The organism is Mesorhizobium sp. M0195, assembly GCF_040322115.1.
Classification (GTDB): domain Bacteria; phylum Pseudomonadota; class Alphaproteobacteria; order Rhizobiales; family Rhizobiaceae; genus Mesorhizobium.
Window position 1 is genome coordinate 164,355 of the sequence record NZ_JAMYSV010000005.1, and the last position, 167,390, is coordinate 331,744.

152 protein-coding genes, 1 tRNA gene and 3 pseudogenes (1 of these 156 only partly in view) are annotated in these 167,390 nt (G+C 62.5%); 59 read left to right on the top strand and 97 right to left on the bottom strand.

The genetic code is table 11. The features are described 5' to 3' along the window. Positions 1 to 177: the 5' portion of a Si-specific NAD(P)(+) transhydrogenase gene (gene sthA / locus NKJ12_RS13710; protein WP_352506526.1), read on the bottom strand. It extends 1,212 nt beyond the left edge of the window; only the first 177 of its 1,389 coding nucleotides appear in the window; the start codon lies at positions 175 to 177; its stop codon lies off the left edge, out of view. Between the two features lie 210 nt (positions 178 to 387). Here sthA and NKJ12_RS13715 point away from each other — a divergent pair, with 210 nt between their 5' ends. The 3 genes from NKJ12_RS13715 (at position 388) to NKJ12_RS13725 (ending at position 2,780) form a co-directional block, all read left to right on the top strand. After that, complete coding sequence (locus NKJ12_RS13715; protein ID WP_352506527.1) at positions 388 to 858, top strand: RDD family protein; 471 nt, start codon at positions 388 to 390, stop codon at positions 856 to 858. A 138-nt stretch (positions 859 to 996) separates the two neighbouring features. Then, complete coding sequence (locus NKJ12_RS13720; RefSeq protein WP_023717252.1) at positions 997 to 1,761, top strand: arginyltransferase; 765 nt, start codon at positions 997 to 999, stop codon at positions 1,759 to 1,761. Between the two features lie 122 nt (positions 1,762 to 1,883). Beyond that, the gene (locus NKJ12_RS13725; protein ID WP_352506528.1) at positions 1,884 to 2,780 is read left to right on the top strand and encodes a DMT family transporter; all 897 of its coding nucleotides are present in this window, start codon (positions 1,884 to 1,886) and stop codon (positions 2,778 to 2,780) included. Here NKJ12_RS13725 and NKJ12_RS13730 read toward each other — a convergent pair. Both NKJ12_RS13730 and parC read right to left on the bottom strand, forming a co-directional pair. Then, positions 2,768 to 3,988, bottom strand: a complete 1,221-nt coding sequence (locus tag NKJ12_RS13730) for an AI-2E family transporter (RefSeq protein ID WP_352506529.1) — start codon at positions 3,986 to 3,988, stop codon at positions 2,768 to 2,770. The two genes, NKJ12_RS13725 and NKJ12_RS13730, sit on opposite strands and share 13 nt — an antisense overlap. A 279-nt stretch (positions 3,989 to 4,267) precedes the next feature. Then, positions 4,268 to 6,520, bottom strand: coding sequence for a DNA topoisomerase IV subunit A (parC, locus tag NKJ12_RS13735; protein ID WP_352506530.1), 2,253 nt, complete (start codon positions 6,518 to 6,520; stop codon positions 4,268 to 4,270). A gap of 369 nt (positions 6,521 to 6,889) precedes the next feature. On the opposite strand from parC, the gene NKJ12_RS13740 reads away from it, so the two are divergent. Beyond that, the gene (locus tag NKJ12_RS13740) at positions 6,890 to 8,083 is read left to right on the top strand and encodes an aq_1923 C-terminal domain (RefSeq protein ID WP_352477136.1); all 1,194 of its coding nucleotides are present in this window, start codon (positions 6,890 to 6,892) and stop codon (positions 8,081 to 8,083) included. A gap of 76 nt (positions 8,084 to 8,159) precedes the next feature. Here NKJ12_RS13740 and aspS read toward each other — a convergent pair whose 3' ends face one another. The 4 genes from aspS to NKJ12_RS13760 form a co-directional block, all read right to left on the bottom strand. Continuing rightward, a complete protein-coding gene (gene aspS, locus NKJ12_RS13745) occupies positions 8,160 to 9,950 on the bottom strand; it encodes an aspartate--tRNA ligase (protein WP_352506570.1) in 1,791 nt (596 codons plus the stop codon). A gap of 214 nt (positions 9,951 to 10,164) precedes the next feature. Then, positions 10,165 to 10,989: a carbohydrate ABC transporter permease gene (locus NKJ12_RS13750; protein ID WP_352506531.1), complete on the bottom strand. Its 825-nt coding sequence runs from the start codon at positions 10,987 to 10,989 to the stop codon at positions 10,165 to 10,167. Between the two features lie 19 nt (positions 10,990 to 11,008). After that, positions 11,009 to 11,929: a carbohydrate ABC transporter permease gene (locus NKJ12_RS13755; RefSeq protein WP_352506571.1), complete on the bottom strand. Its 921-nt coding sequence runs from the start codon at positions 11,927 to 11,929 to the stop codon at positions 11,009 to 11,011. A 20-nt stretch (positions 11,930 to 11,949) separates the two neighbouring features. Then, entirely contained in the window at positions 11,950 to 13,218 is a 1,269-nt protein-coding gene (locus NKJ12_RS13760) for an ABC transporter substrate-binding protein (RefSeq protein ID WP_352506532.1), read from the bottom strand. A gap of 257 nt (positions 13,219 to 13,475) precedes the next feature. Here NKJ12_RS13760 and NKJ12_RS13765 point away from each other — a divergent pair, with 257 nt between their 5' ends. Beyond that, positions 13,476 to 14,723: an MFS transporter gene (locus tag NKJ12_RS13765; protein WP_023674455.1), complete on the top strand. Its 1,248-nt coding sequence runs from the start codon at positions 13,476 to 13,478 to the stop codon at positions 14,721 to 14,723. Between the two features lie 72 nt (positions 14,724 to 14,795). Then, on the top strand, positions 14,796 to 15,947 hold the full coding sequence (rnd, locus tag NKJ12_RS13770; RefSeq protein WP_352703169.1) for a ribonuclease D: 1,152 nt from the start codon (positions 14,796 to 14,798) through the stop codon (positions 15,945 to 15,947). A 12-nt stretch (positions 15,948 to 15,959) separates the two neighbouring features. Here the strand turns inward: rnd and NKJ12_RS13775 are convergent, their stop codons facing one another. The 3 genes from NKJ12_RS13775 to guaB are packed head-to-tail and all read right to left on the bottom strand — an operon-like array spanning position 15,960 to position 18,481. After that, the gene (locus NKJ12_RS13775) at positions 15,960 to 16,379 is read right to left on the bottom strand and encodes an MAPEG family protein (protein ID WP_352703171.1); all 420 of its coding nucleotides are present in this window, start codon (positions 16,377 to 16,379) and stop codon (positions 15,960 to 15,962) included. 28 nt (positions 16,380 to 16,407) lie between these two features. Beyond that, the gene (locus NKJ12_RS13780; RefSeq protein WP_352506536.1) at positions 16,408 to 16,947 is read right to left on the bottom strand and encodes a hypothetical protein; all 540 of its coding nucleotides are present in this window, start codon (positions 16,945 to 16,947) and stop codon (positions 16,408 to 16,410) included. Between the two features lie 31 nt (positions 16,948 to 16,978). Beyond that, on the bottom strand, positions 16,979 to 18,481 hold the full coding sequence (gene guaB, locus NKJ12_RS13785) for an IMP dehydrogenase (protein WP_254817518.1): 1,503 nt from the start codon (positions 18,479 to 18,481) through the stop codon (positions 16,979 to 16,981). Positions 18,482 to 18,774: 293 nt separating this feature from the next. Between guaB and NKJ12_RS13790 the strand changes: the two genes are divergently transcribed. Further along, positions 18,775 to 20,196, top strand: a complete 1,422-nt coding sequence (locus NKJ12_RS13790) for an MFS transporter (protein ID WP_352689406.1) — start codon at positions 18,775 to 18,777, stop codon at positions 20,194 to 20,196. A 216-nt stretch (positions 20,197 to 20,412) separates the two neighbouring features. On the opposite strand, the gene NKJ12_RS13795 is transcribed toward NKJ12_RS13790, so the two are convergent. Continuing rightward, positions 20,413 to 21,123, bottom strand: a complete 711-nt coding sequence (locus NKJ12_RS13795; RefSeq protein ID WP_254817516.1) for an RlmE family RNA methyltransferase — start codon at positions 21,121 to 21,123, stop codon at positions 20,413 to 20,415. A 58-nt stretch (positions 21,124 to 21,181) separates the two neighbouring features. Next, positions 21,182 to 22,612 carry a Ppx/GppA phosphatase family protein gene (locus tag NKJ12_RS13800; RefSeq protein WP_352703174.1) on the bottom strand — a complete coding sequence of 477 codons (1,431 nt, stop codon included), beginning with the start codon at positions 22,610 to 22,612 and terminating at the stop codon, positions 21,182 to 21,184. 327 nt (positions 22,613 to 22,939) lie between these two features. On the opposite strand from NKJ12_RS13800, the gene NKJ12_RS13805 reads away from it, so the two are divergent. Both NKJ12_RS13805 and NKJ12_RS13810 read left to right on the top strand, forming a co-directional pair. Further along, positions 22,940 to 23,872 carry a lysylphosphatidylglycerol synthase domain-containing protein gene (locus NKJ12_RS13805; protein WP_352703382.1) on the top strand — a complete coding sequence of 311 codons (933 nt, stop codon included), beginning with the start codon at positions 22,940 to 22,942 and terminating at the stop codon, positions 23,870 to 23,872. A 110-nt stretch (positions 23,873 to 23,982) separates the two neighbouring features. Further along, positions 23,983 to 24,056, top strand: a tRNA-Gln gene (locus NKJ12_RS13810). 464 nt (positions 24,057 to 24,520) lie between these two features. On the opposite strand, the gene NKJ12_RS13815 is transcribed toward NKJ12_RS13810, so the two are convergent. Further along, positions 24,521 to 24,952: a YybH family protein gene (locus NKJ12_RS13815; RefSeq protein ID WP_352703176.1), complete on the bottom strand. Its 432-nt coding sequence runs from the start codon at positions 24,950 to 24,952 to the stop codon at positions 24,521 to 24,523. 572 nt (positions 24,953 to 25,524) lie between these two features. On the opposite strand from NKJ12_RS13815, the gene NKJ12_RS13820 reads away from it, so the two are divergent. Continuing rightward, on the top strand, positions 25,525 to 25,947 hold the full coding sequence (locus NKJ12_RS13820; RefSeq protein WP_352703177.1) for a CBS domain-containing protein: 423 nt from the start codon (positions 25,525 to 25,527) through the stop codon (positions 25,945 to 25,947). Positions 25,948 to 26,207: 260 nt separating this feature from the next. On the opposite strand, the gene NKJ12_RS13825 is transcribed toward NKJ12_RS13820, so the two are convergent. The 4 genes from NKJ12_RS13825 to NKJ12_RS13840 form a co-directional block, all read right to left on the bottom strand. Then, positions 26,208 to 26,633, bottom strand: a complete 426-nt coding sequence (locus NKJ12_RS13825; RefSeq protein WP_352703178.1) for a hypothetical protein — start codon at positions 26,631 to 26,633, stop codon at positions 26,208 to 26,210. 276 nt (positions 26,634 to 26,909) lie between these two features. Next, positions 26,910 to 28,514, bottom strand: a complete 1,605-nt coding sequence (locus NKJ12_RS13830; protein ID WP_352703179.1) for a vanadium-dependent haloperoxidase — start codon at positions 28,512 to 28,514, stop codon at positions 26,910 to 26,912. A 642-nt stretch (positions 28,515 to 29,156) separates the two neighbouring features. Next, on the bottom strand, positions 29,157 to 29,816 hold the full coding sequence (locus tag NKJ12_RS13835) for an acyl-homoserine-lactone synthase (RefSeq protein ID WP_352703182.1): 660 nt from the start codon (positions 29,814 to 29,816) through the stop codon (positions 29,157 to 29,159). A gap of 170 nt (positions 29,817 to 29,986) precedes the next feature. Continuing rightward, the gene (locus tag NKJ12_RS13840; protein WP_352703184.1) at positions 29,987 to 30,709 is read right to left on the bottom strand and encodes a LuxR family transcriptional regulator; all 723 of its coding nucleotides are present in this window, start codon (positions 30,707 to 30,709) and stop codon (positions 29,987 to 29,989) included. 149 nt (positions 30,710 to 30,858) lie between these two features. On the opposite strand from NKJ12_RS13840, the pseudogene NKJ12_RS13845 reads away from it, so the two are divergent. Further along, positions 30,859 to 31,113, top strand: a pseudogene (locus tag NKJ12_RS13845) (isochorismatase family protein); the annotation flags it as partial. 23 nt (positions 31,114 to 31,136) lie between these two features. Further along, positions 31,137 to 31,472, top strand: a pseudogene (locus tag NKJ12_RS13850) (N-formylglutamate amidohydrolase); the annotation flags it as partial. 201 nt (positions 31,473 to 31,673) lie between these two features. Here NKJ12_RS13850 and NKJ12_RS13855 read toward each other — a convergent pair. Continuing rightward, on the bottom strand, positions 31,674 to 32,387 hold the full coding sequence (locus NKJ12_RS13855; protein WP_352703384.1) for a hypothetical protein: 714 nt from the start codon (positions 32,385 to 32,387) through the stop codon (positions 31,674 to 31,676). 219 nt (positions 32,388 to 32,606) lie between these two features. Between NKJ12_RS13855 and NKJ12_RS13860 the strand changes: the two genes are divergently transcribed. The 7 genes from NKJ12_RS13860 to NKJ12_RS13890 all read left to right on the top strand — a co-directional run bounded on the left by NKJ12_RS13860 (position 32,607) and on the right by NKJ12_RS13890 (position 39,031). Next, positions 32,607 to 33,233, top strand: coding sequence for a DUF4129 domain-containing protein (locus NKJ12_RS13860; protein WP_352703186.1), 627 nt, complete (start codon positions 32,607 to 32,609; stop codon positions 33,231 to 33,233). Next, entirely contained in the window at positions 33,230 to 34,429 is a 1,200-nt protein-coding gene (locus tag NKJ12_RS13865) for a DUF4350 domain-containing protein (RefSeq protein ID WP_352703189.1), read from the top strand. The genes NKJ12_RS13860 and NKJ12_RS13865 overlap by 4 nt, the downstream gene beginning before the upstream one ends. Beyond that, complete coding sequence (locus tag NKJ12_RS13870; RefSeq protein ID WP_352703191.1) at positions 34,416 to 35,372, top strand: AAA family ATPase; 957 nt, start codon at positions 34,416 to 34,418, stop codon at positions 35,370 to 35,372. The genes NKJ12_RS13865 and NKJ12_RS13870 overlap by 14 nt, the downstream gene beginning before the upstream one ends. Further along, positions 35,369 to 36,676 (top strand): DUF58 domain-containing protein, encoded by a 1,308-nt coding sequence (locus NKJ12_RS13875; RefSeq protein ID WP_352703193.1) that lies wholly within the window; start codon positions 35,369 to 35,371, stop codon positions 36,674 to 36,676. Before NKJ12_RS13870 ends, NKJ12_RS13875 begins: the two co-directional genes overlap by 4 nt. Then, complete coding sequence (locus NKJ12_RS13880; RefSeq protein WP_352703196.1) at positions 36,673 to 37,704, top strand: stage II sporulation protein M; 1,032 nt, start codon at positions 36,673 to 36,675, stop codon at positions 37,702 to 37,704. Before NKJ12_RS13875 ends, NKJ12_RS13880 begins: the two co-directional genes overlap by 4 nt. Positions 37,705 to 37,768: 64 nt before the next feature. Then, positions 37,769 to 38,557 carry an RDD family protein gene (locus NKJ12_RS13885; protein WP_352457151.1) on the top strand — a complete coding sequence of 263 codons (789 nt, stop codon included), beginning with the start codon at positions 37,769 to 37,771 and terminating at the stop codon, positions 38,555 to 38,557. Between the two features lie 228 nt (positions 38,558 to 38,785). Further along, entirely contained in the window at positions 38,786 to 39,031 is a 246-nt protein-coding gene (locus NKJ12_RS13890; RefSeq protein WP_031193474.1) for a hypothetical protein, read from the top strand. Between the two features lie 277 nt (positions 39,032 to 39,308). Here NKJ12_RS13890 and NKJ12_RS13895 read toward each other — a convergent pair whose 3' ends face one another. Then, positions 39,309 to 39,995, bottom strand: a complete 687-nt coding sequence (locus tag NKJ12_RS13895; RefSeq protein WP_352703198.1) for a D-lyxose/D-mannose family sugar isomerase — start codon at positions 39,993 to 39,995, stop codon at positions 39,309 to 39,311. A gap of 141 nt (positions 39,996 to 40,136) precedes the next feature. Between NKJ12_RS13895 and NKJ12_RS13900 the strand changes: the two genes are divergently transcribed. After that, positions 40,137 to 41,195: a D-TA family PLP-dependent enzyme gene (locus NKJ12_RS13900; RefSeq protein WP_352703200.1), complete on the top strand. Its 1,059-nt coding sequence runs from the start codon at positions 40,137 to 40,139 to the stop codon at positions 41,193 to 41,195. Positions 41,196 to 41,208: 13 nt separating this feature from the next. Here NKJ12_RS13900 and NKJ12_RS13905 read toward each other — a convergent pair whose 3' ends face one another. The 8 genes from NKJ12_RS13905 to hutI form a co-directional block, all read right to left on the bottom strand. Then, the gene (locus NKJ12_RS13905) at positions 41,209 to 41,964 is read right to left on the bottom strand and encodes a heme ABC transporter permease (RefSeq protein ID WP_352703203.1); all 756 of its coding nucleotides are present in this window, start codon (positions 41,962 to 41,964) and stop codon (positions 41,209 to 41,211) included. 260 nt (positions 41,965 to 42,224) lie between these two features. Continuing rightward, positions 42,225 to 43,994 (bottom strand): glucan ABC transporter ATP-binding protein/ permease, encoded by a 1,770-nt coding sequence (locus NKJ12_RS13910; RefSeq protein WP_254817502.1) that lies wholly within the window; start codon positions 43,992 to 43,994, stop codon positions 42,225 to 42,227. A gap of 364 nt (positions 43,995 to 44,358) precedes the next feature. Further along, complete coding sequence (locus tag NKJ12_RS13915; protein WP_352703205.1) at positions 44,359 to 52,929, bottom strand: glycoside hydrolase family 94 protein; 8,571 nt, start codon at positions 52,927 to 52,929, stop codon at positions 44,359 to 44,361. Between the two features lie 267 nt (positions 52,930 to 53,196). Beyond that, on the bottom strand, positions 53,197 to 53,784 hold the full coding sequence (locus NKJ12_RS13920; RefSeq protein WP_352703207.1) for a HutD/Ves family protein: 588 nt from the start codon (positions 53,782 to 53,784) through the stop codon (positions 53,197 to 53,199). An 8-nt stretch (positions 53,785 to 53,792) separates the two neighbouring features. Beyond that, a complete protein-coding gene (hutU, locus tag NKJ12_RS13925) occupies positions 53,793 to 55,463 on the bottom strand; it encodes a urocanate hydratase (protein WP_352703209.1) in 1,671 nt (556 codons plus the stop codon). Positions 55,464 to 55,495: 32 nt separating this feature from the next. Continuing rightward, a complete protein-coding gene (gene hutG, locus NKJ12_RS13930) occupies positions 55,496 to 56,314 on the bottom strand; it encodes an N-formylglutamate deformylase (protein ID WP_352703211.1) in 819 nt (272 codons plus the stop codon). 409 nt (positions 56,315 to 56,723) lie between these two features. After that, entirely contained in the window at positions 56,724 to 58,259 is a 1,536-nt protein-coding gene (gene hutH, locus NKJ12_RS13935) for a histidine ammonia-lyase (protein ID WP_352703213.1), read from the bottom strand. Continuing rightward, the gene (gene hutI, locus NKJ12_RS13940) at positions 58,256 to 59,506 is read right to left on the bottom strand and encodes an imidazolonepropionase (RefSeq protein WP_352703216.1); all 1,251 of its coding nucleotides are present in this window, start codon (positions 59,504 to 59,506) and stop codon (positions 58,256 to 58,258) included. Before hutI ends, hutH begins: the two co-directional genes overlap by 4 nt. A 98-nt stretch (positions 59,507 to 59,604) precedes the next feature. Here hutI and NKJ12_RS13945 point away from each other — a divergent pair, with 98 nt between their 5' ends. Together NKJ12_RS13945 and hutC are read left to right on the top strand one after the other, a co-directional pair. Then, positions 59,605 to 60,957: a formimidoylglutamate deiminase gene (locus NKJ12_RS13945; RefSeq protein ID WP_352703218.1), complete on the top strand. Its 1,353-nt coding sequence runs from the start codon at positions 59,605 to 59,607 to the stop codon at positions 60,955 to 60,957. Continuing rightward, positions 60,954 to 61,715: a histidine utilization transcriptional repressor HutC gene (gene hutC / locus NKJ12_RS13950; protein ID WP_352703221.1), complete on the top strand. Its 762-nt coding sequence runs from the start codon at positions 60,954 to 60,956 to the stop codon at positions 61,713 to 61,715. The genes NKJ12_RS13945 and hutC overlap by 4 nt, the downstream gene beginning before the upstream one ends. Before the next feature lie 176 nt (positions 61,716 to 61,891). Here the strand turns inward: hutC and NKJ12_RS13955 are convergent, their stop codons facing one another. After that, a complete protein-coding gene (locus NKJ12_RS13955; protein WP_352703223.1) occupies positions 61,892 to 62,236 on the bottom strand; it encodes a RidA family protein in 345 nt (114 codons plus the stop codon). 212 nt (positions 62,237 to 62,448) lie between these two features. Between NKJ12_RS13955 and aztA the strand changes: the two genes are divergently transcribed. The 4 genes from aztA (at position 62,449) to NKJ12_RS13975 (ending at position 65,615) form a co-directional block, all read left to right on the top strand. Further along, on the top strand, positions 62,449 to 63,255 hold the full coding sequence (aztA, locus tag NKJ12_RS13960; protein WP_352703225.1) for a zinc ABC transporter ATP-binding protein AztA: 807 nt from the start codon (positions 62,449 to 62,451) through the stop codon (positions 63,253 to 63,255). Beyond that, entirely contained in the window at positions 63,255 to 64,130 is an 876-nt protein-coding gene (gene aztB / locus NKJ12_RS13965; RefSeq protein ID WP_254817491.1) for a zinc ABC transporter permease AztB, read from the top strand. The genes aztA and aztB overlap by 1 nt, the downstream gene beginning before the upstream one ends. A 22-nt stretch (positions 64,131 to 64,152) precedes the next feature. Then, a complete protein-coding gene (gene aztC, locus NKJ12_RS13970) occupies positions 64,153 to 65,094 on the top strand; it encodes a zinc ABC transporter substrate-binding protein AztC (protein WP_352703227.1) in 942 nt (313 codons plus the stop codon). 182 nt (positions 65,095 to 65,276) lie between these two features. Next, positions 65,277 to 65,615, top strand: a complete 339-nt coding sequence (locus NKJ12_RS13975; RefSeq protein WP_352703229.1) for a protein tyrosine phosphatase family protein — start codon at positions 65,277 to 65,279, stop codon at positions 65,613 to 65,615. 9 nt (positions 65,616 to 65,624) lie between these two features. Here NKJ12_RS13975 and NKJ12_RS13980 read toward each other — a convergent pair whose 3' ends face one another. Then, positions 65,625 to 66,092 carry an Lrp/AsnC family transcriptional regulator gene (locus NKJ12_RS13980; protein ID WP_352703232.1) on the bottom strand — a complete coding sequence of 156 codons (468 nt, stop codon included), beginning with the start codon at positions 66,090 to 66,092 and terminating at the stop codon, positions 65,625 to 65,627. A gap of 139 nt (positions 66,093 to 66,231) precedes the next feature. On the opposite strand from NKJ12_RS13980, the gene hppD reads away from it, so the two are divergent. Continuing rightward, on the top strand, positions 66,232 to 67,344 hold the full coding sequence (hppD, locus tag NKJ12_RS13985) for a 4-hydroxyphenylpyruvate dioxygenase (RefSeq protein WP_352703234.1): 1,113 nt from the start codon (positions 66,232 to 66,234) through the stop codon (positions 67,342 to 67,344). Between the two features lie 50 nt (positions 67,345 to 67,394). Further along, entirely contained in the window at positions 67,395 to 67,619 is a 225-nt protein-coding gene (locus tag NKJ12_RS13990) for a type II toxin-antitoxin system Phd/YefM family antitoxin (RefSeq protein ID WP_352636607.1), read from the top strand. Between the two features lie 19 nt (positions 67,620 to 67,638). On the opposite strand, the gene NKJ12_RS13995 is transcribed toward NKJ12_RS13990, so the two are convergent. From NKJ12_RS13995 to hmgA, 7 genes are all read right to left on the bottom strand, one after another. Next, entirely contained in the window at positions 67,639 to 67,950 is a 312-nt protein-coding gene (locus tag NKJ12_RS13995; RefSeq protein WP_352703236.1) for a BrnA antitoxin family protein, read from the bottom strand. Positions 67,951 to 68,073: 123 nt separating this feature from the next. Then, positions 68,074 to 68,622, bottom strand: a complete 549-nt coding sequence (locus NKJ12_RS14000; RefSeq protein WP_352703239.1) for a DinB family protein — start codon at positions 68,620 to 68,622, stop codon at positions 68,074 to 68,076. A gap of 1 nt (position 68,623) precedes the next feature. After that, the gene (locus NKJ12_RS14005) at positions 68,624 to 68,911 is read right to left on the bottom strand and encodes a hypothetical protein (protein ID WP_352703241.1); all 288 of its coding nucleotides are present in this window, start codon (positions 68,909 to 68,911) and stop codon (positions 68,624 to 68,626) included. A gap of 37 nt (positions 68,912 to 68,948) precedes the next feature. Continuing rightward, positions 68,949 to 69,194, bottom strand: a complete 246-nt coding sequence (locus NKJ12_RS14010) for a hypothetical protein (RefSeq protein WP_352703243.1) — start codon at positions 69,192 to 69,194, stop codon at positions 68,949 to 68,951. A gap of 44 nt (positions 69,195 to 69,238) precedes the next feature. Further along, complete coding sequence (locus NKJ12_RS14015) at positions 69,239 to 70,261, bottom strand: fumarylacetoacetate hydrolase family protein (protein WP_352703245.1); 1,023 nt, start codon at positions 70,259 to 70,261, stop codon at positions 69,239 to 69,241. A gap of 47 nt (positions 70,262 to 70,308) precedes the next feature. Beyond that, positions 70,309 to 71,208 carry an MBL fold metallo-hydrolase gene (locus tag NKJ12_RS14020; protein ID WP_352703248.1) on the bottom strand — a complete coding sequence of 300 codons (900 nt, stop codon included), beginning with the start codon at positions 71,206 to 71,208 and terminating at the stop codon, positions 70,309 to 70,311. Between the two features lie 10 nt (positions 71,209 to 71,218). Next, complete coding sequence (hmgA, locus tag NKJ12_RS14025; protein ID WP_352703250.1) at positions 71,219 to 72,532, bottom strand: homogentisate 1,2-dioxygenase; 1,314 nt, start codon at positions 72,530 to 72,532, stop codon at positions 71,219 to 71,221. Between the two features lie 152 nt (positions 72,533 to 72,684). On the opposite strand from hmgA, the gene NKJ12_RS14030 reads away from it, so the two are divergent. Further along, positions 72,685 to 73,128, top strand: coding sequence for a MarR family winged helix-turn-helix transcriptional regulator (locus tag NKJ12_RS14030; protein ID WP_352703252.1), 444 nt, complete (start codon positions 72,685 to 72,687; stop codon positions 73,126 to 73,128). A gap of 218 nt (positions 73,129 to 73,346) precedes the next feature. Here NKJ12_RS14030 and NKJ12_RS14035 read toward each other — a convergent pair whose 3' ends face one another. The 4 genes from NKJ12_RS14035 to NKJ12_RS14050 all read right to left on the bottom strand — a co-directional run bounded on the left by NKJ12_RS14035 (position 73,347) and on the right by NKJ12_RS14050 (position 77,392). Beyond that, the gene (locus NKJ12_RS14035; protein ID WP_352703254.1) at positions 73,347 to 74,402 is read right to left on the bottom strand and encodes an IS4 family transposase; all 1,056 of its coding nucleotides are present in this window, start codon (positions 74,400 to 74,402) and stop codon (positions 73,347 to 73,349) included. Positions 74,403 to 74,527: 125 nt separating this feature from the next. Continuing rightward, on the bottom strand, positions 74,528 to 74,701 hold the full coding sequence (locus tag NKJ12_RS14040) for a hypothetical protein (protein WP_352479059.1): 174 nt from the start codon (positions 74,699 to 74,701) through the stop codon (positions 74,528 to 74,530). A gap of 415 nt (positions 74,702 to 75,116) precedes the next feature. Further along, complete coding sequence (gene tdh, locus NKJ12_RS14045; protein WP_352703258.1) at positions 75,117 to 76,151, bottom strand: L-threonine 3-dehydrogenase; 1,035 nt, start codon at positions 76,149 to 76,151, stop codon at positions 75,117 to 75,119. Positions 76,152 to 76,204: 53 nt separating this feature from the next. Continuing rightward, positions 76,205 to 77,392, bottom strand: coding sequence for a glycine C-acetyltransferase (locus tag NKJ12_RS14050; protein ID WP_352509587.1), 1,188 nt, complete (start codon positions 77,390 to 77,392; stop codon positions 76,205 to 76,207). A 264-nt stretch (positions 77,393 to 77,656) separates the two neighbouring features. On the opposite strand from NKJ12_RS14050, the gene NKJ12_RS14055 reads away from it, so the two are divergent. Further along, complete coding sequence (locus tag NKJ12_RS14055) at positions 77,657 to 79,729, top strand: putative bifunctional diguanylate cyclase/phosphodiesterase (RefSeq protein WP_352509586.1); 2,073 nt, start codon at positions 77,657 to 77,659, stop codon at positions 79,727 to 79,729. 5 nt (positions 79,730 to 79,734) lie between these two features. Here the strand turns inward: NKJ12_RS14055 and NKJ12_RS14060 are convergent, their stop codons facing one another. Further along, the gene (locus NKJ12_RS14060; RefSeq protein WP_352509585.1) at positions 79,735 to 79,977 is read right to left on the bottom strand and encodes a type II toxin-antitoxin system Phd/YefM family antitoxin; all 243 of its coding nucleotides are present in this window, start codon (positions 79,975 to 79,977) and stop codon (positions 79,735 to 79,737) included. A gap of 21 nt (positions 79,978 to 79,998) precedes the next feature. Next, entirely contained in the window at positions 79,999 to 80,427 is a 429-nt protein-coding gene (locus NKJ12_RS14065; protein ID WP_352509583.1) for a MarR family winged helix-turn-helix transcriptional regulator, read from the bottom strand. Between the two features lie 117 nt (positions 80,428 to 80,544). Between NKJ12_RS14065 and NKJ12_RS14070 the strand changes: the two genes are divergently transcribed. After that, a complete protein-coding gene (locus tag NKJ12_RS14070) occupies positions 80,545 to 80,952 on the top strand; it encodes a hypothetical protein (RefSeq protein ID WP_352509581.1) in 408 nt (135 codons plus the stop codon). 140 nt (positions 80,953 to 81,092) lie between these two features. Here NKJ12_RS14070 and NKJ12_RS14075 read toward each other — a convergent pair whose 3' ends face one another. After that, on the bottom strand, positions 81,093 to 83,138 hold the full coding sequence (locus NKJ12_RS14075) for an oxidoreductase (protein ID WP_352703260.1): 2,046 nt from the start codon (positions 83,136 to 83,138) through the stop codon (positions 81,093 to 81,095). Positions 83,139 to 83,252: 114 nt separating this feature from the next. On the opposite strand from NKJ12_RS14075, the gene queF reads away from it, so the two are divergent. Then, the gene (gene queF, locus NKJ12_RS14080) at positions 83,253 to 83,714 is read left to right on the top strand and encodes a preQ(1) synthase (protein WP_023674394.1); all 462 of its coding nucleotides are present in this window, start codon (positions 83,253 to 83,255) and stop codon (positions 83,712 to 83,714) included. A 14-nt stretch (positions 83,715 to 83,728) separates the two neighbouring features. Here the strand turns inward: queF and NKJ12_RS14085 are convergent, their stop codons facing one another. The 6 genes from NKJ12_RS14085 to NKJ12_RS14110 all read right to left on the bottom strand — a co-directional run bounded on the left by NKJ12_RS14085 (position 83,729) and on the right by NKJ12_RS14110 (position 90,203). Continuing rightward, positions 83,729 to 84,514 carry an alpha/beta hydrolase gene (locus NKJ12_RS14085; protein ID WP_352703262.1) on the bottom strand — a complete coding sequence of 262 codons (786 nt, stop codon included), beginning with the start codon at positions 84,512 to 84,514 and terminating at the stop codon, positions 83,729 to 83,731. A gap of 110 nt (positions 84,515 to 84,624) precedes the next feature. Continuing rightward, complete coding sequence (locus tag NKJ12_RS14090; protein ID WP_352703264.1) at positions 84,625 to 85,809, bottom strand: mandelate racemase/muconate lactonizing enzyme family protein; 1,185 nt, start codon at positions 85,807 to 85,809, stop codon at positions 84,625 to 84,627. A gap of 11 nt (positions 85,810 to 85,820) precedes the next feature. Continuing rightward, positions 85,821 to 86,372, bottom strand: a complete 552-nt coding sequence (locus NKJ12_RS14095; protein WP_352703266.1) for a hypothetical protein — start codon at positions 86,370 to 86,372, stop codon at positions 85,821 to 85,823. Between the two features lie 4 nt (positions 86,373 to 86,376). Continuing rightward, the gene (locus tag NKJ12_RS14100; protein WP_352509574.1) at positions 86,377 to 86,856 is read right to left on the bottom strand and encodes a DUF3828 domain-containing protein; all 480 of its coding nucleotides are present in this window, start codon (positions 86,854 to 86,856) and stop codon (positions 86,377 to 86,379) included. A gap of 105 nt (positions 86,857 to 86,961) precedes the next feature. After that, entirely contained in the window at positions 86,962 to 88,611 is a 1,650-nt protein-coding gene (locus NKJ12_RS14105) for an ABC transporter substrate-binding protein (RefSeq protein WP_352703268.1), read from the bottom strand. Positions 88,612 to 88,652: 41 nt separating this feature from the next. Beyond that, on the bottom strand, positions 88,653 to 90,203 hold the full coding sequence (locus tag NKJ12_RS14110; RefSeq protein WP_352703270.1) for a trimethylamine methyltransferase family protein: 1,551 nt from the start codon (positions 90,201 to 90,203) through the stop codon (positions 88,653 to 88,655). A gap of 91 nt (positions 90,204 to 90,294) precedes the next feature. On the opposite strand from NKJ12_RS14110, the gene NKJ12_RS14115 reads away from it, so the two are divergent. Next, positions 90,295 to 91,197 carry a LysR substrate-binding domain-containing protein gene (locus NKJ12_RS14115; RefSeq protein ID WP_352509569.1) on the top strand — a complete coding sequence of 301 codons (903 nt, stop codon included), beginning with the start codon at positions 90,295 to 90,297 and terminating at the stop codon, positions 91,195 to 91,197. Positions 91,198 to 91,214: 17 nt separating this feature from the next. Here NKJ12_RS14115 and NKJ12_RS14120 read toward each other — a convergent pair whose 3' ends face one another. Continuing rightward, positions 91,215 to 92,204 carry a zinc-dependent alcohol dehydrogenase family protein gene (locus tag NKJ12_RS14120; RefSeq protein WP_352703272.1) on the bottom strand — a complete coding sequence of 330 codons (990 nt, stop codon included), beginning with the start codon at positions 92,202 to 92,204 and terminating at the stop codon, positions 91,215 to 91,217. Between the two features lie 103 nt (positions 92,205 to 92,307). On the opposite strand from NKJ12_RS14120, the gene NKJ12_RS14125 reads away from it, so the two are divergent. Next, positions 92,308 to 93,210 (top strand): LysR family transcriptional regulator, encoded by a 903-nt coding sequence (locus NKJ12_RS14125; protein ID WP_352703274.1) that lies wholly within the window; start codon positions 92,308 to 92,310, stop codon positions 93,208 to 93,210. A gap of 601 nt (positions 93,211 to 93,811) precedes the next feature. Then, complete coding sequence (gene mutL / locus NKJ12_RS14130; protein WP_352703386.1) at positions 93,812 to 95,662, top strand: DNA mismatch repair endonuclease MutL; 1,851 nt, start codon at positions 93,812 to 93,814, stop codon at positions 95,660 to 95,662. A gap of 34 nt (positions 95,663 to 95,696) precedes the next feature. Here mutL and NKJ12_RS14135 read toward each other — a convergent pair whose 3' ends face one another. Together NKJ12_RS14135 and NKJ12_RS14140 are read right to left on the bottom strand one after the other, a co-directional pair. Then, a complete protein-coding gene (locus tag NKJ12_RS14135) occupies positions 95,697 to 96,254 on the bottom strand; it encodes a hypothetical protein (protein ID WP_352703276.1) in 558 nt (185 codons plus the stop codon). Positions 96,255 to 96,576: 322 nt separating this feature from the next. Next, a complete protein-coding gene (locus NKJ12_RS14140) occupies positions 96,577 to 97,470 on the bottom strand; it encodes a DMT family transporter (protein ID WP_352703278.1) in 894 nt (297 codons plus the stop codon). Between the two features lie 90 nt (positions 97,471 to 97,560). Between NKJ12_RS14140 and NKJ12_RS14145 the strand changes: the two genes are divergently transcribed. Both NKJ12_RS14145 and NKJ12_RS14150 read left to right on the top strand, forming a co-directional pair. Next, complete coding sequence (locus tag NKJ12_RS14145) at positions 97,561 to 98,487, top strand: LysR family transcriptional regulator (RefSeq protein WP_352703280.1); 927 nt, start codon at positions 97,561 to 97,563, stop codon at positions 98,485 to 98,487. A 230-nt stretch (positions 98,488 to 98,717) separates the two neighbouring features. After that, on the top strand, positions 98,718 to 98,951 hold the full coding sequence (locus tag NKJ12_RS14150; protein ID WP_031211156.1) for a DUF2093 domain-containing protein: 234 nt from the start codon (positions 98,718 to 98,720) through the stop codon (positions 98,949 to 98,951). 241 nt (positions 98,952 to 99,192) lie between these two features. Here the strand turns inward: NKJ12_RS14150 and lpxK are convergent, their stop codons facing one another. The 7 genes from lpxK to NKJ12_RS14185 form a co-directional block, all read right to left on the bottom strand. Next, complete coding sequence (lpxK, locus tag NKJ12_RS14155) at positions 99,193 to 100,233, bottom strand: tetraacyldisaccharide 4'-kinase (protein ID WP_352703282.1); 1,041 nt, start codon at positions 100,231 to 100,233, stop codon at positions 99,193 to 99,195. Between the two features lies 1 nt (position 100,234). Then, positions 100,235 to 101,551 (bottom strand): lipid IV(A) 3-deoxy-D-manno-octulosonic acid transferase, encoded by a 1,317-nt coding sequence (gene waaA / locus NKJ12_RS14160; protein ID WP_352703285.1) that lies wholly within the window; start codon positions 101,549 to 101,551, stop codon positions 100,235 to 100,237. Beyond that, complete coding sequence (locus NKJ12_RS14165) at positions 101,548 to 102,327, bottom strand: lysophospholipid acyltransferase family protein (RefSeq protein ID WP_352509467.1); 780 nt, start codon at positions 102,325 to 102,327, stop codon at positions 101,548 to 101,550. Before NKJ12_RS14165 ends, waaA begins: the two co-directional genes overlap by 4 nt. A 5-nt stretch (positions 102,328 to 102,332) precedes the next feature. After that, on the bottom strand, positions 102,333 to 102,578 hold the full coding sequence (locus NKJ12_RS14170) for a DUF4170 domain-containing protein (protein WP_023674378.1): 246 nt from the start codon (positions 102,576 to 102,578) through the stop codon (positions 102,333 to 102,335). A gap of 74 nt (positions 102,579 to 102,652) precedes the next feature. After that, positions 102,653 to 103,459, bottom strand: coding sequence for a 3'(2'),5'-bisphosphate nucleotidase CysQ (locus tag NKJ12_RS14175; protein ID WP_352703287.1), 807 nt, complete (start codon positions 103,457 to 103,459; stop codon positions 102,653 to 102,655). Then, a complete protein-coding gene (locus NKJ12_RS14180) occupies positions 103,446 to 104,789 on the bottom strand; it encodes a TldD/PmbA family protein (RefSeq protein ID WP_352703289.1) in 1,344 nt (447 codons plus the stop codon). Before NKJ12_RS14180 ends, NKJ12_RS14175 begins: the two co-directional genes overlap by 14 nt. Positions 104,790 to 104,949: 160 nt before the next feature. Beyond that, entirely contained in the window at positions 104,950 to 105,303 is a 354-nt protein-coding gene (locus NKJ12_RS14185) for an FAD-dependent oxidoreductase (protein ID WP_352703388.1), read from the bottom strand. A 151-nt stretch (positions 105,304 to 105,454) separates the two neighbouring features. Between NKJ12_RS14185 and NKJ12_RS14190 the strand changes: the two genes are divergently transcribed. After that, positions 105,455 to 105,592 carry a hypothetical protein gene (locus tag NKJ12_RS14190; protein WP_352703291.1) on the top strand — a complete coding sequence of 46 codons (138 nt, stop codon included), beginning with the start codon at positions 105,455 to 105,457 and terminating at the stop codon, positions 105,590 to 105,592. Further along, positions 105,589 to 105,900 carry an ABC transporter permease gene (locus NKJ12_RS14195; RefSeq protein ID WP_352703293.1) on the top strand — a complete coding sequence of 104 codons (312 nt, stop codon included), beginning with the start codon at positions 105,589 to 105,591 and terminating at the stop codon, positions 105,898 to 105,900. Before NKJ12_RS14190 ends, NKJ12_RS14195 begins: the two co-directional genes overlap by 4 nt. 12 nt (positions 105,901 to 105,912) lie before the next feature. On the opposite strand, the gene NKJ12_RS14200 is transcribed toward NKJ12_RS14195, so the two are convergent. Further along, positions 105,913 to 106,587 carry a DUF8692 domain-containing protein gene (locus NKJ12_RS14200; RefSeq protein WP_352703296.1) on the bottom strand — a complete coding sequence of 225 codons (675 nt, stop codon included), beginning with the start codon at positions 106,585 to 106,587 and terminating at the stop codon, positions 105,913 to 105,915. A gap of 104 nt (positions 106,588 to 106,691) precedes the next feature. Between NKJ12_RS14200 and NKJ12_RS14205 the strand changes: the two genes are divergently transcribed. Continuing rightward, the gene (locus NKJ12_RS14205; protein WP_352703298.1) at positions 106,692 to 106,862 is read left to right on the top strand and encodes a hypothetical protein; all 171 of its coding nucleotides are present in this window, start codon (positions 106,692 to 106,694) and stop codon (positions 106,860 to 106,862) included. A gap of 46 nt (positions 106,863 to 106,908) precedes the next feature. On the opposite strand, the gene epmA is transcribed toward NKJ12_RS14205, so the two are convergent. Beyond that, positions 106,909 to 107,955, bottom strand: coding sequence for an EF-P lysine aminoacylase EpmA (gene epmA, locus NKJ12_RS14210; RefSeq protein WP_352703300.1), 1,047 nt, complete (start codon positions 107,953 to 107,955; stop codon positions 106,909 to 106,911). A 114-nt stretch (positions 107,956 to 108,069) separates the two neighbouring features. Here epmA and efp point away from each other — a divergent pair, with 114 nt between their 5' ends. Further along, positions 108,070 to 108,636 (top strand): elongation factor P, encoded by a 567-nt coding sequence (gene efp / locus NKJ12_RS14215; RefSeq protein ID WP_023674374.1) that lies wholly within the window; start codon positions 108,070 to 108,072, stop codon positions 108,634 to 108,636. Positions 108,637 to 108,758: 122 nt separating this feature from the next. Here the strand turns inward: efp and NKJ12_RS14220 are convergent, their stop codons facing one another. Continuing rightward, positions 108,759 to 109,766 carry an AraC family transcriptional regulator gene (locus NKJ12_RS14220; protein ID WP_352479928.1) on the bottom strand — a complete coding sequence of 336 codons (1,008 nt, stop codon included), beginning with the start codon at positions 109,764 to 109,766 and terminating at the stop codon, positions 108,759 to 108,761. A gap of 226 nt (positions 109,767 to 109,992) precedes the next feature. Here NKJ12_RS14220 and NKJ12_RS14225 point away from each other — a divergent pair, with 226 nt between their 5' ends. The 4 genes from NKJ12_RS14225 (at position 109,993) to NKJ12_RS14240 (ending at position 113,992) form a co-directional block, all read left to right on the top strand. After that, the gene (locus NKJ12_RS14225) at positions 109,993 to 111,375 is read left to right on the top strand and encodes an FAD-binding oxidoreductase (protein WP_352703302.1); all 1,383 of its coding nucleotides are present in this window, start codon (positions 109,993 to 109,995) and stop codon (positions 111,373 to 111,375) included. 476 nt (positions 111,376 to 111,851) lie between these two features. Further along, the gene (locus tag NKJ12_RS14230; RefSeq protein WP_352509473.1) at positions 111,852 to 112,892 is read left to right on the top strand and encodes a glycosyltransferase family 2 protein; all 1,041 of its coding nucleotides are present in this window, start codon (positions 111,852 to 111,854) and stop codon (positions 112,890 to 112,892) included. Next, positions 112,867 to 113,559 carry a class I SAM-dependent methyltransferase gene (locus NKJ12_RS14235; protein WP_352509455.1) on the top strand — a complete coding sequence of 231 codons (693 nt, stop codon included), beginning with the start codon at positions 112,867 to 112,869 and terminating at the stop codon, positions 113,557 to 113,559. The genes NKJ12_RS14230 and NKJ12_RS14235 overlap by 26 nt, the downstream gene beginning before the upstream one ends. After that, positions 113,537 to 113,992, top strand: a complete 456-nt coding sequence (locus NKJ12_RS14240) for a GtrA family protein (RefSeq protein ID WP_352703304.1) — start codon at positions 113,537 to 113,539, stop codon at positions 113,990 to 113,992. The genes NKJ12_RS14235 and NKJ12_RS14240 overlap by 23 nt, the downstream gene beginning before the upstream one ends. On the opposite strand, the gene NKJ12_RS14245 is transcribed toward NKJ12_RS14240, so the two are convergent. Both NKJ12_RS14245 and NKJ12_RS14250 read right to left on the bottom strand, forming a co-directional pair. Next, positions 113,989 to 114,621, bottom strand: a complete 633-nt coding sequence (locus NKJ12_RS14245) for a hypothetical protein (protein ID WP_352509452.1) — start codon at positions 114,619 to 114,621, stop codon at positions 113,989 to 113,991. The genes NKJ12_RS14240 and NKJ12_RS14245 overlap by 4 nt on opposite strands. Next, positions 114,608 to 115,765 carry a putative hexosyltransferase gene (locus NKJ12_RS14250; protein ID WP_352703307.1) on the bottom strand — a complete coding sequence of 386 codons (1,158 nt, stop codon included), beginning with the start codon at positions 115,763 to 115,765 and terminating at the stop codon, positions 114,608 to 114,610. Before NKJ12_RS14250 ends, NKJ12_RS14245 begins: the two co-directional genes overlap by 14 nt. 73 nt (positions 115,766 to 115,838) lie before the next feature. Here NKJ12_RS14250 and NKJ12_RS14255 point away from each other — a divergent pair, with 73 nt between their 5' ends. Both NKJ12_RS14255 and NKJ12_RS14260 read left to right on the top strand, forming a co-directional pair. After that, positions 115,839 to 116,072, top strand: coding sequence for a hypothetical protein (locus NKJ12_RS14255; RefSeq protein WP_352509449.1), 234 nt, complete (start codon positions 115,839 to 115,841; stop codon positions 116,070 to 116,072). A 2-nt stretch (positions 116,073 to 116,074) separates the two neighbouring features. Continuing rightward, positions 116,075 to 116,815 carry a gamma-glutamylcyclotransferase gene (locus NKJ12_RS14260; protein ID WP_352703309.1) on the top strand — a complete coding sequence of 247 codons (741 nt, stop codon included), beginning with the start codon at positions 116,075 to 116,077 and terminating at the stop codon, positions 116,813 to 116,815. Here NKJ12_RS14260 and NKJ12_RS14265 read toward each other — a convergent pair. The 13 genes and pseudogenes from NKJ12_RS14265 to NKJ12_RS14325 all read right to left on the bottom strand — a co-directional run bounded on the left by NKJ12_RS14265 (position 116,802) and on the right by NKJ12_RS14325 (position 131,975). Next, positions 116,802 to 118,784 carry a glycoside hydrolase family 127 protein gene (locus NKJ12_RS14265; RefSeq protein ID WP_352703311.1) on the bottom strand — a complete coding sequence of 661 codons (1,983 nt, stop codon included), beginning with the start codon at positions 118,782 to 118,784 and terminating at the stop codon, positions 116,802 to 116,804. The two genes, NKJ12_RS14260 and NKJ12_RS14265, sit on opposite strands and share 14 nt — an antisense overlap. 27 nt (positions 118,785 to 118,811) lie before the next feature. Then, a complete protein-coding gene (locus NKJ12_RS14270) occupies positions 118,812 to 119,669 on the bottom strand; it encodes a carbohydrate ABC transporter permease (RefSeq protein ID WP_352703313.1) in 858 nt (285 codons plus the stop codon). After that, positions 119,669 to 120,598, bottom strand: a complete 930-nt coding sequence (locus NKJ12_RS14275; RefSeq protein ID WP_352703315.1) for a carbohydrate ABC transporter permease — start codon at positions 120,596 to 120,598, stop codon at positions 119,669 to 119,671. Before NKJ12_RS14275 ends, NKJ12_RS14270 begins: the two co-directional genes overlap by 1 nt. A gap of 294 nt (positions 120,599 to 120,892) precedes the next feature. Continuing rightward, the gene (locus NKJ12_RS14280) at positions 120,893 to 122,146 is read right to left on the bottom strand and encodes an ABC transporter substrate-binding protein (protein WP_352703317.1); all 1,254 of its coding nucleotides are present in this window, start codon (positions 122,144 to 122,146) and stop codon (positions 120,893 to 120,895) included. A 71-nt stretch (positions 122,147 to 122,217) separates the two neighbouring features. Beyond that, a complete protein-coding gene (locus tag NKJ12_RS14285; RefSeq protein WP_352703319.1) occupies positions 122,218 to 123,273 on the bottom strand; it encodes a LacI family DNA-binding transcriptional regulator in 1,056 nt (351 codons plus the stop codon). A 210-nt stretch (positions 123,274 to 123,483) separates the two neighbouring features. Continuing rightward, positions 123,484 to 124,959, bottom strand: a complete 1,476-nt coding sequence (locus tag NKJ12_RS14290; RefSeq protein WP_352703320.1) for a DUF6600 domain-containing protein — start codon at positions 124,957 to 124,959, stop codon at positions 123,484 to 123,486. A gap of 211 nt (positions 124,960 to 125,170) precedes the next feature. Continuing rightward, positions 125,171 to 125,386: pseudogene (locus NKJ12_RS14295) on the bottom strand (LacI family DNA-binding transcriptional regulator); the annotation flags it as partial. Between the two features lie 201 nt (positions 125,387 to 125,587). Next, entirely contained in the window at positions 125,588 to 125,848 is a 261-nt protein-coding gene (locus NKJ12_RS14300; protein ID WP_352703322.1) for a sulfurtransferase TusA family protein, read from the bottom strand. After that, positions 125,845 to 127,368 carry an FtsK/SpoIIIE domain-containing protein gene (locus NKJ12_RS14305; RefSeq protein WP_352703324.1) on the bottom strand — a complete coding sequence of 508 codons (1,524 nt, stop codon included), beginning with the start codon at positions 127,366 to 127,368 and terminating at the stop codon, positions 125,845 to 125,847. Before NKJ12_RS14305 ends, NKJ12_RS14300 begins: the two co-directional genes overlap by 4 nt. Further along, positions 127,365 to 129,434 carry a DNA sulfur modification protein DndD gene (gene dndD / locus NKJ12_RS14310; RefSeq protein WP_352703326.1) on the bottom strand — a complete coding sequence of 690 codons (2,070 nt, stop codon included), beginning with the start codon at positions 129,432 to 129,434 and terminating at the stop codon, positions 127,365 to 127,367. Before dndD ends, NKJ12_RS14305 begins: the two co-directional genes overlap by 4 nt. 22 nt (positions 129,435 to 129,456) lie before the next feature. Continuing rightward, positions 129,457 to 129,675 carry a DNA modification system-associated small protein gene (locus tag NKJ12_RS14315; RefSeq protein WP_352703328.1) on the bottom strand — a complete coding sequence of 73 codons (219 nt, stop codon included), beginning with the start codon at positions 129,673 to 129,675 and terminating at the stop codon, positions 129,457 to 129,459. Next, positions 129,668 to 130,807 (bottom strand): DNA phosphorothioation system sulfurtransferase DndC, encoded by a 1,140-nt coding sequence (dndC, locus tag NKJ12_RS14320; protein WP_352703330.1) that lies wholly within the window; start codon positions 130,805 to 130,807, stop codon positions 129,668 to 129,670. The genes NKJ12_RS14315 and dndC overlap by 8 nt, the downstream gene beginning before the upstream one ends. A 100-nt stretch (positions 130,808 to 130,907) precedes the next feature. Continuing rightward, positions 130,908 to 131,975, bottom strand: a complete 1,068-nt coding sequence (locus NKJ12_RS14325) for a class I SAM-dependent methyltransferase (RefSeq protein WP_352703332.1) — start codon at positions 131,973 to 131,975, stop codon at positions 130,908 to 130,910. Between the two features lie 625 nt (positions 131,976 to 132,600). Here NKJ12_RS14325 and NKJ12_RS14330 point away from each other — a divergent pair. Together NKJ12_RS14330 and NKJ12_RS14340 are read left to right on the top strand one after the other, a co-directional pair. Beyond that, the gene (locus NKJ12_RS14330; RefSeq protein WP_352703390.1) at positions 132,601 to 134,331 is read left to right on the top strand and encodes an adenylate/guanylate cyclase domain-containing protein; all 1,731 of its coding nucleotides are present in this window, start codon (positions 132,601 to 132,603) and stop codon (positions 134,329 to 134,331) included. Between the two features lie 274 nt (positions 134,332 to 134,605). After that, on the top strand, positions 134,606 to 135,142 hold the full coding sequence (locus tag NKJ12_RS14340) for a dihydrofolate reductase family protein (protein ID WP_352703335.1): 537 nt from the start codon (positions 134,606 to 134,608) through the stop codon (positions 135,140 to 135,142). A 244-nt stretch (positions 135,143 to 135,386) separates the two neighbouring features. Here NKJ12_RS14340 and NKJ12_RS14345 read toward each other — a convergent pair whose 3' ends face one another. The 5 genes from NKJ12_RS14345 to NKJ12_RS14365 form a co-directional block, all read right to left on the bottom strand. Next, the gene (locus NKJ12_RS14345) at positions 135,387 to 136,250 is read right to left on the bottom strand and encodes a patatin-like phospholipase family protein (protein WP_352703336.1); all 864 of its coding nucleotides are present in this window, start codon (positions 136,248 to 136,250) and stop codon (positions 135,387 to 135,389) included. Continuing rightward, entirely contained in the window at positions 136,247 to 137,641 is a 1,395-nt protein-coding gene (locus tag NKJ12_RS14350) for a M16 family metallopeptidase (RefSeq protein ID WP_352703338.1), read from the bottom strand. The genes NKJ12_RS14345 and NKJ12_RS14350 overlap by 4 nt, the downstream gene beginning before the upstream one ends. 4 nt (positions 137,642 to 137,645) lie before the next feature. Continuing rightward, positions 137,646 to 139,010 (bottom strand): M16 family metallopeptidase, encoded by a 1,365-nt coding sequence (locus NKJ12_RS14355; protein ID WP_352703339.1) that lies wholly within the window; start codon positions 139,008 to 139,010, stop codon positions 137,646 to 137,648. A 97-nt stretch (positions 139,011 to 139,107) separates the two neighbouring features. Further along, positions 139,108 to 139,662: a 16S rRNA (guanine(966)-N(2))-methyltransferase RsmD gene (gene rsmD / locus NKJ12_RS14360; RefSeq protein ID WP_352479911.1), complete on the bottom strand. Its 555-nt coding sequence runs from the start codon at positions 139,660 to 139,662 to the stop codon at positions 139,108 to 139,110. Continuing rightward, entirely contained in the window at positions 139,643 to 141,568 is a 1,926-nt protein-coding gene (locus tag NKJ12_RS14365; protein ID WP_352703341.1) for a pseudouridine synthase, read from the bottom strand. The genes rsmD and NKJ12_RS14365 overlap by 20 nt, the downstream gene beginning before the upstream one ends. 76 nt (positions 141,569 to 141,644) lie before the next feature. On the opposite strand from NKJ12_RS14365, the gene NKJ12_RS14370 reads away from it, so the two are divergent. Further along, positions 141,645 to 142,097 (top strand): nucleoside deaminase, encoded by a 453-nt coding sequence (locus NKJ12_RS14370; protein WP_352479909.1) that lies wholly within the window; start codon positions 141,645 to 141,647, stop codon positions 142,095 to 142,097. 84 nt (positions 142,098 to 142,181) lie between these two features. Here the strand turns inward: NKJ12_RS14370 and NKJ12_RS14375 are convergent, their stop codons facing one another. Then, positions 142,182 to 142,862 (bottom strand): hypothetical protein, encoded by a 681-nt coding sequence (locus tag NKJ12_RS14375; protein ID WP_352703344.1) that lies wholly within the window; start codon positions 142,860 to 142,862, stop codon positions 142,182 to 142,184. A gap of 195 nt (positions 142,863 to 143,057) precedes the next feature. Beyond that, positions 143,058 to 146,048 (bottom strand): isoleucine--tRNA ligase, encoded by a 2,991-nt coding sequence (ileS, locus tag NKJ12_RS14380; protein ID WP_352703346.1) that lies wholly within the window; start codon positions 146,046 to 146,048, stop codon positions 143,058 to 143,060. A 358-nt stretch (positions 146,049 to 146,406) separates the two neighbouring features. Between ileS and NKJ12_RS14385 the strand changes: the two genes are divergently transcribed. Continuing rightward, positions 146,407 to 146,781, top strand: a complete 375-nt coding sequence (locus NKJ12_RS14385) for an Xre family toxin-antitoxin system antitoxin (protein WP_352479906.1) — start codon at positions 146,407 to 146,409, stop codon at positions 146,779 to 146,781. 2 nt (positions 146,782 to 146,783) lie between these two features. After that, a complete protein-coding gene (locus NKJ12_RS14390) occupies positions 146,784 to 147,218 on the top strand; it encodes an RES family NAD+ phosphorylase (RefSeq protein ID WP_352479905.1) in 435 nt (144 codons plus the stop codon). A gap of 16 nt (positions 147,219 to 147,234) precedes the next feature. On the opposite strand, the gene NKJ12_RS14395 is transcribed toward NKJ12_RS14390, so the two are convergent. Then, a complete protein-coding gene (locus tag NKJ12_RS14395) occupies positions 147,235 to 148,038 on the bottom strand; it encodes a MipA/OmpV family protein (protein WP_352479904.1) in 804 nt (267 codons plus the stop codon). Between the two features lie 202 nt (positions 148,039 to 148,240). Beyond that, a complete protein-coding gene (locus NKJ12_RS14400) occupies positions 148,241 to 149,146 on the bottom strand; it encodes an alpha/beta hydrolase (RefSeq protein WP_352703349.1) in 906 nt (301 codons plus the stop codon). Positions 149,147 to 149,497: 351 nt separating this feature from the next. Between NKJ12_RS14400 and NKJ12_RS14405 the strand changes: the two genes are divergently transcribed. Further along, positions 149,498 to 150,052: an HdeD family acid-resistance protein gene (locus NKJ12_RS14405; protein ID WP_254817426.1), complete on the top strand. Its 555-nt coding sequence runs from the start codon at positions 149,498 to 149,500 to the stop codon at positions 150,050 to 150,052. 141 nt (positions 150,053 to 150,193) lie between these two features. Here NKJ12_RS14405 and NKJ12_RS14410 read toward each other — a convergent pair whose 3' ends face one another. Next, positions 150,194 to 151,177 (bottom strand): bifunctional riboflavin kinase/FAD synthetase, encoded by a 984-nt coding sequence (locus tag NKJ12_RS14410; protein ID WP_254817425.1) that lies wholly within the window; start codon positions 151,175 to 151,177, stop codon positions 150,194 to 150,196. A 9-nt stretch (positions 151,178 to 151,186) separates the two neighbouring features. Further along, complete coding sequence (locus NKJ12_RS14415; RefSeq protein ID WP_254817424.1) at positions 151,187 to 152,047, bottom strand: TIGR01459 family HAD-type hydrolase; 861 nt, start codon at positions 152,045 to 152,047, stop codon at positions 151,187 to 151,189. Between the two features lie 230 nt (positions 152,048 to 152,277). On the opposite strand from NKJ12_RS14415, the gene NKJ12_RS14420 reads away from it, so the two are divergent. Beyond that, a complete protein-coding gene (locus NKJ12_RS14420; protein ID WP_352703351.1) occupies positions 152,278 to 152,910 on the top strand; it encodes a LysE family translocator in 633 nt (210 codons plus the stop codon). Positions 152,911 to 152,916: 6 nt separating this feature from the next. Here the strand turns inward: NKJ12_RS14420 and NKJ12_RS14425 are convergent, their stop codons facing one another. After that, on the bottom strand, positions 152,917 to 153,741 hold the full coding sequence (locus NKJ12_RS14425) for a DUF2189 domain-containing protein (protein ID WP_352703353.1): 825 nt from the start codon (positions 153,739 to 153,741) through the stop codon (positions 152,917 to 152,919). Between the two features lie 141 nt (positions 153,742 to 153,882). Next, entirely contained in the window at positions 153,883 to 154,587 is a 705-nt protein-coding gene (locus NKJ12_RS14430; protein ID WP_352703355.1) for a glutathione S-transferase family protein, read from the bottom strand. A gap of 106 nt (positions 154,588 to 154,693) precedes the next feature. On the opposite strand from NKJ12_RS14430, the gene NKJ12_RS14435 reads away from it, so the two are divergent. Continuing rightward, positions 154,694 to 155,059, top strand: coding sequence for a winged helix-turn-helix transcriptional regulator (locus tag NKJ12_RS14435; protein ID WP_352703357.1), 366 nt, complete (start codon positions 154,694 to 154,696; stop codon positions 155,057 to 155,059). A 278-nt stretch (positions 155,060 to 155,337) separates the two neighbouring features. On the opposite strand, the gene NKJ12_RS14440 is transcribed toward NKJ12_RS14435, so the two are convergent. Next, positions 155,338 to 155,787: an SgcJ/EcaC family oxidoreductase gene (locus tag NKJ12_RS14440; RefSeq protein ID WP_352703359.1), complete on the bottom strand. Its 450-nt coding sequence runs from the start codon at positions 155,785 to 155,787 to the stop codon at positions 155,338 to 155,340. A 62-nt stretch (positions 155,788 to 155,849) separates the two neighbouring features. Here NKJ12_RS14440 and NKJ12_RS14445 point away from each other — a divergent pair, with 62 nt between their 5' ends. Further along, on the top strand, positions 155,850 to 156,305 hold the full coding sequence (locus tag NKJ12_RS14445) for a MarR family winged helix-turn-helix transcriptional regulator (RefSeq protein ID WP_352703362.1): 456 nt from the start codon (positions 155,850 to 155,852) through the stop codon (positions 156,303 to 156,305). Positions 156,306 to 156,435: 130 nt separating this feature from the next. Beyond that, complete coding sequence (locus NKJ12_RS14450; RefSeq protein ID WP_254817418.1) at positions 156,436 to 156,951, top strand: CAP domain-containing protein; 516 nt, start codon at positions 156,436 to 156,438, stop codon at positions 156,949 to 156,951. A 43-nt stretch (positions 156,952 to 156,994) separates the two neighbouring features. On the opposite strand, the gene NKJ12_RS14455 is transcribed toward NKJ12_RS14450, so the two are convergent. The 5 genes from NKJ12_RS14455 to NKJ12_RS14475 all read right to left on the bottom strand — a co-directional run bounded on the left by NKJ12_RS14455 (position 156,995) and on the right by NKJ12_RS14475 (position 164,417). Next, complete coding sequence (locus NKJ12_RS14455) at positions 156,995 to 159,682, bottom strand: EAL domain-containing protein (protein ID WP_352703364.1); 2,688 nt, start codon at positions 159,680 to 159,682, stop codon at positions 156,995 to 156,997. Positions 159,683 to 159,857: 175 nt separating this feature from the next. After that, positions 159,858 to 161,393, bottom strand: coding sequence for a DHA2 family efflux MFS transporter permease subunit (locus NKJ12_RS14460; RefSeq protein WP_352703366.1), 1,536 nt, complete (start codon positions 161,391 to 161,393; stop codon positions 159,858 to 159,860). A gap of 304 nt (positions 161,394 to 161,697) precedes the next feature. Further along, positions 161,698 to 162,876, bottom strand: a complete 1,179-nt coding sequence (locus NKJ12_RS14465) for an HlyD family secretion protein (protein ID WP_352703368.1) — start codon at positions 162,874 to 162,876, stop codon at positions 161,698 to 161,700. Next, positions 162,873 to 163,352 carry a MarR family winged helix-turn-helix transcriptional regulator gene (locus NKJ12_RS14470; RefSeq protein WP_352703393.1) on the bottom strand — a complete coding sequence of 160 codons (480 nt, stop codon included), beginning with the start codon at positions 163,350 to 163,352 and terminating at the stop codon, positions 162,873 to 162,875. Before NKJ12_RS14470 ends, NKJ12_RS14465 begins: the two co-directional genes overlap by 4 nt. 156 nt (positions 163,353 to 163,508) lie before the next feature. Next, positions 163,509 to 164,417 (bottom strand): LysR substrate-binding domain-containing protein, encoded by a 909-nt coding sequence (locus NKJ12_RS14475; RefSeq protein WP_352703370.1) that lies wholly within the window; start codon positions 164,415 to 164,417, stop codon positions 163,509 to 163,511. A 144-nt stretch (positions 164,418 to 164,561) separates the two neighbouring features. On the opposite strand from NKJ12_RS14475, the gene NKJ12_RS14480 reads away from it, so the two are divergent. After that, positions 164,562 to 165,950: an FAD-binding oxidoreductase gene (locus tag NKJ12_RS14480; protein ID WP_352703372.1), complete on the top strand. Its 1,389-nt coding sequence runs from the start codon at positions 164,562 to 164,564 to the stop codon at positions 165,948 to 165,950. A 40-nt stretch (positions 165,951 to 165,990) separates the two neighbouring features. Here the strand turns inward: NKJ12_RS14480 and NKJ12_RS14485 are convergent, their stop codons facing one another. Further along, positions 165,991 to 166,926 carry a bifunctional helix-turn-helix transcriptional regulator/GNAT family N-acetyltransferase gene (locus NKJ12_RS14485; RefSeq protein ID WP_352703374.1) on the bottom strand — a complete coding sequence of 312 codons (936 nt, stop codon included), beginning with the start codon at positions 166,924 to 166,926 and terminating at the stop codon, positions 165,991 to 165,993. A 218-nt stretch (positions 166,927 to 167,144) separates the two neighbouring features. Between NKJ12_RS14485 and NKJ12_RS14490 the strand changes: the two genes are divergently transcribed. Beyond that, positions 167,145 to 167,390, top strand: a 246-nt coding sequence (locus NKJ12_RS14490) for a co-chaperone GroES (RefSeq protein WP_292539378.1), incomplete at its 3' end; no start/stop codon positions are given.

A 167,390-nucleotide genomic window follows, 5' to 3' on the forward strand; every position in this document is an offset into this window, starting at 1 on the left:
GAGGTTGAGCACCGTCTCGCGCAACGTCTTCGACGGGATGGTGCCGGTATGCACCGACACGCCGCCGAGGCGCCGGCCTCTGTCGACCACCAGCACCGACTTGCCGAGCTTGGCCGACTGCACCGCGGCGCGGCGCCCGGATGGGCCGCTGCCGATGACCAGCATGTCGTAGTCCATGTCGCCCCGTCCCCTCGGCTTGGCGCTTTTGTTGCGCCGCAGCAAGCTAACGCTATCCGCGCCACAAATTCAACAAGTCACAGACGGCGCCAAGTGCTCCGTCACCATCTACATGGTGGACGGCTCGATCTTGATTCCGCCGCGAACCTTCACCATTTCATCCACAAGCGGCCCCGTGCATTAACCCGGGTTCGATTACGAGGAAATGACATGAACGCTCGCGTTCTCGACGGCGAAATCATCACCAGCAGGCTCGAAGATATCAGCGCCTATGAGGGCGTACGCACGCGGCGCATTCTCGCCTTCTTCATCGATTATTTCATCGTGGCGCTGCTCACCATTCCATTCGCGATCCTGGTGTTCTTGTTCGGGCTGTTGACGCTCGGCCTCGGCTGGATGCTGTTTTCCATTCTCGTGCCAGCCGTCGCCATCCTCTACATCTGGAACACGCTCGGCAGTAAAGACCAGGCCACCACCGGCATGAAGATAATGGGCATCCGGCTCGACCGACTCGACGGCAGCCCCATCGACGGGCTGACCGCCGTCGTGCATTCGGTGCTGTTTTGGGCCGGCAATGTCATCCTTTCGCCGCTGGTCCTGCTGGTGAGCCTGTTTTCCGATCGCAAGCGCACGCTGCACGACCTGCTGCTCGGCACTGTCGTCAGCCGCAGCGGCCGCTGAGCAGACTTTTGAAGCGCGGCCGCAGCCTTTGCGCACAAATGTGAAGACGTCCAATCAACCAGGCTTTCACAATCCTGTTGAATTTTTCGGCTTCCGCGCCAAAGGTAGAGCGATTCGCAGGAGTGTTTCCAAGGCTCGATGACGCAGCACCCGACCCAGTCGCCGCAGTTCTTTCTGACCGCGCCCTCGCCATGTCCCTATCTCGAGGGCCAGTTCGAGCGCAAGGTGTTCACACACCTGGTCGGCGACAAGGCCCCGGAAATGAACGATCTGTTGACGCAGGGTGGATTCAGGCGGTCGCAGAACATCGCCTACAGGCCGGCTTGCGAGACCTGCCGCGCCTGTGTGTCGGTGCGCATCCTGGCGCAGGAATTCACCGCCAGCCGCAACATGAAACGGGTCATACAGCATAATTCGGATCTGGTCGGCGCCATGCACGACGCCGAGCCCTCCACCGAGCAGTATTCGCTGTTCCGCAGCTATCTCGACGCCCGCCATCGCCGTGGCGGCATGTCCGATATGACCGTGCTCGACTACGCCATGATGGTAGAGGATACCCATGTCGACACCAAGGTCATCGAATACCGTCGCCGCGGACCCGACAGCTTCATCACCGGCAAGGGCCAGGGCGAGCTGATCGCCGTGGCGCTCACCGACAAGATGGCCGATGGCCTGTCGATGGTCTATTCCTACTTCAACCCGGACTTCGAGGACCGCTCGCTCGGCACCTTCATGATCCTCGACCACATCGCCCGCGCCAGGGCGATGGGCCTGCCCCATGTCTACCTGGGTTACTGGGTCAACGGCTCGCGCAAGATGAATTATAAGATGCGCTTCCAGCCGCAGGAGCATCTCGGCCCGAAAGGTTGGGAACGCTACAATCACGAAGCGGTTTCGCGCTGATCTTCGCTTTCGGTATTCAGTCTTAAATTGTTTCGAGGAAGATGCCCGCTGGGCTTCCGGCCGATCGGCTGGAAACCGGGCAGGTCAATTTTGCGCCTCCAAGCCTACGCGAGAATTGCCGCATGTCTTCCCACAACGAGCACCAGAGAGGCCTTCTGATCACCGCCATCGGCGGGCTGACGCTGACGGTCGACATTCCGCTGATCCGGCTCGCCGATGGCGAGGCATGGACGATCCTGCTGTTGCGCACCGGTACGACCTTCGTCGCCACGCTCATCATCTGGGCCGTCTGGCGCTCGCTGAGCGCAAAGGCGCCGCAGCTTATCCCGGGCTGGTCAGGGCTCATCGTTGCCGCCCTCTACGGGCTCGGCTCGATCGCCTTCATCACCGGCGTCTACAGCACCTCGACCGCCAACCTCGTTTTCATCCTGGCGTTCACAACCATGTTCGCGGCCCTTTTGTCATGGCTGTTCCTGAAGGAGAGGCCACGGCCCCTGACGCTTGCAGCGCTGGCACTGATGATCGTCGGCGTGACGATCATTGTCGGCGATTCCGTTGGAACCGGACATCTCTTCGGCGACCTGATGGCGCTATGCTCGGCTTTCATGATCGCAGCGGCCATCACTATCTCGCGCGCAAGCGGCAAGGATATGGGTTTCACGGCGCTGATCGGAGTGGTCCTGCCGCTGGCCGTCGCCGCCCTGATGGTTTCCAAGGTGGGTTTTCACGTCAACGCGCCATGGTGGATCGTCTTCAACGGTGCCGTCATCATGCCGATCTCTTTCTTCTGCCTCGCCAACGGCCCGAAATACATCTCCGGGCCGGAAGTGGCGATGTTCTACCTGTTAGAAACCGTGCTGGCGCCGGTCTGGGTGTGGATGATCTTCGCCGAAGCGCCGTCGCGCTACAGCCTGATCGGCGGCGCAATCCTCATCATGACCTTGATCGGCCATTCGCTCTGGCAGTTGCACGAGGGGCGCAAGCGCCGCGCCACGTTCGCCGTCAGTCACCCGGCCTGATTCTTTTTCGCGGCGGCACGTTCGGCGACAATTTCGATCTGCGGCGGCGCGTCATCGTGCTCCGCCGGTTCGGCGGCAGCGAGTTCATCGGTCAGTTCCACTTCGCGCAGCCATTCGCGCCAGATTGCGACCAGCAGGGCCATCAGCACCGGGCCTATGAACAGGCCGAGAAAACCCATCGTCTTGACGCCGCCGATCAGGCCGAAAAAGGTTGGCAGGAAGGGCAGCTTTATCGGCCCGCCGACCAGCTTTGGGCGCAATGTCTTGTCGACGACGAAGAGTTCGACCGCGCCCCAGACGAACAGTGCCAGCCCAGCCATCGGCGAGCCGCTGGCGGCGAGATAGATCGAGACCAGCGTGAAGGACAGGGGCGCGCCGCCGGGGATCAGCGCCATGATGCCGGTCAGCGCGCCGAGCGTCACCGGCGAAGGCACGCCGGCCAACCAGTAAGCGATGCCCAGCACCAGCCCTTCGCCGATGGCGATAACGGTCATGCCGGTCACCGTCGAGGAGATCGTCGCCGGCACCACGCGTGAGATCCGTTCCCATCTGGCCGGCAGGATGCGTTCGCCGAGGCGATCGACCTGTCCGGCGAAATGCTCGCCGTCACGATAGGCGAAGAACAGCGCGATCATCATGAACAGCAGCGTCAGCAAAAGGCCGAAGGCGCTGCCGCCCGCGGCAAGCACGCCGCGGTAGATGCTGCCGATATTGGCGCCGCTGATCAGCTGGATCAGTTCGCCGATACCGCCAGGGTGGCCAACGTTGACCGTCCATTGTTCATTGAGCCATTCGCCCACCACCGGCATGGTGGCAATCCAGTGCGGCGTCGGCGCACCGTAGCGGTTGGTCTCGATCGACCAGTTGACCCATTCGCGCACCTCATTGATGGCGTAGGTGCCGGCAAGCGCGATCGGCACCACCAGGAAGGTCAGGATGAACAAGATCGCAAGCGTCGCCGCGATGGTGCGGTTGCCGCCGACGCCGGCGAGCAGCCGTCGGTAGAGCGGCCAGCTGGCGAAGGCGATCACCAGGGCGGCAAGGACCGGAAACAGGAAGCCGTGGAAGAAGTAAACGCCAGCGGCAACGATCAGCACCAGGAGCCAGCGCGCCGCCGACAGCGGCGGAATGACAGCGGCCCTGAGCGGCGTCGACAGGCCAAACAGGCGCTGCTGCCGCTCCGGCTTCTGTATCCTGACTTCCTTCAAGCGCCCAATTCTCCCTGGCCCATAGCGTCGCTTATGCACTGATATAGTGCAGCAATCGTGACGACATTCCAAATGTTTGGGTAGAGCTGCTAATCTCCCCGCTTGAGGAGGAGATGGCCGGCAGGCCAGGGGGGTCGCCGAGCGTGAGACGCCAGCCTCCTCTGTCTGCGATACGTGAGGCGCCAGTCCCCTCCGTCTGCGATAAGGGTCGTGTCTGGACGTTCCGACCCCCTCTGTCGCCTTCGGCGACATCTCCCCCTCAAGGGGGGAGATACCGCTTCACCCGAACTTCCCCGTGCGCGGGAACCCCTTCGGCACCATGCGGCCGGCCGAGGCGCGGGCGCCAATCCATTCGGCAAGCTCGTCACGCGATTTGGTAAAGGTGCGGTCTGCCGAATCCTGCCAGGACAGGCCGCTTGCGAGCGTGAAGGTCTTGAGGTCGAGGACGCCGCCGTCCTTGTACTTCTGCAGGCGCACGCCCTTGCCGCGCCCCATCTCCGGGATCTCGGCCAGCGGGAACACCAGCATCTTGCGGTTCTCGCCGACGATGGCGAGATGGTCGCCCGCGACGCTCACGCAGCGCTGGGCTTCGTCTGGCGCCTTGACGTTCATCACCTGCTTGCCCTTGCGGGTGTTGGCGACGACTTCTTCTTCCGGCACGATGAAACCGTTGCCGTCATGCGACACCAGCAGCAGCTTGCGCTTGGGATCATGGACGAAGGCGGTGACGATATCCTGGTCGTTGTCCATGTCGACGATGATGCGGATCGGCTCACCATGGCCACGCCCGCCGGGCAGCCGGTCGGCGCCGATCGTGTAGAACTTGCCGCCGGTGGTGAAGACCAGCACCTTGTCGGTGGTCTGGGCATGGAAGGCGAGCTTGAGGCTGTCGCCTTCCTTGAAGGTCAGGGCCGAATGGTCGGTCAGATGACCTTTCATGGCCCTCAGCCAGCCCTTTTCCGAAACGACCACAGTGACCGGCTCGCGCTCGATCATGGCATGGGCGATATCGGTCAGGTCATGCTCGGGTGCGTCGGCGAACTCGGTGCGGCGTTTGCCGATGTCGGTCTCGGGCCCGTATTTCTGGCGAACATTGGCGACTTCCCACTTGATCGTCGCCCACTGCTTGGCGTCGGACGCAAGCAGTGCCTCGATCTGCTTCTTCTCGCCGGTCAGACCATTGAATTCCTCGCGGATTTCGAATTCCTCGAGCTTGCGCAGCGCCCTCAGACGCATGTTGAGGATGGCTTCAGCCTGGGTGTCGGTGAGTGACCAGCGGGCCATCATCACTTGCTTGGGCTCGTCCTCCTCGCGGATGATCCTGATCACCTCGTCGATGTTGAGGTAGGCAATCAAATAGCCGGCGAGGATCTCCAGCCGCCTCTCGATCTCGCCGAGGCGGTGCTTGGAGCGGCGGATCAAGACGTCGCGGCGGTGCTCCAGCCATTCCTTGAGCACACCTTTCAGCGACAGCACGTTCGGCACCTTGCCGCGCGACAACACGTTCATGTTGAGCGGAAAGCGGCTTTCGAGCTCGGTCAGCTTGAACAGCGATTCCATCATGATGCCGGGATCGACCGAGCGGCTCTTCGGCACCAGCACGACGCGGATGTCCTCGGCGCTCTCGTCGCGGATATCCTCGAGCAGCGGCAGCTTGCGTGCCATCAAGAGCTCGGCGATCTTTTCGATCAGCCTGGCCTTCTGGACGCCATAGGGAATTTCGGTGACGACAATGTTCCAGGTGCCCCTGCCCTGATCCTCCTGGCTCCATTTCGCCCTGACGCGAAAGCCACCGCGACCCGTTTCGTAGGCTTCGAGGATCGAGGCTCGACTGTCGACGATGATGCCGCCGGTCGGGAAATCCGGCCCCTGGACGAAGTCCATCAGCTTGGTGACGGGCGCATCCGGATGATCGATCAGGTGAAGCGCGGCGTCGCAAAGCTCGGCCGCATTGTGCGGCGGAATCGAGGTCGCCATACCGACGGCAATGCCGGACGAGCCGTTGGCAAGCAGATTCGGGAAGGCGCCGGGCAGCACCGCCGGCTCCTCGTCTTCCTCGTTGTAGGTCGGGCGGAAATCGACCGCATCCTCGGTGATGCCTTCCAAAAGCAGCGTCGACACTTCGGTCATGCGCGCTTCGGTGTAGCGCATGGCGGCGGCGTTATCGCCGTCGATATTGCCAAAATTACCCTGCCCGTCGACCAGCGGGTAGCGCATCGAAAAATCCTGCGCCAACCGCACCAACGCGTCGTAGATCGACTGGTCGCCATGCGGATGGAATTTGCCCATCACCTCGCCGACGATGCGGGCGCATTTGGCAAAACCCTGGTCGGGGTTGAGCCGCAACAAGCGCATAGCATGCATGATGCGACGATGCACCGGCTTCAATCCGTCGCGCACGTCCGGCAGCGCCCGATGCATGATGGTCGACAGCGCGTAGGCGAGATAGCGCTCTTCCAGCGCCTTCTTCAGATCGACCGGCTCGATATTGTCGCCGCCGCCACTCTCGGGCGGCAAAAGCCTTTTTCCCATGGGCTGGCACTAGCCGAGCGGGTGATTCGCGGCAAGAGGCACCAGTATGCCTCCTCCTAAAGCGCGTCGCGTTCGACCGGCCTCATGCGACGCTTTAGGTCCTTGTTTTGATGCATGTCGTCATCGCAAAACCGCTGCACACTTTGCGCGACATCCATTATGCAACGGGAATTGGGAGCGTCGCGACGCCGGCCAACATCAACCCGTTACATCCTGCTTCTATCGCAAGCCTGATGGATCGGGTTTGCCTTTAGCCGCGATTTTCGATCATTGTGCCGAGGCCCGCCTTTTTCCGGTCCAGTTCGTCGCCGAATGGTGACGACGCGACGATTTGAAAAGAATTTCAGGACACTCTCAGGGGAGCTCTCGATGACGATCAGGCACTCGACACTTATTAAAAGACTGGCTTTTTCGACCTTTTTGCTGACGCTGCCGCTGAATGCGGCATTCGCGCAGGATACCGCGGTCGCCGACCGGCTGAAGGCTGCCCTCGCCGCCCAGGGTGTCGACCTCTCCTGGACCGGAGTAACCGGCGACACCTCCAGCATGGTTCTGCAAGGCGTGGCGGTCAAACCGGCGGCCGAAAAGGAGGCGCTCAAGATCGGCGACGTCAAGCTCGAAGGGGTGACCGAAGCCAATGGTGGCTATCAAATCGCGACCGTGTCGACGTCGCCGTTCGAACATAGCGAGGATGGCGTCACGCTCAATCTCAGCCCCTTCGTCATCCACGACATGACGGTTCCGGCCGAAGGCGCAAGCGGCCCGCTGGGCTCGCTGATGATTTACAAATCGGCCGAGCTCGACAACATGACCGTCAAGGTGGCCGACAAGACCGCTTTCTCGATGGACGGGCTTGCCATCGCAATCACGCCGCCGGCCGACGGCAAGGCCTTGGCGTTTTCCGGCACCACGGAAAAATTCACTGCCGACCTGACACTGGTCGAAGATCCGAAGTCCAAGGAAGTCATCAACGCGCTCGGCTACCAGAACATATCGGGCAATCTTGAGATGGAAGGCACCTGGCAGCCTACCGACGGCAGGATGGACTTGTCGAAATACGAAATATCGGTCGACAATGCCGGCACGCTCGGCATGACCTTCGATCTCGGCGGCTACACGCTGGACGTCATCAAATCACTGCAGGAGATGCAGAAGAAGATGGCGGCGCAGCCCGAAGGCGCCGACAATTCGGCGCAAGGCATGGCCATGCTCGGGCTGCTGCAGCAGCTTTCGTTCAACAGCGCCTCGATCCGCTTCGATGATGATTCGCTGACCAAAAAGGTGCTCGATTATGCCGGCAAGCAGCAAGGCATGTCCGGCAAGGACATTGCCAACCAGGCCAAGGCGATCGTGCCCTTCGGCATGGCGCAGCTCAACAATCCGGAACTGACGGCGCAGGTTTCGGCCGCGGTCAACAAATTCCTCGACGATCCGCAAAGCATCGAGGTCTCGGCCGAGCCGCCGGCGGCGGTGCCGTTCGCGCTGATCATGGCGGGCGCCATGTCCAACCCGCTCGACCTGCCGAAAACGCTTGGCGTGACGGTTACGGCAAACGAAGACTGACCGAGATCCCAAAGCAAAAGCCCGGCAGCGATGCCGGGCTTTTTTATGAATCAACAGCATCGGTTCGGAGCGTTTCCTAAACCTCTTTCTTCGTCGCCACGACGCGCAGCGACAATTCGCGAAGCTGCTGCGGGCTGGCCTCCGACGGCGCGTTCATCAACAGGTCATAGGCCTGCTGGTTCATCGGGAACATCGTCACTTCGCGCAGGTTCCTCGCGCCGACCAGAAGCATGACGACGCGGTCGATGCCTGCCGCCATGCCGCCATGCGGCGGCGCGCCATACTGGAAGGCGCGGTAGAGGCCACCGAAGCGCTCCTCGACCGTCTCGCGGTCAAGCCCGACCGTCTCGAACGCCTTGACCATGGTTTCGGGCAGATGGTTGCGGATGCCGCCTGAGGCGATCTCGAAACCATTACAGACCATGTCGTACTGGAACGCCTTGATTCCGAGCAGATCCTCGCCGTTCAGCGCATCGATGCCACCTTGCGGCATCGAGAACGGATTGTGCGCGAAGTCGATCTTCTTCTCCTCCTCGTTCCATTCGAAGAACGGGAAGTCGACGATCCAGCACAATTCGAAGCGATCACGGTCGACAAGATTGAGCTCCTCGCCGGCGCGGCTGCGCGCCGCTCCCGCGAAGGAGACGAACTTCTTCGGATCGCCGGCGACGAAGAAGGCGGCATCGCCATCGGCAAGGCCGAGTTGTTGTCGAATCGCCTCGGTGCGCTCCTCGCCGATATTCTTGGCCAGCGGCCCGGCGCCTTCGAGCTTCTCGCCCTCCTTGCGCCAGAAGATGTAGCCGAGGCCGGGCTGGCCCTCGCCTTGCGCCCATGAGTTCATGCGGTCGCAAAAGGCGCGAGACCCGCCGGTCTTGGCCGGAATGGCCCAGACCTCGGCCTTCGGATCGTTGGCAAGGATGTTGGCAAATACCTTGAAGCCGGAATCGCGAAAATGATCCGAGACGGCCTGCATCTCGATCGGGTTGCGCAGGTCCGGCTTGTCGGTGCCGTATTTGCGCATGGCGACATCATAGGCGATGCGCGGAAACTTCTCCGTCACCGGCTTGCCGGCGGCAAAGGTCTCGAACACCCCCCGCATTACCGGCTCCATGGTGGTAAACACATCCTCCTGCTCGACGAAGCTCATCTCCACGTCGAGCTGGTAGAATTCACCCGGCAGACGGTCGGCGCGCGGGTCCTCGTCACGGAAGCACGGCGCAATCTGGAAGTAGCGGTCGAAGCCGGACACCATGATCAGCTGCTTATACTGCTGCGGCGCCTGCGGCAGCGCATAGAAAGTGCCGGGGTGGATGCGCGACGGCACCAGGAAGTCGCGCGCGCCTTCCGGCGATGAGGCGGTCAGGATCGGCGTCGAGAATTCGGTGAAGCCGACCTCGCCCATCAGCTTGCGCATCTCGGCGATGATTTTCGTCCGCGCCACGATGTTCTTGTGCAGCGTGTCGCGGCGCAGGTCGAGGAAGCGGTATTTGAGGCGGATGTCCTCCGGATAGTCCGGCTCGCCGAAGACCGGCAGCGGCAATTCCCTGGCGGCCGACAGCACTTCGATCTCGCGCGCGAAAATCTCGATCTCGCCGGTCGGCAAATTGGGGTTCACGGTGTCGGCGAGGCGCGCCTTGACCTCGCCGTCGACGCGGACGACCCATTCGCCACGCAAGGTCTCCGCGATCTTGAAGGCAGGCGAATCCGGATCGGCGACGATCTGGGTCAGACCGTAATGGTCGCGCAAATCGATGAACAGCAGGCCGCCATGGTCGCGCACGCGATGCACCCAACCCGACAGGCGAACGGTCGAGCCGACGTCGGCCTTCCTCAATTGGGCACAGGTATGGCTGCGGTAACGATGCATTGTCATTCTTAAGGTCCGGATGTTGGGTTGCGGCCAAGGCATGATGGCCCAGCCTGAAAATTTGCGCGAAAAGCACATGAGAGGGTGCATTTGTCAAGGCAAGCGGCGGCTGGGTCGAGTTCGCGTTCTTCCCGCCCCTATCCCACCGGCATCAATTTATGCCAGAGGCGTCAATCTGAGTTCGCTGCTCTGTGCCGGCAGTTCAACTATGCACTCATCCCTTCACCCCGCCCGCCGTGAGGCCGGAGACGATCTTGCGCTGGAAGATGAGAACGAGGACGACAAGCGGCACGGTGACGATCACCGATGCGGCCATGATGTTGCCCCACGGGATCTCGAACTGCGAGCTGCCGGAGAGCAGCGCTATCGCGACCGGCACGGTTCGCTGCTCGTTGCTGGAGGTAAACGTCAGGGCGAACAGGAACTCGTTCCAAGCACCGATGAAGGCGAGAAGCCCGGTGGTCGCCAGCGCCGGCCACATCAGCGGCAGGAAGACGCGGCCGATGATGATCCAGGGCGTGGCGCCATCGAGGATCGCCGCTTCCTCCAGTTCGATCGGCAGGTCGCGAACGAAGGCGGTGAGCACCCAGACGGTGAACGGCAAGGTGAAGATCATGTAGGACAAGATCAGCGCGAACGGCGAATTGTAGAGGCCGAAGATGCGGATTAGCTCGAAAAGCCCGGCAAGCACCGCCAATTGCGGGAACATCGAGACGGACAGGATGATGAGGAGCAGTGCCGAACGGCCTCTGAAGCGGATGCGCGCCAGCGCATAGGCAGCGGTGATGCCGAGGAACAGCGAAATGAAGACGACGGCGCTCGAGATGAACAGCGAGTTCACGAGATTGCGCAAAAAGGTCCCCTCGGTGAACACGGTCCTGTAGTTGCTAAAGGTAATCGCCGTCGGCCAATAGTCGATCTGGAAGAGCGCCGTCCCCGATTTCAGGCTGGTGATGATGGCGTAGTAGAACGGGAACACCGCGACAACAACGATAACGGCGACGAGGAGGTAGAAAGCCGTGCGCTTGACGATCCACATGGTCAGTGCTCCCACATGATCAATAGTCCTTGTCCAGTCTTATCCGGCCGAGCCAAAGAACGAGCATGGTCAGTAGGGCGAGGATAAGGAAGAGCAACGTCGAGGCGGCGGAACCGGAAGCGAATTTGTCGAACTCAAACAGGCTCTCGCGGGCAAACACCGACATCGACTTGGTGTGTATGTTGTTTGGCGTAAGCACGTAGATCAGATCGAAGATGCGCAGGGCATCGAGACCGCGAAAGATCATGGCCACCATCAACGCCGGTCGGACGAGCGGCAAGGTGATCTTCCAGAAAACTCTCCACGCGCCGACGCCGTCGAGCTTGGCGACCTCGTAGATTTCTTGTGGAAGCATCTGCAGGCCGGCGAGAATGAGAAGCGCCATGAACGGGGTCGCTTTCCAGATATCGACAACGAGGACGGCGACCATCGCCGTGTCGGCGCTGGCGGTCCAGGCGATTTTTGTACTGATCAGGCCGAGCTTGAGCAGGACGTCGTTGATGATGCCGAACTGGTCGTTGAGCATCCACTGCCACATTTTCGCCGAGACGATCGTCGGGATGGCCCAAGGGATTAGAATCGCGGCGCGCACGATGCCGCGGCCGCGAAACCTCGTGTTGAGCACCAGCGCGACGATCATGCCGAGCACCGTCTCGCAGGTCACCGAAATCACCGCGAAGCGCACGGTGTTCCAGACGGCGCGCCACCAGACCGGATCGGCGAGCAGCCCGTCGTAGATGACGCGGCCGCTCGGCATTTGCACGACGGAGAAATAGTTGGCGAAACCAACCCAGCGGCGGGCTTCGAGGTCGGCGAGCGAGGCATCGGTGAAGCCGAAATAGATCGTGCGCATCAACGGCCAGCCGGCAACGGCGGCGAGCACGATGAGCGTCGGGGCAAGCAGCAGCCATGCCGAGCGCGCACGCTGACGCGCCAGCATCGAGCCTGAGCGCGGCGAGGTCACCAGGCGGTGCCTTTGAGCCTGGTCAAGGAGAACTCCACATCGGCAAGGTTGTCGGCGGCCGTGCCCTCGCCGGAAATGGTGTTGTGGACGGCGGTCCAGAACTCGCTCGATGCCTCATTGTACCTGCTCTTGGCTTGGGCCGAGGGACGCGGCACCGCGTTGAGGACGACTTCCTTCCAGCGCGGAATCACCGGCTGGGCGCTGGCGATGTCGGCATCGTCATAGAGTGCCTGGATGGTCGGCAGATATGCCCCCTTCAAGGCGCGGTACTTCTGCATCTGCGGCGAGGCGATCCATCTGACCAGATCGATCGCTGCATCCGGGTTCTTCGAATATCTGGAAACCGCGAGATTCCAGCCGCCAAGCGTTGCTGCCGGGCGGGCGCCCTCGCCCGACCCCGGCGGCAGCGTGGTCACCTCGAACTTGCCTTTGATGGGGGAGCTTTCGCTGTTGCCAAGCGCGTAGGCATAGGGCCAGTTGCGCATGAAGACGGCGTTGCCGGTCTGCCAGACTCCGCGCGACTCTTCTTCCTGATAGGCCAGAACGCCGGGCGGCGAGATGGTTCCCACCCAGCTCCTCGCCATTTCCAGCGCCGCAACTGCTTGCGGATTGTTGATGGAGATCGTGCCGTCCGGCTCGATAATCTGGCCGCCGCCGTTCGACTTCACCCATTCGAGTGCATCGCAGGTCAGCCCCTCATAGGCGTTGCCCTGGAAAACGAAACCCCACATGTCCTTGTTGCCGGCCGCGCGCTCCTTGTCCATGACAAGCTTGGCGGTATCGGCAAGTTCAGCCCAGTTGGCCGGGACCCTGGCGCCGTATTTGTCGAGGAGATCCTTGCGGTAGTAGAGCGCCGGAGCGTCGGTGAATATCGGCAAGGCGACCAGCTTGCCGTCCACGGTCTGCGATTTGATGATCGATGGGAAATGGGTGCCAACGACATCCTTGGTCGCTTCGGTCAGGTCGATGAACTGCCTTGCAAGCTGGGGGGCCCAGATGATGTCCGTTTGATAGACGTCGACGTCGCTGCTTCCGGCGGCGAGCCAGAGCCGGTATTGGCCAAACTGGTCCGTCGCCGAGGGAGGCAGCGGAACGACGCTAACCTTATTGCCGGTCTTCTTCTCGTATTGATCGAGGATCTCGCGAAGGATTCTCTGGCCGTTGCCGGTATCGCCGGATACCATGGCGAGGTCGACAGCCCGCGCCGGCCCGGCCGCCAGAACTGCGGCCATGGCAAATGCCGCAAATGCGGGATGAAATTTCATGACGGCGGACCTCCCTTTGGAGCTTCAGGCCGGGCAGCAGAAACCACATCGATGCCCAACACCGTCTCCGCACACCGCCAGCTCACAAGACGCGTATTCGCCCCACCAGCACTGAACTACAAAGATACGCCTTGGTTCCAACACGGAGGGTCCGGCGCCACGCGGCAGCCCCCCGCTGGCCCCAACGCCGCCGGGAATTGCCGCTGGTATTGGCGAAGGCGATGGTTCAAGAAGGGATCAACGACAGGCTTTCCTTCATGTCTTCCATCCGCCCGCTGATCCCCCTCCTGATCGCCGCCGGCATCCTGCTCGGCGGCAACGGCCTGCAGAGCACGTTGATTGCGCTGCGTGGTGCGCAGGAGGGTTTTCCCGCTTCGTCGATCGGCTTGATGGGCACGTTCTATTTCGCCGGCTTTTTGCTCGGCTGCCTTGCCGTGACGCGCATCATGAAGTCCGTCGGCCATGTGCGCGCCTTTTCGGCACTGGCGGCGATCGCCTCGGCGGGGACGCTGCTTCTGGTGCTGGTCATCGATCCGGTGATGTGGTGCGCCGTGCGCTTTGCCGGCGGGTTCTGCTTTGCCGGCTTGTTCACCATCATGGAAGCCTGGCTGAATTCCGGCGTCACCAACACCGACCGGGCGCGGGTGCTTGCCATCTACCGGATGGTCGACATCGGCTCGGTGACGGGCGCCCAGTTCCTGATCCCGATCTTTGGCGCCGGCGGCTTTGCCATCTTCGCCATCATGTCGATGATGATCACCGTTTCGCTGGTGCCGGTTTCGCTCGGCGACCGCTCCAATCCGACGCCGCCGGAAGACGTCAAGCTCGATTTGGCGCGCGTCTGGCGGATCTCGCCGCTCGGCTGCTTCGGCTGTATCGCCGTTGGCGTCACCAACAGCGCCTTCCGCACCCTGTCGCCGGTCTATGCCGAGCAGATCGGCATGTCGGTTGCCGACGTCGTCACCTTCGTCAGCGTCGGCATTTTCGGCGGCGCCATCATCCAGTACCCGCTTGGCTATCTCTCCGACCGCTGGGACCGGCGCTCGGTGCTGCTGATGACGACGTGCTGTGCGATGGTGGCGGCACTGGCGCTGGCGTTCGTGGCTGGCGGCAGTCCGTTCCTCAACTTCCTGCTCGTCTTCATCTTCGGCTGCTTCGCCATGCCGCTCTATTCGCTGTCGGCGGCGCATTCCAACGACCGCGCCGACAAGGGCGAGTTCGTGCTGATCAACGCAGCCTTGATGCTGTTTTACTCGTTCGGCGCCATCGGCGGGCCGTTCGCAGCCTCGACGGTGATGCAATTTTTCGGGCCGAGCGCGCTGTTCGTGTTCAGCGCCACCGTCTATGCGATCTTCGTGGCCGTCATCCTTTACCGGATGCAGGCGCGCTCCGCCGTGCCGGCTACCCATCGCAGCCGTTTTACGGCGCTGTTGCGCACTTCGACGGTTTTTGCCCGGTTGGCGAAACGGAATGCCGATCCCGATGAACCCGCAAAGCCTGGATAGAGGTGTTACGCTTGACGAAAGCGCGCGCGGCTGAAATTGAAAGAGACCCTATCCCTTGCCAAAAGCGATTTGATGCACGTCATCACCACTCAGAAAGAACTCGAGACCGTTATTGCCGCTTTCGAAAAGGCGGAATTCGTCACCGTCGATACCGAATTCATTCGCGAAACGACCTTCTGGCCGATCCTGTGCCTGATCCAGATGGCAGCGCCCGGGGTGACGGCGCTGATTGATCCGCTGTCGCCCGACATCGACCTGAAACCGTTCTTCAGGCTGATGGCCAACGAGGCGATCGTCAAAGTCTTCCATGCGGCGCGGCAGGACATCGAAATCATTGTGCATCTCGGCGATCTTGTGCCGCATCCGGTGTTCGACACCCAGGTCGCGGCAATGGTCTGCGGCTTCGGCGACAGCGTTTCCTACGACCAGCTGGTGCAGCGCATCACCGGCGCGCGGCTCGACAAGTCCTCGCGCTTCACCGACTGGCGCCACCGTCCGCTGTCCGAAAAGCAGCTCGACTACGCGCTCGCCGACGTCACCCACCTGATCGAGGTCTACAAGCATCTCAGCGCCGAGCTGGTGCGGGAAAACCGCGCCCACTGGCTGAACGAGGAGATGGACGTGCTGACCTCGCGCGAGACCTACGATCCGCATCCCGAGGATGCCTGGAAGCGGCTCAAAATGCGGCTGCGCAAACCGCAGGAACTGGCGATCGTGCAGGGGGTGGCCGCCTGGCGCGAACGCGAAGCGCGCGAGCGCGACGTGCCACGCGGCCGGGTGCTCAAGGACGATGCGATCTACGAAGTGGCGCAACAGGCGCCGCGCGACGCTGCGGCGCTGAGCAAGCTGCGTACCACGCCGAAGGGCTGGGAACGCTCGTCGACGGCGACGGCACTGCTTGGCGCGGTAAACGCTGCCCTTGCCCTGCCCAGGGAAGAGATGCCGAAGCTGCCGAAGAGCTTCCAGCCGCCGGAGGGGTCGAGCGCCGCTGCGGAGTTGCTGAAGGTGCTGCTGCGGATCGTCGCCGAAAAGGAGGGCGTCGCATCCAAGGTACTCGCCTCCAGTGACGACATCGACCGCATCGCTGCCGAGGGCGAGGAAGCCGACGTGCCGGCATTGCAAGGCTGGCGGCGTGCCGTTTTCGGCGAGGCCGCGCTCAAGCTGGTGCGCGGCGAACTCGCCATCAGGTTCGACAAGCGCAAGATCGCGGTGTTCGATTTGTAGCCTTGAGCTTGCTCAGACTAAGCCGAGCAGATGCAGCGCCAGCCATATCCAGCCAAGTGCGAGAACGACCGCGCCCAGGTAGAATGCCCTGCTGCGCAGGATTAGCCGATTGCTGGTCAAGTGGACCGATGCGTGAAGATAGCGGGAGACGACAAAGATCCACATCAGTGCCAAAGTCAGATAATTGACGCCATTGGTCACGTGCAGCGTCAAGCATAAGACGTAGAAAAGCACCGGCAGTTCGAACTGGTTGCTCAGATTGTTGGCGACGGTGATACTGGACCCAGGCTCCGTCGAGCGCGTCTTGAACTGGCCGGTCTTGGCTTCGCCCGATCTGACCGCGCCATGGCGGCGCCGGCCCATTACGACATAGACGATATAGACCAGCAGCACCTGCGCCAGCATCGGCCAGAAGATCGCGGTCTGGTTCAAGACGCCCCCTGTCGTTGTCACCCAGCCTTCAAGGCCGTTTCTGAGCCATCAGAATGAAAGCCGCAATGACGGTCACTGGTATCGCCAGCAGGGCGAATTTGGTGACGATCAGCGCCGAGGCGAAGGATAGCGAATCCGGATTGGCCGACAGAAAATCGGACAAAAGACGAGCCACGGCGATGTTCTGGGCATAGTCGGCAAGCGTGTACGGCAGCACCAGCACAGCTGCAAATGCCGCCTGCGTTTGCGCAGGCAGTGCATGGAAATTCTTCAGCCGCCGGCCCGTGGCCAGGATCAGGCTGACCATCGTCAGCGACAGCAGCGCCGGAAACAGCAGGTCGAAGGTCAGGTAATGCCAGACGAGGATAATCTCGCTGCCGCGCCGGCCGAGAGCCGTTAGCCAGGCCATGCCCTCATCCGGGGTGAAACCGGCATAGCGCATGTCGAGCGACGGCAGACCGCCGCTCAATCGGCGAAAATAGAGGAACTCCATCGCCGTCATGATGATGAAAACCGCCACTGTGGCGACACTGAGTGCGGCCGCGTGGCGCGACAGCCGCAGGATCATTGCCGCCAGATTGCGCCAAGACGCATGGCGATCAGGCTCCGCCAGGATAATTCGGGCTTTCGCGGGTAATCGTGACGTCATGGGCGTGGCTTTCACGAAGTCCGGCATTGGATATCCGCACAAAAGTGGCGCGCTCGCGGAAATCGGCAAGGTCGCGGCCACCGACATAACCCATAGCGGCTTTCAGGCCGCCTGCAAGCTGGTGCAGCACGCCAGACACAGGTCCTTTGTACGGCACCTGCCCTTCGATGCCTTCGGGGACCAGTTTCAGCGTGTCGCGCACCTCGGCCTGGAAATACCGATCGGCGGAGCCGCGCGCCATCGCGCCGACCGAACCCATGCCGCGATAGGCTTTGAAGGAGCGGCCCTGATGCAGATAGACCTCGCCGGGGCTCTCGTCGGTGCCGGCCAGCAGCGAGCCAATCATCGCCGCGCTGGCCCCGGCGGCCAGCGCCTTGGCGAGATCGCCCGAATATTTGATGCCGCCATCGGCAATAACCGAAACGCCCGATTTCTGTGCCGTCTCGACTGCCGACATGATTGCCGAGAGCTGCGGCACGCCGACGCCGGCGACGATGCGGGTGGTGCAGATGGAGCCTGGTCCGATGCCGACCTTTACGGCGTCGGCGCCGGCATCGATCAGCGCCAAGGTGCCTTCCGCGGTGGCGACGTTGCCGGCCAGGATGCGAACCGAGTTGGACAGCTTCTTGGCCCGCGTCACGGCATCCAGAACGCGCTGCGAATGACCGTGCGCGGTGTCGATCACCAGAAGGTCGACACCGGCGTCGATGAGGCGCTCGGCCCGCTCGAAACCGTCATCGCCGACACTGGTGGCGGCGGCGGCGCGCAAGCGTCCCTGCGCATCCTTGGTGGCGTGCGGGTTGAGCTGCGACTTCTCGATGTCCTTGACCGTGATCAGCCCGACGCAATTGCCGTCCCGATCGACCACAACCAGCTTCTCGATGCGGTGCTGATGGAGCAGCCGCTTGGCCTCGTCCTGATCGACGTTCTCCTTGACCGTGATCAGGTTCTCGCGGGTCATCAGCTCATAGACCTTTTGCGCCGGATCGGACGCGAAGCGGACGTCGCGGTTGGTCAGGATGCCGACGAGCCGGCCGACCGTGTGGCCGCCGGCGCCGCCGTTCTCGACCACCGGAATGCCCGAGATGCTGTAGGTGCGCATCAGGCCCAGCGCATCGGCAAGCGTTGCCTCAGGACCGATGGTGACCGGGTTGACCACCATGCCGGATTCGAATTTCTTCACCTGCCGCACCTGCTCGGCCTGTTCGGCCGGCGAGAAATTGCGGTGGATGACACCGATGCCGCCGGCCTGGGCCATGGCGATGGCGAGCCGCGCCTCGGTAACGGTGTCCATGGCGGCCGACAGGATCGGCACGTTGAGGTCGATGTCGCCGGCGATGCGGGTGCGGATGTCGGTCTCGCCGGGCATGACCTCGGAATGACCCGGCTGCAGCAGCACGTCGTCAAAGGTCAGCGCCAACGCGCCGGTGGACGTCTCGATGATTTTTGCCATGGCCAGCCCTCGGAATGCAGGAAAGGCGCTCGCCCTGATGGACAGCGCCGACTCGTCTTCTTCCCTTTCAGGATTGGCGCTGGCTCGTAACACGTCCCGTCGCCGTTGAAAAGCCGATGGTTGTGTAGTGGCAAAGCTGCATTTGCCGCAGGTGCTGCACGACTTGCGGTCGCACAAACGTGACGGCAAATTAATGCGACATCCGGGCCAAGCCATGATAACCGCCCTATCTGTCGGTTTGGCCCCCAAGGCCGGCAAGCAATCGCGACGCACATTTCAAGGCCGGATCCATCGTGAACCGCACCATTCCGCTCATCCTGGCGGTCGCTCTCTTCATGGAAAACATGGATTCGACCGTCATTGCGACATCGTTGCCGGCGATCGCCATCGACATCCACAGCAGCCCGATCGCGCTCAAGCTGGCGCTGACCGCCTATCTGGTATCGCTGGCGATCTTCATTCCGATCAGCGGCTGGATGGCCGACCGCTTCGGCGCCAAGAATGTCTTCCGTGCCGCGATCGCCGTGTTCATCGTCGGTTCGGTCGCGTGCGCCATTTCCAATTCGCTGCCGGCTTTCGTGGTCTCACGCTTCCTGCAAGGCATTGGCGGCGCCATGATGACGCCGGTCGGACGCCTGGTGCTGGTACGCGCGACGCCGAAAAGCGAACTCGTTGCCGCCATGTCGTGGCTGACCGTCCCGGCTCTGGTCGGCCCGCTGGTCGGCCCGCCAATAGGCGGCTTCATCACGACCTATTTTTCCTGGCACTGGATTTTTCTGATCAACGTGCCGATCGGGCTGATCGGGATCTGGCTGGCCATGCGTTTCCTGCCAAAGACCGACGCCGCGCAGACGCCGCCGCTCGATTTCACCGGTTTCGTGCTTAGCGGACTGGCGGCATCGGGCATCGTGTTCGGCCTGTCGGTGGTCAGCCTGCCGGCTCTGCCGCCCGTTGCCGGCTTTGTCACCGTAGCCGTCGGTCTGGCGTCGGCGGTACTCTATCTGCTGCACGCGCGGCGCGCCAAGAATCCGCTGCTGGCGCTCGAGCTGTTTCGCAATCGGGTGTTCCGCTCGTCGGTGCTCGGCGGCGGACTGTTCCGCATCGGCATTGGTGCCGTACCGTTTCTTTTGCCGCTGATGTTCCAGATCGGTTTCGGGTTGACGCCGTTCCAGTCCGGCATGATCACCTTCGTCTCGGCAATCGGCGCCATAGGCATGAAATTCGTCACCGCGCTGATCTTCAGGGTCGCCGGCTTCCGCCGTGTGCTGATTTCAGGCTCGCTCATCGCTGCCGCGTCCATCGCCGTCAACGGCCTGTTCACACCCGACACGCCCTATGGGCTGATCCTCGCCATGCTGCTCGCCGGGGGCTTCATCCGCTCGATGTTCTTCACCGGCATCAATGCGCTTGCCTACGCCGAGATTTCGGCCGCCGACACCAGCAAGGCGACGCCGATCACGGCGGTGTTCCAGCAGTTGGCGATCGCGCTCGGTGTGGCGCTGGCCGGCGGCATCCTGGAAGTGTCGACCACGATCCATGGCGGCCCGTTGACGCTGGCCGACTTTCACACCGCCTTCTTCATCGTGGCGGCGGTGTCGGCGGCGGCCTCGCTGTCGTTCATGCGGCTGGCGCCGGACGCCGGCAATGCCGTGTCTGGACATGGCCGACTGACACCGCCGAAGACGCTGGAGCCGGTGAGCCCGCCGGGGAGTTGACCTTTCCTCGTGCTTACGGACGCCGGAGGGACAGCGCCTCCCTCTGGCCTGCCGGCCATCTCCCCCACGAGGGGGGAGATCGGACGTGACGTCGTTTTTCGCCAATCTCCAGTGTTGCAGGATTAGGCGGCGCGCCGAAGCTGCCAATCTCCCCCCTCGTGGGGGAGATGTCCGGCAGCACAGAGGGGGCGCGAAGGACCGCTACAGAGCGATTTTTCACGCCGTGCCGTTTCCGCCTTTAAAATCTTTCGCCAAGAGATAGAGCTCAACCGATTCGTCGCGCGAGGCCGGCGGCTTGACGTGATGGACCGAGCGGAAATTCCGCTTGAGTCTCGCCAGCAATTCGTTCTCGGCGCCGCCCTGAAACGTCTTGGCGAGGAAATGTCCGCCCGGCTTCAATACCGACAGCGCGAAATCGGCCGCCACCTCGCACAGATGCATAGTGCGGATGTGGTCGGTCCGCTTGTGGCCGGTGGTGGGTGCGGCCATGTCGGAGAGCACGATGTCCGGCTGACCGCCCAGCGTCTCGGCCAGCTTCTCAGGTGCCTGCGGATCGAGGAAATCCATCAGCAGCACCGGCGCGCCCGGCACCGCGTCCATCTCCAGGTAATCGATGCCGACGACGTTCGGGTGTTCCGCGGTAGATTTCGTACGTGCGGCGGCGACCTGGCACCAGCCGCCGGGTGCCGCACCAAGGTCGATCACCTTCATGCCGGGCTTGAGCAGATGGTGCTTGTCGTCGATCTCGATCAGCTTGTAGGCGGCGCGCGAACGATAGCCGTCGGCCTTCGAACGCTGGACATAGGGATCGTTGATATGGCGCTGCAGCCAGCGGCGCGACGATTCCTTGAGGCCGCTTTTCTTCTTGATCTTCGTCTTCAGCACGCGAATGCCGGCGGAGCTCGGTCTTTCCGGTTTCTTGGTCATTGCTTGATTACTTGTTTGAGCATGATCTTGTCCGAAAACCGGCAGCCACTTTTCGGGATCATGCTCTGCCTCGCCCGCTGTTGCGCCAGACGCCGTCATCGGCCATCAACTCGCTCAGTATGCCCTCGCGCAGGCCGCGGTCGGCGACGCGCAGCCGTTCGGACGGCCAGACGGCACGGATCGCCTCCAATATGGCGCAGCCGGCCAGAACCAGGTCGGCGCGGTCGGCGCCGATGCAAGGGTTGGCGACGCGCTGCTGGAAATCCCAGCCGACCAGCTTTTCGACCATGCGGTCGACGCTGTCGCGATCCATCCACAACCCGTCGACGCGGCGGCGGTCGTAGCGTTCGAGATCGAGGTGGACGCCGGCAAGCGTCGTCACCGTGCCCGAGGTGCCGAGCAGATGGAATTTCGGGCTGGACAGGAGGTGGCTCAGCCGGTCGCGCCCGTCGAAGGCGCGCAGCCGTATTGCGACATCCTCGACCATGGCGCCAAAGATCTCGCGCGTCACCGTGCGGCCGCCAAAACGCTCGGCCAGCGAGACGACGCCGACCGGCAGCGAGGTCCACGAGACGATGTGGTTGGCGAGCCTTGGCGAGCGTTGGCCGGTGAGGTCGATCAGTGCGATTTCGGACGAGCCGCCGCCGATGTCGAACAGCACGACGCCTTGCGTGTCGCGCTCGACCAGGGAGCCGCAGCCCGACACCGCCAGCCGCGCCTCGGTCTGGCGGTCGATGATCTCGAGCTTCAGGCCGGCCTCGCGCTCGACGCGTTCGAGGAACTCGACGCCGTTGGCGGCGGTGCGGCAGGCCTCGGTGGCGATCAGCCTGGCCTTCCTGACCTTGCGGTTGCGCAATTTGTCGCCGCAGATCTTCAGCGCCTCGACCGCGCGGTCCATTGCAGCCTCGCCGAGCCGGCCATTGGCGGTAAGGCCCTCGCCCAGCCTGACGATGCGCGAGAACGCATCGATGACGCGGAACTGGCCATGGCGCGTCGGCAGCGCGACCAGCAGGCGGCAATTGTTGGTGCCGAGGTCGAGCGCGGCAAACACCGGCAATTCCTGCAGCGGTGGCGGCGTGCGGGCACCTTGCCCCGGCCTTGGCAAGGCTGGAGGCAATTGCGCGATTGAAGCCGATTGCGCGATCGAGGACTGGGGCGCGATCGAAGCCGCTGGCTGGGGCTGGCGAGCGGCCGGGGCCCCGCCGGCGGCGGGCACCGAAGTGCCTGTTATCACCGGACGAGCCTCGTCGCGTGCGAAAACCTTGCGCCCGCGCCGCCGCTTGCGCCGCTTCTTGGGTTTGCCGTTCTGATGCGGGCCGTTCTGACCCTTGTGATCGTGGGACGTGTCGCCAGCCTGTCCATTGCCGGACCGGGGATGCACCTGACGGGCGTAGCGTCCGGCGGCTGGGTTTGCCTGGCTGGATGGCGGCGGCGAACCCCTAGACACGCCCACTTCCGGCGCACCAGCGCCGGCTTCGTGGTCTTCCACTGTCGTTCCTTCCGGCGCCGCGCGAACCGGAGACCGGACGCAGCAGGCGCTTTTACATGTTCAAGTTGCGGCCAGACTATCAGCGCCGGGCCGGATCACCAAGAGTGCAAGGGCCGAATTTTGCCGACGGCATGAAGGCGGCGACGTTGGTGATCCCTTCTCCCCTTCTTGTGGGAGAAGGAAAGACGCCAGCGCCACAGCGCGCCTTCCCGGTTGAATAGCCGGCTTCAATGAGGCATTTCTGAAATGAACCAATCGGGACCGCGGGCGGTTTTCCTGCTGCGAACCGGACAACGGGTACGGGCTGCAACGCATGATCGTCAGGCAATGAACTGGAGCCGCTATTTCTGGCCCGTCATCGGGATCGCCGCGGTGGTGTTCTCGCTGTGGCTGTTGCTGCACGAATTGCGCGGCATCTCGCTCGACGATGTCTGGGACGGCATAGTCGCCATCCCGGCGCGCGGCTGGGTGCTCGCGGCGCTGAGCTCGGTCGTCGCCTATGCCTCGCTCGCCGGCTACGACCACATCGCGCTGCTGCATATCGGCAAGAAAGTGTCGTGGCTGTTCGTCACCTTCTGCTCATTCACCACTTACGCGCTGTCGCACAATATCGGCGGCTCGGTGTTTTCCGGTGCGGTGATCCGCTACCGCGCCTACGGCACCAAGGGCCTGACCGGCCAGGATGTCGGCGTTCTGGTGGCGATCTGCTGGATCACCTTCGTGCTGTCGACGCTGTTCGTCTCAAGCATCGTCCTGCTGCTCGAGCCTGAGGTGATCGACCGGTTTTCCGGCACGCCGCATCACCGGCTGGCGCAGGCGGCCGGCCTTGCCATGCTGCTCGTGGTGGCGGCCTATGTCTTCGGCAGCTGGCTGCATCTGAGGCCGCTGAGGATAGGCAGCTTTCAGCTGCATTATCCGGCGCTGCCGATCGTGGCGCGGCAATTGCTGGTCGGCCCGATCGAACTGCTTGCGGCGGCGGCGGTCATCTTCTTCGCCCTGCCCGCCACAGGCAATCCCGGCTATTTCGTCGTGCTCGGCGTCTTCCTGGTGTCGTTCTCGATCGCGCAGATCTCGCATGCGCCAGGCGGGCTCGGCGTGTTCGAGGTGGTGTTCCTTGCGGGCTTGTCACATATGGACCAGGTCGGCGTACTGGCGGCGCTGCTGGTGTTCCGGCTGTTCTACCTGATCATCCCGCTGCTGATCGCGCTCGGTGTGGTGCTGTTCTTCGAGCACTCGCAATACAGCCGCAGCGAGAATTGAGGCGCTGGAAGACGACGATTGAACCCAGACACAGGGTTGACTATTTTCCGGCGGCGGCTACAAGGGCCGCGCGGCTGCCTGGCGGCCCACCCTGCGCGACAAGCGCCTGCTGGGGAATAGGTTAACGGTAGACCCACGGACTCTGACTCCGTTAGTCCTGGTTCGAATCCAGGTTCCCCAGCCACTTGATTTCACTCACATTCCCGGCTGCTCAGACCCGACCCGCTAGCGTCAGTTGGGCACTTGGTTGGGAATTTTTATTCCCCTCGAGCTTTGCGCTGGCGCTTTTCACCAGCGTCAGATCTCGCACGAGGTAGTGCACACCAAGAGTTGAGCGTACGGAATTACGGTGACAGTGCACTTTTTACCATGTCGCCCCCGCCTCATGATGCACCCTGCCGGCGTTCCCGGTCTGCCGCATCCCCCAGCACCGTACCGGCGAGCCAAAGTGTTTTCACGTCCGAGGTGTTCCACAAGAACTGCTCATCGAGCATTGCCGCGTCGCCGATGTTACGGTTTTTCGATGCACCCGTGGGCCGAGAGCATCGCCGAGGAAATCGGCAAGTGAGAACCCGGAAAACGAGGCACGCGGCGAAAAGAAATTAGAGCACCGTCACCGTAATTCCTAAAACCTCTCCGGCAACCCTTCTACTCCCCGACAACGGACGTCGGCGGGCGTGCCGAGGTTATCGGATCGGCATGACGAAGGACGATCCTCCACGCGCCTTCCTCGCGCCGGAATATGGTGGTGACTCGAAGCGCAATCGGCACCAGTTTGTTGCCACTACCGACCTTGGATTGGAACCGCTCGACCTCGACGATGTATCCCAAATCGGCTGTCGCATACTCCGAGATGCGCTCAAAGCCGATGGCCTTGCCGTGCCGGTAATTGGTGGCGGCCCGTTCCATGGTCTCAGCGGCCTTTCTCCATCCCTTCGCCGGCGGGCCAAAGGGATTGGCAATAATGACGTCGTCCTGTCGCGAGTAGAGGTTTTTCAGGGGCTCAGGATCGCCCTTTACGAAGGCATCCAGAGCCAGATGATCCTGCTCGATGAATTTCGTCAGGTCGGAGGCTAACATCTTAACATCGCCCCATGACTAAAAAGAGAACTCTATCAAGCGCTTCATCCGCCCTTCGCCTAGGCGTTCGCGCTGGTGTCCGGAGTATAGATCAGAATTACGGTGAGTGCACTTTTTACCGTCGCCCCCGGTCGAATGTGCACCTTGCCGGCGTTCCTGGTATGCCGCATCCCCAGCACCGTTCGGGCGAGCCAAAGTGTTTTCACGTCCGACGCGTCCCACAAGAACTGCTCATCGAGTATTGCCGCGTCGCCGATGTCGCGGTTTTCGATGCACCCGTGGGCCGAGAGTATCGCCGAGCAAATCGGCAAAGCCGTGAAACCCGGAAAACGAGGGAGGCGGCAAAAAGAAATTAGTGCATTGTCACCATAATCGCACCGTAATCGCTCGTGGACCGACGCGACCTGCGGCAGGTGATCCTGGCACGAAGAGCCGGGACATGATCGGCTGGAGATGGACGCATGACAACCACCGCAAAATGCGGGTCTGGATGATGGCCTCTGGCAGCCAAACCCCGTCCGCGTTAGAATGGGACAGGGAGACATTCACCAACCCAGCAAGGGAGGTCCGCCATGAAAGTCAAAGACGCAATGCATAAGGGTGTCGACTGGGTCAGCCCCGAAACCGCTGTCACCGAACTGGCGAAAATGATGCGAGCCCAGGATATCGGATCGATTCCCATCGGAGAGAACGACCGACTGATCGGAATGGTGACCGACCGCGATATCGTCTGCAAAGGACTGGCGGAGGATGGTTTCGACGGCCGCACCGCAACGGCGCGCGATGTCATGACGGCCGGCATTCACTGCTGCCGCGAAGACGACGATCTGGCCAAGGCCGTACGGCACATGGAGGAACTGAAAATCCGCAGGTTGCCCGTGATCAACAAGAATATGCGAATGGTCGGCATCCTTAGCGTCGGCGACGTCAGTCAGTCTGCACCGAAGGAAATGGTGTCCGAATACGTCAAGAGCGTTTCCGCCCACCACCACTGAAGGGCGGCTCGCCCGTGCGCTAAGGCCTCAGTCTGCCGCCGCGCTGGCCACAGCGCGCCGGCAGAAATGTCCGGTCATCGAGGCCGACGCCGACACTTCAAGCTACAACTCTAGACAGCACTGCCGAGAAAGAGCGCCGCGACAAAATGGCGGCGTCCATAAAGCAGTCGCCCTGACCTTAATCGCAGCCGTGGCGCACCGGAAAAGCCCGCCGGCCGAAGCCGGCTGGAGCGTCTGCAGTCGCCAGAGTGTGGGTAACTTCATGCAGCCTTCAGGTTAATCACCCGCATCACTGCGACCGCTGTTCCGTTGTTCGTAGCAGCCTCCTTCGTGCTACCCTTGCCGCAACTCCAAACGTCACCCTCTTTGGCCGTGAACTGCATGTCTCCGGCCGTGACCTGCAGCTCGCCTTCAGTGACCGTGCAGACCATATCGTCGGCCATGACATCCCCGAGCGGGCTAGTTGCCTTTGGCTGGTAGACGACGTCTTCCATGGCAATTTTCTTGTACCCCTTGATATGGGAGTCTCGTGTTCCCAGTTCAACGAGCCGAACGCCGGGAAAAATCTCTTTGCCATCAGTCGGACCGTAGGTCTTGGCCGCTACCGGAGTCGGCAATGCAACCAATAGCGGGGTTGACAACGAGGTGGCACCAAGGGCGAGAGCATTACGTCGATTCATCTTCATAACATCCTCCCTGAGTTAGTCCGCCCGACCGGGCGGACCTGATATTTTACGCGCCCGTGCAGGCAAATAGTCAAAACACAATTGGGCAAGCCAACGCCTGGCCTGCGCGCGTTCTGGCGTGCCGCTGTCCTACACCGCCGAAGTGCTTCGCGCGTCTTGGCGGCTCGCTGCGGCTGGCTGCGCATGGCCTGCCTGCCACACCTCTTGACTGTCCGAGCGGGTTAGGCTTCTGCTTGCTTTGTTCGGGCGCGCTGAAGCCGCTCGATGAGACAGAGGCTAGACCTCTGCAAAACCATTCTGGAATGCCCAGTTGCCCACTTTGTTACCAAGCTGGATGCCGTCCTCGCCATCCTGCCGCCAATGAACACCCAACCACACACGGCTGAAGGCATTTTCAAACTCGGCATCCTGCAAAGCCACGAACGAAAGCGGCAAATATCGCCGGGGTTTTGCGTCATTGACCCCTTTGTGCTTGCCGTTGAACTCATCTGACACGAGCACGAAGGGAGTATCGTCGCCGGTGTCCTTGAAAATCATCCGCAAAACCTGGAACAGCGCTCCCCCGAAAGTTGCATGGCCGGACGGGTACGCGGGGAAAGGAGGGGTAAAGTTGGCCTTCTTCGAATCCGTATTGGGCGATCCCAGCGGTTCCCACGTCGGGTCCGGCACATTGGATGCATCCCCCTTTGCATCCCCTTCCACTCCTGGCCAGCGAATGCCAGTTACTGGGCGCCAGTAGCGATGCGTGAATTTGGAATCCCAAGCCGCAATCGCTGCATCGGCCATTGCTGTGTTGCAAAGAGCCAATATCCTAGCCAATTCTGCGGGATCGGATATTTTTTTATCAGTGGTAATAGTCCTCACCAGCTGATTGTATAGACGTGGGGGCGCGCAGAGATTTGGCGTCCCGTCATAGCCCCAGAAGATTGCGCGGAACGTCTCACCCTTCTTTCGCGAGGTGTCCATCGGATAGACGCCCTTCCTTCCGATGTCCTTTACCTCGTCGAACGCCGCAATATACCGCGCATCGTTGAGTTTGGGCGGATCAGGGAGCCGGAACTGATCGCCTTTCATCAGCAAGAACGGTGTCACGTCTTTCCATTTAGCGCCGAGTGCCGTCTCAATCTTGCTGACAGGATCAATCGACCATTTTAGGGGCCCATTGTCTGGTGGCAGATCGGCGAATTTGATCTCTTGGTGGTTTGTCCCGTCATCCTTTCGTTTCTCGATGATGGATTTCGCCGCCGCCTGACCGATCTTGCGTCCAGCCCCAATGTCGATCTTGTCGCCCGTCGGTGATGTACCGGACATGCGGGCAATATCTCTGTCCAGGACACTGCGAACATCAGCTGCCTTGAACGGGTACAGGTGGGCAAGGGCATCATGCATAGCCTGGGCGATCGCACCGTCCAACGATGCGTCCGCAGGCGCTGATGGCGCGCTGCTGAAGCCGGTATAGCTCTGATATTTCTTCGAATTTGCGCTCTTGGGGAACGCATTGATTGCCTCAAAGACGGCTATCTGAGCAACCGCCATTGCGTATGAGGACCGATGCGGACCAAGCTGCTCACCAAACCGGCGCGGGTCCGGTGCGCTCGAGCCGCCGCCGTCCAATTGGTCCGCGGCCGGGGTATGGTCGATCGCGGATATATTGAGCCCTACGTTGTTCCAGTAGTAGACCCGGTCAAGAGGCCCCTCCGGGAGAATCTCGGTATCGGTGATTGCAAAAAGATGGCGTCGCATCTCGTCCTGCGTTGCCAACAGATCTTCGAATTCCCTCCGGCTCGCATCATCAAGGTGTGTTTCCTGTCCATAGGCACTTGCGGCTACGGTAGTAAATCCCGCTGCCGGGAGCACTTTAATAAACGTACGACGGTCCATATTTCCCCTCCCTGGATAGCTAACCTGCGTTCCCGGTCTGCCGCATCCCCCAGCACCGTACGGGCGAGCCAAAGTGTTTTCACGCCCGAAGACCATCCACAAAAACTGCTCATCGAGGATCGACGCCCGCCGATGTCGCGGTTTTCGATGCACCCGTGTGCCGAGAGCATAGCCGGGCAAATCGGCAAGCGGCGAAACCCCGAAAACGAGGCAGGCAAGCGGCGAAAAGATAGTGCACCGTCACCATAATCCGGCCGAGGGTCGGTGCGTCATCGACACAGGCGCCCGGCGTGAGCCTGGCTATTTGCACTCGCTGCATGAACAGCTGCCTCCAGAGGAGCTACAGCTGCAACTCTTTCCAGACTCACAAGCTCTCTCGCAGCCAGTTCCGGACGAACATTGCGGCTGGAAATCGCCACTTTTCCCTCCCGTTCTCAACTTATCCCACTCGACTTCTAACTTTCCCATAAGATCCACCATCTCCTGCGTAGGTTGAGATGTTTGAGCGTGACTGGGACCGGACATTAGGAGCGAGGATATTACAATGAGAAAAATCGATATCAATTTCATCTTGCATTCCTCCCAATGGTAAACGTCGAGATGTATTTTTCTAAGACCCAACCGCGCGACACGGCGACCGCTCTAGGCTGATGCGCGCCACAGGACTTTGTTGCTTTCGACAAACGGCGTCTGCATCCCCCGCCGAACCAGCAACGAATGGTCAATCCCAAGTATCTTGCGGACGCTCGCAAGTGCCGCCTCATTCACCTCGATATACGCGACGATGTACCATTCGCCGTTTTCTTCCCTTGCCATGCCCATAGGCTCAACCCGCCACTTCAGCGCGCCATGGTGCGGCATGAAGTACGTCTCCTGGACGCCGCCGACGGCGCTGAGGCCCTCGTCGAGAGCGTATTCCATTACCGCGCAGCACAGCTGCGTCAGCGTGCCCCTCAGTCCGGCAGTTCGCTTGTCGGGAACGACGAATGTGCGGGTCCATTCGGCCCAATCGGGACGTCTTGGGACGCCCGATTTTTCGCACATGTGAGAAAAAACCTCCGAGACCATGTGCGGCTCGCTCGTTGGGATCAATCGAGCCGAGGTCACCACGCGACCATCTTCAATACCAAGCAGGTAAGTCGCCGCGTCGGTATCGAATTGGTCTAGCTCGCGACCGTCCGGGCTCGGAGGGCGCCAATGTTTCTGGTGCACGAAGAAGTCGTGCCGCCGGCGCAGAAATTCGTCGAATTCGTTTTCGTAGAGATGCTTGTTATGCGCATTGACTACGTGGGCCGTTATCATGGCGCGATCCCCCGATCGTTCTCAAAGGGATACTCGCAGTCGCGCTAATATACGTCACCTGTCCGATGGGACAGTTGACGCGGCTAGTAGCAGGACGGTCGTCCTGCTCTAGCTCTTTGTTTCTTCGCATGATCTTATCCGAAAAGTCTGCAACTTTTCGGGATCATGCTCTAGGGATGGATCAGGCGCCGGCGCACCGCCTCAACGACCGCCTGCGTGGTCGTGGCGACGCCAAACGCTTCCCTGGCTCGTGTGGAGTGCCATTTGACGGTTCGCTCGGTCAGACCAAGGATCTGGGATGTTTCCGACGAGGTCTTGCCGGCCGCGGCCCACAACAGCACCTCTTTTTCGCGGTCGGTCAGCACGCCTTCATCGTCATCATCGTCATTCGACAACGCCTGGATCGACATGCCGGCATAGACCGCCATGGTCACCAGTTGCACTTGATGGCGTGGCGAGAGATTGCAGGACTTCGCGGAAGAGGCGAACGACAGCACGGATTGCCAATGGTGAATACTGAGCATCGGCACGGCGAAGCCGCTCCAGATGCCGAACTCTGTCGCCTCGCCGGCAACGCGTCTTGAACCTTCCGTATCCGACCACTTTGCCGGGACTTCGGACCAAAGGAACGGCTTCAGGGTCTTTGCCGAGTAAATGCAAACACCATCGACGGCGGCGTGCTCGGCCTCGACATAGCGTTCGAACCAGCCGGCCGGCCAGCCATTCAGTTCAACCATCGGCGCAAGTTTCTGACCGCTGAGGGGCACACCGCTCAGGATAAGATGTTCGAAGCCGAGATTCCTCACGGTATCAAGAAGGTCGCTCAGCAGCGGCCCGGTGGCTGTATGGTTCCTGCAGCGTTCGACAAAGTCGAACACGTCTGAATCGATCATGACAGAGACCCCCGTCTCCACGCCCGAAAACAAAGTTTAGCTCAAATTAGCGACTTCGAATACTCCCAATAAGTGTGTCCGCCACGCAGGACGCGCGGACCAAAATCAGCTAAATCAGCCGGATTGTGATAAGAAACACAGGACCAAGCATGACGCCATCACTGCCGAAACGAAACGAGCCGTTCCGGGCCGGCGAAACCGCGCTGCTGCTGGTCGACATGCAACGGGTCTGGCTGGAGCCGGGTGCTGATCCGGCGCATCCGGAGCGCGGTCCCGATCACTATTTCTACCGGCAGACGGCGTCGCAGACGATCCCCAACCAGGAGCGCCTGCTGGCGGCGGCGCGGGCCAATGGCGTCGAGGTGATCCATACCATCATCCAAAGCCTGACCGAGGACGGCCGCTTGGTTCCAGCGGCAGCATTCCGGTGCAATCGGAGGACACGGACATCCCCGGCAATGTCGGCCTCGATCCGGAGGAACGAAGCCGGCGTGCCGAAATCATGTTCGCGCCGTTTCATGACCGCGTGGCCGCTCATCTCGACGACCGGGCGAAGCAGGGCAGAGCGACGCGGATCGCGGCGATCCATTCCTTCACGCCGGTCTTCCTCGGTGTTGGCAGGCCCTGGCACGCCGGCGTGCTTTACGACCAGGCAATCGAGTTCGGCCGGGCAGCCCTTGCCGGCCTGCGCGCCGACATCGCACTCAATGTCGCGGCGGACGAGCCCTACGTGATCAGGCGCGACGGCGACTACGCCATACCGGTCCATAGCGACGATCGTGGCATTCCCGCCGTCCTCATCGAGATCAGGCAGGACCTGCTGGCGAGCCGCACCGGCATTGAGGAATGGGCGAAGCGCCTGGCCGCAGCGTTGCCGGCGCGACAAAGGCTTTGTGAACAAGCTCGGCTGCTCGAGCGCAACGCGAGAGCCGAGCCGTCGGTGAAAAGCCGGAGCGAACGATCGCTACGAGAAGATTTGCGACAGTTCTTCGACGCTGGTGCCTTCCTTGACCTGACGCAGCTCGACATAGCTGACCGCCGTGGCCACCGACAGCACCATCGACAGTACGGTCGACACCAAGGCTGCCGCCACATCGGCCATGATCCCACCCAACATGACGATGACTGCCAGCACCACCCACTGGATGACCATCGCGATGATCATCAGGATAAGGAAGAGGCCAAATAGCGGCCAGCGGTTGCCCTTGGTCAGGACGCGGCTGCGAGACATCGAACCGAACACTCCAAGCCGCTCCTGGATCAGAACCGGCACTGCCACGCACCATCCGAGCCACAAGATGATGCCGGGAACCAGCAAGGCTATCGACGCCAAGCCCGCACCCAGGCCGACGAGCAGGCCAATACCAAGGGTCGGCAGTAAATTGCGGATGGCTATCTGAATGCAGTCGCCAAACGTCGGCCGCTTGCCGTTCAAGTCCTCGATCGTCGCCCGCACCAGCGCCGACTGGAGCAGCAGCGCGAAAACGAACGATAGCAATCCCGTAATAACCGTAATCCATGAATTCTGAAACACCATAGAGGGATCGGCCGCGGCGCCGGGGTCGCCATGCAGAACCGCATCTATTTGCGGTTGGCTCCACAGCCGAAGAATAATCGCCGGCAAGCCTGAAAACAGGAGCGCGAGCCCAACGCACAAGCCGATGTTGCGGCCGATCACGGCGAAGCTGTTGTTGAACACCCTGCCGATCTCGAATTTCTCAGGCCGCTCCAGTGTCGTTGAAGCCATGATTTCCCCCCGTGTTTCGCCGTAACAGTATCACGGCGCCCTAACAGTAATTCTGCCAAGATTGACGGTCGCCGTCCAGCCCACTTGCAATTCTTGTGCTGCATTGTCAGTGTCGGCTGGGAACCACAGGTTGCAGGGGAGCGGGTGGCGGTGGCACAGCCAGGCACAGCGGAAGCCGAACGGCTGACCAATCTGCACAAGCAGCTGATCGCCGATGAGTCGATCCAGTTCGACCTGCCGGCCTATGTGCCGCCAAAGCCGCCCGAGTGGCTGAAGCCGCTGCAGGATTTTTTGTCGTGGCTCGGCCCCTACATGATCTATCTGTTCTGGGGGGCGGTGATATCGGGTGTCGCAATCATCCTGCTTTTGGTCTTCCTCGAGGTGAAAGGCATCGCCTGGCGGCTGCCGTGGCAGCGCGCGCGGCCCGAAGTCGAAGACGAAGAAGCCTGGCGCCCAGACGCCGGCGCCGCGCAGATCCTGTTGTCGCAAGCCGATGCGTTGGCCGCACGCGGCGACTATGACGAGGCGGTTCACCTTTTGCTTCGGCGCAGCGTCGCCGATATTGCCGGCCGGCTGCCGGACTTCCTGCGCCCGTCGCTCACGGCGCGCGACATCGCCAATGCCCCTTCCCTACCGGGAAGGGCACGCCATGCGTTCACCAAGATCGCCCGCATCGTCGAGGCGGCGCTGTTCGCGCGCCGGCCAGTTGGCGCGGAAGGCTGGCGGCAAGCGCGCGGCGCCTATGAACTTTTCGCCTTCCGGGATGCCTGGACGTGAGCGCACCGGCGGTCGAGGCGCAGGAGCCGTTCAATCGAAAGACACTGTTTTGGGGGATTTTCGCCAGCCTGCTTGCGGCCGCCGGTTTCTTCCTGCTGTCCACCTATGCTCCCGATTTCCGGCAACCCGGCAATGGCGGCGCCACGCCGCTGTCGAAAAGCGGCGTCGGCTACGCCGGTCTGGTGGAATGGCTGCGGCTCACCGGCGAAGCACCCTTGATGGCGCGGACCGAAGATGATCTTGCCAGAGATATACTGCTGATCGTCACCATCTCGCCCGACAGCGACCAGGAGGCGCTCGACCGCATCCTCAATCTTCGCCACGACCAGAACACGCTCTTCGTGCTGCCCAAATGGCAGATCCGGCCGCTGCAGAAGCATGAAGGCTGGAACATGAAATTCGGGCGATTGCCCGGTTCGGTGGTGAACGAATGGCTGGGCCGCATTGCCGATGCGAAGATCGGTGCCGGCCAGAGCACGGCAAAGCAACTCGACATCGAAGGCAACATGGTTGCCGCACCCGAAGAATTGCAGTGGGTGGCCGACAAGTACCCTCTCATCGCAGCCGGCAATGACAAGGCTGTGCTTACCGAACTGGACGACAAGCCGTTCTATATCCTGACTGACCCCGACCTGATCAACAACGCCGCCCTCAAGGATCCCGAAAAGGCAGCAGCCGCGCTCGGGCTGATTGCCTTGCTCCAGCCCGATGACGGCCCGGTGATGTTCGATCTGACGCTGCACGGCGCGGGGCGGAAGTATGATCTGGCCAAGCTCCTTGTCGAGCCGCCGTTCCTGGCGCTGACACTGACGATCCTGATCGCGGCGGCCCTGGCGTTCCTGCATGGCCTTGGCCGGTTCGGCCCGCCGCGCGCCGACCAGCGTGCGATCGCCTTCGGCAAGCGTGCGCTGGTCGATACGACGGCGATGCTCATGCGGCGTGCCGGCCGGCTGGACGAGCTGGGAGGCCGCTATGCGGCCTTGATGCGGGTGCGCGCCGGCGCGCTGCTCGGGGCACCGCACGGACTGCAAGGCAAAGCGCTCGACCGCTGGCTCGACTCTCGCGATAAGGAGCAAGCTGGCGCCTTCACGACGCGTTCGCAAGCCGCCGGCGAGGCCAAGAACCTGGCGCAGATGCAACAGGCAGCAGGACGGCTGCACGACTGGACGGCAAGGAGGCTCGGTGAACGTCGATGATGTGAAGGCCCTGGCGACACGGATCAGGGAAGAAGTTGCCAAGGCGATTACCGGGCAGCACGATACAGTCGACCTGATGCTGACCGCCTTGTTTGCGGGCGGGCATATCCTGCTCGAAGGTCCTCCGGGCACGGCCAAGACCATGACGGCGCGCTGCTTCGCCCAGGCGCTTGGGATCGCCTACGGGCGGATCCAGTTCACGCCGGACCTGATGCCGGGCGATATCGTCGGGTCGAACATCTACAACTTCCAGACCGGGCAGTTCACGCTGACGCGCGGCCCGATCTTCTGCGATCTCCTGCTTGCCGACGAAATCAACCGCACGCCGCCCAAGACGCAGGCCGCACTGCTCGAGGCGATGCAGGAACACGCGGTCACCTTCGACGGCACCACGCATTCGCTCGGCCGCAACTTCATGGTCGTCGCGACCCAGAATCCGATCGAGCACCAGGGTGTCTATCCGCTGCCGGAGGCGCAGCTCGACCGCTTTCTGTTCAAGCACCGCGTCAGCTATCCCGGCCCCGAGGAAGAACGGGCCATCATCGTCCATCACGGCGGCGGCTCCGCCTCGCACGACATCGCGCAATACGGCATCAAGGCGCAGACGGACCGCGAGACGCTGCAGGAGGCCCTTGAAGTCGTCGGCTCCGTCACCCTTGTCGACGATGTCGTCGGCTACATAGCGGCGCTGGTTCGGGCTACGCGCGAAAACGCCGATCTGGAAGTCGGAGCCAGCCCGCGCGCCGGCGCCATGCTGGCGCGGGCGGCGCGTGCCCGGGCGGCGCTGGACGGACGCGCCTATGTGATCCCCGACGACGTCAAAGCGCTGGCGGTGCCGGCACTGCGCCATCGCGTCATCCTTTCGCCTGCCGCCCAGATCGACGGCCGCCTGGTCGAGCAGATCGTCTCCGACCTGGTCGACCGGACGGAAGCACCACGTTGATCTATCCCAGCGGCCGAGCGGTGTGGGCAGCTGCTGCCGGAGCGGTGCCGGCCTTCCTGGTCGCGCTGGCATTGCCGTCCTTCTGGTATCTGGGATTGCTGTGGAGTTGCCTGCTGCTTGCCTTCCTGGCGGTGGATGCCGCGGCGGGACGCGGACGGGCATCGCTGAATGCCAGCATCGATGCGCCGCAGCAGGTCGGTGTCGGTGGGGAATTCGGCATGCAAATCACCGCCCGTCACTCGGGGCCGCGCGCCGCCGAGGCTCGCGTCGGCCACGATGCGCGTCTGGCGCCGGTGAGCGGCAGCGGCGGGGCCTTGCAGCCGACCGCCGGAGGCGGGTCGCTTAACCTCCGCTTCCAAGCGCTGCGGCGCGGCGTCGCCAGCTTCGACCGTCTCTGGGTGCGCTGGCGCGGGCCGTTTGGGCTGGTCTGGAACCAGGTCGTGCTGCCGGTGGAAAGCAAGATTGCGGTGCTGCCCGACGTCAGCAGCGCCCGCGGCGAGGCGATCACGCTGCTGCAACATGCGACGCTTGCCGAAGGCCATGCGCAGCGCCGCGCCGGTCAAGGCCGCGAGTTCGACGCGCTCAAGGATTACCAGCCGGGCATGGGCCGGCGGATGATCGACTGGAAGCGCAGCGCCCGCCACGGCAAGCTGTTGGCGCGCGAGTTCCGCATCGAGGAGAACAACAACATCGTGCTGGCCATCGATAGCGGACGCCTGATGTGCGAGCCGGTCGACGGTGTGCCTAAGGTGGACCGGGCCGTGACGGCCGCCTTGCTGTCGGCGTTCATCGCGCTGAAGGGCGGCGATATGGTCAGCCTGTTTGGCTTCGATGCAAGGCCGCGCGTTTCGAGCGGCGCGGTACGCGGCCCCGCCAACTTTGCGATGATCCAGAAACGAGCGGCGGAGATCGACTATTCCAGCGAGGAGACCAATTTCACGCTGGCGCTGACGACGCTCGCGGCGCGACTCGACCGCCGCTCGCTCGTCATCATCTTCACCGATTTTGTCGATCCGATCAGCGCGGAATTGATGCTGCGCACCGTGAGCCGGCTCACCGAACGGCATCTCGTGCTGTTCATGCTGATGAAGGACACCGAACTGGAGGGCCTGGCCGATATGCCGCCACGCTCTGGCGAGGACGTTGCCCGCGCGGTCGTCGCCGGAGGGCTTTTGCGCGAAAGGCAGGTCGTCATCGGCCGGCTGCGCCTGCTCGGGGCGCATGTGATCGAAGCCGACCACAACCGGCTCGGTCCGGCGCTGGTCGAGCGCTATCTGCAGTTCAAGCAGGAGGATTTGCTGTGACGGCGCCGGTACGCGGCAATGCGGTGTGCGGCGACGCGGTACGCCAGTCGCTGGCCAGCTTCCGCCGCGAGCGCGAGGCCGACTGGAAGGCATTCGAGGCGCTGCTGGCGCGTGTCGAAAAGCGTGCGCCGCGGACGCTGTCCGAAGAGGAGCTGCTGTCGCTGCCGCTGCTCTATCGATCGGCGCTGTCTTCCCTGTCGGTGGCGCGCGCGACATCGCTCGATAATGCGCTGGTCGGCTATCTCGAAGCGTTGTCGCTGCGCGGTTATTTCTATCTCTACGGCGCGCGCCGCGGGCTGCGGCAGCGCCTCGCCGATTTCTTCCTGCATGACTGGCCCGAAGCCATTCGCGACCTGTGGCGCGAGACATTGGCGTCGGTCGCGCTGATGGTGATCGGCATTGGTGCAGGCGCCTGGCTGGTGGCATCCGACAAGAGCTGGTTCGACGCGATCATCCCGCCCGGCCTGGCAGGAGGCCGCGGCCCCGACACCTCGGCCGAACTGCTGCGAGGCATGCTTTATGATGGCGACAATGGCTTTCTCTCAGGCTTTGCCGCCTATCTGTTCACGCACAACGTCCAGGTCGCAATCCTGGCCTTCGCCCTTGGCTTCGCCTTCGCGGTGCCGACGGTGCTGCTGATGCTGTTCAACGGCTGCATGATCGGGGCGTTGTTCCAAGTCTATTGGTCCAAGGGGCTTGGCATGGAGCTCGGCGGCTGGCTGGCCATCCACGGCACCACCGAATTGTTCGCAATCTCTTTGGCCGGCGCGGCGGGCATGCGCATCGGCACCAGCATCGCCTTTCCCGGCGAATTGACACGCATGGCGGCAGCGGCTCGTGCCGGACGCATTGCCGCGAACGCCATGGTCGGGGTCTCGGTCATGCTGCTGTTTGCCGGGCTGCTCGAGGGCATTGGCAGGCAGACCATCACCAGCGACGTCACGCGCTACGGCATTGGCGGTGGCATGCTGGTGCTGTGGATCGGTTATTTCTATCTGTTCCGGGCGGTGCGGCATGGCGATCGTTAAACGCGCCGCCTTCGCGGCTATACGGCCGCTGATCACGCCCGAAGGCGTCGATCTCCGGATAAAATTGGCCGACGCCGGCACGCGGGCCTCCGCCTTCCTGCTCGACATCGTGTTCATCGCCGTGGCGGCAATCGTGATCACGATCGTCGCGCTATTCGGGGTGGGAGGCCTTGGCAGCGAGGGATTTCAGCCGCTCTTCGTCGTCTGGATCATCCTGATCTTCTTTCTGCGCAACGCCTACTTCATCGTCTTCGAAGCGGGCCGGCGCGCGGCTACGCCCGGCAAGCGGATCGTCGGCATCCGGGTCGCGTCGCGCAGCGGAGACGGCCTGTCGATCGACCAGGTCATTGCCCGCAACCTGATGCGCGAGATCGAGGTGTTCCTGCCGCTGTCGATCATCGTTGGACGCAGCGGGACCGACCTCGCCGACACGCTGACGACGGTGTTCGGCCTGGTGTGGACGCTGCTGTTTGCCTTGTTCCCGCTGTTCAATCGAGACCGCATGCGGATCGGCGACCTGTTGGCGGGGACCTGGGTGGTCGAGGCGCCGAAGCGTGCCTTGCTTGAAGACCTGTCGGCACGGCAGGATCCGGCGGCCGGCGCCTTCCGGTTCAGCCACGCCCAACTCGATGCCTACGGGATTGCCGAACTCCACAAGCTGGAGGAGGTGCTGCGCCGCGACGACTATTTCGCCCTGCGGACGGTGGCCGAAACGATCGGACGCAAGATCGGCGCGGCACCCCAAGCCCATGACGCACGCGCGTTCCTGACGGCGTATTACGGGGAATTGCGGGCGCATCTCGAGCGCAAGCTTCTGCTGGGCAACCGCAGGGCCGACAAGCATGCGCGTTAGACCAGGAGTGGAAATGCACGAAAAGCGTGCGCAGCCGCCCATTGCCACCGAAGATTGACGCTTGACCAGTGCCATCTTCTCCCGCAAATTCAGTCTCGCGGGGGTTGAAATGCCTATCCGTCCGAGGGTGCTCGTGTTCCCTATCCTCTGGCAGTCGCAAGCGGATGTTGCAAGAAGACTCCTCGAGAGTTCCAGGTTCTACGGAAATCAAGCCTCAAGGAGACTTCCTTGGCCACTTTCGTCACTCAATCCACTTTCCAACGAGCTGGCAGCCAAATGGTGTGGTTTTGGAAGCTCGGAACAGGCGATGCCTACTGGGGGTACTCGGTACGTGCGGCGGTTGTCCTTCGCACGGCCACTTTGCGCTGGGAAAGCCTGTATACCTACATCGACGAGACAGGCCAGACCGAGGTAATCCAGACGAACGTATCAGACGATATGCAAATAAGATTCGCGGCGATAAGTTCTCCCTGAGGAGCCAAGACATGCCAATAGCGCTTCACGCGGTATACGATTCCCGAGGGGTCATCATTGCCGCCTCACGAGTCGATCCCGACGATGACAAGTCGGCCCCGGCGCCAATCCCACAGCCGGGCGAGGGCAATTACTACGCGCTAATCCCGCTTGACGAAGCCCACGTCAAAATGCCGCTGGATCAGCTGTGCACAACGACTCGGGTCGACTTGCGACAGAAGCGGCTGATTGCCGAGAACCTTCACTCTCAAGCATAAGTGTTCCTCGCCACCCTGCCTTAACCCACCCACTTCTCGTAATCGGATACCAAGAGGTGCAGCGGTGCTGTGTCCTCGTCGATGTCCGCGAAGCGGCCGATCGGCTCGCGAAAAACGTTGTCGGTGAGATCGTCATTGACGGTCGAGACCTCGCCGATCAGCACGTCCTTGCCCTCGGCCCAGAAGGCGTGCCAGACGCCCGGCAGCAGCGTCACGCTCTGGCCTGGGTCGAGCTTCAGCAATCCACCCGCAGGCAGTCTGTGGATGGTTCCGTCGACAGGCACAGATACTTCGGCCTTCGGATCGATGCCGCCATCGCGGTCATGCATGAACAGCTCCAGCACCAGTTTGCCGCCGCCACGGTTGATGATGTCCTCGGCCTTGATGTTGTGGCGGTGCATCGGCGACAGCTGATCCTTGCGCGAGATCATGATCTTTTCGGCATAGAGCATGCCCATGCCCTTCTTCATGTCCTCGTAGCGGCCGTTGCGAACAGTGAACAGGAACAGGCCGAGCTCGTCGAACTTGCCCTGGCCGTAATCGGTGATGTCCCAGCCGAGCCGCGACGAGAAGATGGCCGCCGAATCCTGCCGGTGCGCCTTCATCTCTTCCGGGGTCCAGTAGGCGAAGGGCGGCATGATGTAGCCGAACGAACGGATGAAGGCGTCGGCGTCGCGGATGATGTCGTTGATGGCGGAGCGTTTCATGATCATGATCCCTTCTTCAGGCGGCGCCTACAGCGCATAACCGAACACCGATCCGGTGTCGACGTAAACCGCATTCTGGCCTCATGACATCGGCGACGATCGGGGCCATAAGTCCCGACAAATTCCCAAAGGTGACATTCCATGCGCAGCATAGACGACCTCGATACGCCGGCGATCCTGATCGACGCTCGCCGCGCAGAAGCCAACATCGCGCGGGCGCAGGCCCATGCCGACCGGCACGGGCTGAAGCTCCGGCCGCACATCAAGACCCATAAGCTGCCCTACTGGGCGAAAAAGCAGGTCGCGGCCGGGGCCATCGGCATCACCTGCCAGAAGATCGGCGAGGCCGAAATCATGGCCGATGCCGGACTGACCGACATCTTTCTGCCGTACAATATCCTCGGGCGGGCCAAGCTGGAACGCCTCAAGGCGCTGCACGGCCGCGTAACCCTGTCGGTGACAACGGACAGTATGGACACGCTGATGGGACTTGCCGCCACCTTTACCGATCCCGGCCACCGCCTGCCGGTGCTGGTCGAATGCGACACCGGCATGGGCCGCTGCGGTGTGCAGTCGGCCGGCGAGGCAGTCGCGCTGGCGAGCGAGATCGACAAGGTCCGAGGGCTCGTGTTCGGCGGCCTGATGACCTACCCGGGGGCTGGCCGCGCTGCCGCGACCGAGGCGTGGCTCGCCGATGCGCAGCAAGCACTTGCCGCAGCCGGCCTTGCTTGCGAGCGCATCTCCAGCGGCGGCACACCCGACATGTGGCGTTCCGGCGAGCATAGCGTCGTTACCGAATACCGGCCCGGCACCTACATCTATCTCGACCGCTACCAGATCGCCAAAGGCGTCGGCAGCCTCGACGATTGTGCGCTGACCGTACTGTCGACGGTGGTCAGCCGTCCAACGCCGACACGCGCCATCCTTGACGCCGGCAGCAAGGCGCTCTCCAGCGACACGCTGGGGCTCGCCGATTTCGGCGAGCTGCTGGGCATTTCAGGCGCAAGAGTGACCAGCCTCAGCGAAGAGCACGGCAACGTCACGCTTTCGGGCGGCGCAGAGCTTCGCATCGGCGAGCGCGTGCGCGTCGTACCCGACCATTGCTGCGTCGTCACCAACCTGTTCGACGAGGTGCATCTGATCGAAGGCGACAAGGTGATCGAGACGCTGCCGGTGGCAGCACGCGGGCGTATGGCTTGATCCTATCGGTTGGCTACCGTTCAGCCTGCCTCGCGGCAACCCGGCGCATCGAAATGACGCGGCGGCGTCGGATCTCGGTGCGCATCGCCATCAGATGCAGGGCGAAGAACAATACTGTGAAGCCGAGCGCCATCACCAGCAACGGCCACAACAAACTGGGGTCGATGGTCGGGCCGCCGAGCCGGAACACCGACGCCGGCTGATGCAGCGTGTTCCACCAGTCGACCGAGAATTTGATGATCGGGATGTTGATAAAGCCTACCAGCGTTATGATGGCCGCGGCCCAGGCGGCACGCCCGGCATCGTCTAGCGCGCGGGTCAGCGCGATAATGCCGAGATACATCAGGAACAGGATGAAAACCGAGGTCAGCCGGGCGTCCCACACCCACCAGGTGCCCCACATCGGCTTGCCCCAGATCGAACCGGTGATCAGCGCAAGGGCGGTGAACACGGCGCCGATGGGTGCCGCCGATTTCAGCGCCACGTCGGCCAGCGGATGGCGCCAGACCAGCGTGCCCAGTGCCGAGACCGCCATCAGCGTGTAGCACATCATGGCAAGCCAGGCGAAAGGCACGTGGATATACATAATGCGAACGGTGATGCCCTGCTGGAAGTCCTCAGGCGCCGTGAAGCTCATATAGAGACCGACAGCGAGGACGACGGCGGCGACGCTCGCCAGCCACGGCACGACCTTGTCGGCAAGCCCGACGAACCGCGTCGGGTTGGCAATATCCATCCAGCCGGAGGGGCGTGAGGTCGTGTCGCTCATGCGGCCTTACATAGACCGTCGGCGGAGTTGCGGCAACCACAGCGGCGGTACGTCTTCTCTTCTCCCCTTGCGTGAGAAGGTGGATCGGCGCGTAGCGTCGAGCCGGACGAGAGGTGCTGGACGGAGTGAGGCGCCAATGATCGCCGTGCGCCGAAGTCTGGATTTTGGATGAAGATTTGAGCCAAGCCGGAGCACCCCTCATCCGACCTCGCTTCGCGAGGCCACCTTCTCCCGCACAGGGAGAAGGCAAACCGCGCTGCTCAGGCGGCCTCGTTCACCGGGCGGCTGAGGCGGCGAACCTCCTCGTCGTTGAGCAGACCGCCGGCGCGCAGCAGGCTGGCGAAGCGACCGTTGCGCAGCGACAGTTCGGTGAACCCGCCCATCTCGACCACCCGGCCCTTGTCCATGAACACGACCAGATCGGCGTCGCGAACGGTGGTCAGGCGGTGGGCGATGATGAAGGTGGTGCGGCCGCGCCGCAACTCGTCGATGGCGTCCTTGACGCGGTCTTCCGTCTCGACGTCGAGCGCGCTGGTCGCCTCGTCGAGAACCAGGATGGGCGCGTCCTTCAGCACGGCGCGGGCGATCGCGATGCGCTGGCGCTCGCCACCGGACAGCTGTCCGCCGCGTTCGCCGACGACGGTGTCGTAGCCCTCGCTCTTCGACAGGATGAAATCCTGCGCGGCGGCGGCATTGGCCGCGGCATGGACCTCGTCATAGGTCGCCTCCGCACGGCCGACGCGGATGTTGTCCTCGATCGAGCGGTTGAGCAGGCCGGCATCCTGGAACACGGTAGCGATCGAATGGCGCAGCGACTTGCGGGTCACCGTGCGGGTGTCGATGCCGTCGATCAGGATACGGCCGCTGGACGGGGTAAAGACGCGCTGCAGAAGGTTGATGAGCGTTGTCTTGCCGGCGCCCGTGGGGCCGACGATAGCGACAGTCTGGCCGGCCTGGACCTCGAACGACGCGTCGTCGACGCCCTGCCCGGAGTTGCCGAACTCGAAGCAGACATTCTCGAAACGGACGTGCCCCGTGACGTTCACGAGCTCGCGCAGCCCATCGGGTTCGGCGGCGTCGGATGCAGAGTCCTCGAGATGATAGAATTCCTCGAGCTTGGCGCGCGCCTCGGAAATCTGGTTGGCGAACGCTGACATCTGGTCGAGCCGGGCAATCAGCAGCGTGGCAAAGCCGGTAAAGGCGATGACGTCGCCGATCCGCAACTGGCCGTGCGTCACCAGATAGGCGCCAATCAAGAGCACCACCATCATCGAAATCGTCGACGACAGGCGGTGCAGCGCGTTGGCCATCGCCCACCAGTCGAGCACCGGATTCTGTGCGTCGAGCAGGTTCTTGACGTAGCGCTTCAGCGCCTCGGTCTCATGGCCGATGCGGTTGTAGCTCTGCAGGACGGCGACGTTGCTGACCGAGTCCGTCACATGCGCAAACACCTTGTGGTAGTGCCGCTCTACGGCCGCCTGGCCTTCCTTGGTGCGCCGCATCACCAGCCGTCCGATGCCGACATAGAGCGCGCCAAGCGCCAGCAGCACCATCGACATGCGGATATCCATGCTGAGCGCGGTGGGCACCAGCAGAACCAGCGCAACCGCGGTCGACAGATGCTGCCGCATGAATTCGAGCCAGAGGCTGAACAGGGTCTCGACCGCGCGCAGGAGCGTGTGCAGGGAATTGGAGGTGCCACGCTGATGATGCCAAGCAAGCGGCATGGTGATCACGCGCTCGAACGACTGGCAGAGAACCTCGCTGCGCCGCTGGTGGGCAAAGCGGTCGGCGCCGCGCGCTACCAGAACGAAGGCGATGATATTGAACGCGCCGAGGCCGGCCCACATTGCCAGTGTCGCGAATACCGAGCCGCGGTCCGAAATGGCATCGATCACCCGGCCGAACATAATCGGCTCGAGAATGGCGATAATGGCAAGCGCGACATTCGCCCCGCAGATAAACGCAACGCGTTTCCTGTCGGCAGCGAGATAACCAAGGGCTCGCCAGTAGATTTGCAGAAGTGACACTTCAGCTACTCCGCCAATTATTTATGGTGCAGTGCGTCATTTTTTGACTCGTATCGGTTGACGCGTCGCAAAACAATGCTCGTCTACCTCTTCCGTTCCCATTCCGCGAACAAAAGATGACGACGCTTCGAAATTTGCCGTGATCGTCTAACAGTTTGAGATAAAAGGTGAAATGTCAGCGTTGCGGCAAAATCATGGCAACTGGAAAGCACTGCCACATTTTTAATCAGCAAGACCCCAGGCACGACGTCTAAAGTCGTGTGCAGGCATTCAGCAAGGTCAAACGCAAATATAACCGGTGGAGGCACTTGGAGCGCCCGCGCGTGCCCTGGGGAGCCCTGAGCGACGCTCCAAGTCCTTGAATCTAGGTCGGTATTCTAACGACCACCTCGGCATTGTCGCCGGCTTTTGGCTCGAAGGACGAAGATTTGGTCTTCGTGCCATTCACTTCAAGTGAGATGGCCCGGGCCTTTTTGTCGCGGACGACGCATACCTTGATCTCGGCGCCCAGCATCTTCAGGGTTGCCGAATAGCCGTCCCAATGGCTGGGAAGTCTCGGCGTGAACTGGAGGCGCTGTCCGCGGCGCTCTATGCCGAGAATGCTCTCGACCGCAGCACGATAAAGCCAGCCCGCCGACCCGGTATACCAGGTCCAGCCGCCTCGGCCGCCCTTGTCTTGCCCGGAATAAACATCGGCCGCGACGACATAAGGTTCCACGCGGTAGCGCTCTGCCGCGGCTTCATCGTGCGCATGGTTGACCGGATTTAGCATCGAAAGGCAGCGGTAGGCATCGTCGGTGCGACCCATCTCGGCGAGCGCAATAACGAACCATGTCGCGGCGTGCGTGTATTGGCCGCCGTTTTCACGGACCCCCGGCGGATAGCTCTTGATGTAGCCCGGGTCCTTTTCCGTCTTCGAGAAGGGCGGAGTGAACAGTTTGACGATCTTGAGCTCGTCGTCGACGAGCGCTTTCATCGCCTGCCCCATTGCCGTGGTCGACCGCGCCGGGTCGCCCTCGCCCGAAAGCACGCTCCAGGACTGGGCGATCGAGTCGATCTTGCACTCGTCCGACTTGCGCGAGCCGAGCGGCGTGCCGTCGTCGAAGCTGCCGCGCCGATACCACTCGCCATCCCACGCGGTGCTTTCCAGCGCCCGCTTCAGCAACTCGGCGTGCTTCGTCCAGGCTTGCACGCGCTTGGCATCGCGCTCTGCCTTGGCGACAGCGGCAAATTCGCCCAGCGTCTTCAGCAGGAACCAGCCCAGCCATACGCTCTCGCCCTTGCCGTGCTCGCCGACGCGGTTCATGCCGTCGTTCCAGTCGCCGCCGAGGATCAGCGGCAGCCCGGCCGGGCTGCTGCGCTTGACGGCAAGATCGAGCGCCCGCGCGCAGTGGTCGTAGAGCGAGGCTGTCTTTTTCGAGATTTCCGGGATGAAGAACGCATCGTGCTCGCCTTCGCTCAGCGCCTGCCCTTCGATGAAGGGCAGTTGCTCCTTCAGGATCGCGGTATCACCGGTCACCAGCAGGTAGCGCGCGGTAGCGTGGGCCAGCCAGACCACGTCGTCAGAGATCATGGTGCGGACGCCGGCCTCGGTGCGCGGCAGCCACCAATGCTGTACGTCGCCTTCGGGGAATTGCCGCCGCGCCGCGTTGAGGATGTGATCGCGCGCCAGCTTGGGGTTATGCGCCAGCAAGGCCAAGGTGTCCTGCAACTGATCGCGGAAGCCGAAGGCACCGCTCGCCTGATAGAACGCAGAGCGGGCACGGATGCGGCAGGCCAGGCTCTGATAGGGCAGCCAGTGATTGACCATGGCGTCGAGGGCTTTGTCCGGCGTCTCGACCTGGATGGTGTCGAGAAAACCGCGCCATGTGCGCTCGTTGTCGGCCAGCCGCTGATCGAAATCCCTGGAGCGATGGGTCTGCACCAGCGCGCTGGCCTCGTCGGGCGAGGCCGCGTCGCCGAGCAGCCAGAGCAGCGTGACATCGCCACCGGCAGCAATGTCGATGTCGCGTGCGATGGCCGCGCAGGGATCGTCGCCGGCCTCTACGCGGCCCGACAGGTCGGCGCCGCTCAGCACCGCATGCGGAAACTCGCTCGTGCCTTGCCTGCCGATGAATTCGCCGCGGTCGGCGGTGACGGAATGCACCGCACCGTCGGCGGCCAGAAAGGCGATTCGCTCGCCGAAATCGAGTCCATAGGGATTTTGCGCCAGCAATGCGCCGGTTGCGGCATCCCTCGACGGAACGATGCTTGCAGCGGTGCGCGAGCGATGGCCGCCAAGAACCCATTCCGCATAGGCGTAGACGCGCAGCCGCATCGGCACCGAACCCGAATTCTGGATGCGCAGCCGCGATATCTTCACCGGATCAACGGGATCGACGACATGGGTCAGGTCCATAGTCAGCGGCCCGCGTTGTGAGCGGAACGTCGAAAAACCCTGCCCGTGCCAGGTTTCGTAGGTCATTGTCGGGTCACGCACCACGGCAGCCATTGGCGAGAACGCCCTGCCACTGGCATGATCGTAGATATAGATGCCCTCGCCCGGCCGGTTGGTGACCGGATCGTTCGACCATGGCGTCAACTGATAGTCGCGGCTGTTGCGGCTCCAGGTGAAGGCAGCGCCTTCAGCCGAAATGTGGAACCCGAACGATGGGTTGGAGATCACGTTGATCCACGGCTGCGGCGTCGTGCGCCGGCCGGCAAGACGCACGACGTAGTGGCGTCCGTCGCCGTCGAAGCCGCCGAAACCGTTCCATTGGTCGAGCCCGCTGCCGTCGACGCGGCCCTCGATCAGTGCCTGGGCGGCAGATGCTTGCGACGTCGGCACCGGCAAGGACGGCTCGCGAAGCGCTGCAAGGTCTGCCGGCTGGAGGGCGGCGTCCCGCGCCTGCAGTGCCGCAGCCTCGGCGCGCTCGATCTGGTCGAAGATGGTGCCGTTGCGCGTATGCAGCACCACCCGAGCGACGGCGAGCAAGGTCCTGTAGGTCGTTTCCTCCATCAGATCGCGTCGCACCGCGAAGATGTGCTGGCGGGGTCCGAGTTCCTTGCCGCGCAACCGGCTGTTTTCGCACAGCGTCTCCACCGCGCGCTGCAGGTCCTGCACGTAGGATGACGCCTGCTCGTTGACGACGACAAAATCGATCATCATGCCGCGGGCGCGCATGTATTCCTGGAAGCGAAGCGCCTGGGCGACGATCTCCAGATCGGCGACATCGGCGATCCTGACCAGGAAAATCGGAAAATCGCCGGATATGCTGGTCGGCCACAGGCTGGACTGCCTGCCGAGCCCGGAGACGATGGATTCGCCGGGAAGGCGCAGGAACGGGTCGGGATAGATCAGATAGCGCGCCAGCTTCTGCACATTGGCGGCGTCCGACAGACTGAGGCCAAGGTGCCGGGTCTGCACCTGCGAGCGCGTCCAGGCGAGCATCGCCTGGCGGGCGAAGCTTTCGGGATGGTCGAGCCGGGCGATGGCGGCATCCAATTCGGCGCGATGGGTACCGACGACGGTCCAGAAGGTCAGCGAAATCTTCTTGTTGGCCGGCACGCGCACCTGCCGGCGAAGCGAGGCGATCGGATCCAGGGTGAAGCCGGAATGGCCGCCAAGCTTGGCGCCGGGATCAAAGGCAGCCGCCTCGGTGATAGTGCGGCCACGGCCGATGAAGGCGCGCCTGTCGGTTTCCGCCTCGGCGTCGCGCGCCGATCCAGACGGGTCGGTGACGAAGTGCACCATGGTGACGTCGGGTTCATCCTTTTCGCGCTTGCGCCTGGTGGCGAAGATCGCGCCGTTGTTCGGCGCGATCTCGGTTTCCACGAACATCTTCGAAAAAGCCGGATGGGCATTATCGGAGGGCTCGGAGCCCAGCACCAGTTCGGCAAACGAGGTTACTTCGATATGCCGGTCGGCGGGGCCATCATTGTGGAGCGTCACCCGTCGGCCCTCACCATTGCCTTCCGAGATGACGATGCACTCGACTTCCGAACGCAGCGATCCAACCGATTTGACGAAGCTCGCCTTGTCGTCAGAAAACAGCGTCTGCGCCCGCTCGCCGGCGGCGCGCTTCGGCTCGGCGGTGGCCGACCACCAGTCGCCGTTGCTGGCGTCGCGCAGGAAAATATAGGAACCAAGGCGGTCCTCGGTCGGATCCGGCTGCCAGCGCGTGACGGCAAGGTCGCCCCAGCGGCTGTAGCCGGAGCCGGTGGCGGTGACCATGACCGAGTAGCGGCCATTGGACATGACACTGGTCGAGCGCAGCGCCCTGAGCGGATCGAGCACGATGCGGGTGTCCGGGCTTTCCAGCTCGGTCTCGTCCTTCGAGCGCTCGTCGGCCTCGGTTCTGACGGTCGCAGTCGGGATGTCGCGCGGCGCCCTTTCCTGCAGCAGCAATTCGGCCGACTCGATCACCGGATCGCTGTGGAAGCGATCGCGCAGGCGCCCTTCGAAGATCGCATCGGCAACTGCGGCAATCGACATGCCGGAGTGGTGGGCCATGTAGTTGAGCACGACGGCGTGGTCGGTGCCCTCGGGGACGCGTTGCGGCGTGAAATCCACCGCGTCGTAAAAGCCGTGCCGGCCCAGCGCGCCCAGCCGCCTCAGCCTGGCCAGGTTCTGCACGGATTCATGCGGCGTGAACTGCGCTGCCAGCACGGTCGCGTAAGGCGCGATTACCGTATTTTGGCCAAGGCCGCGCTTCAGGCCGAGCCCGGGCACGCCGAAATTGGTGTACTGATAGGTCAGTTCACGGTCGCGGGCGTTGTAGGCCGCTTCCGAAATCCCCCAGGGAACGTTCTTCGAACGGCCATACTGGATCTGGCGCTTGATGATGAGCTTGCTGGTCTGGTTGAGAATGCTGCCTTGCGGTTCCTTCATCACCAGGGGCGGCATCAGATATTCGAACATCGAGCCGGACCAGGACATCAGTGCGCCCTGGAAGCCGATCTCGACGATCGGCCGGCCGAGCCGGAACCAGTGCTCGGTCGGCAAATCGCCCTTGGCGATGGCGAACAGGCTGGTCAGCCGCGCCTCGGAGGCCAAAAGATCGTAGCAGCTTTCGTCGAGCTGATGCTCCTCGACCCGGTAACCGATCGACAGGAGCTTGCGTTCGGGCCGCATCAGGAACGAGAAATCCATCTCGAAGGCGAAACGGCGCGTGCGCTCGCGCAACGTCAGAAGCTTGGCCCGCAATGCCGCGACGGCGTTTTCGTCGCTGTGCGCGTCGTGCACATGCGCCTCGCAGGTGGCTTCGAGCCTGGCCGCCCAATCGGCGATGGTGTCGCTCTGGGTCGACGCGGCCTCGGTGTGGATGGCTGTCGCGAGCTTGCGTATCTCGCCGGCCAGGACGGCCAGGTTGATGGTACGGATCGACGCCATCTCCGGCTGCGCCTTGATCAATTCGACCGCCCGCCGCATGCCATCGAGACGGTCGGCGAGCCGCTGGCGCAAGGGCCGCAATTGACGCCGGTCGTCGGGCAGTTCCTCAAGGCTTTCGTCGAGGATGGTGACAGTATCGAGGATGCCTTCGAAGTCGCCCTGCACATGCACCGACGGCGCTTCGGCCCATTCGGCGCAGGCTGCGGCCACAGCCACCAGATGGCCGGCGAGATTGCCGCTGTCGACTGCAGAAATGTAAAGCGGATAGAGCGGCTTCAACGTCGTGGTGTCGTACCAGTTGAAGAGATGACCGCGATCGCGCGGCATGCTCTCGATGGTCGACATGGTCGCGTCGATGCGGTTGACGGCGTCGGAGAGGCTGATCCAGCCGAAGTCGCGTGCCGAAATCACCGACAGCAGGTAGACGCCGATATTGGTCGGCGAGGTGCGGGGCGCCACCACGGGGGCCGGGCTTTCCTGGAAATTATCCGGCGGCAGATGGTGATGCTCGGCCGTCACGAAGGTCTCGAAATAGTGCCATGTACGCCGCGCCACGGTGCGCAGCGCGTGGATGTCGGCGGCCGATATGCGCAGGCGGTCCTCGGTTTCGGCCGAACGGCTGATCCAGCAGGCGATGGCGGGCGAGCCGATCCAGAACAAGGCAAAGAAGAAGGCGACGAAGGCGCCGGTGGAATCGGCCAGCACCGGGACGGCGAGGCCGACGACGCCGATGATCACGGCGCCGTACATGATGCTGTAGTAGGAGCCGAGATCGTTGTCGCCGCCCTTGTGTGCCTGCGAGGCGGTGCGCCATTCGAGCAGGTTCTGGCGGCTGACGAACAGGCGGTAAAGCGTGCGGATGATCGCGTCGCCCATCATCCAGGCAAGGTGCGCCATCAGGACGATCTTCAGCGCCACCAGGGCGGTACCGAAGGCAACGTCGCGCGCCAGTGCCGAGAAATGGCCGCGCGGCGTCTGATCGCCGCTCTTCGGCAGGATGGCGTTGACGATGTCGAAAGTGGGCGCCATGAACAGCGTGAGGATCAGCAGCGCCTGCCATTGCGCGGCCTGCGTGAAGGGCAGCAGCGTCCAGCCGGCGATCGCGGCCATCACCCAGAAGATCGGCGTCACCGAGCGGCGCAGATTGTCCACCATCTTCCAGCGCGACAGCGCCGGCACGTTTGAACGCGGGCCGAGGATGAAGCCCAGAAGCTGCCAGTCGCCGCGTGCCCAGCGATGGTGGCGCGACGCATCGACCGAATAGCGGGTCGGATAGTCTTCGACCAGTTCGACGTCGGTGACCAAGGCCGAGCGCGCCAGGGCGCCTTCGAGCAGATCGTGGCTGAGGATGGTGTTTTCCTCGATGCGGCCCTTCAGCGCCGCCTCGAAGGCGTCGACATGGTAAAGACCCTTGCCGGTGAAGGAACCGTCGCCGAAGATGTCCTGGTAGAGGTCCGACACCGCAAAGACGTATGGATCGAGCCCGCGATTGGCGGAAAAGACACGCTGAAAGAACGATGCCTCGTCGCCGCTGGTCAGCGACGCGGTGATGCGCGGCTGCAGGATGGAATAACCTGCAGTAACCTCGCGCCGTGCGACATCGAAATGCGGACGGTTGAGCGGGTGGCAAAGCTTGCCGGCCAGCGCAGCGACGGCGTCGCGGGTGGTGCGGGTGTCGGCGTCCAGCGTCATCACGTGGACGACGCTCTCCGGCAATGGCACTTCCAACGGCAGGAAGGTGGTGTCGCTGTCGCCGCGCAGCAGAAGGTTCAATTCGTGCAGCTTGCCGCGCTTGCGCTCCCAGCCCATCCAGACGCCTTGCGATGCGTTGTAGAGCCGGCGCCGATGCAGCAGATAAAAGCGCGGCGCGCCTTCCGAGGGATAGCGGGCGTTCAGCCTGGCGATTTCGGCGCGGGCGAATTCGAGGATTTCGACATCCGCCGTATCGATCTCGGTCTTCGAGTCCGGCCAGTCGGAAAGCAGCGCGAAATAGACCTCACCCGCCGTGTTGGCGAGGTGATGCACCTCGATGTTGCGGATGTTCTCCTCGACATCGTCGCGCGAGCCGATCAGCGACGGCACTACCACCAGCGTGCGCGCCTCGGGTGGCACACCGTGCCTGAAATCATAGCCGACGAGACGTGTCGGTTTCAAAAACAGCGAGACGACGGTGTTGAAGAATGCGAGCGCGCCTTCGCTGGCCGGCACCGCGAACAGGGCCAGCATCAGGACGATCGACGGCACCGACAGGCCGAGATTGGCAAGCGCATTGCCGGAAACGACCAGAAGCAGGACCGTCAGCGCAAACACCGGCACGACGATGCCCAGCCATCCGGTCTTGCGGAACGTCCGGTTCAGCGTCTTGCCGATGGTCGGCCGGTAGCCGATCGACCGCTCGAGGTCCTGCCGGCGCGGGCCGACCAGAAAGAAGCCGACGTCGGTGTGAGCGATCGGGCCGCTTTCGGAGCCCGGTGCATCGGCAGCATGGCCGGCGAGCTCGATCGCCCTTTCGGCAACGCGAAATTCGGAGAGATCGGAACGGCGCGCCAACTCCTCGATCGCAGTCCGGTATTGGTCGCGCGAAAAGAAATCGAGCGCGGCGAAATCGGTGCGTTCGCGTAGCAAGGTGTCGATGCGGCTGACGCCCTCGAACCACACCGTCCAGTCGACGTCGTTGATCAGGCGCAGGCCGCGGATGATGTTGCCGGTGGTCACGTTGCCGCTGGACAGCGTGTGGTGCTCGCTGAGGATGATCTCCTCGGCGTCGGAGCCGGTCCTTTCCAGCTCGCCCTCCAGCCATTCCAGCGCCCTGCCGGCATTTTGCGAGCCGTCACGCAGCCGGTAGAGCAACTGGGTGGCGAAGGTGGTGTCCTGCGCATGGGCGCTGTAGTGGGAAAGTATCGCCTGCCGGTCGGCGCTGTCGTCCGTCGCCAGCACACGGTCGGCGACCTCGTTGGCGATCTGGCGCAGTTCCCGCGTGCGATTGACGCGGACCGCGATGCGGCGAAGGTTCTCGATCAGGACGAAGCGCAGCAGCGACGGCAGCGCCCATAATTCGCCAATCTTCAGCGGCTCGACGGACTGGAAGCCTTCGACGATCGCCTTGAACATGGCCGACGAGACGGAACTGTCGGAATGCGCGACATAGGTCCACGCGACCGCCAGGGCGCGCGGCACGCTGGATCCATCCGACAGTTTCAGCGTCGGCAACTGGCGGTAGAAGCGGCGCGGCAGGTCGCGCTTGACCTGAAAAATGGTCTCCTCGACCAGGTAGTTGTTGTCGAGCAGCCACTGCGCCGCGGGCGTGATCGTTTCGCCCCTCGCCTGGGCAGCGTTGGTGGAACGGTAGACATCGAGAATCTTCCTGGCGCTGTCGCGGATGCGCGCCTGAAAATCGAAAGGCGTCAGACCGAACAAATCCTTGGCATCGCCATTGGCAAGGGCTGCGCCCAACGCTCGGAGCCGATCTTCCGGCAGGAAATGGGAGCGTATCGGCTCGTCGGTGACAGCCGGGAAGCTGGCGCTCGTCTTTTCGATCTGTGCGAGATTGGTCTGGATATTCATCTAAGGTTCCGTGTTGGGGACGCAGTGCGGCGTCACCGCCACGGCAATGTCCCTAAAACCGGTCCAAATGCAATTGGTTGCATCGCAACACTTGGCCGAAAGTTTGTTTCCGCACCACGACAAGATGCCGTCTCTCGACAACTTCCAGGCGAGCACTATGAGCATCGTTTCGGCTTCTGATCGGCGGAAGATTCAGGCTTTTTCGTGATGCAGCCACCAGCTTACGCGATATTTGGCCGGCGTCACGATCATGTTTGGAAACAGACGTTAATCGTTGCCGGCAGTGCGGTCGATGCGGATCACGAACAGCATCGCCGGCCGGACCGCATCCAGGCGCAGTTCCGGCGCTTGCGCCCCGAGCAACAGCGCGTCGAGCGGCCCAAGTTGCATGGGCGCCGCGCCCGCCACGCTGAGTTCGCCGTCGACGCACAGAATAAATGTTTCATCGGCTTCGGCCTGGATCTCCGTCGGAGCCGAAATCAGCAGGCGCTCGACCGTGTGGGTCGCCCGGGCGCGGCGGGTCATGACGTTGAGGTCGATGATCGGGCCGGCGATCAGCGTGGCTTGCGTCGGCACGTCGCCCGGAAAGGCAAGCGGGCCGGAAGCCTTGGTGATTTCGACCGGCGGCCGGCCGGCTATATCGAGGACCATGCCCTCGCCTTCCAGCAACGCCAAGGTCCGGTCGACGCCGGCAAATCCGGAAAATGGGCCGCTGCTCTCGACGCGCGCCATCGAGACGCGCCAGTCGAAATCGTCGAGCCCGGCACCTGGCGGCGAGACGGCAATCTCCGTCGTCATCCCGCCGCCGTTCTTCCACGGCATCGAGCGGTATTCGGCTGCCCGAAGGATGTGCAAGGCGCGGCTCAGCCCAAAATGCCGGGCAGGTTGAGCTGGTTCTCCCGGGCGCACTCTATCGCGATCTCATAGCCGGCATCGGCGTGGCGCATGACGCCGGTCGCCGGATCGTTCCACAGAACCCGCTCCAGGCGCTTGGCCGCCTCGGGCGTGCCGTCGGCGACGATGACCATGCCGGCATGCTGCGAAAAGCCCATGCCGACGCCGCCGCCATGGTGCAGCGACACCCAGGTGGCGCCGGACGCGGTGTTGAGCAAGGCATTGAGCAACGGCCAGTCGGAAACGGCATCGGAGCCGTCCTTCATCGCCTCCGTCTCGCGGTTCGGCGAGGCGACCGAGCCGGAATCGAGGTGATCGCGGCCGATGACCACCGGCGCTTTCAGTTCGCCCCTGGCGACCATCTTGTTGAAGGCGAGGCCGAGCCGGTGGCGATCGCCAAGCCCAACCCAGCAGATGCGCGCCGGCAGGCCCTGGAAGGCGATGCGCTCACGCGCCATGTCGAGCCAGTTGTGCAGATGGGTGTTGCCGGGGGTCAGCTCGCGCACCTTGGCGTCGGTCTTGTAGATATCCTCGGGATCGCCGGAAAGCGCTGCCCAGCGGAACGGGCCGATGCCGCGGCAAAACAGCGGACGGATGTAAGCCGGCACGAAACCCGGGAAGGCAAAAGCATTCTCGAACCCCTCCTCCTTCGCCACCTGGCGGATGTTGTTGCCGTAGTCGAGCGTCGGCACGCCGGCGTTCCAGAACGCCACCATCGCCTCGACATGCTCGCGCATCGACGCGCGGGCAGCTTTTTCGACGGCCTTCGGGTCGGAGGTGCGTTTCTCGCGCCACTCGGCCAGCGACCAGCCCTTGGGCAGATAGCCGTTGAGCGGGTCATGCGCCGAGGTCTGGTCGGTGACGATGTCGGGGCGCACGCCGCGCCGCACCAGTTCCGGCAGGATGTCGGCGGCGTTGCCGACCAGGCCAACCGATTTCGCCTCACCGGCTTTGGTCCAGCGCTCGATCTTTTCCAGAGCCTCGTCAAGCGTGTCGGCGCGCTCATCGACATAGCGGGTGCGCAGCCGGAAATCGATGCGACCGGGATCGCATTCGACGGCCAGGCAGCAGGCGCCGGCCATCACCGCGGCGAGCGGCTGGGCACCGCCCATGCCGCCGAGGCCGCCGGTCAGGATCCATTTGCCCCTGAGATTGCCGCCATAATGCTGGCGGCCGGCCTCGACGAAGGTCTCGTAGGTGCCCTGCACGATGCCTTGCGTGCCGATGTAGATCCACGAGCCGGCCGTCATCTGGCCGTACATCATCAGGCCCTTTCTATCGAGCTCGTTGAATTTCTCCCATGTCGCCCAGTGCGGCACGAGATTCGAGTTGGCGATCAGCACACGCGGGGCGTCAGGATGAGTGCGGAACACGCCGACCGGCTTGCCCGATTGCACCAACAACGTCTCGTCGTCGCCAAGCGTCTTCAGCGAGGCAACGATGCGGTCGAAATCGTTCCAGGTGCGCGCCGCCCGGCCGATGCCGCCATAGACGACCAGTTCGTTGGGGTTTTCGGCGACGTCTGGGTCGAGATTGTTCATCAGCATGCGCAACGGCGCTTCCGTCAGCCAGGTGCGGGCGTTGAGCTCGCTGCCGCGCGGGCTGCGCACTTCACGGATGTTGTGGCGAGGATCGGTCATGATTGTCCCTTTCGAGTGAGGTGCACCGCGCGTCAGCGTTCGGCCCAGGCGATCGCGGTCTCCAGGATCTTCTTCAGCGTGACGCGGGTCGGCGCCGCGAATTCGGCCTCGTAAGGCACCGGCCAGTTAGCCGGTTCGCCCTTGCCTTCGGGCTCGCGCATATAGCCGCGGTTGGAGAGTTCCATCTGCAGCGCGTGGACGCCGGCTTGCGGCTGGCCGAAATGGCGCGTGATCCAGCCGCCCTTGAAGCGGCCGTTGACGACGTAGCTCTTGCCGGTTTCGGCGAGGATCTGGCCAACTGTCGCTTGCAGCGTCGGATCGGCGCTCTTGCCGTCATTGGTGCCGAGATTGAAGACCGGCAATTTGCCTTCGAAAAGGCGCGGCAGCACCGAGCGGATCGAATGGCAGTCATAGACGACGATTTTTCCGTGCAAAGCGCGCAGCCTGTCGATCTCGGCCTGCAGAGCCGCATGATAGGGTACGAAGAACTTCTCGCGGCGTTCGTCGATCTCAGACGGTTCCGGCTCTCCGCCCTTGAGGTAGAGCTGATCGCCGTCAAAGGTCTCTGTCGGGCAGAGCCCGGTCGTCGTCTGGCCGGGATAGAGCGAAACGCCGGACGGATCGCGGTTGACGTCGATAACGGTGCGCGAAATCGCCGTATGCACGACCGTCGCGCCGAGGCTCTCGGCGAAGTCATAAAGCTTGTCGATCCACCAGTCGGCGTCACGGCGGCCGAGCCAGGGCGAGACCAGCCGGCTGTCGAGGCCGGCGAGATCGATGCCGGTATGCGGGATCGAAACCAGCAAGGGTGCTGTGCCTTGGGTGACGGTGAGCCAGGAGGGTGAGGTCATCGGAAGTCTCCGCGCGAAGGAGCGCGACTTTGCAATCGTCCTTGAACACCGACTTCGGTTTTTATCGCTCGCAACGCATTTTGTTCTTGCTTTGTGCCGGCAGCTATGCTAGTAAATTCGGTATGGTGCTGATTCGGCCCGACGACCCGCCTTTGAGGCGGGTTTTTTGTTTCTGGATTTGAAAGTTTCGGTGTTGCCGGGCTGAGGTTGGCGGGACAGCGCCCCCCTCTGTCCTGCCGGACATCTCCCCCTCTAGTGGGGAGATTGGCAGCTTCGGCGCCTCGCTCAGTCCTGCAACGCTGGAGATTGGCGAAAGCCGAGACGACAGCCAATCTCCCCCCTGGAGGGGGAGATGTCCGGCAGGACAGAGGGGGGCGCGACAGAACGCGGCCTGTGATGGTGAACCGTCTCACGACGTCACCCCCGGCAGCTTTACCGCGCTTGCCGCTTCGACCGCCGCGCCGCTGCGTATCATGGCGATGGCCTTCTCCATGTCGGGGTGGAAGTGCCGGTCGTTGTCGAGATGGGGCACCTCTGCCCTGACCAGCCGGCGCACCGCCTCCAGTGCCGCGCTCGAGGCCAGCGGTGCGTGGAAATCGCAGCCTTGCGCGGCGGCCAGCAATTCGATGCCGATGACGGCCGTCGCATTCTCGACCATGCCGATGAGGCGGCGCGCGCCATGCGCCGCCATCGAGACATGGTCTTCCTGGTTGGCCGAGGTCGGGATCGAATCGACGCTGGCCGGATAGGCCTTTTGCTTGTTTTCAGAAACCAGTGCTGCCGCCGTGACCTGAGGGATCATGAAACCGGAATTCAGACCCGGCTTCGGCGTGAGAAAGGCCGGCATGCCCGACAGCGCCGGATCGACCAGCATGGCGATGCGCCGCTCCGACAGCGAGCCGATCTCGCAGACGGCGAGTGCGATCATGTCGGCGGCGAAGGCGACCGGCTCGGCATGGAAATTGCCGCCCGAAAGTGCGGAGTCGTCCTCGGCAAAGATCAACGGATTGTCGGTGACGCCGTTGGCCTCGGTGCCGAGCGTCTCGGCGGCCTTGCGGAGCACGTCGAGCGCTGCGCCCATCACCTGCGGCTGGCAGCGCAGGCAATACGGATCCTGCACGCGCTCGTCGCCGACGCGGTGCGATTCACGGATAGCGCTGCCGGCCATCAAATTGCGCAACGCCTCGGCCGTCTCGATCTGGCCGCGATGTTTCCTGAGCAGATGGATGCGTGGATCAAACGGAGCGTCGGAGCCCTTGGCGGCATCGGTCGACAGCGCGCCGGCGACCAGTGCCGACTGGTAGAGCACTTCCGCCTCGAACAAAGCGGCAAGCGCATAGGCGGTCGAAAACTGGGTGCCGTTGAGCAGTGCCAGGCCTTCCTTGGCGCCCAGTGTCACCGGCTCCAGGCCGTGCGAAACGAAGGCGACCTTGGCGGGAAAGCGGCCGTGCGGGGTAAAGCACTCGCCGACGCCGATCATCACGGCGGTCATGTGCGACAGCGGCGCAAGGTCGCCGGAAGCGCCGACCGAGCCTTGCGCCGGCACCACGGGGATAACGTCGTTGGCCAGTATCGCCTCGAGCAGTTCGATCGTCCGCGGCCGCACGCCGGAGGCGCCCTGTGCCAGGCTGGCCAGCTTCAGCGCCATCATCAGCCGGCAGATTGCGACGGGCATCGGCTCGCCGACGCCGGCAGCATGGGACAGCACGATGTTTCGCTGCAACGTTTCCAGATCGGCGGCGGGGATGCGGACGCTGGCCAGCTTGCCGAAGCCGGTATTGATGCCATAGACCGGCTCGCCCTTGGCAACGATCCTGGCGACGGCCTCGGCGCTGGCCTTGATCTTCGGCCGGCAGGCATCGTCGAGCCTCAGTGCGGCGCCGCGATAGATGGCGCGCCAATCGGCCAGCGTGGCATTGCCCGGCCTTAGCTTGAGTTCGGTCATTGTCCCCTCCAGATGCGGGCATGCAGCGGGTTGAAGCCCATGCGGTAGACGAGTTCGGCCGGGCGCTCGACGTTCCAGATCGCCAGATCGGCGGATTTTCCGGCCTCCAGCGTGCCGGTCTGTCCAAGCAGCCCGAGCGCGCGGGCAGCCTCGCGGGTAACGCCGGCAAGGCATTCATCGACGGTCAGGCCGAACAACGTCGCGGCCATGTTCATGGTCAGCAGCAGCGAGGTCAGCGGCGACGTGCCAGGATTGTTGTCGGTGGCAACGGCCATCCTGACGCCATGCTGGCGAAACAAGGCGATCGGCGGCTTCTTGGTCTCGCGGATGAAGTAGTAGGCGCCGGGCAGGATGGTCGCCACGGTTCCGGCCTTCGCCATCGCCGCCGCACCGGCCTCGTCGGTGTATTCGAGGTGGTCGGCCGATAGCGCACCATAGCGCGCCGCAAGTTCGGCGCCGTGCAGATTGGACAGCTGGTCCGCATGGAGCTTGACCGGCAGGCCCGCCGCCTTTGCGGCATCGAACACGCGGGCGATCTGCTCCGGCCAAAAGGCAATGCCTTCGCAAAAACCGTCGACGGCATCGGCCAGGCCCTCGGCAGCGACGGCCGGCAAAATCTCGTTGGCAACAAGATCGATAAAGGCGTCCTTGTCGCCTTTTGCTTCGGGCGGCAGTGCATGAGCGCCGAGGAAAGTGGTCCTGACCGTCACCGGCCGCTCACCGCCCAGCCGTCGTGCGGCGCGCAGCGACTTCTTCTCGTTTTCGAGGTCGAGACCGTAGCCGGATTTGATCTCGACGGTGGTGACGCCTTCGGCGATCAGCGCATCGAGGCGCGGCAGCGACTGGGCGACCAGCTCGTCCTCGCCGGCGGCGCGCAGTGCCTTGACCGAGGAAACGATGCCGCCGCCGGCCTTGGCAACCTCCTCATAGCTGGCGCCGGCCAGCCGCATCTCGAATTCATTGGCACGGTTGCCGGCGTGAACCAGATGGGTGTGGCAGTCGATCAGGCCGGGCGTAATCCAGCGGCCTTCGCAGTCGGCCGCCTCGGCGTCTTTGCCAAGTGCTCTGGGGCGGAGCGCTGCCGGCATGTCGGCTTCCGGCCCGGCATAGACGATCCGGCCATTGCGCACGGCGATTGCACCGTGCTCGACAACGCCTGACCCGGGGCTGCTTTCGGCCATGGTCGCGAGGCGCGCATTGCGCCAGAGGCGAACCTCCCCTGCCCGGCTTTTGCTCTCTGCAGCCATCATCTTTTCCGTTTCAATAGGTGACGATTATGTATATACATATGAAAAGGCACTGCAAGCGCTATCATCGCACGGCAGACCGGGATTTGGAGAAAAACGTGACGGCAATCTTTGCGGAACAGGCGCTTCTGCCCGACGGCTGGCACAGCAATGTGCGGATCGTCATCTCCGACGGCAGGATCGCCACGGTCGAGGCGAATACCTCGCTCCTGCCCGGCGACGAGCGCCGTGCCATCCTTTTGTCCGGCATGCCGAACCTGCACAGCCATGCCTTCCAGCGCGGCATGGCCGGCCTTGCTGAATTGCGCGGCCCTTCCGCCGACAGTTTCTGGAGCTGGCGCGAGGTGATGTACCGTTTCGCGCTGTCGATGACGCCGGACCAGGTCGAGGCGGTTGCGGCCCAGCTCTATGTCGAGATGCTGGAGGCCGGGTTCTCGCGCGTCGGCGAGTTTCACTATCTCCACCACGACCGTGACGGCCGGCCCTATGCTGACATCGCCGAGATGGCGCAGCGCATTGTTGCCGCAGCGTCCGAGACAGGCATCGGGCTGACTTTGCTGCCCGTGTTCTACGCGCATTCCTCTTTCGGCGGCGCTGCGCCAAATGAAGGCCAGCGCCGGTTCATCAACGATGTGAACCAGTTCTCGCGGCTTGTTGAGAAATGCCGAGAATCCATTCGCGCGCTGAACCAAGGCGTCGTCGGCGTCGCCCCGCACAGCCTGCGTGCCGTGACACCGGAGGAACTGGAAGACATCACGGTGATGGCGCCGGAGGGGCCTATCCACATCCACATCGCCGAGCAGATGAAGGAGGTCGAGGACTGCCTTGCCTGGTCCGGGGCGCGACCGGTCGAATGGCTGCTTGCCAACGCCAAGGTCGACCGGCGCTGGTGTCTCATCCACGCCACCCACATGACCGACACCGAGACGACCGATTTGGCGAAAAGCGGCGCCGTTGCCGGCCTCTGCCCGATCACCGAGGCCAATCTCGGCGACGGCACCTTTGCCGCGTCCTTGTTCATGCAGCATGGCGGCCGCTTTGGCATCGGCTCGGATTCAAACGTCCTGATCGGCCTGCCTGACGAGTTGCGGCAGCTCGAATATTCGCAGCGCCTCGCCCACCGCGCCCGCAACGTGCTGGCCGTCGCCGGCGGCTCGACCGGCCGTGCTTTGTTCGACGCAGCGCTCGATGGTGGCAGTGCCGCGCTGGGCGCCGGCCCCTCGCAGATCGCAGCAGGTGCCCCGGCCGATTTCGTCTCGCTTGACGGCAAGCATCCATCGCTGGCCGGCAAGACGGGCGATGCAATCCTTGACGCCTGGATTTTTGCCAACGGCACCAAGATCGATTGCGTCTGGGTGCATGGCAGGAAACTGGTCAGCGGCGGTATGCATGCCAGGCGCGATGCTATCGCCGAGCGGTTCCGCCAGGTGATGACGGCGCTTTCGGCATGAGCATGATCGCGACAACAAGCGCGGATTCTGGAAGCGCGGACGGCGGCGAGGTTCTTTCGCTGCACCAGCGCATCCTGTCGGACATCAGCGAACGGATCCTGTCGGGTGCCTGGGCGCCCGGCCACCGCATTCCGTTCGAGCATGAACTGACGGCCGAATACAATTGTTCGCGCATGACAGTGAACAAGGCGCTGTCGCAACTGGCCAAGGCCGGGCTGATCGAGCGCCGGCGTCGTTCGGGCAGCTTTGTCCGCCGGCCGCAATCGCAGGCGGCCGTTCTCGAAATCCACGACATCCGGATCGAGGTCGAGGCACTTGGCCTACCCTACCGCTATGAGCGCATGGCGCGAAGCAGAAGGCGCAGCAGCGCCGACGACCGCGCCCTGTTGGAACTCGACGTCGCCGGGCCGGTGCTGGCGCTGGAATGCCTGCATTTCGCCGGCAAGCGGCCGTTTGCCCACGAGCAGCGGCTGATCAACCTGGCTGCCGTGCCGGAAGCCGCCGAAGAGGCGTTTTTCGAGACCGCGCCCGGTCCGTGGCTGATCGGGCGCGTGCCGTGGAGTGCCGCCGAGCATCGCATCCGCGCGGTCGCCGCCGAAAAGCACATCGCGGCGGCGCTCGACATCGACACCGGCGCGCCGTGCCTGGTGATCGAGCGGCGGACATGGAGCGCCGAGCACCCCGTCACCCATGTCCGCTTCACCTATGCGGCAGAGAACCACACTCTCGTGGCAAGGTTCACGCCGTCGCAGGGGTGAGCTCCTAACCCTCCCCCTTGAGGGGAGGGTCGCGGAGCAAATTGCCGCGCGGCGGCATTTTGTGACGCGGGGTGGGGTCGGAGCAACCTCGCCGACCCCACCCCGTCTCGCAGTCTCCGCTTCGCTTCGACTACTCGCCGACCCTCCCCTCGAGGGGGAGGGTTAGAGCCGCATTCTCAAATCGCCGCGGTAACAATGATCTCGACCAGATATTCCGGTCCGGCAAGTTTGGCTTCGCCGGTGGCGCGGGCCGGCGTGCTGCCCTGTGGTACCCACTTGTCCCACTCCGCGTTCATCTCGGCGAAGGTGCTCATGTCGGCCAGCCAGATGATCGCCTGCAGGATCTTGGTCTTGTCGGTGCCGGCCTTGGCCAGCAATTCGTCGATCGCCGCCAGAATGTCCCTGGTCTGGGCGCCGACATTTCCGCCCGGCTTGCCGACCTGACCGGCCAGATAGACGGTGTTGCCGTGGATGACGATCTGGCTCATGCGTGGGCCTACATCGATGCGACGAATGCTCATTGGATATTCCTTCTCCTCTTGTCAGCTGCGCCTGTTTAGGGGCCGGGTTCGCCGGGAGCAAGGCCGCTCGAGCGGAACTTCTTGAGCCAAGCCAAAGCACACAACATGACGGCCCGGCCGCAATTCCGCCCGATTGGCTTGTTGACTAATGTAATAACATCACATATCGAATCCGCCCCTGCACCACCGATCGTCGCCCCATGGATCGTCACATGAGCCAAACCTGCCTGACCTTCCGCGACCTGACGCTGGGCTACAACAGCCACCCAGCGATCCACCACCTCGATGGTACGATCCGCAAGGGGTCGTTGACGGCGGTCGTCGGCGCCAACGGCTCCGGCAAGTCGACGCTGATGAAGGGCATTGTCGGCGTCCTGAAGCCGATGGCCGGTGCGGTGATCCGGGCGCCCGGTGTACGCGCCGCCTATCTGCCGCAGCAATCAGAGCTCGACCGTTCCTTTCCGGCCCGTGTCGTCGACCTGGTTTCACTTGGCCTATGGCCGCGGCGCGGCATGCTCGGCCGTTATACAAGGGAAGATCGCGACTCGGTCAGCGAGGCGCTGATGGCCGTCGGCCTCGGCGGTTTCGAGAAGCGCCCGATCGACACGTTGTCGGGCGGCCAGCTGCAGCGCACGCTGTTTGCCCGCGTGCTGTTGCAGGATGCCGAGCTCATCCTGCTCGACGAGCCGTTCAACGCCGTCGATGCCAAGACGGTCGGTGACCTGATCGCGCTGATCAAGCGCTGGCACGGCGAGGAGCGCACGATCATGGTTGTGGTCCACGATCTCGATCTGGTGCGGCAGAATTTCCCCGAAACACTGCTGCTGGCGCGCCAGCCGATCGCCTGGGGAGAGACTAAGGAGACGCTGCGGCCGGAGAATTTGTTGCGTGCGCGCCGTTTCCACGAAGCCTGGGAGGATAACGCGCCATGGTGTGAGCCCGGCGAGCATGATCACCAGCACAGTGGCCACGGGCATGACCATGACCATCATCACGGCCCGGGGCCGAGGGCGGCGTGATGGACGTGCTCTACGGTCTGTTCGTCGCTCCGTTCGCCGACTACGCCTTCATGCAGCGGGCGCTCGCCGGTTCAATGATGCTGTCGCTCGGCGCCTGCCCGGTCGGCGTGTTCCTGATGCTGCGGCGCATGAGCCTGTCCGGCGACGCCATGGCGCATGCCATCCTGCCGGGTGCTGCCGCCGGCTTCCTGTTCTATGGCCTGGAAATCCTGCCGATGACTATCGGCGGACTGATCGCCGGCATCATCGTGGCGCTCGGCGCCGGCGCCGTCTCGCGCTTCACCATCCAGCGCGAGGATGCCTCGATGGCGGCCTTCTATCTGATTTCGCTGGCCATCGGCGTGCTTATGGTGTCGATCCGCGGTTCCAGCGTCGATCTCATGCATGTGCTGTTCGGCACCGTATTGGCGCTCAACAACGAGGCGCTGACGCTGATCGGCGGCATCGTCGTGGTGACGCTGGCCAGCCTCGCCATCTTCTGGCGGGCGCTGGTCGCCGAATGCCTCGACCCTTTGTTCCTGCGCTCGGTCAGCCGGATGGGCAGCCCGGTGCATTTCATCTTTCTCGGCCTCGTCGTGCTCAATCTCGTGGGTGGTTTCCAGGCGCTCGGCACCTTGCTGTCGGTCGGGCTGATGATGCTGCCGGCGGCGGCGGCCCGCTTCTGGACGTCGCGCGTCGAGCCGATGTGCGTGTTGGCCACAGTGATCGGCTTTGCCTCCTGCATTGCCGGGCTGCTGTTGTCCTACCATGCGTCACTGCCCTCCGGCCCGGCCATCATCCTGTCCGCCGGCGTCGTCTATTTCGCCTCGATCCTGTTCGGCACGCGCGGCATCCTGCGCGCCCGCATCGTCCATCACCGCCACAGAACTGCCTGATCCCAACAAGGAGAAACTGTCCATGCTGAAATCGATCCGCACCGCGTTGGCCGTGAGCGTTATAACATTAACCGCCCTTGGCGCTTCGTCGGCCTTTGCTGAGCCGTTGAAAGTGGTCGCCAGCTTCACCATCATCGCCGATTTCGCCAAGAATGTCGGCGGCGACCGCATCGATCTGACCACCATCGTCGGGCCGGACGGCGACGCCCACGTCTACGAGCCGAGCCCTGCCGATGCGGTGGCCATGGCCAAGGCCGACATCGTGCTGGTCAACGGCCTGCATTTCGAAGGTTTTCTGCAGCGCCTGGTCGACGCCAGCGCTACCAAGGCTTCGATTGCCGTGCTGACCAAGGGGGTCACGCCGATCAATTTCAAACCCGAATTCGCCGAGGCCGACGCCGCCGAAGGCGCGGAAACCGATGGCGGCAAGACGGTCACCGATCCGCACGCCTTCCAGTCGATCGCCAACGCCAAGATCTATGTGAAGAACATCGCCGACGCCTTTTGCACGGCCGACGCTGCGGGTTGCGACAGCTACAAGGCCAATGCAGCCGCCTATACGCAAAAGCTCGATGCGCTCGAGGGCGAAGTGCAGGCGGCGATCCAGTCGATCCCGCAAGAGAAGCGCGTCGTCATCACCTCGCATGATGCCTTCGGCTATTTCGAGAAGGCCTATGGCTTGACCTTCCTGGCCCCGGAAGGCGTGTCGACCGAGTCGGAGCCTTCCGCCGCCGACGTGGCCAAGCTGGTCAGCCAGGTGAAGCAGGACAAGGCGGCGGCGATCTTCGTCGAGAACATCACCAATCCGCGGCTGATCGAGCAGATCGCCAGCGAGACCGGCATCAAGGTGGGCGGCACGCTCTATTCCGATGCGCTGTCGCAGTCCGACGGCCCGGCCGCGACCTATATCGACCTGATGCACAACAACATCGCCCAGATCAAAGGCGCGATCCTCGGCAGCTGAGCGATCGACCTCGTTCATCCAGCCGGGCTGGCGTATGGCGCATCCAAGCACACGCGGCGCCGTCCGGCTGGATTTCCGGCATCGAAATCTCTATCTGCGCGGATGGATTTCTTTTCGCGCGGATTGCCGACCGGGTCAGGGAGTGGCAAGACTGCCGCTAACCAGATTGCGAGGACACCGCCATGGAATACCGACAGATCAGCGAGGACTATTCGGTCTCGGGCCAGATCCAGCCCGAGGACGTCGCGACCATCAAGGCCGCCGGCTTCAAAAGCGTGATCTGCAACCGGCCGGACGATGAGCAGCTCGGCCAGCCATCGGCCGACACCGTCAAGGCGGCGGTCGAGGGCGCCGGGCTCGCCTTCCGCTACATCCCCGTCATCAGCGGCCAGATCACGGCAGAGAATGTCGAGGACCAGGCCGAGGCGCTTGAGGAACTTGAAGGCCCGGTCTTCGCTTACTGCCGTTCCGGCGCCCGCTGCACCAATCTTTATGGGCTGATCCAGCAGTCGAAGGGGTGACATTCGCCCTCAGATCGGTAGCGCGCCGGTTTCCTTTAGCGTCTCCAGCACGATCGCCGTCTTCACGTGCTGCACGGATTCGTGCGGCAGCAGCACGCTGTTGACGAATTCCGACAGCGACTTCAGGTTGGGCGTCACCACTTTCAATATATAGTCCATCTCGCCCGTCAGCGCGTGCGCTTCCTGCACCTGCGGCAGCCGCGCCACCAATTCGCCGAAACGCCGCGCATTGTCGCGGTTGTGAGTGGCAAGCGTCACCGAGATGACGTTGACAAGGGAAAAGCCGAGCTTGTCGCGGTCGAGCACCGCCCGGTAGCCCTTGATATAGCCGTCCTCCTCCAGCCGCTGGCGACGGCGCGAGCATTGCGACGCCGACAGGTTCACCCGTTCCGAGAGGTCGTTGTTGGTCAGGCGTGCATCGCCCTGCAGCAGAGCCATTATCTTGCGGTCAAACTGGTCGATGCGCGCCTCATCCATGGGTTTCTCTCCATACATGCACAATTCACGCATTACCTGATCATTTCAAGCGTTTGAATGCAAGCACCATGCACTGCGTCCTTGCTATCATTAGGTTGAGATGGCCTTTCCAGGCCAAACAGTTTTGGAGGACACTGCCATGGGTCCCTTCCCGCACGACGCACCGCCCGCCAAGATCAGCAAGACCAATCCCGCCGGCACCGACGGCTTCGAATTCGTCGAATTCGCGCATGCCGAGCCAGAAAAGCTCGCCGAACTGTTCACCCGTATGGGCTATGTGCCGGTGGCCAAGCATCGCAGCAAGAACATCACCGTCTGGCGGCAGGGCGACATCAATTATGTCGTCAATGCCGAGCCCGGCTCGCATGCCATGAAATTCGTCGACAAGCACGGCCCTTGCGCCGCCTCGATGGCCTGGCGGGTGGTCGATGCAAGGCATGCCTTCGATCACGCGGTGGCCAAGGGCGCGACGCCCTATGAAGGCAACGACAAGACGCTCGACGTGCCGGCGATCGTCGGTATCGGCGGATCGCTGCTCTATTTCATCGAAACTTACGGCGAGAAGGGCTCGGCTTACGACGCCGAGTTCGACTGGCTGGGCGAGCGCGACCCCAGGCCGGAAGGCGTCGGCTTCTATTATCTCGACCACCTGACCCACAATGTCTATCGCGGCCAGATGGACAAATGGTGGGATTTCTATCGCGACCTGTTCGGCTTCAAGCAGATCCACTTCTTCGACATCGACGGCAAGATCACCGGGCTGGTCAGCCGCGCCATCACCTCGCCCTGCGGCAAGATCCGCATTCCGCTGAACGAGTCCAAGGACGAGACCAGCCAGATCGCCGAATATCTGAAGAAGTATAATGGCGAGGGCATCCAGCACATCGCCGTCGGCACCGACGACATCTACGGCGCCACCGACAGGCTGGCTGCCAACGGCCTGAAGTTCATGCCGGGCCCGCCGGAGACCTATTACGACATGTCCTCTGCCCGCGTGAACGGCCATGAAGAGCCGATTGAACGTATGAAAAAGCACGGCATCCTGATCGATGGCGAGGGCGTCGTCGACGGCGGCACGACCAAGATCCTGCTGCAGATCTTTTCGAAAACCGTGATCGGGCCGATCTTCTTCGAATTCATCCAGAGGAAGGGCGACGAAGGCTTTGGCGAGGGCAATTTCCGCGCTTTGTTCGAATCGATCGAGCAGGACCAGATCAAGCGCGGCGTGCTGAAGGTGCAGGCGGCGGAGTAGGCTAACCGGCCGGACTTGCGATTCGGTCAGTAGTAGCTCAGACTTTGGCCATGAACATTGCTATCGCAGAGGCCAAGGCAAGACTGTCGGAACTCGTCAGCCGCGCGGAAGCTGGCGAAGAGATTGTGATTACCCGTCGCGGCAAGGTTGCGGCTCGCCTCGTGCCGCTAGCCGTGCCCGAGTCCCTGCCTCGTGTCGGCGCCATGAAGGGCAAAATCAGGATTGCCGACGATTTTGACGAACTCGGTCCCGAATGGGACGGGTATGCCAAATGACGCTGTCACAGGCAAACGTCTATTTGGCGAGGCCGGCGGCTTTGCGCAGAATCTCGTTGATGCGGCTCTGCCAGCCGGGGCCGCCGGCACGAAAGTGGGCGACTACGTCACTGTCGAGACGGAGTGTTACCTGCTTCTTCGGATTATCGAGAGCCGGCCGGCCGCGCGAACGGCGAATGCTTTCGGCAAGCTCAGGGAATGCTTCGGCGAAAGGACGAGCGTTTCGAAAATCCTCCTCTGTCCATTCCGGATTCTCCGAAACGGCTTCCCAGTCCTCTTTGCTGTAGCCGCGACCAGCTTCGAACTCGGTGCGCACCTTACGCTTTGCCATTGAACAATCTCCTTTCCGCGGGACTTGCCGGGCGCATCGAAATTTTCGAGATGGCGTCCCAAACGATCTTCATCAGAATTTATGTACCTACAATAATTAAGTCAATAATTTTCGTAACTACAACTAATTGCGACCTTCGAGCACCAACCTCTCGACCTCGGCTTTCCTGAGTTTCAGATCATAATCGAGGAAAAACTCGTCGAGTTGCGGCGGTTTCACCGAGGTGCCCGACAGCATCGCGTGCACTTGGCCGCGATGATGGATGTCGTGGATGAAGAGATGGGCGAGCAGGTCGCCGATCCGTTCCGGTATCATGCCGTCCTCGCGCCGATCGGTGACGACGCGGCGCTCGAGATCGTCCGCCGACAGGCGGTCGCAAAAGGCGATCAGCCGCCGGTCGGCCTCCGTCCGCTTGCCAAAGAGCGCGTCCGCTTCGTCGAAGAGCAAGAACTCATCGTAGGCCGCGGCGCCGACGCCGCCCTCTTCGAGAAAATCGAGATAGAGGTGATCGACCGCCAGGATGTGGTTCAGCGTTGCCTTGATCGACGGAAAGAAGCTCGTCCGTTCGGCTTCGAATTCGCCGGGCTCAAGCTGCAGCACGGCGCGGTAGAGCCGGTCGTTCGACCAGAGATTGTTGGCTGCCATGCGCCGAAAATGGTTCAGCAGGTCCATGTTACACACCAGCCCAGGCAATCAAATTCACAGCGATACCGATAGCACCTATGGCTAGCAGACGAGCGATCATACCGCGGCGCAGCGCTTGCGTTTCAACATCGCTCGCAACATCCCGATTCATAACGACGTTAGCAAACTTCGGCCGATGCGCCACGCTACTGAAGTTACGAAGTCCTTCAGATCGATCCTCGACCTGACGGCAGACCCGGATGGCCGAAATCAAAAGCCAGGCAGCAGCGATGCCAGAAATTCCCACAATCCAAAGGTAAGTAGCGGTGTAAGGCATCTTGGGGTCCACCAGCGTTAGGAACGATTGAGCTAGATCACGCCGGTGACCGGACCAAAGACAAGCCTGCCCACATTAGCAGGAATCCAGCCAAAACAATCAGCAGCAGCCCGATCATGCGCCGCCGCATGGCTTGCGTTTCCTGGTCCAGCGCGACATTCGTGTTGGTGACGGTGTGAAACATCATCGCCTTGCGCGGAAAGCCGCTGCGGTTGGTCAGGCCGGGCGAGCGCGCCTCGATGCGATAGCTCAGGCGGATCGCCAGGATGAAGATCGCCAGCATGACAAGGGCCCAGACACCGCACAGCAGATAGAATGTCTCGCCCGTCATTCTCTTGCCCCCTCGTACTTCTCGACCTTCTGCTCGATGGCGCCGAAGATCGAATGCCCGCCCCGGTCCTTCATCTCGATACGCACGGTGTCGCCAAAGCGCAGGAACGGCGTTTTCGGTTCGCCGGTTTCGATGGTCTCGATCATACGCAGCTCGGCGACGCAGGAATAGCCGGCGCCGCCCACCGAGACAGGCTTGCCCGGCCCGCCGTCGAGCTTGTTGGAGACGGTGCCCGAACCGATAATAGCGCCGGCGGCCAGCGGCCGCGTTTTTGCGGCGTGAACAATCAGCGCCGGAAAGTCGAAGGTCATGTCGATGCCGGCGTTCGCCCGGCCGAACGGTTTGCCGTTGAGATCGACCAGCAGCGGCAGGCTGACCTTGCCGCCGTCCCAGGCATCGCCCAGCTCTTCCGGCGTTACCGCTACCGGCGAAAAGGCCGATGACGGCTTCGACTGGTAGAAGCCGAACCCCTTGGCAAGCTCAGGTCCGGTCAGGCCGCGCAGCGTCACATCGTTGACCAGCATGACCAAGCGGATCGCTGCCCGCGCCTCTTCGAGGCTTGCGCCCATCGGCACATCGTCAACTATGACCGCGACCTCTCCTTCCATGTCGATGCCAAGGGTCTCGTCGGTCATGCGGATTGGCTCCCGCGGTGCGAGGAAAGCGTCCGAGCCGCCTTGGTAGATCAGCGGATCGGTCCAGAAGCTTGCCGGCATCTCGGCGCCGCGCGCCTTCCGCACCAGCTCGACATGGTTCACATAGGCCGAGCCATCGGCCCATTGGTAGGCGCGCGGCAGCGGCGAATGGGCGTCATGCTCGTGAAAGCGGGCAAACGGCACCGCATTATTCTCCAGCGATTCAGCCATGGCAGCGAGATGCGGCGCGATCCGAAGCCAGTCGTCAAGCGCGGCCTGCAGCGTCCGCACCAGAAACGAAGCATCGGTAAACCGCGTCAGGTCGCGCGAGACGACGACAAGCTTTCCGTCGCGCGTCCCATCCTTCAATGTGGCAAGCTTCATGCGGTTTCCTCTCTGGCGCAGCTTTGGTGCTGCTTTGATTTTTTGTTCTACGCATGATCTCTTCCGAAAACCGGTTTCCACTTTTCGGGATCATGCTCCAGCCCCACAACAAGGCCGTCGCGTGCGATCGTCAAGTCGCCGGCCCATGTTTTCCTGACGGCGGCAATCCAGTCGGCCTCGTCGATCTCGGGATCGTCGGCGGGAATGAGATGGTTGAGCACCAGTCTTTTGACGCCTGCGTCGCTGGCGATGCGGCCCGCTTCCTCGGCAAAGCTATGGCTGGCAAGCAGGTGTTCCCTCAGCCTTGCGCCGTTGCCGGTCTTCGCGACCAGCCGCTCGATACCCCCTTCCAGCATGGCCTCGTGGACCAGGACGTCGGCGCCTTGGGCGAAATCCGCCAATGGCGGAAAGAACGCCGTATCCGACGAGAAGACGATGCTTTGCCTCGCATAGTCGAAGCGCAGCGCAAAGCAATCCGTCACCGGCGGGTGGTCGACACGCAGCGCCGATATTTTGAGACCGCGCTCTTGCGCCACCTGGCCTTCATCAAATTCGACGATCGAAACCAGGTCGCGGAGATCCGGCCTGCCTTCATCGGCGATGCGGATCTCGATGTCGAACTCCATCGCCTGGCAAAAGCGCTGCCAATAATGGCCGGTGCCGGGCGGGCCGAATACGGTGACCTTTGTTGCCAGGCCGGCCGTCCATGCAGTGTGGATCAACGGTCCGAGTTCCAGCACATGGTCGGAATGCAAATGCGTGATGAAGATCAGGTCGAGCGCCTTCAGGCTGATGCCGGCACCGGTCAGCCCGCGCGTTACGCCCAGCCCGCAATCGACGACGATGGTGCGGCCGCCAATCTCCAGCAGTGAGGAACTCGGCCACGGCCCGCCCGGCCGCAGCGCGGGACCACCCTTCGAGCCAAGAAGCACCAGACGATCCGTCACGCGACGGCGCTCAAGACCAGTCGCCCTCGGGCGTGCCGTTGAAGCGCTTCTTCAGGCCGGCCCAGCAGTCGATGTAATTGTCCTGCCGGGTTTCGAGCTCGGCGCCATAGCGGGTCACCATCTGCGGAAAGCGTGTCTCGAACATGAAGGCCATGGTGTTGTCGAGCTTGACCGGTTTCAGCTCCGCGCGCGAGGCTTTTTCGAAGCCAGACGCATCGGGTCCGTGAGCCAGCATCATGTTGTGCAGACTGATGCCGCCCGGCACGAAGCCCTCTTCCTTGGCATCGTACTGACCATGTATGAGGCCCATGAACTCGCTCATGATGTTGCGGTGATACCAAGGCGGCCGGAAAGTGTTTTCCGCCACAAGCCAGCGCGGCGGGAAGATGACGAAATCGATATTGGCGGTGCCTTCCTCGCCGCTCGGCGCGGTCAGCACGGTGAAGATCGACGGATCGGGGTGGTCGAACAGGATCGCACCGACCGGCGAGAAGGTCGCAAGATCATATTTGTAGGGCGAATAATTGCCGTGCCACGCCACTACATCCAGCGGCGAATGGTCGATGTCGGTGACATGGAACTGGCCACACCATTTCGCGATCAGCCGGCACGGTGTCTCCTTGTCCTCGAACCAGGCACAGGGCGTCTTGAAATCGCGCGGATTGGCCAGGCAATTGGCGCCGATGGGGCCACGATCCGGCAGCGTCAGCTTGGCGCCGTAATTCTCGCAGACATAGCCGCGCACTTCGGCATCCACCAGTTCGACCTTGAACACCAGACCACGCGGCAGCACGGCGATCTCGCCCGGCCTGAGTTCGATGACCCCCATCTCGGTGACGAAGCGCAAGGCTCCAACCTGCGGGACGACCAGCAACTCGCCGTCGGCGTTGAAAAAATGATCGTCGACCATCGAGCGATTGGCGACATAGACGTGTGCCGCCATGCCGGTCTGGCCGAGCACGTCGCCGGCGGTGGTGATCGAGCGCATGCCGGCAATGAAATCGGTCGGCTCCTTCGGCATCGGCACCGGGCTCCAGCGATACTGGCCGAGTGCGAGCTGGTGGTCGCCGACGTTCGGCGCGCTTTTCCAAAGCGGATAATTCGCCGCTTTGAAGCGGCCGGTGTGCCTGACGCTCGGTCTTATCCGATAAAGCCAGGAGCGCTCATTGGTGCCGCGCGGCGCGGTGAAAGGAGAGCCCGAAAGCTGCTCGGCATAGAGGCCGTAGGCCGGCCGTTGCGGCGAGTTTCGCCCTTGCGGCAGCGAGCCCGGCAAAGTCTCGGTTTCGAAGTCATTGCCGAAACCCGGCATGTAGGAGTAGGCCATAGAACCCTCCCGAATTCATGGTCTCGTAGCATCGTTTGCGCATCCGCAAAGATGCTCCGGGTTGACCATACCGGTTTCATTTGTAACCATTGAAAATGTAACCATCAACGGTGATTTCGCCAAGCCGCCAGCATCCCCAGTCAGGGCCAACCATGGAAATCCTTGAGCTGGAATCCTTCCTGCCTTACCGGCTCTATCGGCTTGCCGATGCCGTCAGCCGCGAATTCTCAAGGATATACAAGGACCGTCACGGACTGACCCGGCCCGAATGGCGCACGCTGGCCGGGCTTGGACAGCACGGCACGATGACGGCGACGGCGCTCGGCGAGCAATCGGCCATGCACAAGACCAAGGTTTCGCGCGCGGTCGCCGAGCTCGAACGGCGCCGCTGGCTCAGCCGGACGCCCGACGTAAAAGACCGCCGTGTCGAGCATCTGGCGCTGACCAAGGCGGGCATTGCCGCCTACCGCGAGATGGTGCCGCTGGCCAAGGCATTTGAGCAGGAGCTGCTGGCAAAGCTGAGCGCCGGCGAGCGCGCAGCCATCACCAACGGACTGGCTGCGATCGAGACCAACTTGGACTCGAGTAAGGATTAGCGCCGGAATGACCGCTTTCCACCCCTTACCCGACATCCGGCATTTTTCGAGTAAGTGACCAATCTCGAGCAACAAACTCGATGGTTTCGTCTCGAAAGTAGAACAAGAAATGCCGTGAACTCGGACTGTCTGGCGACAAAACCTCCCAGTCGAGCTCGTTGATTGCGCGGTCGTCACCGATCACCTCATAGAACTCCCCCCATTTTGGATTAGGCGATTCACACATCTCGCAGGCTCCAGCCATGCGCGATGGATTGGAAGTACTGAAGGCCGTGGCGGAAAGTGATTGGGCCTGGTGGTTTGGACTTGGGATAGCCGTCCCATCCTCCGAGTTTGGCGACGATCCAGGCGGCCCAGGCCAAGGACTTGGGCGGGTGAGGGTTTTTCTGGAGAGCGGTCTTGCCTTCCAACTTGGGCACCAGGGCCTGCAAGGTGTCGATCTCGGCGGGCGTAAAGACGATCTCGGCGGATTGAGCGGATGCTCCGTCGCGGGCTTGGACAATCTGCATGATGATGCAGGCGGCGCGCGCGGCGATGGCGGTCAGCTTCATCAACCGCTCGGCGGTTTCCAACTGACTGTCCTCCAGTTGCAGGCCTTGCTGCTTCAAGGTGCGGAAGAACTGCTCGATGGTCCAGCGCATCCGGTACCAGGCAACCACCTGCCAAGCCATGGCTGCGTCCTGAACGCTATGGGTGGTTAGCAGGCGCCACACGATTGGCTCGGCATCCGCAGATGCACCCACCTCAAGCACTTCCACCAAGCTCACCGTCACTGTCTTGGCCAGCCCTTTTTCGATGCAGTTTTGTGGGCGCTTGAGGGCGACTTGGCCGAAGCGGGCCACCAGATGGGCCGTGCGCGCCGGCCGGCCAGGACGAGCGCGCAGCTCCACATCGGCTTCACCGGCCGGCTGCAGCTTTGCCGTCGAGAGCTTGCCGCCCTCGATCAAGCGGTCGCTCATGGCGCGGGTCAGGATATGGAAGTTCGCAGCCGGCACGCGGTCCCACTTGGCGTAGATGTCGCTCTCGCGATCGCTCACCTCCGTCACCATCGCAGCCCCCACCAGCACGCCCTTGGCGGCTTCGGCCGTGGTCAGCCAGCGGTGCGATTCCCTGTCGCTCGACAAGCGTTGGCTATGTGGCGTTTCCACCCGGCCTTCGCGCGTCCAGATCTGGCCCGATACCAGCCCGAGCACCTCGCCCGTTCCCGCATCCAGCGCCAACATCGCATGCAGCAGCACGCCCCGGACGTTGCCGCCCTTGCCAGTCTCCCCCAAACCTCGCCGATGCTACGCCGTGGTCGTAAAGTTGATCTCGCTGGTGTCCTGGATCGCCAGCACGTGGTGGCCCACGCAGGCCTGCGAGCTCGTCGACCCCCATCCTTCGATCAGGTTTTGCGTCGTCACGCGCCCGTTCGCCAGGAACCGGCCAAAGCCAACGATCCGGCCGCGAGAACCTCCCGCCAGTCGCCGAACGCAAACGCTCTGTCGATCCACCATGTGGCCCAGCAACTGGGCCCCCTTTTTTGCAGGCGCTCGTCGCCGAACGCTCCCAACTCGATCTCATTGGCCGACATCGCGATACCTCCTCAATCTGAGTATCGCCAACAGAATCACATCCCAACGCCACACAGCCAATCAAAAGCGAGTCATTCACCTCAAACGATGTGTGCATCCCTAGCCATTTTGGAGCCTGATTGCTGTAACGGCTTTTACCCGCAAACCACGCGTGATCGTTTGTGGCGTCCCATCGCCAACGGCTACAGCCAACGAAGCGAAGCGTTCCCATCTCCCCCTCTCCAGCGTCGTAAGCCCAGGGGTTCAAAAGAAAGGTAAGTTGAACTGTGTTGCCGTCGACGGTCAGCTCTACGTTAGGAGCATTGGGCTCGGCGTTCCAGTCAGGGTTCAGATGCCGGAAGGACAACTCGATCATGCAACTTTCTACCTGCGGCTATCGCCAGCGGCCCCTTGATTGCGTTTTGAGGCCAATGCCTACCAGTCCATGACCACCTTGCCGGAATTGCCGCTCTTCATCGCTTCGAAGCCGGAGATGTAGTCGTCGATGCCGATGCGGTGGGTGATCAGGCCGCTGACATTGAGAGGACCCTGCACCAGCGCAATCATCTTGTACCAGGTCTCGAACATCTCGCGGCCGTAGATGCCCTTCAGATGCAGCATCTTGAAGATGACCTTGTTCCAGTCGATCTCGAAGCCGGTCGGCGCGATGCCGAGAATGGCGATCTTGCCGCCATTGTTCATGGTATCGATCATGTCGCGGAATGCCGGTGCGGCACCGGACATTTCAAGACCGACGTCAAAACCCTCGGTCATGCCGAGCGCCGGCATGATATCGCGCAGCTTTTCTTTCGAGGCGTCAACGACATGCTGGACGCCGAGCTTTTTTGCCAGTGCCAGGCGCACCGGGTTGATGTCGGTGATGACCACTTTTCGCGCGCCGACGCATTGCGCCACCAATGCGCCCATGATGCCGATCGGCCCGGCGCCGGTGACCAGCACGTCCTCGCCGACGAGGTCGAAAGATAGTGCGGTGTGAACCGCATTGCCCAGGGGATCGAAGATCGCGGCGATCTCGTCCGGCACGTCGTCGGGGATCGGCACGACATTGTGCTGCGGGATAGCCAGATATTCGCCGAAGGCGCCGGGGCGATTGACGCCGACGCCGAGCGTGTTGCGGCAAAGATGCCCCCTGCCCGCCCGGCAGTTGCGGCAATGGCCGCAGACGATGTGACCCTCGCCCGAAACGCGCTGGCCGACTTTGTATTCGGTCACCGCCGCGCCGAAATCGGCGACCGTACCAACGAATTCATGCCCGGTCACCATCGGCACCGGCACGGTCTTTTGCGCCCACTGGTCCCAATTGTAGATGTGGACGTCGGTCCCGCAGATCGCGGTCTTCCTGATCTTGATCAGCACGTCGTTGGGGCCGATCTCCGGCACCGGCACCTCTTCCATCCACATGCCCGGCTCGGCCTTGGCCTTCACCAGCGCCTTCATCATGTTCGACATTCTGCAGTCCCTTGAAGGTCTTGATCCGGAATCGCTTTTCGACTGCCGGTCATTCAGGAAATCACGCCGAGTTCGCGACCGACTGCGGCGAACGCCTCAACCGCACGGTCAATGTCGGCGCTGGAATGGGCGGCAGACATCTGCGTGCGGATGCGCGCCTGGCCCTTCGGCACCACCGGGAAGGAGAAGCCGATGACATAGATGCCGCGCTTGAGCATGCGCGCGGCCATTTCCTGCGCCAGCGTCGCGTCGCCCAGCATCACCGGGATGATCGGATGGTCGGCGCCGGCCAGCGTAAAGCCCAGCTTGCCCATCTCGGAGCGAAACCGCGCTGCGTTTGCATATAGGCGCTGACGCAATGCATCGCCATTGCGAATCAGCTCGAACACCCGGATCGAGGCGCCCGCGATCGCCGGCATCAGTGTGTTTGAGAAGAGGTAAGGACGCGAGCGCTGGCGCAGCCAGTCGACCACCTGCCTCTTACCAGAGGTGTAGCCCCCGGAAGCGCCGCCAAGCGCCTTGCCGAGCGTACCGGTGATGATGTCCACCCTGCCCTCGACGCCGCAATGCTCGGCCGAGCCGCGACCGTTCTTGCCGACGAAGCCGACCGCGTGGCTGTCGTCGACCATGACCATCGCATCGTATTTCTCGGCGAGATCGCACACGCCCCGAAGATTGGCGATGATGCCGTCCATCGAGAAGACGCCGTCGGTGGCGATCAGCCGGAACCGACAATCGCGCGCCTCTTTCAGCCGCGCTTCGAGATCGGCCATGTCGTTGTTGGCATAGCGGAAGCGCTTTGCCTTCGACAGCCGTACCCCGTCGATGATCGAGGCGTGGTTCAGCGCATCGGAGATGACCGCATCCTCTTCGCCGAGCAGCGTCTCGAACAGGCCGCCATTGGCGTCGAAGCAGGAGCCATAGAGGATAGTGTCCTCCATGCCGAGGAAATCAGAAATGGTCGCCTCGAGCTGCTTGTGTTCCTCCTGTGTGCCGCAGATGAAGCGCACCGACGCCATGCCATAGCCGTAACGATCGAGCGCCTGCTTGGCCGCCTCGCGCAGTTCGGCGCTGTCGGCGAGGCCGAGATAATTATTGGCGCAGAAATTCAGCACCTTCTCGCCGTCCACCTCGATCTCGGCCGATTGGGTCGAGGTTATCACCCGCTCGGATTTATAGAGACCTGCCGATTTCAGCCCTTCAAGCTCGCTGTCGATGTGGGAGAGGAATGCTGCGGTCATGATCAGGCCCTGTTGAGATCGATGAGGACTGTCGCGCCGCGCGGACGAAAAATCCATCGCAAAAGCGACCGCTTCGGTGGCGGCAATGGCACGGCAGAGGCCGCGATGTTCAAATGCGGAGGTGCTGCGAAAGATTGCAATAACCACTTTGCGGATTTCCCGCCACGGTCGCCGCTGTCGGCCTGTTGCTGTCCTAACCTGTTAACACTTTGAAGCCAAAGGTTGTCGCACAAGAATTCGTTGGCGAGAGGGCCGACTCAGAAAATGTCGCAGCAGCCGGTGCACGCCGTTTCAGGCAGGCTCATACTCCTCATCAAATCGGGCTACTGGCTGGCTCTGCTGATCATCGCCGCCATGGTCGTGGCCTCCTTCATCCTGCTGCAACAGATGATGGCGGCCCAGCAACACAACCAGGCGCTGCTCGATGTGGTCAGCACACAAAAAGCCCTGTCGCAACGCATCGTCTTCCTTGCCGGCGCGACCGGTACCGCCTCACGCGACCAGCAGCCGGCCCTGATCAGCGCGCTCAAGCAAGCGACGGTAGAGTTCGAGAAGAACTACGATCTGCTGCTCGAGCGGACCGCCGCCGATCCGGCGTCGCCGGCAAGGTTCGATCCCAAATCGATCGAGAGCGTGCTTTTCGCCAAGCCGTTCCATCTCGACTATTTCTCGGTCGGGCTTATCGCCAACGGCGAACGCCTGATCTCGTCATTCGAATCGCGGCTCAACATGGCCGGCAATGGTGGCTACAAGGGCGGAGAGGAGCGCGTCAACCTGAACGCTTCCGTTGCCAACGCAACATTGTCGGGCTATGCCGCACTTGGCCAGCGCATCAGCGCCTTTGCAGACCGCCGATCCGAAACACTTCTCGAGCTTAACCGCACATTGTTCTACTCGACCATGGGCGTCATCGTGCTGGTGGCGCTTTTCATTTTCAGGCCGATGTCGAACGCCATCCTGCGCAGGACGCGTGAGCTGGTCGATGCGCGCAATTCCATGGCCTTTATTGCCGTGCATGACGGGCTGACCGGCCTGCACAACCGCACCTTCCTGACCGAGCATTTCGATACGTTGATCAATGCCGCGCAGCGACGGCGTGAACGGGTTGCCGTGGTGCAGTTCGATCTCGACCGGTTCAAGCAGATCAACGACACGTTCGGCCACGCCGCCGGCGATTATGTGCTGGTGACGGCTGCGCAACGCATGCGTGGTTCGTGCCGTACGTCGGATCTCAACGTGCGTCTCGGAGGCGATGAATTCGTCGTCGTCCTCAACGACGCCGGCAGCACCGAGGACATCGATATCGTCGCCAGACGCATGCTGGCCAAACTCAATGAACCGGTCATATTCCGAGGCACGACGATCCATCCGGGCGTAAGTGCGGGGATTGCGGTCTATCCTGTCGACGCCGACAATGCGCAGGATCTGCTCGTCCATGCCGATCTGGCGTTGTATTCCGCCAAGAAGCAGGGCGGCGGCAGTTTGTCGTTCTTCTCCGATGAGCTGAGGCGCGAACTCGACAACCGAAAGCAGCTCGAGCTCGACATCAGGGTCGCCATCTCGGAGAAGGCGTTCGAAGTCTATTTCCAGCCGCAGGTGTCGCTGTCGGACGGCACCATCAGTGGCATCGAAGCTTTGGCTCGCTGGAGGCATGCCGAACGCGGCATGATCGCGCCGGGCGAGTTCATTTCAATCGCGGAAAAATGCGGCTTGATGTCCGAGATTGGCCGCATCGTCATTGCCAAGGCGATCAACGAAGCAGCCGAATGGAACCGCGCAGGCATCGGCTTCGGCCGGATCGCCGTCAACGTGTCCGGTTCGGAGCTGCGCGAGACAGATTTCGAAGTCTTCCTGTTCGGGACGCTGGAAAGGACCGGCCTGCCCGCGCACAAACTATCGCTGGAGATCGTCGAATCCGTCATTCTCGACGACGAGAAGACCGGTATCGCGGCAAAGCTGCGGCACATCCGCGCCGCCGGCATCCATCTTGAGCTCGATGATTTCGGCACCGGCTACGCATCGCTCAGCCATGTCAATCCAAACGAGATCGACCGGCTGAAGATCGACCGCCGCTTCGTCCAGAACATCAACGAGAACAGCGGCAACAACAAGATCGTGCGTGCCCTGACCGAGCTCGCCCGCGGTCTCGGCATCTCGATCGTCGCCGAGGGCCCCGAAACCGAAGCCGAGCTCGACTCGCTGATGGCGATCGGCTGCGACCAGGTGCAAGGCTATTCCATCGCTTTCCCGATGCCGCCGGACAGGGTGCGTGAATGGCTGGTGGCACGGACGCCGAAAAAGGCCAGGCTGACAGTGCTGCAGGGCAGCCGGGCGTAGATCCGTCATGGTTCGGCCTTGCGAACCGACCTGATGGGCCGAGGCGGAAGGTCATCCTCATTACCGGGAAATGCTGCCAGCAATTGTCCAAAGCTGGGCACACGCGCCAGCTTTTCATAGTCCTGGAACGACAGAATGACCGCCTGCTTGCGGCCACGCCGGGTGATGACGGCCGGTTCTCCCGCGATGACCTGATCGAGCACCGCCGAGAGTTTAGCCCTGGCATCCTTCAGCGAAATTTCGCGCATGGCGTCTTCCTAGCCTAATTTCTAGCTCTCGACATTGGCCCGCAGCGCAGCCAGCACCTGTGCAAACTCCGCCAGCCTGTCGTCGGACAGCCCTTTCCGCAGCCGTTTGTCGAAGGCTAACGCGGCCGTGCGCAATTTCAGGAACAACGCCTCTCCGGCCTGGGTCAGCTCCACCTGGTGAACCCGGCGGTTCTCGGGATCGCGGCGGCGCATCAGCAGGCCCTGCGTCTCCATGGCGTTGAGATGGTGGGTCAGCGTTGCGCCCCGAATGCCGATCATGCCGGCGAGCTCGCGTTGGTTGGCCAGCTCCCGCGACTTGACCGACAGCAAAGTGACCCAGACCGGCAGCGTGCCGCCGGCTTCGACCAAGGCAGCGTCGAAAGCCTGCGCGACCAGCTTGGCGGTGCGGGCGAGATTCATCCCGATCGGCGGGCGGTGAAAGGGCGTCATGATCCGACACTAGAACAAGGGCAAAGCCGATGGAACCGGCTCGAGCTTATGCGTTGACATCTAATCATTTGATATCTATCAATATGCCTAGCGGTGGGCAAGATAGGAAATGCGGTCATGCAATATGTCTACATCATCGTCCTCGGCCTTCACGTCATGGCGGGTGTGTTCTGGGCCGGCACCACCATCGCGGTTGCCCGCGAACCGGAGATCAGGGCGGAACGTTTCTTCCGGCCGCAAATGGGCGCGGCCGGCGTGGTTTTCCTCACAGGCTTGCTGCTGTGGTATTTCTTCCACAACGGCTCTTTCGGCTCGATGGAGAGGGTGTTGGCGCTCGGCATCTTGACTGCCTTGATTGCCGGCGGGGTTCAGGGCGCACTGGTGGGTTCCGCCAGCAGGCAGTTGGCCGGCGCCGATGCGGCGAAGCAAACCCAGTTGCGCGCCAAGATGACAAAAGGCGAACGCATCGCCGGCGGCCTGCTGGTCATCACCGTGTTCTGCATGGCCACCGCCAGGATGTTTTGAACGTCCTGCCGCAATCGCAAGATCGTACGGTGCCCGGCGATGGCCGGCGGCGTGCGCGGCGCGCAGCCCGGACCAAAGTACCGTGGTGGCTCTCCGTACGGAGGTTCGGCTGCGCGCCACCAATCAATCCAAAATATTCCTCAGATCCGCAAGCCGAACCTGATGCCGTCATAGATTGCGGCATGGATGTTACGCGAGGCAACTGCGTCGCCGATGCGGAAGAGCACGAAGCCACTTTGCGGATTGCGCACGGGGAAGATGTCGCCGCCATTGACCAGTTTTTCGTAATCGATCGCGCCGGCGTTCTTCGACAGCGGCTTCAGCGCCAGATAGAGATCGTCGAGCGGCAGCGTGCCATGCTCGACCACCACCTGGTCGACCCGCCGCTCGCCGCGCCAGCCATAGGCGAAGTCGGAGGCGAGCTCGGCGATCAGCTGGTTGCCCTCGCGCCGCACAGAACGCAGCCGTGTGTTGATGGTCACCGTGACACCCTTTTCCTGAAAGGCGCGCATGTAGGGCACATGGTTCATCCCGCCCATTTCCGGGGCGAAGAAGCGTTCCGGTGAGACCAGCTCCAGCTTGGCGCCGCTATTGGCGATCAGTTCGGCAGCACCCATGCCCTGATGGCCGCCATTGTCGTCATAGAGCAGCACATTCTCGGCCGGCTTGACGCTGCCGGCCATGATGTCCCAGCTCGAAGTGACGAGATCGTCGCCCGCCGTCAGAGGCGGGTTCTGCGGCAGCCCGCCGGTGGCGATCACCACCACGTCGGGCGACAGCGCCAGCACGTCGTCCTTCTCCGCCCAGGTATCGTAGCGGATCTCGACACGGAGCCGGTCGAGTTCGGCCAGACGCCAGTCGATGATGCCGATCAATTCCTTGCGGCGCGGGTTCTGCGTTGCCAGCCGCACCTGGCCGCCGGCCTGGCTCGATGCTTCCAGCACCGTCACCTGGTGCCCACGTTCGGCGGCGACGCGCGCCGCCTCCAGTCCGCCGGCGCCGGCGCCGACGACGACCACCTTCCGCTTCGGTCCCTCGGTTTTCGGAATAATATGCGGGATATCAGCCTCGCGGCCCGTCGCCGCATTGTGGATGCACAGCGCCTCGCCCCCTTCATAGATGCGGTCGAGGCAATAGGTGGCGCCGACGCAAGGGCGGATCTCGTGCTCGCGGCCCTCCATCACCTTCCTGACGATGTGCGGGTCGGCGATATGGGCACGCGTCATGCCGACCATGTCTAGCTTGCCGGTGGCGATGGCGTGACGCGCGGTGGCGACGTCGGAAATCCGTGCCGCATGGAAGGTCGGGAATCTCGTCGCCGCTCTCACCTCCCCTGCGAAGTCGAGGTGTGGTGACGAGCGCATGCCGGTCACCGGGATGACCTTGGTCAGCGCGGCATCGGTCTCGATCGAGCCACGGATGATGTTGAGGAAATCGACCTTGCCGGATCCGGCCAGCCGCCTGGCGATTTCGACGCCCTCCTGTTTCGACAGGCCTTTCTCGAAATCCTCGTCGGCGACCATGCGGATGCCGACGACGAATTTTTGGCCGACCGCCGCCCGCACCGCGTCGAGCACCATGCCGGTGAAGCGCAAGCGGTTGTCGAGCGAGCCGCCGAAATCATCGTCGCGCTGGTTGGTGGCCGGCGACCAGAAACCGTCCATCAGATGGCCGTAGGCCTCGAATTCGATGCCGTCGAGGCCGGCAGCCTGGCAGCGCTGGGCGGCCGCCGCGTAGTCGGCGACGATGCGCTCGATGTCCCAGTCCTCGATGGTCTTGGGGAAGGCGCGATGCGCCGGTTCGCGCACCGGCGAGGCCGACAGCACCGGCAGCCAGTCGGCCTTGTTCCAGCCGGTACGGCGGCCGAGATGGGTGATCTGGATCATCACCTTGCAATCATGCTCGTGGCAGGCGTCGGTCAGCTCGGCGAGCCAAGGCACGATGCGGTCGTCATAGACATGCAGATTGCCAAAAGCGGCCGGGCTGTCGCGCGAGACGATCGCCGAACCGGCGGTCATGGTCAGCGCCATGCCGCCCTTGGCCTTTTCGGCATGGTAGAGCCGGTACCGCTCCTTCGGCATGCCGTCCTCTGAATAGGCCGGCTCATGGCTGGTCGACATCACCCGGTTCTTCAGCGTCAGATGCTTGAGCTGATAGGGCTGGAGGAGCGGGTCGTTGCTAGTCATCGTCTTCCTGCTGTTTCAAATTGTGCTAATGAGCGGCAAATTTTTGTTTTTACGCATGTCGCTGTCCCAAAATCGCTGCGCAGTTTTGGGCGACATGCAGCAAGGAACCTGCTCATGACCGATACGAAAAACCTCACCCAGCTCGGCACCAACGTCGAGGCGCCACAGAGCCCTGAAGCGGCCGTCCTGGAAACCGTGCCGTTTTCGCGCGGCGACGGCCCGCCGGCCATCGTTCGCTTCACCTGCCCGGAATTCACCTCGCTCTGCCCGGTCACCGGCCAGCCGGACTTCGCCCATATCGTCATCGACTACGCACCCGATGCGCTGCTGGTGGAATCGAAGTCGCTCAAGCTGTTCATGACCTCGTTTCGCAACCACGGCGCCTTCCATGAAGAATGCACCGTCATGATCGGTCGCCGTATCATCGCCGCGACAAAGCCATTGTGGTTGCGCATCGGCGGCTATTGGTATCCGCGGGGCGGCATTCCGATCGACGTGTTCTGGCAAACCGGCGCACCGCCGGAAGGTGTGTGGCTGCCCGACACCGGCGTCGCGCCCTATCGCGGGCGCGGCTAATCGGACGGAGCGGCTCATCTGATCCCGGTCCGGCACAGGTTGGTCTCCAGGAAAGGCATCACCGCGTCGCGGTACCGCTGTTGGTCATAGCGATAGAGATCGACATGCCGCGCGCCGTCGAACCACACCAGCTTTGCGTGAGCGCCCGCCGCATCTTTCAACGCCAGTGTCTGGCTGCGAGCGACAAACGGATCCGAATTGCCTGCTAGCAGCAAGATCGGCCGATCAATCGTGCCGATGCGATCGACCGGCCTGACATCCTCTACCCCGAAGCCAAGGCGGAGCTGCATCTGCGCCAAGAGGACGGTCGCCTGTACGTCGCGTAACATAGGCAAGGGCGCTCGCAACGCCGTGGTTTCCAGCAAAGTCGCGTAGAGCTGCTCCAGGACATAGGCATCGGCATGCTCCTGCTGAGCGCCAAACACAAAAGCAGCCGCACCGAGCGACGAACCGATGGCCGCCACCTTGCGACCAGGGAAGCGTTGCCGCGCAAAGGCGAGGATGCGACTGGCGTCCTGCCGTTCGATGTAACCAAAGCCTCTGATATCGCCGCCGCTTTCGCCATGTCCCGACAGATCGAACAGCACGATCGAGTAGCCGCTTTCGAAAAGCAGCTTCGCTCTTGGAACCATGGCCAGCTTGTTTGAACCGCGTCCGTGTAACAGCACGATTGTTCCGCAACTGTCCTGCCGATCCGCCACCCAACCGGCAAGGTCGGGCGCGCCCTCCTGCTTTAGAACGCTGCGCTCCACCGGTAACCCCACAGGCAGCGTGAAGCTTTGCTGAGGCACGCGGGCCACCGCGCGGCTTCCTGCCTCCCAGCTGACAGCGGAGGCCAGGACGCAAACCGCCGCGAATAAAGCAACCACGACAGGACCTCTTCTCATCGATCGGTCACGTGCACTTCGCATCAGTTGAGCGGCAGCCGCCGGTAGCGGCTGGGATTGTTCGGGTCGCTGAAATGGCCCATCGGCCCGTGTTCGGCGAAGTGGCCCGCCCAGCGCTTCATCGAAGCCGGATCGAGTTCGACGCCCAGGCCATGCCCCTCCGGCACACGCACCGTGTTGCCGGTCTGCCGGAAAGGGCCGTCCTTGATGACATCGCCGATCTGCCAGCGAAACAGCGACTGCGATGCTTCGGTGATCCACGGTGTCGCCGCCACGACGTGCAAATAAGCCGATGTCATGATGCCGAGATCGTTCGAATAGCACCAGAACCCCTTGCCCATCGCCTCACAGGCGGCGATGAATTTCAGAGTTTTCGACAATCCGCCGAGTGCTGCGAAATTGCAGACGAAGTAATCCGGCGCACCGAGCGCGACTGCCCGCCTGAGATCCGGGATGTGCGTGGAGAACGGAATGCGCGAATGCTGGCGCAGCGCCGCCATCTCCTCGAAGGTCGCGACCGGATCCTCGTAATTGCGGATGTTGAACGGCTCGATCTCGCGCAGTACCCAGCGCGCTGTGGTTAGCGACCACTGCATGTTGGAATCGAGTTTGATCTGCGCCTTGTCGCCAAGCGCCTCGCGCAGCATGCGCACTGTCCTGATCTCGCGCTCGGGATCGCCCATGATCAGCTTGCCCTCGAAGATCGTCGAGCCGTGCTGTTCTCGCATGCCGAGACAATAGTCTACGATCGCTTCGGCGGTCATCTCGCCGCCGGCTCCGCCTTGAGCGGGGCGAAAGGCGAAATATTCCGAAAACGGAATGTCCTTGCGCACCGCGCCGCCGAGCAGCTTATAGAGCGGCATACCGAAGACCTTGCCTCTTATATCCCACAGCGCCAGTTCGACGGCGCCGAACGCCACCGTGGCTGCGTTCTCGCCGGTGTTGGCGGTGATCTGCCAGGGCGGCACACAGCGCGCCTCGCAGTCGGCGATGTCGAGCGGATCGGCGCCAATCAGCGCCGGCGCGATCTCGGCCTTGATCACCTCGCCGAAATGCCACCATGGCGCCTCGCCCAGTCCGACCACGCCTTCGTCCGTCTCGACCTCGATGATCGATTTCGAGGCGCCGCCGTAGAGACCAGCCGTCCACCAGAACGGAGCATCGAGCGGGACGTTGACGTGGGTGACGCGGATGTTGCTGATCTTCATCGGTTCCGTTCTCACTCACACTGGTATTGGCTCAGCGCCCATTCGCCGGTCACCGAGAGTAGGTCCGATATTTTCCAGTCGCCGTCGACTTTCCTGAATTTCCACTCCAGCCGGTGCGGGTTGCCGGCGACGACGAAGGCGACGACGACCTTGGCCTCGTCGCCCTTGATCGCTTCGATTGTCTTCAGGCTCTTGTCGATCTCCGCCTTGTCGTATTCGGAATTGTCGAGTGCCATGTTGGGATCGAGGCACTCGCCCTGCCCCGACGTCCGCAGCGCATCGCTCTTGTCGAGCACCGACTTTGCCGGGTCGGTGAAATGGCCCCGCTGAGCCGGATCGACCTCGAGCCCGGCATGCTCGTAGAACGGCTTCACCACCGCCGTCGGCGAGCCCGGCTGTGTGGCCGGCGCGTTTTCTGCCGGCGGCAAAACTGCCTTCGGCAGTGCCGCACTGTCGGCCGGCGCGTTTGCGGGCGGCGCGCCGAACAGGCCCTGAGCGGCGGCGCTGCTCAATCCGGCCAGCAGGCACGCAGTCGCCAAAAGCCAGGGATGGCAGCGGAGCACGGCATCACTCCGGCGACTGCCCGGCCAGGCATTCGAGCGCACTCAGCGTCCAGCCGCTGGTCTTCGAGGTGATGTCGGCGACCTTCCACTGGCCGTCGATCTTCTTCAACGACCAGACCATTTCGCGTTTGGAATCATCCCCTTCCGGAAAAAGGTTGAAGGTCGCCGTCACCTCGGCGCTGTCGCCATCCAGCGTTTCGGCCAGCGTCAGCGTCTTGGCCACGGTCTTCTCGTCATAGTCCTGCGCATCGAGACCAGGGGCGAAGTCGATGCAGGGAACTTCATCCGGATGGTTCTTTGCCGCATTGTCGTTCAGTTCGAACAGTTTCGTCACTGGCGCGGTGAAGCGGTCGCGATATTGTGCATCGGCCTCGAATTTGACCGACGGGACATAGAAGAACTTCACGGCGTTGGCAGCGGGGCCGGCAAACGCGGCCGCCGGCAAGGCCATCGAAAGCGCGGCAACAAAAAGTGGCAGTTTCATGCGTGTCCCCGATTGTTCACTGACGGAAGCTATCAGTACCACGCATCTTGCCCGTCGGCTTTCTTGCGGTCCATGAAATCCTGCAACGCGTCCTCTGCTGGCAACTCAGGCGTTCAGCCAGACGTTCTGGAGATCCATCTCGAAGGTTTGGTGGACACCGTAGTTCTTCACCTTCTCGTTCATGTGGCTGAACAGCTTCTGCCAAAACGGCTGAATGATGACGCCCGAATCCTGCAGGATCTGCTCGATGTCCTTCATGACCTCGCGGCGCTTCTCGACGTCGATGAGCGAGAGAGCCTGCTTGAGCTTGGCATCGAAATCAGGGTTCGAGTAGCCGGTTTCGTTCCAGGCCTCGCCGGTGCGATAGCCGAGCGCCAACACCTGGACGCCAAGCGGGCGCATGTACCAGATGGTCATGGAATAAGGATATTTCGTCCAGTCGTTCCAGAAGGTCGAACCCGGCAGCACCGTGCGTTTCACTTTGATCCCGGCATCGCGCAACTGGCCGGCAATCGCGTCGCCGGTGTTCTTTTGCCAATCGTCCTCGACGGTGATCAGTTCATGCTCGAAGTCGGCCTGCCCGGCCTCCGCCATCAGCTTCTTGGCGCCCGCGGCGTCCCGGGTCTTCTTGGGCAGCGCGTAGTATTCCGGATGAATCGGGCTGACGTGGTGGTTTTCACCAACTGTCCCTCGCCCGGCGTAACCAAGTTCGAGCACCGCCTGGTTGTCGACGGCCATCTGGAGGGCGTTGCGGACCCGCTTGTCATCGTAGGGCTTGTTCGTGATGTTGGTGCGGGCGACGAGCGTGGTCGCTGTCGCGACCTCCGATTTTACCAGTCCCATCTTGTCGAGGATTTCTATGAAGTCGGCAGGCGTCTCGAAGTTGAGATCGATTTCGCCGGAGTCGAATGCATTTATCGAGGCGTTGAAATCGGTTCCGTAGTCGATGAATTCGACGCCGTCGAGAAGCGCTTCACCACCCCACCATTTGCCAGTCTCACGACGTTTGACGACCGCTTTCTGGCCGACCGCATAAGACACCAGTTCGAACGGCCCGGTGCCAACCGGCTTCTCGATCGGATTGGCGCCGTCGGCGTCGAAGTTGCGATGGACCACCAGCGCCGGATAGTCGGTGAAGTTCGGGATCAGCGAGATGTCCGGTTCGTTCAGCTTCAGCTTCACCGTGTTGTCGTCGACCTTGGTGATCGCTCCTTCCCTGGCCTTGCCGGTCTTTGCATCAATCAGCGCACCGACGCGCGCGGCCATCGAATTGCCGGCGGCAGCCTTCTCGCACCAGCGCGTCAGATTGTAGACCACATCTTCGGCACTAAAAGCATCGCCGTTGTTCCAGGCGATGCCCTTGCGAACATGCAGCACATATTCGGTGGCGTCGTCGTTGACCTCCCAACTTTCGAGCAGAACCGGCTCGAAAGTGAACTGGCGGGTGTAGCGGACAAGCGGCTCCAGCCAGCAGCGTGAAATGTTCGCGAGTTCCACCCAGTCGTAGGTGCGCGGATCCTTTTGTGCCTTCACCGACATCGAAACGTGGAGCGTGCCGCCTTTCTTCGGCTCTTCAGCCAAAGCCCGCTGCGGGACGGCAAGGCCGATCATGCCGTAGGCAAAGGCCGTCGATGCGCCGAAGGCGCTTGCCAGAGCCAGAAACTCGCGCCGATCCACACGACCTGCACGAGCCTCGCTGGCCATCGCTTCGATGGCGCTCGGTACGCGATCACCGTTGCTTCTGAAGAGTGTCATTTTTTCCTCCGTTATGGTTCCCATCGGGTCTTCGCCCGTTATCAACTAACGCTGTCCGGCAGTTTCTCCTCGCGCCGCGCAATCAAATCTTTGAGACCATCGGCGATGCCCTCGTCGAGCTTCGGCTCCTCGTAATCGGCGAGCATGTTGCGCGCTTTCTCGCGGCCGCGGGTGTCGTGGTCCTTTGCTCCTTCCGCCTTCCACTGTTCGAACGAATTGAAGTCCATGATGCTCGGTATGAAGAAGGCGGACTCGAAATGTTCGAGCGTGTGCTGGGTGCCGAGGAAATGGCCCTGCGGTCCGACCTCGCGGATAGCCGCCATAGCCTCCTTGAAATCGTCGAATGGCAACCCGCCAGCATATTTGTACCAGCCGACAAGCTGCTCGCAGTCGGTGGCAAATTTCGAATAGCCGCAGGTCAGGCCGGCCTCGAGCCAACCGGCGGAGTGCCAGATGTAGTTGGCGCCGGCAAGGATGGCGGCATGCATCAGCATGTTCGCCTCGTAGCCCGCCTGGGCGTCGTTCAGCTTCGAGCCGACATGGAAACCGGACGTGCGCCACGGCAGCCGATACTTCCGCGCCAGCGCGCCCATGAGGTACATCATCTGGGCCGCCTCCGGCGTGCCGCCCATGGGAGCGCCGGTCTTCATGTCGACCGTCACCATGAACTGTCCGTAGATCTGCGGCGAACCCGGACGCAACAGCTGTGTGAACGCGACGCCCGCCAGCGCTTCGGCGTTGACCTGCGCGACCGCACCGACGGCAGAGGCCGAAGTCGAGGCGCCGCAAAGGGCGAAGGGCGCGAGAATCAGCGGCTGGTTGTGGCGCGCATAGACTTTCATCGCGTCCAGCATGGTGGCATCCCAGACCAACGGCGAATTGCAGTTGGTGATCGCCACCAGGACCGGGTTGTCGCGGACATAGTCCTCGCCGAACACGATGCCCGCCATCGCCATCGTGTCTTCGGCTCGATCCCTGGACGTCACGATACCCATGAACGGCTTGTCGGAGTGCTTCAGCGCCGAATGGATGATGTGGAGGTGACGTTTCGGCACTGGAATTTCCATCGGCTCGCAGATGATCGAGCTCGACGAGTGCAGCGCCGGCGCCATGTAGGCGAGCTTGTGGAAATTGTTGAGGTCGGCGAGTGTGCCGTAGCGCCTGTTGTTGTCGAGGTCGCGCACGTATGGCGCGCCATACATCGGCACGAAGATTGAGTTGTTGCCACCCACACGTACGGAACGCTGGGGATTCCTCGCATTGAGCGTAAATTCCGACGGGACCTTCGAGATGAGCTCCATCAGCAGGGCGCGGTCGACGCGGACCCTTGTCTCCGAGACATCGGCGCCCGCCGCCTTCCACATTGCGATCGCCTCGTCGTCGCGGAACTCGCATCCCACCTCTTCGAGGATCGAGAGCGATTCCTGGTGGATCAGCTCCACCGCCTCGTCCGGAACCATCTGATACACCGGAATCTTGCGGACCAGGGTCGGAAATGACGCAACGGGTGCGCCTCGCAGCGCCTTGCGCCCCAGGCGGCCACCCGCGCGACGATTGGTATGTTCGCTCACTTCAACGGCCGGTGCGTTCATGGAGGCTCCATCTTCCTGTCTCGACCAATCTAGCCAGACAAAATGCAGCTGTGACGCTGGAAAATCCTGATCTCTTGTATAAGGTCAGCTTATGCGAAGCTTGCGCCACCTGCTGCCGTCGGCGGGCAGCCTGATCGTTTTTGAGGCCGCCGGGCGGCTGTCGAGCTTTACCGCCGCCGGACGGGAGCTCGGCATGACGCAGGCTGCCGTGTCCTATGCGATCCGCGGGCTCGAAGAACAGCTCGGCGCCAAACTCTTCCAGCGCCGCCATCGGCAAGTCAGCCTTACAGAGGCCGGCGACCGCTTCCATGCCGACGTCTCGCTCGGCCTGTCGCACATTCGCAAGTCGGCGGAGGATCTGCGCCAGATCGCCGTCGGCGCGCATGTGACGCTCGCCGCCTCGACGGCCTTCGCCTCATTCTGGATGATGCCGCGCCTGCAGCAGTTTCGCGACGAATTACCGGGCATCGACCTGCGCATCCAGACCGCCGACCGCGATCTCGACATCATCGCCGAGGACATCCCGCTCGGCGTCCGCGGCGGCGAGCCCAGGGAATGGCCGGATTATCATTCCCTGCCGTTGGCCGATGAAGTGATATTCCCCGTCGCCGGCGCGAGTTATGTGGCCCGGTTCGGGCTGCCGGAGCGTGTCGCGGACCTTCAATCGCACCGCCTCATCCATCTCGAAGAGCCGTTTCGCGAGGCCGCGAGCTGGGACGAGTGGTTCGCCTCGGCCGGTGTCGACATCGCCGATGCCGGACGTGGCTTGCGCATCAACGACTATGCGCTGGTGATCCAGGCAGTCATGGAAGGGCAAGGCATCGCGCTCGGCTGGGGTCACCTCGCCGAGCGGCTGCTGGCATCAGGGCTGCTGGTGCGCGTCACCGGCCACGCGATGACGACCGGCAAGGGCTTTCATGTCATCTGGTCGAGGAACCGCGAGCTCAGCGACAACGCCCGCAAGGTGCGGGACTGGCTGGCAGCGCAGGCGTGATGCCGATAAATGCCCGGTCAAACCGTCACGACGATCTTGCCGAATTGTTCGTTCGCTTCGAGATAACGATGCGCCTCGACGATCTGGTCGAACGGAAAGGTTCTGGCGATTGCCGGCTTCAGCGAACCCGAGCTTAGTCCGTCAAGGATGAACGCCTTGGCGGCCTGCAGCCGGACCGGATCGCGCACGATCTCATGCATGAGATAACCGCGCAGCGTCAGTGTCTTCGCCAGCACTGCAGGTAGCGGAAAGGGTGTCGGGTCGAGGCTCAAGCCGCCATATTCGATGAGAATGCCACCCGGTGCCATCGCTGCCGTCAGAGGCTCGAAAATCGGACCGCCGACGGCGTCGAACACCACGCGCACGCCGTCCGGGCCGGCGATTTCCTTCAGCCTGGCCTCCAGATCTTCTTCCGCCGAAGCGATGACGTGGGCCGCGCCGAACGCAACCAAAGCCCGCTTCTTGGCGGACGTCCGCGTGACCGCGATCGGGGTCGCGCCAACCAGGTTGGCGATCTGGATCGCCGCAAGTCCGACACTGCTCGAGGCCGCGGTGATAACGACAAAGTCGTCCCGGCCAAGTTGGGCAATGTCGATCAGCGCACCATAGGCCGTGAGATATTGCATCCACGCGGCGGCCGCCTCTTCCCAGCTCAGCGCCGGCGGGTGCTTGACGACGAGCTCGGCGGGGTATGTGGCAATCTCACCATAGGCAGGCCAGCGTACCATCGACAATGGCGGCACGATGCTGACGGCATCGCCCGGCGCAACACTGCTCACGCCTTCGCCGACCACCTCGACGACACCCGCCGCCTCAAGCCCAAGACCCGAAGGTAAGGGCGCAGTCTGGATATATCTGCCTGAACGCAGCAGCGCCTCGGCCCGGTTGAGACCCAACGCCTTGACACGGATCTGGACCTCGCCTCGCCCGGGCGCAGGCATGTCGACATTCTCGATGCGCAGAACCTCGGGACCACCAAGCTCATGAAAACGAACGACACGCGCCATCGGTCACAACTCCAAAACATTTGAACTGAATCAGCTATGCCAGCGGCGATCAGGCCGATAAATAGCCGCTTGAGTAGATCAGCAGAAACTGTAGGTTTTGAATATGGATCGCCTTACGAGCATGGCCGTGTTCGTCAAAGCCGTCGACCTTGGCTCGTTCGCGGCCGCGGCGACCGCGCTCGATCTGTCCGGGCCGATGGTCGGCAAGCATGTCCGGTTTCTCGAGGAGCGCCTGAGCGTGCGCCTCATCAACCGGACCACACGCCGCCAAAGCCTGACCGATTTCGGGCGCGCCTATTACGAACGCTGCCGGCTGGTGCTTGCCGAAGCGGAGGCCGCGGATGCACTCGCCGCCGACCAGCTTGCCGAACCGCGCGGAAAGCTGCGCGTGCTCATGCCGGTGCATTTCGGCAGGCGCTGCGTTGCCCCGATCCTGTTCGGGCTTGCGCAGCAATATCCGGCGCTGGAACTTGATCTGTCGTTCAGCGACACCCTCGCCGACCTCGCCGAGGACGGCTGCGATCTTGCCATTAGAACGGGCGACCTGGAGGACCAGGCCGGGGTAATGGCGCGTCGCATCGCGCGCCAGCACATGGTCGTCTGCGCCTCGCCGTCCTATCTCGACCGGCACGGCCAGCCGCAGGAAATAGATGACCTGGGCAGCCATCACGCGATCATCTACCGCCGTTCCGGGCGCGCCGTTCAGCCGTGGCTGTTTCCGCGCAACGACCAGCTCGCGACGGAGATCCGGCCCGTCAGCAGATTGCGGCTCGACGATCTCGATGCCATCGCCGATGCCGCGGCCGCCGGCATGGGGCTCGCCTGGCTGCCGTACTGGCTGGTTCGCCGGCGCATCCAGGTAGGCGCGCTTGTCCTGCTATTGCCGGAACAATCCCGGTTTCTCTACGACGTTCATGCCCTTTGGTTGCAGACGCCTCATCTGCCGATGAAAGTCCGCCTTGCCGTCGATGCACTGGCGGCAGCGCTGCCCAAGCTCATGAGTTGAACGCGCTCGCGGTCAGCTGCGTGGATTTCCTCGAGAACGACCCGACGATTGAACAATAGTCTATATGGTAAGATTTCGAAAATACAGAAGGTAAACCAGAACAACTGTTAGCGATATCGAAATAATCGTCCAAATAGTGAACAAAATTACTCTTGCAATACGACTTTTTCGACGCTGTATCCATCGAGCGAAGTTTACCATTAAGTAATCTAGGATGACGTCCAAATGTCGCCTCCAACGGCCATTCGCTCCAGATTTTGGCCTTCGCCCGACTAAATCCACTAAGTCAATTGGGGGCCAAGCCCATTCACTTCAACAATATTCCTATCTCTACATCGTGGCGGGACAGCACCCCCCTCTGGCCTGCCGGCCATCTCCCCCGCAAGGGGGGAGATTGGCGGTTCATGCGTCCCGCCAACCTTTGAGACATTGGAGACTGGCGGAGGCCGAGGCGACATCCGATCTCCCCCCTTGCGGGGGAGATGGCCGGCAGGCCAGAGGGGGGTGGGACGGAGCGCAACGGAGCAGTCTCCCTGCCTTGCAACAATCAACGCTATTCTCCCCCTCCCGTATCGGCCACGAATCCGCCTATAGTGCTGCCATGCCGATCCGCCAGCTTTCCGAAACGATGATCAACCAGATCGCCGCGGGCGAAGTCATCGAGCGTCCGGCAAGCGTGGTCAAGGAACTGGTCGAGAACGCGCTCGATGCCGGCGCTACCAGAGTCGAGATCGTCACCGCCGGCGGCGGGCTGAACCTGATCCGCGTCAGCGATGACGGCTCGGGCATTCCGGAAAAGGAACTGGCGCTGGCGATCGCGCGCCATTGCACCTCCAAGCTCGCCGACGACATTCACGACATCCGCTCGCTCGGCTTTCGCGGCGAGGCCTTGCCTTCGATCGGCTCGGTGGCGCGGCTGTCGATCCGCTCGCGCACCGCGTCCAGTGAAAACGCCGCCGAGATCGGCATCGACGGCGGTCGCGTCTCCGCCGTCAGGCCGGCCGCCGCCAATCGCGGCACCACGGTCGAGGTGCGCGACCTGTTCTTCGCCACGCCGGCGCGGCTCAAGTTCATGAAGGGCGAGCGCGCCGAAAGCTCGGCCATCGGCGACGTGGTCAAGCGCATCGCCATCGCCTTCCCCGCCGTGCGCTTCACCCTGGCCGGCCCGGACCGCTCGACGCTGGAACTGCCGGCGACCGACGACAGCCCGGAAGGCCGGCTGCGCCGGGTGGCACAGGTGATGGGCGCCGACTTTCCGGACAATGCGATCGCCATCGACGCGACGCGGGACGGCGTGCATCTCGCCGGCCATGTCTCGGTCCCCTCCTTCACCCGCGCCAACGCGCTACAGCAATACGCCTATGTCAACGGCCGCCCGGTGCGTGACAAATTGATCGCCGGCGCCATTCGCGGCGCCTTCGCCGACGTGCTGCCGCGCGACCGCCATGCCGTCACTGTGCTGTTTCTGACGGTCGATCCGGCGATCGTCGACGTCAACGTCCACCCGGCCAAGGCAGACGTGCGCTTCCGCGACCCGGGGCTGGTGCGCGGGCTGATCGTCGGCGCCATCCGTGAAGCACTGGCCCATGCCGGCATCCGCGCCGCCACCACGGGGGCCGCCGGCATGATGGCGGCGTTCCGGCCAGGCGCGGCATCCTATGCGCATGGCGGGCCGGCCAACGGTCACCGCAGTTACGAGGCCGCCTATCGGGCCTCAGGCTTTGCCGGGTTCGATCCGGCCCGTTCGCCGCAGCGGCCGCTCGATATGGGCGGCGGCTTTGGCGAGGACGAGCAGGCGGCCTTCGGCGCCGGGCCGCCGCACAGTGCCGACGCGCGCGCCGGACAGGACCAGGCGGCAGAGACGCTGCTCGGCACGGCATTGGGCGCGGCGCGCGCACAAGTGCATGAGAACTACATTGTCGCCCAGACCAGGGATTCGCTCGTCATCGTCGACCAGCATGCGGCGCATGAGCGGCTGGTCTATGAGGCCTTGAAGAACGCCCTCCACTCACGCGCGGTGCCGTCACAGATGCTGCTGCTGCCCGAGATCGTCGATCTGTCGGAGGAAGACGCCGAACGGCTCGCCATGCACTCCGAGACGCTGGCCCGCTTCGGGCTCGGCATCGAGCGCTTCGGTCCCGGTGCCGTCGCGGTGCGCGAGACGCCGTCGATGCTCGGCGAGACCAACGTCCAGCAGCTGGTGCGCGACCTCGCCGACGAGATCGCCGACAACGATACGGTCGACACGCTGAAGGAGCGGCTGGACAAAATAGCCGCGACCATGGCCTGCCACGGCTCGGTGCGCTCCGGCCGTCTGCTCAAACCGGAAGAGATGAACGCGCTGCTGCGGCAGATGGAGGCGACGCCCGGCTCCGGCACCTGCAACCACGGCCGCCCCACCTACGTCGAGCTCAAGCTCGCCGACATCGAGAGGCTGTTCGGCAGGCGGTAAGCCTTACCCTGCGCAATGCCAAGCGGGCACCCGCTCAGTTCACCATTTTATGATACTTTTTGGTTTTAGGAGAGAAAGCATAGTCCATGCTACAGCCGGCACCGCCGCCGCGAAAGTTTACCGAAATAATCTCGACGGTTTTTTCCGTCTGTTTTTGAACGTTCATGTAGATTGGCGTCATCAGCATACCCGCGTCGCAATCTTCGTCATCGAAAGCGATCTCTTGAACGACTTTCTTGCTGCGCTTGCTGATGACTAGCAACTTTTCCATGCAAATGCCGGCGTCGGTTTTCGCGTAGATTCTCGCAAATCTATCGGTGGCGGTCTGCGCCCAGAACGGGATCTCAACGGTTCCGTCAATCTTCCCGTCGCCGGTATCGTCGAGGCTCGCAACTTTCTTGAGCGTAACGGGATGGTTGTCCGCACCCTTGCTCCAGGCTCCTGTTGCGCCGCTTTCATCAATGTCGAAAGAAAATGGGCATCCAGTGGTGTCGACGGGCGTTTTCGATCCCATGACCAGCACCCGGTCGAATTCCTTGTCGTCCGCAATCTCGCAAAGGGATACGCTGGTGCCGTTGATCTTGCCGTACACTGCTATCGGGCTTTGCTTCGCGTCGTAGAAATAGCTCCCCTCGACCGTAATCCCGCTGCCGAAACTGTCATTCCTCTGCAGCGACAGGTGGACTGGGTTAGGCCCAATGAAACCTTCGTAATTTTCGACCTATACCAACCCGCGGCGGCTTTTTGGCTGAGCAGCAACACGAAAAAAACTGCGGAGATAAACTGCATTCCCATGTCGACCCTTACTGCGCTTCGCCAATGCGATCAACATAGACACCCGCCTGGCTCGTGTCTGCATCGCAATGGCCGTCAGTAGCCGGTTTGAGTCGGGAAAAAGGCCTCAACTAACTGATTCATCTCTTCAAATTCACCACGATGACGCCACCAAGCGCCAGCGCGCCGCCGAGGATGCCGAGCAGCGTCGGCACCTCGCCCAGCCAGAAGAAGCCGATCAGCGTCGCGACCGGCGAGACCAGGTAGAGGAAATTGGAAGCGCGCGCGGCGGGCAGCCGGGAAAGTGCTGTTGCCCACGCGGCATAGGCGATGAGGCTGGGCACGATGCCAAGAAAGATGACCGCGCCGAGCCCGGCCGTATCGGCGACGGCCGCCTGCGCCAGACCGCTCGGCAGGAACGGCGACAGGCAGAGCGCGCCAAGCACCATGTTCGAGGCAGAGATCGTCAGCGGGTGGTGGCGGCCAAACAGCGGCTTCTGGACGATGGTGTTGACGGCCGAGCACAATGCCGAGCCGAGGACAAGCAGCGCACCACTGTTGAAATGCAGCCCTTGCCCCTCGCCCATGGCGATGATGCCGATACCGGCGAAGGACAGGAATGTGCCGGCCCAGGCCAGGCCCGAGAAGCGCTCGCCGAGCAGCGCCATGGCCATGATGGCGGTGAAGATCGGGCTGACATTGATGATGAAGCCGGCCGCACCGGCCGAAACGGTCAGTTCGCCGAAATTGAGCATCACCGTGTACAGCGCGACGAAGACGGCACCACCGAAGACAAAGCGCCAGAGTTCATCGAGCCTGGGCAGTGCCGGCCGCTTGACAGCGAGGAAGATCGCCGCCGGAACCGCGGCGATGGCAAAGCGCAGCGCGCCAAGTTCCAGCGGCCCGAAAGCGGCAAGGCCGGCGCGGATCGCCGGAAAGGCCGAGGCCCAGCCGACCACCGTCAGCGCCACCGCGATGGCAGCCGCGGCATCCATGCGCTGTGTCGTATTCAACGTGCCGGTGTAAGCGCTCATCTGGGTGTCCTCGCGATCCAATGCCATGAAGTAGAGAAACGCTATTGCGGGTCGGTTGACAAACGAACAAATCGAGGATCACCTGTGACTATGGATCACAGCTTAGACCCGATGCTGCCGCTCGAAACGCTGCGCGCCTTCGACGCCGCGGCTCGGACCGGCAGCTTTTCGGCTGCGGCCGAGAAGCTCAATATCACCCATGGCGCCGTCAGCCGGCAGATCGCCAAGCTCGAGGGTTGGCTCGGGCTGAAAGTCTTCGATCGCGGCGCGCGCGGCGTCTCGCTGACCGTCGAGGGCAACCGCCTGCATCTGCGCACCACCGAAGCCTTCGCCCTGATCGCCAGCAATTCGGATCGCTGGGTTGAGCCGCGCGGCACGGCGGTGGTGCGGCTGACCTCGATCCCCTCAGTCAGCGGGCTGTGGCTGATGCCGCGCATGGCGGCGCTGGAGCACCACCCGTCCAAGCTACGCATCATGCTCGACGTCGACATCCGCCAGGGCGATCTTGCCGACGAAGGCATCGACCTGTCGATCCGCTGCGGGCGCGGCCGCATTCCGGGCCGGGTCTCGGTGCAGCTTTTCGAAGAATATGTGTTCCCGGTCGCCTCGCCGGAATTGGCCAGGGAGATCGGCCGCGGAGATCCTGCCCGGCTGCTCGAATTTCCGGTGATCAACGATTCCGACGCTTCGGCCTGGCGCGCCTGGTTTGCGGCGCAGGAGATGGACTATCGGCCGCGGCCGCACGACCGCCGTTTCGAGGACTACAACCTCGTGCTCGACGCCGCCGCGCACGGGCTCGGCATTGCGCTGGCACGTCCGCCGTTGACGGTGGACCAATTGAAGTCGGGCCGCATCGTCGCCGTCGACGAACGCAGCGTTCTCAGCCCGATATCCTACTGGCTCGACCGGCCGCTGGGGCGGCCGCGCGCAGCCGCCGCCGAACTCGCCCGGCGCATCGCCGTCCAGGCCGGGCTGCCAGCGGAAAAGATCGAGCAGTTTATCACGGCCGAGGAATGAGATGCCTAAGGCGCGTCGCGTTCGACCGGCATCATGCGACGTGCTTCAGGTTCTTGTCTTTATGCATGTCGCGGAAAACCGCCGCACACTTTTGCGCGACATGCATTGGCATTCGCTTTGCCGGCTTGTTTGAGCAAGTGTCGCCAGAAACAGAACCAGGCAAGGCCAACCAAGCTTGACCTCGCCGCAATTTGTGGCGATGACATCGTCATGAATTTCGGCACCACCCCATGATGAACCGTTTCGAAGGACCCGGCGGCAAGGAAGCCCGCATCCGCTATCTCGATGGCGACTTCCAGGTGACCAGCCCCGGCGCCTTCGTGCGCTGCGCGGTGACCGGCGAGAGCATCCCGCTCGACGAGCTTAAATACTGGAGTGTCGCCAGGCAGGAACCCTATGTGAATGCCGCCGCCTCGCTGCGCCGCGAGATCGAAGCGCATCCGGAACTGCGCCGCCGACGCTAGTCCAGCGCAAATGGAGAGTCGCCCCGTTGCGACCCTGCGCCCTCTGCCGCCGCGTCAGGCCGGCAACGCCGAAACCTTAAAGGCTATCTTGAAATAAAAAACCCGCCTCGCGCTCGAAGGCGGGTCACCGGCGAATCATCACCATACTCAAATTAGTAGCATAGCTGCCGGCACAAAGCAAGAACAAAATACGCTCGACCGGCGGAAAGCTGCAAATTCCAGTCCTACATCGCCTCGGTGCTCAAGCTGCTGATCGGCCCCTCAGCCTGCGCTGCCGCCAGGCATCCAGCGTCTCGTCGATAATGCGCTGCGGCACGTGGTCAAGCTCGAACACAGTGTCGATCTTCAGCACATCGAGTCCTTCGAGGAATTCCGGCGGTGCTGCGCCGTGACGCAGGCGGGCAGCGTCCTTGGCGGTGGTAATGAGGCCAAGCCCGGCTTTACGTGCTGTCGCCGCCAATTCGGCAAGCTCGTCCGCACTGTAGAAATGATGGTCAGGAAATGGTCGGGTCAGCGCAAGCTCGCCCCCGGCCTCGCTTACGGTGTCGAAAAACCTGTCGGGATGACCGATGCCGGCGAACGCCAGGAACCGCCTGCCGGCCAGCGTCACCTTGCTGCTCGGCGCGGTATGCGCCTCGAAGATCGGCCTGCCGGCGCGCGCTGCCTGGCGCACGACCGTATCGGCCGCGGTGCCCTCGCCCATTTTCAGCAAGGCGCTGGTGAAGACCAATTGGTCGACGATGTTTGCCCGCAGCGGCCCGCCGGGGATGACGCAGCCATTGCCGATGCCATGGCGCGCGTCGACGACGACGAGCGCATAGTCGATGTGGATGCGCGCGCTCTGAAAACCGTCATCCATGATCAGGAAATCGCAGCCGAGCTTCTCCAGCAGAAGCCTGGCGCCGGCGGCCCGGTTCGGCGTCACCGCGACCGGCGCGTGTTCGGCCAGAAGCAGCGGCTCGTCGCCGACATGCTTGGCGGCGTCGTGGCGCGGATCGACGATATGCGGCTGCGCGAAGGAGCCGCCATGGCCGCGCGACAGGAAACCCGGGTTGAGCTGCATGCGCCGGGCCTGCTCGGCCAATTCGATCGCCACCGGCGTCTTGCCGGTGCCGCCGACGGTGAAGTTGCCGACGCAGAGCACCGGCGCCTCGACCTTTTCGCGCGGTGCATGCCGCATGCGGCGACCGGCGACAAGCGCATAGATGGCGGAGAGCGGCGACAGCGCCGTGACCCGCCAGTCGGGCTCTTCCCACCAGAAGGGCGGCGCTTCCGAGGTCACGTCAGCGCCCGTTCGCGCCCTTCAGGCGCGACTTGACGACCAGCGGCTGGATATAGGGCTCGAGCGACCTGAGCGTATGTGCCAGCGCACCGCGCATCTCGTCGACCGTCGCCGCGCCGGCCGCCATCATCTCATGGCGGGCCGCCTCGTTGGTCAAAAGGAAATTGACGGCGCCGGCTAGCATATCGCGGTCGCGCACCAGCTTGGCGCCGCCGCTATCGAGCAGGCGCTGATAGGCCTCGCGAAAATTCTGGACATTGCGGCCGGCAAGCACCGCCGTGTCCAGCATGGCCGGTTCCAGCGGGTTCTGGCCGCCCTCGGAAGTCAGCGAACGGCCGACAAAGGCGATTTCCGTCAGTCTCAGATAAAGCCCCATCTCGCCGATCGTGTCGCCGAGCAGAATATCGGTGTCGGCAGTGATCCTGTCGCCCTTGCTGCGCTGCGCCAGCTTCAGGCCCATGCCGGAAATCTGGGCGGCCAGCTGCCCGGCGCGATCGGGATGGCGCGGCACGATGATCGTCAAAAGCCCGTGGTGGCGCTTGTGCAGCATGGCGTGGACTTCGGCGGCGACCGCCTCTTCGCCATCATGGGTCGAGATCGCCGCCCAGGTCGGGCGACCGCCGATCTGGCGTTTCAGCGCCGCCAGTGCTCGCTCGTCGGCCGGCGGCGGCGCGGTGTCGACCTTGAGATTGCCGGACACGGTGACCGGCCGGGCGCCGAGCGAAAGGAAGCGCTCGCCATCGAGATCCGATTGGGCAACGACATGGGCGAGATTCTCGAACAATGCTTCGGCAATGTTGGCGCGCTTCTTCCAGGATTTGAAAGAGCGGTCGGACAGCCTGCCATTGACCAGAACCTGCGGCACGCGGCGGGCGCCGAGTTCCAGGATGGTCATCGGCCAGATCTCCGATTCGGCGATGATCGCCAGGTCCGGCTGCCAATGGTCGAGGAAGCGGCTGACCGCCGGCTTGAGGTCGAGCGGCACATATTGGTGGATGATGCGGTCGCCCAGCCGTTCTTCGGCGACCTGCGCCGAGGTGACGGTGCCTGTGGTCAGCACGATGTTGACGCCGTAATCGAGAATGCTCTCGACCAGCGGCACGACGGCGATGGTCTCGCCGACGCTGGCTGCATGGATCCAGATCACCGGGCCTTCGGGGCGCTCGCGTCCGGCGACGCCGTAGCGTTCACGCCGGCGAATGCGGTCCTCCTTGCCTCTGGAAGTGCGCCAGGCGACGTAAGGTCCGACCAGCGGGTAGGCGGCGGCCCCGGCGAAACGGTATGCCGTCAGGAAGGCGCGCGCCCAGCGCATACTCATTTCGAACCGTCCACAAGCCGATAGGCCTCGGCGGTCGCGGCATTGAGCGAGGCCGTGACCTCCTGGCGCTTGCGTTCCATTTCCGCGGCGTCGGCGTTGGCCGGCACGAAGACGGGCGTGCCGACGACAATCGAGGAGCGGCCGAAGGGCAGGTTGATCGTCGTCTTGTCCCAGCTGCCCTCGATCACCTTGCGGCGGCTGGTGGCTATCGCGGCAGGCAGGATCGGCCGGCCGGACAGCCGCGCCAGGAGGACGACACCCAGCCCCGCATCGCGTGGCGTTCCGTGGGGAATATCAGCTATCATGGCGACATTCTTGCCGGTGGCGAGCGACTTTTTGAGGGCGATGAGCGCCTTGGCCCCGCCCTTGTCGAGATGCCTTGCGCTTTGGCGCCCGCCAGAGCCGCGCACCGCCTCGATGCCGAATTTCTCGACCATCAGCGCGTTGAGCTCGGCATCGGCGCTGCGCGACACCATGGCAACCAGCGGCCGTCCCTTGGGATAATAGGCCGGGGTCAGCAAATGCTGGCCGTGCCAGAGGGCGATGATGCCAGGCTCGAGCTGCGCATAGGCGCCGCCGGAAAACTTGGCCGATCCGTCGACCATGCGGTTGGTCAAGCGGACAAGGCGGACGAAATACGCAAACAGCGCGGCAAGCGCATTCTTGACGAATCGCGACTGCGCCAGCGGTTCGCGGATCTTGCGCCAGAACGTCTTCGGCTTGCGACGTCTGACCGCCGACCGCGGGGCTGAACGCTTGACCGCTTCATGGTTCATCGATGTCAACCGACAGCCTTGTTTTCGGGGTCGAGCAGGCGGTGCAGGTGAACGACGAAATAGCGCATATGGGCATTGTCGACACTAGCTTGCGCCTTGGCCTTCCAGACGGCGTGCGCCGATTGGTAGTCCGGATAAATGCCGACGATGTCGAGCGCGTCGAGATCGCGGAATTCGGTGCCGCCCAGCTTCTTGAGTTCGCCGCCGAACACCAGGTGCAAAAGCTGTTTCTTTCCGTCTTCAGCGGCCATGTCGATCCTTCACATATCGTGAGTTTGGGACAGGTCTAGACCAAAGCCGCCGACTTTGGAACTATTGATAGCGCTCAATTGTCCAGCCCGGCGATGACGCCCGCGAGCACGGCGAGGAGTTCGCCGCTGCCGGCGGCGAGCGGTCCGTGACGGATCACTTCGCCGGCATAGAGCGGCGCGCGGCCGTGCCGATCGAGCACGGCGCCGCCTGCCTCGCGCAGGATGAGATCGGCCGCAGCGATGTCCCAGTCATGCGCGTTGGCCTTGACGAAGGTGGCATCGAGCTGGCCGCCGGCGATCATCGCCAGCCGGTAGGCGAGCGAAGGAATATAGGGCACCCGCTTCAGCCGTTTGTGCCATTTCGCCGGCAGCAGGTCGATCATCGGCTTCGGTCCGGCGATTTCGGCCGTTTCCGACGGCGGACGCACGCTGATGCGCTTGCCATTCAGGAACGCGCCCTCGCCGGGCAGCGCCCAATAGATCTCGCCCTTCGCCGGACAGTCGAGCACGCCGGCAAGCGTGCGGCCGTTCTCGACCACCGCTACGCTGACGCACCATGTGGGCAAGCCCTCGAGGAAGCCGCGCGTGCCGTCGATCGGATCGACGACGAAGGTGCGGCGCGCGATAAGCCTTACCGGGTCGTCGACGGTTTCCTCCGACAGCCAGCCATAGTCCGGCCGGGCCGCCAGCAAGGTTTCGCGCAGATATTTGTCGGCGGCGTGATCGGCTTCGCTGACCGGCGAGGTGCCGCCCTTCATCCACACCTGCGGATTGTTGTTGAAGTACTGCATGGCGATGAGCCCTGCCTCGCGGGCCGCGTCGCGCAGCAGCTGCAGGTCTTCAGTAGCGCCGGCCGAGACGGCCGGATCAAGCTCCGGCAAGGGTCATTCCTTCGATCAAAAGCGTGGGCGCGGCAGTGCCGAAATTGCGATCGAGATCGCTCGCCGGAACCATGTTGAGGAACATGGTTTTCAAATTGGAGGCGATGGTCACCTCGGCGACGGGATAGGCCAGCTCGCCGTTTTCGATCCAGAAGCCGGAAGCGCCGCGGCTGTACTCGCCTGTCACCATGTCGACGCCCTGGCCGAACACTTCGGTGACGTAGAAGCCGGTCTTGAGCGACTTGATCAGCTCTTCCGGCGTCCGTTCGCCAGGCTCGATTGCGAGATTGGTCGATGACGGCGAGACGGACGAGCCGCTGCGCGAGCCGCGCCCATTTGTGACAAGGCCGAGCTCCCGCGCTGCCGAGGTCGACAGGAACCAGTGGTTGAGCACGCCCTTGTCGACCATGAACAGTTTTTCGCCCTCGACGCCTTCGCCGTCGAACGGGCGCGAGGCCTGGCCGCGGCGCCGGAGCGGCTCGTCGGTGACGGTAATTGCGGCCGAAGCCACCTTCTTGCCCATCATGTCGCGCAGAAAGCTGGTCTTGCGCGCCACGGCGGCGCCATTGATGGCACCGGCGAGATGGCCGGCAATGCCGCGAGCCACGCGCGGATCGAACACCACGTCGACCGGCCCGGTCGCAGCCTTGCGCGCGCCAATACGGCGTACGGCGCGCTCGCCGGCCTTGCGGCCGATGTCTTCCGGCGCGTCGAGATCGGAAAAATGCTGGCGCGAAGAGAATTCGTAATCGCGCTCCATGCCGGTGCCCTCGCCGGCGATCACGCTGGTCGAGCGCGAAAAGCGCGACGCGACATAATGGCCGACAAACCCATGCGAAGTGGCGAGCACAAGGCCGCCCAGCCCGGCACTGGCGCTACTGCCGGCCGAATTGGTGACGCCCCTGACGGCAAGCGCCGCCGCCTCGGCGGCAAGGGCTGCTTCCTTCAACTGGTCGGCCGATACCTGAGTGGCGTCGAACAGATCGAGGTCGCGCGGCGTCTTGACCAGCAAGGCCGGATCGGCGAGACCCTGATAGGGATCTTCGGGCGACACTTTGGCCATGGCGACGGCACGCTCGGCCAGCATATTGGGGTTGGATGCCGCCGTTGCCGAAACGCTCGCTACCCGCTTGCCGACGAAGACACGCAGCGAGACGTCCTCGCTCTCGGACGCCTCTGTGCCTTCGACCTTGCCGAGCCGCACCGACACGCCGGTCGAACGGCCGCGCACCGCAACCGCATCCGCGGCATCGGCGCCGGCCCGTTTGGCAGCCTCGACCAGGGCTGCGACGCGATCGGTCAGTTTCGCTGCGTCGAGCGTATCGGTCATGCGCATGATCCTGTTATTTCCGGCCGGCAGAAGGGCAGCCGTTGCTGCACCATCTATTGTCCCGGTGCGGCTTCTGCAATGGGAGAAGCGGACAATCAGGGGGTATCCAGCCCAGGTCGGCGCGACTTGATCGCAACCCGACGGCGAAATGTTCGATCGATCAGGCGCGGAAGCGATCAGCCGAAAACGCCGCGAGACGCGCTGGCTCGCCGCGACCAGTGATCAGCTCGGCGACTAGGCGCGCGGTGATCGGCGCGAGTGTCAGGCCGAGATGACCATGACCGAAGGCATGGATCACCCTGGAGGCGACGGACCGATGACCGGCCGGGAATCGGTGACATTCATCGAGTCCGGGAAGTACAGACCGCTGGCCCCGGTCGCGGGCAGGCCGAGCTCCAGCGCGGCCACCGCTTCCGGCATCAGAACCTCTTGATGGACGCCAAACCCGGCGCGCAGCGCCCTGCCCCCAGCGGCCTTGGCGAAATCGCTCTCGCGACGATACAAGTAGAGACAGCCGTTGGAGCGCGGCAAGTCTGCCAGGTCAGCGTCCGCCACCACCTCCTCCCAGGCCGTCAGGGGCTCGGCCAGCAGACCGGCGAGCGCCAGCGCATTGGCGCGGGTGGCCGCCGGAAGCGATTGGCGCACGAATTGGAGGCATTGAAAGAGTGCCGCCGGAGCAGGCGATCTTCCTGCAGGTGTTCATGCCCACATTCTTCGTCGCCGCGGCGGAGACGCTGGCCACGCTGATACTGGGCTTCCCCCTCGCCTGCCTCATCGCCTCCGTGCCCAAGGGCCTCGCATGATGATCCTGTTTCTCCTCCTGATCCTCGTTCCGGTTCCCTTATCGTTCAACAGCGGCGCCTTCTTCATCTTTCCGCTGGAGGGGATTTCGACGCGCTGGTACGCGGTCGTGCTCGGCACCCAACGCTGGCAATCGGCGATCGGGAACAGCCTGATCGTTGCGTTCGGGACGACGCTGATCGCAACGACACTCGGCACGTTTGCAGCGATTGCGCTTTCCGACGAAAAGTTTCCCGGCCGCCGCATCGTCATGCCGCTGCTGCTGTCGCCCCTGATCGTGCCGGTGGTGATCACCGCCGTTGGCTCATAGCATGTGCGGCAGTCAGCCTGTAGAGTTGGGATCGGCTGGATCCACCCACGGGCGGCCCAATCGTGTCACCATCGCCGCGTACCCGACGGCACCTGCCGCCCAAAGAAAGATGCCAAGCTCTTTGACGGCGTCTTCGGCGATGTCGACCGCCGAATCCGAGGTTGGAAACAGCTCTCCCAGCTGGTCGATGGCTGCTGACATCGCGAGTAGGAAGCCTGCGGCCACAAATACGATCGTGCCCTCGAATGTCTTCCGTCGCAGCCGAAAGAACCAGAACAACCCGGCGACGGCATAGGCAATCATGGGAACAATCTCTGGTATCGCAACAACGGGCAGCACGTCCTCATGGATCAACAACAGGTCATCGAGGCCCAAAACCAGGGTAAGGCCGCCGAGAAACGTGCAATCCCATCGGCGCGTGAGCCGACCAGCAAACAGGGTCGCAGCGCCGGTGCCGATCCATAATGAGGCACCTAGAGACGAAATCCACCCCGTATAGAAGCCGACGTCGGCGGCTGCAGATGGATCTCGATAGAAGATCGTAGCGTCCAGACCAAGAATTTGCGCGACGAACAGCGCTGCCAAGAGCATCACAACGTTAATCGCTGCGGCCGCAAGTATGACCAAGCGCCAGGACATTGTCCATTCGCCGCCATGCTTTGCGTCCAGCGCGTTCTTGTCTGGCATTGTGCCCAGGCCCATTCTGAGTACGCTGGCCGCTAGCTCCGCTGCGCCGCGAACTCCGCCAGCACTATGCCGGCCCACCATGATCGCGGCAACACACGGAACGGTTGCAGCGCTTCGCCCATGACCAGTCGTCGTGGTGCAGTTCCCGGCCAGTGCCAACGGCCGCGCGAAAAGCTCTCCCGGCAATCACCGCCGCCGGCACGCTGATGATGGGTCTGTCGATGTTCGTCGTCGCTAATCTTCTGGCCGACGGAGCCAGCGGCGGCCTGGCCTGACATGTAATTGGTCCAAATCTGACGCGTCGGTCAGCCCAACCTATCGTCAGGGACCAGCCACCGGCGTCCAGATCACGTCGTCGACCCTGAGCGCGCCGGTGGCGAGCATTACCAGCCGGTCGAAGCCGAGCGCGGCGCCGCTCGCCTGCGGTATGATGGCGAGCGCGGCGAGGAAATCCTCGTCGATCGGGTAGCGTTCGCCATAGACGCGCTGCTTCTCGTCCATCTCGGCGGCAAAGCGCCGGCGCTGCTCGGCCGGATCGGTCAATTCGCCAAAGGCGTTGGCGAGCTCGACGCCGCAGCAATAGAGCTCGAAGCGCTCGGCGGTGCGTGGATCGTCGGCGCTCGGCCGGGCCAATGCCGCCTCCGAGATCGGGTAGCCGTAGAGGATTGTGGCACACCCCTGCCCCAGCGCCGGTTCGATTTTTTCGACCATCACCCGGCTGAACAGGTCGGCCCAATTGTCGTCGGGCGCGGTCCGCAATTCGGCCTGGACCAAGGCGGCATGCAAGCCCTCGCGGTCGGTGCTGCCGTCGGCTGCTACCGTCGCCAGCAGATCGATGCCGGCATGGCGCATGAAGGCCTCGGCGACGCTCAACCGTTCCGGCTCGGCAAACGGGTCGGCCTCGCGGCCGCGGAAGCTAAGACGCTTTGCGCCCGCCCGTTCGGCCGCCAGCGCGACGAGCTCGGCGCAATCGCGCATCAGGCTCTCATAGGTCTCGCCGACGCGGTACCATTCGAGCATGGTGAACTCAGGATGGTGCAAGGGGCCGCGCTCGCGGTTGCGCCACACAGCCCCGAAGCTGAAGATGCGCTCTTCGCCGGCAGCAAGCAGCTTCTTGCAGGCGAATTCTGGCGAAGTATGGAGATAGAGCGGCTGGCGCTGCCCGTCCGGCCCGATCGCCTCGGTGGCAAAGGCCGACAGGTGCGCTTCATTGCCGGGCGAGACCTGCAGGGCCGATGTCTCCACCTCGACGAAGTCGCGGCGGGCGAACCAGTCGCGCATGCCGGCGGCAATGGCGTTGCGCAGAATCAGCCGCGGCCGGCGGTCGGCGTGGACATGCGGCGTCCACCACGGCGAAGCGGCGGTCATCGGCTTCAGGGGAATTGCACAGAGGGCTGGCGATTGCGGCCAAGATGCGCTAGGCCGCACGCAACGGCCTCTCCAGCCGATTTGCGCCAACAAATTTTATCAGGATGGAAACCCGTGAAGGTCATCGCCAGCTCCTTACGTAAAGGCAACGTCGTCGAAAAGGACGGCAAGCTTTATGTGATCCTCTTTGCCGAAAACATTCATCCTGGCAAGGGTACGCCGGTCACCCAGCTCGACATGCGGCGCATCTCCGACGGGGTAAAGGTTTCCGAGCGTTATCGCACCACAGAGCAGGTCGAGCGCGCCTATGTCGAGGAGCGCGAGCACACGTTCCTCTATCGCGACGGCGAAGGCTTTCACTTCATGAACCCGGAGACCTATGATCAGGTCGCGGTGCCGGAAAGCGTGGTCGGCGACATGGCGCCTTATCTGGTGGAAGGGATGCCGGTACAGATCTCGCAATACAACAACATCGCCATCTCGCTGGTGCTGCCGCAGCGCGCCACTTTCGAGGTGGTCGAGACCGAGCCGGTGACCAAGGGCCAAACGGCATCCTCATCCTACAAGCCGGCAACGCTGTCCAACGGCGTGCGCACCCTGGTGCCACCACACATCAGCGCCGGCACCCGCGTGGTGGTGATGACGGCCGATGGCGCCTATGTCGAGCGCGCGAAGGATTGAGGCGCGAAGCTCGCCGAAAGCGTCGCGGCGGCCGGTCATCGTCTACCGCTTTGTGCCAGGGGCTTTCGAGTATTGGGACGCTGCACGCAGACCGAAGCGTCAACGCCCCAGCCAGTTCTTTCCTATTGCACGACGCCAGCGGGCAATCTGTGAGCCTCGAGCAATGCCGACCGTCCCTTTCGCCAGGTGCCAGGTGGAATGCCGACGAACTTTTTGAAGGCGCGATTGAAGGCGGCTTCCGACTCGTAGCCGACCTCGGCACCCGCCTGCGCGATGCTCATTCCGGGCCGTTCGAGCAGACGTCCCGCCAGTTGCAGACGCCAGCGAGCAAGATAGTGCATCGGCGAAACCCCGACATAGTGGGTAAAGCGGCTCGCAAACGCCGTGCGTGAGAGCCCCACTTCGCGGGCGAGCCGGTCCAATGTCCATTCCTCCCTGGGGCGAGCGTGAATAAGCCGGAGCGCCTCGCCGACATGTGGATCCCGTAGGCCTGACAGCCAGCCGCGCGAATCGTCGGGGAGGGTCTCGAGATGGCGGCGGATGATCTCGACAAACATTAGCTCGCTCAGCTTGGCAAGGATCGTTTCACAGCCCGCCCGCCCACTGCCACCTTCTGCCAGCGCCAGCCGAAAAAGGTCGATAACCCAGCTGCTTCCATCGGCGGGCTTGCGGGCACACAGGATGGCCGGCAATGCGGCGAGGAGAGGATTGAAGGGACGCGCATCGCACCCAAGATACCCGCAAATGAACCGGGTCCGCTCGTCTCCCCCGCCCCCATGGATCACCGCGAACGGCAGGCTCTCGTCTATCGGCCGATAATACATCGCCATATTGGGTTCGCCCCGCGCCCCCGGCGAGGAGCTCAACACATTCGGAACACCACCGGGGAAGACAACGACATCACCAGCGTTCACGAGCACCGGGGGGACGGAATCGTCTGCCAGCGCGGCCCAGCACGACCCCGACATCACGGCATGAAAAGAGATGATGTGCTCTGCCTCCGGCATGACGGCGGCGGCAATGTCGGCAGTGCCCGGCGACTCGCCGACCCAGGGAGAACTGGCGTCGACGTCGAAATAGATCGCACCGGTGAGGCGAACGGCCCGGAGCACATCGGAAAGGACATCCATGCACTACACCTCCGGAAACGATCGGCTACTCCCTTTGACAACGAGTTTTTCCGCCAGGCATCTCGAACTATCCGGCAATATGGCCGCCCGAGCAACCATCCATCCGGTCTAATCCTACTCTGAACGATCGGGCAACAGAAATGGACGATGTGACATTTGCGGGAACAGCGGACGGGATTAGCGTTTCGTCGGCCGGCCGACAGGTCCAATAACAGGGAGGAATGTCATGAACGATGAAGACATCACCAAATTCGCAGCAAGCCTGCGAGGCGAAGTCATCCGCGCCGGCGACGCCGGCTATGACGAGGCCCGCAAGCTCTACAACGGCATGATCGACAAGCGGCCGCTGATCATCGCCCGCTGTGTCGACGTCGCCGACGTGATCACAGCGGTGAATTTCGGCCGCGACGACAATTTGCTGGTTGCGGTACGTGGCGGCGGCCATAACGGACCAGGATTGGGAAGTTGCGACGACGGTCTGGTGATCGACCTGTCGGCGATGAATGGTGTGCGCGTCGATCCGGATGCCCGTACGGCGCGGGTAGGCCCGGGCTGCACTCAGGGCGACGTCGACCACGCCACCCATGCCTTTGGCCTGGCCGTACCGGCGGGCATCATCTCGACCACCGGGGTCGCCGGACTGACGCTGAGCGGCGGCCATGGCTATCTGACGCGCAAATATGGCCTGACCATCGACAATCTGGTCGAGGCCGATGTCGTGCTTGCCGATGGAAGCTTCGTCACAGCAAGCAAGGAGCGGAACCCCAACCTGTTCTGGGCGCTTCGCGGCGGCGGCGGCAATTTCGGCATCGTCACCAGCTTTGTGTTCAAGCTCCACCAGGTCAGCATGGTCTTTGCGGGGCCGATCGCATGGGATCAGCGCCACGCCCGCACCATCATGCAGCATTATCGCGAGTTCCTGCCGAATGCGCCCGAGGAACTCGGGATCTTTCTCGGGCTCAAGACCGTCCTCTCGAGCGCACCGTTCCCGGAAGAGTTTTGGGGAAAGCGGATGTGCCTGCTGATGTGCTGCTACAACGGCCCGGAGGAAAAGGGCAGAGAGGCGCTGGCCCCGCTGCTCGATGCGCTGCCCGCGCCCTGGTTCAACTGGATGGGAACGATGCCCTATCCCGCGGTGCAGAGCATGTTCGATGGGCTCTACCCGAAGGGAATGCAGTGGTACTGGCGGGGCGATTTCGTCAAGACGCTGTCCGACGAGGCGATCGACGCCCATCTCGAGCAGGCGGCGAAGACGCCGAGCGAGCTATCGCTCATGCACCTCTACCCTATCGATGGCGCGGTCCATCGCGTCGGCAAAGACGAGACACCCTGGAATTACCGGGATGCGACCTGGTCGATGGTCATCGCCGGGATCGATCCGGACCCACAGAAAGCCGGGCCGGTGACGCGCTGGACCAAGGCCTACTGGGAGGCTGTGCATCCGTTCGATCTGGGTGGCGCCTACCTGAACTTCATGATGGATGACGAGGGCGATGCAAGGCTCAAGGCGGCTTATGGCGACAATTATGAGCGCCTGGCTACGCTGAAGAAGAAATACGACCCAAACAACCTCTTCCGGGTGAACCAAAACATCCGGCCGGCTGCTTGACGGCGGCGACCGGCCAGGCCGGCAAGTGTCGTACCGGCTGCGGGCCAGCTGAGGCTTGGCCGGTACGATAAGGCGGCCGGTTAGGGCGCTCGCTGGCCTGCCAGCGGGACACTCGGCCGCGCTCGCCGACCGTGTTCCATGAGCGATGTCCGGCATGCGTCAAAAGCGGTCGGCCCGCACCCTTAGGGTCACCCGTAGCCCCGCTTCAACCGACAAGTCCGGGAGAGTAGGCCTCGCGGTCAACGCGTTATGCCTCAACGACTGCTTCTCGCCAGCCCGATCGCGCCGGCAGCCACCGATAGTTTACGCCTCGATGTGGACGTCCGACCTCACGACGACATCCTCCAAGTGCTTATCGAGAACCGGTACTCCCTCCAGAACTAGATAAATTAGCAGTTTCTTAAGTGCCTTTGGAACTTTGTAGCTTTCGTTCCATTTTCAACCGCATGCGAGAGTCTGTGGTCCACGACCCTGGAATGACGGTGAACAGGTCACCGCCTCGCTACTCGCTGGTCCTGCCCGTATACAATGAAGAACAGGTGCTTCCTCGGCTGATCGAGCGGATCAGTTCGCTTATCGGCCGGCTGGACGGCGAAACGGAGGCCATCTTCGTCGATGACGGAAGCCTCGATGGAAGCGTCGAATACCTCCAAAAGGTGGTTGCCGCCGAGCCGCGCTTTCGGCTGATCGAATTTTCCCGCAATTTCGGTCACCAGGTGGCGATTACCGCCGGTATGGACGCCGCTGCGGGCGATGCCGTCATCGTCATGGATGCAGACCTGCAGGACCCGCCGGAAGTCGTTCTCGACCTGGTGGCAAAGTGGAAGGAAGGCTTCGAGATCGTCTATGCCCGCCGAGTCAAGCGCGAGGGCGAATCCTGGTTCAAGCGCTTTACGGCAAGTCTTTTTTATCGCCTGCTGGAGAAAATGACGTCGGTCGATATTCCGCGCGACGTCGGCGACTTCCGCCTGGTCGGCCGCAAGGCGCTGGAAACCTTCAAGCATATGCCCGAACATGACCGCTTCGTCAGGGGCATGTTCGGCTGGATGGGCTTCAAGCAGACGGCAGTGCCATTTGAGCGCCACGCCCGAACCCTGGGCCAGACCAAATACCCATTCTGGAAGATGATGCACCTTGCGGTTCACGGCATCGTTAGTTTCTCCGAGAAGCCGTTGCGCCTGGCCCTCTGGGGCGGATTGGCCATTTCCGCGCTTGCGGTGGTCTTTGGTGCCTACGCCATCTTTGCCTGGTTTTTTGAAACCGGCATCATTGCCGGCTGGACATCAACCGTGGTGATCGTGTCGCTCCTGTGCGGCATCAACCTTTTCATGACCGGCGTGGTCGGACTCTATGTCGGCAGCATCCACGCCGAGGTGAAACGCCGCCCGCTGTATGTGATCGATCGGCTCACCGGCTTCGACGAGGCGATGCGTGCCGTCTCTGGTGAGCGCCGCCGATCGTTTCACAAGCCCAGGAGTGGAGTCCCCGCCAATGGGCGAACTCTTCGACAGCTATAATTCCAACTATGGCGAGGCGGTCGAAGGGTCCATCCGGTTTTCCGGACTCAGGCACGACTTCTTCCTTGTCGCCAAGGCGGACCTGCTGCGGCGTCTGCTCGTCGAGCGAAAGCTTGGACAGGGTGGGGCGACCGTAAGGGCGCTGGATGTCGGCTGCGGCGTCGGTTCGCTCCACCCCTACCTCGAAGGTGCTTTCGACAGCCTGGATGGCTGCGACGTCTCGCAAGAATCGATCTTGCGTGCTAGCCAAGACAATTCGCGTGTGGCCTACAGGACCTGCAGCACGCAGCGGCTGCCTTATGAGGACGGCACGTTCGATCTGGCTTTCGCCAGCTGCGTCGTCCATCATGTCTCGCCCGCTGTCTGGCTGGATTTCTTCCTGGAACTGCGCCGCGTCGTGCGGCCGGGCGGCGTCGCCTGCATCATCGAGCACAATCCCTACAATCCACTGACGCGTCTTGCGGTGTTTCGGTGTCCGTTCGATCACGAGGCAGTCCTGCTCAACGCCGCTAAAGCAAGGTCCCTTTTTCAGGAAACAGGCTTCAGGGACATCCGCTCCGAGCATTTTCTGCTGCTACCCTCGGCAACGCCCTTGGCCAAAAAGGTCGAGCGCCTGCTTTCCGCCCTGCCGCTTGGAGCGCAGTATGCGTGCAGTGCGCATGTCTGAGCGCCGTTCGACCGGCGACGCTGGGCTGAGGCTGCTGGCGCGCTTCGGGTCGGTCGGCATTGCTGCAACGATCCTATATGCAGTGATGGCCACCGCTTTGGTCAAATGGCAACGGTTCGGCCTCTCGCCGGTCGGTGCCTCGCTCGCGGCTTATACCGCTGCCGCCCTGTTTTCTTATCTCGCGCATAAGTTCGTGACCTTCGCGTCGAGCGGATCGCATCGATCGGAGGCTCCGCGTTTTCTGTTGTTGACGGCGACAGGCTTCGCCGTTGCCTACGCGGCGCCGGCACTTTTGACCGCGAAATTCGGCCTTCCACCGATCATCGCCATCCTGGTTACATGCTTGCTTGTTCCGGCGGTCAATCTTCTCATGCTCGACCGCTGGGTTTTCGCGCAGCGAAGACGCGGCCAGCAGCGTGATCGCCTGCCCTAATCCGCCTCAATGGGATCGAGCCGGAGCGACAACAATTTGATGGAGCGCTTGTAGATGTTGCTGGCGGCCGGACTTGGCGGAATGCCGTCGAGGTAGTCGAAAGCGATGTCGAGTGTTTTAGCCTCGGCGAGAGCCGCCGGTGGGATAACGAACGAGACCGTTCGTGGCTCTTTGCCGGACAGCGTGACCGCATGCGCCCGAACGCGGTTTACCGAGATCACGACCCTTTGCGTGACCTGTGGCGGGCGAATGACGGCGGCCATTTGCAGCGTAGCCGTCAGGCCGTCGCGGAGCGGCGGTATCTTCAGGCGAAGCCGCGAGGTCTCGCCCAGCGAATGGGTGCCGTCGGCTACCGGTCCCGACCAGCCGCAGACCCTCATGCCGGCTGCCTTTTTGGCTCCGTCGGACCGGAACGACACCGTCTGGCCAAGGGTGTAGCTGCCGACCGCATCGCGATTGAGGCAGGTTGTCATCCAGTCGATGTAATAGGCGCGATAGTCGGCATTGACGTTTGGATTGACAGCAAGCGCAAGGATGATGACTTCCGCCCCGGCCAGAACCGCCGCCAGCGTGTAGCCGCCAAGCGAGGCCGCGCGCCGATGCGGGCCCGGAGTGCTAGACCAGGGCAAGATAGCCCCCGATCCATGCCACCGTCATGAAATAGCAGGCGCCAAGGAAGAGACCCAGAGCCGAAAGAAAAGTCAGCTTCGACGCCGACAACAACGTGGTCAGCAACATTGTCAGAGGCGCAAGCCCAATGACGTATCTGACCATGGAGGCCAGGTTCGTGATCAGCGGCAGGATGATGCAGCAGGCGCAGAACAGCGCGGCGCCATATTGCCTGCGAACCGCCAGAACCGCCGATAATGCCAGTCCTATGAGTGCGGCGAGCGCGCTCCATTGCGGCGCCGTAGGCAGCCATCCAGTCGTCGGAACGGCCGAGAGTCCATCCCATATGAAGGCGAGCGGATTGCCCGCCACCCGTCCAAACGCGCGCTGGACGTGCAGGAAGGCAAAGCCGTCCCCGACCGTCAGATAGAGGAACAGGATGTAGGCGAACAAGCCGGCAGGCGAGATGAGAATTGCAACGAGCAGATCCGGTCGGCCAAGCACCCAACGTGGGAACGAAAGCGCCGATCCGCCCTTTGCGCGGTAATCCCTGAACATCTGAATGACGGTCGCAAATACAACAAGCACTCCGACGAGCCTGGTTGCCGACAGCAGAGCCGATGACAGCCCCGCGATCAGATAGCTGGAGCGTTTGAGTGCCAGAAAAACGCACGACGTCAGGAGCACGAAAAGAGGTTCGGTCAGGAAAGTCGTGAAGTGAAAGGAGAACGGGCCGCTGAGCAGAAAGGCGCAATACAGCACATAAGCGCGCATGTTCTTCTCGAGCAGCGGCCACGCCACCAGACAGGCCGCGTAGCTGCACGCAATCGATGCGATCGACGCGAGCAGTATCGTCGGCAAAGGGAAAACAGACCGGATTGCCGCCACCAGCATCGGATAGAGCGGAAAGAAGCCCCAGCGTCCGACATTGCTCTGGCCTGGAATGGGAAAGCGCTCATAACCGTGTTCGGAAATGTCGACATACCACGCGCAATCCCACCGGCAGAGCGCCTGGGCATAGGCTGCGAAGCCTGGTTCCGCCGAGATCGAGGCAAATGCCGCATAGCGAATGGCCAGTCCACCGACGACGAACAGCAATGGCACCGCCACGACGGCGACCGCAATATAGCGACCGCCGGGACGCGCGACAGCTTCGAGCGCCACAATCTGCCTCCACCCGTTCAAGTGACTGGCGCCACTCAAAGCTAGATGACGCGCGCCCGGGCGAATTCAAGGCATGCATTTGGCGGCTCAAATTGGTGATACCAGCGATCCGGCGTCCCTGAGCCAGACCAGCATCTCGCTGCATCACGTTGAAATGGGTTCAGTCGACGCGTTTAACCCGTCGCGTAGGTATTTGTGCAGTCAAGCTGTTGTACACGACAGTTCGAATCCTGATACCGCGCTGGTGTACTCGGCCCTTGAGAATCTTTCAGCCTTCGGCAACATGGCGGCAAGGCTGAGAGCATGAGGATGAGCAAGGTCATTTCCGCCGCATCACGGCGTTCGCCGCGCAAGACACCGATGGCGCTGACCGAGGCGCTGGTCGCCCGCACTTTGCGTGCGGTCGAGGATGCCGGGCCGACACCGGGCATGGTCTACATGACCGATGCCGATTACGCGCGCATTCGCGACGAGGTGTTGGCCGGCGCGCCGGCCAGGCCGGTGAAGCTGTTCGCCTATGGCTCGCTGCTGTGGAAGCCGGCCGGCGAGGTCAGAGGTGGCGAACGGGCCGTGGCGACGGGCTGGCACCGTTCGTTCTGTTTTACGGTGCAGCGCTTCAGGGGCACCGTCGAGCAGCCCGGCCTGATGATGGCGCTCGACCGCGGCGGCCAATGCCAGGGCATGGTGTTCGAGACCGCCGAGCCCGTGGCGGCCAATCTCGAGGCGCTGCTGCGCCGCGAGATGACCATCCTGCCCTCCGTCAACGTGCCGCGCTGGCTGCAGGTCAGGACGGGCGGCGGCATGGGCCAAGCGCTTGGTTTCGTTGTCGATCGCGCCAATCCGCGCTATGCAGGAAAGCTCGAAAAGCAAGCGATAGCGGCGACCCTGGCAACGGCCGTCGGCCATTGGGGTTCGGGCGCCGAATATCTGTTCGAGACCATTCGCCATCTCGACGCCTGCGGCATCCGCGACCGCAATCTCTGGCAGCTGCAGGAACTTGTGGCCGAGGAGATCGGTCGGGCGCTGCCGCCGGGCTTCATTCGTCCCTGAGCCAGACCAGCATCTCGCCGGGGTCGCGGTTGTCCCAGGCGAAATACGGCACGGCGGTGACTTTTGCCTCCTCGACCGCCGGCGGTTCGGTGCGGTAGAGCCCCTCTTGCCAGTTTTCGAAAGCCGCCTTTTTGGCGATCGCCGAAAGTGTCACGACGCCGCCCAGAAGATTCGGCTGCTGATGCGCCTCGATGTCGGCCGTTCGCGGCAGGGCGATGCGGTGCAGCTGGCTGGAATTGTCGGTCTCCTCGACGCAATAGATCAGCGGCCCGCGCGCCAGTGCGACGCGGCCGATATCCTGCCGCACCTGGGGGTTGGCGTATAGACGGTCGACCGCCATTTCGAGGTCGAGCTCGACGCGGTCGCCCTTGCGCCATTCGCGGCGGACCGCGGCATAACCGTCGCTGGTGACAGTAGCCAGATCGACATCGGCGCCGTTCACCTTGAGCGTTCCCTTGCGGCACCAGCCCGGCAGGCGCAGGTGCAAGGTGAACGCGGTCGGCGCTTCCGGTTCGACGGAGATCGAGACCGCACCGTCCCAGGGATAATTGCTGGTCTGGGTCAGCTCTATTTGCCGGCCGGCGATATCGAAACGAGCCGTGCCGTTTCCATAGAGATGGACGGCGAGTGCGTCGTCCGACAGGCCATAGAAATAGCTGCCGATCGAGGCGACCATGCGCCCGACATTGGGCGGGCAGCACGGGCAGCGGTGCCATTTCCAGCGGTGGTGGGCGCCGCGGCTTTCGAGCGGATTTTCGTAGAAGAACAGCGAGCCGTCGAGCGACAGGCCGGAGATCGAGCCGTTGTAAAGCGCCCGCTCCATGATGTCGGCATAGCGCGCATTGGGACCCATGCCGAGCATGCGGCTCGCCCAGAACACCAGGCCGACCGAAGCACAGGTTTCGGCATAGGCGGTGTCGTTTGGCAGGTCGTAGTCGGCGGTGAAACCCTCATTGTGCGAGGACGGCCCGAGGCCGCCGGTGACGTAGAGGTTCTTGGTCATGAGATCGTCCCAAAGCCGGTCGAGCGCCACCCGTAGCGTGTCGTCGCCATATTCGGTGGCGATGTCGGCCATGCCCGAATAGAGATACATCGCCCGCACCGCATGGCCGACGACCTTGTCCTGCTCGCGTACCGGTTTGTGCGACTGGTTGTATTCATAGGTCTTGAAATGATACGCCTTGGGGTCGGCGCCGCGGGCGCGCGCCTCCTCGTCGTAATAATGCGGCTCAAGTCCCCGCTGGTCGATGAAATATCTGGCGAGGTCCATGTATCTGCGCTCGCCGGTCACCCGTGCCAGCTTGACCAGCGCCAGTTCGATCTCCTCATGGCCGCAATAGCCCTTCTTCTTGCCGGGCTCGGGACCGAACGTCTCGGCGATATGGTCGACATAACGGCACATGATGTCGAGCAGCTTGCGCTTGCCGGTGGCCTGGTAGTAGGCGACGGCGCCTTCGATCAGATGGCCGGCGCAATAGAGCTCGTGGCAGTCGCGCAGATTGGTCCAGCGCAGGCCGGGCTGGATGCGCTGGTACCAGCTCGACAGATAGCCATCGGGCTGCTGCAGCTTGCCGTACATATCGATGACAGCGTCGATCTTCTTCTCCAGCTCCTCGTTGCGGCGACGGTAGAGCGAATAGGCGGCAGTCTCGATGGTCTTGCCCCAATCGGAGTCCCAGAACATCTGCGTGGTCACCGTCGATCCGGTGAACTCGTTGCCGGCGGTGGCGGCCTCGTCCGGCGAGGGTGAGTGGAACGGGATGACGACGCCGGGCGACGGCCGGTCCGGGTCGATCTGCTCGAGCATGCGCGCCTCGACGCAGCGGTCATAGAGGATGCCGGCGGTCTTCGAGGCGACGGCATCGACGCGGTCGCCCCAGAAGCCGCGCACGTCGACCTGCGGCACCGGCAGCGGGCGGAAGGCGAGTTTCGGCTTGACGCCCTGACTGGCGGATTGCGATGCGGTCATCAATTCACTCCGGTTCGGTTCGATTGGTCACTTCACGGCCCCTGCCATTAGGCCGCGGATGTAGAAGCGCTGCAGCAATAGGAAGAGCACGAGGCACGGCACCATCATGACGGTGACGCCGGCCTGCACGGCACCCCAGTCGATGGCGCCGAAGCGGCCGGACTGGAGTGCGGTCATCATGATCGGCAGCGTGAATTTGGACTGGTCTGTCATCAGCACAAGGGCCGCCAGAAACTCGTTCCAGGCGCCGAGGAAGGCGAACAGCGCGATGGTGACGATGCCCGGCCAGACCAGCGGCAGCATCACCCTCAACAGCATGGTGACATTATTGGCGCCGTCCATGCGCGCGGCCTCCTCGATCTCGCGCGGCACCGCGTCGAAGGCGTTGCGCATCATGAAGATCGAGAACGGCAGCTGCAGCGTGACATAGACGCAGACCAGCCCGGTCAGCGTGTTGTGCAGGCCGATTTTTGTCAGCACCAGGAAGATCGGCGTCAGAATCGACTGGAACGGGATCATGATCGTCGACAGGATGACGACGAAGAGCAGGTTCTTCAGCGGAAAACGGAAGCGCGAGAAACCGTAGCCGGCGAGCACGCTGACGATCACTGACAGCACCACGGTCATGACCGAGACGTAGATGCTGTTTTGCGCCGGCAGCCAGAGGCCATCGCCGAAGGTGTTAAGCGTGGCGTAGTTCTCGAGCGAGATGCCGCTGGTCGGCCAGGGCGGCAGCGGCGGCTGGCGCGCTTCCTGCGCCGGCTTGAAGGCCGAAAGCACCGTCCAGGCGATCGGCGCCAGGAACAGTATGGACGCGATGATGCCGGTCGAGTGCTCGGCAATCTGCATGCCGATGCGGCGGTTGCGGCTCCTTGCCTGCGCCATCAGTCGACCCCCTCGGGCTGGCGCAGCAGCCGCAGCTGGATGAGGCTGAGCGCCACCAGGATGACCAGCAGGACCATCGAAAGTGCCGCGCCATAGCCGAGCTTGAACGACACGAAGGACTGGTTGAAGATCCAGTAGACGGCGGTCAGCGTCTGGTTGCGCGGGCCGCCGCGCAGGATGATGTAGAACTGGTCGAAGGCGAGGATCGAGCCGGCCACCGACAGGATCAGCGCCAGCGCCAGCGTGCGGCGCATCAAGGGCAAGGTAATCGCCCGGAACCGCGCGAATGGCCCTGCCCCGTCGATCATCGCCGCCTCCTGCAGGTCCGGCGGGATCGACTGCAGGCCGGTCATCAGGATGATCATGGTGAAGCCCGCCACCTTCCACACGACCATGGCGATGATCGACCAGAAGGCCGGCTGGAAGGTCGCCAGCAGGTTGAATTTCTTCTCGGTCAGGCCAAGCTCGAAGGCGGCCGGGCTGAACAGGCCGGAATCGACGTTGAGCAGCCACGACCACAAAAGGCTCGCCGAGGCAAAACCGATGACCGCCGGCATGAAGAAGGACGTGCGGTAGAAGCCGGTCAGCTGCCGCGGCCTTTCGATGAACAGCGCCAGCGGAAAGGCGACGGCGAAGATCGCGATCGTCACCACCACCGTGTAATAGCCGGTGAACCTCAGCGCGTTCCAGAAGCGGGTGTCGCGCAGGATCGCCCAGTAATTGTCGAGCCCGATAAAGCTATGCGCGCCCATCAGCGGCCAGTTGTGCAGCGACATCCAGGCGGTCATGCAAAGCGGCACGATGAAGAAGACGACGACCAGGGCGACGGCCGGCGCGACATAGAGCAGGCCGATCCACTGCCGGCGGCCGGCGCCGACCTGTTTGTATGCGCGCGCTGGCGCGGCGGTGGTTGCTGTGATGGTGGTCATGCCTGTTTTTCCATTGGCGGGACGTCCCCCTCCCCCTTGAGGGGAGGGTCCGGCCGAAGGCCGGGGGTGGGGTCCTCCGCGAAGCGCGCCGACATCAAAAGAGCGTCGAGCACTGCCGCGATGACCCCACCCGGACCTGCGGTCCGACCTCCCCTCAAGGGGGAGGTTAAGGGGCTGCGGGGGTGGGGTCCTCTGCGAAGTGCGCCGACGTTTCTTTCTGTCGAGCACTGCCGCAACGACCCCACCCGGACCTGCGGTCCGACCTCCCCTCGAGGGGGAGGTGGGCGCCGGCGCTTACTTCTGCGGCGCCGAATCGATGATCGACTGCATGGTCTCCTGGGCATTGGCGATGGCGCCGTCGACGTCTTCGCCGAAGAAGACCTCGTTCATCATCTGGTTCCACGGACCGTTGGCCGAGTTGATCAGGTCGTTGAACACCACCGAATAGGGCGTGCGGCCCTTGGCCATCGCTTCGGCGGCGACCTTGTAGCGCGGGTCGAGGTCCTTCAACGCCTCATTGGCGATGTCGCCGCGCACCGGCAGGCTGCCGTATTTCGCCAGGATGGTCTGGCCCTCGAGCGAATAGGCGAAATCGAGGAACTCCTTCACCACCGCGACCTTGGTGGTGCCCTTGGTGACGACGAAATTGTCGCCGCCGGCAAACGACGACCAGCCGCCGTCCTTGCCGGGCAGGAAGGTGATGCCGTAGTCGATATCCGGATATTGCGTGTTCAGCGCGCCGATGGCGAAGGCGCCGGACGGCGAGATGCCGATATTGCCGGTGGCGAAGGCGGCAAAGAAGTTGGAGCCGGTGTCGGTCTGTGCGCCTGAAGGCACCAGGTCCTTCTTGACCATCGAACGGTAGAGGTCGATGGCGCCGCGCATCTGCGGCGTGTCGAGCGTCGCCTTGGAGCCGTCCTCCGTCAGGATGTCGCCGCCCGAGGCCCAGATCAGCGGCGTGAAGGTGAAGATGTTGCAGCCGCCGCAATTGCCGGAGAAATAGAAGCCCTTGATGTCGCCGCCGAGCGCGTTGACCTTTTCGGCGTCGCTCTCGATCTCGGCCCAGTTGGTCGGGCCCTTTTCCGGGTCGAGGCCGGCCTGCTTGAACAGCTTCTTGTTCCAGATCAGCACCGAGGAATCCGCCGAGAACGGCAGCCCGTAGATGCGGCCCTTATAGGTGCCGGTCTTGACATGCGCCGGCGACAGGCTGGCGAAATAGGGCAGCGATTTCGCCCAGTCGGTGATGTCCTCCAGCTGGCCGGCGGCGGCGAAGGACGGCGTGTAGATCAGGTCGAGCGAGAGTGCATCCGGCGCGGTGCCGCCGGCGGCGGCGGCGCCGTATTTCGGGATGATTTCGGCATTGGGGATGATGTCCAGCTTGATCTGGTTCTGATGCCCCTTGTTGAAGGCGTCGACGATGCGCGGCATGAAGTTCGAGCCGTCGGCGCGCACCCAGATGTTGGCGGTGTCGGCGGCGGCCGAGCCGACTGTCGCCAGCGTGCCGAAAATGCTCGCGGCGATGGCGAGCCCGGTAATGGTGGTTCTCATGCTTCTCCTCCACATGGTTTTAACTCGGCCGCGCTCCCAAGCGGGTGACTATCGACACGGCCCGTTTCGTTTCAGCCGTCCGGCGGACGGCCGCATGACTGACGCACCACCAGCCGGCACGGCAGTTTTCTGATGCCCGGCACAGCGGGTTCGCCGCCGACGAGCGAAAGCAAGGCAAGGCCGGCCTCGCGGCCAAGTGCTGCGAGATTCATGTCGACCGAGGTCAGCGGCGGGCGGGTAGCCTCGGCGACGATCTGCCAATTGTCGAAGCCGATGACGCCGACTTCGTCAGGCACGCCGATACCGCGCTCGCGCAAGGCGTCGATGACGCCGCGCGCGATCTGGTCGTTGCCGCAAAACACCGCGTCCGGTTTTTCGCGCGTGCCGTCAAACCCCTCGCGGTCGAACAGCGTCTTGACCGCCTCATGCCCCCAGGCCTCCGACCAGTGGCCAAGCAGCGGCTCCATGACCGGCAAGCCGTTCTCGGCCAGCACCGCGCGATAGGCCTCGGCGCGGGCATGCACCACGGCAAAGCTTGCGGGACCGCTGACATGGGCGATGCGCCGCCGCCCGAGCCGACAAAAGTGCTCGACCGCCAGCCGCGCCCCGCCGGCATCGTCGGACACGAAAGCGATGGCGTTTGGATCGGGCTCGGTGAAGGCATAGATCGCCGGAATGCCGAGATTGGCGAGGTCGACCGGCAGATGGCGGTCGATGCGCTTGCCGGTGGCGATGATGCCGTCGACGCGCTTGTCGAGCATGGCATCGACATGCAGCTGGGCAAGGCGCGGGTCGTCCTCGACATTGCACAAAAACACCGAGACGCCGGCATCGACCAGCGCATCGGAAACGCCGGCCATCAGCGGCAGCGAAAAGCGACCATAGGTGTCGTTGGTCAAAAGCCCGACGGTAAAGGAGCGCCGCCTGAGCAGGCTCTGCGCCAGGCTGTTCGGGCGAAAGCCGAGCCGCTGCGCCGTCTCGCGAATCCGGGTCCGCGTCTCGGCCGTCATCCGCCCCTGCCCGTTCAGCGCCTTCGAGGCGGTGGCGACGCTGACGCCGGCGATGGCGGCCACCTCACGCAAGGTGACGGGCTGCTTGGCGGGCGTTGGCTGGACGTCGGACGCCATGATTTGGATATGATCCTCCCAGGTGGGAAAAGCTTTTCTCTTATGTCCCTGCGGGGTGCTGAATGGTGAGGTCAGCGGATGCGAGGCGAGTTGGGAAAAGGTTTTCTCAAGGGAGAGATTAGGACGAAGGATGTGGCGATGGCAAGGGGGGAATGGCCGCTCAGCGGCACCGCGATGGAATGATCGCGGTGCCGTAGTCTACCCGCAAGGCTAGCAGCTCTCAGTCTGCGGATCGCAAGCCTTGTTTTTTTGCTTCTGCGGCTTGGGCTTGGCTGCCTGTTCCGGCTCGGCCTGCTGCGGCTCGGTGGCGGGCTGCTCCTTGGCCTTCCGCTTCTCAGGCTTGGCCGCCTGCTCGGGCTCGGCCTGCTGCTGTTCTGCGGCGGGCTGCTTCCTGGTCTTCGGCTTCTCAGGCTTGGCCGCCTGCTCCGGCTCGGTCTGTTGCTGCTCGGCGGCGGGCTGCTTCTTGGTCTTCGGCTTCTCAGGCTTGGCCGCCTGTTCGGGCTCGGCCTGCTGCTGCTCGGCGGCGGGCTGCTTCCTGGTCTTCTGCTTCTCAGGCTTGGCCGCCTGCTCGGGCTCAGCCTGCTGCTCGGCGGCGGGCTGCTTCTTGGTCTTCGGCTTCTCAGGCTTGGCCGTCTGTTCCGGCTCGGCCTGTTGCTGCTCGGCGGCGGGCTGCTTCTTGGTCTTCTGCTTCTCAGGCTTGGCCGCCTGTTCCGGCTCGCCCTGCTGCTCGGTGATCGGCTGCTCGCCGACCTTCGGCTTCTCAGGCTTGGCGGTTTCTTCGGGCTTGGCCTGCTCGGTCGTTGCAGCGCCTTCGGTCGGCTTCGATTTGCGGCCAGCCTGAACCTGCTTCACCTCCTCGATGTCTTTGAGCTTGGCTGGTTTGGCCTTAGGATCGGCTTTGACCTCGCCCTCAAAGACAGCGACCGTATCTTTTTCCAGTTTGCCGGACCGCTCGGGCGCGTCGGTCTTGCTGACCTTGACGGCAGTCACCTTCTGGTTCGTCTCCTTTTCGATCACATCGACATCGATGACTTTGTTGATCACGACGTTGTTCCGGATCGTCACGTCGCCAGCCGGCTCGGCCGCCTCGACGATGCGCACAAATTCCGGCTCATCACGGATAACGACGGTAGAAATGTCCGCGGCAAGGAATTCGCGGGTGGGGACCACAACCCAGTAATAATCCGGCGTCGTGTCGAAGGTCACCTCGATTGAAATCAAATCCGGATCGCGGCGCGGCGGCAGCGGAGCCCAAATCATGTGCTCCCTGTCACGACGCCAACTCACCCATGCTGGCGCCCAGCGAGTGCCCGGAACCCAGTACCAGCCGATATCGTCGGCATAGCCCCACCGGCCGTAATGGTACGTCGCCCAGCCGAATGGCTCGTCGGACACCCAGAGCCAGCCATACTGCTCGGTGTAGACCCAGTGTCCAAGCGTATACGGACGCCAATCGTCCGGCACATCGACCGGCACGAAAACGGTCGCTCCGTGATACGAGACCCAATCGCCGTAAGAAGACAGGTCTTCATAGAATGTGCTGATCGAAACGGTGGTGGCGGCCCTTGCCTCGGACACAAGCGACAATGGCGCAATTGGGTTGGGAATGTCGACAACTGTGAGCAGGCACGCGGTTACGCCGCCCAGCATCAGTCGCACCGCATGGTGGGCAAGGACGCGTTTCATCGTAATCTTCCTCCGAAACAGATCGCCCTTCATCCTACAAACCCGCCGGCTGCCGGATTGTTCCACTTTGCCGATGTTACCCGCATCCGCTCACGCAACGGCTTGGCATCGCATGACGATATTTGGGATCAGAGTTGCTTCATGAAGGCGGCGACCGTCACAAATGCGCGCCGAAGGCGCGGCGATAGGTCGTTGGCCAGCGGGCCCGACGGTAAGCGAGCCGCCGCAACAGGCTCTGCGCCAGGCTGTTCGGGCGAAAGTCAAGCCGCTGCGCCGTCTCGCGAATCCAACTCCGCGGCGCGGCCGTCATCCGGCCCTGCCCGTTCAGCGCTTTTGAGGCGATGGCAGCGCTAACGCCGGCAAGGGCTGCCACTTCACGCAGGGTGACGGGTTGTTTGACAGGCGTTGGCTGCGCATCGGACGCCATGATTTGGGTATGATCCACCCGGTTGAGAAGCCTTTCTCTTATGGGCCTGCGGGGTGCTGATTGGTGAGGTCAGCGGGTGCGGGGCGGGTTGGGAAAAAGGTTTTCTCAGGGAGGAGATTAAGGGAAGGATGTGGGATGGCAAGGGGCAGGTTGCGCGACCCGTCTGGGGCGGAATATGCGTCTATTGAACGAACGACGCTTTCACGCGCCACCAATCCGGAGAAGAAACCAGAGTTCGCCATTCTCCTCACCAGACGAGATCACCCCATGATGATCGGTTCTGGCGAAATGCGGGATGTCGATTTTGGCCATGGGGTCCGTGCATCTGACCAGCATGGTGCACCCCCGCATCAATGTCTTCGCCGCTCGCCTAGCCTTCAGCACAGGGATAGGACAATTTAAGCCGCGCGTATCTACTTCGGTGGTGGTGGACAGCGGCGAAACTGTAGTGGAACAGTTCATATCATCGCCTCCACATCCGTTAAACTAAGAAAGAACCCATGCGCTCGTTCCAGCTCTTCGCCGGGACGCTTTATAAGCATGTCGCCCTTGCCGAGAAGATCTTCGGCCCCAGTTTCGTCAAGAATGATCTGCGATTCTGTACTCTTCTGGACCGTAAGCGCGATGCGGGACGGAATGTTGCTGCGAATGAGGCCGCTGAACGTCTTGGCGTCAGGTCTTTGAGTTGCCAGCACTAGATGAATACCTGCCGCCCGGGCGGCTTGAGCGAGCCGTACGATCTTCGACTCAACGGTCCGATCCTGAATGATAAGATCGGCTAGTTCATCGATGAACGCCACAATAAACGGAAATCCGCCTGCTTTCCGGCGTGCATCTAACACATTATTCACGCCCAGAGCTTTGAGCTGGACGTAGCGGCTGTCCATCTCGATGACTAAGGCATCAATCGCATTACGGGCTTGGTTTACGCCGGATGCAACTTCGTTGTTCCAGAGGTATTTGCTGCCTTCATAAACCGCAAACTCTACCTGCTTGGGATCTATAAGACAAAGTTTCAGTGTGTCCGGCGTGTGGCGCGTGATCAGCGAAACTATTAGGACATGCATGCATACACTTTTACCCTGTCCGGTCGCTCCACCAACAAGCAGATGCGGTGCGGTGGCGAGATCAAAGTGGACGTTCTGACCCGTAACGCCCTGGCCGGGGAATACTTCCAGCGTGCTGTCTTTGCGCGGTATTGAATCGAGCGCCGCTTCGAGATCCTTGCGCCCGGCATTGATCCACGTCGTTCTTGGGCGCGGAATGTCTAGAGCAAGCGTGTTGGCCTCATCGGAAGTGCCAAGCGTGGGCATCATGTTTTGTAGATTCAGGGCGAGAGCCAGCCGCTCTAGCCCTTTTCGAAGCTTGTCAAGCTGATTGACGTCCCGCAACAGCACTTTGTAGCGCGACACGCGCGGCCCATGCACGACGCCTTTGACGTCAGCGCTCACGCCAATATCGGAGAGAGCCTTTATCAGTAGCTTGGAAATATCCTCCGTTGCGGCGGCGGGAACCATATCTCCGAGTGCGCGTACGCCATTGTCAGCGCGCGTATCGGGCAGATCGGAACGTCGTTTCAGTAAGATCCCGATGAAGGCATCATAATCCTCATTCACGTCTTTCCAGTCATTCATCAGAAGGCTGGCGCCGCGATGCCAATGCCGCCGAACAGCAGTTCTAAAACTATCCATGCTGTCGAAAGACCCACCGCCATGAATCGATGCATGTGTGGCTAGGAGACCGACCCACGTCGTCACGTCGACCTGGGTAAAGAGCGAGGTGGCTGGGATTTCAAGCCCCTTTGCGTCAACAGTGTCATCTGGTAGCGCTCCTGCAGCCAGCGACCGCCCAATGGCCAGCCGGGCGACATTGGCCTTGGTAGAAAGGGCAAGTCCTTCCATCAGCGCCTTTGTTTTTGCATCGGCGTGGGCACTAGTTCGGAAACGCGATGACATAATTTGCTGGACCGTGAGCGTTGTCATTCGGCCGCTTCCACAAAATAGCGATCCTCGCGGGCGCTAGTGCGCCCTACGCCGTCACCTACATCCATGTGCTCCAGAAGGTATGTCTTCGAAACGTGTCTGGCGATCCGGCGATGAAACTCAGGGTCAATTTCTTTGTCCTGGCTCAAAAGAATTACCTGGCGGGTTGCATCATTCGTCCAAAATTGCAGAATGTTGTGGCGGTGGCGGCTGTCGAGCCTGCCCAATGGGGTATCCACCACAAGGGGCGCATTGATGCCAGAAACTTTAGCGAGGCCCGCGATCAGAGCCGTCGCAAATATCTGGTTCTCTCCAGCAGACCGGTCGAAAGTTATGGCCTTGCCGGACTTTCCCAATATCTTGGACGTGCCATCGTTGGCGATGACAATGCGCGAGACTTGATCCTTGTGCGCAAGCTGCCGGTAGACCTGGGTCATGGAACTGCCGAGTTCCTTAACCTTTAGAGGGAAAAGAGCCGGGACCAGGTCCTCGATCACAGCTCGGATGCGTTCCGACTTTGTGATGATCGATCTGAGCGGTGAGGACTCATCGAGCTTCTTCTTCTCTCTTTCAAAATCCGCGCGCTGCCGGACGATATCCGTCTCGAGCGCCGTCTTCCGGCGCTCCTCAGTACGAATGTCCTCGTCGCATTTTTCAATCCTCTGCTGAACAGCCTTTAACTCCTGGGTCAGAGCCGCAAGCGTTCCGTCGCGGTCAATGCCTTCCAACTTCGAGATCTTACGGCCGAGGTCATCGATACGCTGGGTGAGATGTCCGTGCTCGGACAACAGGTCCTGCACCTCGCGGTGGCTGACCGCGATCGAATCAAGAAATTCAAGCGTCTTAGTCCGGTCGGTGGGAGATAAATACGAATGAACGATTCTGTCTGCGCACTCATCGGGTGGGGGGTAGAACAGCGCGCCCCACGCAGCGTCGATGCGCGCATTGAGCGCGGCCCCCTGGCTGTCGGACAACGGGGGATCGATCGAAGGGAGCACCTGTCGGTCGAGTGCTGTACGGAATTCGTTTTTCCGTGGTTCAAGCGCCTGCTTCTCACCTTCCCACTTGAAGTAACGCACCTCAGCTTCGAGTTGGTGGCGCATCGTCTCCAATATGGGCTTTGAGGCCAGATGAAACGGCAGACGACCGGAAAGGATCTCTTCTTGCGCACGTAAATTCTCGCGCTGGGCATTCCGGAACTGTTCACGCTCCTCGACCAATTCTTTATAAGTCGCGGTGTCCCCTCCGCCGCCGCCGGCGGACGTCACGCGCTCCAAAATTGACTGGAACTCGGCCGTGAGAAGCCGTTTCTGCTCCTTGGCGGTTTCGATCTGCTGAACGACTTCCCGTTCCAGCCTTTCATTCTCGCGCAGACTGCGCTCTAAAACCGCAAGCCGCTCTTCGTCAACGGTAACCACGCCTTGCCGCCGTGACTGCTCGAACTGCCGCAGCCGATCCGATAACGATCGCAGCAGCACCACGCCAAGCAGGCCTTCGAGTCCCTGCTTGACCTGCTCGATTCGGCTTTGATCGGCGAGCTTCTTCACTTCCTCACCGTCGAAAAAGAAAAACGGCGCGATATGCGCAGGGACGAAAAAATCGTCCAGCATGTCGGCCAGATTAAAGCCGTTCTTACCATCCGAGCGCGGCATCTCGGGCACATTCCGGGTAATCGCTCGCACAGTGGTTTCCTCGTCAGTCCAACTGCCGTTGCTTCGGAAATACCATTTGCGCGTGATCTCAATAGCTTTAAGCTTGCTACGATGTACTGTTACGCGCACCAGCATGGTGTCGCGGCTATCCCGCAGCGCCTCGCCATTGAAGGCCTTTTCGAGAAAAGTAGGATAACCCCGCACGTCGTCGGTCTTCAGACCGGCGCGCGCGAGGTGGGCTAGGGCATCCTTGCCGTAAAGACAAAGATACAGCGCCTCCAGAATCGACGTTTTCCCATAACCATTGAGGCCGCCGATCAGGACGACATTTTTGCCATTACTTGGCTCGGGAAAAGTGAACTCCTGATGTTGATACGACTTAAAGCAGACCAGTTCGATTTTGGATACCCACATGCCTCCCCCTCTCTCCTGCCAGTCAGTCCATACGTCCCAAGATTTCTTCGATGCGGGGATATATTCCCGAGGCCCGCTCTTGGTGCTGGCGCTCACGTTGTAGACTGACCAGTTCCGTCAGCACGTCAACCGGCACGTCGTGCTGCTCACAGATGCGATCCAGCACCTCACGCGCATCCTCATCCGCCCACAAGGGCAGATCGCTAAGCGCGAGTTCGGCGGCAGCAGTTGTGTCAGACATTTGCGAGACTCCCGATTGCTTGCAATTCGTCCGCCCAAATCTGGCGGATTTGCCGAATCTCCACATCAGAGATTAGCGCGCCTTCAAACTTCTGCTGTACAGCTAGCAGACGGTCAAATATTTCTTTCCTAGCCTGAATGGTGAAAGGCCCCGGAATATGTTTGCCATTAGTATCGAACGTCAAGCGGCCGTTACGCCGGAAGGCCTGACGCATGTCCGCACGGTTGCGGACCGATTTTAGCCAGTCACGAAATTCTATGAGTGGCTGATAATGCAGCATTCCCGAATCAACGAACCCCTGAAGGCTCTTGTCCTTTTCGACAACTGTACAGGTCCAGCAACCGAAGCGGCTATTGGACGTGCCGCATCCGGGTGCTTCGTCGGCCGAGAGAACAACCGGGCATTCTCCACCCTCAGAGTCTCGGTAAAGCTGAATTAGGGGTACATGATCGCCACCCCAAGGTGCGAAGTTCGTGCCGAGAATTTCCCACACATCATCGATGCTGAGGTCGATGATCGGACGGAAGATGAAAGCACCCGGCAGGCGATCATGTTCGGACAGGTGTTCGCCTCGGACATTGCGGCGGCGATCAATCGAGCGCTGGCGGCTCTGGCTTTCATCGCGGCGCACGCCCAGCACAACGATCGCTGCACCAGAGGCTGAAACCTGGCGCTTAATGTAGCCGCTGGTGGGCTGAATCTTGAGTCGGTCGGTGCACCATCGCATAGTCATGTTCGGGCTGGGGTAGCCTTTGCCGATCAAAAGAACCCAGAAAGTCTTGTCGGGGTCGGGGTGGGTGCGCGCAACCGTGATCGGCAAGCCGAGCGCGACTGCCGCATCCTCAATCTGCCGCGTTACGGTGTTCAGATGCGACATGACCAGAGGCGATTCGACAAGCGTGTCATTGGACACGATGTGAATGGGCCGGGTCCGTTGAGAAGGCGCAATTTCCAGCAGCATCTCAAAGATGGCGTGAGTTACCAGCGTACTGTCTTTGCCGCCGGAAAAACCGACTATCCAAGGAAAGTTTTGATTCTGCGTCAGATACTCCTCTTTGATGTGCTCCAACGTATTGCGCCAGATCTCCTCTATAGAGGCTGCCGGATTGTGTTCAAGTAATGCCACGCTCATGGTTCTAAACGCTCAATTCTGACAAAAAAATGCATATTTAAGCCGCCCGTATATGGTCAGGAACCATCACAAGTGGACGTTATGCTACTCCAACCTAAGTCTATTGTTTAGGTTCGACCAGCTTTGATTGCTGACCAATTCTTACAACTGCGACCCGCTGCCACCGAATGCCAGATCTGGAGAGCAGATCTGGCGCCTCGCTGATGGCTGAAACGGCTAGTCCCTCCTTTCCTGCTGCTTGCTGAAGTTCGTCGAAGGATACAGCGTAAAGGCCTCGCTCGTCATCTGATGGTCCGAGACGCAATGTCAGGTATAGGAGGCCGTCGTCTTTTAGCAATTGGGACAGCCGTCGGATCGCATCGCCGCGTTCGGCAGTTGGGAGATGCATCCACACCGCACTCAATATGATCAGATCAAACTTCCGATCCGCCACGTCAGCAAGTTTCGGAAGCTTATCCTGAAACCAAGCGATGGATGCCGAAGGATGAAGGGTCCTGGCGAGTTGTAGCATGCTCCCTGAAGGTTCAACAGCGACTACCTTGTGTCCCTGCTGGTCCATCCAGGCCGCATCACGGCCGGTGCCTGCGCCAATATCTAGTACGTCGATAGGCGCCAAGTTCACAAGCGCTCGATAGAGTTCAGGATGAGCTTGTTGGAAGGAAATAGCCTCATAAGCGTCAGCTAAATCCTCCGCGCGTTTGTCGTAGTAGTTGATCGAACGCGAATTCGTAGAGTACATCTCAAGCCCTGTCATGACCAGCAGCACTAGACTTAACGCTGCTGCCGCGCCGAGCACGCATTGGAACACACGCTGAACGATTTTGCGGCCCGAAAAGAGTCCATCACCCCGAATTTTTCCGTTACCCTCGGCTTTGATGTAGCCTCTTGGGTAGCTTTTCTCGAACCATTCAAGGTAGCACCCCATGATGAACCTAATTCGACTTAACGCAACAAACAGCCCAAAATTTCCGATGATAGCCAATCCAAGTAGGCAAATCTGAATAACTTTAGATGACGGAGAAGTCGAAACGCCGTACCAAAGGCCGCCTGTAAGCGTCATCGCAATGAGTGGCACTTGCCACATCAAAGTATTCAATGAACGAAAATGCTCTGCATTCTGGTTGAATGCAGCTAGAAATAAATCGTGCTCTATTTGTTCCTGATTCATATCAGCCCGCGCGAATCACCCATTTTATTCGCTAGCGTAGCCCAGTATCGCCGCTGATGCAGCGCTGGCGGTGCGTGTAAATTAATCGCAGTTTTAGAAAACAAGCACCAGGGAGCGACCGCGTCCCGTCCTTGTTCCACCCCTCCACCACCTTCCCCCCTCCCGTGTTACAGCTCGTCCTTGATAGCAGCGTCTTGCTGATCAGAATGTCAAGTTTTATGAAACCGAGCACGCGACGAATTCATCAGCCTCAACGGCATCGCCGAGGTCGAGAAGCTGCCGGGCGTTACCTGGAACGATGAGATGCAAAAAAATTCAAGAAAGACGAGCTGGCCGACAGCGGCGCCATGCTTTTGGGGCGCATGACCTATCAGATCTTTGCCGGCTCGTGGCCCAAGGAGACCGGAGACTTTGCCGACCGTTCAACGCGCTGCCGAAATATGTCGCGTCGACGAGCTCGACGCCGCCTCCCACCATTGATGCGATCGAGTTCGCAGTCACTAGGCAGAGCGTTCTGATCCGCCCTTTCTTGCTGCCGCGGCAGGATGACGTCTTGATCCAGCCACAAGCCCAAATTGCTGGATTTGGCAGCCCAGGAAGCGTAGGCTTGGTTTTTGGTTCAGCGATGGAACAGAGACTAGCCGCAATTCTGGCTGCCGATATGGCGGGCTACAGCCGGCTAATGGAGGCCGACGAATCCGGCACGCTCGCACGCCTTCGGACCCATCGCATAGAACTGGTCGATCCCGCCATCGCTAAGAACAAGGGCCGGATCATCAAGACCACCGGAGACGGCATGCTCGTTGAGTTCCAGAGCGTGACCGATGCCGTGAAATGCGCCGTGGAAATCCAACAGCGCATGAAACGGCGCAATTCGGATGTGCCGCAAGAACGGCGTATCGAATTCAGGATCGGCATAAATCTCGGCGACATCATTTTCGACGATGAGGACATTTTTGGCGACGGCGTCAATATTGCCTCGCGCATCGAGCAACTCGCCGACGTCGGCGGCATCTGCGTGACCGCAGCGGTGGCGACCCAAATTGCCGACCGTCTCGAAATTGCCATGGAGGACCTGGGGGAGAAGACGTTAAAGAACATCAGCCGCCCGGTTCGCCTCTACCGCATCGGGCTTGACAGTCCTGTCCTGCCGGAAGTCGAGGCAAAGCGATCCATCTCGAAACCTTCGATAGTAGTGCTGCCATTCACCAACATGAGCGGCGACCCCGAGCAGGAATTTTTCGCGGACGGACTGACCGAGGACATCATCACCGAACTGTCCCGCCACCATGAGTTGTTCGTCATCTCGCGCAATTCCAGCTTCGTCTACAAGAACCGCGCCGTGAATGTGCGCGAGGTGGCCGAGAAACTCGAGGTCCAATACCTGGTGGAGGGAAGCGTCCGCAAGATCGGCGAGAGGGTGCGCGTGACGGTTCAGCTCATCGACACGGCGAATGACGCTCATATCTGGGCAGACAAGTATGACCGGAAGCTGGTCGACATATTCGCGATTCAGGATGAGGTGACGGCGGCGATCGCGGCCACGCTGCCCGGTCGTGTCGAGGCGGCTCAGCGCGACCAGCTCGCGCGGGCGAAACCTGCAAACATGGCCGCGTATGAATGTGTGCTCGCTGCCAAAGTGCTGCATCACCGAAGCACGATTGCGGATAATGAACGCGCGCGAACCTTGATAGAAAGGGCCGTCGCGCTCGACCCCGATTATGCCCATGCCCATGCCTGGCGGGCCTGCATTCTTGGCCAGGCCTGGGTCCATAACTGGTGCGAAGACAGGGATGCCGTCTGGAACAACATCATGGCGGCGCTGGACAGGGCGCTGGCGCTGGACAACAACGATGCCGATGTCCACCGCATTCTCGCGGCAGTGAACGTGAACAACAATGAGCTGACCACAGCGCGCTACCATCAGGAGCGGGCGCTGGCCCTCAATCCCAATTACGACCTCGTGGTGGTGCAGCAAGGCGAGTTGTTGACGTGGCTGGGGAGGCCGGAAGAGGGAATTGAATGGATCCGCAAGGCCATGCAGTTGAACCCGCACCACCCGGAGAGGTTCTGGAGCCATCTGGGAAAGGCGCATTTCGCCGCGCGCCAGTATGGCGAGGCGATCGAAGCTTTCATGCATCTGTCGACCATGGACTCGGTTCAGCACGCCTTCGCCGCTGCCTGCTACGGGTGGCTCGGCGACGAAATCGCGGCCGCGGCGCATCTGGGCAAGATCAGAACGCTCGATCCGAAATTCGACCTCGATTCATTCATCGCCACCCTGCACTATGCCCAGGAGTCCGATGTGCAGCACATCCGCGAAGGTCTGCTGAAAGCCGGTATTGCCAACCTGTAGGCAGCCCGTGACACGCGCGATCGGCGATAAGCTGGACTTTAGCCACGGCGAAATAGCTCGGCTCTCTTCTACCTTGCTGGGCTCATGGTAGATGATCCAGTCGCCGAGGCATGCTTCGACGTGGCGCGGATACTGGCCAGGAAACTGGTATTGCTCAGCGGGGCGGTTATTGCAGACCGAATCTGAACAGGGAAAGCCCTCCCCCTGAAAAAGCGCCGCGCTAGTTGACGGAGCAGTTCGCACAAGACCCGCGCTCGGCAGAAAGGAACCCGCCATGCGAAAACTCATCGTCACCGAATTCATCAGCGTCGACGGCATCGCCGAGGTCGAGAAGCTGCCGAGCGTCGCCTGGAACGATGAGATGCAGAAATTCAAGGAGGACGAGCTTGCCGACAGCGGCGCCATGCTGTTGGGGCGCACGACCTATGAGATTTTTGCCGGCTCGTGGCCCAAGGAGACAGGAGACTTCGCCGACCGGTTCAACGCGCTGCCGAAATATATCGCCTCGACCAGCTTGCAGGCGCTCGACTGGCAGCCGGCCGAGCTGCTGCAGGGCGCGTTGCCGGAAGCGGTCAGAGGGCTGAAGCAAGGCAGCGGCGGCAACATCTATGTGCATGGCAGCCTCAGCGTCGCGCAGGAATTGCTGCGCAACGGCCTGGTCGACCGCATCAGGCTGCTCAGCTACCCCGGTGCCGTCGGCCAGGGCAAGCTGCTGTTCCCGCCCGGCGCGCAATTGCCGCTCGAGCTGATCTCGGCCACGCAATTCAGCAACGGCGTGGTGGCGCTGGAGTATGCGGCCGGGATGGCGTGATGCGCTTCGGTGCAGTTGCGCTTTCATCGATAAGTCGGGCAGCGCCCCCCTCTGCCCTGCCGGGCATCTCCCCCTCAAGTGGGGAGATTGGATGTCACGCCGGTTTTCGCCAACATTCAACGTTGCAGAACAGGCGGTGTGAGGGAAGCTGCCAATCTCCCCCCTTGAGGGGGAGATGTCCGGTAGGACAGAGGGGGGCGCGAAGGAACGTAGGCATCTGAGATTCAAGCTGCCGGCACGCGCCCTACACCGTCCGCTGCCTGCCCGCGACCGCAGCGTCTTCCCTCGCCTTCAGCGCCTGCTCCACCTCGCGCTTCAGCTCGTCCTTGATCGCAACCGTCTCGGCCATCAGCGCCTCGACCTTCATGAAGTCGAGCACCCGGTATTTCGACACCGCCGGCCGGACCAATATGTCGGGCCGGCTCTGGTTCAGCTTGCTGGCGATGATCGACTGCATCATCAGCTGCGTGGCGCCGAACATCAGGTCGACGGAGGTCGGGAATTTGCGGCCCGCCTCGGTCGGCGCGCCGACCACGTCGACGGCAATGATGATGTCGGCGTCGAGCTCGATCAGGTCGAATGGCACGGGATTGTAGATGCCGCCGTCGATCAGCATCCTGCCGTCGCGCATCACCGGGCGGAACACCGCCGGAATCGCCGCCGAGGCGGCCAGCGCCGAAGGCAGTTCGCCTTCGGCCAACACCGCGAGCTTGTGGCCATAAAAATCCGTTGCCGTCACCTTCAGCGGTATTTTGAGTTCGGCGAAGGTCTCGGGAATGGCATCCGGCAGGAACGCCTTGAGGATGCGCTCGACATTGAACTGGCTGACCCGCAGGCCGCCCTGCATTGCCTCGGCAAAAGTGCCGGGCCGCGCCCGCCACATGCGCGTCGCCACCTCGGCGCGCCGGCCGAGGATCGAGCGCGCATAGTCGTGGATGTCCTTGCCGGTCATACCCGAGGCCATGCCGGCGCCCATGATGGCGCCGATCGACGAGCCGGCGATTGCCGCCGGCCTGATGCCCAGCTCGTCGAGCGCCTCGATGACATGGATATGCGCCAGCCCGCGCGCGCCGCCGCCGCCAAAGGCGATGCCGAAGCTAGGGCTCATCCCTTGTTGGCCGCGCCCAGCTTCGGCCCGACCACCATGACGGCCGGCTCGGCGGAGAGCAGCTTTTTCGCCACCGCTTTCACCTGGTCCTGCGTCACCGCGTTGATCAGGGCGGCGCGGCGCTGCATGTAGTCGATGCCGAGCTTGCCGAGCTGGATCTCGACCAGCGTTGAGGCGATCGCGCCCGAGGAATTCAGATTGTTGATGGCATAGGCGCCGATCATGTATTTCTTGGTCGCCGCCAGCTCGGCTTCGGTCGGCCCCTCCTCGGCCATGCGCTTGACCACGTCGCGCACCACGGCCAGCGTCTCGGCCGCCCTGTCGGCGCGGGTCGAGGTGGTGATGGACAGCGCCTCGGAATGCTGGTGGTCGACGAGGTCGGAGCTGACGCTGTAGGCCAGGCCGCGCTTTTCGCGCACCTCGTCGAACAGCCGCGAGGTGAAGGTGCCGCCGCCGAGGATCTCGTTCATCAGCACCGCGGCGAAAAAATCCGGCGCATTCCGCTTCACGCCGGGATAGGCGAGCTGCAGCGAGGCCTGCGGCTGGTCGTACACGACCTCGAGCTGCTGACCAAGCTTCAGGTCGATGTCGGGAACGGGCGTCAGCGCCTGCTTTTCCGGCAAGCTGCCGAACACCAGGTCGAGCTTCTGCTTCAGCGTCTCGGCATCGATGGCGCCGACCACCGCGACATGCAGGCCGTCGCGGGCGAAATTTGCCTTGTGGAAGGCGCTGAGATCGGCCGGCGTGATCGTCGCGATGCTCTGCCTGGTGCCCTGGTCGGGTCGCGCATAGGGATGCCTGCCATAGATCGCGTCCAGCCATTTGCGTTGGGCGAGCGTATCGGGATCGCGCTCGCTGGCGATGATGCCGGACAGGATTTGCGCGCGGATGCGGTCGATCGGCACCTGGTCGAAGCGCGGCTGGTTGACCGCCACGCGCAGCAGATCGAAGGCGCCGTCGCGCTGGTCGGCCAGCATGCGCATCGAGCCGTAAATGCCGTCGCGCTGCGCGTCGAAGCTCATCTCGGCGCCGACCTCGTCGAGCTTGATCTGGAAGGCCTCGCTGTCGAGGTTGCCGGCACCTTCGTCGAACAGGCCGCTCATCAGATTGGCAAGCCCTTCCTTGCCGGGCGGATCCTGCGTCGCGCCGCCATCGAAAACGAAGCGGATGGCGACGATCGGCACCGAATAATCCTCCACCAGCCAGGCGGTAATGCCCTTCGGCGAGGTCACCTCCTGGATGTTCATGGCGGCGCGAGCGGAAAGCGCCGGCAAGACGAGGAAGACGAGGGAGAGGAACAGGGTCGCTAGAAGCGGGCCGGCTCCCCTTGTGGGAGAAGGGGAGGAGCCCACGAGGAGAGAAGACAAAGCGGGACCGTGCTGGTTCATCATCAAATCAATTCCCAGCCTGGGTTTGCGGCAGAAGATAGCCGGTCGTTGCGTGGTCGAGATTGAGATAGCGGGCAGCGACTTCCTTGACCTGGTCGGCGGTGACCTTGCGGATGCGGTCCGGCCATTGCTGAACGTCCTGGACGTTGCCGCCGGTGGCGAGCGTCGAGCCATAGATGTTGGCCATGTCCTCCTGCTTGTCGCGGGCAAAGATCATCGAGCGTACGAAACGGTCCTTGGATTTTTCCAGCTCGTCGCTGGTGACGCCGTCTTTGGCGATGCGGGCGATCTCCGCGTCGACCGCGGCCTCGACGTCGGCAAGCTTGGCATCGCCGCGCGGCGCGCCGTAGACGGTGAAATTGGTGTCGTCGAGCATGGTGCCCTGGAAGAAGGCGCCGGCCGCCGCGGCGATGCCTTGCCTGACGACAAGCTCCTGGTAGAGCCGGCTGCGGTTGCCGCCGCCGAGGATTTCGGACAGCACGTCGAGCGCTTCGGCTTCGCCGGGCTTTGCCGTGTGATAGGACGGGACCACCCATTGCGTGGTAAAGCTCGGCACGCTGACGCGCCCGTCGGTCAGCGTCACCGTACGCCTGGTGTTCTGTTCCGGCTCGACCGGGCGGATGCGCGGCGGCAGATCCGGGCCGCGCGCGATTTTGCCATAGGTCTTTTCGGCCAGCGCCTTGACCGTTTCCGGTTCGACATCGCCCGCCACCACCAGCACGGCGTTATTGGGTGTATAATATTTGTTGTAGAAGGCCATCGCGTCGGTGCGGTTCAGCTTCTCCATCTCCTGCATCCAGCCGATGACCGGGATGCGGTAGGGCTGGTTCTGCCACAGCGTGGCATCGACTTCCTCGTCGAGCACCGCCTGCGGATTGGAGTCGATGCGCGAGCGGCGCTCCTCGAGGATGACGTCGCGCTCGGTCTTGATGACGTCGTCGTTGAGGATGAGATTGCGCATGCGGTCGGCCTCGAAGCCCATCATCTCACCGAGCGCCTGCGGCACCACCGTCTCGTGAAAGGCGGTGTAGTCGTAGGAGGTGAAGGCGTTGTCCGAGCCGCCGATGGCGGCGACGGCGCGGTCGAGCTCGCCCGCCGCATGGTTGCTGGTCGCCTTGAACATCAGATGCTCGAAGAAATGGGCGATGCCGGACTTGCCCGGCGGCTCGTCGGCGCTGCCGATCTTGTACCAGACCATATGGGTGACGATCGGGGCGCGGTGATCGGGGATGACGACGACCTCCATGCCGTTGTCGAGCAGGAAATCGGTCACGACGCCGTCGTCGGGATTGTTGCCCGCCAGAGCCGGCGCGGCCATCACCAGAGCCAGCCCCAAGAGCGTTGCGCGCAGCCATTCAGCCTGAAATGTCATAGATGGCTCCGGTTGGTGGTCGGACGATAGGCGGGGTTGCTGGTCGAGGCAAAGCGAATTGTGCGTCATTTTGAAGGCGCCATCGCGGACACCGAATTCAGGCGGCCTCGATGAACCGGATGACCGTCTCGCCATAGTTGCGCTCGTCGACAACCGAAAAGCCCGGCCCTGCCTCGAACGGCGCCGCCGCCGCTTCCTCGACGACACAGAGCGCGCCGGGGGCGAGCCAGCCGCCGGCCTTGGCCGAGCGCAAGGCGCGTTCGCCAAGGCCTTTGCCATAGGGCGGATCGGCGAAGACCAGGCCGAATGCGGCGATGGTGCCCGCCTCGCCCAGGGCCGTCGCGTCGCGGCGGAATATCTTGGTGCGGCCGGTGAGGCCGAAGGCCTCGACATTGGTGCGGATCAGGCCGCGCCCCTCGGCGGATTCTTCGATGAAGACAGCGTAGGAGGCGCCGCGCGACAGCGCTTCGAGGCCGAGCGCACCGGTGCCGGCGAACAGGTCGAGGACGCGCGCGCCGTCCAGTCTTTCGGGAAAGCGATGCGCCAGCACGTTGAAGACCGCCTCACGCGTGCGGTCGGTCGTCGGGCGGATGGCAAAGGTGCGGGGCGTCGCCAGCGGACGCCCGCGAAACTCACCGCCGACGATCCGCATTGCTTCCCTTCGGGCCGCCGCGCGGCCGGTCGCCACCGCCATCCTGACGCTCGCCGCGTGGCTTTCCGAACGGCTTTGCACCGCCGCCTTGCGGCTTGCCGCCGGGCTTGCCGTAAGACGGCTTGAACGAGGCCTTGCGCGCCTTGTTTTCTGCCGCCTTGGCGGCGTCTGCCTCCGCCCTGCCCTTGCCGATCGGCCGTGCGCCCGGCGCCATCCAGACATTGGCCTTGCGCTGGCCCGGCGGCTCGATCGGCCGCTGCTCGCGTTCGGACTTCTTCCCACCGAAGCCGCCACGCGGCTTGTCGCCACGGGGTTTGTCCCCGAAGTCGCTGCGTTCAGGTCTGGGGCCACGCTCGCCAAAGCTCTTTTTCGGCCCAAAGCTCCTGTCGGGGCTTGTCGACAGCTTGCCGAGCGCTTCGTCGCGGCTGCCTTCGCGACGCTTGCGGTTCTTGATCAGGCCGCCCTCGCCGATCGGCCGGCGTTCGCCGTCGCGGGTGAATTTCGGCCGCTCGGGCTCCTCCTCCCGCTCACGCCTGACCGGCTTGTTGGAAAACGGCTTGGCGATATCGGCGTCGAAATTGGCGCCGGACTCTTCGACCAGACGCTCGCCGAGTTGGTCGCGCAGCACGCGGCCCTTGATCTCCAGCACATGACCTTCCGGCAAATCATCAAGCTGGAACGGCCCGTAGGAAATGCGGATCAGCCGCGTCACGTCGAGACCGAGCGAGCCCAGGATGTTCCTGACCTCGCGGTTCTTGCCTTCGCGCAGGCCGAGTGTCAGCCAGGCGTTCGAGCCCTGCTCGCGGTCGAGCGTCGCTTCGATGGCGCCATAAAAGATGCCGTCGACGGCAAGGCCTTCGCGCAGGCCGGCAAGCGCGCTTTCCTCGACTTTGCCGTGGACGCGCACGCGGTAGCGCCTGAGCCAGCCGGTGGCCGGCAGTTCGAGGACGCGCGACAGGCCGCCATCATTGGTGAGCAGCAGGAGGCCTTCGGTGTTGATGTCGAGCCGGCCGATGGTCATCAGCCGCGGCAGCCCGGGGGGCAGCACATCGAAGACGGTCTTGCGGCCTTCGGGATCGCGGTTGGTGGTGACCACGCCGGCCGGTTTGTGGAACAGGAACAGCCTGGTGCGCTCGATCGGCGGGATCTCCATGCCGTCGAGATGGATGATGTCGCCGGGCATCACGTTGAAGGCCGGCGAGGACAACACCTTGCCATTGACCTTGACGCGACCTGCCGCAATCAATTCCTCGGCATCGCGGCGCGAGGCCAGGCCGGCACGCGCCAGCCGCCTGGCAATGCGTTCGCCGGCTTCTTCCGTTAGCTCGACGCGACGCGGGCGCGGCTTGAAGCCGCCGTCCGACGCCGCCCGTGCCGTTTGTGCACCTTGCGGCCGATCGCCGCCAAAATCACGCTTGGGACGATCGCCGAAGTCACGCTTGGGACGGTCGAAGCGCCTTTCACCGTGCTCGCCTTCGGCAGCGGCCGGCCGGTCGCCGCGCGGCGCGTAGGGTTTGCGCGGACCTTCGCGCTGTTCATAAGGCTTGCCCTCCGGACGCGGCCCTTTGCTGAACGGCCGGTCGCCGCCCTTGAAGTCGCGCTTCGGCGGTTCGCCTTCGGCCGCCGCTGGCCGGTCGCCGCGCGGTGCGTACGGCTTGCGTGGACCCTCGCGCTGTTCATAAGGCTTGCCTTCCGGACGCGGCCCTTTGCTGAATGGCCGGTCGCCTTTGAAGTCGCGCTTCGGCCGTTCGCCTTCGGCCGCCGGCGGCCGGTCGCCGCGCGGAGTGTAGGGTTTTTTGGCGCCGAAGGACGGCTTGCCGCCCTTGCCGGGAGCGTTATCGCGACCGCGCGGCCCCGCCGGTTTCGGGCCGGCCTTGCGCGGGAATTTCTTGTTTTTGTCGTCCATGTGGCCTTTGCTCGTTTGCGCGGGTAGTAACAGGATCGCGCTCTAGTGGCGAGGAGATAATCGGAATGGAAACCGCGTGAAGCGGCAGGATTTCATGGCGCTGGCGCTGAAAGAAGCCGAAGCCGCCGCCCAGCGTGGCGAGGTGCCGGTTGGCGCGGTCGTCGTCGGCGGCGATACGGTCGTTGCGAGTGCCGGCAACCGCACCCGCGAGTTCGCCGATCCCACTGCCCATGCCGAAATGCTGGCGATCCGCGAGGCCTGCCGCAAGCTTTCCAGCGAGCGGCTCAGCGGCCACGATCTCTACGTGACGCTGGAGCCGTGCGCCATGTGCGCCGGCGCCATCTCCTTCGCCAGGCTGCGCCGGCTCTATTTCGGCGCTGCCGATGAGAAGGGCGGCGCAGTGGTCAACGGCGTTCGCTTCTTCACGTCACCAACCTGCCACCATGTGCCCGATATCTATCCGGGCATGGCCGAGAACGCTGCGGCAGCGCTGCTGAAAGACTTTTTTCGCGAGCGACGCGGACCCTGATTTTCCGGTCCGGCAGACGGTCCAAATCCAAGTCAGCCAATCCAGCCAGCCAATCCAGGCAAGAACGTCTCTGGCCCAGCCAGTCTACCAGGGCAGCCAGTCGAACATGCCGCCGCTCTTGCTCTTGGCGGCCGCCTCCTTCTTGAGGCGGCGTTCCTTCTTGTACTCATCCTCGCCGAGGTCATCCACCGGCGCGGTGGGGGCGGCGGCGCGGTATTGCACCGGCGGCTCGCTCAGATATCTGCGGGTGGTCGGGTCGCCCTGTTTGCCTTCAGCCTGACGGCGCTTAACTTCCGCGGCGCGGCCGTTGTCCGAATCCGCTGGAGTCCAGGCCGGCGGATGGCTCGAAGCCGACTGCGCCATCGCGGCCTTGACGGCCACCGGGTCGGCCTGCACGTCGTCGACAATCTGCGCCTGGTAGGCCGGGTCGTCCTGATGCAGGGTGGCATCGGCGCGCAGGCGGGCACGGCGCTGCTCCGGCGATTCGGGCCATTCGGCACTTGCCGTCTCGATGCTTTCCTGGGGCGGCGGCAACACTTCCTTCTGCCCCGGCCCTGGCTTCACCAGCGTGGGGCGCGGCTTGTAGTCGATGTTGTTCTTGCGCTTGGGTGCAAAGGAAAAAGCCCCCGTGAGGTCGTCGGCAAGCTGCGAGGCAGCAGGCTTGTCGGTCCCGTAAGTGGGCGAGCCCATGCAGCCGGACAAGGCGAGGCCCGATACGACAAGCGGCGCCAGCAGCGCAACGCGCGCGTAAGTTCTCTCGGTCATGCCAAAAAGTCCCACTGTAGACAGCCTCTCGATTGCCGCCGGCCAAAGAAAGGTCCGGTCCCCGTCGCCTATGCTCTTCCGACGGAATTCCGGCGACAATTTGTCGTCCGGAGTTTCGCTTGTTTACCTCAACCACTCGTTAAGGGCAACGCGCCGGGGCCGATCGGCCGCCCGCCGTGGCATTTGTGCACCGCCTTAGAGGCGGCTCAAAGCCTTGAGTTCATGCAGGACAGCGGCGTCACGGGCCGAAACATCCGGGAATTCCGGGTCTGAGCCGACATCGGCGGTGTAGCGCCAGGAGCGCGCGCACTTCACCAGGCCACGGTCCTCCGCCTTCTCGACGACCACGGCGACGCCCTTGACGTCGTCGAGGGTAAAGCTGCCCGCCGGCGCCTTGCCGTGCACGAGAACCAGATCGCTGGTGATCGCCATCTCGGCCATATCGACATCGGCGATCGCCGCTTCGAGCGCGGCATCATCGAGGGTGACGACCGGCACCGCTTCCAGCGAAGAGCCGATGACCTTCTGCGCGCGGGCGATTTCCAGCGCGCCGGTGACGACACGGCGGACCTGCCGCACCTTGCGCCACTTCTCCGCCAGCGCCTCGTCCTTCCAGTCCGCCGGGATTTTCGGGAACTGGTCGAGATGCACCGAGACGGCATCCGGATGACGGTCGAGCCAAGCCTCTTCCATAGTGAAGGGCAGCATCGGCGCCAGCCATTTTACCAGGCAGTCGAAGAGATGGCGCACCACCTGCACGGAAGCCTTGCGCTTCACGCTGGAAGGCGCTTCGCAGTAGAGCGCGTCCTTGCGGATGTCGAAATAGAAGGCCGACAGCTCGACCACCATGAAGTCGAGCAGCGCGCGGGTGATGCGCTTGAATTCGAACGCGTCGTAGCCCGAGCGTACGACTTCATCGAGTTCGGCGAGCCGATGCAGCATCAGCCGCTCCAGCTCCGGCATCTTGTCCAGCGGCACCTCCTCGCCGTCGTCATGGGCGAGTGTGCCCAGCATCCAGCGGATGGTGTTGCGCAGCTTGCGGTAGGCGTCGATATTGGTCTGCAGCACGTTCTTGCCGAGCCGCTGGTCTTCCCAATAATCGGTCGTCACCACCCACAGCCGCAAGATGTCGGCGCCGGACTGCTTGATGACGTCCTGCGGCACGACGGTGTTGCCGAGCGACTTCGACATTTTCCGCCCCTCCTCATCCATGGTGAAGCCATGGGTGACGACGGTGTCATAGGGCGCCCTGCCCCTGGTGCCGCAGCTTTCGAGCAGCGACGAGTGGAACCAGCCGCGATGCTGATCGGAGCCTTCGAGATAGAGATCGGCCGGCCATTTCAGGTCGGGCCGGTCCTCAAGCGTGAAGGCATGCGTCGAGCCTGAATCGAACCAGACATCGAGGATGTCCATGACCTGCTGCCATCTCGAGGCATCGTGATTGCCGAGGAAACGCTCCTTGGCGCCGGCGGCGAACCAGGCGTCGGCGCCTTCTTTCTCGAAGGCGTCCATGATGCGCTGGTTGACTGCCTCGTCGCGCAGCACGTTGCCGTCGGCATCGGCAAAGACGGCGATCGGCACGCCCCAGGCGCGCTGGCGCGACAGCACCCAGTCGGGGCGCTCCTCGATCATGGCGCGGATGCGGTTCTGGCCGGCGGCGGGCACGAAGCGGGTATCGTCGATGGCTTTCAGCGCGCGGCCGCGCAGCGTCGTGCCGTCGCCAAGCTCCTGGTCCATATAGACGAACCATTGGGGCGTGTTGCGGAAGATGATCGGCTTCTTCGAGCGCCATGAATGCGGATAGGAGTGCTTCAGGCGGCCGCGCGCGAACAGCGCGTTGCGCTTGATCAGCTCGTCGATGACAGCCTGGTTGGCGTTGCCCTTCTTGCCATTGTCGTCGATGACGCGCGCCGCTCCACCCTCGCGGTGCGGGCCGAAGCCCGGCGCGTCCTTGGTGAAGAAGCCGGCATCGTCAACGGTGAAGGGGATCGCAGTGTCGATGCCGCGCTGGCGAAGGTCAGAGGCGGCATCCATCCAGGCGTCAAAGTCTTCGCGGCCGTGTCCCGGCGCGGTGTGGACGAATCCGGTGCCGGCATCGTCGGTGACATGATCGCCGGCGAGCATGGGCACGGGAAAATCGTAGCCGCCACCCAGACTTTTGAGGGGATGCGAAAGCGTAAGATTTTCAAGCTCTTCGGCGCCAACGTTGCGAAGCCGATTCAGGGTGACCTTGGCCTTCGCGGCAGCGTCGTCTGCAAGTTTCTCGGCAAAGATCAGCTTTTCGCCGGGCTGGGGACCAAAGGCGTTCTCGGCCGCCGTAACCTCATAGAGACCATAGTTGATGCGCGGCGAGTAATTGACGGCGCGGTTGCCGGGGATTGTCCACGGCGTCGTCGTCCAGATGACGACGCTGGCATCAAGCAGATCGAGCGACGTCTGCGTCAGCTTGGGATCCAGGGCTGGCTGTCCATCCTCGATGTTGATGACCTGGCGAGCGAGGCTGACGACCGGAAACTTCGCCCAGATCGTGTCCGACTCATAGTCCTGGTATTCGACCTCCGCCTCGGCCAGCGCGGTGCGTTCGACGACGCTCCACATCACCGGCTTGGAGCCGCGATAGAGCTGGCCGGACATGGCGAATTTCAGCAGCTCGCCGGCGATGCGCGCCTCGGCGTGGAAAGCCATCGTCGTATAGGGATTGTCGAAGTCGCCGACGACGCCGAGGCGCTGGAATTCGGAACCCTGCACCTTGATCCAGTGCGCCGCAAACTCACGGCATTCCTGCCGGAACTCGTTAACCGGCACCTCGTCCTTGTTCTTGCCCTTGGCGCGGTACTGCTCCTCGATCTTCCATTCAATCGGCAGGCCGTGGCAATCCCAACCGGGTACATAGTTCGAGTCATAGCCGCGCATCTGAAACGAGCGGGTGATGACGTCCTTGAGGATCTTGTTCAGCGCGTGGCCGATATGGATGTTGCCATTGGCGTAAGGCGGGCCGTCGTGCAGCACGTATTTTTCGCGGCCGGCTGCGTCTTCGCGCAACTTGCGGTAAAGGTCCATGTCCTGCCAGCACTTGACCAGCAGCGGTTCCTTTTCCGGCAAACCGGCGCGCATCGGGAAATCCGTCTGCGGCAGGTAGAGCGTTTTGGAATAGTCGATCGTCTCGGCGGTCTCGGTATCAGTCATTCGTCTGCCATATGCGTTGCCGGCGGCAAAAGAGCCGGGCGTTGAAGTTCTTCGCTTTGACGCATATCGTCTTCCCAAAACCGGACCCACTTTTGGGCGATATGCGTTGATGATCTGGAAAAAGCGCGAGAGGCCGCGCGCAAGATTCCCGGCGGCCCCGGCGGCGGTCAAGCCGCCCGGAACACCGGGCCTGTAATTCGTATCGCAGTCGCGAGAAGGCGCGAAAAGCTCGTCATGGCTGGGCTTTTAACCGAGACAGGCGATATTGAAAAGCCCGAACTCTGATGCTTCCTTGCGTTAGGTGCCAATTGCGCATACATTTGTAGGCAAATGGCCTGCAGTGCCAAGGAAACAATTCATGTCGGTCGCAGCAAGGGCAATTCGCGCAACACGCGACTTTTCCGTCCCTACGGACAAGATCGATCATCTGCGCAGTCTGGGTTTCAGTAGCGAAGAACTCTATCGTATCGTTGCCCCCCGCCGCACGCTGGCGCGTCGCAAGGAACATGCCGAGCCGCTTTCGCCAGCTGAATCCGACCGCGCCCTGCGCCTTGAACGCATCGCCGAGCAGGCGGATCGGGTATTCGGTAGCCATGAGAAAGCCCAGCGTTGGCTGAGAAGCGAGATCATAGCATTGGATGGTGCAAGGCCGATCGATCTCCTTGAGACAGAGACCGGCGCCCACGTCGTTTCCGAAGAGCTTATCCGTATCGACTTTGGCATGCTTGCCTGACGATGCGCATCTGGCGCATCTCCAGTTTCGCGGATCTCTCGGGTCGTGGCGGAACGCTCGTTGATGGAAGATGGAACAGGCGCGGAATGCCCATCGTCTATTGCACCGACCACCCTTCGACGGCACTGCTGGAGATACTGGTGCATGCGACGCGCGAAACCGTTCCGGAAACCTACCAGCTTATCGAAATCGACGTTCCGGACGGAATAGAAATGACCGAACCGGTTATCCAGGACGGCTGGGACAAGGACATGGAATCGACACGGCGACAGGGCACGGACTTTCTCTCGGCCAATCGTTACGCGCTCATGAAAATTCCTTCGATCATAATGCGCAAGGCAAACAACTATCTGCTCAACCCGACCCATGACGATGCGTCACGCATTACGATTGCGGGCCTATACCATTATCCGTTCGACAGCCGTTTGATCAAATGAGCCGACGCCCGCCCGCTCACATCGAGAAATCGAAGCGGTAGGTTGTCGACACGCCGATCGTGAACTGGTTGCGATCGCCGCGCTCCTTGACCAGGCTGGAATCGCCGGCCGGGCCCATCAGGCGGGAATATTCGCCGAACAGACTGGCCGTCATCGGCTCGGTCACCTTCCAGGTCACCGCGCCGCCCAGGCCCGCCGACTTCACCCCGCCACCGGGATGATATTCGCTGAGCCCCGAGGCCAGGGACTCCTCGGCATCAACGCCGTAATAGGCGTCGAAATAGTCCGATGAGGCGAATGAAACGCGCGGCCCGCCCGAAATCCTGACATCGGGCGTCACATCGTAAAAGGCGTCGGCGGCGATGTCGGCGACAAAGCCGTTATGGGCGCGAATGCCATGCCGCAATTCGGCGCGGGCACGCAGCCAATCCAAAGGATAGAATTCGAAGAAGCCGCCGGCCTCGCCGCCCCAGCGCACCGGGTCGAGGCCCTTCAACTCGTCGGCATCACCACCGTCGCGGGAAAACAGGAACTTGCCTGTCAGGCCGGCGCGGACGCCGCCATCGTCGATCAATGCCAACGAGATATTGTCGTTGCGCGAGGTGAAGCGCGCCGCGGGACCAGCTTTGCCGAGCGAGATGATCGGCGAGGCGCTGAGCAGGTACTTTTTGCCGCCTTCGAAATTCGGGGCAACCATGCCGGTGGCGCCGACCGTCAGGTACCAGTCTCCGGACATCCAGCCGAAGGTGCCCTCGCCTGCCTTGGCAACGCCGCAGGTGCCGAGCATGAATGCGGCCAAGACCGTCGGGACAGACCGCATTATTACTCCATACGTCGAACGCGTTGACCAACACTATCAGCCTTCATCCAAGCCATGGCGCCAGTTCGGTAAAATTTGACTTAATGTCCGTAACCTTGGCAGCGTTGGCCGGGCTGTTTTCCGCATTGCAGCGAATTGTACTGGCGCACCAAGATTCCAGATCAAGACGTTTGGAATGCGCCGGCAGCTGCCTCGGCAGGCGTTATAAATATTCGCGCGCAAACATGCCCGCGCTGTGAAGAGCGCGCCGACCGGCACCCAGCCCCGCATTCCAAACCGGCCAAGCGTGAATCATATGCGGCCAAATTTCGAGACGTACTTTGACGTCAGCCGCGCCAGCGGCTTCCGCGAGCCGAGTTGCGTCCGACAACAGCGTCTCGGCCGAACCGACTTGTATAAGCATTGGGGGAAATCCGCTCAGATCGGCGAACAAAGGCGAGATCAGCGGATCGCGCCGATCAACGCCATTGGGAACATAGGCGGTTGCCAGTTCCCCCAAATACGCCCGGTGGATGATAGGGTCGATTGCCTCCTTTGTTGATAGTGTCGCGCCGGACATCGAAAGGTCCGTCCAGGGCGAACACAGCCAAAGACATCGCGGCAACCGCTCGCCTGCCGTGCGCAATATACTGACCAGGCACAGGGTGAGGTTGCCGCCCGCACTGTCTCCCCCAACCACGGTGCGATCCGGCGCAATGCCCTGCCGCCTCAGAAAGCGCCATGCCGTGAGTGCGTCTTCATGTTGCGCAGGGAAAGGATGTTCCGGCGCGCGTCGATAGGCGATCGCGAGGGTGCGCATTCCCATTGCCCGACCTGCCTCGGTCACCATTCGACGATGACTTTTAAGAGAGCCGGAGCAGTAGCCGCCACCGTGGAAAAAGAGCAGAATCTTATCCTTGTCACTGCCAGGCGCCAGGGACCACTCTCCCTCGAGGCCATCGAAAACCGCATGCTCGCATCGGATGTCCTCCGCGACCGGCCAGACCGAACCGACTTCGTCGAGCCGTGCCCGGCGTTCGTCCCAGCGGACCGTTCGTGGTTTTGACGTCAACAGCCTGCGGACGGCGTTGATCTCCAGCAGATCGCGGTGTTCGTCCATATCGCTCATTTTGCTTCCCCAGCCTCATCAAGCGTAGAAAACGGTATACAGCAGCAGCCGCACGTCATCGATAAAGGGGCCAATGCCAGCGCTGGCAATTTTTCGTTTCACTTGCGCCATGGCGAATACACGGGACGACGGGGGTCGCCCGTAAACCCGCTTGTCATCTTTTAGCGCTGGCCCACCCCTGCACACGATCGAATATTCCATCTGGTATTTGGCCGCTTCGGATAAAAAGCGAAGGTCTGGCAAGCGGATCGCTCGGGAGTGTGGCGCTCACACCCTGCTCGCTGGACGGGCAAGGCGATCGGCGCTACCTTTCGGAACAAAGAAGCTAGGCAACCTTGACGGAGAAGGGCAATGACCGTGCACAGCGATGCCATGAAAGACGCCATTGGCCAGACGCGGGCGAAGTGGGGATGGTTCGTCGCGCTCGGGGTGCTGCTGCTCATCTTCGGCGGCATTGCTTTCGGCAATCTGTTCATCGCAACCGTCGCCTCGGTTTATGTCGTCGGCTGGCTGATGCTGATGGCCGGCATTGTCGAGATCATCCATGCCTTCGGCGTGAAGACATGGGGCCGCTTCTTCTATTGGCTGCTCAGCGGGCTTCTCTACGCCGTCGCCGGGTTCTTCGCCTTCTACAATCCACTGCTGGCCTCGGCGGTGCTGACATTCCTCCTGGCGGTCGCGCTGCTTGCCTCAGGCGTGCTCAGGGCCTGGGTCGGCTACAGCCACCGGCCGCAGCCGGGCTGGGGCTGGGTGGTCACGGCCGGCGTCATCAGCGCGCTGGCGGGACTGGTCATCGCCATGGGTTGGCCGTTCAACAGCGTGTGGGTGCTCGGCCTGTTCCTGGCCGTCGACCTGATTTTCCAAGGCTGGACCTTCATTGCCGTCGGCCTGGCGCTGAAGAGATAAATTGTGATCGACATGGCGGATTGCAGGACGCCGACAGGTAATGCTCGTCGTTCATTTCTATCGCATACCTTCGAGATTGGCTGAAATCCCCAGCTTCGTCATCCCAGGGCGAAGCGACGCGGACGACGACGGCGCGGGTTGTCAAAACGCGATCGCGCGGTCCAGCCCGGAAAGCGGCCTGACGCCGGCGAGCAGTGCCTTCGCCTCGGCCTCGTCACGCTTCATCTGGGCGACCAGCGCGTCAAGCCCGTCGAACTTCACCTCCGAGCGCAGGTAGCCGAAGAAGGACACGGCACAAATCTCGCCATAGAGGTCGCCGGAAAAGTCGAAGACGAAGGTCTCCAGCAATGGCGCGCCATTGTCGTCGACCGTCGGCCGGCGGCCGAAGCTGGCGACGCCATCATGAAGGGAACCGTCGGCGCGGCGGAAGCGGACGGCATAAATCCCTTCCTTGAGGGTGGCTTCCGGCGAAAGCCTCATGTTTGCGGTCGGAAAGCCGAGTGTCCGGCCGAGCTGCTGGCCGCCGATCACCTCCGCCTCGACGGTGAAACGGTAGCCGAGCAAGCCGGCGGCCTCGGCCACATTGCCCTCGCACAGCAGCGTGCGTATGCGGCTCGACGACACCACCTCGGCGCTTTCGTCGCGAAACGCATCCACCAGCGTGACGCCGAAGCCGTGGCGCTCGCCGGCAGCCATCAGATAGGCCGGACCGCCCTGGCGGTCCTTGCCGAAATGGAAATCGAAGCCGGTGACGGCGTGGCTTATGCCGAGGTTGCGCTCGAGCACGCCGGTGACGAAAGCCTCCGCCGACAAGGAGGCGAACTCGCGTGTGAACGGCTGCTCGACCAGCGCCGCAAAGCCCAGATGCGACAAAAGCCGCGCCTTCATCGGCGGCGGCGTCAGCACGAACAACGGCATGTCCGGCCTGAAAACCTTTCGCGGATGCGGTACGAAGGTCAGCACCAGGGCTGGTACGCCGCGACGCTCCGCTTCGGCGCGCGCGCGTTCGAGCACCGCCTGGTGGCCGCGGTGGACACCGTCGAAATTGCCGATAGCCACCACGCCGCCGCGCAGATGGGCCGGCAGCGGTGCGGTTGCGGAAATGCGTTCGAACATTGCCGTCATGGCTTGAACCTATTGCAGTCTGGGAATCACCGCGACCGGCCTGTAGCCGTATTTTTCCAGAAAGGCCGCGAGCCTGGCCGGATCCGGCTGCAGCGTCTCACCGTAATCGCGGGCATGGATGCCGCCCGATACGTAGAGCACGTCGAAGCCATTGTCGGCCGCGCCCTTGATATCGGTCATCATGCCGTCGCCGATGGCCAGAACTTGCGAACGCTCGACCGGGCGGCCGAGAATGACGGCGACCTCCTTCATGGCGACGTCATAGACCGGCGCGTAGGGTTTGCCGGCGATCAGCGTGCGTCCGCCAAGCTGTGCGTATTCGCGGGCCAAAGCGCCTGCGCACCAGATCATGCGTTCGCCGCGCTCGACGACGATGTCGGGATTGGCGCAGATGAAGGGCAGGTTCCTGGCACGCAGCCGCCGCAGAAGATCGGCATAATCTTCCGGCTTCTCCACCTCGTCGTCGAACAGGCCGGTGCAGACCACGCCAGATGCTTCGAACTCCTCGACGAGCTCGACGTCGAGGCCCTCATAGAGCGTGAAATCCCGATCGGCGCCTATATGGAAGATCTTTCGCGGCCCTTCGGCGATCAGATCGCGGGTAACGTCGCCGGACGTTACGACACGGTCGTAGGCGGCGGGAGGAACGCCGATGGCGTTCATCTGCGCCACCACGTCGGCGCTGCGGCGCGGCGAATTGGTGATCAGGACGACAGGTATTCTCGCCGCGCGAGCAGCGATCAGCGCGGCAGCCGCCGCCGGGAAATGCCATTCGCCATTATGCACCACGCCCCAGACGTCGCACAGTATGGCTGAATAGGCTCCCGACAAGTCTGCGAGCGAACCGATGATGTCGGGCGAATCCGCCATGCCGTTGTCCCTGTACCATGATGCTTGCAAGTGCCGCGACCGACGGTCCGTAGCGGCCGGCCCGGATTAACCGAAGCGCTTCGCCCTGTCACCAGCTTTCATTGTGTCCGCAAGATTGTCGTCCGGGAACTAAGGCAGGAGGCCCGGCGCACTGGCGCAAAGGCTCCTGCCCTCATGCCCTTGCGGATGATGGAAGCATGTGGTGAGTGTTCCCATCCGGAGATGCGCTCTTGCCTGAACCCGCCAACCACCTTGCCTTCGCGCTGGTCTGCCTCGGCATGGTGCTGACGCCCGGCCCGAACATGATCTATCTGATCTCGCGCTCGCTGTCGCAGGGGCCGAAGGCCGGGCTCATCTCGCTGGGCGGCGTGGCGCTCGGTTTCTTGTTCTATGTGCTGTCGGCGGCGTTCGGCATCACCGCGCTGCTGCTTGCCGTGCCGTTCGCCTATGACGTGCTGCGCCTTGCCGGCGCACTCTATTTGCTGTGGCTCGCCTGGCAAGCGGTGAAGCCCGGCGGGCGCTCGCCCTTCCAGATCCGCGAACTGCCGAAAGACAGGCCACGCAAGCTGTTCGCCATGGGCCTGATGACCAACCTGCTCAACCCGAAGGTGGCAGTGCTCTATCTGTCGCTGCTGCCGCAATTCATCAGCCCCGGCAAGGGCCACGTGCTGTCGCAGCTTCTGATGCTCGGTGCCACGCAAGTCGCGATCAGCCTGACCGTCAACGCCATCATCGCGGTGACGGCCGGCTCGATCGCCGTTTTCCTCGCCGGGCGGCCCTTATGGATGGTGATCCAGCGCTGGATGATGGGCACGGTGCTGACCGCGCTGGCCGTCAAGATGGCAACCGACGCGCAACGCTGATCGGTCCTACATCGGCCGCCTGACCTGCTCCGCCCGCTCCGGTTCGACCACCCTGCGATAAAGATGCCAGGTCGCGTGGCCAAGGATGGGCATGACGACGGCAAGCCCGGCAAATAGCGGGATCGAGCCGATGACCAGGAGCACGGCGACCGTCAGGCCCCACAGCGCCATCTGCAGCGGGTTTGTCAGAACGGCGCGCGCCGACGTCTCGACTGCCGAGACCGCGCCGACATCGCGGTCGAGCAGCAGCGGAAAGGCGACGACGGTCGTCGCCAGCACGATCGCGGCGAAGGCGAACCCGGCCAGGTTGCCGAGCAGGATCAGCGTCCAGCCCTTGCTGGTCGTCAGCACCTCGCGAATAAAGCCGGCAATAGAGGCCGGAGGCTGATTGCCGTACAGGCTGGTGTAGATCGACTGCGCGGTGAACAGCCAGAGCAGGAACAGTACCAGCAGCATGATACCGATGACTGCAATCGCGGGGAGCGCCGGCGAGTGGCGCACGTCGAGCGCATGCCACCAGGATGTATCCATGCCGAACTCGCGCCGGCGGCTGATTTCGTAAAGGCCGATAGCCGCGAACGGACCAACCAAAGCGAAGCCGGACATCAGCGGATAGATGAGCTGGATGGCGTTCGAGCCCGAGGTCCACTGGGTCAGGATCAGGCCGACCACCGGATAGATCAGGCACAGGAACACATAATGCGACGGCTTGGCCCAGAAATCCTCGACGCCGAGACGGAGCGCATCGATCAGATCCTCGGTGCTGATGCGGCGCACCGTGGGCTGTACATGCATTCCACGTGCATCAGCCATGACATGAAAGCCGGCCATAACCTTTCTCCCGTGTGTCGGGGCGGTCACCGCCAGGATGGCCGCCCGCAGCTGCCACTTCAAGAACGGTGACATGATAGCCGATCTGGGCGTGCTTGTCGCCAGCGCCCGGCGCCAGGGCGCCGGGCGCTGAGCGAACAGTTACGCCGCGAAGCGATCGATCACCTCGGCCAGCGGCAAGTGACCGAAGCAAGCGCCTGACCCGGCGGGCTTTTCGCCAGCCTCGACAGCGAGCGCGTATTGCACGGCCGGATCGGCTTCGATGCGGCGGCGTAGCGCCGCCAACTTTGGGTAAGCGGCGCCGTCGACCGCCTGGTGGAACTCCGCCCAGCGCGCCACGCCGATCAACGTGGTGTCGGCAAGCGTCAGCCGCTCGCCGATCAGGAAATCCGTGTCGAGGATCATCGCCTCAAGCTGGTTATGGCGGTTGGTAACGACCTTGCGGCCGAAATCACGCAAGGTCGCCAGCAGCACCGGTTCGGCCGACTCCATTTCATATGCCGCCCAGAGCGGGGTGAAGGCGGCGGTGAAGCCGGTGTTTATGAAGGCGACCAGCTGGTGCATCCGGTCGGCCTCCGGCGAGCGAGGATCGAAGCTGATACGGCGTTGCGTATCGCGGGCTTCGAGCCAGGCGGCAATCGCCATGGTCTCGGTGAGCACCCTGCCCTCCTCCGTGATCAACACCGGCGTTTCCTGACGGCCGTTGATGCTGGCATAGGCGTCGTTCTTCATCTCAGTGAGCATGTCGACACGACACAGGCGATAGGGTTGTCCGAGGCGTTCAAAAGCAGCGACAAGCCCCATCGAACTTCCCAGCGGGAAGCCGTAAAGGAGAATAGGTTCCATTTCTTTGTCTCTTCCATGTTAGGGGTCACGCTGCGCAGCGAAACTTGACCCTAAACGCTGGTCGCCCCATGTAAATTAGGCACTATTCTGTAACCAGGTCCCCGCCATGAAAGATGTCGTCTCACGCTGCCCGATCGAGGAGACCATGCGTGTGCTCAGCGGTCGTTGGCCCACCTTGCTGCTCTATTATCTCAAGGATGGTACCAAGCGCTTCAGCGATTTGAGGCGTGACAACCCGGCAGTGTCGCACCGCATCCTGGCGCTGGAACTGCGCAAACTGGAGGAAGCCGGGATCGTGCGGCGAACGGCGCATGCCGGCTATCCACTCCGTGTGGATTACGACCTCACGGAGCCCGGCCTCAAGCTTGTGCCGCTTATCGACGCCCTGGGCGACTGGTGGGAACATACCGAAGACGATCGGGCCGGCCGGGTTTCATCGACGCCGGAAACCAAACTCGTGGCGGCGGAATAGCCGAGCGGCGATCACCGCGCCGCAAAGAACTGCCGGCGAGAGCCCAGCGCGCGCCAAGCCGTTCATACATTAGATGCCGCAAGACCAAGCGGCCGGCTTATGGGGCGCGCCATTGTGGCCGGCCAAACCGGGCAAGGCGCGGGCCATCCAGCACCAACTCCTGTAGCATGGCTCGCCAATCCCGATTCACCTGACCCGCCGTTCGATCTCATTGCCCGATCAGATCGGCTGACCATGCTGGATGGCTGTCGCTTTCGATTCTGACGTGAATGAAGAGCCTACTTATCCTCTTGAAGTTTCTCCTGAGACTTTGCCATTTGATCGTCCCCAAGTTCCATATTGTGCATCGTTGCAATCAACCATTCATCATGATCCCGCGTCGCCACTACGCTGATTAATCCGTGCCGAGGCGGCCATTCGTTTCCCATCGGATCGAGCGCGCCAGTCATGGACCACCGCAGGTCGAGCGTGGCAACATCCGGGCGAACAAGCCTGTTCCGCACGCTTTCGGCGGATAGGTGGCTGTGCTTGAACATCTTCTCAAAAATTGGGGCATGGAACTGCTCGATCTTGTCACGTCCAGTCGCCTGCATACCGAAGACGTTGGTAAATTCGGCATCTGCCGCGAATACGGCGGCAAAGGCGCGAGCATCGTGACGATTCCAAGCGTCGATCAGCCTGTGCGCGACACTTTCCACCCCTTCAGTGCGGACGTTGCCGATAGCCATACTGACCTCCTGTCATATAGTTCGGTTGCCATACTATATGGATACCATATAAGTTTGGAAAGATGGATAATCAGCCATACACGCAGTCTCTGCTTCTCTATGCTTATCAATCGTCGGCGAGCGCTTTGGTCCAGGTTCTCCGGGAGAGCGGCCATTCGGCAATCAAGCCCAAACACGGCGCTGTATTCGCCAACATCGACGCGGAGGGAACCCGACCCAGCGTCCTCGCGGAGCGTGCGGGCATTGGCAAAGCATCGATGGGTGAGTTGATCGATGAACTGGAGCGCCTCGGTTATGTTCGGCGCTCGCATGATCCGAACGACCGACGGGCCAAATTAATCGTTGCAACTGACGCGGCGCTTGCGGTGATCCGGATCGTCCACGATTTCAATCAGCGTCTCGAAGACCAATACCGGAGGCTGCTTGGTGCTCAGGCGTACGAATCGCTGCGGTCGTCACTGCAAGCGATATCCCCCAGAGAAAATTTGCAACCGAGGATACCTCGTCAGCGCTCGTGAAGCCGCAGAGATGGGGCAAAAGAAACTGTCTGTCCGTGAATGCCCGACTGGTATCGAGCCGGAAACCATCATCACGCATTTTCACCGCCCTGCCCGGCAAAAGCCATGATCGCGCTTATGTCAGGCGGGCATGACCGTTATGAAAATCGAAAATTATGGGGCCCAACCAAGCCTAAGCAGGCGCGTGCTGCTCAGAGCTGCCGGCCTTGGCGCTCTTGCCGGGCTCGTCGCCTGCGCCACCGTGCTGCCCACTGGCGAAGCCGCCGGTGTCTCTGCCTCCGCCGCTGGCACGCTGGCCGGCATCCGCGCTTCGGCGGGTCTCGGGCCGCTTGTCCCCGATGCGCAGCTCGAGCAGGCAGCGCTGCAGCAGGCCGGCTATATGGCGCGCGGCCGCCGAATGAACCACACCACCGGCTGGGGCAAGGACTTTGCCTCGCGCGTCAAAGACAATGGCATTGCCGGCGCTGCCGCCGAAAACATCGCCGAAGGCCGCTTCGACCAACAGAAGCTGTTTGACATCTGGGTGCATTCGCCAGGCCACCGCCGCAACATGCTCGACCCGCGCTTCACCCGCTTCGGTCTCGCTTACGTGCGCGACGGCCGCGACAGCACGCTTCGCTACTGGTGCCTTGTGCTCGGCAGATAACTTCCGCCATTTGGTCGGCGGAAGCCTGCTGGCGACCGATCCGTCAGCCTTTGCGGCCGCCGCCGAGCAATTCCTCGATGTCCTGCGCGCAAACCGGCCTGCTGAAATGATAGCCCTGCATTTCGTCGCAATTGTTCCTGCGCAGGAAAGCGACCTGATCATCTGTCTCAACGCCCTCGGCGATGACCCTCAGGTTGAGATTTTGCCCCAATGAAATCACCGCGCTGGCCACAGCCTGATCGTTCTCGTCGGCGGCGAGATCCTTGATGAAGGACTTGTCGATCTTCAGCCGCGCCACGGGAAAGGTCTTGAGAGCGCTGAGGCTGGAATAGCCGGTGCCGAAATCATCGATCGAGATCTGGACACCCAGGCTTTGCAGGGCGTTCATGGTGGCGACCGCCAGCTCGATATCCTGCATGATAAGGCTCTCGGTCACCTCCAGCTCGAGATACCTAGCCTCCAGGCGGCTGTCCTTCAGCGCGCTGACGATGCGATCGATCAGGTTGCGCTCCCTGAATTGCCGCGCCGACACATTCACGCAAACGGTCAAGGGCGGCAGTCCAGCGTCTTGCCAGGCTCTGTTCTGCCGGCACGCCTCATGCAGAACCCAGTCGCCGATCGGTACGATCAGACCTGTCTCCTCGGCGGTCGGGATGAACATCGTCGGCATTACCGTGCCAAGCGTTGGATGGTTCCAGCGTATCAGCGCCTCGACCGCAAAAATCCGACCTGACCGAAGGTCCACCTGCGGCTGGTAGAGCAGCGTGAATTCCGAACGCGCCAAGGCGTTTCGCAACTCTTCCTGAAGCACGAATTTTTCATGCGCCCTGGTGTTGAACTCGGGAGCGTAAAACTGGAAATTGTCGCGGCCGAACTCCTTGGCGCGATACATGGCCGCATCGGCATTTGCCAGCAGCGTATCGGGATCCGTTCCATCCTTGGGATAATTGGCAATGCCGATGCTGGCCGTCGCCCGCACCAGATGTGCTCCGAGCCGAACCGGCTCGGCGAGTGCAGCCCTGAGCTTTTGCAACGTCTCGGAAACGAGATCAACGTTCGCCGGCTGGTCGAACAGCACGATGACAAATTCGTCACCGCCAAGCCGCACGACGGTATCGGTCGCCCTTACGCAGTCGACCATGCGACTAGCGACGGTCTTCAGAAGCTCGTCGCCGGCATTGTGGCCGAGCGTGTCGTTGACGAATTTGAAATTGTCCAGATCGATGAACACCACCGTCACCCAGCGATCGTATCGCTGGGCGTACAAGACCGCCTGTGAAAGCCGATCCTCCAACAAGGCGCGATTGGGAAGCCCGGTCAGCACGTCATGGTTGGCCATGAAGTGGATCCGGTCTTCGGCCTGTTTGCGTTCGATGGCGATCCCGGCGATGCGCGTGGTGAAATCGATGAGGCGAGTCTCGGCCTCGGTCGGTTCGCGCACCGTCATCGAATACATCGCAAAGACGCCAAGCACGGCGCCCTGATGCGACAGGATCGGGGTCGACCAGCATGAACGCAAACCGTGCGGCCGCGCGAGTTCGCGATAATCCTGCCAAAGCGGATCGCGCATGATGTCAGCGACGATCACCGGCCCGCGCCGATAGACTGCGGTTCCGCAAGACCCTGCTCCGGGGCCGACCGCGGCGCCGTCGACGGCGTCGGTGTAGTCTCTCGCCAGGCTGGGCGCGGCGGCGTGACGCAAGTGGCTGCCATCCTTGTCGAGCAGCAAGACCGAACCGAATATCCCCGCCAGTTGGGATTCGACCAGACGCATGAGCCGCTCGAGCACATCTTCGAGGGGAGCGCTCTTTGCGATCATCTCGAGGATATGCGCCTGCCCGTCGCGCAGGATTTCGGCCTGCTTGCGCGCAGTGATGTCGCGGGCAATGCCGACGAGGCCGAAAATGTTGTTTTGAACGTTGCGCAACGGCAGTTTCGTCGACAGGAACCATTTGCCGGTGCCTGACGCATCGATGACGAACTCTTCCTCGTCGATCATCGGTTGTCCGTCGCGCATCAGTTGCTGCTCGATGAAGCGAAATTTCTGCGCAAGTTCCGGCGCATGAAGGTCGAAGTCGCTCAGACCGATCATGTCGCTCGTACTGTCCCGACCGCTGTCGGACGCAATGGCTCGGTTCGCGACGACGAAGCGGCTCTCGGTGTCCTTCACCCACATGTAGTCAGGCACCAGGTCGATCAGCATCTGCAAGGAGATACGCTCGTCAACGACCAAGCGATTGGCGCTGAGCTCGCTGATGTCCTCGTGCGTGGCCACCCAGCCGCCGTCAGGCATTGGTTGATGGCAGACCTGAATTGTCCGGCCATCGGCGAGCTCAGCTGTCCAGTTCCCCGAAGCCGTGCCCGAATTGACCGCCCGGGCCAACCCCAGATAGGCGTCCGCATTCATTGCCGAGGTCCCGACAGCGACGCGCCGCTCGACGATTTCGCGCAGCGCCACACCCGGCTGCAATTGCTCCGGTGCAAGGCGATAGATTTCCGCGTAGCGTCGGTTGCACAGGATCAGCCGTTCATCGGCGTCAAAGAAACAGATGCCTTGCGAGATGTTCTCTATCGCGGTCTGGAACCGCAATGCCTGGTCCTGAAGCGCCGCAATCGTGGAGCGAAGTTCGCGCTCGAGGACTTCGTACGAGGTGGTCGCCAGTTTTGCCAGCGTCGTCAGATTGGCGGACTCGGGCGCTTCGGCGGTTTGCCTGGATGATTTCGTGGCCAAACACAATTCCTCCCGCTGATGCTTGAGGCAAGCAATGGAGGCTCGCCTTCAACCCAAAAGCGAGTGCATATTGGTCCGGATATACTAATGGCAGGTGAACCCAGCTCAACGCCGACGCGACCGGGACAGCCAACGGAAGCCTCGAGCCGGTCGCGGTTGCCGTAAGCCCTGAGGCTTAGTCCATATGCGCGGCAGGCGCCCCACCGGCGGGCGGTGCGGCCTTTGGCTTGCGCAGCAGGAAAACAAACGGGACGGCAAGCAGTGTCATCATCATCAGCAGCTTGAAGTCATTGACGTAGGAGATCATCATCGCCTGGACATTGACCATGCGATCCATCAGTGACAGCGCCGTCGCATCGCCGCCCGCCGCTGCCGGCGATGCCGCCCAGAGGTTGGGATTGAACGGATTGATGTAGGCCGAAAGCTCGGCATGGTTGATCTGCGTGTTGCGTACCAGCAGAACCGTCACCACCGACACGCCGATCGACGAGCCAAGGTTGCGCACCAGGCTGAACAACGCCGTGGCATCGGTGCGGAAGCGTGCGTCGAGCGTGGCGAAGGCTACAGTCGACAGCGGCACGAACACCATGCCCATTCCCAGGCCCTGGATGACGCCGGAACTGAGGATCAGCCAGTCGTCCATGTGCGGCGAGAAGCTGGACATCGTGTAGAGCGACTGCGCGGTCAGCAGGAAGCCGATGACGACGAGGATCCTGGCATCGATCCTGTGCATGATCCGCCCGACGAACAGCATCGCGATCATCGTGCCGACACCGCGCGGTCCCAGGACAATGCCGATGGTGAGGGTCGGATAGCCGAAGATGGTCGACAGCATTGGCGGCAGCAGCGACATGCTCGCCAAGATGAGCACGCCCATGACAAAGATGAACGCCAGCCCGGTGACGAAATTGCGATCGAGGAAGATCTTCGGGTCGATAAAGGGGTGCTCGGCCGTCAGTGTATGAATGGTGAACACCCAGAAGCCGGTGATGGAAAGACCGAGCTCGATCCATATCTCGATCGAGGAAAACCAGTCGACCTCGCCGCCGCGATCGAGCATCAGCTGCAGCGCGCCGACACCGAGCGAGAGCATGGTGAAGCCGAAGAAATCGAAGCTGCGCACCCGCCGGGCGACGCTGGGAAGATACGCCGCCATGCCGAGGAAGGCGATGATGCCGACCGGCAGGTTGATGAAGAACACCCAGCGCCAGTTGAAGTTCTCGGTCAGCCAGCCACCCAGCGTCGGGCCAAGGATCGGTCCCAGCATGATGCCGGCGCCCCAGATGGCCATGGCTTGGCCGTGGCGTTCCCTAGGGTTGATGTCGAGCAGGAAGGTTTGCGACAGCGGCACGATGGCGGCGCCGAACACGCCTTGCATGAGCCGGAACAAAACGATGGTCCCCAGGCTCCAGGCGATGCCGCACAGCATGGAGAAGACGGTGAAGCCTACCACGGCCGTCAGGAACAGCTCCTTGCGACCGAAGCGGTCGGCCAGCCAGCCGGTCACCGGCGTCATGATCGCCGCGGCAACGATGTAGGAGGTCAGCACCCAGTTGATGTTGTCGGGGGAGGCGCCGAGATCGCCGGTCATGGTCGGCAGCGCAACGTTGGCGATCGTCGTGTCGAGCGCCTGCATGATCGTCGCAAGCATGAGCGCGACTGTGATCAGGCCGCGGTGCGGTACTTCGCGAAAGGGTTCTGGGCTGCTCATGACGTAAAACTTCCAGCAGGTAACAAAAACGTGTACATTAGGTTTCCGGACGGCGAGGCCCTCGCCGTAGAGAGACCCTCATCGCGGTGGGACGCGAGCATCGATGTGGGGGTTACATCAACTGAGCGTCTCGACAAGCGGGCGCCCGCCGCCCGGAAACCTGAGGACCGAAGATCCTGCGCGGAGTTGTCTGCTCAGGCAGGCTACAGCGCAGTCCGTTTACGCATTCAACTTTTCCTGCGCCTTCTTCGGACCAATCCTGCATCCATCTCACTGTTTGCTATGCGGCCGCTGTTCGGCCTCCTTACTTGGCCTGGCCTGCCGTGGCGCCGCGGAAAATGCTCGGCAGCCCGCGGGAAACGCCGGTGTCCACCGTGACCGTCGCGCTCATGCCGGTGCGCAGCGCCGTCTTGGCGTCGGCATCGGCCAATTCCAGGCGGACCGGAATGCGCTGCGTGACCTTGACCCAGTTGCCGGTGGCGTTCTGCGCAGGCAGCAGCGAGAACTCGGCCCCGGTGCCGGCGCCGATCGCCTTGACGGTGGCTTCGAAGGTCTTGCCCGGATAGGTATCGACTACGATTTCGGCCTTCTGGCCTGGCTTCATGTTGGTGAGCTGGGTTTCCTTGAAATTGGCGTCGACCCAGGTGTCGCCGGTCTCGACCAGCGAAAACAGCGGCGTGCCCGAACCGACATACTGGCCGACCTTGAACGAAGCGGCCTGGCTGATGATGCCGTCGGCAGGCGCCTTGACCTTGGTCTGGACCAGATCGTAGGCCGCCTTGTCGCGTGCGGCGAGCGCCGCCATTACTGTCGGATGCTTGTCGGTTTCGATGTCGGGATTGCCGCCAAGTGCCGCCTTGGCGCTGACGATCCCCTGCTGGGCTACGGCCAGCTGCTGCTTGGCCTTGTCGAGGTCGTTCTTGGCTTCGTCCAGCGACGACTTGGCGTTGATGCCCTTCTGGGCAAGGTCGGCGGCGCGGTCATATTGCGACTGCGCGTACTGGACCTGGCTTTCGTCAGACTTCCCCTGCGCCAGCGCCTGGCTGTAGGCCGCACGCAGCTGCTCGACATTGAGCCGCGCACCGGCCACCGCCGCGTCGGCCTGGGCCAACGCGATCCGATAGGGCTCGGGGTCGATGGCGAACAACACGTCGCCCTGCTTGACAGACTGGTTGTCGAAAATGTCGACCTGAACGATGCGGCCCGCCGTATCGGCGGCTATCGACACCTTGGCCTGCTGCAGATTGGCGTTCTCGGTCTCCTGATAGCGGCCGCCGGTCACCCAGACATAGCTGCCGGCGGCGATCAACGCAGCGGGCAGCACAAACATCAAAAGGAAGCGGCCGGCACGGCGCTTCTTCTTCGGCACCACCGGCGCCGGAGCTACCTGCGGAGCGACCGTTACCGGAGCTGCCGCCGGCTTCGCGGGAGCTTCCATCTCCAGCTTGGCCGCATTCTCATCTAGTTTGGCTACCGCGTTCATGTTGCTGCGCCTTCCGTATTCTTCACTTTTTCCGAGGGCGGCGTCTCACCATCTGCAAGATTCTGCACCATTATCTCCAGCGCCTTGACCAGGACGCGGCGATCTTCCGGCGAAACGCCGACGAGCGATTCCTCATAGACCTCGCCGGCAAGGCTCTTGACGTGGGCATAGGCCGCGTTCGCCTTGGCGGTCGGGAAAATCATGCGCACTCGCCTGTCGGTTGCGTCGGGACGGCGCTCGATCCAGCCGCCCTCCTCCATTCGATCGACAAGACGCGAGACGCTGATCGGCTCGATTTCGAGAAGCTCGGCAAGCCGCGCCTGCGCGACACCCGCCTCCTTGGCGACACGTACCAGAAGCCGCCATTGCGCCGAAGAAAGGCCGAAACCACTGGCGCGCGCCTCGAAGCGCTTGCGCATCAGGCGCTGCACGTCGTGGATCAAAAAGCCCAATCTGTCGATGCCGTCGGAAACCATGAGCGACATATATAATAAGCGTGCTCATAATTCAAGGAGCCCGATTGTGCCAGAGGGTGACAAATGTGCATTGCAGTCAGTGCAGGGCGATAGTGGTTAGCGATTTATTACGCCGGGCGCTTGTGACGAGCATGCGGAAGATCGGCGTTCAGATGCTCAGACTATCGATCTCATCCAGGCGGAAAAGGCTTCGACATGCGCTTGTCGGGGGTGATTGGCTACGCCGGCAAGGTAATAGCCATAGCCTGGCAGAGAGAGATCATGTGCCTTGACCAGCCTGCCAGCCTCGAGTTCGCCACTGACGACCACATCGCTGCAGATAGCGATGCCTTGGCCTGCCGCTACCGCGTCAATCGCGTGCAGCTCTTCGCGGAAACTCAAGTCCCATGCCCGGTTCGCATTGGGGATGCTGGGATCGATCGAGCGTGCGATCGCCAGCCATCGCTGCCAGGTCGGCGCTTCCGGGTCGCGGTTCGTCCAATTGAAATGGATGAGCGGGTATTGCAGCAGATCGGCGGCGCGCTCGATCTGTCGGTCGCCTCCTGCGAACAGATCCGGGCTGCATACCGGAAAGAATGCGTCCCGAAAAATTTCCTGCGCGGGAACGTCCCGCGGCATCCTGCGCGCATAGCGGATCGCAACGTCGGCGTCACCGGCTTGCAGGTCCAGAACGGCGTCTGTCCCGATGATCTCCAATGGAATGTTCGGATGCTGTTCGCGCCACTTCGACAGGCGCGGAACAAGCCATCGGCTGGCAAATGCATTTGGGCTCGTCACGCGCAACGGGCGTTGGCCAACACCGGCCGAGGCTGATGCGATTGCCGCAGCGAAAGCGTCGAAGCCGCTGCAAATTACCGGGAACAGCCGTTCGCCCACGCCTGTGAGCACGAGCGGTCGTGGGCGCCGCCGGAACAGCAGTTGCCCACAGACCTCCTCCAGCAATCGAATCTGGTGGCTGATGGCCGTCGGCGTCACTCCGAGTTCCGTCGCGGCCTTCCTGAAGCTCATCAGCCTGGCAGCGGCTTCGAAGGCGCGAAGCGATCCGAGCGGCGGAAGTTTTCTCATCCACGCAGTTTAGATGAATTTAGCTCATCCAGCGACTGAGATATTCGATTTTGCAGCGAATGGCGCCGCATGAGATCATTGTGGTCCGGCGCATGTCGGTGAACGAAAGCGGCCTGTCCAACCGTGCCGGATCACGAAGGGTCGATGAGCATGTTCAAGCTTATGGACGGTTCCGAGCCGACGTTGCAGGCGCCGGACATCGCTCGGCTCAGGCAGGCGATTCGCGGCGATCTGATCCTTCGGGACGACCCTGGCTATGACCAGGCGCGCAGAGTTTGGAATGGCATGGTCGATAAGAGGCCGGCGGCTGTGTTCTATTGCGCCGAATCCAGCGATGTCGTCACGGCGGTCAACTTCGCCCGATCGCAAGGCTTCCTCGTCGCCGTCCGCGCCGGTGGCCATAACGTCGCCGGCAGTTCGGTATGCGACGGCGGCGTGGTGATCGATGTGTCCCGCATGAAGCGGATCGAAGTCGACCCGATCCGCCGTGTTGCGCGCGCAGAAGCCGGCTTGAACCTGGGCGAGTTCGACGCAGCCACTCAGGTCCATGGTCTTGCGACGACCATGGGTGTCAACGCGGATACCGGCATAGCCGGACTGACACTCGGCGGGGGGTTCGGCAAGCTTGGCCGCAAACATGGACTGAGCTGCGACAACCTTGTCGCTGTCGAAATCGTGACGGCGGACGGCCGGTTGCTCACGGCAAACGCGGCCGAATATGCAGATTTGTTCTGGGGCATCCGGGGCGGCGGCGGCAATTTCGGAATAGTCACGACCTTCGAATACAAGCTCCATCCCGTGGGTCCGCTCCTCATCGCGGGATCGATGCTATACCGCTACGAAGAGGCACGCGATGCGATGCGGTTCTATCATGCATTCTCGAGCGGCGCCCCGGATGAGCTGAGCCTGGATGCAGCACTTGTGACGGCGCCCTCGGGCGAACGCTTCTTCAGCATATCGGCGTGCTACATCGGCCCACTCGACGAGGGCCAGCAAATCATTCAACCTCTGAGAGAATATGGCACGCCGGTTGAGTGCCAGATTGCTCCTGTCCCCTATGTTCAAATCCAATCGGCCGGGGATAGCCTCTTTCCGCGCGGGCGGCGCTACTACTGGAAGGCGCAGTTCATGCGCGAAATCGCAGATCAGGCGATCGATGCCATGCTTGCGGCTTACATGACCGCACCCCGCGAGTCGCTTCTGGTCCTGCAGCAGGTTGGCGGCGCCATCTCGCGAGTACCGATGGACGGAACGCCCTATGCCAACCGAGATGCTCTTTACGATTGCTTCCCGATATCGATCTGGGACAATCCGTCTGACGACGAAACGCACATCCGATGGGCGCGTGACCTGTGGGATGCAATGAGACCGTTCTCGACCGGCGGCGTCTACGCCAATAATCTCGGCGAAGAGGGCATTGATCGGGTTCTGGCGGCTTACGGCGAGAATTATCCGAGGCTGGCCGCGCTAAAAAACAAGTATGACCCCACCAATCTCTTTCGCTTGAACCAAAACATTAAGCCCGCGACCTGAGCGACCGCCGCAGGCCGATGCTCGAAATTCTGCGGCGCTGCTATAACTCCAAATTCCAGTTCTGGCCGACCAGATCCTTGCCGAAGGAATGGTGGCGCTCCTCGTCGGTCAGCTTGAACCCGGCCGCCTCGTAGATGCGGCGCGCCGAGGTGAGGACGTCGTTGGTCCACAGCGTCAGTGTTCTGTAACCCTTGGTTCGAGCAAAGCCGATGCATTCCTCGACCAACCGCCTGCCGATGCCGAGACCGCGCGCCGAAGGCTCGACATAGAGCAGGCGCAACTTCGCCACCGCGTCCGACTGGCGCACGACGAAGACCGAGCCGACGACCTCCCCTTCCCGCTCGGCGATCCAGCTGCGTTCCCATTTCGGATCAAAGGATTTGACGAAGGCACCGAGAATTTCGGCGACCAGCGCTTCATAGGTTTCGTCCCAGCCATATTCCTGCGCGTAGAGCAGGCCCTGGCGATGGATGATCCAGCCGATGTCGCCGACTTGCAGAGACCGCAGCATATAGGGAACTTTGGGCTCGGCACTTCCGCCCAGCAGACGCTGCACCGTCTGCATGGCCCTGACCAGCCTGTCCTGTTCGGCAGCCGAAAGCCGTTCGAGCAAAGCCGCGACCTGTTCGTGCGAACCCTGGTTCAGCGGCGCGAAGGCCTGCCGCCCGGCCTTGGTCAGCGCGATCGACGAGCGCCGCGCATCCGCCTCGATCGTGGCACGCTCGACCAGATCACGCTCCTCGAACTTCTTCAGCAGCCGGCTGAGATAACCGGCATCGAGGCCGAGATCGCGCGCAAGCTCGGTGGCGGTCAGGCCATCGCGATGCGCCAGCTCATAGAGCACCCGGGCTTCGGTCAGCGAGAAGTCGCTTTTCAGCAGCCCTTCGTCGAGCAGCCCGATCTGGCGGGTGTAGAAGCGGTTGAAGGCCCGCACCGCGTCGATCCGCTCCTTGCCTGGGTGATGATGAATGGTCATGGCATCCTCCTGTCCGGCAAGATCAGCCATTTAGTTGACTTAGTCAAGTATCCATTTGAAGCAATTGTCCTGAGGATGCTCACCGGATGCCTTGACTCGCGCGAGTTGCCAGCCTATTTCAGCGCCACGTTAGCACTCCCCCAAGATGAGTGCTAACCACATGTCCGGCGCCGCCGGACGGAGGAACTGTTCTCACCATTCTCATCGAGGAATAAAAAATGGCAAAGTCGAAGTTCCGCCCGCTTCATGACCGCGTGGTCGTTCGTCGGGTCGAATCCGAATCCAAGACCGCGGGCGGGATCATCATCCCCGATACGGCTAAGGAAAAGCCGCAGGAAGGCGAGATCATCGCCGTCGGTTCCGGCGCCCGCGACGAGGCCGGCAAGCTCGTCCCGCTGGACGTCAAGGCCGGCGACCGCATCCTGTTCGGCAAGTGGTCGGGCACCGAAGTCAAGCTCAATGGC

Bases quoted from the DNA above. Each gene is read 5' to 3' on its own strand.
- NKJ12_RS13715 (WP_352506527.1), top strand. From the start codon at position 388: ATGAACGCTCGCGTTCTCGACGGCGAAATCATCACCAGCAGGCTCGAA.
- NKJ12_RS13720 (WP_023717252.1), top strand. From the start codon at position 997: ATGACGCAGCACCCGACCCAGTCGCCGCAGTTCTTTCTGACCGCGCCC.
- NKJ12_RS13725 (WP_352506528.1), top strand. From the start codon at position 1,884: ATGTCTTCCCACAACGAGCACCAGAGAGGCCTTCTGATCACCGCCATC.
- parC (WP_352506530.1), bottom strand. From the start codon at position 6,520: ATGGGAAAAAGGCTTTTGCCGCCCGAGAGTGGCGGCGGCGACAATATC.
- NKJ12_RS13740 (WP_352477136.1), top strand. From the start codon at position 6,890: ATGACGATCAGGCACTCGACACTTATTAAAAGACTGGCTTTTTCGACC.
- aspS (WP_352506570.1), bottom strand. From the start codon at position 9,950: ATGCATCGTTACCGCAGCCATACCTGTGCCCAATTGAGGAAGGCCGAC.
- NKJ12_RS13750 (WP_352506531.1), bottom strand. From the start codon at position 10,989: ATGTGGATCGTCAAGCGCACGGCTTTCTACCTCCTCGTCGCCGTTATC.
- NKJ12_RS13755 (WP_352506571.1), bottom strand. From the start codon at position 11,929: ATGCTGGCGCGTCAGCGTGCGCGCTCGGCATGGCTGCTGCTTGCCCCG.
- NKJ12_RS13760 (WP_352506532.1), bottom strand. From the start codon at position 13,218: ATGAAATTTCATCCCGCATTTGCGGCATTTGCCATGGCCGCAGTTCTG.
- NKJ12_RS13765 (WP_023674455.1), top strand. From the start codon at position 13,476: ATGTCTTCCATCCGCCCGCTGATCCCCCTCCTGATCGCCGCCGGCATC.
- rnd (WP_352703169.1), top strand. From the start codon at position 14,796: ATGCACGTCATCACCACTCAGAAAGAACTCGAGACCGTTATTGCCGCT.
- NKJ12_RS13780 (WP_352506536.1), bottom strand. From the start codon at position 16,947: ATGATCCTGCGGCTGTCGCGCCACGCGGCCGCACTCAGTGTCGCCACA.
- guaB (WP_254817518.1), bottom strand. From the start codon at position 18,481: ATGGCAAAAATCATCGAGACGTCCACCGGCGCGTTGGCGCTGACCTTT.
- NKJ12_RS13795 (WP_254817516.1), bottom strand. From the start codon at position 21,123: ATGACCAAGAAACCGGAAAGACCGAGCTCCGCCGGCATTCGCGTGCTG.
- NKJ12_RS13805 (WP_352703382.1), top strand. From the start codon at position 22,940: ATGAACTGGAGCCGCTATTTCTGGCCCGTCATCGGGATCGCCGCGGTG.
- NKJ12_RS13815 (WP_352703176.1), bottom strand. From the start codon at position 24,952: ATGTTAGCCTCCGACCTGACGAAATTCATCGAGCAGGATCATCTGGCT.
- NKJ12_RS13820 (WP_352703177.1), top strand. From the start codon at position 25,525: ATGAAAGTCAAAGACGCAATGCATAAGGGTGTCGACTGGGTCAGCCCC.
- NKJ12_RS13825 (WP_352703178.1), bottom strand. From the start codon at position 26,633: ATGAAGATGAATCGACGTAATGCTCTCGCCCTTGGTGCCACCTCGTTG.
- NKJ12_RS13830 (WP_352703179.1), bottom strand. From the start codon at position 28,514: ATGGACCGTCGTACGTTTATTAAAGTGCTCCCGGCAGCGGGATTTACT.
- NKJ12_RS13835 (WP_352703182.1), bottom strand. From the start codon at position 29,816: ATGATAACGGCCCACGTAGTCAATGCGCATAACAAGCATCTCTACGAA.
- NKJ12_RS13840 (WP_352703184.1), bottom strand. From the start codon at position 30,709: ATGATCGATTCAGACGTGTTCGACTTTGTCGAACGCTGCAGGAACCAT.
- NKJ12_RS13895 (WP_352703198.1), bottom strand. From the start codon at position 39,995: ATGAAACGCTCCGCCATCAACGACATCATCCGCGACGCCGACGCCTTC.
- NKJ12_RS13900 (WP_352703200.1), top strand. From the start codon at position 40,137: ATGCGCAGCATAGACGACCTCGATACGCCGGCGATCCTGATCGACGCT.
- NKJ12_RS13905 (WP_352703203.1), bottom strand. From the start codon at position 41,964: ATGAGCGACACGACCTCACGCCCCTCCGGCTGGATGGATATTGCCAAC.
- NKJ12_RS13915 (WP_352703205.1), bottom strand. From the start codon at position 52,929: ATGAATATCCAGACCAATCTCGCACAGATCGAAAAGACGAGCGCCAGC.
- hutU (WP_352703209.1), bottom strand. From the start codon at position 55,463: ATGACCGATCCTCGCCACAACATCCGTGAAGTGCGCAGCCCGCGCGGC.
- hutG (WP_352703211.1), bottom strand. From the start codon at position 56,314: ATGACCTCACCCTCCTGGCTCACCGTCACCCAAGGCACAGCACCCTTG.
- hutH (WP_352703213.1), bottom strand. From the start codon at position 58,259: ATGACCGAACTCAAGCTAAGGCCGGGCAATGCCACGCTGGCCGATTGG.
- hutI (WP_352703216.1), bottom strand. From the start codon at position 59,506: ATGGCTGCAGAGAGCAAAAGCCGGGCAGGGGAGGTTCGCCTCTGGCGC.
- hutC (WP_352703221.1), top strand. From the start codon at position 60,954: ATGAGCATGATCGCGACAACAAGCGCGGATTCTGGAAGCGCGGACGGC.
- NKJ12_RS13955 (WP_352703223.1), bottom strand. From the start codon at position 62,236: ATGAGCATTCGTCGCATCGATGTAGGCCCACGCATGAGCCAGATCGTC.
- aztA (WP_352703225.1), top strand. From the start codon at position 62,449: ATGAGCCAAACCTGCCTGACCTTCCGCGACCTGACGCTGGGCTACAAC.
- aztB (WP_254817491.1), top strand. From the start codon at position 63,255: ATGGACGTGCTCTACGGTCTGTTCGTCGCTCCGTTCGCCGACTACGCC.
- aztC (WP_352703227.1), top strand. From the start codon at position 64,153: ATGCTGAAATCGATCCGCACCGCGTTGGCCGTGAGCGTTATAACATTA.
- NKJ12_RS13975 (WP_352703229.1), top strand. From the start codon at position 65,277: ATGGAATACCGACAGATCAGCGAGGACTATTCGGTCTCGGGCCAGATC.
- NKJ12_RS13980 (WP_352703232.1), bottom strand. From the start codon at position 66,092: ATGGATGAGGCGCGCATCGACCAGTTTGACCGCAAGATAATGGCTCTG.
- hppD (WP_352703234.1), top strand. From the start codon at position 66,232: ATGGGTCCCTTCCCGCACGACGCACCGCCCGCCAAGATCAGCAAGACC.
- NKJ12_RS13990 (WP_352636607.1), top strand. From the start codon at position 67,395: ATGAACATTGCTATCGCAGAGGCCAAGGCAAGACTGTCGGAACTCGTC.
- NKJ12_RS13995 (WP_352703236.1), bottom strand. From the start codon at position 67,950: ATGGCAAAGCGTAAGGTGCGCACCGAGTTCGAAGCTGGTCGCGGCTAC.
- NKJ12_RS14000 (WP_352703239.1), bottom strand. From the start codon at position 68,622: ATGGACCTGCTGAACCATTTTCGGCGCATGGCAGCCAACAATCTCTGG.
- NKJ12_RS14005 (WP_352703241.1), bottom strand. From the start codon at position 68,911: ATGCCTTACACCGCTACTTACCTTTGGATTGTGGGAATTTCTGGCATC.
- NKJ12_RS14010 (WP_352703243.1), bottom strand. From the start codon at position 69,194: ATGCTGGCGATCTTCATCCTGGCGATCCGCCTGAGCTATCGCATCGAG.
- NKJ12_RS14015 (WP_352703245.1), bottom strand. From the start codon at position 70,261: ATGAAGCTTGCCACATTGAAGGATGGGACGCGCGACGGAAAGCTTGTC.
- hmgA (WP_352703250.1), bottom strand. From the start codon at position 72,532: ATGGCCTACTCCTACATGCCGGGTTTCGGCAATGACTTCGAAACCGAG.
- NKJ12_RS14030 (WP_352703252.1), top strand. From the start codon at position 72,685: ATGGAAATCCTTGAGCTGGAATCCTTCCTGCCTTACCGGCTCTATCGG.
- NKJ12_RS14040 (WP_352479059.1), bottom strand. From the start codon at position 74,701: ATGTCGGCCAATGAGATCGAGTTGGGAGCGTTCGGCGACGAGCGCCTG.
- tdh (WP_352703258.1), bottom strand. From the start codon at position 76,151: ATGTCGAACATGATGAAGGCGCTGGTGAAGGCCAAGGCCGAGCCGGGC.
- NKJ12_RS14050 (WP_352509587.1), bottom strand. From the start codon at position 77,392: ATGACCGCAGCATTCCTCTCCCACATCGACAGCGAGCTTGAAGGGCTG.
- NKJ12_RS14055 (WP_352509586.1), top strand. From the start codon at position 77,657: ATGTCGCAGCAGCCGGTGCACGCCGTTTCAGGCAGGCTCATACTCCTC.
- NKJ12_RS14060 (WP_352509585.1), bottom strand. From the start codon at position 79,977: ATGCGCGAAATTTCGCTGAAGGATGCCAGGGCTAAACTCTCGGCGGTG.
- NKJ12_RS14065 (WP_352509583.1), bottom strand. From the start codon at position 80,427: ATGACGCCCTTTCACCGCCCGCCGATCGGGATGAATCTCGCCCGCACC.
- NKJ12_RS14070 (WP_352509581.1), top strand. From the start codon at position 80,545: ATGCAATATGTCTACATCATCGTCCTCGGCCTTCACGTCATGGCGGGT.
- NKJ12_RS14075 (WP_352703260.1), bottom strand. From the start codon at position 83,138: ATGACTAGCAACGACCCGCTCCTCCAGCCCTATCAGCTCAAGCATCTG.
- queF (WP_023674394.1), top strand. From the start codon at position 83,253: ATGACCGATACGAAAAACCTCACCCAGCTCGGCACCAACGTCGAGGCG.
- NKJ12_RS14090 (WP_352703264.1), bottom strand. From the start codon at position 85,809: ATGAAGATCAGCAACATCCGCGTCACCCACGTCAACGTCCCGCTCGAT.
- NKJ12_RS14100 (WP_352509574.1), bottom strand. From the start codon at position 86,856: ATGAAACTGCCACTTTTTGTTGCCGCGCTTTCGATGGCCTTGCCGGCG.
- NKJ12_RS14105 (WP_352703268.1), bottom strand. From the start codon at position 88,611: ATGACACTCTTCAGAAGCAACGGTGATCGCGTACCGAGCGCCATCGAA.
- NKJ12_RS14110 (WP_352703270.1), bottom strand. From the start codon at position 90,203: ATGAACGCACCGGCCGTTGAAGTGAGCGAACATACCAATCGTCGCGCG.
- NKJ12_RS14115 (WP_352509569.1), top strand. From the start codon at position 90,295: ATGCGAAGCTTGCGCCACCTGCTGCCGTCGGCGGGCAGCCTGATCGTT.
- NKJ12_RS14120 (WP_352703272.1), bottom strand. From the start codon at position 92,204: ATGGCGCGTGTCGTTCGTTTTCATGAGCTTGGTGGTCCCGAGGTTCTG.
- NKJ12_RS14125 (WP_352703274.1), top strand. From the start codon at position 92,308: ATGGATCGCCTTACGAGCATGGCCGTGTTCGTCAAAGCCGTCGACCTT.
- mutL (WP_352703386.1), top strand. From the start codon at position 93,812: ATGCCGATCCGCCAGCTTTCCGAAACGATGATCAACCAGATCGCCGCG.
- NKJ12_RS14140 (WP_352703278.1), bottom strand. From the start codon at position 97,470: ATGAGCGCTTACACCGGCACGTTGAATACGACACAGCGCATGGATGCC.
- NKJ12_RS14145 (WP_352703280.1), top strand. From the start codon at position 97,561: ATGGATCACAGCTTAGACCCGATGCTGCCGCTCGAAACGCTGCGCGCC.
- NKJ12_RS14150 (WP_031211156.1), top strand. From the start codon at position 98,718: ATGATGAACCGTTTCGAAGGACCCGGCGGCAAGGAAGCCCGCATCCGC.
- waaA (WP_352703285.1), bottom strand. From the start codon at position 101,551: ATGAGTATGCGCTGGGCGCGCGCCTTCCTGACGGCATACCGTTTCGCC.
- NKJ12_RS14165 (WP_352509467.1), bottom strand. From the start codon at position 102,327: ATGAACCATGAAGCGGTCAAGCGTTCAGCCCCGCGGTCGGCGGTCAGA.
- NKJ12_RS14170 (WP_023674378.1), bottom strand. From the start codon at position 102,578: ATGGCCGCTGAAGACGGAAAGAAACAGCTTTTGCACCTGGTGTTCGGC.
- NKJ12_RS14180 (WP_352703289.1), bottom strand. From the start codon at position 104,789: ATGACCGATACGCTCGACGCAGCGAAACTGACCGATCGCGTCGCAGCC.
- NKJ12_RS14195 (WP_352703293.1), top strand. From the start codon at position 105,589: ATGATGATCCTGTTTCTCCTCCTGATCCTCGTTCCGGTTCCCTTATCG.
- NKJ12_RS14200 (WP_352703296.1), bottom strand. From the start codon at position 106,587: ATGCCAGACAAGAACGCGCTGGACGCAAAGCATGGCGGCGAATGGACA.
- epmA (WP_352703300.1), bottom strand. From the start codon at position 107,955: ATGACCGCCGCTTCGCCGTGGTGGACGCCGCATGTCCACGCCGACCGC.
- NKJ12_RS14220 (WP_352479928.1), bottom strand. From the start codon at position 109,766: ATGGATGTCCTTTCCGATGTGCTCCGGGCCGTTCGCCTCACCGGTGCG.
- NKJ12_RS14225 (WP_352703302.1), top strand. From the start codon at position 109,993: ATGAACGATGAAGACATCACCAAATTCGCAGCAAGCCTGCGAGGCGAA.
- NKJ12_RS14230 (WP_352509473.1), top strand. From the start codon at position 111,852: ATGACGGTGAACAGGTCACCGCCTCGCTACTCGCTGGTCCTGCCCGTA.
- NKJ12_RS14235 (WP_352509455.1), top strand. From the start codon at position 112,867: ATGGGCGAACTCTTCGACAGCTATAATTCCAACTATGGCGAGGCGGTC.
- NKJ12_RS14240 (WP_352703304.1), top strand. From the start codon at position 113,537: ATGCGTGCAGTGCGCATGTCTGAGCGCCGTTCGACCGGCGACGCTGGG.
- NKJ12_RS14255 (WP_352509449.1), top strand. From the start codon at position 115,839: ATGCATTTGGCGGCTCAAATTGGTGATACCAGCGATCCGGCGTCCCTG.
- NKJ12_RS14260 (WP_352703309.1), top strand. From the start codon at position 116,075: ATGAGCAAGGTCATTTCCGCCGCATCACGGCGTTCGCCGCGCAAGACA.
- NKJ12_RS14265 (WP_352703311.1), bottom strand. From the start codon at position 118,784: ATGACCGCATCGCAATCCGCCAGTCAGGGCGTCAAGCCGAAACTCGCC.
- NKJ12_RS14270 (WP_352703313.1), bottom strand. From the start codon at position 119,669: ATGGCGCAGGCAAGGAGCCGCAACCGCCGCATCGGCATGCAGATTGCC.
- NKJ12_RS14275 (WP_352703315.1), bottom strand. From the start codon at position 120,598: ATGACCACCATCACAGCAACCACCGCCGCGCCAGCGCGCGCATACAAA.
- NKJ12_RS14280 (WP_352703317.1), bottom strand. From the start codon at position 122,146: ATGAGAACCACCATTACCGGGCTCGCCATCGCCGCGAGCATTTTCGGC.
- NKJ12_RS14285 (WP_352703319.1), bottom strand. From the start codon at position 123,273: ATGGCGTCCGACGTCCAGCCAACGCCCGCCAAGCAGCCCGTCACCTTG.
- NKJ12_RS14290 (WP_352703320.1), bottom strand. From the start codon at position 124,959: ATGAAACGCGTCCTTGCCCACCATGCGGTGCGACTGATGCTGGGCGGC.
- NKJ12_RS14300 (WP_352703322.1), bottom strand. From the start codon at position 125,848: ATGAACTGTTCCACTACAGTTTCGCCGCTGTCCACCACCACCGAAGTA.
- NKJ12_RS14305 (WP_352703324.1), bottom strand. From the start codon at position 127,368: ATGACAACGCTCACGGTCCAGCAAATTATGTCATCGCGTTTCCGAACT.
- dndD (WP_352703326.1), bottom strand. From the start codon at position 129,434: ATGTGGGTATCCAAAATCGAACTGGTCTGCTTTAAGTCGTATCAACAT.
- NKJ12_RS14315 (WP_352703328.1), bottom strand. From the start codon at position 129,675: ATGTCTGACACAACTGCTGCCGCCGAACTCGCGCTTAGCGATCTGCCC.
- dndC (WP_352703330.1), bottom strand. From the start codon at position 130,807: ATGAGCGTGGCATTACTTGAACACAATCCGGCAGCCTCTATAGAGGAG.
- NKJ12_RS14325 (WP_352703332.1), bottom strand. From the start codon at position 131,975: ATGAATCAGGAACAAATAGAGCACGATTTATTTCTAGCTGCATTCAAC.
- NKJ12_RS14330 (WP_352703390.1), top strand. From the start codon at position 132,601: ATGGAACAGAGACTAGCCGCAATTCTGGCTGCCGATATGGCGGGCTAC.
- NKJ12_RS14340 (WP_352703335.1), top strand. From the start codon at position 134,606: ATGCGAAAACTCATCGTCACCGAATTCATCAGCGTCGACGGCATCGCC.
- NKJ12_RS14345 (WP_352703336.1), bottom strand. From the start codon at position 136,250: ATGAGCCCTAGCTTCGGCATCGCCTTTGGCGGCGGCGGCGCGCGCGGG.
- NKJ12_RS14350 (WP_352703338.1), bottom strand. From the start codon at position 137,641: ATGATGAACCAGCACGGTCCCGCTTTGTCTTCTCTCCTCGTGGGCTCC.
- NKJ12_RS14355 (WP_352703339.1), bottom strand. From the start codon at position 139,010: ATGACATTTCAGGCTGAATGGCTGCGCGCAACGCTCTTGGGGCTGGCT.
- rsmD (WP_352479911.1), bottom strand. From the start codon at position 139,662: ATGCGGATCGTCGGCGGTGAGTTTCGCGGGCGTCCGCTGGCGACGCCC.
- NKJ12_RS14365 (WP_352703341.1), bottom strand. From the start codon at position 141,568: ATGGACGACAAAAACAAGAAATTCCCGCGCAAGGCCGGCCCGAAACCG.
- NKJ12_RS14375 (WP_352703344.1), bottom strand. From the start codon at position 142,862: ATGACCGAGAGAACTTACGCGCGCGTTGCGCTGCTGGCGCCGCTTGTC.
- ileS (WP_352703346.1), bottom strand. From the start codon at position 146,048: ATGACTGATACCGAGACCGCCGAGACGATCGACTATTCCAAAACGCTC.
- NKJ12_RS14385 (WP_352479906.1), top strand. From the start codon at position 146,407: ATGTCGGTCGCAGCAAGGGCAATTCGCGCAACACGCGACTTTTCCGTC.
- NKJ12_RS14390 (WP_352479905.1), top strand. From the start codon at position 146,784: ATGCGCATCTGGCGCATCTCCAGTTTCGCGGATCTCTCGGGTCGTGGC.
- NKJ12_RS14395 (WP_352479904.1), bottom strand. From the start codon at position 148,038: ATGCGGTCTGTCCCGACGGTCTTGGCCGCATTCATGCTCGGCACCTGC.
- NKJ12_RS14400 (WP_352703349.1), bottom strand. From the start codon at position 149,146: ATGAGCGATATGGACGAACACCGCGATCTGCTGGAGATCAACGCCGTC.
- NKJ12_RS14405 (WP_254817426.1), top strand. From the start codon at position 149,498: ATGACCGTGCACAGCGATGCCATGAAAGACGCCATTGGCCAGACGCGG.
- NKJ12_RS14410 (WP_254817425.1), bottom strand. From the start codon at position 151,177: ATGACGGCAATGTTCGAACGCATTTCCGCAACCGCACCGCTGCCGGCC.
- NKJ12_RS14415 (WP_254817424.1), bottom strand. From the start codon at position 152,047: ATGGCGGATTCGCCCGACATCATCGGTTCGCTCGCAGACTTGTCGGGA.
- NKJ12_RS14425 (WP_352703353.1), bottom strand. From the start codon at position 153,741: ATGGCCGGCTTTCATGTCATGGCTGATGCACGTGGAATGCATGTACAG.
- NKJ12_RS14430 (WP_352703355.1), bottom strand. From the start codon at position 154,587: ATGGAACCTATTCTCCTTTACGGCTTCCCGCTGGGAAGTTCGATGGGG.
- NKJ12_RS14435 (WP_352703357.1), top strand. From the start codon at position 154,694: ATGAAAGATGTCGTCTCACGCTGCCCGATCGAGGAGACCATGCGTGTG.
- NKJ12_RS14440 (WP_352703359.1), bottom strand. From the start codon at position 155,787: ATGGCTATCGGCAACGTCCGCACTGAAGGGGTGGAAAGTGTCGCGCAC.
- NKJ12_RS14445 (WP_352703362.1), top strand. From the start codon at position 155,850: ATGGATAATCAGCCATACACGCAGTCTCTGCTTCTCTATGCTTATCAA.
- NKJ12_RS14450 (WP_254817418.1), top strand. From the start codon at position 156,436: ATGACCGTTATGAAAATCGAAAATTATGGGGCCCAACCAAGCCTAAGC.
- NKJ12_RS14460 (WP_352703366.1), bottom strand. From the start codon at position 161,393: ATGAGCAGCCCAGAACCCTTTCGCGAAGTACCGCACCGCGGCCTGATC.
- NKJ12_RS14465 (WP_352703368.1), bottom strand. From the start codon at position 162,876: ATGAACGCGGTAGCCAAACTAGATGAGAATGCGGCCAAGCTGGAGATG.
- NKJ12_RS14470 (WP_352703393.1), bottom strand. From the start codon at position 163,352: ATGGTTTCCGACGGCATCGACAGATTGGGCTTTTTGATCCACGACGTG.
- NKJ12_RS14475 (WP_352703370.1), bottom strand. From the start codon at position 164,417: ATGAGAAAACTTCCGCCGCTCGGATCGCTTCGCGCCTTCGAAGCCGCT.
- NKJ12_RS14480 (WP_352703372.1), top strand. From the start codon at position 164,562: ATGAGCATGTTCAAGCTTATGGACGGTTCCGAGCCGACGTTGCAGGCG.
- NKJ12_RS14485 (WP_352703374.1), bottom strand. From the start codon at position 166,926: ATGACCATTCATCATCACCCAGGCAAGGAGCGGATCGACGCGGTGCGG.